Origin of the sequence: Streptococcus sp. CL9.43 (assembly GCF_049737935.1) — a bacterium.
Lineage (GTDB): Bacteria > Bacillota > Bacilli > Lactobacillales > Streptococcaceae > Streptococcus > Streptococcus infantis_I.
Genome location: NZ_JBKOTS010000001.1, coordinates 230,442 through 461,127 on the forward strand (window position 1 = coordinate 230,442; position 230,686 = coordinate 461,127).

A 230,686-nucleotide genomic window follows, 5' to 3' on the forward strand; every position below is an offset into this window, starting at 1 on the left:
TACACCTTCTCAATATTATTACAGAAGGATTTATACCAACCTATTATAATCTAATAAAAAAAGGAATGCAAGCGTTTGCTTATTGATTATGAAATTAGAGATTTCTCTCTTAAAATAATACTTTTAATCAAAATTATGTTTATTAGTTTCCTTAAAACATCCAAAAAAACTGCCATTAGGGGCAGGCTACGAATTGTAAAAAAGCAAACTATTTTGATCCATATGAATCACTATTTAATCAAAGAACTAATCTTTCATAATTCTTTTCACAATCCCATTTCTATCAATTAGAAAACAATCTGGAAAGGTCATCTGCTCCCATTTTTCATAATCAAAACTGGAATCAAAGTGATGTAGTAGTATTCCTATCAAATTCCCGTGTGAACTAAGTAAAATCGTTTTTTCTGAGTATCTCTCTTCCAATTCCATTAAAAAATTTAGTACTCTAGCTAGTGCATCTTGATTTGATTCCCCTCCTGAAAGAGATTCACTGGGATTTTGCCATAAATATTTAATACTGTCTTCAAACTCAGAATCTTTTATAAAGGTTGAAGATAATTTTCGCTCTCGTAACCGATTATCAAGAACTATTTTATCAAATTGAATTGGCGAGCTATTAATCGTTTCAAATGCTCGTTTATAAGGACTAGAAAAATAATGATCAATATTAAAAGAATTCAAAAACTCTAACTGGTCAAGAGATGAAAATCCTTTTTCTGACAAAGTTCTATTAAAATCATCACTTGAAAATTTTGAATGAGCATGTCTAAGTAAAATATAAGAATTATTCATAAGTCATTACCTTTCAATTATTGTCATCAGTCTAAAATTAAAATGATCTCTAAACCATCAATGACTCTTTAAAAAATCTTCAATCTGAGAAACTATTTCATGACTTTGATAATGATAAAGTTCGTGAGGTGCATCCATATAGATGACTTGAACATTAGACTGGTCGCTTGCAAATCTCTCTGCATAATGCTGCCATTCTGATTGGCTAAAGGTCGTGCCTTCACCGTTAGAAACCAGTAATAAGGCTGGAATTTTCGGATTAATGCTAGATGGAACTTTCTTAGCATTTTCCTTTGCCAAACGGGATTCATGAAGCATGGCTTGTGACATCAACTGCTTATATGCTAGTAATTTATATTGTTGTCGTTCAGTTTCAGTCAGAGTTGGATTTTTTATATAAAAGGACTCAGGAAAATAGCGTAATAAGCCAATCTTACTGCTCCAATAAGCCACAGTAAGCAAGGCCTGATTATCCTTTAAATCCTCATAACTTGCTGGTAATGCCCAATCCAGACCAACCAAGGCTTTCACTTCATCAGGATACTTTTCCTGCCAAGCCAGACTTTCAAGACTAGCCATGGAATGAGACAGAATGATAAAAGGTCCTGATATATTTTCTTGTGATAGAGCTTGACGTGTCTCAGACAAAACTTCCATCACATCTCTGGATTGATTACTATCCTCGCTATAACCATAGCCAGCCCGCTCCACGATGACTACCTTATATTTTTTTGATAAGGAATCCGACACATTCTTAAAGTCCAATATTGGAGAAGCAATTCCAGCACCTGATAGAACTACTATTGTCTCTGGACCATCCCCCTCAACGTAAACATTGATTTTGTGCCCATTAACGAGAACAGTTTTACTCATAGGAATTAGAGAGGCTTGTTCCTTTTCTAAGCTGATACGATGAAAGATAAATGTCCCTACTAAAAACAAGATAAGGAAACTAAGAAGGACAAGGGCTGATTTTTTCAGTATTTTCATAGCATTATTGTACACAAATTAGACTCTTTTAGCAACTTAGTATATAGTAGTCTTAAGTATATTCTCTATAAAAGCAACACAAAAAACCCACCTTCACAGGCGGGTTTCATTTAGTATAGTTCAGCTAGATTAAGCTTTACCTTCTGAACCGAATACGTCGATACGTTCTTCAACTGATGCTTGGATAGCTTTTACACCGTCAGCCAAGAATTTACGTGGGTCGAAGAGTTTCTTCTTGTCGTATTCTGCTTCGTTTGCTTCGTAGTCACGAGCAAATTTACGAGTTGCGTTAGCGAATGCGATTTGGCATTCAGTGTTAACGTTAACTTTAGCAACACCAAGTTTGATAGCTGCTTGGATTTGTTCATCAGGAATACCTGATCCACCGTGCAATACGATTGGGAAGCCTGGAAGAGCTTCTGTCAATTTTTGCAAGTGGTCAAGGTCAAGACCTTCCCAGTTTGCTGGGTAAGGACCGTGGATGTTACCAATACCAGCTGCCAAGAAGTCAATACCAGTTGCAACCATTGCTTTAGCGTCTTCGATTGGAGCCAATTCACCTTTACCGATGATTCCGTCTTCTTCACCACCGATAGTACCAACTTCAGCTTCTACTGAGATACCTTTAGCGTGTGCTTTTTCAACTACGTCTTTAGCCAATTTAAGGTTTTCTTCAACTGGAAGGTGTGAACCGTCAAACATGATTGAAGTGTAACCAACTTCGATACACTCAAGTGCATCTTCGTAGTGACCGTGGTCAAGGTGGATAGCTACTGGTACAGTGATACCCATTGATTCTACAAGGTTAGCGATCAAGTTGCGAGCAACTTTGTAACCACCCATGTATTTAGCAGCACCCATTGAAGTTTGGATCAAAACTGGAGCTTTTTTAGCTTCTGCTGCGCGCAAGATAGCTTGAGTCCACTCAAGGTTGTTTGTGTTAAATCCACCAACTGCATAACCGTTGTCACGAGCTGCTTGGACAAATTTTTCTGCTGAAACGATTGCCATTTTATCAGGCCTCCTGTATATTTTTATGGGATATCCCATTTACATTGTTCATTTTATCACTTTTTGACAAAAAAATCTAGTTTTTCCTGTAGTTTGAATTGAATTTCTTCTATCTTAAAATATGTAACTCTCCTCAAAGTCCTAATCTTAAAGGTCTTTGGGTAGGTTCATATAAAAGGCTAAGTGGTCTTCATAGCGTTCAAATCGATAGTCAATTTCTTCGTTTTCCAATAAACTTTTAACTACGAATAGTCCCAAACCAGCTCCCTTACTTTGTCGACTAGAAACCGCAAAGGATTGTTCAAATTTATCTTGCTCCTCAGGAGTACAGGCGTTCTCAATGAAAACCCAGCCATCTTCTGTCCCAATTTTTAAATAACCTCCTTGAACAGAGTGTTTCACAGCATTACTGATAAGATTGGAAAGAATCAGCTTTAGTACCGAAGGATTTAGATAAGTTTGTTGGTCAGTCAGTTGATTCACAACTGAAATTTCCCTCTCTTTGGCTAATAAATCATAATCCTTTAAGAGAAAATCTGTCATTTCAAGAAGGTTGATTTTTTCTTTCTTATCTCGCAATTCTTGCACTGAAGAAAGGGATAAGATTTGCTGGACATGGTGAGTCAAATCATCCACGATACCCAAAGAAACTCCCAGATAATGGTCCCGATCCTTATAGCGTCCAATATTGGCTTTCATATTCTCCAGAAGAATCTTTAGACTAGCTAGAGGTGTTTTCAGTTCATGGGAAGCACCTCGCAAAAACTCAACCTTCATCTTTTCCAGCTGGAGGATGGCCTCGTTCTTTTCATGCAAGTCTGCAATGACCGTCAAGAGATGCTGATAAAGGCTGTTGATTTGTTCTTTAAGATCGCCAATTTCATCCTTAGAATCCACGCGCAACCTCACTTCTGCATCCAAATCCATCATCCGTCGAGTCACTCGTTTGATTTCCAAAATAGGAGCAACAATGGTTCTAGCATAGATAAAGGCGATGAGGAGCGAAATGATGAAAGACGCTAATAAAGTATAAGGCAGAAATTGAAGACTGATGTCTTCTGCTTCTTTCTGCAAATCCATAGAAGCTAAAAACTGTAAGGTCATCGTCTGACCATCCTTAGTTTGAACTTCTCTTTCCTCAATAACCAAGGAGGCCGTTTGTCGTTGTTTATCAACGGGAAGATTATCATTGACTTCCAACTTATCCTGAGTCATCTCTCCCTTAACAGCTCCCTTAATATCACTGCTTTTAGAATAAAGTTCAAGGACTTCCTGAATAGCTTGACTATCTTTGCCTTGGAGAGACTGGGCAATTTCTGTAGCCTTTTGCCCTATGCTCTCCTGACGATGACTGAGATAGGTCGGAGGAAAGAGGAAATAGATGGCCAAATGCAAACAAATGACCAAGGTAGAAAATACCGAGAAGGTATAGATAAAAATTTTTTTAAATAAACCTGAACGTCTCATTTTCTCTCCAATTTATAACCAACATTGCGCACGGTAAGAATACAGTCTAAATCCAATTTTTTCCGTAATTCCTTGATATAGACATCGATCACTCTGTCAAAAGGAACCTCATCTGTCATCTTCCATACAGCATCGATAATCTGCGACCGTGTTAAGGCTCGACCTTCATTTTTAACCAGATAGTCTAAAATTTCTAGTTCTTTTGCATTCACTGCAACTTCTTGACCTGCTACTTTAGCGCTATAACTGTCAAAGTCTACCTGGGTGTCCCTATAGGTAAAAATACGACCAGTATCATAATAACGCTTAAAGATGGCATCCACTCGTACCTTTAATAAAGATAGGGAAAAAGGCTTTTCCAAATATCCATCTGCTAATGCAGCAAAGGCACTCATCTTATATTCTTCGTCCTGAAAGGCTGTCAACATCAAGACCGGAACTTGACTGCTTTTACGGATTTCTGACAAAACCTCTAAACCATTGAGTTTCGGCATTTGAATATCTAAGAGAACCAAGGCAACTTGGTGATTGGAAAATTGTTTTAAAGCCTCAAGGCCATCTGCTGCCTGAATGGTTTCATAGCCACAATCCGTCAAATAATCACTAATTCCCTCACGGATCATGTCTTCATCTTCTACAATTAGAATTTTCATATAAATCCTTTTCTATCAAAAATGCTACCTATATTATATCTCATTTGAATGAGAATAGGTAGCATGTTTTTTATTCACTATCTATCAAAAGTTCTTTTGGTTGTTTAAAGAGGAGATTACTTGAAGCAAGTGCCATAACTAGTACTACTAGAACCAAGCCAAGTACAAAGATGATAGCAAAGTCAGAAGGTTGAATGGAAATATCCAGACTTGAAAGTGTCTTGCTAAAGCCGTCAACTTCTGCACCACCACCAAGATTAGAGGCTTGGGCTGCCTTACTAGCCTGCTTAGCCACATCTGATGTGACATTTGCAAGTACTGTATTTCCAATAGTACGAGCAGTATAGTTGGCTAGGAAATAAGCTGAAATTAGTGCTGGAATTGCAATCATAACTGCTTCTGTGATAAATTGTCCTAGAATACTTGCTTGTTTTAGACCTATTGAAAGGAGAATTCCAACCTCTTTACGACGGGCGTTAATCCATAGTGTCAGTAAGAGAGCAAGCAGGAGGACTGAGAAGCTCAAGCTACCCCAGAAGAGAAGATTAGCCATCTTGTACATGCCTGAAATAGATTGTTCAAGGGCAGGATAGTTAGATGAACTCTTAATCAAGCTATACATCTTCCAGTTGATACCGTTGATCGACCCTAATTCTTGCATAACACTATCTAGGTTCTTATCTCCAGCTACAAAGAAGGTAGCATCTCCATAAATAGCTGTATCTTCTGTATAACCATAGAGTTGGGCAGCTGTGTGAATATCTGTGATAGCTGTATTCTCATAAAGTTCTTGTGAATAGGTCACAGCAGATTTGTTATGTCCATCAAAGAGTCCTTTGATCGTTACTTCTACTGTTTCCTTGGCACCTTTTTCATTATCTGCATCGTAGATATTTGAGTCTAGTTTGACCTTGTCCCCTACCTTCCAGCCATGTTTAGCAGCCAAGTCTTTGTGCATGAGAATTTGGTATTTGTCATCGTTTGTTAAATGTTCTCCTTCGACCAGTTTGTAAGAGCCTGACACAAACTTGTCTTCTTTAGAAGAATCATTAACTCCTGTTATCATCAAGCTACTTCCAAAACGTTGAGCTCGATCTGCAGTTAGATTTTTCTTGGTTTCAGGCGTTTCAATCAGTTCATAGCCTGTCAAATCACCGATAGCATTAATCCGTTTGATGTAGGATTCAATGGCCTTATTCTCGGTAATTTTTTTAATATCTTCACCCTTAATATTCCCCGCACCACGTGGAGTTCCTTGGTTGACCCTGCGGTTGATTTGCATGGAGAAACTATTGGTGATATTTTTAAAGGTTTCTTGAGAAGCCTTGGCTGTTGCTCCCTTGATAGACAAGCCGACCAAACTCAAACTAGCCATCAAGAGAATGATAAGAAAGATCACAATAGACTTGAAAAATTTTCTTGTGACATAGGCAAATGCGTTGTGTAACATAAGATTCCTTTCTAGATTTACTTCAGTTTTTAATATATTTAAATGTTTTAGTTACTATTTTTTCTTGTTTCAGTCAGTTTCTTATCCTTCAATTCAAGTGTAATATCTGACGCCTGTGCTACTTCCTTGCTGTGGGTCACAACGATCACACACTTACCTGTTTTCTCAGCGAGAGATTTGAGCAAATCGATGATATCCCCAGCAGTCTTAGGATCCAAGTTTCCTGTTGGTTCATCCGCTAAAATCACTGGTGCTTCAGATACAAGGCTACGAGCAATGGCAACACGTTGTTGCTGTCCACCTGATAATTGGAGAACATTCCTCTTGATTTGACTTTCATCTAAACCAAGTTCAAGAAGGGTATCCTTGCTAGCTTTTTTATTAACCAAGCGGATATTTTCCAATGGAGAAAGATAATCAATCAAGTTATAGTTTTGGAAAACCAAAGAGATATGGTGCATGCGATGATAAGAATAACCTTGTTCACGAATATCCTTGCCTTCGAATAAGATAGCTCCTTCGACAGGGCTATCAAGTCCTGCTAATAGAGATAAGAGTGTTGACTTCCCAGCTCCTGATTCTCCGATAATACTATAAAACTTACCAGGTTCAAAATCGTAATTGATTTTATATAATACTGCTTCTGCAGTGTTCTTGTAACGATAAGTAAGATCTTGTAATTGTAGTAAAGTCATAATTTCTCCTTTATTAACTGATAGATGATAAAATTTCTTTCGGTGATTTTCTAAATAAAAATAGGAAACAAAGTGCAACTGACAAGCAACTAATGATAAGTAGGAAGATATAAGATTCTCCAAATGATAGAAGACTTGTTGAAAGGTTCGTTGCTTTTGCTAGCGTATCTTGTAGTGCAGCTTGGTCGCCGCTTGCTAGTACAGTCTTCAAGAGATAGGAAGTAATGGCATTTCCAGCCACAAATGCCGGCAGAATAGATGCCAATGAAACTAGGATGACTTCCAGACAGAATTGGCTAAAGATTGCTATTTTCCCTTTACCTAGTGCCAATAAAATACCAACCTCGTAGACTCGCTCTCGTAACCAAAGTGACAAGACCAAGATCAGCGCTCCTACACCAGCAATCATAATGCCATAGAGGAAAATCTGTAGGAAGGTTTGGAAGGTCGAAACTGAATCCTTGATTTGTTCAAAAGCCTTATTTTCCTTTTCAACTTGATAACCTTTCGTTTCCAGAGATAACTTTTCAACTTCTTGAATGATACTATCCATATCTTTTGGATTTTCTAGATAGAAACGAGCAGTAGTTACTTGATCTTCCTTATTTCCAAGAAGAGTTTGGCTACTTTCGTAGTCTGTATAGACCGTGTTTTCACTAAAATCTGACGAAAGACCAGTGAATTTCTCTTGCTTCTTACCTGAGAAAATACCTACGATTTCATAGTCTAGCCTTTGTCCACTATTTTCTTCGACTTGAGCAGGATTTAAGCTAATCTTATCCCCAAGTTTTAGGTTATTCTTCTTAGCCAATTCCTCGTGGACTAATATTTTCTGGTTATCTCCTTTTTGTAGATGTCTTCCTTCCTTAAGGGTAAAGGCGGAACTTGTAAAAGAAACATCCTTGGAAGAATCTTCCAAAGCAATCAAAGTGATAAGATTTTTTTCAGCCTCTGTCAAATCATCCCTTTGGATACTTTGTTCTCCAGTAACCACTTCTTTGTCAGTCAACTTAGCTATTGTCTCAAGCTCTGGGAAAATCTCCTCAAGACCCTTTATTTTTTTAAGGTCATCTAGTTGAGACAGTTGAAAGGTCTGTTCTGCTTCTATTCTTTTAATCGAAAAAGATGTATTCAATGAGCGATAGAGATTATTCTCTACTGTTTTGTTGGACTTCATGAGCGTCAAACAAGCCGATATTCCAGCTAATAAAACAAATAGAATCAAGAATAATATGAGACTTCTCAGTCGTTTTCTGCTGACGTAAGCCCAAGCTCTTTGAGTGGGATTCATATAGCACCTCCATATTTGTAAAACCATTATAATATTCAAATATGAAATGTTTATGAAATACCAAAAAAAAAGCAAAAATATTTTTGCTCTTTTTGATGAAAAATAAAAAGCTAGCCAAAGCTAGCTCACTACTATGCGGAGAGAGGGACTTGAACCCTCACGACCTAAAGCGGTCACAGGATCCTTAGTCCTGCGCGTCTGCCAATTCCGCCATCCCCGCGTCGATTACTTTACTAGTATATCAACTTTGAAAAAAATTGTCAAGACTTTTTTCAGATTTTTTCATCTTGCAATGTATTATTCTGTAATTTCAAGCAAATTTTCATCAACCAATTTCGCACCAAGTGTATTCTTAAAATGTCCAAGTGCAAAGGCATGATTTTCAGGCCAAATGGATGCAACTGCTGGTTTCACAACTTCTATCTGATAACCAAGATTATAAGCATCAATGGCTGTATGCAAGACACAGATATCTGTAAGAACTCCTGTCAAAATGACTGTATCTACTCTACGCTCTCTGAGACGGATATCCAAATCTGTTCCAGAAAAGGCCGAATAGTGACGTTTGTCCATCCAGAAAATACGACTATCATCAGCATGCTCATGATAAAAGTCTGCTAACTTGCCATACAAGTTTCGTCCACTAGTCCCAATAATATTATGAGGCGGGAACAGCTTACTTTCAGGATGAAAAACATCATTTTCTTCATGAGCATCGATGGTAAAAAAGATATAATCTCCACGTTCAAAAGCCTTTTGGGTCACCCCATATATATCATCAGATATTGCTTGAGCTGGAGCTCCCGCAGTCAGTTTCCCATGGTCCGCTACAAAATCTTCTGTATAGTCAATAGAAATTAAAGCCTTAGCCATTAATAGTCCCTCTTTTTCACTTCTTCAAAAATATCTGGAATGAGAACTTTGAGATAAGTTCCTTTCATACCAAGAGAACGACTCTCAATAATCCCTGCAGATTCGAGTTTACGAAGGGCATTAACAATTACAGAACGAGTGATACCGATACGGTCAGCAATGACTGAAGCTGTTAATTGACCTTCATTACCATTTAATTCAGCTAGAATAGCCGATACTGCTCTAAGTTCAGAGTAAGAAAGTGTATTGACCGCCATAGTTACAGCCGTACGACGACGAATATTTTTCTCATCTTCTTCACGTTGGAAGTTCAAGAGTTGAATTCCTACTACTGTACTGGCAATCTCAACCAGAATCAAATCATCTTCTTCAAACTTTTTATCATTGCGCCAAATAATCAATGAACCCAAGCGAATACCAGAGACATGGATTGGAGCAATCGTTGTCAAACCATCTGGGAAATCAGAACGACTCTCAGTTGGGAAAATTGTCAAATCATGCTCAACTGGAAGATTAGCCTCCGTATCGTAGATCATGTTCGCACCTTGCACATAATCTTCCGGGAAAGTCTTTGATTGGAAGAATTGCTCTACTCGGTCATTATTAGTTTTGTAGCGCATAAAGTAGCCCAACAAACGACCCTTGCTATTCACAATACAAGCGTTACAGTCAATAATATCTGCTAATTGACGTGTAATGGCATTATAAGGAAGCTCATCTTGTAATTGCTCATCCGAACGCTTTAAAATTGATGTGATTTTTCTTGTTTTTTCTAATAAATGTGCCATTTTTTACCTCGCATATAATCGCTTTCATTATATCATAAAATTCTGACTTTTTCAACAATTATCTGAAAATTGTTTATTGAATTGCAATTCAAGTGTATTCGAAAATTTTTCCTATTTTTTATAATTTTCTTATTGACAGCTTCCTGATTTTTTGATAGAATAATATTACAAGATAACAAATATATAAATACAAACTTCTCGTATTACTTTTTCATATGACTCTCGGTCTCCTTATATATAAAAGCGATCCACCTCAGTGAACCGCTTTTTTTGTTATTTATCTCCTTTGTTACGAATAACAAAGCCTGTTTTCTTCTCGCTTGAAGTATTGCGTGGTTTTTTAGTATCCTTGCGGTAACGCTTTTCTTTATCAAAGCGATCCTTTGAACGTCCACCTTTACGATAGTCATCACGACGTCCATTGCCACGGCGATCACGGTCTCGACGGTCATCTCCACGACGGCCTCCTCGACCACCCTTGCCTTTGCCACCGTAGCCACCACCAGATGGTTTAAATGGTAAGGGTTTTTCACGTGCAATCTCAACCTCAGGAAGACTATCTGGGTCTTGAACTGTTAAGCTGAGGATATACATGGCCAATTCTTCTGGGCTGAATTCTGAGGCCAATTGACGAGCATCCTTGCCAAACTTCTCAAAGTTGCTACGAATCTCCTCATTCGCAAAATCACGTTCAATTTTCTTAAGAGCTACTTGCTTCTTAGCTTGGAAGGCTTCTTCTGCACTTGCAGGTTTAAGACCTTTCATGCGTTTCTTAGTTAAGTTCTCAATGATTTGTAGATAACCCATTTCATTTGGTGAAACGAAGGTAATAGACTGACCTGACTTACCTGCACGTCCTGTACGACCAATACGGTGAACATAACTCTCAGGGTCTTGTGGGATATCGTAGTTGTAGACATGAGTCACACCTGAAATATCCAAACCACGAGCAGCCACGTCTGTTGCAACGAGGACATCAAGATTGCCATTTTTAAAATCACGAAGGACACGAAGACGTTTGTTTTGATCCAAATCTCCATGAATACCTTCTGCACGGAAACCACGAATTTTAAGCCCACGAGTTAACTCGTCTACACGACGTTTGGTACGACCAAAAACGATTGATAACTCAGGTTGATCAACATCCATAAGACGAGTCATGGTATCGAATTTTTCTTGTTCTTTAACACGGATATAGTACTGGTCTACTAATTCTGTTGTTAATTCTTTAGCAGCAATCTTCACATGCTCAGGTTCTTTCATGAACTGAACACCAATACGTTTGATAGCATCTGGCATAGTCGCTGAAAAGAGCAAGGTTTGACGATTTTCTGGTACACGAGAGATGATTGCTTCGATATCTTCAAGGAATCCCATGTTCAGCATTTCATCTGCTTCATCTAAAATCAAGGTTTCAATATCATGTAATTTCAAAGCCTTGCGTTTAATCAAGTCCAAAAGACGCCCTGGTGTTCCTACTACGATATGAGCACCTGATTTAAGAGCCTTGATTTGTTTTTCAATGCTTGAACCACCATAGACTGAACGAACTTTTACACCCTTGCTTCTACCAAAGCGGAAAAGCTCTTCTTGGCTTTGAACTGCCAGTTCACGAGTTGGCGCAATCACCAAAGCTTGGATAGTTGCTTCTTCTGTTCGAATTTTTTCAAGGGTTGGCAAGCCAAAGGCTGCTGTTTTCCCTGTACCAGTCTGTGCTTGACCGATAACATCTTTTCCTTCAAGAGCCAAAGGAATGGTTTGCTCTTGGATAGGACTTGCTTCTACAAATCCTGCTTTTTCAACTTCTGCTAAAAGGTCGGCAGATAAGTTAAATTCATTAAATTTCACGTTATTCTTCTTTCTAAAGATGGTGCGAAGCCATCCTATAGCGCTTAGTTTATACTTTTCTTGTCATGACGTACTTTCAGTTTTTATGAAAGACCGTGTTGCTTCTTTTCCACTAAAGAAAAGTACTGCTTTCTTTGCAACTTATCTAGTATAACATAAGAGAGGGCCAAAAGATAGTCTAACCACTTGATTAAATCATGTAAACGATTTTTCTATTTTTTGAACTTAATTCTCAAAAGCTTTCGTGAGACTAAATTAGTCCAATATTTTTTCCCGTAGCAGAATTGTGAAAAAATTTTTTTCTTGTGCTAGAATGAAATCAAACAGGAGGATTTAAAAATGTTAACATACGATTTAATTGTCATTGGATTTGGTAAGGCAGGTAAGACGCTTGCTGGGAAACTAGCTTCAGCTGGTAAAAAAGTTGCCCTTATCGAGCGCAACAAGGCTATGTACGGTGGAACTTGTATCAACATCGGTTGTATTCCAACTAAAACCTTGTTAGTTGCCGCAGAAAAGGACTTGTCATTTGACGAGGTTATGGCAACAAAAAATACAATTACGAGCCGCCTCAATGGTAAAAACTATGCTACGATTGCTGGTACTGGAGTTGATATCATTGATGCTGAAGCCCACTTTGTGTCTAATAAAGTCATCGAAATTCAAGTTGGTGATGAAAAACAAGAACTAACTGCTGAAACAATCGTCATCAACACTGGTGCTGTTTCAAACGTTTTGCCTATTCCAGGACTATCTACTAGCAAGAATGTCTTTGATTCAACTGGTATCCAAAACTTGGAACAATTACCAGAAAAACTCGGAATCCTTGGTGGTGGAAATATCGGTCTTGAGTTTGCTGGTCTCTACAATAAACTTGGAAGCAAGGTAACAGTCCTAGATGCTCTAGATACTTTCCTACCTCGCGCAGAACCTTCTATTGCTGCTCTTGCTAAACAATACATGGAAGAAGACGGCATTGAACTGCTTCAAAATATCCATACTACTGAAATCAAAAACGATGGTGATCAAGTTCTTGTCGTGACAGAGAATGAAACCTACCGTTTTGACACCCTTCTCTACGCAACTGGACGTAAACCAAATGTAGAGCCACTTCATCTTGAAAATACGGATATTCAACTAACTGAACGTGGTGCTATCAAGGTGGACAAACATTGTCAAACAAACGTTCCTGGTGTCTTTGCCGTTGGAGATGTCAACGGTGGACTTCAATTTACCTACATTTCACTAGATGACTTCCGTGTTGTCTTCAGCTACCTTGCTGGTGATGGCAGTTACACACTTGAAGACCGTCTCAATGTTCCAAACACCATGTTCATCACACCAGCACTTTCACAAGTTGGTTTGACTGAAAGCCAAGCAGCTGATTTGAAACTTCCATACGCTGTTAAAGAAATCCCTGTTGCTACTATGCCTCGTGGTCATGTAAATGGTGATCTTCGTGGAGCCTTCAAAGCTGTTGTCAACACTGAAACTAAAGAAATTCTAGGTGCAACTATCTTTTCAGAAGGATCACAAGAAATCATCAACATTATTACTGTTGCTATGGACAACAATATCCCATACACTTACTTCACAAAACAAATCTTCACTCACCCAACATTGGCTGAAAACTTGAATGACTTGTTTGCGATTTAATTATAGAAAGCAGTCCGATAGCGGGCTGTTTTTCTTTTTCTAAAATCTCAAATCTGTCTTTTCCAGCATTTATGATATAATAGAAACATGAAATTAAAAACTACTTTGGGCCTTCTTGCTGGGCGTTCTTCTCACTTTATTTTGAGCCGTCTTGGCCGTGGAAGTACGCTGCCTGGAAAACTCGCCCTTCAATTTGATAAAGATATTCTACAAAATTTAGCGAAAAACTACGAGATTGTTGTGGTAACTGGTACCAATGGAAAAACCTTGACGACCGCTCTCACTGTCGGTATCCTAAAGGAAATTTATGGTCAAGTTTTAACTAATCCTAGTGGTGCCAACATGATAACAGGAATCACGACTACTTTCTTGACTGCAAAATCTTCAAAAACTGGAAAAAATATAGCAGTACTTGAAATCGACGAAGCTAGTCTCTCACATATCTGTGACTATATCCAGCCTAGTCTTTTCGTTATCACTAATATCTTCCGCGATCAGATGGACCGATACGGTGAGATCTATACGACCTACAACATGATTTTGGACGCTATTCGAAAAGTTCCTACTGCTACTGTCCTGCTGAACGGTGATAGTCCGCTTTTTTACAAGCCTGCAATTTCAAATCCTGTTCAGTATTTTGGTTTTGATCTAGAAAAAGGTCCAGCGCAACTTGCTCACTACAATACTGAAGGTATTCTCTGCCCTGAATGTCAAAGTATTTTAAAATATGAGCTAAATACATATGCCAACTTGGGAGCTTATATCTGTGAGAATTGTGGATGTAAACGTCCTGACTTGGACTACCGTTTGACAGAATTGGTTGAGTTGACTAACAATCGTTCTCGTTTTGTTATTGACGGTCAGGAATATGGTATTCAAATAGGTGGTCTCTACAACATCTACAATGCTCTGGCTGCAGTTGCTATCGCCCGTTACCTAGGCGCTGATTCTCAACTGATTAAACAAGGATTTGATAAGAGTCGTGCTGTCTTTGGACGACAAGAAACCTTCCATATCGGTGACAAGGAATGCACACTGGTTCTTATTAAAAATCCTGTTGGTGCTACCCAGGCCATCGAAATGATCAAGCTAGCTCCTTACCCATTTAGTCTATCTGTTCTCCTCAATGCTAACTATGCTGATGGGATTGATACCAGCTGGATTTGGGATGCTGACTTTGAGCAAATTACGGATATGGACATTCCTGAAATCAATGCAGGTGGAGTTCGTCATTCTGAAATTGCTCGTCGTCTACGTGTTACTGGCTACCCAGCTGACAAGATCACTGAAACAAGTAGCCTGGAACAAGTTCTTAAAACAATTGAAGCTCAAGACTGCAAGCATGCCTATATCCTTGCGACATATACGGCTATGCTAGAATTCCGAGAATTGCTAGCCAATCGTCAACTTGTTAGAAAGGAGATGAACTAATGGTTTATACTTCACTTTCCTCAAAAGACGGCAATTATCCTTACCAACTAAATATTGCCCACCTCTATGGGAATCTCATGAACACCTACGGAGATAATGGGAATATCCTCATGCTCAAGTACGTCGCTGAAAAGCTAGGGGCACATGTAACAGTTGATATCGTTTCTCTCCACGATGAGTTCGATGAACATCACTACGATATTGCCTTTTTCGGTGGTGGCCAAGACTTTGAACAAAGTATCATTGCTGGTGATCTACCCGATAAAAAAGATAATATTGATAACTTTATCCAAAATGATGGTGTCGTTCTTGCTATCTGTGGTGGCTTCCAGCTATTAGGCCAATACTATATTGAAGCTTCTGGAAGACGCATCGAAGGTCTCGGTGTCATGGGACATTACACACTCAACCAAACCAATAACCGATTCATTGGTGACATTAAAATTCATAACAAAGAATTCGATGAAACCTACTATGGTTTTGAAAACCACCAAGGCCGCACCTTCCTCTCAGATGACCAAAAACCATTAGGGCAGGTTGTTTACGGAAATGGCAACAACGAAGAAAAGGTCGGTGAAGGTGTTCACTATAAAAATGTTTTCGGTTCTTATTTCCACGGACCTATTTTATCCCGTAATGCAAATCTAGCCTACCGTTTGGTCACTACTGCCCTCAAGAAAAAATATGGTCAGGACATTGTTCTACCAACTTATGAGGATATTCTCAGCCAAGAAATCGCTGAAGAATATAGCGATGTTAAAAGCAAGGCAGACTTCAATTAATATTTAAATTCCAACATGCCATTAGCTGTTGGAATTTTTTTAGGTTCTTTTCTCCTTCTTCCTTGCATTTTCTCCTAATTTTTGCAAAAATAGAGGGGTAGAAAGAAGGTAGCATATGTCTAAATTACAACAAATCTTAACTTATCTTGAATCAGAAAAGCTAGACGTCGCTGTCGTATCTGACCCCGTCACAATTAATTACCTCACTGGCTTTTACAGTGATCCACACGAACGTCAAATGTTCCTCTTTGTCCTTGGAAACCAAGAACCGCTTCTCTTCGTTCCAGCACTTGAGGTTGAACGTGCGACTAGCACTGTCTCTTTCCCAGTAGTTGGCTACGTGGACTCTGAAAACCCTTGGAAGAAAATTCAAAATGCTCTTCCACAGCTTGATTTCAAACGTGTAGCAGTTGAGTTTGACAATCTCATCTTGACTAAATACCACGGTTTGAAAACTGTCTTTGAAACTGCTGAGTTTGATAACTTGACTCCATTGATCCAACGTATGCGCTTGATTAAATCAGCTGACGAAGTGCAAAAGATGATGGTTGCAGGTGTTTACGCCGACAAGTCTGTTAAAGTTGGTTTTGACAATATCTCTCTTGATAATACGGAAACTGATATCATTGCGCAAATCGATTTTGCTATGAAACGTGAAGGCTATGAAATGAGCTTCGACACCATGGTTTTGACTGGTGATAATGCTGCGAATCCACATGGTATTCCTGGAGCCAACAAGGTCGAAAACAATGCACTTCTCCTCTTTGACCTCGGTGTGATGGTGAATGGTTATGCATCAGATATGACTCGTACAGTCGCTGTTGGAAAACCTGACCAATTCAAGAAAGATATTTACAACTTGACTCTAGAAGCTCAACAAGCTGCCCTTGACTTTATCAAACCTGGTGTGACTGCTCATGAAGTAGACCGAGCTGCTCGTGAAGTAATCGAAAAAGCTGGCTACGGTGAGTACTTCAACCACCGTCTCGGTCACGGTATCGGTATGGATGTCCACGAATTCCCTTCAATCATGGAAGGAAACGACATGGTTATCGAAGAAGGCATGTGCTTCTCAGTTGAGCCTGGTATCTACATCCCTGGTAAAGTCGGGGTCCGCATCGAGGACTGCGGTGTTGTTACGAAGGATGGCTTCGACCTCTTTACAAGTACCAGCAAAGATCTGCTTTATTTTGACTAAAAAGTAAATTATAAAAAATAAGATGGAAAAGTTATTCTTTTCCATCTTATTTTTTGATTTGATAATAAATTTTATCAGCTATATAACCTTTTCGTTCAACTGCATTTGGAATCGTCTTCCAAAAAGTCATACCCGCCTTTTCCATAACACGACCAGATACTGGATTTAAACTTGCATAGCAAGCATCAACCTCTTTAAATCCAATCTCATCTAGACAGTATGATAAAACTGCCTTCAAAGCTTCTGTCATGAGTCCTCGTCCCCAGTAGTCCATCCCTAAGATATATCCAATCTCACAGCTAGATTTTTCTTCATCCATACTGACCAGACTAATATCTCCAATGACATAGTCTGGATTTTCTTTGAGACAAATGGCCCATTTGTAATAGTTAGGATTGTCATAGGATGCTACCCAATTGCCAATAGAGTTTCGAGTCTGTTCGACATTCAGGTGTGGATTCCAAGTCACATAGGTTAGATTATCTAGACGAGAAGCCCAATTCTCAAACATGGCTTGAGCATCACCTTCCACAAATCTCCTCAGTATCAATCGTTCAGTTTCTATTGGTTGTGTACATAGTGCTTTCATGATGCTAACTCTCTTTCTATTTTATGGATGGGCTCAAACTTGCATTGACCTATCTCAGTCTCCTATTTCAAGTTATAAAGTGAAAAAGGTCCTCCGGACCTTCTTCGCTTTTGTATTTCTAAGATCAGGGTAAAAACACTTTACTCATAAACATTGAGAAAACAACAGTTTCCTCTAATTTCATGACGCAGTAGCTGTCTGGCTTGCGGGGGTGAGACTACGAAATCGATCTCTTCGAGTTACCGACCTGCCTCGTTCTCCTGTTTCTAGACTCGGGGTAAAAACCTCCCCCGGAGGTTTTTACTCCCAAAACGTATCAAACACTGTGATTGGTAGGTGGCGTTTGTGTTGGCCTTTGTACCACCATTTTTCAATGATTTCTTGGGCTTCTGGGCTGATTTGTTTACCTTCCAGATAGTCATCAATCTCTGCGTAGGTTACACCGAGTGCAACTTCATCTGCCAATCCTGGTTTCTCTTCTTCTAGATCGGCAATCGGTACTTTTTCATAGAGAGCAGGATCAGCTCCGAGCTCCTTCAATAGTTGTTTTCCTTGACGTTTATTGAGGCGATAGAGAGGAAGAATATCTGCACCGCCGTCACCGAACTTGGTAAAGAAACCTGTGACATTTTCTGCAGCATGGTCAGTACCAATAACTGCTCCACTATGAGCTCCTGCGAGTGCATATTGGGCAATCATCCTGCTTCTAGCCTTGATATTCCCTTTATTAAAGTCTGACATTGGACTACCAGTAGCCTCTACTGCCGCTGCCATTGCATCTACAGAATCCTTGATATTGACCACCAAACTCACATCTGGCTTGATAAAAGCTAGGGCCTTTTGGGCATCATCCTCATCTGCTTGAATTCCATAAGGCAGGCGAACTGCTATAAATTTATAAGAATCATCACCGGTTTCAGCTCGCATTTCTTCCATAGCTAGTTGAGCAAGGCGACCAGCTAAAGTCGAGTCTTGACCACCAGAAATTCCTAATACAAAACTTTTAAGAAAAGGATGTTTTTTAAGGTATTTTTTCAAAAAGTCAATGGAACGACGGATTTCTTCTCGGGCATCAATGACTGGTTTAACGCCTAGTTGTTGGATAATGGTCTCTTGCAAACTCATTCTTCTTCTCCTTCGCCCAGAGCTTCCTTACGCATCTTATCAATCAAGTCCATCTTATCTTGCCAAATATCATGCGCTAAGTCTACTGGATAATGTTGTGGGTTAAGAACACGTTTGTATTCGTCCCAAAGCTTATCAAATTCCTTACGAGCATAGGCCTGAATTTCAGGAAGACTTGGTAAATCATAGACTAGCTTACCTTCCTTAAAAATGTCTACCAAGAGAGGAACTGCATCAAAATTGCGGACAGTTTTCTTGATGTAAGTATAGGTTGGGTGGAACATCTTGAGTTCAGTCATACTTGACACATCAACGCCGTCATAGGTAATATAATCACCTTCAGATTTTCCTTTTTCACGACTGGTAATGCGCCAAACTTGTTTCTTACCTGGAGTTGAAACTTTTTCAGCATTGCTAGAGAGTTTGATAGTATTGCGCATCTGACCATTTTCATCTTCAATGGCAACAACCTTATAAACTGCTCCTAGAGCTGGTTGGTCATAGGCTGTAATGAGCTTAGTTCCTACACCCCAAACATCAATCTTAGCTTTTTGCATTTTGAGGTTAAGGATGGTATTTTCATCAAGGTCATTGGATGCATAAATCTTAGCATCAGTAAATCCTGCCTCGTCCAGTTGTTGACGAACTTTTTTAGAAATATAGGCGATATCACCAGAGTCAATACGAACTCCCTTAAAGTTAATCTTGTCACCTAATTCACTTGCAACCTGAATGGCAGCAGGAACACCGATACGAAGAGTATCATAAGTATCTACAAGAAAGACACAATCACGGTGAGTTGAGGCATAAGCCTTGAAAGCCTGATAATCATTGCCATAAACTTGAACTAAAGCATGAGCATGAGTTCCTAAAACCGGAATACCAAAGAGCTTACCTGCACGTACATTACTAGTTCCATTGGCACCACCAATAACAGCCGCACGTGTTCCCCAGATAGCTGCATCCATCTCTTGCGCACGACGTGTACCGAACTCCATCAAAGGCTCATCTTCAATGACCGAGCGAATACGAGCAGCCTTGGTCGCAATCAAGGTTTGAAAATTAACAATATTTAAAAGAGCTGTTTCAACCAATTGACACTGCGCCAAAGGTCCTTCCACTTGAACGATCGGTTCATTAGCAAATACTAAGTCCCCTTCTTGAGCAGAACGCACAGTCAATTCCAACTTGAGATTACGCAGATATTCCAAGAAAGCGCCATGATAACCAAGTGATTCCAAATAAGCTATATCACTATCAGAAAAGCGCAGGTTTTCTAGGTAGTTCACAATTCGTTCCAAACCTGCAAAAACAGCATAACCATTTTTAAACGGTTGTTGGCGGAAATAAACTTCAAAAACTGCTTTCTTGTTATGAATTCCTTGGTCGAAGTAAACTTGCATCATGTTAATCTGATACAAATCTGTGTGCAATGTTAAACTGTCATCTGGGTACATATACTGTCCTTCTTCCTTATTTGTAAAAAGAAGAAAATATTTTCTTCTTTTCTCATAAATTAGTACTATTATAACACATTTTACCAAGATGGAGAAAAAGCTAACAAGCTATTCCATACTCTCAAGTTCATCCATATCCCGCTCAAACTTTTTCTGAGCCCATTCTCCATAACTCTTAAGGCCGAGATTACCAATAAAGACCCAAGGAAGATAAAAGAGATAGGTAAAGCACCAAGCAAAAAGGTATTTGAAGTTTAATGGATTGTGCTGATAAATCTCTATATTGAACTGGTAGTTTTGCAACATTATAATAGTTGTGATTAGTAGTGTCATTAATAGACATCCCAAAATCGTAAAATGAAAACGACTATAGTAGGTCGCACCGAGGTTTCTCGCCCGGTTGAAGAAGTAAAAAAGTCCAATAATGTTAATGATGAGAATCATAGTCGGATTAAAAAGACTTGGTGCTAATATTGCAATGATATAAGATAAAAGCAAAAAAACGATAGTGATATGGAAACTTTCTGCTCCTGCTTTATTCATCAGTTGTTCTTCTCTTTCATCCAATAATTGATAATAAAAAAATTTATTTTTCATCTTCTTCCTCCCAAAATAATTGATCCAGCGTTTTCCCTAAGCACCTGCAAATGGATTGGCAAAGTGAAAGCGAAGGATTGTACTTGCCAGCTTCTATCAAGCCGATAGTCTGCCGAGTGACACCCACAGCTTCTGCCAAATCACCTTGTGTCATGTCAAGCTCCACTCGAGCTAACTTTAATTTTAAATTCTTAGCCACTTGTTACCTCCTCCTTTATTTTAAAAGTTGCGCTTCTTTTTTCAACTTTATTATATCATATATTTTACATTATGCAATATATATCTGTCATTTTGTGAGATTTTTTTTACAAAAAAACTCTACCACTTACATGATAGAGAGTTTTCTGTTTACAAATCTTTTTGATAATAGTGCCTTTGTCCAGTGTAGGGATAATCTTTTAAGGTAAAAACTTCCTTGTAGCCTTGCTTTTGATAAAAGCCTGGTGCTTGAAACTGATAGGTATTCACAAAAGCAAAGCGACAGTTTCTCTTTTTAGCTTCACTTTCTGCTTGCTGCAATAGTTGGGAGCCGATTCCTTGCCCTCGCAAGTCCTCCTTCACAAACAAATACTCAATTTCTAACCAATTCCCGAAAGTCTCTGCTACTAATCCAGCCATGATCTCACCATGTTCATCTTCAATATACAGATTAAGTGGCTCACTTTCAGCAACTTCTCTTTTGGAACGATTATAGGAGCGAATCAAGTCTCCTATTATTTGCGATTTATGAGACTCTGTATTTTCCAATCTTACCTGCATCCAAACCTCCTCGAAGATACTTATAGCTTGATTATAGTCTTATTACCAAGAGCTGTCAAACTAGAAAACTCATCAACCTGAGTTGATGAGCTTCTGACTTATTTTCTAAATTTCCATTGGCTATAAATACCAAAAGCAACAATCCAGATAGCTGAACCTTTTGCTCCCATTACAGTTGATTCTTGTAAAAATAGAGTTCCGAATACAAAGATGAAGAAGAGCATAGTCAGAGGATTTAGCAAGCGATATTGAGGCATGAGATAGCCATCTGCCATAAAGTCTTTTGACTTGCGATACTTAAGATGGGCCACCATGATTAAGATGTAGATGGCGATATAAACACCTGATGAAGAAGCCGTAATCAAAGCAAAGGCATCTGATACGCCAGGAAGTACATTGATAAAGGCTGCAAAACCAATCAATACCGCAGAAGCAATGATAGCATTCTGAGGAACGTTGTGGCGTGAAAGTGTATCTGCCTTAATAGCTTTCAAGAAACGATTTGGTGAATCATGGGCAATTTGGTACAAGTGACGACCTGTTGAGTAAAGGGTTGAATTCAAGGCTGACGCAGCGGAAGTCAAAACAACAAAGTTAATCAAGGCTGCTGCCCACTTAAGGCCAACAAGTTCAAATACCGTTACAAATGGTGAATCTGTCGCAGAAAGCTCACGCCAAGGAATAATAGACATGATTGCAAGCAAAGCTCCACCGTAGAAGAAGATAATTCGCAAGGGAATTTCCTTAACTGCCTTGGGCAAGACTTTTCGAGGATCTTTGGTTTCAGATGTAGTAACACCAATAAACTCAATCATCAAGTAAGCAAAGAAAACCATTTGAAAGGCCATGACAAAGTTCATTCCCCCATTTGGGAAAAGGGAGAATTGCTCACTGATATTGACAAGGCTTGCTGATCCATAAGGAGTTTCAAATCCGGTCAAGACCATAAAAATACCCGTCGCAATCATGGCAAGGATGGCCACAATTTTAATCATGGCAAACCAAAATTCCACTTCACCAAATATTTTAACTGCAATCAGATTGACCAATCCTAAAATTGTTAAAAAGACAACCTGAATCAACCAAGATGGCCAAGACGGAAACCAAAACTGAACATAGTGAGCGATTGCTGTAATCTCAGCCATACCAATAAAGACTACTGATAACCAATAAGACCAAACCGAGAAATATCCCCAGCCCTTTCCAAGATAGCGTGTAATAAAATTGATAAAGGTGTGTTGCTCTGGGTCCTGGTACAACATTTCTCCAATAGCACGCATCATGAGATACATAAAGCCACCCGTAATCATATATACCAAGACAATCGAAGGTCCAGTTAAACTGATAGACCGACCAGCTCCCAAAAATAGTCCAGTCCCGATTGTTCCCGCAATGGCCATAACCTGAACGTGGCGGTTTGTTAATCCACGCTCCATTTTACTTTTCTTTTTATGTTTATTTTCTGAATTCATCTAGTCTCCTCAAGTTTTTAAAATGAAGAAAAGGAGCGATGGAAGCGTTTTCCCTATATCTACTCCTTCTTCTCTATCCTATTAAACTGTTTTTTCAACTTTTAAAATCTTAACATCATAGCTTCCAGCAGGTGTTTCGATTGTAGCAATATCACCTGTTTTCTTACCAATCAAGGCTTGACCAATTGGGCTTTCATTTGATACTTTACCTGCAAAAGCATCTGCACCAGCTGAACCAACGATAATGTATACTTCCTCTTCGTCTTCTCCAACTTCTTGGATGGTTACAGTTTTTCCAATGGCAACTTCATCTTGAGCGACTGCATCGCTATTAACGATTTCTGCATAACGGATTTTTGTTTCCAAGCTTGATATTTGTCCTTCAACAAAGGCTTGTTCATCCTTAGCTGCTTCATACTCACTATTTTCTGACAAATCACCGTATGAACGAGCAATCTTGATACGTTCTACAACTTCTGGACGACGTACTAGTTTCAATTCTTCTAATTCTTTTTCGAGTTTTTCCTTTTCTTCCAAGGTCATTGGATATGTTTTTTCTACCATTTTTCTCAACTTTCTTTTGATTGAATTAATAAATATATGCTTTAAAGCAAAATTATGTGGAAAACCACATAATTTTAGTTTGCGCTATTTGATTGAGGTAATTTACTATTGATATGTTCTTGAACGTTACGATCATGTTCTTCTAGTGTTGTTGCATAGTAAACTTTACCATCTTGAACATTGGCTACAAAATAGAGATATTCACTCTTTGTCTGATTGATACTTGATTCGATAGCATCCAAGCTTGGGCTATCAACTGGACCAGGCATTAGACCTACTTTTGTATAGACATTGTATGGTGAATTAATAGATGTATCAATGGCTGCATCATCAGAGAGACTGATGTTTTGACCAAGTTTGCCTTCTGCGTAAAGGATAGCAATATTACTTTGAAGTGGCATACCGAGGTTTAAGCGGTTATAGAAGATTCCTGCAATCAGCTTACGATCTTCTGTTTTTGCACCTTCTTTCTCAACAAGTGATGCAATTGTTAAGAGCTCATTTACGGTCAAGTTCTTTTCTTTGATAGCAGCATAGTGTGAAGAAAGGTTCTTATCCATAGCTGCAAGCATTGAATCAATTAAACTTTCAACAGTTGTACTTTCTTTGATCGTATAAGTCGCAGGGAAAAGATAACCTTCTAAACGGTAACGAACACCACTATCTTTTGCTGGCAAGCTTTCAAGCAAGTTTGGATATTTGGCAACCTCTTGAGCAATAAAGGTCTCATCTTGAACCTTAGCCAAGAATGCTTCCGCTGTCAAAGGTTCCTTAAAATCACCTTGAAGTTGGCCAACAGTTTGAGCAATTTGTTCCAAAGTATAGCCTTCAGGAATAGTCAAGTCTGCAAGAGCAACTTCCTGAGGTTCAGGTGTACCACCCTTTTGCAACTCTTTAATGACATCTTCAACACTCATACTCTTTTGCAAGTTGTAATAACCAGACTTCAGTCCAGTGTAGTTTTTATACTTGGCATAAAGTGTAAAGACCAAACCGTTCTTAATAACACCAGATTTTTCCAAAACTGAGCCAATTTCTTGAGTATTAGCACCATCTGGAATCTGAACTGACATATATTGTTTAGAACTTGGATCTACTGGTTGTAGAGCTGATTCAGCATAGCGAAGGCCAAAGAATCCACCAGCACCAATTAGAATCAATAATACCAAAACTGTTACTAAAAATCCTTTTAAGCGGGATTTCTTCTTTTTCTTGGCTGGTTTCACAGTCTCTCTCCGACTTCTTCTAGGAAGGTCTGCTTCTTCAGTAGCTTCTTGACTTGTCAATTCTTCCTTGTGTGACGCAAGGTTTACTGTTTCTTTTTCTGGAACAGTATCAAATGCACGATAAGAAACTGAAACTCTAGTTGGAATTGAATTATTCTCTTCTTTTTCCGGAATTGATTGAGATGACTCAACTACTTCTTCTCGTACTGCTTCTGGAATTTCTTCTTGTACTTCCTCTGCAGCTTCTTCTGGAACTTCTTCTACAAGAACAGGACGCTCAGGAACAGTTGGGGCATTATCAATCAATTGATCAACAGCTGCAACTGATTTTGCAATCAACTCCTCTTCCGAAATACTTGGTTCCTTTTTTTCTGAAGTTGCTTCAGAAGGTTTTGCTAAAGTTGAAAAAAGGTCATCCGTTTGTTCAACTTCATTTGCCTCTTTTTTTAGTCGTTCTAAATCTCGCAAAATTTGCTCTTTAAAACTCAACTTTTCTTCATTTGAATTTTCGCTCAAAGGTATTTACCTCCTTGTTGATAATCCTTAATATTATATCTTAAAAACTAAAGAAAAGCAACTTTAGAAGCCTTTCTACTCACTAATTCTTGTTTTCCCAGACCATATCATACCATTCTTCTCCCGCAAATTGGGACTTAGACTTTCCTTCGTTGACAAAACCATGCTTCTCATAGTATTCAATAAGGTAATCATGACAGGTCAGATTGATCCCCTCTCGTTCATGCTTAAGAGCCACTTCTTTCAATGCGGTCAGGAGTTTTTTCCCTAGTCCTAGAGATTGAGCTTCTTTAGCTATCGAAAGACAAGTCACAGAAATATAACCACCTTCCTTATGACTGTGGTCTTTTATTTCTTCAGTGAAAGAATAGTCTTGTAAATAACGATGAGGGACTACTGGTCCTTCGATATAACCGAGTATCTCTCCCTCTTTTTCAGCCACTAGAAAGCTCGTTTTTATTTCCTTTAAATGTGCTTCAAAGACATATCGAGGTATGGCTTCTTCAATTGAAAAATTTTCTAGTTCAATCTCTAAAATACGGTCTAAATCACTCAGTCTAGCTTGTCGAATAATCATAGTTCCTCCTGATAAAAGGGATTCTTCCAGCACATGAGAAAATTAACTTCATTTCCGACTCCCAGATCTACTATTCCTTGCTCTATAAATTCATTCATCTCAAAATAAGACAGCAATTCATCTTTACAGACCAGATAAATACCGGGGCTATTTTGTTGAAGAGCAACTTGTTTCATGGTTGCGAGCAACAAGGTTCCAAATCCTTGCCCTTGATAATTCGGATGAACAGATAAAGCATCAATAACAAGATTTTCATTACTAATAGCTTCTCCATCTGCCATCTCTGCTATCCATCTATTTACTGAGGACGTAGCAAAATCTGTCGCTAAAATATAAGCAATCACCTGATCATCCAAACTAGCTAAGAGAAACGTATCCGCAAAATTACGGATACGTTCTTCTATTATTTCTCTATTAAATGTTTCTTGGAAGTTTTGAGTACTCTCCTGTATCAAGCAAACCTGCTCGATATCAGATTGCTGAACTTCCCTTATTTTAATTGGAAATTCCATCTTGTTCCTTACTGAACATTACTTGTCAAATTAGACAAGAGACGTTCGAATGAGTATTCATATGATTGAATGTCACCTGCTCCCATAAAGACATATACAGCATTGTCATGGTCTAAGAGCGGAGACACATTTTCAACAGTGATAACTTGATGTTTTTTATCAATCTTGGCTGCTAAATCTTCAACCTTAACATCACCATGGTCAACTTCACGAGCAGATCCATAGATTTGTGCTAAGTAAACTGCATCAGCCTGATTCAAGGCTTGTGCAAAATCATCCAACAAAGCAATTGTACGAGTAAAAGTATGCGGTTGGAAAATAGCAACTATTTCCTTGCTTGGGTACTTTTGACGCGCAGCATCTAGAGTTGCAATGATTTCAGTTGGGTGATGCGCAAAATCATCGATGATAACAGTATCATTGACAATCTTTTCTGTAAAGCGACGCTTAACGCCTCCAAAAGTATTCAAGTGTTCACGTACCAAATCCAAGTCAAAGCCAGCAGTATAAAGCAAACCAATTACTGCTGTTGCATTCATGATGTTGTGGCGACCAAAAGTTGGAATGTGGAATTGACCCAATTCTTGACCACGGAAGTGAACTGTGAAAGTTGAACCTGTAGTAGAACGAAGCAAATCACTGGCTACAAAGTCATTGTTGTCCGCTTCAAAACCGTAATAATAGATTGGGGCATTTGCCGTAATCTTACGCAACTCAGCATCTTCACCGTAGACAAACAAACCTTTGGTGATTTGTTTAGCATAATCATTGAAGGCGTTAAAGACATCCTCTAAGCTTGTGAAATAGTCAGGATGGTCAAAGTCGATATTCGTAATAATAGAGTACTCTGGGTGATACGGCATGAAATGACGTTCGTACTCGTCTGATTCAAAGACAAAATACTTGGCATTTTCAGAACCACGACCTGTACCATCTCCAATTAGATAGCTTGTATCAGTGATGTGTGACAATACGTGAGAAAGCATACCTGTTGTTGAAGTCTTACCGTGTGCACCAGCAACTCCCATGCTGATAAAGTCACGCATAAAGCTACCAAGAAACTCATGATAACGTTTATAGCTTAGTCCGTTCTTGTCTGCATAAGCAATTTCAACATTGTTGTCTGGACGAAAGGCATTCCCAGCGATGATTTCTAAATCCCCTTGAAGATTCTTCTCATCAAAAGGCAAAATTTTGATACCTGCTTGCTCTAAGCTTCTTTGTGTAAAGTAGTATTTCTCTACATCAGATCCTTGGACCTTATGCCCCATTTGGTGCAACATCAAGGCCAAGGCACTCATCCCTGATCCTTTAATTCCGATAAAATGATAGGTTTTTGCCATCTTTTTCCCCTTTACTCTGTCATATTTGTCAAGTTCAACTCTTGAGCAATTTTACGTTCTTTTTCTGATTGATTTTCTTTTTTGTTATAAATTTGGCTTTTCTTTAAAAAATCATAATTATTTTTCTTTGGTCCAAGTTGATCTTCTTTGGTTGTCTGTTGCATCTGAGGAGCCATTTCAGCCAAAATATAATGGTTCTGAGTTAGTTTGTCACTAAATTTTGCTAGCTCCCCAGGATTTTCCTTTTGGAATGGAGCTGTTGGCTGATTTGCCTGTCTTACTACATTATTTGAAGGTTTATAACGTTTCGTAAAACTAACATCTTGAGTCAAATATTTTGCTGAACGTTTCCGTTTTAGATCGGCTCTTGCTTCTTCACGAGCAAGTTCAGCATAGGATTTTTCCTTCTTTTCAGGTAGCTTATCTGATGCTTGAACCAGTGGCTTTTTTTCGATAGTAATTGGTGACCATTCCAAGTAGTTTTTGTCCTGGTAATCTCCCTTGATATTACTAATGAGATCCGACTCATCATATAAATCCATAAATGGCATCTCTGTCAGCATGATCTCATCATCTGACACTATTGGAAATCGTACTTGTTTCATTTTTATTCCCTTTCAATACTCCATTATAACGTAAAGTCTTGATTTTTCAAGTCTTGGCTTCAGAAATTCCTAATATTTCTTGAATTTCAGTAAGTGTGAGACTTCCACGAGACTCTGTTCCATCCAATACTTCTGAGACCAGATTTTTTTTCTCTTCCTGCAACTCTTGAATCTTCTCCTCGATTGTGCCTCTAGTTACCAGACGATAAACCTCAACAGCTTGGTCTTGTCCCATACGGTGGGCCCGGCCAATAGCCTGCGATTCAACTGCCGGATTCCACCATAAGTCTACCAGAATAACTGTATCCGCACCAGTTAGATTGAGACCAACTCCACCAGCTTTTAGAGAAATCAAAAACACATCGCGCTCACCTTGGTTAAAAGCCTTGGTCATTTCTTGACGCTCCTGTGATGGTGTAGAGCCAGTAATCTTAAAGGAAGTTAAGCCAAGCTGAGGCAACTCCTTTTCGATGCGATCAAGCATTCCCCTAAATTGAGAGAAGATGAGTACACGATGATTTCCCTCAGCAATTTGACTTAGCAGATCTCGTAAACTATCAAGCTTCCCGCTATCTCCCTTATAATCTTCCATAAATAGAGCTGGAGTATCACAAATCTGGCGAAGACGCATGAGTCCTGTTAAAATTTCAACTCGATTTCGTTGAAATTCTGCATCGGTCACTTGTCCCAAACGCTCTTGCATCTGTTGAAGTTGAGCTAGATAGATAGCTTTTTGCTGGTCCTCCAGTTCATTTTTATAAACGACTTCTATCAGATCAGGTAACTCTGTAAGAACATCCTCTTTCTTTCGACGCATGACAAATGGTTTGATAAACTGTGCCACTCTCTCAGCAGGCAATTTCATAAAGTCTTTTTTTGCTGGCAAAAGTCCTGGCAATACAATCTGAAAGATAGACCATAATTCCCCTAGATTATTTTCAATTGGTGTTCCGGAAAGAGCAAAAACTGATGGAACCACAAACTTTCTCAAAATCTTAGCAATTTTGGTTTGGGCATTTTTCATCACCTGGGCTTCATCTAGAAATAGAAAATCAAAAGATAAATTTCGATAGATTTCACTATCCTGACGGAAAGTGGCATAACTGGTCACATAGACCTGATGTTTTTCTGCTAAAATAGTCTCGCGATAAGGTTTCAATCCATGTACGACAGCCACATCCAAATCCGGTGCAAATTTTTTAAATTCATCAGCCCAATTATAGATGAGACCAGATGGGGCAAGAATCAAGACACGGCTATTCTCCTGAAGTTGGCTACTTAAAAAGGCGATGGCTTGTAAGGTTTTTCCAAGTCCCATATCATCAGCTAAAATTCCACCAAATCCATAATGGTCTAACATCTGAAGCCATTGAATCCCCTTTTTCTGATAGTCTCTGAGATCTGCTTTGATATTCAGAGGTTTCATTGGAAAATCCTCTGGATGCGTTAAATGATGCGCCAAATGACGAAATTCATCAGTAAACGTAACTTGATCCTGGTCCTTAAACAGATGAGATAAGGTATAAGCCAAAGACTTGCGAGCCTGAAAAGCAGCACTCTCTATCTCATCAATTCCTAAGTCTTCTAAATCTTGTCGAATACGTTTTGTCTGTTCATCAAAATAATAGACCTGGTTAGAGGAAGAAATATAATAATCTTGCTTGGCAACTAAGGCTTTCATTGCTCGATTGATTTCTTCTTGATCAATATCCTGAAAATCAAATTGAATCTCTAAAAGGCTTCCCTTGGATGATACCTGAACTTGAGGTTTTTGAATCTGATAAAGATCTTGCATGCTCTCTGAAATCTTTAATTCTCCAAGTGCTGCAAAGGCTGGTAATACTTCCTGAAAGAATGTATGGACTGCTTCAGCTTTCAAACTTTGACGCCATGAACGAAAATCCGCTTCAAAACCTGCTGATAGAGCCAACTGAAAAATCTGTTTTTCCAATTGAATATCACTAGCAAAAGGGAGGTTCTCTAGTTCATTACGATTGGTTACTAGGCAAGTTTCATATTGAAATTGCATATCTAATCGAATAGAACCATTCTCTTCTCGTTCCATGTAAAAAGACGGACGGAAGGATTGGATTTGTAGTGAATCAGGAGCTTCTACTTTTCCTAGGCATTTAAACTGTGACAAGGTCGAAGCTAAAAGATCTCGATCACAAGTATCAAACTGTAAGATCTTTCTGCCACCATTATCTAAAGGAACTTTTCTAAGCGCATCTAATAAACTAGCCTGTTTTTTCGTCATCAGGAAAAAATTCCCTTTGTAGAATAATACTTGTCCCCTGTAAAAGAAATTAAGCCCTGTCTGTTCGAAAATCTCCATTTCAAAATAGTTGGATTTTTCTTCAATTCTAAATGAAAACAAACTTGCTTGGCCATCAAAGTCTTGGAAGAGAAGATGATGATAACTCGAAAGTTGGTGGTCAAACTGAAAGGCTTCTAATCCCATCAGTAGACTAGCCCCCTGCTCAAAAAAGGTTTTAGGGAAATAGAGATGTCGTCCTTGATTTGGGAAAAAAATAGAATTGTCTGTTTTCTCCTCAACTAATCCAAGTAAAAAATTCAAAACTTCTTGACTGGCTTTATCAAATTGTTCAAGTCTTAATGAAGTCTCATAATGCTTTCCTATCATGTAAGGTTTGGAAAACTCTATGACTTTTAAGAAAAGAGGGATATCCCTAATCACATAAAATTTGTCTTGTTGAGAAAGACCAATTCTTAAAGTCCAGATAATGCGATTGGTTCCTGCTTCCACCTGCCCTTGAGCAGAAAGCCGATAGATGTTGGATTGACGCGGAACTTGGATAGACTTCAAGAATTCTCCTCCGAAAGTCACCTGTGTCTCAACAGTTTCCTTCTCTTCCTGATTAGCCTCCAGATTGAGTACAATTTCTTGTCCTAGTTGATCATTTTTCAAGTAATATTCTAGAGCTGCTAAATGAACACAGTAACCTCTTTTTTTGAAAAAATCACATGCACAAAAAATCAAGTCATCGTCTAAACTATAACGAATTTCTTCTTCCGCTACACGCGCATAGATGCGATGGTCTTGTTCTTTAATGATTTCAATCTGACCAGTTTCGTAGAGTTCCACTCCCTCCATTCGAAGCTTTCCTGGAATCAATTTAGCCATAATTTCCCCTTTACTTTATCTCTTAATTATACCATATTTTCGCCTATGAAAATAGCCTTCTAGGAAGACTTTTCTCCTAAAAGGCTAGTTTTTAAAGATTTGAAAAAGTGGCAATGATTCGTTGGCAGACTTCTTCCAAAATAGATGTTGGCATGGCTACATTGAGACGAGCGTGGAGGGCTCCTTCTTCACCAAAGTCCAAGCCCCTGTTCAGGATAACTTTGGCTTCGTCTCTTAAAAGCTTTCTTAGCTCTTCATCGCTAATATCATAGGCTGAAAAATCAAGCCAAATGAGATAGGTACCTTGAGGTTTCATGACTTTAATTTTAGTCTCTTTTCCAAACAATTTGACTACATAATCAATGTGTTTCTCAATCAGTTCTTTGAGTTCTGTCAACCAATCTTCACCATATCGATAGGCAGTTTCTGTTGCCAAATATCCCAAACCTGAGATTTCATGTTGATTATTAGCCAGCTGGCGTTTTTGGAAAGCAAGTCTCAACTTATGATTTTCGATAATAGCGTAAGAATTTTTCGTCCCAGCAATGTTGAAGGTCTTAGTTGCACTACTTAAAATCAGTGAAAATTCTTTAAAATCTTCATTTACAGTGTTGAATGACTGGTGCTTGTTTCCAAATAGAGCTAAATCTTGGTGAATCTCATCAGATACTAGCAAAACTCCATGTTTTTGACAAAGTTGTCCAATCTTCTCTAAGACTTCCTTTTCCCAAACGCGTCCACCAGGATTATGAGGATTGCAGAGAACGTAGAGTTTCACATCTTCTTCGACAAAGTCTTTCTCCAATTGATCAAAGTCAATCTCAAAAAGTCCGTCTTTTTCTACTAGAGAGTTGGTGATTAGTCTACGATTGTTGAGCTTAATGCTTCGAGCAAAAGGAGGATAAACCGGTGTGTTAATCAGAACTGCTTCACCTTCTTTGGTAAAGGCTTGAATGGCTGTTGAAATAGCTGGCACTACCCCTTCGATAAAGACTAGAGCATCCTTTTCAAAGCGATAACTATGGTGTTTTTCCTCCCAGTTTTGAACGGCTTCAATCAATCCATCACTAGCATAGGTATAGCCATAGACTAATTGCTCAGCATAGTCATGGACAGTCTGACGAATCTCAGGTAAGACTTCAAAGTCCATATCAGCAATCCAGGCTGGCAATACTTGACGGTCAGTCTCTGCTTCTTTCCATTTGTAGGTATGATGTCCAAAACGATTGGGCAAAGTCGTAAAATCATATTTCCCCATAGTCTTATCCTTCCAAAGCTTGACGCAAATCTTCAATCAAGTCCCTAGCATCCTCAATACCAATAGACAAGCGCAAAAGGTCATCTGTCAAACCATAAGAATGACGAACCTCTGCAGGAATGTCTGCATGGGTTTGAGTGGTTGGGTAGGTAATCAGACTTTCAACACCACCCAGACTTTCAGCAAAAGAGAATACTTTCAAAGTGTTTAAGATATGAGGGATACGCTTCTCATCTGCCACTTTAAAGGAAATCATCCCCCCGCGACCTGTATACAAGACTTCTTTGACTGCAGGTGATTGTTCCAAAAAGGCTACGATTTCTTGAGCATTTGCTGTTGAGCGCTCCATACGAAGTGACAATGTTTTAAGACCACGAATCAATTGATAACTATCAAATGGTGACAAAACAGCCCCTGTCGTGTTGAGATTGTAAAAGAGTTTTTCGTACAAATCAGCATTATCTGTCACAACTACACCAGCTAGAACATCATTATGGCCTGCAAGGTATTTTGTCGCTGAATGAAGGACAATATCTGCTCCATCTTCAATTGGACGTTGGTAAATCGGGCTATAGAAGGTATTATCGACGACAACTTTAGCACCCTTAGCATGAGCTAACTTTGATAATTTTTCAATATCAAATTCCAACATCAAAGGGTTGGTTGGTGTTTCGATATAAAGTACATCCACATCCTTTTCTAGCTCGGCAATTAGCTCTTCTTCTGTGTTGGCATAGGTAAAGTGGAATCGTCCTTCCTGCTCCACTTGATTGAACCAGCGGAAAGAGCCACCGTAAAGGTCACGGACAGCCAAAACCTTGCTTCCTACTGGAAAAACGCTAAAGGCTAACACAATTGCAGACATACCTGAACTAGTCGCCAAAGCATACTTGGCTGATTCAATAGCTGCCAAAACTTCCTCTGCCTTGCTACGAGTTGGGTTTTTGGTGCGGGTATAGTCAAATCCAGTTGATTGACCAAATTCTGGGTGCTGATAAGTCGTTGAAAAGTGAATAGGTGTAACCAAAGCACCTGTTGCCTTATCAGACTTGATACCTGCTTGGGCTAAAATTGTGTTGATATGAAATGATTTGCTCATACTTTACCTCCAAATCTATAGTAACTATTGTACCACTTATTTTGGATCCTTCGTTTTCTTGTTTTCAAGAGCTAGTTATAGTTTCAAACTATATAAAAACGATAACCTCATTAAAGGTTACCGTTTTTAAATTTAGAGTCATTACTTAACGTGTTTAGCAAAATCTTCTTGGGCTTTTTTATTAGATTCTTCTTTTTCTTTCAGCCATTTTTGTCTAGCTTCTTCATACTCAGCTGTTGTGACAATCTTATCTTGCAATTTCACGTATTTGTAGGATTCAACACCCTTATTACCAGCTTGAGAGAAGGCGGCAGAGAATGGAACTGTTTTTCTCAATGTAGGTGTTCCACCTTTAGAAACGTTTGGAATTGCTAGAGAGCTATCCACCAACCAAGCTTGTGCTTCAGCGTATTTATCATAACGTTTGTTCAAATCTTGTTCAGCATTGGCTTCTTCCAACATCTTAGTATAGACATCCAAACCAACAGCTGTTGCTTTAGAATTGGTTGCTCCTGGTTCCAAACCGAGGTTTTGTAGTGAGCCACCACTTGTTAAGCTAAGAGTATCGAGGTAAGTTGATGGGTCTTGGTAGTCTGGTCCCCAACCACCGTTATAAAGGTCATAGTCTTTTTGTGCAGCTGTATTCGCTAGATAACCAATACTATCCATTTCCTCAGTAGTCAGCATTTGAATATCGATAACGACATTATCTGCACCTAGAACAGATTCAATAGACTGTTTGAAAGAACTTGCCTCTAACACCCCCTTCTTAAAGGTTTGGTCAACCGGTAAATCCAGGTGAATTGGGAATTGAACACCTTTGGCTTCCAATTCTTTCTTGGCTTGAGCAAAGACTTCTTTGGCCTTATCGGCATTGTAGTAAGCATCTTGGGCATCAGCGAAGTTCATATTTTGCCATACTTGACCGTAATTGACCATCTTAGAAGCTACGACATCACCAAAATCTTTACCATCAAGTGTTACAAATGATGGTGGAACAAGCAAGTTTCTGATAATCTTAGTTGCTCCATCTTCCCCTTGAGATTGGGCACCATAAGCAGTACGGTCATAGGCAAAGTTGATAGCCTGACGGAATGATTTATTCAAAACTGCTTCTTGTTGGGCTGTCTTTTCAGCATCAGTTGTTTTTGAAGTATGGTTATAAGATTGTCTATCTAGGTTAAAGTTATAATAGTAGGATGTCGCATCTTGCATGCTGTAAATAATATTATCTTTATTCTTTTCCTTAATTCCTTCAAAGCTCGAACTATTTGGATAGAGACGTGCGTAGCTGTAAACTCCTTCCATGAAGTTACGTGCCAAGGCATCTTGGTCGCTTCCATCGTAGTAAGTCAACTTCACTTCATCTACGAATACATTTTTTGCATCCCAGTAATTTGGATTTTTCTTGTATTCCATGACAGATTTAGAAGTGAAAGATTTGAGAATAAATGGACCGTTGTACAAAAGATTTGCTGGATCCACTTTACCGAAATCATCCCCTTTTGAGTTCAAGAAGTCTGCATTTACTGGGAACAGAATAGTCGCAGTTGTTTTTGAGTTCCAGTAAGGTTCTGGGTGAGTCAAGGTATATTGGACAGTTTGGTCATCTATAGCCTTTACACCAACTGTTGAAAAGTCTGTTGTTTTTCCGTTGATATAGTCATCCAAGCCAGCAACAGAGTCTTGAACGAGATAGAGAGCTTCAGATTTTTTATCCGCAGCATACTTCAATCCTGTCACAAAATCTTGTGCTGTAACTGGGGCGTACTCTTCACCATCTGCTGTATACCATTTGGCGTCCTTACGAAGTTTGTAAGTATAAGTCAAACCATCTTGGGATACAGTCCAGTCTTCTGCCAATGAAGGAATGTAGTTCCCGTATTGGTCATTTTCCATCAAACCGTCTACCAAGTTTGTCACAACATCACCTGTTGTTGCACGATTCTCTAAGAGATAGTTTAGACTAGATGGATCGCTACTGTATACATAATTATATGTTTTAGTAGAACTAGCTGAGTTGCTACAAGCCGCCAATAGCAGACCTGCACTTAGGACAACGCCTGCTAGCGTCAGATATTTTGCCTTAGACTTTTTCATAAACAGAACCTCCAAATTTAAATATTTGTATCATTATACAGCTATTGTTTTTTTTAGTCAAGTGATTATGTTCTAAAATTTATATTTTTCTACATTTTTTATATTTTTTTGTATTTTTTCAAGAAAAAAAGAACAATTTAGACTTTTTTACGTAAAAAGTTCAAATTGTTCGTTTTATTTATAAACTATTATGATAATTTTAATCGTGCTCGTAACTGGTCAGCTTTTGCCTTTCCAATAACCTTATCCAAAAGTCGAGTATAGAGACTCATGACTCCGTAGAGCCCGCCACCGATTACACCAATAAAGGCGACATAGATGAAGCTCCAGAAACGTCCAGTTGGTTGGAAGACAAATCCAATAATCCATTGCAAGAATCCAACCAGGATGAACATGACTAAAGTCAAAATAGTGATCAAGATTGTTCTCTTCAAGATAATCTTTCGGCGAACACCTGTAATCTGACAGATCTCGCGATACATTAAAACAATTGGAATGATAAGACCGATGGTCGTTGAAATGAGAGGACCATAACTATGGAAAATAGCTATCGATGGTAATTGTAGAACAATCTTAGCAATTGAGCCATAAACAAAATACAAGACCGCCTTACGGTTACGGAACATAGCCTGAAGCATTGGTGACAAGACCATGTACAAGCCTAGAATTGTTGATTGCAAGACCGCAAAGATAAATAAGCCCATAGCCAAGCCATCTGGCTTACCGTAAAAGACTGTATAGAGTGGTTCACCTACCATGACTACTCCAACCGTTGCAGGTAAGAGGAATAGGAAGAGCATGGTGATACTATCTTGAACGAGACGAGAAGCTGCTGGTAAATCCCCCTTGACATAGTTCTCCGTCAAGAGAGGCAAACCAACACTACCAATCGAAACTCCAACCGAAATCAAAATCATAGTAATTTTATTAGGATTGGCAGAGAAATAAGAAAACATGACAATTAAGTCTTCATTACTATAGTTGGTAAACCACTTCATACTATTGATAAAGGTATTTTGGTCCAAGATTTGGAAAAGTTGGATAGCCGAACCAGTCAAGATAAAAGGAATAGCTTCCTTAATCGTATCAACCAAAAGACTCTTACTATCAATCTTATCTCGTGTTTCAAAGACTTTTTGGAGCAACCCTTCCTTATAAAGGAAATAAAGCAAGACTGCAAAACTAGCTACCATTCCCACAAAAGCAGCAAAAGTTGATTGGGTAACCGCTGATAGATAATCTTTTGAACCGAGCTTCATGATGATAAAGGTTGCTAAGAGCATCCAAATCACACGGATAACCTGCTCAGCAATTTGACTCATGGCATAAGGTTTAAGATTATTCATCCCTTGGAAAAATCCACGGATAACACTCATAGACGGGAAAATCAAGACAGCCCAAGCTAAACTCTGCATAATGGGAATCAAGTCCTTACCGACACCCGAAAGATCCGCTAACCAAGGCGCAAAGAGATATAAGATCAAAGCAAAGGCAAGTCCCAATACCGTCATAAAGCCTAAGAAACTTCGAATCAGGGCAAAACTATGCTCTTCCTCATGCATGGTATTGTATTTAGCAATCTGCTTAGCTACAGCCACCGGGATACCTGCTGTCGAAATCAACAAGAACCAGGCGTAGATATTATAACCCATGGTAAAGAGTCCGTTAGCCGTAGCAGCATAAGTCCCCATCCAAATATACCAAGGGATAATGTAAATAGCTCCAAGTAGACGACTGATAAAGTTACTAGCTGTAAGCCAGGCAGTCCCGCGTAACATCTGGGCCTGCTGATGATTATTTTCGTTAGACATAACTTCCTCATTCATTTTTAATCACTAGGAAATGTTCCTTATCTTCCATTATAAACTTTTCCTTGTTACTTGTAAAATTCAGACTTTCAGTTTACAATAGAAAGTATGATAAAGATTGAAACCGTATTAGATATTTTAAAGAAAGACGATCTCTTCCGTGAGATTATCGACCAAGGACATTACCACTATCATTTTAATGATGTAACTTTTGATAGCATCTGCTACGATAGCCGAAAAGCAAAAGATAATAGCCTCTTTTTTGTAAAAGGAGCTGCTTTTAAGAAGGAATTTCTTCTTTCGGCAATCTCACAAGGACTCGGTTGGTATGTAGCCGAGCAGGACTACGAAGTAGGCATTCCTGTTATTGTCGTTAGCGATATTAAAAAAGCTATGAGTTTGATTGCCATGAAGTTTTATGGCAACCCTCAGGAGAAATTAAAATTACTTGCTTTCACTGGTACTAAAGGAAAAACTACGGCAGCTTACTTCGCTTACAATATCTTAAATCAGCAACATCGTCCAGCTATGTTATCGACCATGAATACGACTTTGGACGGAAAAACTTTCTTCAAGTCTGCTCTGACAACACCTGAAAGCATCGACCTCTTTGATATGATGGCGCAGGCAGTTGATAATGGAAGAAGCCACCTTATTATGGAAGTTTCCAGTCAAGCCTACTTGGTGAAGCGAGTCTACGGCCTCACTTTTGATGTTGGTGTCTTCCTCAATATTAGTCCTGACCATATTGGTCCTATTGAGCATCCAACCTTTGAAGACTACTTCTACCACAAGCGTCTCTTGATGAAAAATAGCCGAGCAGTTGTCATTAATAGCGATATGGACCACTTCTCTGTTCTAAAAGAACAAGTTGAGAACCAAGATCATGACTTCTACGGTAGCCAGTCAAGTAACCAAATCGAGAACTCCAAAGCCTTTAGCTTCTCAGCTACTGGTAAATTAGCTGGCGATTATGATATCCAGTTGATTGGACATTTCAACCAAGAAAATGCTGTCGCTGCTGGACTTGCTTGCCTTCGTTTAGGTGCTAGTCTTGAAGACATTAAAAAAGGGATTGCTACTACTCGTGTCCCTGGCCGTATGGAAGTTCTCACTCAGAAAAATGGAGCAAAAGTTTTCATTGATTACGCCCATAATGGTGATAGCCTGAAGAAATTGATCTCAGTTGTTGAAACACATCAGACTGGAAAGATTGCTTTAGTTCTTGGTTCTACTGGAAACAAGGGCGAAAGCCGTCGCAAGGACTTTGGACTTCTCCTCGATCAACATCCTGAAATTCAAGTATTCCTTACGGCTGACGATCCAAACTATGAAGATCCAATGGCCATTGCTGATGAAATTAGTAGCTACATCCATCGTCCTGTTGAAAAGATTGCTGACCGTGAACAAGCTATCAAGACTGCGATGTCTGTTACAAGTCAAGAACTGGATGCGGTCATTATCGCTGGTAAAGGAGCTGACTGCTACCAAATCGTCAATGGTGTAAAAGAAGAATATCCAGGTGATGCCGCCATCGCTGAACGTTATCTTTAATCAAACAATAGAAAGGCTAGGAAAATTCCTAGCCTTCTTCTATTTTTTTCTAAAGACGAATCGTTCTTTATCAAATTCTACAGCCAACTCATATTTCCCATCTTCGTTTTGAACGATGTAGCCTAATAAGACTAGACTATCAACAAAGATATCACGTCGTTTCTGTATCAGTTGATTTTTTTTAAGAAACTTGAGCAAAAAAGTAGTCATATACTTGAGAGCATACTCAGGATTGACATCCCCTAAAATTTCATACAGTCTCTGCTGCTCTTCCGTCAGTGGATACTGGAACTTGACCCTGTAGAAGTAATTGGACAAGGTCATCTTTTCCCTTGCAAAATCGGTGTGCTCTTCTAGGATAGCTGCATTTGTTTGATTGCGCAATTCTGTCTGAAAATCTTTCTCCAGGATTTCTTGATAAACAGGACTATTATCTCTCACAAAGACTTCCTGGTCTAGTACAAGAGATTCTGTAGATTCTAGAAAGGGAAGATTGAGATAATAGCGTTTGTTTTCTCTCAAAATCAAACCCGCTTTAATGTATTCCTCCAAAAACTTATCAACTGGTATCTCTGGAAACTGAGCCTTGATTTCACGGAGGATAACATCGTCATGCTGGTCTAGAAAATCAATTAAATCCTTAAAGAATGGCTGTCGCGTTAAGCGAGATGGATTAAAAATATGAATCATAAAGATTCCTTTCTTTACAAACTAAAAGAGGAGATACTGCTAATTGACTTGGATTTGTCCCCGGCTGATTCAGTGGTACAGGAAGCCCCAGCTCTCGATAATATTCTCTCCAGAAATCACTGATTTCCTGTGTATCATCTCCAAACTTCATGGGAATGGTCTCAAAAATAGGAAGAATTTCTGCTACAAACTGGGAACAATAGAAACCATCTCCATCTGGGTAAAAGGACGCATTGTAGGGAGCCCCTAAGAGACTCTCTGCTCGCTTTTTGACCTCTGCACCATCAATCTGCTCATAGTGATAAAGGTCATAGACTTTTCCAGCTTCAAAGAATTCCTCAGGAGACTGAGCAAGGACACCACCTTCTACCGTGGCATGATAGACCTGTCCGTCCAAAAAGATGGCCACATGGCTATAGTGACCAGTAGATTCCTGGATGGCCTGTCCTATATTCGAATCATCTTTCACAAAAATCAAATCGCCATTTTCTAACATACTTCTCTCCTAGCAAAAAAGGAGCCGAAACTCCTTTTTAACAATGGGCTTTCCCATCTATGATTATGCATTAAAGCTTTCAGTCAATTGTGGTACCACTTGTTTCTTACGTGAAACAGCACCTGGAAGGAAAGCGTGGTTGTTTTCAAGTTTGAAGTTGAAAGCTGCTTCTACCTTGTCCATATTAGCACCAAGAGCCAAAATTTCTGAGTTTGAGTTGACGATGTCTGTAATCATCAAGACAAAGTCAGAGTAGCCGTTAGCTGCATTTGCGGCTTGGATGGCTGCTTCGATTTCAGCTTGGCATTCCAAGACTTCAGCAATATCAACTGTATTGACCTGAGCCACACGGACATTGTTTCCATTAAGTTCAAATGTCTTAGCATCGATATCAATCAATTCTTCAGCAGATTTGCTTGCCAAGTTTGTACCAGCCTTGAGCATGGCAAGACCGTATTCTTCCAAGTTCACACCAGCCAATTCAGCCAATTCAGGCGCAATCACCTTATCAGATGGGTGGGTTGTTGGAGATTTCAAAAGAAGAGTATCTGAAATCAAACCTGATAGCATCAAACCTGCGATTTCTTTTGGAACAGCTACGCCATGCTCTTTGAACATGCGGTAAACGATAGATGATGCTGATCCAACTGGTTCCAAACGCATGTAAAGTGGGCTTGCAGTTTCAAAGTTAGCCACACGGTGGTGGTCCACCACACCGTAAACTTCTACTTCAGCGATATCTGAAACAGATTGTTGGAATTCATTGTGGTCTGTTAAGATGACTTGTTCTGCACCTTCTGCTTTAGCAGATGTGATCACGCGCGGTGCGTCTACACCAAAATAGTTCAAGACGAAAGCTGTTTCTTCATTTGGAGTTCCAAGAGCCACCGCTTCTGTGTCCAAACCGTATGCTTCTTTTGCAAGATAAGCAAAAGCTACAGATGAACCAATAGCATCTGAGTCTGGATTTTGGTGACCAAATACTAGAATCTTAGACATGATAATACCTCGTTTCTTTATTCTCTTTATTGTAGCATTTTTTTCAATTTTTGACAAAAATAAGAGGAGCCAAAGGACTCCTCATTACATTTCAAAAGTATCTACTAAATTCTTATTTTGACACTCTTTGAGATAATGTTCTTTTTGCATGCGAGTCTTGCGCTTGAAAAGAGCTTCAGCAGACATGGCTTCTTCCTTGCTGTCAAAACCTTCTGCAAAGATGAGTTTTACCGGCAATCGAGCGCGTGTATATTTTGCACCTTTACCGCTATTGTGAACGGCAATCCGTTTCTTCACATCTGTTGTATAGCCTGTATAGTAGGAACCATCACGACACTCTACCACATACATATAAGCCTTATGATCCATAGTAAATCTCTTGAATTTCTGGTGTATAAGTACCATCACTATTATGAACAATGAGTGGTGGTAAAACCTTAAAACCACTAGTGGAGCCGTCTTTAATAGCCTCAATCAAAAGTATATTAGCTTCCTTCTCCCGTTTAGGATAAACAAATTGCAGACGTTTTGGAGCCAGATTATGCTGTTGGAGCGTATCTAAGATATCTAATAATCGATCAGGTCGATGAACCATTGCCAAACGCCCATTTGATTTGAGAATACTCTGGGCACTACGACAGATTTCCTTAAGATTGGTTGTAATTTCATGCCGAGCTAAAAGGTAATGCTCACTTTCGTTCAGATTAGAATTTGGATCCACTTTAAAATAAGGCGGATTGCATAAAATCAAATCAACCTTGCTCCCCTGAATGTGACTAGGCATATTCTTCAAATCATCACAGATGACCTGCATCTGTCCGTCCAGCCCATTTAAACGCACTGAGCGTTCAGCCATATCTGCCAAGCGTTCTTGGATTTCAACAGATAGAATTTTAGCCTTGGTCCGGCTACTGGCAAACAGTCCAACAGCTCCATTGCCCGCACAAAAATCCACAATTAACCCATTTTTAGGGAAACGAGGAAAGCGTGACAAAAGTACACTATCCACCGAATAGCTGAAAACCTCACTATTTTGAATAATCTTGATATCTGTAGAGAAGAGTTGATTAATGCGCTCTCCTGATTTTAATAATTGTTCTTCGTTCATACTTCTATTATAGCAAAATATAATAACATCACAATGATTTGAGAGGATATCAATTACTGTTTTTCTTTAAATGTTCTAAGGCTTCTCTTGTCCAAACAGGCATCATGCGACCAAGCGGTGCAAAGCCATGTTTGATGCGATCATTCGAAAAACGTCTCCGTCTAGGAAGTTGATGTTTTTCTTCTTCCAAGGTACGAATGGAAAGGCTAGCCTTCCCTGTATATTCGTCAAAATCTACTACTTGTACCTGGACTTCATCACCGATTTTTAAAACCTCGTAAATATTTTCGATAAATCCTGTCCGAATCTCCGAAATATGAATCAGGCCTGTCACTCCTGTTTCTAACTCAACAAAAGCTCCATAGGGCTGAATCCCAGTAATACGGCCATTTAGCTTATCACCGATTTTCATTTTAGTCCTCAATTTCAATAGTTTCAATTACGACATCTTCAACTGGCTTGTCCATTGCACCTGTTTCGACACCTGCAATTGCATCCAAAACTTCATAAGAAGCTTCATCCGCAAGTTGACCGAATACAGTATGACGACGGTCTAGGTGAGGAGTTCCACCTTGTTCTGCATAAATCTCAGCGATTGGTTCAGGCCAGCCACCACGCGCAATTTCTTTCTTAGAATATGGCAAGTGTTGATTCTGCACGATAAAGAACTGGCTGCCATTTGTATTTGGCCCAGCATTAGCCATAGAAAGGGCTCCGCGAACATTGTAAAGTTCTTCTGAAAACTCATCCTCAAATGACTCACCATAGATAGATTCACCACCCATACCAGTTCCAGTTGGGTCTCCACCTTGAATCATAAAATCTTTAATAATACGGTGGAAAATCACACCGTCATAGTAACCATCTTTTGACAGAGCAATAAAGTTGGCTACTGTTTTTGGTGCGTGATCAGGGAAAAGTTTGACACGCATATCCCCATGATTTGTCTTAATAGTCGCAATTGGACCTTCTACTGTTTCAATGTCTACTTGTGGAAAATGTAATTCTTTTTCTACCATACCAAATCCTTCTAAGGCATCAAAGATGCCATCTTCTTCTAATGTTTTTGTAATATAATCTGCTTTTTCTTTGATTGTATCATGAGAAACACCCATAGCGACACTAATGCCTGCATAATCAAAGAGCTCTAAATCGTTAAGTCCGTCCCCAAAAACCATCACATTTTCAGGTTTAAGTCCTAATTGCTCTACCACTTTGGCAACGCCAGCTGCCTTAGAACCAGAAATAGGCACCACATCTGACGAATGTTCATGCCAACGTACCATACGTAAAATCGATGCCAAAGTATCAGGCAAGATTAAATCATCTCCCCGCTCCTCAAAGGTCCACATCTGATAAATATCTTCTTTTTGGTAAAAATCAGGGTCCACCTCTAAATCAGGATAAATCGGGTCAATCGCCTGGCTAATCATCTCTGTTCGCCTTGATAGTTTAGCAGCATGACTTCCCACCAAACCATAATCAATACCAACTTCTTTGGTCCAAGTAATATACTCTTCAACCTTATCTTTAGCGATTTTGTTACTATAAATGACATTGCCCTTTTTGTCCTCAATATAAGCACCATTCAAGGTTACAAAGAAATCAGGTTTGAGGGTTTTAATCTCTGGGACTACACCAAAAATGCCTCGACCAGTCGCAATTCCTGTCAAGATTCCTTTATCACGTAATTGTTTAAAGGCTGTTGGAATAGTGCTTGGAATAAAGCCAGTCTTTGAATTTCGTAAAGTATCATCTATATCAAAAAAGATAATCTTAATCTTCTTAGCCTTGTATCTTAACTTGGCATCCATTATAATACCTCCTTCAATTCACTCCTTCCATTATACCATAAAGAAGAGAAATCCCACATCCCCAATAAAATCCTTGTCTCTTATCCGAATTCCTTTACTAGATACAAAACCAAATCATCATTATTTTGGCTAGTTGCATTCATTTCCAAGGGTTGATTTCGATACCAGACACCTGTCCCATCTGGAATGTAGCCCCGTCTGATATACAATCTCTGGGCAGGGCCATAGCCTAAGTGCAAACCTACACCAAGAGTGACCTTACTCGAAACAAACTTGACTCGTTTTTCTGCTTCTTCTAGCAGTTGATTCCCAATCCCTTGATTTCGAAAAGGCTCAAACACATTAAAATCTGATAATTCTGGATAGACTTCTGCAAAAGGACCATGTTTAGCAGAGGGCAAAATGGTAACGTAGCCCGCTACAGCACCATCAATCTCTGCAACTAAGACTTCTCTCTCCCCACTTTCCTGTTCCAGAAAATATCTAGCCAAAATTTCCTCTCTACCAGGCCAACCTTGATTCATAAATCCATGAGATAAGGATTCAATATCAGACTTAATCATATTTCTAATCGTACAATTCATCTTTGACTTACCCACCTTTACTCTTTCTATTGCCATTATAGCACACCAAGGTCAGAAAAAAACTATCTCGTGAAAAAAGACCCGTAAGGGTCTTAACTCGCTCTCTTGTTTTCGAGCTCATGAAAAAGAGGTCCACTGGACCTCTTTTTTAATCTTCGTTTACGAAAGGCATCAAAGCCATTACGCGAGCGCGTTTGATAGCTGTTGTTACTTTACGTTGGTTTTTAGCTGAAGTTCCAGTTACACGACGTGGAAGGATTTTCCCACGTTCTGAAACGAAACGGCTAAGAAGCTCAGTATCTTTGTAATCAACATATTCAATTTTGTTTGCTGCGATGTAATCAACTTTTTTACGGCGTTTGAATCCGCCACGACGTTGTTGAGCCATGTTTTTTCTCCTTTATAGTATTAATTGTCCATTAGAATGGTAAATCATCATCTGAAATATCCAAAGGATTGGTTGATCCAAATGGATTTTCATCACGTGAAAAGTCTGGTACTGAATTTGTAGTTGCTGCATGACTAGCAGTTGGTGCAGAATAAGCTCCACCACTTTGTCCTTCACGAGCACTACGGCTTTCCAACATTTGGAAATTCTCAGCTACAACTTCTGTCACGTAGACACGTTGTCCTTGCTGGTTATCGTAACTACGAGTCTGAATACGACCTGTAATCCCGACAAGAGAGCCTTTTTTAGCCCAGTTAGCAAGATTTTCAGCCTGTTGGCGCCACATAACGACATTGATAAAATCAGCCTCACGTTCGCCATTTTGACTCTTGAATGTACGGTTTACTGCAAGAGTAAAAGTCGCAACTGCTACATTTGATGGGGTATAACGTAACTCAGCGTCACGTGTCATACGCCCTACAAGTACAACATTGTTAATCATAGTCTACCTTCTTACGCGTCAAGTTTGACGATCATGTGACGAAGAATGTCAGCGTTGATTTTTGAAAGACGGTCAAACTCTTTAAGAGCTGCGTCGTCGTTTGCTTCAACGTTAACGATGTGGTAAAGTCCTTCACGGAAATCTTGGATTTCGTATGCAAGACGACGTTTTTCCCAATCTTTTGATTCAACAACAGTTGCACCGTTGTCAGTCAAGATAGAGTCAAAACGTGCTACCAAAGCGTTTTTCGCTTCTTCTTCAATGTTTGGACGAATGATATAAAGAATTTCGTATTTAGCCATTGATATGTTCCTCCTTTTGGTCTAATGACCCCAAGCCTTTGCAAGGGGTAAGTGAGGTTTGCTCACAATAAACTATTATACTAGAAAAAAGTTTTTTTCGCAAGCTTAAAGTAAGTTATATTTTTCTTTTTAGAGTTTTTTTGCAGAAGTTTTTGTAATTTCATCTACGAGAATATTTTCATCCTCGAATTTCTTTTTCAACGATGAAAGATCAATGCTTCCCTCAATTTGTACTTCAATAACAATTTTACCATCCTTACGTGGAATATTAACGGTATGAGAGATATTAAGATTTTCCTCAACGATTAAAGAAACAATCTTACCTAAAACTCCAACTTCATTTTCTGTGATAAAACGAACACGGATTCCCTCTTCCCCATAACCAGCGATTTCAAGAAAGGCACTGAATACATCACGATCTGTAATGACTCCATACAATTGTCCATTGTCAACAACTGGCAAAATACCAATCTTATTTTTAAGCATGAGATAAGTTGCATCTTCTAAACTTGCATAGCCTGAGACAGTTACAACATCTCGAATCATGACGTCTTTTACTTTTGTCTTATTAAGCAAATAATTCATCTCGAAGATTGAAAGACTAGTCGCTTTTGAAGGACTAGCTTCAGCGATTGTCCCTTCTGTTACCAAGCCTACTAATTTATCATTCTCAATAACAGGGAGACGGTGCAAACCTTGTTCGCGCATCAAATCTGCTGCGTGTGCAACAGTTGTATCAGGACTGATATAAACGACCTTGCGTGTCATAAAATCTTTAACTGCCATAGGAAATCTCCTTTATGTTTATAGTTTTATTATACACTTTTTACGGAAAGCTATCAAACGCTTTCATTTCTTTTTCAAGATTCAGAAAAATCTGAAGGACTTTACGAAAAAGAGCTCAACTTAGAGCCCTTAATCTTATACTTATGTAGATTGTATGATTGCTTTGCAATCTTTATCCGCCGACTAAAACAATCTCTCGGACTAGATGTTAATTGCTGCCGCAATTTTTATCCGCCGACTAAAACAATCCACTGGATTGTTTTAGCCACCTAGATATGCTTTTCTGACTTCATCTGATGCTGCGAGTTCTTTTCCTGTTCCTGATAGGACAATCTTTCCTGTCTCAAGAACATATCCTCGGTCAGCGATGGCTAGTGCTTTATTAGCATTTTGCTCAATCAAGAGAACGGTTGTTCCTTGTTTTTGAATATCTTGGATGATATCAAAAATTTCTTGGATAAAGATTGGCGCAAGCCCCATTGATGGTTCATCTAATAAAAGTAGTTTAGGCGTTGACATGAGGGCACGTCCCATGGCAAGCATCTGCTGTTCACCACCAGATAGAGTAGCCGCATCTTGATTTTTACGTTCTTCCAAACGAGGGAAACGAGAGAAGACTTTCTTCAAATTTGCTTGATTCTCTTCACGATTTTTCTTAAGAAAAGCTCCCATCTCCAAGTTTTCCATAACAGTCAAACCAGAGAAAACATGACGTCCTTCTGGAACTTGTGAAAGACCCGATGCCACAATCTTCTGTGCAGGCATTTTTTGGATTTCTTGCCCAAGAAATTCAATTCTACCTGCACTTGGACGTACAAGGCCTGATAATGTTCTAAGAATGGTTGTTTTACCAGCACCGTTGGCACCGATAAGTGAAACAACTTCTCCTTCATTAACTTCAAAGCTCACATCACGTACAGCTTGAATCATACCGTAGTGAACTGAGAGGTTTTCAACTTTTAACATAGACATTAGGCTTCACCTCCAAGATAAGCTTCGATAACACGTTTATTGTTCTTGATTTCATCTGGTGTCCCATGAGCAATCAAACGACCGTACTCAAGTACGTAGATACGTTCAGTGACTTCCATGACCAAGTTCATATCATGTTCAATCAGCATGATGGTAATCTTGAATTCATCCTTGATGCGACGGATCAACTCAGTCAATTCTGCAGTTTCTTGTGGGTTCATACCTGCTGCAGGCTCATCCAAGAAGAGGATTTTAGGTTCTGTAGCAAGGGCACGAACAATTTCCAAACGACGTTGTTGGCCATAGGCTAAGTTTTTAGCTAAGGTTTCAGCATCACCATCTAAATCAAAGATTTTTAGTAATTCTAAGGCTTTGGATTTTAATTCTTTTTCATTCTTATAAAAAGCTGGTAAACGCAAGAAACTTGCAAAAACATGTTGTTTGTGATGGTTACTAAATGCAATAAGAACGTTATCCAAAACTGTCAAGTCTTTAAAGAGGCGGATGTTTTGGAAGGTACGCCCTAAACCAAGAGATGCGATTTTATAAGGTTGCTTACCATTTAATAAGTGGCCATCTAATGTTACTGTTCCTTCACTTGGTTCATAAACTCCTGTCAGCAAGTTGAAAAGAGTTGTTTTCCCAGCTCCGTTCGGTCCAATCAAGCCAACAAGTTCACCTTCGTTCAATTCTAGAGTTACATCTCCAACAGCAGTCAGACCACCAAAATGCTTGGTTAACTGTTTTACTTCAAGTAATGCCATTAGTTTTGTCCCTCCTTCTTACCTTTTTTAAAGAGTCTTGATAGGCTCAATTCCCAGGTTCCAAGAAGACCACCTGGTCTGAAAATCATAACGAGTACCAAGGCCAAAGCATAGATAATCATACGAACGCTAGCTACGTCTTGAAGGAACATATTCAAAATACCAAGAACAATCGCAGCGACAATTGCTCCTGTAATTGATCCCAAACCACCAAATACAACGATAATTAAAACGTTGATAGAATTGATAAAGCTATAATCCTTAGGCACAACAGAACCGATAAATCCTGCTTGAAGGGAACCTGCAATACTTGCAGTCATAGCTCCAAAGACAAATGCAATAATTTTGATTTTTGTTGTATTGACCCCGACAGATTCAGCTGCGATTTCATCTTCACGAACAGACAAGGTTAAACGACCGATTGGACTACGAAGGAAATTCAGCGTTGCAATTGTCGTAATCACGGCAAAAATGTATACCATTTGCCAATTAGTAAAGTTTGGAATACCAAGGATACCAGCAGCTCCGTTTGTTAAATCACCACCATTGACGATTAGGATACGGATAATTTCAGCAACTCCAAGTGTCGCAACTGCAAGGTAGTCCCCCTTCAAACGAAGGGTAGGAATTCCAACGACCAAGGCAACCAAACCAGCAATGATAGCACCAAGCAACATAGCTCCAAAAAATGCACCGTAAGTTGGAGATTTAGAACCAATAATGGCTGCTGCATAGGCACCGATAGCCATGAACCCAGCATGTCCAAGAGAAAATTGACCAGAAAAACCAACGATAAGGTTAAGTCCAACTGCAAGAATAATATTGATACCGATTTGTTCTAGAATCTGAATATGGAAAAGGTTTAAAATACCAAACGAAACTAATAAGCTAATCACACCATATCCAAGCAACAAAAGGAGCAACCAGAGAATATTAACTTTTAAATTTTCTTTCATTGTTTACACCTTCTCTTTCACATTCTTACCAAGGATACCAGCTGGACGAACAATCAAGATCAATAGCAAGATTCCGTACACGATAGCATCACGGAAATCTGACATTCCGAAGGCTGTTGCAAAAGTTTCCAATAGTCCAATTACAAAACCTCCAAGAGCTGCACCAGGAATAATACCGATACCACCTAAAACGGCAGCAACGAATGATTTAATACCCGGAGTCATTCCCATCAATGGTTCAAGAGAGTTGTAGTAAAGGGCAATCAAGACACCTGCTGCACCAGCCAGAGCTGATCCTAAGGCAAAGGTAAAACTGATTGTACGGTTTACGTTGATCCCCATTAACTGAGCTGCATCACTATCAACAGATACTGCACGCATTGCTTTCCCCATCTTGGTTTTTTGCACGATGAGTTGCAAAAGAATCATCAAGACAATCGAAACTGTCAAAATCAATAATTGAATATTTGTTAGACTGATTGGACCCAAGTCATAACGAACTGTTTGGATTGCTTGAGGGAAGGCACGTGTATTGGCACCTACTAGATAGACCATTCCATACTCAAGCAAGAAGGATACCCCGATAGCAGTAATCAATACAGAGATACGAGTTGAATGACGGAGTGGACGGTAAGCTAGAAACTCGATGATTACGCCGAGAATAGCTGAACCAATCATGGACAAAATTAAGGCTAAAAAGAAATTTAAATGGAGGGCATTAATCAAGAAATAACCCATGAAAGCACCCATCATATAGATATCACCATGGGCAAAGTTAATAAGCTTGATAATTCCATAAACCATAGTATAACCCAGGGCTAGCAAGGCATAGACACTACCCAAGATTAAACCATTGACAAGTTGTTGAAGCATATGGTTCACTCTTTCTAAGTTTTATTTTTAGGATTTTATAAAAAAATAATCCCTTTATAAATACCGAAACAGGGAGTGAGTAAAAGCTCATTCCCCATTTACGATATCTATAAAATTATGGTTTTACGACTTCTGCCGCATCTACTTTACCATTATTCATGGTCATCATGAAGGCTGTTTTCACAGTGTTATGATCTGCATCAAAGCTTGTTTGACCTGTAACACCTTCGAAGTTTTGTGTTTTAGCAAGATTGTTCTTGATATCAACTGAAGTTTTTGCACCTTTTGCTGCATTAGCTACAAGGTAAACTGAGTCATAAGCAAGAGCTGCAAATGTTGAAGGATCTTCGTTATATTTTGCACGATAAGCTTCAAGGAAGGCTTTTGCTTTATCTGAAACATCAACAGTAGTTGAGAATCCAGAGATGAAGTAGATATTTGATGCGCGTTCAGCAGTTGCTTGTTGAACAAATTCTGCACCGTTAAATCCGTCACCACCGATGATTGGCTTATCAATTCCCATACCACGAGCTTGGTTTACAATCTTACCAGCTTCTGTATAGTAACCTGGCAATACGATTGCATCAAAGTCTTTATCTTTGATTTTTGTCAAAGCTGCTTGGAAGTCTGTATCACCTGATACAAATGTTTCGTCTGCTACGATTTCACCTTTGAATGAATCACGGAAAGATTTTGCAATACCTTTAGCGTAGTCACTTGAGTTATCTGTATACAAGACCACTTTCTTAGCGTTCAATTTGTTTGAAACGTAGTTTGAGATGATTTTTCCTTGGAAACTATCTTGGAATGTTCCGATGAAGAGGAAATCTTGACCTTTTGTCAAACCATCTTGAGTAGCACTTGGAGAAATCAATGGAACTCCAGCTTGTGTAGCATTTGCTACTGCCGCTGCAGTTGCACCTGAAGTCGCAGGTCCTACAATAGCTGCTACCTTAGATTGAGTCACAAGGTTTGTTGAAACAGAAGCAGCTTCAGCAGTTTCAGATTTGTTATCTTTGTCGACTACTTCGATTTGTTTTCCATCGATACCACCTGCTGCGTTGATTTCATCAACTGCAAGTTGAGCACCCTTTTGCTCAGAAGTACCGTAAGATGCTACAGCACCAGTTTCTTCGAAGTTGAAACCAATTTTTACAACTTTTTCATCAATTGGGTTACCAGTTGTGTTTGAAGCTCCTGACTTCACTTCCCCACAAGCTGCTAAAAGAGCTGTACTTGCAAGAGCTACAAGTGACAATGCAAATTTTTTCTTCATGTTTATCTCCTTTTAATGTTCAATTTAAATTACATGTTAAGAATATACCGAATTATCAGAAAATTGTCAACAAGTTTCTCTCACTTTTTAAATGATAACGTTTTCGCTAGTTTTATAAAGGTTCCCAACGAAAGGAGTTTCCAATTCTTGGATATGACAAACTCTCACTTTCTTGATAAATTTCTCTTTTCCTAAACGATTTACCAGCTCTTCTACTTCCTCTGTTGGGACATAAAGTTGTAGGTAACGATGTTTTTTTGAGTGGTAACAAATATCACCATAATTTGCGAGTTTTTTAGCATCGCGATTATAGTATAAATAGATAATCAGACCAGACCGATTCTCTTTTTGAAACATAATTCAACTTCCTTCTTACAATCTTCCTTCTATTATATCAAAAAAAACAAGCTCAGTCGAGCTTGCTTTAGTAGTTTAATTCAAAGAATTATTAGCCATAATTTCGTCAATAAAACCGTAGTCAAGAGTTTCTTGAGCGCTCATCCAGTAATCACGTTCAGCATCTTTATGGATTTGCTCAACAGATTTGCCAGAATTATCTGCTAGGATTTGCTCCAAAGTCTTACGAGTTTTAAGCAAGTGTTCAGCAGCGATGGCCATATCAGTCTGCTGAGTACCACCACCTGTACCACCCATTGGTTGGTGAATCATGTATTCTGCATTTGGAAGCATGAAACGTTTACCCTTTGCTCCACTTGATGCAATGACAGTCCCCATTGAGGCTGCCATTCCCATAACGATAGTTTGGACATCTGCCTTGATAAAGTTCATAGTATCAACGATTGCCAAACCAGCTGATACAGAACCTCCAGGAGTGTTTACATAAAGGTAAATATCTTTTGTACTATCTTGGGCATCCAAGAAAAGCAATTGGGCGATAACTGAGTTTGCCATATTGTCTTCGACTGGTCCAGTCAACATGATAATGCGGTCCTTAAGAAGACGTGAGTAAATGTCATACGAGCGTTCTCCACGACTTGTTTGTTCAATAACTACAGGAATCATTCATTTCTCCTTTTGATTTCTAATTTCTTTATTAATAGGATTATTATATATTTTTGGTCAAAAAAGGTCAAATTTTTGCTCTATTCTACTAACAGATACAAAAATTCAACCTCCTTTCAAAACTAAGACTAGGCTTTAGTCTCAATATCACTTTAGAATCTTATTTTGTTCCGAACAAGCGGTCTCCAGCATCTCCAAGACCTGGAACGATGTAACCATGTTCGTTCAAGCGTTCATCCAAAGCTGCTGTAAAGATTTCTACATCAGGGTGTGCTGCTTGAAGTGCCTTCACACCCTCTGGAGCTGATACAAGGCAGACAAACTTGATGTTTGAAGCTCCACGTTTTTTGAGGGAGTCAACAGCCAAAATCGCTGATCCACCTGTTGCAAGCATAGGATCAACTACAAAAATTTGACGTTGGTCAATATCTTCAGGTAATTTTACCAAGTATTCTACTGGTTGAAGGGTTTCTTCGTCACGGTACATACCAATGTGACCAACTTTTGCTGCTGGAACCAAACTCAATAGTCCATCAACCATACCAATACCTGCACGCAAGATTGGGACAATTGCCAATTTTTTACCAGCCAACTGTTTTTGAACTGTTTTTGTGATCGGTGTTTCGATTTCTACATCTTCAAGTGGAAGATCACGAAGCACTTCATATCCCATCAACATTGCAATCTCGTCTACTAGTTCACGAAAAGCTTTTGTAGAAGTGTCAGTGCGACGCAAGATTGATAATTTGTGTTGAATCAGTGGATGATTAATAACTTCAAGTTTTCCCATTTTCAGAATTCCTTCTTTCAATTTATTCTTCTTATTATATCAAAAAATGGTTTAAAAAGCTTTCTAAACCATTTATTTTTTTTATAATTTCTAGATTAGGTGAGCCTCTTGGAGAGCTGCCTGCACTGTTTCAAGTGGTAGGTGAGTTAATTCTGTTCCCTTTTCTTGATAAAGGTGTTGGGCATAGTCATCCATACGGTATTGATTGATATAAACTACACGCTCACAACCTACCTGAAGCAGTTGTTTTGTACAGTTGAGGCATGGAAAATGAGTAACGTAAGCTGTAAAGCCTTTAGGAACTCCACGTTCGGCTCCTTGCAGTATAGCATTCACTTCTGCATGAAGAGTGCGGACACAGTGGCCTTCAATCACCAGACAGTCATGATCTATACAATGCTCTGTTCCTGATACAGAACCATTATAGCCTGTTGAAATAACCTTGTTATCCTTGACTAAAACAGCTCCTACCTTGGCACGTTTACAAGTTGAACGATTGGCAATCAATAAGGCTTGAGCAGCAAAATACTCATCCCAAGCCAGTCTTTTTTCTGTCATAGCTTCTCTCCTCTTGATTTATTTTTTGAAAAATGGCAGGCGTAAATCTGCAATTTTTTCAGCAGGAACCTTCATTCCATCCTTAATCCATTTAAGCAAAACTGATACGATGGCAGAACTCCAAAAAGAATGCAGGTAAGAGCTGACTCCTTTTGATTTTCCATAGTATTTTTCTAAAAATTCTTGCATGGCTTGCACAAAGATTTTTTCTAAGTGATAGTCTAGGGCAAGCTGAATAACCTTAGCTTCTTTCTTGGCTTCTCTAAAGAGGTGAACCCATACAAGATAAAGGTCTGTTTTAACATCGTAATGACTCAATTGCTCCATGATGTTATGGACACTACGTTTAAAGACACTTTCCAAAATCTCTTCTTTTGAATCATAGTTTCGATAAAAAGCTGCACGAGAAACGCCAGCACGCTTGACTAACTCAGAAATGCTAATCTTAGCCAACTCCTTTTTCTCCAAGAGTTGCAAAAGAGCTGTTTCAATCGCTTCTCTGGTTAGCAAATTAGATTCTTGATTTGATTTTCTAAGGTTTTCAAGCGATTTTTCAGATATTTTACGTTCAGACATAACAATTTCTTTCTACTTGTGACAACAGAGAGGTACTACTTTTGTTTCAAGGGCTTTCATGATATAATTGTAAAAAAAGACAGAACCTTTGTCAATGTATAAGTGATAAAGATGGAGAATTTCTATGACTTGGAAGATTGTAGCTGACTCTGGTTGTGATTATCGCCAGCTGGAAAACCTTGCTTTTGATACTGAATTTGTCAGTGTTCCCTTAAAGATTCAGGTAGCAGATCAAGTCTTTGTCGATGATGCCAATCTGGATATCGATAAGATGATGGAAACTATGTATGCGACTTCTGAAGCTTCAAAATCAGCCTGCCCTAGTCCTGATGATTACTTACGAGCATTCGAAGGTGCCAAACATATTTTTGTAGTGACTATCACTGGAACTCTCTCTGGTAGCCACAATAGTGCTCAATTAGCTAAGAATATCTATCTCGAAGAACACCCTGATACTCAGATTCATGTCATCGATAGCTTATCAGCTGGTGGGGAAGTTGACCTAATCGTCGAAAAGATCAATGATTTGATCAAACAAGGACTTTCTTTTGAAGAAGTCGTTGAAGTGATTACTACTTACCAAGAAAAAACGAAGTTGTTGTTCGTTCTTGCTAAAGTGGATAACTTGGTTAAAAACGGTCGATTGAGTAAGCTTATTGGTACAGTTGTCGGGCTCCTCAATATTCGTATGGTCGGTGAAGCAAGCGAAACCGGAACCTTAGAACTCCTACAAAAAGCTCGTGGTCCTAAAAAGTCCCTTCAGGCTGCTTATGAAGAGTTAATCAAAGCTGGCTACGCTGGTGGGCGTATCGTCATGGCTCATCGTAGCAATGACAAATTCTGCCAACAGCTTTCAGAGCTCTTACGAGAAAAATACCCACAAGCTGACATTAGAATCATCCCAACTTCTGGACTCTGCAGTTTCTATGCGGAAGAAGGCGGGCTCCTCATGGGATACGAAATCAACTAATAAATCTGACAAGAGATGTCTAATCATCTCTTGTTTTTTTATGGTACAATACTCTTATGAAACATTTTGATACTATTGTCATCGGAGGTGGCCCTGCTGGTATGATGGCTACGATTTCCAGTAGCTTTTACGGGCAGAAAACCCTTCTCATTGAAAAAAATCGGAAACTTGGAAAAAAATTAGCTGGAACTGGCGGTGGTCGCTGTAACGTGACTAACAACGGAACTCTAGACGATCTACTCGCTGGCATCCCTGGAAATGGGCGATTTCTATACAGTGTCTTCTCACAGTTTGATAACCATGATATCATTAATTTTTTCACGGAAAATGGTGTTAAACTCAAGGTTGAAGACCACGGACGTGTCTTCCCAGCTAGCGACAAATCTCGTACCATAATCGAGGCTCTAGAGAAGAAAATTACGGAACTAGGCGGGCAAATTGCTACTCAAACAGAGATTGTTTCTGTTAAAAAGATAGACGACCAGTTTGTCCTTAAGTCCACAGACCAAACCTTTACTTGTGATAAACTCATCATCACAACAGGTGGTAAGTCTTATCCTTCGACTGGTTCGACTGGTTTTGGTCACGAGATTGCCCGCCACTTCAAACACACCATTACCGAACTTGAGGCTGCTGAAAGTCCCTTATTGACAGATTTTCCTCATAAGGCCTTGCAGGGGATTTCCCTAGACGATGTGACCCTAAGCTATGGCAAGCACGTCATCACCCATGATCTGCTCTTTACCCACTTTGGTTTATCTGGTCCCGCTGCTCTGCGTATGTCAAGCTTTGTCAAGGGTGGCGAAATCCTATCTTTAGATGTCTTGCCACAACTTTCTAAAGGCGACTTAGTAAATTTTCTAGAAGAAAACCGGGAAAAATCCTTAAAAAATGCCTTGAAATCTTTGTTGCCAGAACGCTTAGCAGAATTCTTTGTCCAAGGCTACCCTGAAAAAGTTAAACAGCTAACTGAGAAAGAACGCGACCAACTTGTCCAGTCTATCAAAGCTCTTAAAATTCCAGTAACTGGCAAAATGTCCCTTGCTAAATCCTTTGTCACTAAAGGTGGCGTTAGTCTCAAGGAAATCAATCCTAAAACGCTGGAAAGTAAGCTGGTACCTGGCCTCCACTTTGCAGGTGAGGTACTGGATATCAATGCCCACACAGGTGGCTTTAACATCACTTCTGCCCTCTGCACCGGATGGGTGGCAGGAAGTCTACATTATGATTAAACTTTAAAGTAAGAAATCGGCAGAGATTACTCCGCCGATTTTTATTTTGTCTGAGTTCTAACATAGTGGGCAATAACATCTGAAGTGTATTGAGCTGTTCCCTTTCCAAACTTATCAATGTTTTCCTTGAACTCTGGATTATAGACATAGCCTTGGCCGATATAACCGAAGACCTCGATAGAGCAGTCAAATCCATAAGTACGAATAGCTTGTAAGAGCTTGGCTGCTTCCTCTTGATTTTCAGATGCTGTTATCGGTAGACCAGCTTTGAGATTTTGAGCCAAGGCTTGAAAGACTTGATTAAAGGCTGATGTAACCTCATCCTCTCGTCCTTTTTGACGATCAAGGGCTTGATCCATGACTTCTTGGCCATACTTGTCTACCGCCTCTTGGTGGTATTTTTGATTGTCTTGGTAGCTAAATCCAGTGAATTTTTCTTGAATGGTCATTTTTATTTCTCCTTTTTGTTCTTGAATGGTTTTTTGTAAGGTTGAAATCAAGGTGTCTAGATGTTGCCTTTCTCGAGTTAGATAGTCCAACTGTCTTGCCAAATGTGGTAACAAGTCCGTCTTTTCTTCCTTCAACAGCTCTGCTATTTTTTCTAAAGAAAAGCCTAGATACTTGTAATAGAGGATAACCTGAAGTCGTTCTAAATCCTCTTGACTGTAAGTTCGATAGCCATTTTCTGACTTTAACGGAACCAAGAGTCCTATCTTATCATAATGGTAGAGGGTCTTGACGGAGACACCTGAAAGTTGCGCAGCTTCTTTTATATGGTACATGATTTCCTCCTCACATGAATAGTATATCCCCTTACCTTAGGGTAGAGTCAAGTATTTTATCATATTTTTTATGAAAACTTGAAAATCGCTTTCTTGACAGGTTTCAGAAAACATGATAGGATAATCAAGTCTATCAATCAAATAAAAGGCTCTTAAAGAGCAATTGAGAGAGGGCTATTTGACAATTCAAGTGGCCTTTTCTTATTTTAAAAACAGATTGGAGTTTTAACAATGTCTGAAAAATCGCAATGGGGATCAAAACTGGGCTTCATCCTTGCATCTGCTGGTTCTGCTATTGGTCTTGGAGCTGTTTGGAAGTTCCCTTACATGACTGCTGCCAATGGTGGGGGAAGTTTCTTACTGGTCTTTCTTATCTCGACAATTTTAATTGGTTTCCCTCTTCTACTGGCTGAGTTTGCCCTTGGTCGAAGCGCTGGCGTGTCAGCAATCAAAACCTTTGGCAAGCTTGGAAACAATCAAAATTACAACTTTATTGGTTGGATTGGTGCCTTTGCTCTTTTTATCCTTCTCTCATTTTATAGTGTCATTGGGGGTTGGATTCTTGTATACCTTGGTATCGAGATTGGAAGATTATTCCACCTAATCGGAAATGGAGATTATGCCCAGCAATTCTCTTCCATCATTTCTAATCCAGTTATTGCTTTAGGAGCCCAAGCATCCTTTATCTTCTTGAACATTTTCATTGTTTCACACGGCGTTCAAAAAGGGATTGAAAGAGCATCTAAGGTCATGATGCCTCTACTTTTTATCATCTTTGTCATTATTATCGGGCGTTCTCTTAGCTTGCCAAATGCCATGGAAGGCGTCGTTTACTTCCTCAAACCTGACTTTTCAAAACTAACAAGTGCTGGACTTCTCTATGCACTAGGTCAATCTTTCTTTGCCCTATCCCTTGGAGTTACAGCCATGCTGACCTACGCTTCCTACCTAGACAAGAAGACCAAGCTGGTCCAATCAGGAATTTCCATCGTTGCCTTGAACATCTCAGTTTCTATTATGGCGGGACTTGCGATTTTCCCTGCTATGTCAGCCTTTAATATCCAATCTGAAGGTGGACCAAGTCTCCTCTTTATTGTCTTGCCGCAACTCTTTGACAATATGCCTTTTGGTACTATTTTCTACATCCTCTTTCTTTTACTTTTCCTCTTTGCGACGATAACTTCCTCAGTCGTTATGCTTGAAATCAATGTTGGAAATATCACCAATCAAGACAATCGTAAGCGTGCTAAGTGGAGTATGATTTTAGGGGTATTGACTTTTGTCTTTGGTATCCCTTCGGCCCTATCCTATGGTCTTATGGCTGATGTCCATATCTTTGGAAAGACCTTCTTTGATGCTATGGATTTCTTAGTTTCCAATCTTCTCATGCCATTCGGTGCTCTCTGCTTGTCTCTTTTTACAGGCTATATTTTTAAGAAAGCATTAGCCATGGAGGAACTTCATCTTGATGAAACACCTTGGAAACAAGGACTTTTCCAAGTCTGGCTTTTCCTTCTTCGTTTCATCATTCCAATTATCATCATCGTGGTCTTTATCGCCCAATTTATGTAAATACAAAAAAGGACTTGAGAATATCTCTCAAGTCTTTTCTTTTTATGGATGGCTTACAATCAATTCTAAATCTGATCCTTCCAAGGTCCAAGCTTCAACATCACTTGGTAAGATAAAGTGGCTACCTTTTTGGATTGGATAATCTTTTCCGTCTACAGTCAGTTTCCCTTGACCAGCCAAGACACTCAACAAGCTGTAATCAGCCGTCTTCTCAAATTCAACTTTTCCTGTGACTTCCCACTTGTAAACTGCAAAGAAATCATTAGAGACAAGTAAAGTTGAACGTAAATCATCTGCTTTGACAGTCACAGGACGGCTATTTGCAGGCTCACCAATATTCAAAACATCGATTGATTTTTCGAGGTGAAGTTCACGCAAGTTGCCATTATCATCCTTACGGTCAAAGTCATAAACTCGGTAGGTGGTATCACTAGACTGTTGCGTTTCAAGGATTAAGATACCTGCACCGATAGCATGCATGGTCCCACTTGGTACATAGAAGAAATCTCCAGCCTTAACAGGAACCTTTGTCAGCAAGGCATCCCAGTTTTTGTCTTCGATTTGCTGACGGAGTTCTTCTTTTGACTTAGCATTGTGGCCGTAAATAATCTCTGAACCTTCATCTGCAGCGATGATATACCAGCACTCTGTCTTTCCAAGTTCGCCTTCATGCTCTAGTCCATAAGCATCATCTGGGTGAACTTGAACACTGAGCCAGTCATTGGCATCAAGGATTTTGGTCAAGAGTGGAAATACAGGCTCAGGACGGTTGCCAAACAACTCACGGTGTTCCTCATACAAAGTAGCTAGGTCTGTTCCTTCATAGCGGCCATTAGCTACCTTAGACACTCCATTTGGATGAGCTGAGATCGCCCAATACTCACCAATCTTTTCATTTGGGATGTCGTAGCCAAACTCATCACGAAGTTTGGTACCTCCCCAGATTTTTTCTTGCATTACAGAATTTAAAAATAACGGTTCTGACATCTTGATCTCCTGTCTGATTTTTCTCCCTTCATTATAGCAAAAAAAGAGTTCTGATTGAACTCTTTTTCTTATCTTATAAAGTAGGGAGAAGATTTTATAAAAATAGTAACGATATGGATTTCATACTTTTAAAAAATCTACCAGAAACTCTTAGTTCATAAGATTTGGAAGAATAAACAGCGTAAAGAATGCCATGGCAATCATCATAAATACAAACAGGTAGACAGAATATTTGAACAACCATGTAAAACGACCTGGTTTTAAAGGTCTTTCTACGTAGGAATATTTTGGTTTTTTAGGGTCATAATAAACAGCAACCTTACTACCCACTGGGAAATACTCTTCTAAAGGTGATTTGGTTAAAGAGATGAAACTGTTCCTATAAATTTTATATCTTAAAACCTGAGGAATTTCCCCATCTTCAAAATTGTCCATTTTGACATCAGATACGAGTGAACCTAAGGGAGTACTGATTGTATTTGAAATAGCAGATCGAAATTTTGGCCCGACGACCTTATATCGGTTTCCATCAACAGTGTACTCAACCACTGGAAGGCTAATTCCGTTATAAAGAGCATAGGAATATCGGATAATAACTCCTTCCGTTTTTTCGGTGCATCTCTTGGCATTTCTATAATTACTTAAGATAAAATAGTCAAACATAAAATAGGTAAAGACAGCAAAGCCTAAATCCATTAAACCAAATAATAAAAAGAAACTTGTTGGCATATTTTTCTCCTTCAAATATGATGATGACTCTATTTTAACAGAAAAGACATAAAAAGAAAAAGACCGGATTGCTCCGATCTTTTTAAGTCCCACGAGAGGAATTATTTAATTGCGCGTGATTGCAATCCTTCTTCTTCCAAGAAGAGGCGGAATGGTACGAGTTCTTCTGCTTCGTATTTTTCCTTGAAGGCTTTGATTGCTTCTTCTGAGTGTTGTTTTGGATCCAACTCAAGTACTTCTACTGGAAGTGGACGATGTGGAGTGATGTGAGCATCGATCACAACTGTCTTACCTTCTTTGTTCAATTTAACAGCTTCTGCAACAACTGCATCGATATCTTCGATACGGTCAACTGTAAATCCAACAGCTCCTTGAGCTTCAGCAATTTTAGCGTAGTCAGCATTAGGGAAGTCACAACCAAACAAGTGTTTGTTTGTGTCTTCGTATTTGTCCTTGATGAAGGCATATTTACCATTTGAGAAGACAACGTTGATAACTGGAAGGTCGTATTGAACGTTTGTGATAACGTCTGGGTAGCACATGTTGAATGCACCGTCACCCATGATGTTCCATACTTGGCGATCTGGATTGTCTTTCTTAGCAGCGATACCACCAGGAAGGGCAATACCCATTGTCGCAAAGAGTGGAGATGTACGCCACATGTTCTTAGGTGTCATGTGAAGGTGACGAGTAGATGTTTGAGTAGTGTCACCTACGTCGATTGAGTAGATAGCGTCTTGATCAGCATGTTTGTTGATTGCATTGTAAACTTGATACAATTGCAATTCACCCTCAGTTTTACCTTCGAGTTTGTTCATGTAATCACGCCAGTTTTGGTTGTTCTTCACGTTAGCACGCCACCATGGAGTAGACTCAACTGGGTTCACTTTGTCAAGGATAGCTTTAGCTGCTTGACCTGCATCACCAAGAATAGAAGCGTCAAGAGCGTGACGTTTACCAAGTTTGTAAGGGTCGATATCCACTTGGATGAATTTTTCAGTGTTTTTGAATGCTTGGTAAACTTCAGCAAATGGGAAGTTTGAACCAAGGAAAAGAACTGTGTCTGCTTCAAAGACTACTTCGTTGGCTGGTTTCCAACCAACACGGTAAGCAGAACCTGTCAAACCTTCGTAGTTCCATTCGAAAGCTTCGAAGTTTTTACCAGTTGTGATGATTGGTGCTTTGATTTTACGTGACAATTCAGTGATTACTTCACCAGCTTTAACACCACCGTAACCAGCGTAGATAACTGGACGTTCAGCGTTGTTCAAAATTTCAACAGCTTTGTCAATTTCAACTTCGTTCAAAGCAGGAGCGATGAATGAACGCTCGTAAGAACCTGAACCGTAGTATGAGTTTTCGTCGATTTCTTGGAAACCAAAGTTTACTGGAATTTCAACGACAGCTGGACCTTTTTTAGAAACGGCAGCACGGCAAGCTTCGTCAATCACTTTTGGCAATTGCTCTGCGTAAGCTACACGTTTGTTATAAACAGCGATACCGTTGTACATTGGATTTTGGTTAAGCTCTTGGAAGGCATCCATGTTCAATTCGTTAACTGGACGTGATCCAAGGATAGCAAGGAATGGAGTGTTATCCATAGCTGCATCGTAAACACCGTTGATCAAGTGAGTCGCACCAGGTCCACCTGAACCAACTGCAACACCGATAGATCCGCCAAATTTAGCTTGCATAACCGCTGCAAGAGCACCTGTTTCTTCGTGGCGAACTTGCAAGAAACGGATATCTTTGTCTTCAGCCAAAGCGTCCATAAGTGAGCTGAGTGTTCCTGATGGGATACCGTAGATAGTGTCTACGCCCCATGTTTTCAATACGTTGAGCATTGCTGCAGATGCAGTAATTTTCCCTTGAGTCATAATGATAACTCTCCTTCAAAATAATTTCATATATTTACAAAAAACGCTTTTATATGTTATTTGAAAACGATTCAGTAAATTTACAATCCTAATTTATCACATTTGATTTCAGATTCATAAGAATGTGCTCAGAAACTTTCATTCTCTATTACAGTACAGTTTGAAAGCGTTTTGAAAATCTGTTTTAGAATAGCAAAAAAAGCGGTTAAGACCGCCTTTTTATACTCAATGAAAATCAAAGAGCAAACTAGGAAGCTAGCCGCAGGCTGTACTTGAGTACGGCAAGGTGAAGCTGACGTGGTTTGAAGAGATTTTCGAAGAGTATTAATCGACTTTAGTAAAATTAAGCATAAGAGAGCTGATTAGAACAGATACTGAACTAAAGGCCATGGCCAATCCTGCAAGTTCTGGATTGAGAACTAAACCAAGTCCTGAAAAGACTCCTGCTGCAATCGGAATACCAATGAGGTTATAGATAGAAGCCCAGAAAAGATTGAGTAGAATACGATTAAAGGTCTTCTTACTCATATCAAAAGCACGCGCCAATCCTAGTAAATTGTTGGTTGTAAGGACAAGATCTGCTGATTCGATAGCAATATCTGTACCAGAGCCCATGGCAATTCCGACATCGGCTACACTGAGGGCCGGCGCATCATTGATACCATCTCCAACAAAAGCCAATTTGCCATTCTTTTGAAGTTTGTGAATTTCATGTGCCTTTTCCTCTGGCAAGACATTTGCAATCACTTCTTCGATTCCAATTTGCTCTGCAATCGCATGGGCTACTCCAGCATTATCTCCGGTAAGCATGACCGTTCTAAGACCACGTTTTTTCAATTTAGCAATAGCTTCTTGAGCAGTTTCCTTAGGGACATCCTGCAAGGCAATTAAGCCTTTTAACTGACCATCTACGGATAGGAAGACAACTGTTTTTGCTTCTTTCTCAAGCAAATCAAATCGTTCTTGATAATCATGTGGAATAGCAAGATCATCTAAGAGTTTGGCATTCCCCAGCAAGACTTGTTTACCATTAATAATCCCAGTCACACCTTTTCCATGCAAGGCTTGGAAGTTTTCCACTGGGTAAAGACTGATTCCTAGTTCAGATGCACGATTAACAATAGCTTGAGCTAGCGGGTGTTGAGATACATCTTCCAATGAAGCAGCCAAACTTAGCACTTCTCTTTCATCACCAATAACATCTGTCACTACTGGCTTCCCTTCGGTCAAGGTTCCTGTCTTATCAAAAACAACCGTTTGGACTTTTTGGATTTCCTGTAAAACTGTACCATTTTTGAGAAGAATCCCCATCTTGGCACTTCGTCCTGTTCCAACCATGAGTGCTGTCGGTGTCGCGAGTCCTAGTGCACAAGGACAGGCAATTATCAAAACAGCAACTCCGTAGAGAAGTGAAGTCACAAAGCTATCTCCAAGTAAAACAAACCAGACCCAAAAAGTAAGAAGTCCTAAAATGACAACTGCTGGTACAAAAATCCCAGAAATCTTGTCTGTCAAATCTTGAATAGGAGCACGACTCGTTTGCGCTTTTTTCACAAAGTCCACAATCTGAGCCAGCATAGTCTCAGAACCAACTTTTTCAGCTCTAAAGATGATCGTACCACTATTATTGATAGTTGACCCAATAACAGCATCTCCAACTGATTTATCGACTGGAATACTTTCCCCAGTCACCATTGATTCATCAATACTCGTTTCACCTTCTAACACAGTCCCATCAACGGCAATTTTTTCACCTGGTCGAACGCGAATGAGATCCCCAACTTTGACTTGTTCTAGAGGGATTTGAACATAAACATCATCACGCAAAACCTCTGCTGTCTTTGCTTGTAGGTCTAATAATTTTTCGACTGCCTGCGAAGTATTTTTTCGCATTTTTTCCTCAAAAACTGCTCCCAAAAGAATGAAGAAGAGGATAAATGCAGCACTTTCAAAGTAAACGGGCAGACCAGTGAAGAGGGCTACTAAGCTATAGAAATAGGCCACTAGGGTTCCCAGAGCAACCAAGGTATCCATGTTGGAATTGTGCTTTTTAAAACTAGCCCAGGCGCTTCTGATATATGGAACTCCAGCTACCAGCATAATGGGTGTTGTGGCTAAAAAGGTGCCCCAACGCATGACTTGGTGACTAATTCCTCCTGTAGACATCCCAATCATGAGAATCACAAGAGGCACAGTAAAGATACTAGTAATCCAAAAACGCTGTAAAAGACTGAGAGACTTTTTAGTTTTTTCAACAACGGTGTAGGTCCCCTTTTGCATCTTCATGCCACAAGAAAACTCGTGCTCACCCAATTCTTGAGGAGTAAAGCGAATGACTTTTTCCTCATCTTGAGCGATTGGTTCTAGGATCCCTTCTTCTTCGAAGAGAATCTCTTTATAACAGTTTGAAGGTGTCACACGATGAAAGGTAATCTCAGCAGGAATCCCTTTTTGCAGTTGAATGTGGGCTGGATGGTAGCCTTTGTCTGCCGTGATACGAATTTTTTGAACGCCATTTTCAAGGCTTGCTTTTACAATTTCAGTCATATTCTTCTCCTATTCTACAATCATCTTACCGTGCATCATATTCATGCCACAAGAGAAACCATACTCACCTGCTTCTTCAGGAGTGATTTCAACCACATATTGGTCTCCCATAGGCAGATCAGCATGCACACCAAAGTCTGGGAAAACGATTTGGTCCAAGCAAGGTGAAGGATCTTTTCGATCGAAAATAATACGAGCTGGTTGCGATTTTTTGAGGATAATAGTTCCTGGAGTATAGCCCCCCATGACCTCCACTCGAATCTCCTGATAGCCATTCTTTTGTTGGGCTCTCTTAGCATCTTCTTGCGGTTTTTTGAAAAACCAAAAGAGGATAAAAGCAATCATTCCTAAAACAACAATAGATACAAATAGATTTAACATAGCGTCTCCTTTACATACAATTACATTTTACTTCTGTTACAGCACTTGCTTTTTTCTTTGAAATCACTTCTTCCAAGCCTTCCAAGTCAGCTAGGGTAAAGTCACATTCTTCAATCAAATCAGCTAGCAAGAGCTTCATCCTGCGAGAACAAAGCTTGTCTTTGATATCCTGAACCATTAAACCTCTACTGTCATCTAGAGTTAAAAGGGCCGAATAGACAAAGGACTTGCCCTGTTTTTCCCGAGTCAAACATTCCTTCTCCACCAAACGAGCCAAGAGTGTCTGGATCGTGGATTTGGACCAACTGAACCTTTTCTCTAATACTTTTATGAGATCAGTACTAGTCTGTTCTCCCTGCATCCAAATAATCTTCATGACCTGCCATTCTGCATCCGAAATCTGCATCAGCACACCTCCAAAATCTACATTTGTCAATTACAATTATCAGTATACTCTCAAAATCTACATTTGTCAACTAAATTTCCTAAAAATTTTAAAATTTCCCTTTCCAATAGATTTTGTCTATCATTGTGATAAAAAATACATATTATTCAAAGCTCTATTTTAATGCTACAATAACTGTATTATTTTCCTAGATAGGAGGTTCTACTTTTGGATTGGTCCATTGTTGAACAATATCTACCACTCTATCAAAAGGCTTTTTTTCTGACCTTGCATATTGCAGTCTGGGGAATTTTAGGTTCTTTTCTGGTTGGGCTACTTGTTAGCGTTATCCGGCATTACCGCGTTCCTGTTTTCTCCCAACTGGCAACAGCCTATATAGAATTGTCACGAAATACACCCCTTTTGATACAACTTTTCTTTCTCTACTTCGGTCTACCTCGAATAGGGATTGTTCTCTCTTCAGAAGTCTGTGCAACAATCGGGCTCATCTTTTTAGGTGGTTCCTACATGGCAGAATCCTTCCGAAGCGGGCTAGAAGCCGTCAGTCAAACCCAGCATGAAATTGGTTTAGCCATTGGGCTTACTCCATTTCAGGTTTTTCGCTACGTGGTTCTTCCACAAGCGACAGCGGTTGCTCTACCATCCTTTAGCGCCAATGTTATTTTCCTCATCAAGGAAACTTCTGTCTTTTCGGCAGTTGCCCTTGCTGACCTAATGTATGTTGCTAAGGATTTGATTGGACTCTACTATGAAACAGATATCGCACTAGCCATGTTGGTGGTTGCTTACCTTATCATGCTTCTACCTATTTCACTAGTCTTTAGTTGGATAGAAAGGAGGCTCCGTCATGCAGGATTCGGGAATGCAAGTACTCTTTCAGGGGAATAATCTCCTGAGAATTTTACAGGGATTGGGAGTCACAATTGGGATTTCTATCCTGTCTGTCCTCTTATCCATGATTTTCGGAACAGTTATGGGAATTATCATGACCTCTCATTCTAGAGTGATTCGCTTATTGACACGCTTATATCTAGAATTTATCCGGATTATGCCGCAGCTAGTGCTCCTTTTCATCGTTTACTTTGGCTTAGCTCGAAACTTTAATATCAATATCTCTGGGGAGACTTCTGCTATTATCGTTTTCACCCTCTGGGGAACAGCTGAGATGGGTGACTTGGTTCGTGGCGCTATCACTTCCTTGCCTAAACATCAGTTTGAGAGCGGACAAGCGCTTGGCTTAACTAAAGTGCAACTCTACTACCATATCATTATCCCTCAAGTTTTGAGAAGGCTTCTACCGCAAGCCATCAATCTTGTCACTCGTATGATCAAAACGACTTCCTTGGTTGTTTTGATTGGAGTTGTTGAGGTTACCAAGGTTGGACAACAAATCATTGATAGCAATCGCTTAACCATCCCAACCGCTTCCTTTTGGATATATGGAACCATCCTAGTCTTGTATTTCGCAGTTTGCTTCCCTATTTCCAAACTATCTACTCATCTAGAAAAACATTGGAGGAACTAAATGTCTGAAACTATTTTAGAAATCAAGGAACTAAAAAAATCCTTCGGAGATAATCCAATCCTCCAAGGACTTTCCCTAGATATTAAAAAGGGAGAAGTCGTCGTCATCCTAGGACCATCTGGTTGTGGTAAAAGTACGCTACTTCGCTGCCTCAATGGTTTAGAAAGTATTCAAGGAGGAGATATCCTGCTTGATGGTCAGTCCATCGTTGAAAATAAAAAAGATTTTCACCTGGTTCGCCAAAAGATCGGTATGGTCTTTCAAAGTTATGAACTCTTTCCTCACCTAAATGTCCTTCAAAACCTCATCCTAGGACCTATCAAGGCTCAGGGGAGAGACAAAAAAGAAGTCACTGAAGAAGCTCTGCAACTACTGGAACGTGTCGGACTTCTAGATAAAAAACATAGCTTTGCTCGTCAATTATCTGGTGGACAAAAGCAACGGGTAGCCATCGTTCGTGCACTTCTCATGCATCCAGAAATTATCCTCTTTGACGAAGTAACTGCTTCACTGGATCCAGAAATGGTACGTGAGGTTCTAGAACTCATCAATGACTTGGCCCAAGAAGGTCGTACCATGATTCTGGTAACCCACGAAATGCAGTTTGCCCAAGCTATTGCGGACCGCATTATCTTTCTAGACCAAGGAAAAATTGCTGAAGAAGGAACTGCTCAAGAATTCTTCACAAATCCACAAACGAAACGAGCACAAGAATTTTTAAACGTCTTTGACTTTAGCCAGTTTGGCTCATATCTATAATCAACAAAGGAGATTATTATGAAACTACTTAAACCAATTCTAACTGTTTTTGCTCTAGCATTTGCGCTTATCTTCGTCACAGCTTGTAGTTCAGGAGGAAGCTCTGATGCTTCATCTACAAAGGCAACTGCCAAAGCTCGTACTATTGATGAAATTAAGAAAAGTGGTGAACTTCGAATCGCGGTATTTGGAGACAAAAAACCATTTGGTTATGTTGACAACGACGGTTCTTACCAAGGTTATGATATCGAACTAGGTAACCAATTAGCACAAGACCTTGGTGTAAAGGTCAAATACGTTTCTGTCGATGCTGCCAACCGTGCTGAATACTTGATTTCAAACAAAGTTGATATCACCCTAGCTAACTTTACAGTTACTGACGAACGTAAGAAACAAGTTGACTTCGCCCTTCCTTACATGAAAGTTTCTCTCGGTGTTGTGTCACCAAAAGATAAAGTCATCAAGGACGTTAAAGAACTTGAAGGAAAAACCTTGATTGTTACAAAAGGAACAACTGCTGAAACTTACTTTGAGAAAAATCACCCAGAAGTAAAACTCCAAAAATACGATCAATATAGCGATGCCTACCAAGCCCTTCTTGATGGACGTGGAGATGCCTTCTCTACTGACAATACTGAAGTTCTAGCTTGGGCGCTTGAAAATAAAGGATATGAGGTAGGAATTTCTTCTCTAGGTGACCCAGATACTATTGCACCAGCAGTCCAAAAAGGTAATCAAGAACTTCTTGACTACATCAACCAAGAAATCGAAAAATTAGGTAAAGAAAACTTCTTCCACAAGGCTTATGAAAAAACACTTCACCCAACTTACGGTGATGCTGCTAAAGCAGATGACCTAGTTGTTGAAGGTGGAAAAGTTGATTAACATCTAATAAATGTAACAAAAAGAAATCAGGTAACCCTAGGGGTTACCTGATTTCTATATATCTTAAGCATTTTGCCAATTTTCTTGGTCTTCTTTAAAGCGTTTGAGGAGGTCAAGTCCTTCTGGTGTGATGTAACCTTCTTCTTGGGCTAGGTGAATGAGCTCACTGTAGTTTGAAAGAGTCACCAATTTGACACCAGCATCCGCAAAGTTTTTATCTGCTTTTGGTAATTGATAGCTGAAGATAGCCACGACACCAAGCACATCTGCTCCTTCACGTTTAGCAGCTGCTACAGCTTCAAGAACAGACCCACCAGTTGAAATAAGGTCTTCCACAACGACCATCTTTTGTCCTTGAGCTACACGGCCTTCGATTTGGTTTCCAGCGCCATGATCTTTTGGTTTGCTGCGGATATAGGCAAAGGGTAGATTCATCTTGTCAGCGATGATGGCACCGTGTGGGATACCCGCAGTCGCTGTTCCTGCAATCACTTCTACCTCTGGGAATTCTGCCTTGATGGCTTCTACAAAACCATTCTCAATCAAAGTTCGAGTTTCTGGGTAGGCAAGCGTCACACGGTTGTCCGTATAAATTGGTGACTTGATACCTGATGCCCAAGTGAAGGGTTCTTCTGGTTTGAGGTAAACGGCTTGAATTTTCAACAGATGGCTAGCAATGTCTTTAGCAAGTGTCATGGGATTCTCCTTTGTATTTTTACTTTATTCTTATTTCCAGTCTTGTGTCCATTCATCCTTGATAGCATGATAAGCTGCTACTGGATCAGCTACCTGAGTGATTGGGCGTCCGACAACGATATAGTCACTACCAATATGATAAGCATCTGCTGGTGTCATAACTCGTTTTTGGTCCCCTACTGCAGCGCCTGATGGACGAATGCCGGGTGTCAGGCAGATAAAGTCTGGACTGGTAGCTTCTTTGATGAGCTTCACTTCCTGAGCTGAACAAACCACACCATCTAATCCCGCTTCAGCGGTTTTCTTAGCATAATGAATGACCGATTCTTGAAGACTGGTTTGAATATTTTGAAACTCTCTCATTTGTTCCTCAGAGGTTGAAGTTAACTGAGTGACAGCAATCAATTTGGCTTCTTTCCCAAGGCCTTCACGCGCAGCCTTCATCATCTCAACGCCACCTGCTGCATGAACATTTGTCATATCAACGCCCAGATGAGACAAGACCTTCATGGCTGATTTGACTGTATTTGGAATATCATGGAGTTTGAGATCCAGAAAAACACTATGTCCCAAGCCTTTCAGATAAGAAACAATCTCAGGTCCTGTAGCATAATAGAGTTCCATACCTACCTTTAGATAGAGGCTCTCTCCTGCTGGAAAAAGAGCTAAAAATTGCTTGACTGCCTCAAAACTTGGAAAATCAAGAGCAATAACTGGACGAGCTTCGCGCATACTTTTCTCCTTTTACCTTTGTTAGCTAGAGAGCATGAAAAAAGGAACCTGCCTACAGCAAGGTTCCACGAAAAATGGGTAGTCTCCACCCTTTCACCGTCTAACCTTAGCTGCCTCTCTGGACTGCTTTAAAGGTTTTTTACTATTCTATTATTTAAAGCGGTACTTGTCAAGTAAAAACAAGTAACTGAACGAATCACCTGAAACTTAGCGACTCTGTGTTGTTTGAGTCGTCTGTGTTGTTTGATCTTGATTTCCTTGCTCAGCTTGTTTTTTCTTCTCTTCTTCCTGCTTCTTCTTTTCCTCTTCTTTGGCTTTGACTCTTTCGTCGTCCAGAGCCTTATCCACTAGACTATAGCTATAGATACCGACCTCCATGTCAATACCACTAGGAACTGTCAACTGTGGTTTTATCTTACTATAGTAAGGTAACTTCTTCCCTAGTTCTGATAATGGCACCAAAATCTCGTCTGTGTCATACATGGTAATCTTTAGAAGGTCACTTGTTACCTTACTTGGTGCAAGTTCAATCTTCTCAATCTCTTGCTTAATTTCTGGACTAACTTCATTTAGCTGAGAAATTAGGGCTTTAATCTGTTCCTCATCGTTAAATAAAACAGATATGTATTTCTCAGGTAAGTTGTCAGAACTAACGGCAGTTGATTCAATACTTCCACTAGATAATATTGGGTAATAGTTATCTCCTGAAACTGAATAGGCTACAATCTCAAATTCTTTAACTTCAATGGTGAAGTGAACTGGAAATTGATAAACTATCTTAGCTGATTCAATCCAGTGATTTGATTTGATCATTTCCGCATGCTTATCTTTATTTAAAAGTAAGCTGATTGTATAGTCACTGTCACGAATTCCAGAAGCTTCTTTGACTTGGTCTGCACTTGTCTGAACCGTCCCTGTAACTTCAATATGTTTCATTGTAGCTAGAGGGCTTAGAAGATAAATAGACAAGAATAAGATTATAAAACTTGGGACGAGGATCGTAACTGCTCGCCAGATATGTATAGAAGGAATGGCCGGTTTTGGAGGTTTACTCTTGGTTTTTACCTTTTTCTGTTTCTTAACCTTTTCGTCAGCTTTTTCTACTTGATCCTGACTCTTAGAGTCTTCTTGAGGAGTTTCCTCCGAATCTTTCTCTTCATTTGAAGTCTCATCGCTAGTATCCGAATCCTTCTCTTCAGATTTTTCGGATTCTTCGTCCACTTCTTCAGAACTCGTAGAGTTTTCTTCCGTTCTTTTGCTCAAATACTCCTGGTGTTGTTTTTGCCATTCTGACACTTCTTGAGCGCTTTCAGAAGACTCTGATACTTGTTCTTCTTTTTCACGTGCTTCTTCTTCGGCACGCTTCGCCTCTTCTTCAGCTTTTTTTTGAAGATATTCTTGATTTCGTTTTTGCCACTCTGACAATTCCTTGCCTTGAGTGTGCTGATTCTTTTTATCCTTTGACATCAATTTTCCTTATGATAAATCTTTTTTGAGTAGCTCATAAAAATCTGCCACAGATTTTAATTCCTGAGAATTCTTCATCTTGTTTTGATAGATCTCTTTGTTGGTCAAAAGTTGATTTACTTTTTCTTCTAAAGTTGACAAGGTCAAGTCACTCTCTTGCAACTCCTCAGCATAGCCTTTCTTCACAAAATAGGCTGCATTTTCAATCTGATCTCCGCGGCTGGCTTCACGCCCCAGTGGCACAATGACGTGCAATTTAGCCATAGCAAGGAGTTCAAAAATAGTATTGGCACCACCACGAGTGATGACCACATCAGCCATATTCATGAGTGGTTGATAGAGTTCCGTCGCATAGTCAACACGGTAGAGGTTTGAACTTAGTTCATTTAAACTAGCATCACCTGTCAGGTTAATGATATTATAGCGACTAGTCAGCTCTTCCTTGTGGTCTGTTACTAGTTGGTTAAAGACACGTGCCCCAGCAGAACCTCCAACAAATAGAAGAGTTGGTAACTTATCATTGAAAGAAGTTCGGATATCCACCATTTCTTCAGGTTCTTCCATAACTGGACCAGAAACCTTGGTCACAGCTCCTACATGTTCTACCTTAGTGAGACTAGACGCTTGCTCGAAAGTAGAGTACATCTTAGTCGCAAACTTATAGGCAATTTTATTGGCCAATCCCATAGAGAGATCAGACTCGTGGATGAAGACTGGTACTCTGCATACTCGCGCTGCGATAACAGGCGGAACAGATACAAATCCACCCTTAGAAAAGAGGGCTTGTGGACGAACTCGAAGCATGATAAAGAGCGATTGAAGAATTCCAAAAGCAACCTTAAAGACGTCAACCATATTTTGCCATGAGAAATATCGACGTAATTTCCCTGTTGCAATCGAATGGAAGGTGACATCTAAACCTGACTTGAGAATTTCATGATGCTCAATCCCATTTTTATCACCAATATAGTGGACTTCCCAGCCATCTTCGATGAACTTAGGCATTAACAAAAGGTTGAGGGTAACGTGTCCAACCGTTCCCCCACCAGTAAATACTATTTTTTTCATATTATCCCTTTAACTCCGCTACAGTGTCGATGAAAAGATCTCCACGTACTTCAAAGTTAGCATACATATCCCAGCTCGCATTGGCAGGACTGAGGAGAACAACATCTCCCTCTTCCGCAAGTTCAGAAGCCTTACGAGTTGCATCCGCTATGTCCGTTGCATCCACATAAGGCACACCAGCCTTATCCGCTGCACGTTTGACACGTTCTGCAGATTGACCGAGAATGACCATTTTCTTAAGTCCAGTAATATCAGGAACCAATTCGTCAAACTCATTGCCACGGTCCAACCCACCAGCAATCAAGATAACCTTGCTATTATCAAATCCTGACAAGGCTTTTTGAGTTGCTAAGATATTGGTTGACTTGCTATCGTTGTAGAATTTAACGCCATTGATTTGGTCTACAAACTGGAGACGGTGTTTAACTCCACCAAAGGCTGACAAAGTTTCCTTGATGGTTTCATCATCAACGCCACGCAGTTTAGCAACGGCAATGGTTGCAAGAGCATTTTCCACATTGTGACTACCTGGAACACCGATTTCATCAGCTGCCATGACTTTTTCACCACGGAAGTAGAGAAGACCATCTTCAAGATAAGCTCCGTCAACCTTTTCAAGTGTTGAGAATGGTATTACAGTCGCATTTGTCTTTGTCGCAAGTTCTTTAGCTAATTCCTGGTTGAAGTTCAATACTAAGTAATCAGCCGCTGTCATATTGCTTTGGATATTCCACTTGGCTGCCACATAGGCTTCAAAAGAACCGTGATAGTCAATATGTGTTGGCATCAGGTTTGTGATAACAGCAATTTCAGGATGGAATTCCTGAATTCCCATTAATTGGAAAGAAGAAAGTTCCATGACAAGGGTGTCCTTAGCTGTTGCAGTTTGAGCCACCTGACTAGCAGGATAACCAATGTTACCTGATAAAAGCCCATTTTGTCCTGCAGCAGTCAGAACTTCTCCAATCATGGTTGTGGTCGTTGTCTTACCATTTGAACCCGTAATACCGACGATTGGTGCATCAGAAATCAAATAGGCCAACTCAACCTCTGTCAGGACTGGAATACCTTTTTCTAGAGCTTTTTCAATCATAGGATTGCTATAAGGAATACCAGGGTTTTTCACCATGAGGGCAAAATCTTCATCCAACAATTCCAAGGGATGACCACCAGTTACAACCTTAATCCCCTCTTCTAGAAGGCTCTGAGCTGCTGGATTTTCCTCAAAAGGCTTGCCATCATTAACTGTTACAATGGCACCCAACTTATCCAATAGACGAGCTGCAGACTCACCTGATTTGGCTAAACCTAGGACTAATACTTTCTTATTTTCAAATTGATCAATTCGTTTCATATCTAGAACTCCATTTCTACTCTTACTATTTTACCATTTTTATGAAAATAAAAAAGCCACAAAGGGCTTTCTTATTTGTTTTTTGTATAAAAAACTATTCAACCGACTTGAGGGCTTCTAGCATATCAAGCTTTCTCAGATAATGATTTACAAAAAATCCAAGAATTGTCAGTATAACACTAACTGCTAAAACTGGGATTAGATACACTTCCCAACCGACCTTCGGTTGAAAACGGAAGGTACCGGGTGCGATCATCTGAATGAGAAATTGATGGAGATAAAAGCCTGATACCAATCCTACAATCATTCCAATTAGTGACAATATGATGGTTTCCCGATAGATGTAAAGGGTCACTTCTTTGTTATGAAAACCAAGAACCTTGATGGTTGAGAGTTCTCGAATCCGTTCAGCAACATTGATATTTGTCAGATTATAGAGAATCACAATAGCTAGTAGCACCGATACCAGCACCAAAATCGCCATGGTATGATTCAGAGAATTAGCAAAACTTTCAAAGAGTTGAATGGTAGAAGCATTTTGAACTAGGCCATTGACAGCTGCCTGCTCCATAAATTCTCCTGCAACTCTTTCGGTGTTGACTTCACTTTTATCCTTGAGCTGGACCAGATAAGTATTCATCTTGGCTGCTTGCCCATAAATGGCTTCATAGGTCTTTTGATTCATATAGACAAAGTGACCTACATAGTGCTCGGTAATAGCGCCAACTTTAAAGGTTTTTCCATCGATTGTAAAGTTATCACCAACTGAAACACCTGCTAACTGGGCTAATTTTTCTGTCAGGATAACTCCATCTGATAAGTCCAGTTTTTCACCATTTTTTTCTAATTGAACAAAGGGAGCCAGGTCATCTTGATCCGTTACCATCATGGTCACAGTTTGAATTCCAGCCTTGCCGGAATACTTTTCTTCAATTTGCTTGGAAGAAATCAAACGGTAGTCTTCGATCTCATCACTTTTCAATTTTTCTTCTAGCTTGGCCTTATCAGAATCAGAGGCCCGAGTATTAACAGAGAGAACCATCTGGTATTGTTGCAGATCCTTAAACTGCCTGTCTGCCACTCCAACCACAGAGGATTGAATACCAAGTCCTGCAAAGAGGAGAGCAACTGAACCTGTAACCCCAAAAATAGTCATCAACATCCGTTGCTTATAACGGAAAATGTTGCGAGCTGTAACTTTTTGGGTAAAGCTCAAATGTGACCAGATAAATGTTATCCGCTCCAAGAGAATTTTAGAACCCTTGACTGGTGGCTTAGGGAGTAATAATTGCGCCGTTTCTTCATGTAAGTCTCTGCGAGATACAAGGTAGGCAGGTAGGACACTAGCTACTAAGCTCACCCCCAGAGCTAAGCAACTATAGGTCCAGTAAAAATACTGTTGATTCTCACCAACAATCATACGCTCGGTGATGATATGTGAGATTGTGGGTGCTAAAACATAATGGCCAATTAGAATTCCTAGAAGAGTTCCAAGCGTTCCAGCAACTAGACCATAAATCACAAACTTAGCAATGATGTCTTTGCTATGGTAGCCTAGAGCTTTAAAGATTCCTGCATTGGTCCTTTCCTCATCCACAAAACGTGTCATAGTTGTAAAGGTAACCATGGCTGCGACGGCATAGAGAACAACTGGAAAGATATTTCCCACGGCACGAATACTTATGGCTGAGTTACTATACATGAGATAACCTTGACCAGTAGGAGAGCTTTTTCGATTGTAAACATGATAGGTTGGCTCTGTGAGAAGATTGACTTCATTCTGACTGGTCTGCCATTTAGCCTTCTCACTAGCAAAATCTGACTCAGCTTGACTTAGTTTTTCTTTTTCTTGTTTTAGCTGTTCTTTAGCTTGGTCTATCTGACTCGAAACTTGGCTCTTTTGCGGTTCTGGAAGTTGGCTTAACTGTACTTCTTGTCCTTGAAGCTGAGTCTCGGTTTCTTGTAGACGTTTCTTGCCAGCTACCAGGTTGGTCTCTGCCTCGTCCAGTTGCTTCTTTCCTTCATCAAGTGATTTTTGAGCGTCTTTCTTCATTTTCTCAAGTCGAGCTTGACCATTATCAGCAACTAGCTCCTTGAGTGTTGCCTCTTCTTCCTCGAGTTTCTTTTCGTAATCACTAGAGAAAGGATTGACATCTGTTAGGCTAGCAAAACGCAGGCGGGCAATCGTGTAAACAGAGCTCTTAAAGTTATCTTTTGTTACAACTCCATAGGCTGCTAAGTTCCCATTACCACTGGCTGAACTCCCCATATCTGATTTTGAAAAAATATCTGGAGAGTGGGCAAAGCCTGTAATGGTATAACTATCCCGCTTTAATTGAGAATTACTGCCCTTTTTTTGACTAAAATAAATGACTTGACCAATCTGATAGCGATCTTTCCAAAAGTCCGCCAAGGCCAATTCATCTTCTTTTTCAGGCAAACGACCTTCCGTTACTTGAAATTTTGAAATCTTATCAGTATTTGAAAAGATTCGTATGGAATCTTCACTATTTGCCAGAGTCAAATCTGTCATATAACCAAACTCGACATCTGCTCCTGATAGAGTTTGCAATTCTGCCTGGTCTGCCTGATCAAGCCCATAATCTCCTATGATGGTCACATCTGCCGTATTAGTATCTTTCAGATAATCCCAAGCTGTTCGCTCCATATTGGGACTGGCCACTTTGAGACCGACTAGGGCCAAAGAACCTAACATCATCAAAGTTAGAATGGATAGAAATCGCCCTTTTGAACCTGTGAAAGACTGGAGCAGGTCTTTCCAATATATCTTCCTTTTCATATCAGTACTCCAAATCATCAATATCCTGTGGTTGAGGATTGATAACAACGCTCTTGACACTGGCATCATGCATCTGAATCACCCGATCAGCTATAGGAGCAAGGGAAGCATTATGGGTCACGATGATAACGGTGGCCCCTTTTTTACGTGACATATCTTGAAGAATCTTTAGAACCTGCTTACCAGTCTGGTAGTCCAAAGCTCCCGTTGGTTCATCACAAAGGAGAATTTTAGGATTTTTAGCCACAGCTCGAGCAATGGAGACCCGTTGTTGCTCACCACCTGACAACTGGGCTGGAAAATTATTGAGACGATGTCCTAGACCTACGTCCTTTAGAACTTGCTCAGGATCTAAGGCATCTAAGACAATTTCTGATGCCAACTCGACATTTTCTTTAGCAGTCAAGTTAGCAACCAAGTTATAAAACTGAAAGACAAAACCAACGTCATTTCTACGATAGTTGGTTCTCTGATGAGAAGTGAAATTCGAGATATTGATTCCGTCAATCCAAACTTGTCCTTCATCATTGGTATCCATTCCACCTAGAATATTTAAGACCGTTGACTTTCCTGCTCCAGACGAACCAAGGATAATGACCAGTTCTCCCTTTTCAATCTCGAAGTTGACGTCACGATTGGCTACAATTTCTGTTTCTCCAGTATGATATCTCTTATAGCTATTTTTCATTTCAATGTAAGCCATCCTATCTCCTCCTCTTCTATCCCTATTTTCATCTTTATTATAACTCTTTTGCAGTGAGAATTAAAGCAAATATAAGATAGAAAAGAGAGGACACTTTGGTCCTCTCTGCTTCAGTTTTTCTCATTACTTCCACGTGTGTGCTCAACAGAAGTGGAGATGGTATTCACCTAGAATATCTCCGTTTTCAGCCTTAACGACAACACGAACTGGATCCCCTTCACGCACGCTTGGAATCACTGTAGCAATACCATTATCTGATACACTTGCCGTTACAGTTGCTGCTTGGTCTTCTTTAGCTTCTAGATAATAGTCAGTCAAGCCAGGGTTGAAGTTTGGCAAATCTTTTCCATCTACTTGGATTTTAGCTTGAGCTTTCTTAGCTGCAGCTACTTGTTTAGAGAAGATTTGAATTTCTGTAATGGAAGTACCCCATTTGCCATCTGGTCTAACCATACGGATACGAACCGCATAGGTATTGACTTTATCAAAGCTAAAGTGATTCATTTCTCCAGCTCTCACTTGATCTGGAGCTTTAAGATTTGTCACTTGTTTCCAGTTATTGTCATCGTTAAAGACGTGGTCTTCACTAGCTACAAAGCTTGGGTTCTTAGGAACTATTGGAACATCTTTTCCTACATAGTATTCGATGACATAAGACTTAGGTGCACCAACACCGTGGTCTTCGTGGAAGGCAACATTGAGATTGTCAACCGAACGTTTAGACATGATTCCAGAGTCACCAAATAGGATTCCCACTGATGCTTCACTAGTACGTTTCCAGTTTGTCCAGCGGTTTGCCGGTTGATCATTAAATGAGATAAGTTTGTCATTGACATTGGCTACTGAGTCACTTGCATTTGAGTCTGATGCAAAGGCAAGTGGCAACTCTGAACCTGTCCACTGGTCAGAAATGTTTGCACCAGTTTCTGTCTGAGCAGAAACACGCACATGAAGTTTCGTTGGTATCTGAGTCCCTTCCACATGTCCTGTAACGGTAAAACTACCTTCAGTTGCATATTGGCTTGGGTCAATAGCATCCCAAGTCACTTTAGCTGAAGATACTTGGCCGTTTGAGTGGTAAGTACGAACACTTTCTGGTAATTGAGGAGCTTCTGAAACTGGGGTTGTTGTAGTCACTTCTTCGACTGCAATGATACCTTCTACAGAAACTTTAGCATGAGCTTTGTTTTCAATTCCTTCTACTTTACCTAGAACATCAAAGCTGTGGTATTTAGCAAGGTCTTCCTTAGCAACTGCTTGCCAAGTTACCTTGTGAACTTTTGGAAATCCTTTATCGTACTCTACCGTTACTGTATCAGGTAGACTTGGTTCTTGGTTCAAACCTGTCACGACACTTACTGGACGAATGGCCTGGACAACTTTATTTTCAGTATTTGCCTGAATGTTCAAGTCAATCTGACCTTCAGCTCCTTCAAATTGAGCTTTCAAAGTTACTTGACCAGGTTTATGCAATTCAAGCATACCTTTACGAACAGCTACGTCTCCTTCACCTGATGTTGAGAAGGATACCTTGTCAGCTTTTAATACGGCCTGAGTTCCATCTTGATAATGAGCCAAGACTTTGATACCAACTGTTTGGTCTTCTTTCAGTGCGTCTGCATTTTCAACTTCTAGGCTTAAACGTTCAATCTGAGGAGCTTCTTGTAAGAATTGGATAGCATAAGTCTGAAGTGCTCCACCATCATTTGGTTGAACATAAATACTAGCACGCATACCATTTGCTTCGTTAGCTTGAATAACAGTCACTTTCGCATTTTCAGCTAAAGCTTTGACTTCAGGCAAAGTAGCTCCATAAGCAAGTTTATGGTATAGAACCGGTTGGTCAGTTGAGAGCCCTTCTACAGGCTGGTCTGCAACAGTTACAGTCGGTACTACTGGTGAGGCCGCTTGACCTTCTGCGACTACAAAGGTCGCAGCGATTTCATCATCGCCTGAAATTCCTTTGGCTTGGATACGAGAGCCTGGGATAGTTAATTTAGCTTGATCTTCAGCTGCAACTTCCCACCTATCAACGTCATAGTTTCCTAGAGTACCATCTGACAATACATAGGTAACAGATGGATCAACCGTACTCAGATCTGTACTTGGTGCAATTCTCTTAACTACAGGTAATTCTGCTTCGAGCGCCAAGACTTCAACACGCGCTTCTACATCTCTTCCGTCAGCCACACCTTTAACAGTAAAAATACCAGGTTGGTTGACATCAACTGCGGACCATTCTACTGGAAGTTTTGCACGGCTGCCATCACTGTAGATAAATCCTACTTTTGAAGGCATTTTCGCTGCTTGACCGATTACTGTACGAACTTTAGGAACCTCTGTACCCAAAACAGTTTTTTCCTCTTGGTCTTTCTTACCTGTGAAGATAGTTGTTTGACCAGATTTCAAGAAATCAGAGTGAGCAGTCAAGGTGAATTTACCTGCTTGCTCAGTTGATTTGACAATCACAACACCCTTACCATTAAAGGCTTTGCGAATCCATGAACCATCTGCTTGTTCTTTGTAACGTTCACGGCTGGCTTGTTCCCCGTTATCCACACCAACAATCTGACCTGGTCCATGCAACTGGAAGCGAATAAGATTATTGGCTGTAGGAACTACGTTACCTTTACTGTCAACAATTTCGTAATAGATATAAGTGAGGTCTTTTCCGTCAGCTGCGATAGCATTTTCTTCTTTGACCAAACGAACTCCTGCAGGTTCTCCAGCGGTCACAATCTTATCACGAGCAACGATGTTACCAGCTTCGTCACGAGCTACTGCTTCTAATGTACCTGGTTCAAAAGCAACCTTCCATTCAAGGTAGAGCTCATTCGCATTGGCACCTTCTTGGTAAGTACGTCCATCACTTGTTTGTTTTTTAGTAAATGTCTTCTTACCTAGAGTATTACCATTCAAGAATAGTTCTACACTTGCCGCATTAGAATAGGCACGGACTGGAATATTACCAGCTGCATCCGCTACATTCGCTTTTAGAGTAGGATTTTCCCAGTTCCAGTGAGGAAGCAAGTGAACCATTGGTTTCTTCTCAGCAGAAACCCATTGGCTTTGATACAAGAAGTAGTCATGTTTTGGAATACCAGCTGTATCTACGATACCAAAGTACGAGCTTTTAACCGGTGTGTGGTTTTGGTTGTGCCATGGAGTAGGTTCACCGATATAGTCCGTACCTGTCCAGATGAACTGACCTGCATAACCTGCATTGTCACGGTCAAAAGTCCAAGATGCTGTTGCTGTTTTACCCCAACCAACACGGTCATTACCGTAGTCTGATTGCTCGTAATTACGGTAAGCCTGATTGCTGTGGACCAATTCACGTTCTGGACGGAAATAACTTCCACGTGTACGAGTAGCTGAGGAAGTTTCAGATCCGTAAATCAACCAATTTGGATGTTTCGCACGAAGTTTCTTGTAGTTGTCTTCTGAATAGTTAAATCCAACGGCATCAAGTTCATTTGCAATCTTTTCATGATCACCACTACCATCACCAAAACGGAACTTATCTGCTCCCATAGTGACATAGCGCGTCTTATCAACAGCCTTGATAACTTGAACCAAGCGTTTAACGGTTGCTAGAGAACGAGGTCCCCCGTCTGCTTCACCGATTTCATTACCGATAGACCACATGAAGATAGCTGGATTGTTCTTACCTCGTTCAACCATGGTACGAAGGTCAAAATCAGACCATTTTTCACCTTTTTTAGCGTCTGGGTGAGTAGCATCTTTATCAAAGAAGCGACCGTAGTCATACTGTTTCTTACCACCATACCAAGTATCGAAGGCTTCTTCTTGGACCAACAAACCAAGCTCAGCAGCAATCTGCAAAGTCTGCTCACTAGCTGGGTTGTGAGTTGTACGGATAGAGTTCACACCCATATCCTTCATTTGTTTCAGACGACGGTATTCTGCCTTATAGTTTTCTTCAGCTCCAAGAGCCCCGTGGTCATGGTGAAGAGAAACCCCATGGAATTTAATGCGTTCACCATTCAAAGAGAAGCCTTCATTTGGTGTCCAGTTATAGTAACGGTAACCAAACAAGTCCTTCTTAGCATCGACCAATTGACCATCACGATAGACACGTGTCACCAATTCGTAAAGGGCAGGCTGGTCGCTATGCACCGTCCAAAGTTTTGGTTTATCAACTTGTAAAATAGCATTCAATCTAGCTGATTGATGAGCTTTCAAGACTTGACTAGCTGTACGAACTAGATCCGTTACAGCTTGACCATTACGTTCAATGATTTGATACTCAGCAAGAATTTCATGATCTTTATCATCAGTATTGACGATCTTACTTGTTACATGAGTATCTACCTTACCATTTTGTTGTTTTTCAAGGTCTGGAGTTAAGATAGTTGTTCCATTTTTCTCAGTATGGACCTTATCTGTGACTTGAAGGGTAACATCACGGTAAATCCCACTTCCTGAGTACCAACGGCTACTTGGTTGTTTGTTGATGGCATGCACTGCTACGACATTCTCGCGACCGTCTTTATGGAGATAGTCAGTGATGTCATATGAGAATTGGTTGTAACCATTTGGATAGTGACCAACTAGCTGTCCATTTACATAAACCTGAGAATCCATGTAAACCCCATCAAATGTGATACGAACATTCTTATTGAGGTCTTCTTCATCGAGTTTAAAGGTCTTACGATACCAAGCATCACCACCATTAAGTTGCCCACCTTCGTTTTGGGCAGGTGAGTCATGGTCAAAGTCATTGTAGATACTCCAGTCATGAGGAAGGTCTAATTTCTTCCAACTAGAAACATCGGCATCTGGCTTGACCGCATCTTTAGCATTGGCATTGAGCTTGAAATGCCAGTTTTGGTTAAATTCTCTTACTCGATTATCAATCAATATGTTCGCCCATCCTTGCTCTTTATTTTCATGAGTCATCATCTTCATTCATATTTTATACAATTACAATAGATACATCAATAGTTTGTCGAAAAAAGCATACTTCAGACTATGATTACTAAAATTAGTAGAAAATATTGGATATAAAAAACTGTATTGAGGCATTATGTGACAGAATTACTAAATCATATACAAAATAAAAGGTCGCTCCTTTATAGAAACAACCTTCTAATTTATTTTTTTACTGATATGGCATAATACTCCAATGAACCATGCTAGTCTATCATATAAACTACAAATCCATCTGGTAAGATGACCTCTTGTCCATCTTTAAGATGGCAATGACTAGCTAAATCAACAGAGTCTCTTTCTAAAACAAAATTCTCAGAAGACTGATTAAAGATTGCCTGAACTTCTTTTCCTTGGTAGTTCCAGCTCAAGGCAAGAACATCTGGTTCCACTTCTTCCAAGCGATAATTTCCATGCTGAATAATGCTTGCAACGTCCTTACGAACCTTGATTAATTTCTTCATAAAATTCAGCATGTCATTGTCTTCAGAAACACGATTCCAAGGCATGACACGACGGCAATCAGGGTCTGGTCCACCAATTAGGGCCAACTCTGTTCCGTAATAGATACAAGGGGTCCCTTTTTGAAGATAGAGGAAAGTTAGGGCAGCCTTGACATGCTGGATATTTCCTTTGGCAGTTGTAAGGATACGCTCTGTATCATGAGAATCTAAAAGGTTAAACATCACCTCTGAGATTTGTTGCTTGTAGTACATAGACTGGCTGTTGATTTCTGAAATAAATTGCTCCGTCTTTTTACGCTGACGCAAGAAATAATCCTTGATACTTTCAGAGAGCGGGTAATTCATGACAGCATGGAACTCGTCCCCTTGTAGCCAAGGCTGAGAAGTATGCCAGATTTCACCTAAAATATACAAATCAGGCTTTTTAGCGAGAACCGCCTTTCTGAAATCTCTCCAGAACTGATGGTCAATTTCATTGGCAACGTCCAAGCGCCAAGCATCGATATCAAAATTTTCAATCCAGTAGGTCGCAACACTTAAAAGATAGTCCCTAACCTCCGGATTAGCTGTATTCAACTTAGGCATATAGCTAGCAAAGGCAAAGGTATGATAAGGGAGTTCTCTTGGATTCTGAAGTTTATCCTCAGTAACTGGAAATTCTTGGATATGGAACCAATCTTTATATGGTGACTTTTCTCCGTTCTTTAGAACATCCTGCCATTGAGTAGACTGGTAGCCGATATGATTGAAAACAGCATCTAGCATAATCTTGATGCCCCGTTTGTGGGCTTCCTCGACTAAATTACGAAAAACTTCCTTGTCTCCAAAGTGACGGTCAATTTCAAAATAATCCGTCGTATCGTACTTATGATTGGTTGTTGCTTCAAAAATCGGACATAGGTAAAGTCCTGTGATTCCCAAATCTTTAAGATAGTCTAAGTGGTCAATAATCCCTTGTAAATCTCCACCAAAAAAATCATCAATATTAGGTGCAATGGCAGCATCCCACTCTCGAGCTCCATCTGGAGTCAAATTAGGGTTTCCATTGGAAAAGCGTTCTGGGAAAATCTGATACCAAACGGTATTTGAAACCCAGCTAGGAACCTGACATCCGTCGATTTCGTGAATATAAGGAAGCTTAAAGCCATTCCCTTCAGCATCCAAGTTTTCTTGAGTATGTTCTACACACCCCTTATCACCGTAAAAAACACCCTGACCTTCCTCATCAAGGATCTCAAAGAGATACTGAATGCGAGCGAAATCAACCGATACCGTAACTTGCCAATAGTCAAATAGGGCATCTGAGGTTACTTTGGTCATTTCTTTCTTAGCTTCATACTTATCCTCAATGAAAATAAAGGGATCTCCATAGTGTAAGATAACCTTCTGGACATCATTTTTCTTCGTTCTAATTCGGATATGTAGCTGACCTTCTTTGTAAAGATAAGCATACTCTGATTCTGGTCTATGATAAATGGCTGTTAATTCCATCATTTGTCTCCTAAAATTAATAAAACACAAACGTTTTCATAATTGCTAGTTCTAGTATACTATTTTAGCTGTTTATTTGCAATTTTTATACTAGTTTTACGATAGGTATATTGATGGACAAGGGTAAAATTGAGTAGACTCTTTTTGAGCTTTAAAAAGAGAGTTTCCATGAACTGGAAAACTCTCTATCATTACGAATCAGATGATTAGAATAAATGCTATCTGATATCTTTAATCTTCTAAAATGAAAATTTCTTCAACATGTAGTCGTAGCAGTCTTGCAATTTTCATTGCTAGTTCAAGTGTAGGATTGTACTTGTCATTCTCTATAGCAATTATGGTTTGTCGACTAACGCCTAATATTCTTGCCATATCTTCCTGACGTAGTCCTTCAGACTTTCTTAACTGTTTGATATTATTTTTCATACAGCTTTAGTCTTTCTGAAAACAATAAATGCCAATCGCCAAAACTACGATAAGGATAACAATAATCAAAAATATTCCTTGAACAAGTTTATTAGGTTCTTTGAAATCTTCATCACCGTCAATCATTTTCTGTTTTATGGCAGTTTGTGCAAATCCTTGAACAGAAATAGATAAACATAAAATCAGACATGGTAACATTTCAAGTTCAATGCCTTTTGTAATAGATTGATAAATATTAAATACTGTCCATCCACATAAGCCAAATAGAGCAGTTTTATAACCCCATTCCTCAGAACGTAGCTGAATCGCTCTGTCCATTTCATCCATTTTTCTCATGGTCCTGTTCCTCCAATCTGTTAAAACAATGTTAAGAGCCCTTTACATTTTTTATTATACTCCAAATATATAAAATGTCAAGATGTTTTAACATTTTTTATTTTTTTATTTTCTTCATCTATTCTAAGAATATTCCTAACTCCAATTTACAGTCTAATCAATCTGAAAAAGGTCAAGTTCTTTTAATCCTATTTTATCTTGACTTCATAAGCTTCGGCTATAGATATACTTTCAGTTATGTTAGACTCGAAGTTTATCCTCTCTTTTCTGCTTTCTTATCACTATTATACCTTAAAGTGGCTAAATCGTTATAAACTGTCTGTTTTTCATGTGGTATTTTTCTACAAATTAGCAACCGAAAAAAATAAAAAGCCATTCCTCAAGGGAACAACTTTCTCACTTATAATTAAAAGTTTCCCCAGCTAACTTATCTGCTAACTTGGGAAAGAGGGTATAAAATTTATGAGCTAAATTTAGCAAGGCTGGGAGATTGAGTTCCCGTTTATTTTTTCCTATGGTTTTGACAATCTTTCTAGCTACTGCATCTGGCTCGAGTAGGAAGCGGTCAACTGATTTTAGATAACTGCCGTCTGGGTCAGCCTGGTCGAAAAACCCTGTACGGATAGGACCGGGATTAACCGTCGTCACATAGACACCATAGGACATGAGCTCAAGGCGAAGAGCATTTGAAAAACCGATGGCCGCAAACTTGGTCGCTGAATAGAGACTAGACTTGCCAGTCGCTATCAATCCTGCCATGCTGACGATATTGATGATATGACCTTTTCGAATCTCCTTCATACGAGAAGCAACCAAACGAGACAGATTCATCAAAGCAAAAGTATTGACTTCAAACATTTGATGAATGTCTTGATCAGAAATCTTGTCAAAATCTTCAAAAATCCCATATCCAGCGTTGTTAATCAAGACATCAATCTTACCATAACGCTGATAGAGTTCAGCAACCAGTTCTTCTAAGGCTTGATCGTCGGTAATATCAATTTCAATCAATTCTGCCTGAGGATGATTTCCGTATAGCTGAACTAGTTTTTCCTTATTTCTACCAAGCAAAATGAGTTGGTCTTGAGGTAAGAGTTTGACCATTTCTTGGGCTAGACCCCCGCTAGCACCTGTAATGAGAATAGTAGACATACTTTTCCTTTCTCAAACTTCTAGATTTCCACTTCTTCCAAGTCTTTGACCACATGGACGTTTTCAAAAATCGATGCCGCATCTTTCTTAAGCTTGCTAATATCCTTTGAAAGGAAGCGTGCACTGATATGGTTGAGCAAGAGTCGTTTGGCTCCCGCTTCTGTTGCCACCTGCGCAGCCTGCATATTGGTTGAGTGGCCATGATTGCGGGCAATTTTCTCATCACCTTTACCATAAGTGGACTCATGGACAAGGACATCTGCATTGACAGCCAGACGAACACTGGCATTAGTTTTTCGAGTATCACCCAAGATAGTGATAATCTTACCTGGACGTGGCGCTGAGATATAGTCTGCTGCCTTAATCTCGGTGCCGTCTTCTAGGATGACATCCTGACCGTTTTTAATTTTTCCAAAGAGTGGTCCAAAAGGTACGCCGGCAGCCTTTAATTTTTCAGCATCCAGAGTGCCTTCTAGGTCCTTTTGCATGACACGGTAGCCCACACAGAAAATAGTGTGATCCAACTCTTCCGCATACACCGTGAATTTATCTGTTTCAAGAATTTTCCCAAGAGAAGCTTGGTCGAACTCATGAAAATGAATCTTATAGGGCAGGCGTGAACCTGACACTCGTAGACTGGTCAAGACAAAAGATTTGATGCCTTGGGGACCATAGATTTCCAAATCTGTCTGCTCTTCATTTGCTTGAAAGGCACGGCTAGAAAGAAATCCAGGTAAACCAAAGATATGGTCTCCATGCAAGTGGGTGATAAAAATTTTGCTGACCTTGCGTGGTCGAATCGTGGTTTCCAGAATGCGATTTTGCGTTCCTTCTCCACAGTCAAAGAGCCAGACTTCGTTAATCTCGTCCAAGAGTTTCAGGGCGAGACTTGAAACGTTGCGGGCTTTAGAGGGCTGACCAGCCCCCGTTCCTAAAAATTGAATATCCATTTGCTACTTTCTAATTAATCAATATATAACATAGCGGTGCGGTTTTCCGAGCGATAATAAAGCTTGCCAGAAAAAGCTCTAGCTTCTTGTAGTAAATCCTCTTGGCTATATCCCTTAAGTCGCTTTCTTCCATCTGCTAAATTTTCCAGATCTGTCAAGGCTGTGAGATTTTCCAGGCTGACTACTTCCTCTTCACCAATCGCCTTCATGTAAATCTTACCAGACTCCTCAAAAACTAGCTGATGGGGAAAAATTTGCGCTATCTCAAAGAGTAATTCATCCGTAATTGCTTCCTCGTTCTCTGAGAAAATGCGACCAAGACCTTCTTTCTCGTAGCAAAATCCAAAGGATTTACCAGATAGATTGAGGCGAATAAAGGGCTTGCTTTCCAAAGCGAAACTTGGTTCAGCATTATAGAGGTTCAGTTCTTGGCTGACTTCTGCAAAATAATCGGTCGCAGCCTCTGGGCTCTTTTTCTGGTAGAGCTCGGCAAAGTAGGCATTCACTACGCTGGGTGGAGGTGTAATGAGAGCTAGTTGCTCCTCTTCAGACCTACCAGCTAAAAGTTGGTCCAGATAGACCTTGTCTAAACTTGTATAGCCACCATACTTGAGAGCTAATGATTTGATATCAGTCATAAAATTCTTCTAATCTCCATTTATTTTTCTCAGAAATGAAGCCTGTGATGACTTCGCCGTCATCTTGATAATCCCTTTCTTCTAGGATAGCAACACTCTCTAAATCGTGAATCTTATATGATTTAGAAAAAGGTACACGCAAGGTAAAGGGTTCAAAAATGTCCTTGATCTTATCTAACAACAAAGCCTGCAACTGCTCACGACTATCCGCCGACTTGGCAGAAATCAATGCATATGGGGTTTGGGTAGGCGTGAAATCCTCCATCAAATCCGCTTTATTATAAAGGGTCAAACGAGGAATATCCTCCATATCCAAATCTTTCATGATAGAAAGGACTGTTTTTTCATGTTCCTCATGGTAAGGATTGCTGGCATCAATAACATGAACCAGAAGATCTACATGCTTGCTTTCTTCCAAGGTCGACTTGAAACTAGACACCAACTCTGTCGGTAGGTCTTGGATAAATCCAACGGTATCTGTCAAGGTTACCTGTAGATTGCCCCCCAGATGGATGCTCTTAGTCGTCGCATCCAGAGTCGCAAAGAGCTCATCCGCCTCATACTGGGTCTTACTGGTCAAGGTGTTCATGATAGTTGATTTCCCAGCATTGGTGTAGCCAATCAAACCAATCTTGAAGGTGCTTGACTCCAAACGTTTTTCTCGAACTGTCGCTCGATTTTTCTCAACGACTTTGAGCTGACGCTCGATATCTGTAATTTGGTTGCGAACGCCTCGACGGTTAAGTTCCAGCTGGCTTTCACCTGGACCACGAGAACCAATCCCTCCTGCCTGACGGCTAAGCATAATCCCTTGACCAACCAAACGAGGCAAGAGGTATTTAAGCTGAGCTAGATGAACTTGGAGCTTCCCTTCATGGCTTCGAGCTCTCATGGCAAAGATATCTAAAATCAACTGCATCCGGTCAATGACCTTGACACCGAGAACTTCCTCGAGGTTAACATTTTGCCGTGGTGTCAGACGGTTGTTGACGATGACTGTCGTGATTTCTTCTGCGTCCACCATTTGAGCAATTTCTTCCAACTTACCAGAACCAACAAAGGTCTTGGAATCGTATTTTTCTCGTTTTTGTCTGTAACTATCGACTACGACTGCACCAGCCGTCTTAGCCAGACTAGCCAGCTCTTCCATGGAGAGGTCAAAATTATCCATACCCTGGAGTTCAACACCAATCAGCAGGACCCTCTCCTCTTTTTTCTCCGTTTCAATCATTTAAAAACTCCTCAATCTGGTTTAAAATACGGTCTGTCACACCAGATTCTCCTATTTGATAAAAGGTCACCTGCATACGATTACGGAACCAGGTTAGCTGGCGCTTGGCAAATCGGCGAGTCGCTTGCTTGAGACTATCGCTAGCCTCCTCCAAACTCTGCTCTCCTCGAAAATAGGGAAAGAGTTCCTTGTAACCGATCCCTTTAGCAGCCTGCACATCTGGATAATGGTCAAACAACCACTTGGCTTCGTCTAGAAGTCCAGCTTCAAACATCAAATCCACTCGGTGGTTAATCCGTTCATACAATTGACTCCGCTCATCATCCAGACAAATAATCAGAGCTTCATAAGGACTCTCCTGATTTTCCAAATCTTGAGAAAAATGAGCAATTTCCAAGGCACGCATAGCACGGCGACGATTAAATTGGGGAATTTCAAGGCCTGCTTGATCCACCAGATGTGCTAACTCCTCATCTGAAAAAGGTTCTAGACTAGCACGATAAGCTAAAATATCCTCATGGGGTGTCTCCCCACCAAGATGATAGCCTTCTAGCAGACTCTGGATATAAAGTCCAGTCCCACCAGCAATAATTGCAAGCTTACCTCGGCTTTGAATATCCTCAATAGCTGTCTTGGCCTCTGAAACAAAATCAAAAGCCGAGTAAGACTCGGTTACATCTCTCACATCAATCAAGTGATGAGGGACAGTTGCCTGCTCCTCTGGACTAGCCTTGGCCGTTCCAATATCTAGCCCTCGGTAGACTTGTTGGCTATCTCCACTGACTACTTCGCCATTAAATCGCTGAGCAACTTCAATGGCTAGTGCAGTCTTTCCAACAGCTGTTGGACCAACAATCACAATTATTTTTGTTTTCATCGTTTTTCCTTGAAAAATTCCCATTTTTTCGTTACTATTATTATATCACAAAATGGACAGGCAGAAAAATGCTATCTCTTAAGCTATTTCCGTCTGATTTATAAATAAAAGGAGGAAGACTCATGGCTAAAGGATTTGCTAAAGGTCTCGTAACAGGTGTTGCAGGAACTGTGGCTGCTGTTGCAGGTGCAGTATACGCATTCAAAAAGAAAGTGATTGAACCAGAAGAACAAAAAGCAGCTTTCATCGAAGAAAACCGTAAAAAAGCAGCTCGCCGTCGCGTATCACGCTAATAAACAAAAAGAAGTTGGAAATTCCAACTTCTTTTGTTGTTCTTAAATAGCCAAATCAAATTTCAATTGCGGTTTCACTGGATCATAGTCAACCAACTCAAAATCTTCTGCTTTAATATCAAAGAAGTTGGTCTTGTCTGGTACATTCAAGACCAAACGTGGTTGGCAATTTGAAGGTTCACGACGGAGCAATTCCTGAGCTTGTTCAAATTGATTGTCATAGATATGAAGGTTATTGATAAAATAGAAGAATTTTCCAACTTTCCAACCAAAGTGTTTGGCAATCATCATTTGAAGAGCTACATACTGCATGGCATTGATGTGATGAGCAACCAGCATATCGTTAGAACGCTGGGTCAAGGTTGCATCCAGGTAAATTTCCCCATCTACTCGACGGACATCAAACATGGTCTGGAAGGCACACGGAAGAAGGCCATCTGTTTCTTCGAAGGCTTGGTAGTCCCAGAGAGAGATGATATTACGACGGTTCCAAGGATTAGCTTCCAACTGTTTGAGAATCTTGTTAATGATGTCATGCTTCTTAACAACAGCCCCGTAACGCTCACCGATTGTCCCTGTATCTCCTACTTCCCAGTCATTCCAGTAGTGAACATTGTACTTATCATTGAGAACTTCCAGGCTATTTGATTGATCTTGGTAAATCCAGAGCACTTCTTTAATGGCTGATTTGATAGCAATTGGACGCAAGGTTGTAATTGGAAATTCACCCTTAGACAAATCATACTCTGCAAAAGCACCTGTAATGTACTTGGAGTTGGCAACTGTTCCATCCTTATACTTGGGACGAGCTTGTTCTGAAAAGACTCCTTCATTGAGAATTCGCTCAATATTTTCTTTAAAAATCTTATCTGCTTTTGTCATTTACTCTCTCCTCAACGTTTATTCTTAACTAGTATAGCATAAAAAAAGAAAGGAGGAAAATCACTCGCTTCAAGATAGTGATTTTCTCCTTCTTTTGTTTCTTATTGCAAGACAAGAGATGCTGCTCCGATAACTCCAGCGTCATTTCCTAGAGTCGCAAGAGCTAATTTCGTTGTTGTACGAACTTGTGGGAAGGTATTTTCATCATAAACCTTTTGCACACCTTGGAGAAGGAATTCCCCAGCAGCTGAAACTCCACCACCGATAACGATTGTTGATGGATTTAGGATAGAACCGATGTTGGCACATGCAATACCCAAGTAACGTGAGAAGTTACGGTAAACGATCAAAGCGAGGTCGTCCCCTTCTTTTGCCAAATCAAAGACGGTTTTAGCAGTTACTTCTTCTCCGTCATCAATCAAGCGTTTTAAGGCTGCATCACCTTCATACTCATCTGCATAACGACGAGTCAAGTTGACAATACCTGTTGCTGAAGCTACTGTCTCAAGACAGCCTTTTTTACCACAAGTACATGGGATTGGTTGGTCAAAGTCAACAGTGATGTGTCCAAGTTCACCTGCAGCACCTGCAACACCGTGGAGCAATTTGCCTTCTGCCACGATACCGCCACCAACACCTGTACCCAGAGTCATAAAGACAACGTCTGGTTGGTTTTCACCGGCCCCCATCCAACGCTCACCAAGAGCAGCTACGTTAGCGTCATTGTCAATAAAGAATGGAATACCCAAGGCTTTTTCCATCTTTTCTTTGATTGGTTGAAGAGTTTTCCAGTTGAGGTTGTAGGCTCCGATAACAGTTCCATTTTCACGGTCAACTACACCAGGTGAACCCATACCAATCCCTTGGAAATCCGTAGCTGACAATCCAAGCAAGTTCAAACGATGTTGAATTGATTCAATCATATCGTCTACGATATGGCTTCCTTCATCCAAAATGTTAGTTTTAATAGACCATTTTTCTTGGATTTCTCCTTCTTGAGTTAAAATTGCAAACTTGACAGAAGTTCCACCAAGGTCAATCCCAATAATCTTTTGACTCATCTTTTTCTCCTTTATATTTATTAATGGAAATGCTTACAGACATAGTATAACAAAATCGTTAGATTTGTGCAAAGCTTTGCATTACCTTTCCAGATTATTTCTACTCTATGGTTTCCACAAACCAGAAGCATCTACATAATAGCGTCCACCATCCACTCGCTCATTCTTAGCCATTTTACCATCCGATTTCAAATAGTAATTTCCTTGCCATGCATTGCGAGCATAAGATCCATCTGATTTCAAGTAATACCAGGCTTGGTAAGAAGAATCATAGATCCACTCATTCTGAGCCATTTTCCCATTTGACTTGAGGTAATATGAACCTTGCCAAGTATTATGCGCATAAGCTCCATCTGATTTGAGGTAATACCAGGCTTGGTAGTAAGAATCATAAATCCATTCACCCTGAGCCATCTTACCATCTGATTTGAGATAGTAACTTCCCTGCCAAGCATTACGTGCATAAGATCCATCTGATTTAAGGTAATACCAGGCTTGGTAATAGTTATCGTATACCCACTCATTCTCAGCCATTCTTCCATCTGACTTGAGATAGTAAGCACCCTGCCAAGTATTTGTTACTGTTTTCCCATTTTCAGAAAAATAGTACCAAGACCCATTTTGACGAACCCAGCCACTTTCAGCTGCTACACTTGGGGTAGGTGCTACATTGGTGTTAGTTTGAGATGTACTCGACTTTTTCTCTTATAAAACACCCTTAGGCGCATTCTTTGATTCACAGGCAATCCCATCATGATCTTTATCTAAAGTAGCAGAATACCCTTGTTCTCCCTTATGAATATCTGCATAACCATTCTACCAAGCTTCCTTACAGCTTGAAAAATGGATACTTTCATCTGCCACAACTGGATGTAAAAACAAAGCTAGAGCAGGTAAAGAAGCTAGACCAAGTTTTAATAAATGACGTTTGTTCATGATTTCCTCCTAAAATTATAATATTAATCTCGATATTATTTTATCAAACTTATTTCTGCAATTCAAGAAAACTTCTAGTTATTTCTGCAAACTCTTTTGGTTTGGCCCTATTCAGAACATGAGGTCCATCAGGAATAATCTGAAACTGAGAATTTGGAATCAGTTGTTGCAGATCTTTCATAGACTTTAGATTAGGCTTATCCTGACTACCACAGATTAAAAAAGTTGGATATGAACAATTCTTTGCAATCTCTCTTAAATCAAGTGTTTTTAATTCTTCAGATACTCCAACTAAAAGCGATTTGTCTGCTCCCTGCTTCTCAAATATCCTTTTTGGGAGTAGTTTAAATATCAGAGATTGAATATAAAAAGGGATGTTTCCCGCTAGTTTCAATGGACAACCTGATAAAATCAAGGCCTGAAGATTTGGCAGATTGTAACTTGACAATTCTAATGCAAGTGCAGCCCCTAAGGACAAACCGATTAAGACAAAAGGTTCTGTCTCCTCTGACAAGTGCTGATAAATGCGCTCCTTAGCTTCTTGGTAGGTAGCAACTCCGGAAGGGAATAACTCTAGGGCTTCAGAGGGATAATCTGCGAGAAAATCCTGAACTTCTTTCCAACTATCTGCTGACTGTCCCAAACCGTGTAAAAATATTAGTTTCATTTAATGCTCCTTTTTTACTGACAACTCATACAATCCCCTAACTGCATTACAGCCATAGATAGCTTCTGCTTGTGCCAAATCTTCTATGGTCAAGACCTTCTCTTCTACCTGCCCACTTTCAAGTAAATGTTGACGATAAATCCCTGGTAACAGGCCTAGCTGACTAGGAGGTGTATAGAGCTTGCCATCCATTTTTAAGACCAGATTCCCAATAGAGGTTTCAAGCAATTTTCCACCAGCAGTGTGATAAATGATTTCCTGATCTCCCACTGTCAAATGTGGTCGGAATGTCGTCTTAAAGTAGGTAAATGCCTGTTGCAAATCAGCTTCTTGCTGACAAAGCTTGGCCTGACAAAAACTAGAGCTAAGTGGTGTCAATACTTGTCGTTCAATTTCAATCTCTCCAGATTTGCTGAGACTGATTCGCAGTCGATATTCTTGATGGAAGTCACAGGCTTGACACTCCTCCTCTATCTTTTGTTTCAGAACTTCTGGATCAAATGGAAAGGCAAAATAACGACTAGCCTTTTGTAGTCTTTCAAGATGTTGAGTTTCAAAAAGTAATTTCCTCTGGCTAATTTTTCCTGTTGTAATCAGTTGAAAACGAGGCTGTTTACGATAGAGAACTGCCGCTTTTTGATGGACTTCACGGTATTCTGACTCCCAAGTACTATCCCAAGTAATGCCTCCACCGACTCCATAGATGGCTTGTCCTTGATGCAGTTGAATAGTTCGAATAGCCACATTGAAAATCCGTCGCCCATTGGGAAGTAAAAGACCAATCGTCCCACAGTAAACTCCACGCGGTTGTGGTTCCAAGTTCTTAATAATTTCCATGGTCGCTATCTTGGGAGCTCCTGTGATGGATCCACAAGGAAAGAGTGATCGGAAGATTTCTACTAGGTCAACATTCGGTAGTAACTGACTCTTGATAGTCGAAGTCATCTGCCAAACCGTTGAATATTGCTCCACTTGGCATAAACGTTCCACATGCTCACTTCCAACCTCAGACAGGCGATTCATGTCATTGCGCAAGAGGTCTACTATCATCATATTTTCTGAGCAATTTTTGGGATCTTGTTCCAACCAAACCGCCTCTTTCAAGTCTTCAGCATCAGTCAGACCACGTTTAGTCGTCCCCTTCATAGGACGAGTGGTCAACTCACGCCCATTTTGCTCAAAAAAGAGTTCTGGACTCATGGAAATCACTGCCATGTCGTCATGTTCAACATAGGCATTATAACCTGCTTCCTGTTCCACCACCATGCGATTGTAGATAGTAAAAGGATTAGCACTTAAATGCTGCTTGAGTTGGACAGTATAATTGACCTGATAGGTATCCCCTTGCCTTAAATGATGGTGAATTTGGGCAATAGCCTTTTCATAGTCCTCTGCAGAAGTTACTTCCTGCCAGTTTGAAGGCAAATCCACCTTCTCATAAGTCAGAGGGATACTGGATTTTTCTACACTGTCATGAACGGTGAAATAGAGGAGATACTCTCCCAGTAAGGGAACTGAGTGGACTGCTAACTTCTCCTCAAAAGCTGGTGCAGCCTCATAGCTGACATAACCTACCACATAATAGCCCTGCTCTTGGTAGCTTTCTACTTGTGCCAGCAAGTCTGACACTTCTGCTAAATCTCTCGTTTTTAACTCTTTGATAGGTTGAGTGAAGGTGTATCTCTCGCCCAAAGTCCTAAAATCAATCACTGTTTTTCTATGCATATCCTAAGTATACCATAAAAGCCAGACCCCAACAGGAGATCTGGCTTTTTTATGATTGATTTAAATCTCAAGTTTACTCGACATAATCCAACAAATAACCATAACCCTTTTCTTCCATTTGATCCTTAGGAATAAAACGGATGGATAGACTATTGATACAATAGCGTAGACCTCCCTTGTCCTTAGGCCCGTCTGTAAAGACATGTCCTAGGTGAGAATCCCCTGTTCTACTTCTGACTTCTGTTCTGACCATATTATAAGACTTGTCTTCCTTGTAGGTCGCAACATCTGGACTGATAGGCTGGGTAAAGCTAGGCCAACCACAGCCCGATTCAAACTTATCTTTCGAAGAAAAGAGGGGTTCGCCAGTCGCAACATCCACATAAATACCTGCTTCAAATTTATCCCAGTAACGATTTGAAAAGGCACGTTCTGTTTGACCGTTTTGAGTCACAGCATACTCTTCAGGAGAGAGAAGTTTTTTCAATTCATCGTCACTCGGTTTTGGATATTTACTTGCATCAATAACAGGATAGGCTGCTTGATTGACATTGATATGGCAATATCCATTAGGATTTTTCTGGAGATAGTCTTGGTGGTAGTCCTCAGCCACGATAAAATTTCTTAAGGCTTCTTTTTCAACCGCTATAGGTTCGTCGTACTTCTTAGCAACTTGATCAAAAACTTGGTTGATGACTTCTAAATCTTTCTCATCTGTATAATAGACTCCTGTTCTGTACTGAGTCCCCACATCATTTCCCTGCTTATTCTTACTGATTGGATTAATAATCCGGAAATAATGAAGCAAGATTTCTTTTAAAGAGATTTGATTGGCATCATAGGTCACATGAACAGTCTCAGCATGCCCGGTTTGGCCAATCAATTCATACTGGGTTGTTTCTCCTCTACCATTAGCATAGCCCGAAACAGCATCTGTCACACCTGCTACTCGTGAAAAATACTCTTCGACACCCCAGAAACAACCTCCCGCTAGATAAATATCATGTAGGTCAGCATCTTTTCTTGGCTCAGTATTTTTCTTAGCATGTTTCCCCTGACTAACTGCTGCCTTCTCAATTTGAGAGGTATCAGTGTAGCTAGCGCTTCTTTTTTCCCAAAGAAATAAAACTCCTAAAATAAGGAAGATAATGATTCCAATCGACAGGATTATTTTTAATTTATCATTCATAATAAGCCTCTAATTCATAGTCTTTAAATTCTCTAAAATAGTTTCCTTGTCCATAAAGCCTGGTTGAGTCTTCACCAATTTGCCTTCTTTATCAATAAAGGCCTGAGTCGGATAAGAACGAACTCCGTAACTCGCTAAAAGTTGTCCCGAAGGGTCTAACAATACTGGTAAATCTTTATAGTCCAAGCCTTGATACCATTTCTTGAAGTCTTCTTCTGACTGCTCTCCTTTTTGACCAGGAGAAACCACTGTCAAGATGACATAGTCATCACTTGCTTCTTTCGCAAGCTCATCGGTATCAGGTAAACTAGCTAGACAAATAGAGCACCAAGATGCCCAAAATTTGAGATAGACCTTTTTGCCTTTATAATCTGATAGGCGATAGGTTTTCCCATCAACTCCCGTCAGTGAAAAGTCTGTAACTGCTTCTCCTTGTTTTGCAATTTGAGAACTAACTTGTTCATTTTTGTCTCCGTTTTGCTTATCAGCTTGGCTCTCCATCTGATTGTTACAAGCCGATAGACAAACCAGACTAGCGCAGACCAATATAGTTGCTTGCCATTTTTTCATTTTCATCACCTTTCTCGCTCATCATATGAATATAGATATTGTATTATAGCTCTATTATATACCTATCACCCTAAAAATACTTGAAATCTGTTTGGAAAATAAGGCATCTTTTGGAACACAAAAAACTCCCACCTGCTTAGCAGGTGAGAGTCAATTGATTATTTAAAGATAGAAGTTTTAAAGCTATCTGTTTGTTGAAGAAGTTTCTTAAAGAGTTTTTCTTTAAGTGATACGGTGTTGTCAAATTTGACAGAACCATTACTTAGAGTGGTCTTATCTTTATCAACTGCTTCAGCAAATGCACGCTTCAAGTCTTCATAGCTATTGTATGTTTTACCATCGATTTCAATAGATTGAATTCCATTTTTAGCGTTATTCACTACTTCTTCGAAGTAAGCTTTCTTCCAATCTTCGAGATTGTTGAATTTTCCTTCAGAAATCTTGTTAATGATGAAGTCATCACCTAGAGTATCTTTACCAGCTTTTTTAGATTCAGCTTTTAGCATGTTAGAAGCATAGTTTAGGAAGCCTTTTTCGTAGCCATAGTAACCCCAGATTCTAAAAGTATTATGTTTGAATGACATAGCTCCAGGAGCACCTTCACTGGTATTACCACCATAGATACCGGTCATCATTGGAACATTCACATAAGCAGAATCAAAGTCAGATGGATTATAAACTCTATTACCTGGACCACGATTGGTCATAAAGTTGTTGGTAATGAGATCATTTACTGTATGCAAAGGAATAGTCTTTTCATCATCACTTAAAGGTCGAACCTTATCGAATTGATTCTTGGTGTTGTTTCCTCGGTACTGTTTGTCTACTTTCTTGAACCAAGCATTGTTTAAATCTTGATTTGCTTTATTGAGGACAGCTTCTCCTTCAAGATAATCTAGAAGCATGAGAGTGTCATTATAGCCCTTCATGTAACGATCAATTTCGTCACGTGATTTAAGGTCATTTGGGTTGGTGTTATACCATTGATTTCCATCGTTTGGACGTTCATAAGCCATGTTGAGACCTAGGGCTTTGTACTCACCATTTGGATTTGATACTGACGGAGTTTGTAACATTCCTTGAGCAAATGCTTCAAGATCCGTTCCTTCACGGTGTCTTGAGCCACCTAGGTATACCATTCGGTCATTGACGTGAGTTGTTTCATGAGTAAAGGCAGATACCCCAAAATCACTAATCATGTCCGTCACCATAAAGAAGACAGAATCATCCTTATATGGATTCGCATAAACGCGAGCAACAGCTCCCATACGCCAATCAGTCGCATGGTAACGGTCTGTAGGTCCATACAATTCACGGATAGGTGCCACATCTTTACCACTGTTTGTATGGCCATAACGGTCAGTACTAATGCCTTTATAATTCTGGTTGTCCAGTACAGGTGTTGGAACCATATTATTGCTCTTCAAGAGCTGATTACGTACTTTATCTAGAGATAGACGTGACCAGAAATCTAAGTAATTCTGTTGTCCTTTAGCAACCTTATCAATTTCAGCTTTGAAGGCATTACGCTCTGCAGAGGTATTCTTACCATATTTCTCAAATGAACTATAAGCCATTGTATTGTAAGTTGAAATCAAGAACATATGGGCATCTTTTAAGTTCAAGAGTGGTAAAATCATCTTGCCATGCATATCGTTGTTTAAGCCTTCATAGGCTCTGTGTTTCTTATCTGCAAAATCAGGATTTGTTGTTTTTGGTTCCACGATATAGACATTATCTTTGGTTGCTTTGATAAACCAATCATTCAAGTCTGTATCTTTTGTAAAGAGCTCCATGTTATATTTCAGAAAGTCATTTAGGTTGCCAGAAAGAGTATTTTTAGCAACTACTTCACGGAAGGCATCGTGTGTACGAGTTCCTTTGACATAATCTTCTTTTGAACCAATTTCAATCAAACGGTCTAATACACTTACATTCTTACCATAAAAGTCTGGCTTGAACAATATGAGTTGCTTGATATTGAAATCATCAAACTTCACTCCGTAATAACGGTTAAGGTAAGATAGGCCAAGGAGAACCGCTGCCTTGTTATCATCAATTTTCTTGATCAAAGAACGTTTAGCAGCTTCATCTGTGTTTAATTGATGATCCTCATTTTCAACCAACTGTTTCACAAATTTAGTAAGGTTATCCTTAACTTCTTTGAAGGTCTCTTCAAGATAAAGGTTCTTAATAGCATTAACTTTGTTTGAACCAGTTCTACCAAGGTGCGTGTAGATTGGGTCAGATTGTAATTCCACAGGACTCAATTTTTCAACAATAGCATTGATGAGATCACTACGGTCCTTGTCAACCATATTCGGAGTATAAAAAACTTCACCAAGTTCTGCAATACCGTACTCTTTCACTTGTTTCACTTTTGAATCTTTAGGTGAAATGGTAAAGATATCTTTTGTCTTATCTGCATAGTGGATCATAATATGATCAGCATCAGCTAATTCCGTAACAAAGGTATTGCCTTTCATAGCAGTTACAGACAATACTTCTTTAGTCAAGAGAGGACTTCCTGCAGCTAATTTATTACCTTGGTCTACAATCCACTCTTTATTATAGAAAGGTTGAAGTTTTGCAATATTACGGTAAGCTAGCTCACGAGTTGCATCATAACTATCAATTGCTTTGTACTGATCGTCTTTGTTTAGACTGTTATTAAGCTTGTCTTCAATAGGTTTGCTGCTGGTAAATTTATCAGCAGTGATCCCCATTGCTTTAATTTTCTTCTCGGCTTCTTCCAGTGAGATACTTGGAATTTTACGTGAATTGTTAAAGGATTTTTTACCTTCACTCACGTCATCAACACTATAATTACGTTTGGTTCTTGAATATGTGAAGTAGTCGTCAGCATCAATATCTGAATGACCAAACACCATCTCACCTGTTTTGACTTTCATCATAGTGATGTTGTCTTCAATAGTACCTAAGGCCCAGTTAGTACCCAGCAATCCACCAGACTGAACGGCTTCTTTCAGTTCGATAGAACCTTTAGCAACTGAATTTCTTAGGACCCCTTCTGTACCGACCGTGTAGTTATTAGCACCATTTTGAGACGAATAGACTAGTCCTGCAGCTTTTGCTTTATTACCAGTGATCTCAGCATCAACGTATGCTTTCTCAACAACACCCTTCCAGTTTTCACCAAGAATACCAGCTAAATAGCCTCCTCTATTGCCAGCAGCGTGAAGTTTACCGATAAAGGCGACATTACTTACTTTTCCACTACCATCAATTTTATTGATAATACCAGCTACATCATTGTTACCAACAACACTTCCGGTTGCTTTGACATTTTCAATAGTTGCATTGTTTTTGATAACACCTGCGATTGGAGCTACTCGATCAACTCCAGGCATATCAATATTGACATTTTCCAGTAAGAGATCCTTAACAGAACCACCTTCAATGTTTCCAAATAATGGTCTAGTGATATTATGAATAGCAAATTTATTACCATCAGTACTTCCTAATGAACCTTTAAAGGCATTGGTTACATAAGATTTGCCAGCCGGTGGTACATTATTAGCATTCATATTGCTACCAAGCTTAAAGGTACCAGTAGGATTTGCTTGCATAGCTTTTACAAGTTCATAAAAGTCGTAATACACATCACCTTCATGAGCTTTTGGTTTAGGCAAATAGTGTACATACTCTTCAGTGAAACGATTTTCTGCAGTACGTTGAATCAAATCTGGTGCTTTTGCAGTTACCTTGTATAGTTTATCTCCATCTACAGTAACTTCTTCGATTTTATCAACAGCTAGTTTCGTAACCTTGTTATCGTAAGTCGTAACTTTTAAGTAGTATGGCTTAACATTCGATGGTTTCTCGGACAAGAGACTAGTATCAGTCTCATTACCTTGGTCATCCACACTGATTAAGCTTGTTTCCTTAATATTTTTGACTTCAACTTTTTTAAGGTCGATTCTCAATGGTTCTTCCTTAAGAACTTCTTCCTCGTCACCATTACCACGATCATACACCATGGTCGTTGCAAGTGTATAATCCTTGTAATAATCTAAATCAGCTAAAGCTGTCGCAAGATTAGACTCTGAAATAGCAAATGTCTTAATAACTTGATCGCCTTTTTTCAACACTGCTTGAATAGATTTGATAGTCACTCCATCTGGTTTTTTAAGGCTATAAGTTGCATTTGCACTTCGATTCAATTCTTCTGTATCAACTTTAGTTAATGTTAGAGTAGGTTTTTCTAATTCCTTAGTACCTTTTTTGATAATGTGGTCTTGTGCCTGTTCAAGAACTTCTTCTGAAACAGTAGGTGCATCTGCAGTTTTCACACCCTTGATAGTCTTGTAGACTTTAGTAATTTTCTTCTTACCATTCTTACCAACCTGAGCAACTGTTTCAGTTCCCTTGAGTAGACTAGAATCTTGTTCCGTTATCGTTTTAAAAGGAACTTCTTCAACAGAAACTTCTTCGGTTTGGCCTTCAATTGCTTTGGTTCCGCGACTGATTTTTTCAGCTACAGGAGCTTTAACAACTTCCGTACTAGTGGTGATAGCTTCGCCAACTTTCTCCCCATCTACAGTTTTATAGACACGATGTATGAGTTGACTACCAACTTCACCCTTTTGAACAACACTTTCTTCGTCTGTATAGCGATTAGAATCCGATAGGTATTCTGTAGAATATGGAATTGTAACAGTTTCTGTTTCAGTCACAGTTGACTCAGTCACATTGTATTCTGGCAAGCTCGGTTGAATGAGAGGTTCACCTTCGTGTCCTTCTTCTTGAGTGCCCTTAGCTGTTACTTCATCTGTATAGGCTGGGAGTTCCGGTTGGATTAGAGATTCGCCTACATGACCTTCTTCCTGAGTACCCTTGGCTGTTACTTCTCCTGTATAGGCTGGTAATTCCGGTTGGATTGGAGATTCGCCTACATGGCCTTCTTCTTGAGTTCCTTTATCAGTTACTTCTCCTGTATAGGCTGGAAGTTCTTCCTGAACAAGAGATTCGCCTACATGACCTTCTTCTTGAGTGCCCTTGGCTGTTACTTCTCCTGTATAGGCTGGTAATTCCGGTTGGATTGGAGATTCGCCTACATGACCTTCTTCTTGAGTACCCTTAGCTGTACTATTCTCTGGTTGGGCTGGAGACTCTGGTTTGACAGGGGATTCACCAATAGGAGCTTCTTCTTGGGTGCTCTCTGTTGTTTCTTCACTTGTATGAACAGGAGGTTCTGGCTGAACGAGAGATTCGCTTCCTTGAGTTTCTCCCTGTGTTGCTGTAGTTGTAGTCTCTTCGCTGTAGGTTGGAAGCTCTGGTTGAACAAGTGATTCGCCTTCACGAGCTTCTTGTGTCACTTTATCTGTAATCAAGTTATTGCCTTGATTATTTTCAGGCATTGAAACCTTCAAATCAGCTTCTTTGAAGTAACCAATGTAGTCATATCCATCAATTTGAATAACTCCGTTGGCTAAATCTTCTTGACTACAAGCAGAGATTGTTTGGTTATAAGATAAAAGAATTTGATTTTCAAAAGCTTGAATCGTCTGAGGAACAAAGTAGCTACCTCCAAGTGCACCAATAAATAGAACACCTGCTATCTTATTACGTCGCTTCTTAGAGATCACAAGTACAGCAAGTGAAACTGTCGCAAAACCAAAACCAACCAGACCTAACTCCTTACTTCCAGTATTTGGTAAATGTTGCGTATGAACTTCTTTTTTTCTATAGACAAGATAAACAACATCATCTTGTTTTAAATCAGAAGGGAGGTCCTTATGAATAAGGGCCTTTTCAGCTTCTGTCAGCTCTTGCTCTGCTAAATAACGATAGTGTACCTGATTTGGCTCACAAACTTCATTAGCTGCTACTTGATCAAGCAAGAGGTTGTTAGCACCGAAAAGTACGGCTCCGATAACAGCAGAACCGACTCCAACAGAGAACTTTCTAATAGAATATTTTATAACCTTTTCAACTTGTTTCTTTTCCATTTTACAATTTCCTAATAGCATCTTGTGGATATTGAGCACGCGCCCCTCCAATCAGTTTTGGACGACTAGCAAGGGCAGTTACGTGGGCATGGCCAATAGATTTCAAAACTGGACGAATAGGTACTTGCACATGCTTGATATGCATCCCTATAGCCGTATCTCCAATATCGAGTCCTGCATCAGCTTTGATGAATTCAACTTCAACTGGGTCTTTCATATAGCGAAAGGCCGCCAATTGCCCTGATCCTCCAGCGTTCAGTGTCGGAAGAACACTAACAATCTCAAGATTGTATTTGATTGCAACCTCTCGTTCTACTACCAAGGCCCGATTAACATGTTCGCACCCTTGAACTGCTAGGTGGATTCCTTTAGCTGATAAGATTTCTAAGATTCTTTTAACAATTAATTCTCCAATTTCTTGACTAGAGGCTTTCCCGATGTGTCCTCCTATCACCTCACTGGAAGATAAGCCCAAAACAAAGAGAGCCCCCTCATGGAGAGAAGCCTTTGCCAACACATCTTCTAGGATTTCCTCTACCTCTTTTTGTAAATGTCCTTGGTCCATACTTTACCTCGCTTATTTCTTTCTATGATATCGTTTTTTCATTATTTTAGCAAGCTAAGTGACGTAATAGAAAGTATTCATCTATAGCACCTCAATTGAGTTTACAAAAATTATCGTATAGTCTAAACCTAATCAAATTCAAATCTAAAACGAAAAAACAGAGAATTCTATTTCTCTGTCTTTTTTCAAATACTTCAAACTTTTTGGAGTCCTTGGACGGCATCGTGATTGATGATGATTTGACCGTATTCTTGGAGAACTGAACGGCTAATATCACTATCATCTGCAAATTCACGCATGCGAGCCAATAACCAAGCTGGATAAATACTTGGATGATCTTCTACATCAACCAAGACTGTTAGATAGTATTGGTCGTTCATTTTGTAAAGTTCTGAAGTCTCCATTTGGTAATCAACTGTTTTCGCAAAAGAAACCAAACTAGTTAAGTCGTCAAAGCGTAGGATGTAGTAGACATAAGGTTCTCTTTTCCCTTCATCCACCTCAGCAATTTCATCAATCGCTGCTTCCTCTTCTTTTTCAACCTGCTCTAGAGATTGAATAGCTTCAATGTCTTCTTTAGTTTTCTCTGCCATGGTCTTTTCCAATGTTTTCAAGAACTCATCTGGAGACATTTTTGCTAGTTCATCCATGTCAGGAAGGTCTGCCAAATCCTCAAAATCCAAATTTTGGTCAATCTTAGACTTGGTTACAAAGACGTCGACCTTATCAGGCTTCGGTGTCACTCGGAAGCTAAGCATACCTGTATCCAAGAAACTGTCTGGCATCTCTAACTCATCCAGAATGGCATAGAAAAACTCTTCTGTTTTTTCTTGTGGAACGAGAAAGTCTGCGATTTCCATTCCACGATCCATCAAATCTTCTAAAGACATGGTGATTTTTAGTGTGGTATCACTGATTTGTTTCATTTTCATAGTTCGTAACCTCATACTTTCAGTTCTATCTATTATACAAGATTTAAATGATTTTATCAAAAGAATGGCGTTGGAATGTGATATAATACTAGTATCTATTTTAGAATGTAAGAAAGAAAGTTCCATGAAAAATATAAAAGTTAATGCTTTGGCCAGCTTGCTGGTCAATATTTTAAACATCGTTTTTCCCCTGATTACTAATCCCTATCTAACGCGGATTCTTAGTAAATCAAATTATGGCTACTTTAACACAGCTAACACCTGGGCGAGCTTTGTCATTCCACTAGCTGCCTTTGGGATTTACAATTATGGGATTCGAGCAATTAGTAAAGTAAAGGATGACAAAAATAAGATTAATTATGTCTTTTCTAAGTTGTTCTATATTTCGCTCATTACTTCAGTTGTAACAACAGCTATCTATTTCCTCTTTATTTATTTTGATACTAGTATTGTCAATCTAAAAATTCTTTACTATATCCTTGGAATCCAAGCTCTCTTCCAATTTCTGAATATCGAATGGATGAATGAAGCCTATGAGAATTATTCTTTTATCCTTTATAAAACACTCGTGATTCGTATTGGAATGTTAGTCGCTATCTTCGCTTTCGTTAGGACACCTGATGATATTGTTCCTTATGCTACAATCATGAGTGCAACAACCATTATCAACTATCTACTCAGCTTCCTATGGATTAAACGAGAAGTTTCCTTTGTCAAGATCGAAGTTATTGAACTCATCAAAGCATCTAAGCCTCTTCTAACCATGTTGCTTCTAGCAAATGCCAATATGCTCTACACCTTGCTAGACCGTATGTTCATTACCAAAGGACCTGATGAGAATTACATCTCCTACTACACTATTGCTTCAAGTATTGTTATGCTGATTGCTAGTGTCCTGAGTGGAGCTATCAATGTCAGCATTCCTCGACTTGGTTACTACTTAGGAAAAAAAGATTTTCATTCTTATAAGTATCTGGTCAACCAAGGTGCATCTCTCTTTTTCTTCCTCATGATTCCGACTAGCATCGGAATCATGGTTTTAGGAACTTATGCGACAGTTATCTACTCTTCTGAGAAATATATAGAAGCAGGAATTGTAACAAGCGTCTTTGCCTTTCGAACCATTATCTGGGCTATCGAATTAATCCTTGGAAAGCAAATTATCTTTATCAATGACCATGAAAACCGATTAACAGCTTTCTACTTTATCGGTGGCGGTGTCAATGTCATCCTAAACTCTCTGCTCCTTTTCAACAACATCTTTACTCCTGCCTATTACATCGGGACAACGATTATTGCTGAGGCAATTGTGGTTCTACTTGAAATCCGCTTTATTCAGAAGCATAAACTCTTGGATTTGAAAGAAATTTTTGGAACATTAACTCGCTACACAATTGTGTCACTAGGCTTTATTCCAATTTACTATATCTGTAAAATTCTCTTCCAAGTTCATAGCTATGAAGTTACGATGAAGATGATTAGCATGGTTCTTTCTACAATCGTAGCTTGTGGTATCTATTACGCTATCACACTCTTTATTATCAAAGATAAAACACTTCATTATGCGCTTGATCTAGTTCGTGCTAAAATTAAACGAAGTTAACAAAACACCTATAAAGCTTATTAAGCTTTATAGGTGTTTTTATTGTAGAAAAATTTAATTAAAAATCAGTTAGAAACTTATTTCTTTTCTTGATTCGTTTGTGTCTTAGATTTAGTAGATTAATTTTTCCCCTCAGACGCAACAGATGAGCTTTCTGTTTGTTGAGTTCTCTCAACTTCTGTTGTTTCGAAAATGTGCCCCTGACTTTTTGCCACAGTTTGTTCCTGAGTTGTTTCCTCGGTTGTAACAGTCGTCCAAATTCCATCTGCATTGAGCTTGTACCCGTCAGGACTTGTTCCATTTCTTAGGAGAGAACCATTTGTTTGGAAATAGTACCAGTTACCATTCAGTTGTTTCCAACCAGTTTCCATGGCACCACTTGCATTGAGGTAATAGCGTGCCCCATTTATCTCTTGAAGGCCTGTTTGCATGATACCATCCTTATCTAGATAGTACCAAAGTCCATTTTCTTTGAGCCAACCTGTCTTCATCGCTCCACTATTTGTAAAGAATCTGTATGAGTCATCGAACCACTTCCAGCCCGTTTGCATAGCTCCACTTGCATTTAGATAATAGCGAGTTCCTTCAATTTCTTGAAGGCCTGTTTGCATGATACCTTCTTTATCTAGATAGTACCAAAGTCCATTTTCTTTGAGCCAACCTGTTTTCATCGCTCCACTATTTGTAAAGAATCTGTATGAGTCATCGAACCACTTCCAGCCCGTTTGCATAGCTCCACTTGCATTTAGATAATAGCGAGTTCCTTCGATTTCTTGGAGGCCTGTTTGCATGATACCTTCTTTATCTAGATAGTACCAAAGTCCATTTTCTTTGAGCCAACCTGTTTTCATCGCTCCACTGCTTGTGAAGTAGCTATAATGATTATCAAACCATTTCCAACCTGTTTGCATGGCTCCACTTGCATTTAGATAATAACGAGTACCTTCGATCTCTTGAAGGCCTGTTAGCATGATTCCTTCTTTATCCAAGTAATACCAAGTATCTTTATCCTTGATCCAGCCTGTTTTCATTGCACCAGAACTTGCAAAATAGTTCCAATGCCCTTCAATCAAGGTCCAACCTGTTTGCATAACTCCCTTATTATCAAAGTAGTAGGTTACTCCATTGATTTCTTTTTTACCAACTATTTGTTTTCCTTCTTCATCAAAGTAGTACCAGTTTGATTCAATTTTTTTCCAACCAGATCCTGTCTCATCTGTCTCTAAAGCTCCACTACTTGCAAACAACAGCTTTTTACCATTAAATACTTGTAAGCCAGTCAGCATTTTACCATCCTTATCAAAGAGGTATTTTTGACCACCAATTTCAGCTAGTTCATTGTAACGTCTTGCACCGTTTGACTGGATGTAGTACCAAGTATTATCATGATAGAACCAACCACCCGTCTGCATTTTACCATCATTGTTTAGATAGTAGTCATTAAATTTTGGTTCTCCATTCCATTCGTCAGTGATACGGAGCCAACGACCACTCTGCATTTGACCTTTTCCGTTAAAGAAATATGTAGCACCAGCAATATCTTGCCAACCGATAGCCATCTGACCATCTTTTAAACGATACTTCCAGTAACCATCTTCTTGATACCATTTCTCATCAACATTAGGAATATTCGGAAAATCTCCTGAAACATTTGTAAAACCTTTATCACTAATATCAAATACAGTTGCATCCTGAGTTTTACTTGATGCATGAATCACTTGAATATTTTTATTTTTTAGATAGTCTCTCGTTGAAGCGAGGTTAATATCTCCTCCAGTTGTTTGGATAATCATACTAGGAGAAAGGTGATCAATGAAACCAATTGTATTAGAAACCTTGGCATCGTAGTGGTGATTCCATTTCATCATATCTACTTTTCCAATAACAGGCCCTAATTTATCTTCAGCTCCCTCAGCATTATCCAAATCACCACCAAGATAAATTCTTTTTCCTGCTACAGTTACTACTGCAACAATTGAATTGGAATTATCATCAAGAACTCTTTTTAGGTTCCCATCAGAATCATATTCATTTTTATAATTATAAAGCTGAATATCCATGTCCCCAAATTTGAACTTGCTATCTTCATCTTTTATGTCTTGAATAAGTGTAACTCCCTTATTCTGTGCAGCACGAAGAGCATTATCATAATTGAAGAGGTTATCCCACAATCCCCAAGTACTTGTAATTCGTTGATCCGAATATTTTTTCAAATAGAATTTATCGACTTGATAGCGATTAAGAATTTCATCTGCTCCACCTATATGGTCGCTATGAACATGAGTTCCTAATATAAAATCTAATTTCTTGACACCTAATTGATCAAGGTGGCGAATCAACCGATCTTCCAAAACTTGATAATTGTTAATAGAGATTCCCCATCGATTAGGATAACGTGTATCCGTTCCATCCGGAAAATCATAATCCTCTCCCATATCAATCAAAGCATAGTGGCCATTACTTTCTAGTAAAATAGCATCACTTCCAGAGTTAGCTTTTGTATTGATAAAGTGGATACGATTCCCTGAACCTGTTGAAATAGTATCTGCATTCACTGTTTGTGCTTGAATTATTGATGCCGATAAGATCAAGGCACTAAGTAATATTGATTTTTTCATAGTTTTCATAAGGCATTCAACTTTCTCTTTTTTATATACTCTTTCATTAATCAATCCAATAATTGTTTTCATTCCCTGGTGTCTGTTGGTCAACAGGGGGTGGGGTCATATAATCTTCACCAAACTCATAGACAAGAATCTCATGGTATCTTCTTGGTACTTTTAGAATTAGATTTTCATACGGCATATCAATTGTATCATACAACCATTCTTTTTTAATACCAGCTGGATAGTAAGAGTCATAAGTTGAACAAACTAAGTCTGTAGAATTTTCAACACTGTATTTTAATGCAAGTTGTTCAAGTTTTTGATTCCATAATTGAGGAGAAGTAAATCTAAATATTGCTGATGCAATATAACGAGGAAGATTTTTAATTCCTCCATTTTCATATTTAATTCCCTTAAAGTTTAACGACGATAGACGAATTAATTGCTTATAGAGCTTCATTTTCTTACGATCTTGTTCGTCTGTAACAAGACCATCATACGGAAAGACATCTACACAAGTTCCAAGAACAACACTTGAATCTAAAAGATTCGAATCTCTCCGTGTTCGAATATCGTAAACTCGCATATAACTATATGGATATCCCTTGGTTTCTCTAAAAGAAATCAGCTTATAGTATGGGTGGTTATCATTTTTTAGAACTGCATATAACTTTTCAAATTCATCTCTAGCTAAAGAAATGTCTGTATCATCATCCCAAGGAATAAAACCTTTATGACGAACTGCACCTAATAAAGTGCCAAAATCGATAAAATATTTGATATCATGTTTTTCACAAACTTGGTGTAAGTATTCTAGAATTCCAAGCTCAATTTGCTTGATTTCTTCAAGGCTTAAGATTTTTTCAGACATTATTTATCGCTCCTAATCTCTACTTCTTTGTTTAAATAATAATCTATTGGTTTTCAGTAATCTTCCACAATTTGAAGTCATGATGCGAAACTTGTTGCTCAACTGGTGGTAACTGCATATAATTTCCATAATCTGAAATTAAAACTTCATGATAATGTTTTGGAATCATAAATTTCTTACCTTCAAAGCTACCAGCTTCAACTTGTTCTAACCACTCACGTTTCCAAACGGGCTTATTCATATCTTTATAGACAACATAGTCCACCAATTCATAATCTTCTACTTTTCTAGATTTAGCCAATTCATCAATCTGGGAAACATACTTATTTGTGTTAGTGAAATAAAAGATAATAACAGAAATATAGCGGATAATTGAATTTACTACACTTTTAGTATTGGTAATTCCTTTAAAAGTGTAACAACTTAATTGACGCTTTTTAATAATCTTGGTCATCTTGTCCTTAAATGCCTGATCATCTTCATAACCATCTACGGGGAAAATATCAACATAAATCCCCATATCTGAATCAATTCGAACATCTTCTTCAACCAAATAGGTGTGATTGTCTTGAACTTTCATAAATGGATAGACATAATTGACATTATTTTTATAAGACATTAATTCATAGCGCTCGTCTGGATGTGCAATCATATAATCTTGCAGCTTTTCATAATCATCACGAAGCATACAAATATCCATGTCATCGTCCCAAGGAATAAAGCCTTTATGACGAACTGCACCAATTAAACTACCATAGGACAAGAAGTATTTGACACCAATTTTATGACACACTTCATGGATATACTCCATGATTCCTAACTCCATTTGTTGAATTTCAGAAATATCAGTTACTTCTTTGTAACGAATATTTTTTTCTTTTTCACAGATCATTAGACCATATCCCACAACTAACCAAAAAATGATGTTGATGAAGTTGGTTGAATACATAATTTGGCTCTCAAACAACTGACCAAATAAAATTCCAAAGAATAGAGTCATAATCAGTTTTTCAGTATTTTTCTTGGATTTAATCAAGTAAGAAACAAAGCGGAAACCTACATAAACAATGATAAGTATGAAAGAAAAGAGGCCCAAGAATCCGGAACTCACAAAAATGGTAACAAAGATATTGTGGAAATTACCTCCAATAAGTGAGTTTTTAATTTCAAATTTACTAAAATATTTTGTGTAATAATCTGATACGTTTCGAACACCATAACCAAATAGAGGTTTTGCACGTCCCATTTTGATTGCATTTTTCCAAATATATGTACGTCCACTTGGAGTTGTTTCAATCAAGTGAAGCTCCCCATTTTTCTTAGCAACATCCGAATCAGTTTCAGAATAAGATTCACCTTTATTTAAGTCAATTACAGTTGCCTTGGCCGCTGAAATATATACCGATGTTAAATAACTAATACCAATATTGCTACCTATTAATAAGATACTAGCTACTAGAAAAGTTAGCCATTTTTTGGCAAATTTTCCCCTAGCGACAAAAACACAATAGAATACTAGCATTAGAAGAACTGATAAAAGTGCGCCCCTACTCTGCATAGTTGCAAAATAAACTAACTGAATGATATTATTAATTTTAAAATAAACAGAGTATTTGCTTCCCTTATGTATTAAATACATAGCAAAAACTATACTAATGTATGAGAAAATCGCACTGGCGTTAGGGTTAACAAGTCCCCATAATCGGCCATTCATTACTCCGTAATAATAAGAGTTCTCTCCAATCTGAAATAGAATTAAAACTCTTGAAAGTAATAAAGCAAAAGCAAATATAGCCGAAGCAAATGAGACAATCTGTATGGTTCCTGCAATCATACCTAACAACTTCCTTAGCTGATTAGGTTTTACCATGGTAAATAATAAAACATAAGCCAGCATAAAGAAAATTTCAACCATATTTCCGAGCAGGTGTACAGATCTATTAATGAGCGCTGATAAAAAGTGACTGCCCACTAAAAGACCAAATAGGGTAAGAAACTTCTTATCTATCTCTATTCGTTTCCAATTAAAAAATAAAGTTAAACAAATTGACAGAACAACAACTGCTGAAAGTCCCTTATAAATCGGATTGGTTACTTTATAAATTAGCGAACTCATACTTAAAATCGAAATGAAAATAAAAAGATAAGAAATCCACAGTTTTGATTTTTCAAAGCATTCATTCGTTTTTGAAAAATTCATCTTCAACTCCTTTAATAACATTATTTATTCAAGCCTACAATTTGTCTATAAATCCATGGAGAAATTCTTAGTGACAAAATGGCTATTTTCCGAAAACTAGTAAAATAAGGATCTCTCAATATTTGTGAGGTATGACTAAATATCCACTTTCTCAATTGAGTTTTCTCTTTTTTATATTCTGTCGAATCTGTGAAGATTATTTTATCGTAGACTGTAATATAAGACCAAGATTCTCTATTTACTAATTCGGGTTTTAATTGAGGGAAACATTGATAAACTTTAGGAATAATGATTTTATATACTTCTATAGTATCAAAAACATGATTATTCACAGATGTAGTTGCACTTCCCTCTCTATGATCATAATAGTATATTGGTTTATCTATAAAAACACTATTACATTTTGTTTCAAGCAAAACTTCTGTTAAGAATAGAGCATCTTCTGCTAAATGATAATCTGTACTAAATTTAAAATCTTCAATTAATTCCTTTTTAAATAATTTTGCAACAGGGAAAAAAGAAGTTCGAGCAGTCATCAATAGTTCTTTCATGGTTTGCTCAGCAGACCATACTGACTCTTGACCTGAAAAATCAGGCAAATCTGTCACTTGTCCATTTTTTACATGATGCAAACGAGCAACTGAGAAACCAACAGAAATATCTGTTCTTACTGCGCTTATCAAAGTTTCCAAATAATCTGGCGTAATAAAATCATCACTATCAACAAAAGTTATCCATTCTCCGGTTGAGTTTTGAATACCTACATTTCTAGCATTGGAGACTCCAGCATTCTCAAGATGAAAAACCTTGATATTCTCATTTTTAGAAGCCAGCTGATCACACAAGTCACCACTCTGGTCTGTCGAACCATCATTAATAAGAAGCAATTCAAAATTGGTATAAGTCTGCTTTAAAATCGACTCAACACATCGTTCAAGATAATTTTCTACGTTGTATACAGGAACAATGATACTAATTTTTTCTTGCATTGTATTCTCCCTTATATTCTGTATAGCTCTTATCCATATCTGCTATTACGGCATCGTGGTGAGGTACTTGCTTGTCTGCAGGCGGTGGTGTCATATAGTCACCAAAAGCTGTGCTAAGATAAGCGTCATAACCAACCGGAATAGGCATTTCTGTTCCTTCGAAAGGTAGGAAGATGTTGTCTTCAAAGGCCTGAATTGGATACTTTTTCTTCATGTATCCTGGCCCTGAACATAATTCTGTAATGCCATCACTTTCGGCTGGTCCATACTTGGTCATTTCTTTCTCAGCCTTTTTCCAGATACGATAGCGAAGCGATTTAGGAGTCAACCCTAGTAAAATGGTACTACCCCACTTCATGATAGCTCCATGTTTTTCTGGAATGGTTTGTGCACAAAATAGAGAATAAATCAAAGCCCAGCGGACCTGTTTCTTACGCTCTGCTGGATTTTTAGGGTAATAGTCCAAGGGAAGAACATCCAAAGCCAAGCCGTGGGGAAGATCCAAATCTTGTTGATAAGGCTTGATACAAGTCGTCTCCTTATCACGAATGGTGATAAAGAGGTTACGGTCTACATAGTCTTTAGAACTCTTTGATAAGAAGTAACGCTCATCCGCATATTGAGGCCATAATTCTGCTAGTTTTTCATAGTCCTTTCGTGGCATAAAGAAGTCCAAATCATCATCCCAAGGGATGAAACCTTTATTTCGTAAAGCTCCAATTGCTCCTCCGCCACACAAATAACAGAGCAAGCCATGCTCTTTACAAAAGGCGACAAAATATTCAGCCATCTCTAAGCTACGGGCTTGAATTGCCTTTAAATCACTCATCTCATTCTCATCCTCTTCTATAGAATTACATCATTTCATTATACCATAAAAATGGTCAAAAAATCCATCTAACCATGTGAAAAATCAAAGCCTGAGACACCCATTTAGTTAGATGTCTCAAGCTTTGATTTTAATTAATTTTTTTATCTGAATCCCATTTGGGCTAGCTTATTCTGGTAGGCTTTTTGATCCACTCGAAGTGCTAGACCTCCATAGACATCATAGTCATCTACCCAGTCTCCAAGTTCCGGTACTGTTAGTCTTTCAATACCGTTCTGACCTCCTTCGAGGACGGATAAACCGTTGGTTAATAAGAAAGTATAAGGAAGGTTTGTCGATGTCATGGCGAATACTTTACCAAGTGCTTCTGAACCTGTGAAAAGTTTTGTAGGATCTTTAATTTGCTGTAAAACAGCAGTCATGACTTGTTGCTGTCTACGAGTACGGCCATAGTCCCCTTCATCATCATCGCGGAAACGTGCATAGTTGAGAAGAGTAGAACCATTCATTTGTTGTGTTCCGACTTTAATAGTTTGTGTTGGTGACTCGGTTTCTGTCGCATGCAAGTCATCACCGACTGTAGCTTCTGTAACTGGAACACCATTTAGAGTTGAAAATTGAGCATCAATAGTCACACCATCAGGGAAAAGGGTATCAATGGCAGTCGCAAAGGCTTGGAAATCTACAAGAGCATAGTATTTGATATCTAGGTCAAAATTATCTTTAAGGACCTTACGTACCATTTCAGCCCCTTGTTTTCCTTCTTGTTCCCCCAATTCGTAGGCTAAGTTCAACTTGTGGTCAGTTTGTTTTTGTCCGTTAATAACTTGGCTATAACCATCAATATAAACTAGGTTATCTCGCATAAAACTTACAAGCTTAAGTTTTTTATCTTTACCACTTACATTCAGAACCATAATAGAATCTGTCCGTGTTTCTGCACTATTCTGTCCAATACGGCCGTCTGTCCCTAAAATAAGAATATTGACACCATCTCTTGTATCCTGTCCATTGAAAACTTCAACTTGGGCAGCCTTGGCATCTTTCGACCCGCTTGAGCCATTCGGATTGGCTGACTGGAAACCTTTCAAGAACATGAAAATCATTCCTACTGCAGCACAAAGCAACAGCATTCCTAACCAAGCAAGTATGCGTTTAAAGCGAAAGACTCTTTTTTTCTTTGGATTCTTCTGCTTAGGAATTTTAGCTTTTTGTTGCGGTAGACTACAACGTCGACTAGCACGACTTCGATTAGTATAACTCGGAAGACCTGTGTTAGGTTCCGTATAGTCTTGGTTTTCTGCTTCTTCTACGGCAACTGAACGAGCTTCTTGTTGACCATCCAGCTTAGCTTGTAAAAAAGCAAACTCTCTCTTTTCTTTATCATTCAGATAGTGGATGTTTTTTAATAGATAGTCGTAACGTAGTTTCTCATGGTGTGTCAGAGGATTTTCTCTAGTCATTCCTTCTCCTTCCCTTTATCCTGTATGGTATAGATAGGGTAAGCTCCTAGCACTTTAAAGTGGATCCCAATCGTTTCTAATTCTTTTTGAGCAAAATGGACCAATTCTTTATCAGCATAGTCCACATCAATGATAAAAAAGTACTCACCTAGTGCTGTTTTTAAGGGGCGACTCTCAATCTTAGTTAGGTCAATCCCGCGCCAAGCAAAGGTCGAAAGCGCCTTATATAAGGCTCCCGGTAGATTGTCTGGCAAGGTCAATGCTAGACTCATTTTCTTAGCATTTGCATTCAAGGGCATTTGCGGTGCCTTGGAACCTAACACCCAAAAGCGAGTGAAATTGGCTTCCATCTCTTGAATGTCTTGAGCAATTAATTCCAAACCATATTCTCCAGCCGAACTTTTGGGGGCAATGGCCGCAAAAGGCTGATCTGGATGCTCTGAAACATAGCGCGCAGCGTATGCTGTACTGGCAGTGACTTCTAGTTGAGCGTCTGGATAATGTTCATCGATAAATTTCTTCCCCTGCGCCAAGGCCTGCGGATGAGAAAAGATTTTCTCAATTTTAACTTGCCCTGGCACCGCCATCAACTGTTGATGAATTGGCTGCACAATCTCCGCCACAGCTTGAATTCGAGCTTGGTGAAAAAGATAGTCTAAGGTCTCATGAACACTACCTTCAATGGAATTTTCAACTGGCACTACTGAATAGTCTACTAAGCCCTGTTCGAAAGCCTTGATAACGTCTGTAATATTTGAAAAAGGCTCTAGTTCCTCATGAGGAAAAGCCGTTTGCACCACATGGTGCGAAAAAGATCCTTTGGGACCTAGATAGGCAATTTTCATCTCAGTTCCTCTATAATTTCATCTGGGTTTAAACTTGATACATCTACAATCTGACTAGCCACTTCCTCATACCAAGCCTGTCTTTCTTTAAAAATCACAGCCAAATCTTCCTTGCTATTCTTTAAAAATAGTGGGCGTTGATTATCCTCATCGGCTGAAATTCGCTGGTACAGGGTCTCAAAATCTGCTTTAAGGTAGATGTTGTCTGGATTTTGTTTGAGCAAGGCACGATTACGTGGAGAAATGACAATCCCTCCGCCTGTAGAAATAACTTTATCTGTCTTTAGCAAGTCAGCTAGGACTTCTTCTTCTAGTTGGCGGAAGGCAGCCTCTCCTTTTTCTTCAAAGAAACGAGCAATCGGCATCCCCAGTCGGCCTTCCAGCAAGGCATCCATATCTACGAAGTCAGAATCCAGCTGTCTAGCAATAGTAGTTTTTCCTGAACCCATAAAACCTAGTAAAACCTTAGCCATGAATCAAAGTCTCCAAATCATAAAAGAAGCTTGGGTAGCTAGTATTAATAGCTTCGGCTCGATCCAATTCAACTTCTCCATCTGCAACCAAGAGAGCTGCAATGGCTGTCATCATGCCGATTCGATGGTCTCCAAAGGTGTTGACTTTGGCTCCATAGAGGGAAGATTTCCCTTTGATAATCATGCCGTCTGCTGTAGGAGTAATAGTTGCTCCCATGCTATTTAAAGCATCTGCGACAACTTGAATGCGATCCGTTTCTTTGACCTTGAGTTCTTCTGCATCTTTGATAACTGTTTGACCTTGAGCTTGGGTAGCAAGGAGCGCGATAATCGGCAATTCATCAATTAAACGTGGAATCAAGGCTCCACCAATTTCTATCCCTTTTAGGTCTGAAGTTTCAACAGTCAAGGTTGCAGACTTGGCAATTGGATCAATATCAGTAATCTCTAATTTCCCACCCATAGCTCGGATAACATCGATAATACCTGTACGTGTTTCATTAATACCGACATTCTTAAGTACCACTCGAGAATTTGGCACAATCAAACCTGCTACTAACCAAAAGGCTGCACTAGAAATATCTCCTGGTACGACAACCGTTTGTCCACTTAGTTTCTGTGGCCCTTGAACAGTGATTTTCTTACCATTGACACTCAAATCACCTCCGAATTGTTGGAGCATATCTTCTGTGTGGTTACGAGTGCACTCCTTTTCAATGATGACTGACTGACCCTGAGCCTGCAATGCTGCAAAAATCAAAGCTGACTTAACTTGGGCAGAAGCGATTGGCAATTCGTAATGAATAGGTTTTAAGCTTTTTGTTCCTTTTAAGTGCAACGGTGGCAAGTCTCGCTCTGTTTGACCTGAAATTGTAACTCCCATTTTTTTCAAAGGAAGGGTCACACGATCCATAGGGCGCTTGGAAAGACTATCATCTCCAAACATCTCTACTTCAAAGTCTGCACCAGCAAGGACACCTGAAATTAAACGAATAGATGTCCCAGAATTCCCCATATCCAGGGCTTTCTGAGGGGCTTTCAATCCACCCATCCCAACACCTTGAATGGTAACGACACCGTCTTTGTCCTCAATCTCTACGCCGAGGTCACGAAATACCTGCATGGTTGACAAGACATCTTCACCACGCAAGATATCATAAACCTTCGTTTCACCCTCAGCCAAGCTTCCAAAAATGATAGAGCGATGACTGATGGACTTATCCCCAGGTACGCGAATACTACCATTTAAGTGCTTAATGTTTGTTTTTAATTTCATACCGGCCCTCATACTGACAATACTTTTTCTTATTTTATCATAAAAAGTCAGAAATTTCTTGAAAATTCCTGACTTTATGAGGTAAATTCTTATTTTAAAAGTTCTGATATTGGTTCAAAGACAATTTTTTCAATATCAGAAAGGTAGATAGAAAGTTGTTGCTGTTTGGCAAAGAATTCTGACAAGAGAGAGTTTCCTTGAATCTGCTTGCCAAAACTTTCCATTTTTTCTTGGAAAGAAGCATCTGGAATTTGACCAGTTTGTGCCATGATTTGGATTTCATGTTGAAAAGCAATATAATCTGCAAAAATTTTGCTTGCTTCTGCATCCGCTTGGATGGCATCTCTAGCTTCTTTAACTGCCTTGTATTCAGGCAATTCGCGTAGTCCACGACTTAGTGCATTTGCACTATCATAAATATTTGACATAATTGTCCTCCTTATTTAATAACGACTGTGTAGTCAGTATTTTCTGTAATGACTTGCTCAGCTCTTTCCAAGTCCTGAGCATTCTTAAAGGAAATTTGCAGAATCCCGTGAACATCCTCACGGTTTTCCTCATTGATATGGATATTGACCAAAGAAGTTCCACGTAGCAATTCCAAGATGCGTAAAATCACATCTTCCTCATCGGGAACATCTACATAAAGGTCATAAGAACTATCTACACCACCACGTTTATGGATTTCCATAGCCTGACGTTGCTCACGCGCTTGATTGAAAAAATTCCAGATTTGGTTTTCGTCACCCTTACTGATAGCTTGTCCAATCTCGTCCAAACGGCCCTTGAAGTCCTCGATGCGTTCAATAATGGTATCCCGATTGGATAAGAGGATAGAAGTCCACATACCAGGCTCACTTTCGGCAATCCGAGTCATATCTCGAAATCCACCTGCCGCAAAGCGTCGCGCCATTTCATGCTCTTCAGCATAACTTGCAGTTTGTCCCATCAGGCCTGATGCTAAGATATGCGGAAAATGGCTAATCTGAGAAGTCACTCGGTCATGCTCTTCAGCATCGATTTCAATAAAACGAGCATGAAGACCTGACAGCAAGTCTTTCATTTCTTCAAGCGTATCTGGTGTCGTTAGACTCGAAGGTGTGAAGATATAATAGGCATTTTCAAAAAGATTAACATCTGCAGAGGCAGCTCCTGTCTTGTGACTTCCTGCCATGGGATGGGCCCCCACAAAGCGAACGGACTTATCAGCAAAACACTTCTCAGCTGTAGTCACGATAGCTGACTTGGTCGATCCAGCATCAGAAATAATGACACCTTCTTTCAAGTCCAAGTTGGCCAATTCCATAATAAACGCAATAGTTTGCTTGATTGGCAGGGTAAGAATGATGACGTCTGCAAGTGGAGCAAAACTGGCAAAATCATCCGTCGCTCGGTCAATCATTCCTCTCTCCAAGGCAATATCTCTAGACGCTTGACTACGATTGTATCCTAAAATTTCATAATCAGGATGATCCCGCTTGATTCCGAGTGCCATGGAAGCACCAATCAAACCTAGTCCTGCGATATAGATGGTTTTTGCCATAAGAACTCCTTAATAATTCTTTGTATACTCCCGATGTTTCGCAACAGCTTCTTTTAATTCTTCCAGATTATCAGAGGAGAATTTCTCAAGGATTTCTTGAGCCAAAACTGTTGCTACGACTGATTCCATAACGACACCTGCTGCTGGAAGAGCGGTTGGATCACTTCTCTCCACCGTTGCCTTATAAGGCTCATGAGTTTCAATATCGACACTCATCAACGGCTTATAGAGAGTCGGAATTGGCTTCATAACTCCACGAACGATAATCGGTTGGCCGTTGGTCATTCCACCTTCGAAACCTCCAAGGTTATTAGTCCGACGAGTATAGCCATCTTCTGATGACCAGAGGATTTCATCCATGACTTGGCTACCCTTAAGATGGCCTGCTTTAAAACCAAGACCAAACTCCACACCCTTAAAGGCATTGATAGAAATAACAGCTTGAGCTAGCCTTGCATCTAGTTTACGATCCCATTGGACATAAGAACCAAGACCAACCGGAACACCTCCGACAACCGTTTCAACAACTCCACCGATGGTATCTCCGTCACGTTTAATTTGGTCAATATAGTCCTTAATCTCCTGCTCACGTTCTTGGTTGACGATAGAAACTTCTGACTGGGCAGCCAGTTTCTTAATCTCTGCGACTGTTAAATTTTCTGGAACATTGATTTCCTTACCACCGAAGATAACAACATGGTTAGCAATTTCGATATCAAGCTCAGCTAAAAGCCGCTTGGCTACTGCTCCAACTGCAACCCGCATAGTTGTTTCACGGGCAGATGAACGTTCCAAAGAATTTCGCAAGTCATCAAAGCGGTATTTAATCCCGCCAACTAAATCTGCGTGACCTGGTCGAGGATGAGTGATTTTTCGTTTGCTTTTAAGTTTATCCTCAATATCCTCGGCAGACATGATATCCAGCCATTTTTGATGATCCTTGTTAATGACATCCATGGTAATAGGAGCACCTGTCGTCTTACCATGACGAACTCCAGAAGTAAAGACAACCTGATCACTCTCGATTTTCATGCGTCCACCACGACCGTAACCGCCTTGGCGACGTTTGAGATCCTCATTGATATCTTCTGCAGTCAAAGGCAGTCCTGCTGGAATTCCTTCAATAATTGCTGTCAGACGAGGACCATGTGATTCTCCTGCTGTTAAATATCTCATACATTCTCCTTATTTTACTAAGTAATCTTTCATTTCTTCGAGAGAAACTGGGTGAATCATCGCTGAACCAAGTTCTGGTACCAAAACTAATTTCATGGTATTGCCACGCGCTTTTTTGTCATGAGTCAAAGCCTGATAGAGCTTGTCAACATCCCAGTTTTCATAATCAACAGGAAGACCAAATTTCTGACACATCTCTCGGATAGACTGGGTTATTCCCACTGGCATGAGGCCTTTTTCTTCTGCTACCTTAGAGACCTGAACCATTCCCATAGCTACTGCCTCACCGTGCATGACTTTTCCGTAACCAGCAGTTGCTTCGATGGCATGGCCAATTGTGTGACCAAAGTTGAGATATAAACGAATGCCATTATCCAACTCATCCTCAACCACCATCTTGCGCTTCACCTGGCAAGAATGCTCAATCAAACTCTCGGAATATTCCAAAATGCTTTCCATAGAACCATCCATTTTAGATAAAAGGTCCCAAAGCTCAGGATCTTCGATCAGGCCATACTTGATGACTTCACCCATTCCTTCAATCAACTCTCTCTTACCCAAGGTCTCAAGAACAGTTGGGTCAATCAAAACACCATCCGGCTGAGCAAAAGTCCCCACCATATTCTTGGCAAAAGGGGTGTTAACTCCAGTTTTTCCACCGATAGAGGAATCAACCTGGGCAGTCAAACTAGTTGGAATTTGAACGAAATGAATTCCTCGCATGTAGGTTGAAGCCACAAAACCAGCCAAATCACCAACTACACCACCGCCGAGGGCAACGATGCCATCACTACGAGTTAAACCTTGCTTAACTAAAAATTCATAGACTTTTTGAACTATAGTCAAATTTTTTCGTTCTTCGCCCTCTAAAAAGTCAAAAACTGCCACTTGAAAGCCAGCATCCTCCAAACTCAATTTAACCTTTTCTGCATAGAGTGAAGCCACACGGTTATCCGTTATGATAACAATCTTTTGTGGTTGCCAAAGTTCACGCAACCATTTTCCTGCTTGATACAAGCATCCTTTTTCAATCTGAATATCGTAAGGATGATGTGGAAGGTCTATTCTAATTTTCATAGCAGGTCTCCTTTTTCTTTATTGGTACTTTTGTTTTAATAATTCCCAGATTTGATCTGTTGGCATTTCCTTGCCTGTCCATAACTCAAAAGCTTCCGCAGCTTGGTAAAGCAGCATGCCAAGGCCATTGATAGATTGATTTCCCTGGTTTTTTGCCCATTTTAAAAACGGTGTTTCAAAGGGTTGATAAATCACATCTGCCACCAAAAGCTTCTCTGGTAAAACGATGCTGGTCGGGATCGGCTGAGAAGATCCATCCATGCCCACACTAGTCGCATTTACCAAGAGATCAGCTTTAGTGATGCTGTCTTGAAGATCTTGAACATCCTCTAATGCAAATAAATCTACTCTAAATCCAGTCGCATTCTGTATTTTTTCTAAGTAAGGTCTTGTTTTTTCCATGGATGAAGAACGAACAAAGATAGAAATCTGACTCACTCCATCCAAGATTGCCTGTGCCAAAATTGCCTTGGCTGCACCGCCTGCTCCTAACAAAACCAGTCTTTTCCTTGATATTTTAAAAGAAGGCAAGCTCTTAAAGAATCCCTTGCCATCTGTGTTATATCCAATTAATGTTCCTTCTCGATTCACAACTGTATTAACTGCACCAATTAAACAAGCCTCTTCGCTCAACTGGTCCAGATAAGGAATCACTTGTTCCTTGTAAGGCATGGAAAGATTGATTCCATACATCTGGTAGCGACGAATATTAGCAACTGTTTCTGCTAGTTCAGTAGCATCTACTTCCCAAGCAAGATAAACACCACTGGTATTGGTTGCTTCAAAAGCGCTATTGTGAATAAAGGGAGAAATGGAGTGTTTGATAGGATTTGCGACTACAGCTGCTAAACGTGTGTAGCCATCAATCTTCATTTAGAAGCTCCCTAATTTTTTTCATGCTAGATAGTGAAATTTGTCCTGGTGCACTAGCTTCATCTAGACTTGCAAAAGACCAACTAGAACCAGTCACATCTGAAGTAATACGAGAGACCTTGCCCACTTTTCCCATAGAAATCGTTACATATTCTTGTTCAGGATTCAGTGTTTTAAAGCCACGTGTAAAGTTCATCAGATCCAACACATCCTGTTCTGTATTAGCCATAACAGCTATTTTCACAACTTTAGGATTTAAACTTGTTAACTCAGACAAGATTTCCATTAGATTTTCAGGTGTCTCTTGGAAGTTATGGTAGCTTAAGACGAGATTTGGAAAGTCCAACATCTGATCAAAAACATCCTTGTAGCTAAAATACTCAAAATCAATATAATCTGGTTGATAAAGCTGTGCCACTTCCTTGATAATTTGAACATACTCTTCTGAAGAGAGCTCAATTTGACCACCCTCGGCACGAGTACGTAAAGTGAAAACAAGCTCACGACCTGCAAATTTTTCAAAAATAGCTGGCGCTACCTGCAAGATAGCTTCCTTGGGTAAGAAGTCTGCTCTCCACTCAATGATATCTGCATCATGATACCGCATAACATCAATAGCCTGAGCCTCTTCTATACTTCTTGGCATGACAGAAACAATTAATTTCATTTACTAACCTTCATGGTAATCACTTTGAGGTAATTACTACTTTCATCTTTTTCATTGTAGACAAAGTCTGCTGGAAGTCCATATTTATGAAGAACCTGATACTTTCTACCTGCAAATCCTTTGTCGATTTGTTCTGTAAATTTTTGACGGGAAACATTAGCCGCATTGGTACTAGCAATAATGATTCCACCTGGGTTTAAAATCTCTAGGCTTTGGGAAATCAACTTGTGATAATCCTTAGCTACAGAGAAGGTTTGTTTTTTATTTCGGGCAAAGCTAGGCGGATCCAGAACAATCACGTCATAACTTAAACCTTTTCTTTTAGCATATTTAAAGTATTCAAAGACATCCATGACAAGCAGTCGATGATTGTCTAGACTCAAACCATTGGCATGAAAATGAGCTTCTGATAGTTCTTTTGAACGTTTGGCTAGGTCTACAGAAGTTGTTTCACTAGCTCCCCCCATAGCTGCAGCAACTGAGAAAGCTGCTGTATAGGAAAACATATTGAGTAAGGATTTCCCCATTGCTAAACCATCAACTAAGCTCCCACGAACTTCATGCTGATCCAAGAAAATCCCTGTCATAAGACCATCATTCATAAAGACTTGGTACAAGACTCCATTCTCGAGAACAGTGAAATATTCAGCTGCTTCTTGACCATAGATATGGGCAGACTCATAATCTTGACCTTTAAAGCGAATCTTTTCATAGACACCTAGGACTTCTGGAAATACCTGAGAGAAGGCTGCTATGATCTCTTGGCGAAGACTATAAACATAGGAGTTGTACCAAGAGAAAACAACATAATCTCCATAGAGATCCAGCGTCATTCCACCAAATCCATCGCCTTCTTGATTAAACAAACGAAAGGCTGTTGTCAACTCCTCTTGATAGTAGGAAGAACGTTTTTGTTTGGCTTTTTCAAACAAGCTTTCAAAGAAGGTTTGATTAAAAGAAACTTTCTGGTTGGTTACAAACCAACCAATTCCCTTATTTTGACGAGATAAATAAGCCTTTCCTAAAAATTCTTTGCTTTGGCTGAAAAGTTCAACTTCCTGATCAGTTTCAGATAAGTCTGGAAAATCAACTTCTTCCAAAAGAACCTGACCTTTGCGGAGCTTTTTTTCGACACGCCGACTGACGAATACTTTATTCATAGATACAATTATATCAAATTTGTTGAAAATTCACAAAATAGAAAGTGATTTCTCCATTGATGTCATAGGAACAATCCAAGCTTTTCGTTTCTGCTTGATTGATTTCTAATGAGAATGGTCATTTGTGTTGAGAAATTTCATTCTATTACCGTAAAAATAGACATTCACATCCTGAGGTCTATTTTTATAGCGCAAACGTTTGCGCATTTGCTTGCTTTGTGGTAAAATGATTCTCAAATTGTTAAGTATGAGGACTATCTATGAAAAATCAAACCCTAATGCAGTATTTTGAGTGGTACCTTCCCCACGATGGACGACACTGGACGCGACTTACCGATGATGCTGAGCACCTTGCAAATCTAGGAATTAGCCACGTCTGGACGCCACCTGCCTTTAAAGCTACCAACGAAAAAGATGTCGGTTATGGTGTCTATGACCTTTTTGACCTCGGTGAATTTGACCAAAAAGGAACTGTGCGTACCAAGTACGGTTTCAAAGAAGACTATCTTCAAGCCATTCAAACACTTAAATCACATGGGATTCAACCTATGGCTGACGTCGTCTTAAACCACAAGGCAGCTGCAGACCGTTTAGAATCCTTCCAGGTTATTGAAGTTGACCCAGAAGATCGCACTATTGAACTTGGAGAACCTTTTACCATCAATGGTTGGACAAACTTTACTTTTGATGGAAGACAAAACACCTACAATGATTTCCACTGGCACTGGTACCATTTCACTGGAACTGACTATGATGCCAAAAGACGGAAGTCTGGTATCTACCTTATCCAGGGAGATAATAAGGGGTGGGCCCACGAAGAATTAGTCGATAATGAAAATGGTAACTATGACTACCTCATGTATGCGGACTTAGATTTTAAGCATCCAGAAGTCATACAAAATATCTACGATTGGGCTGATTGGTTCATGGAAACGACTGGCGTAGCTGGTTTTCGTTTAGATGCAGTCAAGCATATCGACTCCTTCTTTATGCGTAATTTCATTCGTGACATCAAAGAGAAATATGGACAAGACTTCTATGTCTTTGGAGAATTCTGGAATCCAGACAAGGACGCCAACCTTGACTATCTCGAAAAGATTGAAGAGCGCTTTGACCTTGTAGATGTCCGACTTCATATGAACCTCTTTGAGGCAAGCCAAGCTGGTGCAGACTACGATTTGCGTACCATTTTTGATGATAGTTTAGTTCAAGTCAAACCAGATAAGGCTGTAACCTTTGTCGAAAACCATGATACTCAACGAGGACAAGCTTTAGAATCTACTGTAGAAGAATGGTTTAAACCAGCAGCCTATGCTCTTATTCTTTTGCGCGAGCAGGGTCTCCCTTGTGTCTTTTACGGAGACTACTATGGTATCTCTGGTCAATATGCTCAGCAAGATTTTAAAGAAGTTCTTGACTGTCTCTTAGCTATCCGAAAAGATTTGGCTTATGGAGAACAGACGGACTACTTTGATGACCCTAATTGTATCGGTTGGGTTCGTTCTGGAGCTGACAACCAATCGCCTCTTGCCATTCTTATCTCAAACGCTCAAGAGAATTACAAAACCATGTTTGTAGGTCCAGAATGGGCTGATCATACTTTTGTTGATTTGCTTGGCAACCATTCAGACCAAGTGACTATTAATGCTGAAGGATATGGTGATTTCCCAGTTGCTGAACGTTCTCTAAGTGTTTGGGGACTTACTTATTAAGAACACAAAAAAACTTGCCATAGGCAAGTTTTTTTATTGCTAAATATTAGTCTTTCCAAAGATCCATGGCATTTTTAAAATCAGATGAAACCTGAACATTTTGAGGGTTGGTTGCTTCTCTCTCCTGACGTTTCGCTTCTACCTGGGCTACACTCCTAATCCCTTCATGACGCCAGTTTCGTAGGATAGCTTGGATATATTTCCAATTTGGTTTTCCATTTAGAACAGCTTCTCGTAAGGCTTCTTTTATCAAATCCGCACTAGTTCCGTCTTCTTTCAAACTCTTTTCCAAGTCTTCAATTTCAAATGGGCTCAATAGACGACCTAGCTCCTGTTGGAAAGTATCTACCACGATCTTTAAATCATTTGGAGCAGATTGGACCTGGTTTGGAGCTTGTTTTTCAAAAAGTTGGTCTAGGCGCTCCAAGGCAAGAGTTGCATCGAAGATTACTTCTATTTCGCCATTAAGTTCAATGGTTCGGTATTGGAGCAACCCTTTCTCAGTCAATCGTGAAATAGCCTGATTGACTTCAGTGACATTTTTGCCGATTTTTTCAGCAATCTGACTTGGAGACAATTCACCTAAAGCCGTTGTATTCTGTAGGTAAAAGAACTGCCAAACCAAGAAATCATCGCTTGACGAGAACAGTTGATTGTAATGTAAGAGCAGGTTACTCGGTAACACTAAGTTTCCTGATTTGAAAGCATCTAAATATGTCATAATTCCTCTTATAAATATCCAAAATGAGACACATCATCTTCCACACTTTTCCACTCAAACGGCGTTTCTTGGTAAACTGCATAATTTACCCAGTTACTAAAGAAGAGAGCTGCAGATGAACTCCAACGCATACATGGGAGTTCATGAATGTCATCATTTTTGAAATAATTTTCTGGTATATGTGGATCTAAACCAGCATCTAGATCTCTAAAATATTCCTTTGCAAGCGTATCGCGATCATACTCTAAATGCCCAAAGCTATAGACTTCTCTCAAATCTCGACTCGCAAGGATAGAGATTCCCACCTCTTTTCCTGATGCTAAAATCTCTAGATTTGTTTTGTTCAGGATATCTTCTTTGTGAACTTCTGTATGGCGAGAATGAGGGGATACATATAAATCATCAAAACCTCTCAATAGGAGATGACCTTCTTTCAAAACATCTTGAGGATAAATCCCAGAAAGTTTCTGGTCCATCTGGTATTTATCTACGCCATAGCGATAGTATAGACCTGCCTGTGCCCCCCAACAAATATGCAAGGTCGAAAAGACATGAGTCTTAGACCAATCGATAACTTGGGTAAACTCTTGCCAATAGTCAACCTCCTCAAATGGAAGGTGCTCAACTGGAGCCCCTGTGATAATCAAACCATCGAAATAATCATCTTTGACTTCCGAGAAGGTCTTATAAAAAGTCTCCATATGCTCTGAGCGAGTTGTTTTTGATTGGTGACTTTCCATATATAAAAAGTCAATATCTAATTGCAGAGGAGTATTGGCCAAATGTCTTAAGAGTTGAGTCTCTGTTACAATTTTTTGCGGCATTAGATTTAAAATAAGAATTTTCAAGGGTCGGATATCCTGATGAGCCGCCCGTTGATCATCCATGACGAAAATATTTTCTGTTTGTAAAATCTCAACTGCTGGTAATTTTTTATCAATTCGAATCGGCATGGAAATCTCCTAACTGTATCATACTGGACTCAAGTAACCTGACTGTCATCAAATGGAAAAATCAAGCTGATGACACTTCTTCCCTTTATTATACTGTAAGAAGATATAGTTTTCAATTATAGTTTTTCTCTAACTAGATATAGCCTATTTTTATATCCGATGAAGAGAAAACAGCCCTAGGGACTGTTTTTCATTAATAATGCATCAAAACTTTATAATCGTAATCTCCGATTGCCTCACGACCTTTTAGCTCATCAAGCTCAATCAAAAAGGCGCAACCAGCTACGACACCACCTAATTTCTCAATCATTTCGATTGTCGCTTTAACAGTACCACCTGTTGCCAAGAGGTCATCTACAATAAGAACACGTTGACCTGGTTTGATAGCATCTGCGTGCATGGTCAAAGTATCAACACCATATTCTTTTTCGTAGTCAGCTGAAATCACTTCACGTGGCAATTTCCCTGGTTTACGAACAGGTGCAAAACCAATTCCCAACTCAAAAGCAACTGGACATCCAACAATAAATCCACGTGCTTCTGGTCCTACAATCATATCAATCTTTTTGTCAGTAGCATATTGAACAATTTCACGAACAGCATAACTGTAGGCATTTCCATCTGCCATCAATGGGCTGATATCACGGAAAGTAATTCCTTCTTGTGGATAATTTTCAATACTTGCAATGTAATCTTTTAAGTTCATAGCGTTTCTTTCTTTTAAAGTTTTTACTCCCTATTATACCATAATTCCTAGAAAAGCAAAATATAAAGAAGCCTTGGAATATCCTTCCAAAGCCCCTCAGTCCTTCATAAAATTCGGAGGTTCACTCGCTCAATGAAATCTTTACTTCTTTTTGCTTTTAGAGCTTTGATTTCGCTCGCGATTTTGTTGGATGCGCCACTCTCGCTCAAAGTAAGACATGGTTTCAAATACTCTCTTTGGTAAGCCAACATCCAGCAAATAGATTGGGATTTTCAAAACGTTAGAATGTTTTGAACTTGTAAATCTACTTCGAAGACGATACCAGAAAAAGTTGGATTTTAAAAGTTCCTTGTCATAAAACTGAACCTCAATCATATAAAAATCCCTTGCATTTCTACTGCCCTTAATTCTCGTGAGAGCAAACTTTTCTACCTGTTCCCAGGAATAAAACTGCCAGTCTTTCTTTGGAAATGGTTTATAGAAAAATCCTTGAGCCGTACATTTCAAATACTCTTTATCAGAAAAAAGCCGTCGCAAATGTTGATACAAAATGAAGCCAACGATGAGGATCAAGAAACCGATAAAGAGAATTAAAGCCACCAATCCCGCAGGTGCTTCTTCGGGATAGCTCAGCAAAAACGAAAGGATCCAAAGTAGAAGAGCCAATTCTAGTAGATAAAGAATAAGGCTCAAGACGATTTTCTTACTACTCCATTTAATAATTGTTTCTTCCATTATACTAACTCACTTAAATATTCATAGCGTTCATATTTTTCCAGCAAGTCTTCATTTTTCTCGTCTAACTCTTTTTGAAGGGTAGCTAGTTTCCCAAAGTCAGAACCATTTGCTAGCATTTCTTCCTCTATAGAAGAGATGCGGTTTTCTAAGGCTTCGATATCACCTTCAATACTTGCCCACTCCTGCTTTTCTTGGTAAGTCATCCGTTTCTTTTCTTCACGTACTTTGACGACTTTTTCCTTCTCAACTTTTTGATTTTGTGTTACTGCTTCTGCTTCAAAGGCCTTTTCATCTAGATAATCTGTATAATGGCCAAAGAAAGGACGGATGGTCCCGTCTTCAAAAGCAAGAATCTTAGTTGCTACCTTATCAAGGAAATAGCGGTCGTGACTAACTGTCAAGACTGGTCCTGCAAAACCTTGTAAGAAATTTTCTAGAACTGTTAAGGTCGCAATGTCTAGGTCATTTGTCGGTTCATCCAAGAGAAGCACATTGGGTTTTTCAAGGAGTAATTTGAGGAGATACAGACGTTTCTTCTCTCCACCTGACAGCTTTTCAATCAAGGTACCGTGCGTTGAACGAGGGAAAAGAAATTGTTCTAGTAATTCTGCAATAGATGTCGTAGTACCACCGCTAGTCTTAACCTCTTCTGCCACTTCCTGCAGGTAATTGATAACCCGCTTACTTTCATCTAAACCTTCGATTTGTTGAGAGAAATAAGCGATACGAACTGTTTCACCGATGATAACTTGTCCTTCAGTCGCTTCAAGTCTTCCTGCAATAAGATTAAGAAGAGTTGATTTCCCAACACCATTGTCCCCGACGATTCCGATACGGTCTTTGGCTTGTACCAAAAGATTAAAATGTTTCAGAATCGGTTTATCGTCATAGGCAAAGGAAACATCCTTAAACTCGATAACTTTTTTACCGATACGGCTAGTTTCAAAATTCATGCTCAAGTCTGTCTCAAGGCTAGTATCTGAAACTTCCTTTTTCAAGTCATGGAATCGATTGATCCGAGCCTGTTGCTTGGTTGCACGAGCTTGGGGTTGTCGTCTCATCCAAGCTAATTCTTGTTTGTAAAGCTGTTCCTTTTTGTGAAGAAGAGCTGCGTCACGCTCATCCTGTTCAGCCTTGAGACGGACATAATCTTGGTAATTCCCCTGATACTCTGTCAAACCAGCTCTATCTAATTCGAAAATTCGCGTAGAAAGAGCATCCAGGAAATAGCGATCGTGGGTGATGAAGAGAACGGTCTTCTTGGAATTCTTCAAGAAAAGTGTCAGCCACTCGATGGTCGCAATGTCCAGATGGTTGGTTGGCTCATCAAGAAGCAAGAGATTATGATTTCCTAAAAGCACTTGCGCTAATTGAACCCGTCTACGAAGACCACCCGACAAAGCTCCAACAGGAGTTGATAATTCTTGAATACCTAGTTTACTGAGTACCGTTTTGACCTGACTTTCGATTTCCCATGCTTGGAGAGAATCCATCTCCGCCATGACCCGTTCTAGACGCGCCTGCTTGTCCTCACTGTAGTTGAGCATAAGCAGTTCATACTCCCGAATCAACTGGATTTCCTTGAGGTCACTGGATAAAACAGTATCCAATACAGTCTTGCTATCATCAAATTCGGGATTTTGAGTCAGGTAACCAATCTTGTAATCACTCTTTGCTGAAAAAGGGCTAATATCGCCATCAAAACCTGAAACACCTGAAAGCACATCTAGAAGGGTCGTTTTCCCAGTTCCGTTGACACCGATAAGACCGATTCTATCCAAGTCATGGATAATAAAGGAAATATCCTTAAAAACAGTCTTATCACCAACTGATTTACTTAGTTTTTCAACGATAAAATCACTCATTTTCTCTCCCTTAAGTATGCATGAATGGCTTCCACTTCATTATCTAGATTACCATCCACAATAGCGTACTCAATTTCCTCTAAAACATCTCCTAATTCTGGACCTGGATGATAGCCATATTCCTTGATGAGAATGCCACCATTAATTTGCATCTCTTTCTTATCATGAATAGTCAAGCTCTCGTAGGTTTCTGTGATTGCTTGTGGATTGACTTCCTTCCCTTGAGCTCTGCGAAGATTTTCAGCTTGTAGAAGCAAGTCCAAATCAAAACGGTAACAATCACGGTTACCTAGTTCCCCTTCTTCTCGGAGAGCCAAAATAGACAGCAAATTCTGTACTTGCTTAGCAAATTGGCGTGAAGTCTTCCAATGTTTCAAAAATTGTTGAGCATCTTCCACTTCTAAAACCCATAAAAGTGCTGCCCAAGCTTGCTCAGAAGATTCAAAAGTAAAATCTTTTTCTAAATCAAACAAAGACTGGAGTTTCTCCTGACTGCCTACCATATCTGGAAGATAGTCATAAGCTTGACTCTCAATCATAGAAGATAAACCTACTCGCCAATAGGGAGCCAGTAAAAGCTTATCAAACTCAACAAAGATGCGCTCCACAGAAATTTTATCTAAGAGTGGCGTTAAGGCCTTCATCGCTTCAAACGTTTCTTGCTCGAGTTCAAAACCAAGACTAGCTTGGAAACGAAAGCCACGCATGATGCGTAGCGCGTCTTCATTGAAACGTTCACTAGCTACACCGACAGCTCGCAGGACTTGATTTTCTAAATCTCTGAGACCATCAAATAAATCAACGATTTTCCCTGTCTCATCCAAGGCAAAGGCATTGACTGTGAAATCTCGGCGTTTGAGATCTTCTTCGAGTGAACGAACAAAAGAAACAGAACTTGGTCTCCGATAGTCTACATAGACATCCTCTGTTCGAAAAGTGGTGACTTCGTACTCTTCATCTCCATCTAAAACCAAAACGGTCCCATGCTCAATGCCGATATCAGCTGTGCGTGGAAAAATCTGCTTGGTCTCTTCTGGATAAGATGAAGTCGCGATATCCACATCATGGATGGGGCGGTTAAGAATGGCATCCCTAACAGAGCCACCCACAAAATAAGCCTCAAATCCTGCTTCTTTAATTTTTTCTAATACTGGTAAAGCCTTCTGAAATTCAGAAGGCATTTTTGTTAATTTCATAGTAAGTGTTCTAATCCATAGACAAGCTCATGACGCTTGACAACTTCTTTGATTCCCAAATTCACCCCTGTCATGAAGGAGCTACGATCATAGGAGTCATGACGCAGAGTCAATCCCTCTCCTTGATTTCCAAAAATGACCTCTTGATGAGCTACCAAACCAGGTAAACGGACCGAATGAATTCGCATACCATCAAAGTTAGCTCCTCGTGCTCCCGCAATGAGTTCTTCCTCATCGCTAGCACCTTGTTGAATAGACTCACGAACTTCAGCCATCAACTCAGCTGTTTTGATAGCTGTCCCGCTTGGAGCATCTTTTTTCTTATCATGGTGAAGTTCAATAATCTCCACATTTGGGAAGTATTTAGCTGCCTGTGCTGCAAATTGCATCAGTAAGACAGCACCCAAGGCAAAGTTAGGAGCAATCAATCCACCCAAGCCTTTGAAACGAGACAATTCTTTTAATTCTTCGATTTCTTGACTGGTGAAACCTGTCGTTCCTACTACTGGAGCAAAGCCATGTTCAAGAGCAAAGAGTGTATTCTCATAGGCGACAGCTGGTGTAGTAAAGTCCACCCAAACATGGGCATCAAAGCCTGCTAAGTCATTTTTATCATTGAATACTGGAATTCCTTGCCATTCAGATGCAGACTCAAAAGGATCCAAAACAGCTACTAGTTCAAGTTCAGGATCAGACAAAACCATCTGACAAGCAGATTGGCCCATTCTTCCCTTAAAACCAGCAATAATCACTCGAATACTCATCTTTACTCCTATCTAAGATACAAAGCCTGCAAGAACACAAAGTGAAAATAGGAGTTCTGATCAAGGAGTTTCTTTTCCTTGGAAGAACTATCTTTTTCACATAGGGTTCCAGGCGTGTTCAATTCTAAGATACAAAGGACGTTAGCTGCCCATGAAAAATAGGGAATGGCGCTGACTTTCCACGAAAGGCAAGACAGGCATCTTTTTTCAAGAGGCAGATAGTCCGTGTTCAATTTTAAGATACAAAGCCTGTAAGAACAATCTAGACGATTGGTGTATAACCTAAAGCAATACTTCCTTCTCCAAGGTGAGTCCCGATGACACTACCGAAGGTTGCAATTGAAATGTCTGTAGCTACTCCGCCGTCTAACAAAAGCTGAAGCAAATCAGCTGCTTTTTGAGGAGCATTCCCGTGAATGACAGTAATCTGGTAATTGCCATTAGCTGTTGCTTCTTTAACAATTTCAACCAAACGTTTTGTTGCTTTCTTCTCTGTACGAACCTTCTCATAAACTTCGATAACACCTTGGTCATTGAAATATAGAATTGGTTTAATGCTAAGAAGATTCCCTAAAATAGCTGCGCCATTTGATAAACGACCACCTTTAACCAGATGATCAAGGTCATCTACCATGATAAAGGCTGAAGTATTTTCAATCTGTTCGGTTAACTTATCTAGTATAGACTGGAAATCATCACCCTGCTCAGACCATTGAAACACACTTTCCACCATGAATCCTAGTGGTGCACTTGTAATTCGAGTATCAGGAAAAGCGATGGTTAGACTTTCGAACTCATCCGTCATATACTGGATGTTCTGGTGAAACCCTGAAATTCCAGAAGATAGAAAGAGACCCAAAACATGAGTATAGCCCTTTTCTTTTAATGACGATAAAATTTCATCCAACTTTGCAATACTTGGTTGACTTGTTTTAGGTAGTTCAGATGAACGAGCCATTTTTTCATAAAATTCTTGAGCGGTTAGATTTACACCTTCAACATACTCCTGTCCGTCGATATTCACAGGAATGTCAAGCACAAATAAATCTTCTTTCCGCAAGGTTTCCGCTTGTAGAAAAGCAGATGAGTCTGTTATGACCGCTAATTTCATTTTTTTAAAACTCCAAATTAATTCCTGGTAAGTCTAGTGCAATTTCCGTTACTTCATAAGTCAAACGGTTTAGCATATCCAAAGAAGGACGAGCAAGCGTCTCAACTTCTTCTTGACTAAAGTCACTTGGTTGATCTACGATACGACCTTCAACGTGGTTGACTTGAGAAATAGTACCACTGATAACAAATTTATCAAAGACAATCATAAAGCTCAAAACAACTACGAGAGAAGTCACCTGATTTTCTTGGTCATGTTGAAGTAGTTGGAAGTTCACATCAACCTTTGTTTCAGGAATTCCGTTCTCATTTTCCCATTCAAAGTTACGAGCATCAAAGTGATACTGACTAACAAATTCTTGTTCACGTTTTAAATTCATCATATTCTCCATGGTTACAATTTACTTTGACATTGTAACATATTTTCTTATTTTCTGCTAACTTTCCTAAATTCCGATTTCTGCTTTCACAACTTCAGCAATGGTATCCACATAGTAATCTACTTCTTCAGTTGTTGGTGCTTCAGCCATGACTCGCAAGAGTGGCTCAGTTCCACTTGGGCGAACGAGAATACGTCCGTTGCCTGCCATTTCTGCTTCCATCTTATCGATAATAGCCTTGATAGCTGGTACTTCCATGGCCTTGTCTTTCATGGTGTTTTCCACACGGATATTAACCAATTTTTGTGGGTAAATTGTTACTTCTGAAGCCAACTGAGATAAGCTCTTACCTGTTTCTTGCATGATCTTAGTCAATTGAACTGCTGACAACTGACCATCACCAGTTGTATTGTAGTCCATCAAGATAACGTGACCTGACTGTTCTCCACCGAGATTGTAGCCTGATTTTCTCATTTCTTCAACGACATAGCGGTCTCCAACAGCAGTGACAGCTTTATTAATGCCTTCACGATCCAAGGCTTTATGGAAACCAAGGTTGGACATAACTGTTGTTACAATTGTATTTTGTGCCAATTGACCTTTTTCAGAAAGGTATTTACCGATGATATACATAATCTTATCACCGTCGACAATCTCACCATTTTCATCTACTGCAATCAAACGATCGCTGTCCCCATCAAAGGCTAAACCAATGGCAGATTTACTTTCTTTTACAAGTTCTTGCAAGGCTTCTGGATGAGTCGAACCAACATTAAAGTTAATGTTCAAACCATCTGGAGTTTCTCCAATGACAGTAATTTGAGCACCCAAATCTGCAAAAATTTGACGAGCACTTGTAAAAGCTGCTCCATTTGCAGTATCCAAGGCTACCTTCATCCCTTCAAGAGCTGTTCCAGTTGAAACCAGGTAGGCTTCATACTTGCGTAATCCTTCTGGGTAATCAACAACAGTACCTAATCCTTCAGCACTTGGACGTGGGAGAGTATCTTCACTGGCGTCAAGCAAGGCTTCGATTTCTGCTTCTTTTTCATCGTCTAGCTTAAAGCCATCGCCACCAAAGAATTTAATCCCGTTATCAAGGGCTGGGTTGTGGCTAGCTGAAATCATGACACCTGCGCTCGCTCCTTCAGTTTTCACCAAATATGCTACTGCAGGCGTAGCAAGTACACCAAGTTTATAAACGTGAATTCCCACAGAAAGAAGACCAGCAATCAAGGCTGCTTCTAGCATTTGACCTGAGATACGTGTATCGCGTCCAACAAAAACCTTAGGCGCTTCTGTCGCATGTTGACTGAGGACATATCCTCCAAAGCGACCCAATTTAAAGGCCAATTCTGGCGTTAATTCTACGTTTGCTTCTCCACGGACTCCGTCCGTTCCAAAATATTTACCCATTTTATCATTCCTTTTCTAGTTTAATGTTTATTTTAAGATTCTGACTTCGTCTCTGCTGCTGTCGTTGAAGAGTTTTCGGTAGATGAAGTATTACTTGTTGTGGTTGTGCTACTTGTTGTTCTGACAGCTTTGGTCGTTACTTTCATAGTAGTTTCAAAAGGTGTAATCACTGTTGGTAAGACAGCCCCATTTTTATCAACAGCTTGCAAAGGAACTGATCCAGAATAGTTTCCTGTAATCTGTTCACTCGTTGGTAAAACTGCAACAATCCGATCAATCTTAGATAGTGTATCCGCATCACTAGTTACTGAAACTTTTTCATCAGAAACAGTCACACGTTCGATTATAATCTTCTCATCAATTTGACTAGAATCAATTTGAGGTACAACAGGTACATTATCTCGAGTAACTTTCTTACCAATCTTGACTGTAATTTTTTGTGGTGTTGCTACAGCTGTCAAACCACTTGGAAGATTTTCAATGGTCAAGGGAACTTCAATCGTTCCTTCTGTAGCCTGGGTCAAATCAGCAGTCACTTTAAATTTACGAGTGCTCTCTTGCATCTCACTAGCCAAGGTGACTCGATTCGAACCCGTCAAAAATACCGTTACTTCTGAGCTGAAACCACTGATAAAATATTGCTCACTATCATACTGAATATCAATCGGTACATTGACTACTGTATTGGTATAGGTTTCAGTTTTAGTTTGTCTTGCGTTGGTATTGTTTTGATAATTGATTGATGTCGCATAGATAAACAGGACACATGCAAAGAGGAGTGAGGAGATGATATAAAGACTATTTCTTTTCATTATTCCAGCCTCCTAATAGACGTTCTTTTAAGCTTGGTTCTTGTGCATCCTTAGGTATCAGAATACGACGTAGTTCTTCCTCGAATTCTTCCAAACTTAGATCATGTTTGAAGACACCATTGTAGGTGATGGATATACCTCCAGTTTCTTCAGATACAACAAAAGTAAGGGCATCTGAAACTTCTGATAAACCAATGGCTGCACGGTGACGAGTTCCGAACTCTTTGGAAATACCTGTGTTTTCAGTCAGTGGTAAATAGGCAGAAGTTACTGCAATCCGATCTCCACTGATAATGACTGCACCGTCATGGAGAGGCGTATTAGGGATAAAAATGTTAATTAATAACTCAGCAGAAATCTTAGCATCCAAAGGAATTCCTGTAACAATGTACTCCTGCAAGGTTCTCACACGTTGAACAGCTACCAAAGCTCCAATCTTTCGCGGGCTCATATACTCAACCGATTTTACAAAAGCCTGTACCATCTGCTCTTCTGAACTCATAGGAGTATTTGAAAAGAAGTCCGTAGCTCGACCTAATCGTTCCAAACCTGTCCGAATTTCTGGAGAAAAGATAACAACCGCTGCGATAACTCCATAGGTAATCAATTGGTTAATCAACCAGGAAATAGTCGTCAAGCCCAAAAAATTAGCCGCAATCTGAGCTAAGATAAAAACTAAAACGCCTCGAACCAGAATCATAATCTTGGTTCCTGCAATTGATTTTGTAAATTGATATAAGATATAAGCGACGATTAGAATATCAATCACATTTATCGCAATACTCCAAGGACTGGAAAACAAACTAGACCAGTATTGAAGATTAGATAATTGCTGAAAATTCATCCTGTGTCCCCTCTCCAAAAAAGCTTCTCTTCATTATACCATTTTTAATGGAAATTTTCTCCCCCTTACCTCATTTTAAATTGGCAGAAAATATGATAGAATAAAATGATAAAAATGAAATAAGGAGAAACCATGTCTGAATTATATGATATTACCATCATAGGGGGTGGCCCAGTTGGTCTTTTCGCAGCCTTTTATGCAAATTTACGTCAAGCTAAAGTACAAATCATTGACTCTCTTCCCCAATTAGGTGGTCAACCTGCCATTCTTTATCCTGAAAAACAAATTCTTGATGTCCCAGGTTTCCCAAATCTCACTGGTGAAGAACTAACTAATCGCCTCTTAGAACAACTAAAAGGTTTTGATACACCAGCACATCTCAATGAAACTGTTCTTGATATTGAAAAAGAGAATGATATTTTTAAGATTACAACCACTAAAGGAACTCATACTAGCAAAGCTGTCATTATCGCTATGGGTGGAGGTGCCTTTAAACCGCGTCCACTTGAATTGGATGGTGTTGATAGTTATGAAAATATCCATTACCACGTTTCTAACATTCAACAATATGCTGGCAAGAAAGTAACCATCCTGGGTGGAGGAGACTCTGCTGTGGACTGGGCCTTAGCTTTTGAAAAGATTGCTCCAACTACACTTGTTCACCGTAGAGACAACTTCCGTGCGCTTGAACATAGTGTCCAAGCCCTTCAAGAATCATCTGTTAGTATCAAAACACCATTTGTGCCAAGTCAACTTCTTGGAGATGGAAAAACTCTTGACAAGCTTGAAATCACAAAAGTCAAATTCGATGAGACCGAAACTATTGAACTCGACCACCTCTTTGTCAACTATGGCTTCAAATCATCAGTTGGTAATCTTAAAAACTGGGGACTTGACCTTAACCGTCACAAGATTATCGTCAATAGCAAGCAGGAGTCAAGCCAAGCTGGAATTTACGCTATCGGTGACTGCTGCTACTACGATGGTAAGATTGACTTGATTGCAACAGGTCTTGGTGAAGCACCAACTGCTGTCAACAATGCCATTAATTACATTGACCCAGAGCAAAAAGTACAACCAAAACACTCTACAAGTTTATAAGAAAAAAACCACGAATCCTAGGATTCGTGGTTTTATAGTTCCTCGGCGATTTTATTAATCTTTCTCAGTCGATGATTAACACCACTTTTTGTGAGTGGATTTGTCAAACTGTCTGCCAATTGTTGGATAGAGTAGTCCGGATGTTGAATGCGCAAATGCGCTACTTCCTGCAAATCTGCTGGAAGATTATCCAAGCCAATTCTATCTTTGATTTTACTGATATTGTTGATAGTTTTCATACTCGCAGAAACCGTACGAGCGATATTTGCTGTCTCTGCATTATTAGCACGATTGAGATCATTGCGAGTTTCTCGGAGAATCTTGACGCCTTCAAAAGTATCTCTCGCCTCCATGGCTCCCACTAAAATCAGGAAATCCATAATATCTTCCGCTCGCTGAAGATAGGTCACTGCCCCCTTTTTTCGTTCGATCACTTTAGCATCTAGCAAGAACTGCTGCAAGAGCGAAGCAATCCCTTGGGCGTGGTCCAGATAAACAGAACTTATTTCTAACTGATACTTGCCTGACTCAGGATCCCGAATACTCCCATTTGCTAAAAATGCACCACAGAGATAGGCACGACCTGCTTCCTCATCTCCTAAAATATCTGGATCAATACCTGTTTCCAAACCAAAGAAAGAATCGGCCAAACGCAAATCTGCTAAAAGTTCCTGGACTCGCTCATCCGTAAATACAGTATAGACGCGATTTTTCCGTAGATTACTTCTCTGGTGGTGACGAATCTCAGACTTGATGCCATAAAAGTGCAAGAAAGATTCATAGAGATGACGGGCCAACTTAGCATTTTCTGTAATGACGGACAAGGTCAAACCAGAGCTCGATAAACCAATACTACCGGACATCTTGATAATAGCTGACAATTCATAACGACTCAGGTGATGCTGACTTAAAATTTCTTCTTTTACTGCTACTGTAAAACTCATTTTCTCACCTGTATGATCCGCATGAGCTCATCTACGATTAAATCACCATCGTGAAAGGCTCCCCCATTTTCCAAGCGTAGAAAGTTGGATGAAATGACACGTGGGACTTGCTTACGCAAACCTTCAAAATCATGCTCAACCTGCACCAAATACTCATCAAAACGGTTGGTATCCATATAGTCCCTCGGAACCTTTTCGATATTAACAAGGACAGTATCGATAAATGGACGGCCCAAATGACGATGCAAGACTACTACGTGATCACTATCTGAGAAATGCTCCGTTTCTCCACGTTGAGTCATAATATTGCAGACATAGGCAACCTCTGCCTTAGTTTCAAGAAGTGCCTGACCGATTTCTTCGATGACGATATTAGGCAAAATCGAAGTAAAGAGGGAACCCGGTCCCAAAACAATCATATCACTCTCAAGAATGGTATTGACAACTCGGCGACTTGCCTGTGGCTTTTCATCATCCAGAGTATTGGTAACATAGACATGGTCAATCATTCCTGGATGGTCTGCGATGTGACTTTCCCCAGCTACTTCTGATCCATCTTTAAAGACAGCATGGAGTGTCAAAGGATGGTCACTTGATGGGAAAATCTTCCCTGTAGTATGGAAGAATTTACTCAGCAATTGCATGGCATTATAGGTCGAACCCTGCATTTCAGATAATCCAGCTATGATAATGTTTCCTAATGGATGACCAGCAAAAGCACCTGCCTCATCAGAAAAGCGATACTGAAATACTTTCTCATAAAACTTAGGCATATCAGACATGGCTACGAGGACATTGCGAAGATCCCCAGGAGGTATCAATTGTTGGATATTTTTTCTAAGTTCTCCTGAAGAGCCTCCATCATCTGCTACTGTTACAATAGCAGCAATCTCAACATCTTTTTCCCGTAAACTTTTCAGAATAACAGGAATACCAGTTCCCCCACCAATCACCGTAATTTTTGGTTTTCTCATGAACGGTTTACCGTTTCCTTTCTTCGATCTTTATCACGATGACTTTCGTTTACAGGCCACTTTTTAGCTAAATCATTGGCTAATCGTTTCGCAAAAGCAACACTTCGGTGTTGACCACCAGTACAACCAATCGCAATAGTTAAGACTGATTTGCCTTCTTTTTTATAGCCTGGTAGGATTGGTTCAATCAAGGCTAACAAATGACGGTAGAAATCTTCAGATTCCTCATGGTTCATGACATAGTCATAAACTGCCTGATCTTCACCTGTCTGATTGCGAAGTTCTGACAGATAGTAAGGGTTTGGTAAAAAGCGAACATCAAATACCAAATCGGCATCAATTGGAATGCCGTATTTAAACCCAAATGACATGACCTCGATACGGAAAGACTGCGTTTGTTCCTGGTCCGAAAATTGCTCTGCAATAGTCTTGCGAAGTTCACGAGGAGTTAACTCTGTTGTGTCAACCACATTTTGGCTCATATTTTTTAATGGAGCTAAGAGTTCACGTTCCAGCTTGATACCGTCCAAGATACGACCATCTGCTGCAAGAGGGTGACTTCTTCTAGTTTCCTTATAACGTGCCACCAATTCCTTATCAGCAGCATCCAAAAAGAGAATTTTGAAGTCCAAATCATCTTGATTTTCCAATTCATCCAAGACAGCCTGAATCTCTGAGAAGAAAGAGCGGCTTCGCATATCCACCACTAGGGCTAACTTGTGGTCGTCATCCTTGGTCTCTACCAACTGCAAAAACTTTGGCAATAGAGCTGGTGGCATATTATCAATAGTAAAATATCCTAAATCTTCAAAGGATTGAATGGCTACAGTTTTCCCTGCACCACTCATCCCTGTTACAATCACCAGGTGAAGTTGTTTCATTGTCATCATAGTCTCCTTATATCAAAAGAAGTTTGGAAGAACCAAACTTCAACTCGCTTATCCAATCTCAGCGATGACTTCAATTTCGACTTTTACATCGCGAGGAAGACGAGCTACTTCCACAGCTGAACGAGCTGGAAATTCCTTATTAAAGGCTGTTTGGTATACCTCATTGAAAGGTACAAAGTCGTTCATATCACTCAAGAAACAAGTTGTTTTAACAACATGGTCAAAATCTGTACCTGCTTCTGCTAAAATAGCTCCAATGTTTTTCAAAACTTGTTCAGTCTGTTCTTGAATCGTTTCTCCTACGATTTCTCCAGTTTCAGGAGATAAAGGAACTTGACCGCTAGCAAACAAAAGGTTCCCAACGATCTTTCCTTGAACGTAAGGCCCAATTGCCTTTGGAGCTTTATCTGTATGAATTGTTTTTGCCATATGTATTCCTCACAATTTTTCTAAAATAGCATCCCAAGCTTGATCCATTCCTGCTTTTGTTACGGATGAAAAGAGGACAAAATCATCACTTGGATCAAAGTTTAATTTCTTTTTAATGGCTGATTCGTGCTTGTTCCATTTACCTCGCGGAATCTTGTCTGCCTTGGTCGCCACAATGATGACAGGAATCTCATAATATTTAAGAAATTCGTACATCTGTACATCATCTGCTGACGGATCATGACGAAGGTCAACGAGACTAACCACTGCTCGAAGATTTTCTCGAGTGGTTAAGTACTCCTCAATCATGCGTCCCCATTTTTCGCGTTCCTTTTTGGACACACGGGCATAACCGTAACCAGGCACATCTACAAAACGCATCTTATCATCAATATTAAAGAAATTGAGGAGTTGTGTTTTTCCTGGTTTTCCAGAGGTACGAGCTAGATTTTTACGATTGAGCATGGTATTGATAAAGCTCGATTTACCAACATTTGAGCGTCCTGCAAGAGCAATTTCAGGAAGTTCATCCTGCGGATAGTGGGACTTGTTGGCAGCACTCAGTAAAATCTCAGCATTGTGTGTATTGATTTCCATAGTCACCTCTAGGCTGTCTCTAGGATTGGCTTAGCTGTTCCATCAACTGCTTCTTTTGTGATACGAACTGTTTTCACATTTTCTTGACTTGGAACTTCAAACATAACATCTAGCATGGTTTCTTCGATGATTGAGCGAAGACCACGCGCACCAGTCTTACGTTCAATAGCTTTGTTAGCAATCTCTTGGAGAGCCTCATCGTCAAATTCAAGCTCAACATCGTCATATGAAAGCAAGGTCTGGTATTGTTTAACCAAGGCATTTCTTGGCTCTTTCAAAATGCGAACCAAGTCATCTACTGTCAACTGCTCCAAGGCTGCAAAGACAGGCAAGCGTCCAATCAATTCAGGAATAATACCGAATTTCTGAATATCTTCTGCAATGATTTCTTGCATGTATGAGCTGTTTTCGTCAATAGCCTTGCTATTTTGTCCGAAACCGATAACTTTTTCACCAAGACGCTGTTTGACAATTTCTTCAATTCCATCAAAGGCACCACCCACGATAAAGAGGATATTCTTGGTATCTACTTGAATCATTTCTTGTTGTGGATGTTTGCGTCCACCTTGTGGAGGAACACTTGCTACTGTACCTTCGATAATCTTGAGGAGGGCTTGTTGCACACCTTCACCAGAAACATCACGTGTAATAGAAACATTCTCGCTCTTCTTAGCAATCTTGTCGATTTCGTCTACGTAGATAATTCCACGTTCTGCACGTTCAATGTTAAAATCAGCTGCCTGCAAGAGTTTGAGGAGGATATTTTCAACGTCTTCACCCACATAACCAGCCTCAGTAAGAGCTGTTGCATCTGCAATAGCAAAAGGTACATTCAAACTTCTAGCAAGAGTCTGAGCAAGGAAAGTCTTCCCTGATCCAGTTGGGCCAATCATTAGAATGTTTGACTTTTGCAAATCAACATCTTCAGTCTCTTCACGAGTGTCATGGAAATTGATGCGTTTGTAGTGGTTATATACAGCCACTGCCAAAGCACGTTTAGCACGATCTTGACCGATCACATAGTGGTTCAAAATATTTAGGAGTTCGATTGGTTTTGGTACCTCAGACAAGTCCGCCAAAACTTCCTCAGCCAACTCCTCACGAATAATTTCCTGAGCCAACTCCACACATTCATTACAGATAAAGGCATTGTTCCCAGCAATTATTTTTTTAACTTCTTCTTGGCTTTTGCCACAAAATGAGCAATAAACCATCATATCATTTTTCCTATTTGTAGGCATGATTCCCTTCCGTTCTAATTATTCATTCTCTCTAAAATAAGGTCATATAAAAAGCATGAATGCTATTCACCAAGTTTGTAAAGGCATTAAGCCAAAGTAGAGTAGCAAGTCCAAAGCGCTTTTTACGAAAAGCGTGTGTTCCAGCTACAAAACAGACAGCACACAAAAGAGCTGTAAAAAATCCAAAAATACTGCGCTCCATTAGACTTCCTTTCTCTTTCTATATTCGATGGTAAAATCATAAATATTTTTCTCATCTTTGCTATAAGATTTGCTTGCAACAATCTCAAAAACAGTCAAGTCAAAATCTTCTGGGAAATAGGTATCCCCTTCAACTTGAGCATGAATTTGTGTCACAATAATCTCATCGAGATAAGGTTCAAAAAGCTGAAAAATCTGTTTGCCACCAAGGATATAGAGATTTTTATCCTGGTTTTGATACCAGTCTAAAACCTGCTCAACATTTTGGAAAACCAGAGCCCCCTCGATTGACTCTTCGGGATTGCGCGTCAAAATCAAGGTTTCACGTCCTGGAAGCAATCGTCGACCCATCCCATCAAAGGTTACACGACCCATTAAAATGGCATGATTCAAGGTTGTTTCTTTAAAATGTTTTAACTCTGCTGGCAAATGCCAAGGCAAGCGATCCTCTTTCCCGATTACACCCTTTTCATCTTGTGCCCAAATGGCTACGATTTTCTTTGTCATGCTTTCATCCTTTTCATTGATAGTTCTATTTTATCAAAAATCTTCAAAAAAGACTGTTTTGGAATGCCCTCCTGAATAGAAAAAATCCGTAGAAAACTTCTACGGATTTTTAGAAAAATTCAGTATCTTACAAACCAGGTGCTTGTCCTAATTCTGCCGCAAGCATCCAGACTGTTTTTTCAAGGTCAGCCTTAGCACCAACGAAGATATCATTAGTAACATCATCACCTTCCTCATCAGTTACATCCAATGCTTTTTGGAAGAGTGTGATGAGGTAACGATAAATAGATAGAACACGCTCTAAACTTTCTTCAACGTTACGGAATTCTCCAACTCCTTCTTCGATTTCACTGTGTTGAAGGAATTCTGTCAAAGTAGAGTATGGTTTGCCACCAAGTGTAATCAAACGTTCGCTGATTTCATCAAGGTAAGCATCTAGACTATCCATGTATTCATCCATCTTAGGATGCCATACCATGAATCCACGTCCACGCATGTACCAGTGTACTTGATGAAGGGCAATATGAGCCACATACAAGTCTGCTACTGCTTGGTTAAGCACTTCCTTTGTTTTTACTAGCGCTTCTGGCGCTGATTTAGATAATGTTGTTACGTCTTTTAAAGCATCTTTTTTCAATTCAACCATGTTTATTACCTCTTTTCATTTTTTATAGCCACTTTATCAGTGGTTATAGTACAAGTATACTACTCCCAGCATTCGATAGCAAGGAAAGTGTACTATCTTAGAAAAGTCTTAATAGACTGATAATTTAAGAATAGGAAACTGTAATTTTTAGTTCTTTTCTGTGTCTTTACCAGAAAATTGACTTTGATAAAGATCATAATAGAAACCTTTCGCAGCCAAAAGACTTTCATGATTTCCTTGTTCGATAATCTGCCCATCTTTCAGCACCAAAATTTTGTCAGCTTCCTGAATTGTCGAAAGTCGATGTGCAATGACAAAGCTTGTTCTTCCCTTCATCAAACGCTTCATAGCTTTTTGAATCAAGAGTTCTAAACGGGTGTCAACTGATGATGTCGCTTCATCAAGGATTAGAATTTTTGGATCTGCCAAGAGGGCACGCGCAATGGTTAAAAGCTGTTTCTGACCAAGAGAAATATTACTTGATTCTTGGTTCATTTCCATGTTATAACCGCCAGGAAGAGTGCGGATAAAGTGGTCTACATTGGCAGCCTTAGCCGCTTCAACGATTTCCTCGTCTGTTGCTTCAAGATTCCCAAAGCGAAGATTTTCCTTGATGCTACCTTCATAGAGCCAAGCATCCTGTAAGACCATACCAAACTGGCGACGATAGTCCTGACGAGATAAGTCTCGAATATCTTGACCGTCCACTAAAATAGCTCCAGCAGTTACATCATAAAAACGCATGAGAAGGTTAATCAAGGTTGTTTTTCCTGCTCCAGTAGGACCAACAATGGCTACCATTTCTCCTGGTTCAACATCCAGATTGAAATTGCGAATCAATGGTTTGTTTTCCACATATTGGAAATCGACATTTTTGAAACTAACTTGACCTGTCAATGGTGCTAGTTCTTTCACTTCAGTAGTTTGAACTTCTTCCTGTTCATCTAAAACTTCGAAGACACGATCAAGCGAAGACTTAGCACTTTGCATTTGCCCAGCTAACTGAGTGATATTTTGGATTGGCTGGCTGACTTGCCATACATATTGAACGAAAGCCTGCATATTACCAATCGTCAAGCGTCCTGCAATAACCTGCAATCCTCCTAGGACAGCGACTATCAGATAAGTTAAGTCAGATACAATGTGTAAGGCAGGCATCATCAAACCTGAAATAAAACTTGCCTTGAATCCGACTTGTTGCAATTCATCCGTAATCTTTTCAAATCTCTCTTGAGAGTTTTCTTCGCGTCCGAAAAGTTTTAAGACATTGAAACCTGTCAAGTTTTCCTGTACAAATCCATTCATACGTCCCAATATAGCTGCCTGCTGTTTAAAGTATGGCTGCGAACGATTTAGAATCGTTTTAGCTCCAAAATAAGTCACTGGAATCGACAAGATAACAATGATAGCCAGCTGAAGATTGAGATAGAGGACCATTCCCATAACAAAAAGAATGGTAAAGACTGCATTAATAATCTGTAAGAAGGATTGTTGGAGTGCATTAGATACGGTCTCTACATCACTAGTAAAACGTCCCAGCAAATCTCCAAATTGGTGCTTGTCAAAGTAGGACACAGGGATGCGGTTGATTTTTTCGCTCATTTCATTTCGCAAATCCTGTATCATAGACTGGACAGCATTGGTCATGAAATAGTTTGAGTAGTAAGAACCCAACTCATAAAAAAGACCACGCAAGAGATAGATCACCAGAATCACTGCGATATAGCCAGTATTAATACCTGCTCCTGCAACACCATTTGCCATGGCAAGGAGGTTGCTGGTTAACTCAGTGATAGCAAGCCCCAATATGAATGGCTCAATAACACTCATTATGACGCTGACTATTTTCAAGAAGACTGCAAAGAAAACAGAGAAACGGTAGGCTTTTAAATAGTTCCATAGACGAGCTAGACTAGATTGTTGTTTCATCCTTTACCTCCTATTCTTCTGTCAGAGATGCATTTTTCAACTGCGACTCAGCAATTTCTCGATAGATGTCATTGGTTTCCATCAATTCTTCATGACGTCCACGACCAACGATTTCGCCCTTATCAAGGACGATAATCTGGTCCGCATCCATAATGGTTCCAACACGTTGCGCAACAATCAATACCGTAGCATCTTGAGTCACTTCCTTGAGACGACGGCGCAAGATAGCATCTGTACGGTAGTCCAAGGCTGAGAAGGAATCATCAAAGATATAGATATCTGGACCCTTGATGACTGCGCGGGCAATCGACAATCGTTGTTTTTGACCACCTGATAGATTGCTTCCCCCTTCAGCCAGATGAGTTGCAAAACCTTCTTCTCGACTTTCGATAAAGTCTTTGGCTTGGGCTACATCAGCTGCTTGGTGCAAGTCCTCATGACTGGCGTCCTCTTTTCCGTAACGGAGATTATCTGCGATAGTCCCTGTAAAGAGCAAGGCTTTTTGTGGAATAAACCCAATCTTCTGGCGGAGTGATTTGAGACGGTAATCCCGGACATCAACACCATCGACCTTAATTTTCCCCAGTGTAACATCGTAGAAACGTGGAATTAACTGAACTAGAGTAGACTTACCTGACCCAGTCGAACCGATAAAAGCAATGGTTTCTCCCGGTTTAGCAGTAAAGGAAATATTATGCAAAACAGGGCTTTCCGTTTCGCCAGGATAAGCAAAGGTCACATTATCAAATTCTAAGTAACCATGTGTTTCTGTTTCTTGAATTCCTTCCTCATTTGGATCAATAGAAATAGGCATATCTATGATTTCCTTCAAACGCTCACTAGACACAGCCGTACGTGGATACATGGTAAAGAGGTTTGACAAGAAAAGGAAAGACAAGAGAGCGTGGAAACTATACTCGATGAAGGCTACCAAATCCCCAATCTGCAAACTTCCTTGCTTGAGAGGATCTAGAGCAAACCAAACGATAGCTACAATCATGGCAATAATGATTTGCACAAAAAGCGGCTCTGTCAAACCAGTCAATTTGAACAAACGATTTGAATTATCCGCATAGATCGCATTTTTCTCTTCGAAACGGTTTTCTTGGAAGTCTTCACGAGCAAAAGCACGAATCACTCGCAAGCCCATCAAATTTTCACGGACATATTGATTTATCTTGTCCAGTGTTTTCTGTTGTTTTTCAGATAAGGGGCGCGTTTTCACTGCCACATAAAGGACTACTACAGCTAGGAAAGGAACGGAAAAAGCGACAATCCAGGCTAGTGAGGGGCTGGTTAAGAAAATCATGAGAATACTCGACAGCATCATCATGGGAGTGATAACACCCAACTTAAGCGTCTGCTCTGCAAACTGCATAAGGACAAAGGCATCACTGGTAATACGAGTCACCAATGAAGAAACACCAATTTGTTCATATTCGTGATGAGAATACTCTTGTAATTTAGCATAAACATCATTTCGCATGTCCTTAACCATATTGGTGGTCAGTTTACTAGCAGCATAGGATAGAACAACCCGCCCAAATGTCCCCAAGACGATAATAACCAACATTACGATAGCCCAAAAATAGAGCTTTTCTTCATTACCTTGATTAATCCCCTGGTCAATCATACGAGCAAGAACAGTCGGTAGCCCAAGATTGACAATCACAAAGAAAATAGCTCCGAAGAAGTCTAACACTAACCACTTGGGATAACGTTTGAGATAAGACCAAATATACAGCATGATTCTCCTTTCTTTTTCTTCTAATACTCTTCAAAAATCAAATTCAAACCACGTCAGCTTCATCTTGCCGTACTCAAGTACAGCCTGCGGCTCGCTTCCTAGTTTGCTCTTTGATTTTCATTGAGTATAAAATGCAGAAAAGAGCGTGCTTACGCACGCCTTTTTACTAAAAAGAAGACAGGCAGTCTTAACCTCGTGGGAGGGAACTGTCTGTCTCAGATATTTGAAGCTTATTTTACAAAGTCAAGCAATGCCAAGAAGCTTTCTGGATCAAGTGATGCACCACCAACAAGAGCTCCGTCAACGTCTGGACAAGCCATGTATTCTGCAACGTTTTCAGGTTTAACTGAACCACCGTATTGAACACGTAATTTATCAGCTACTTCTTGACCAAAGTCAGCTGCTACAACGTCACGAACAACTTTACACATTTTTTGTGCATCGTCTTGTGAAGCTGATTTACCAGTACCGATAGCCCAGATTGGCTCATAAGCGATAACTGATGAAGCTACTTGTTCTGCAGTCAATCCAGCAAGAGCAGCTGAAACTTGAGCACCTACGAATTCAGCAGCTTTTCCTGCTTCGTAAGTTTCAAGTGACTCACCACAACAGATGATTGGAAGCATACCGTTAGCAAAGATTGCTTTTGCTTTTTTGTTGATGTCTTCATCTGTTTCGTGGAAGTAGTCACGACGCTCTGAGTGACCGATCACAACATAGTCAGTACCGATTTCTTTCAAAACTTGTGGGCTAGTTTCACCTGTGAAAGCACCTGCATTTTCAAAGTAGCAGTTTTGAGCAGCAACTTTAAGGTTTGAACCTTTAGCAGCAGCAAGAACAGTTGTCAAGTCAAGAGCAGGTACAGCAATCCCAGCTTCAACAAGGTCTGATGAAGGAAGTTTTGATGCTACAGCTTCAACGAATGCTTTTGCTTCTTCTGGGTTTTTGTTCATTTTCCAGTTACCAGCGATAAATGGTTTACGTGACATTTCACATACCTCTTTTTTCATTTTATTTTCTACTTATTTTATCATAAATAGAGGGAGCTTGCAAATCTTACTCTGTAACTAGAAGTCTTCTTTTCAAATACTTTCCAGTCGTCATTTCTATTTAGAGTCTAGCTTTTTCCTGGTCAATTTAACCACTGCTTCCGTCCGCGCAGTGTGTGGAAACATATCAACCGACTGGATATAATGCAGGTCATAGACTTCAACCAAGCGGACTAAATCACGCGCCAGGGTAGATACATTGCAGGAAATGTAGACCATCTTTTCAGGAGCGTATTTAACGATGGTATCCAAGAGCTTGTCATCTAAACCGGTACGAGGCGGGTCCACAATCAAGGCATCGGCACGATAGCCTTCCTTGTACCAACGAGGGATGATTTCTTCTGCAGTTCCAGCCTCATAGTGAGTATTGGTATAACCCATGCGCTTGGCATTTTCTTTGGCATCCTCAATAGCTTCTGGAATAATATCCATCCCCCTCAGACTTTTAACTTTTTTGGCAAAGGCAAAACCAATGGTTCCAACACCACAATAGGCATCAATCAGATGGTCATTCTCATTTACGTCCAAGGCCTTAACGGCTTCACTATAGAGAATTTCAGTCTGTTCAGGATTGAGTTGGTAAAAAGCTCGTGGTGAGAGAGAAAACTCATAGGTTAATACACCCTCACGAATACTATCCTGTCCCCAAATAATCTCTGTCTTGTCCCCATAAATCTCACTAGTTTTAGCGGTATTGGTATTGACTGCGACAGTCACTACTTCAGGATAATCCTTGACTAAATCTTTCACAAATTGAGTCAGATTTAATTGACGATTGGTCACAATGATGATCTGAACTTGCCCAGTTTTCCGTGCTCGACGAACCATGATGGTTCGAACCCCAAGGATTTTCCGTTCATCTGTAATCGGAATTTGATGGTAGGTCAAGAGCTCTGCCATTCGATTGGCAATAGCTTGCGTTTCCTTGTCTTGGACTAGGCAGTCTTTTAACTCGACCAAATAATGGGAATTCTGAGCATATAAACCAGCCTTGACCTGCCCCTTAAACTTTCGAGTTTGGAATTGTAGTTTAGCTCGATAATATTTGGGTTCCTGCATACCAATAGTTGGTCTGATTTCATAGTTTTCGTAATCAGCGGGTGCAAATTTCTTCAGAGCTTGATGGAGAAGGTCCGTCTTAAATTCCAGCTGCTTGTCATAATGCAGATGCATGATTTGACAGCCACCACACTCATTATAAATGGTGCAGTCTGGTACCACTCGAAACTTAGATTTTTTATTGACCTCAAGGAGTTTAGCCTCAACGTAGTTACGCTTAACGGAAGTCACCTGACAATAGATATCTTCTCCCTTGAGAGCTCCAGGAACAAAAACAAGGGTTTTCTGGAAAAATCCGATACCTTCCCCGTTTATCCCCATACGCTTAATTTTTAATGGAATTTTTTGTTTGACTTTAAGACTCATAAGTCTATTATACCACGTAGTTTCTCAATGTTTAAGAATATGTTACAATAAAACCATGAATACAAAGATATCTCATTTTTCCCCATTGGATTTTCCTGAGCAATTACGAACTTATATAGAGGGAGCAACTCTTTCTGACAGCTCTTCTCATTCAGGCGCAAGGGTTCTCTATCTTGATTCAGGTTACTATTTGAAAATAGATCAAAAGGGAAGATTAGAGCGAGAAGCTAGCATTGCAAGTTTGTTTGAACAAGAAGGAATAGGAACTCCAGTCATCCACTATCTATCTATAAATAAAGACTACCTTCTGACGAAAGAGGCTATTGGCCATGATGCTCTCGCTTTTTTAGATCAGCCAGATAAAATTTGCCGAACCATGGCCGAGGCTCTTAAAAAACTTCACAGCTTTTATCCGCAAAATTTCCCATCAGAAAATCATTTACAGGCCTATAAAGACAGAGCCTTGAAAAACTATGAAAAAGGTGAGTTCTATGCCAAGGCTCTCCTACCCCAATTCCGGATTAGCAGTCGCGAAGAGGCCTTCCAGCTCATTCGAGAAGATGGGCACCTTTTAAAGACAGATGCCTTTATTCACGGGGACGCCTGTCTACCGAACTTTATTCTAAAAGATGCTGACCACTTCTCTTGCTTTATTGACCTTGGCTTAGCTGATTTCAGTGACCGACATATCGATCTCTTTTGGGCAGTTTGGTCCCTCAACTATAACCTACATGACCCTAAATACGCTGAACTATTTCTTGACTATTATGGGAGAGAACAGGTCGATGTGCATAAACTTCGACTCGTTGCTGCCTTTGAAGCGTTTGGATAAAAGGAAAACCATGAAAATCACAAAACTAGAAAAGAAAAAACGTCTCTATCTGCTAGAACTTGATAGCGACCAAACCTGCTATATTACAGAGGATACCATTGTTCGCTTTATGTTGACCAAGGATAAGGAAATTAGTCCTCAAGAGTTTGCAGAAATTCAGACCTTTGCACAATTTTCCTACGGAAAAAACTTGGCGCTCTACCACTTATCCTTCAAGGCTCGTACTGAAAAGGAAGTCAGAGACTATTTAGTTAAACATGAGATTGATGAGAAAATCATACCACAAGTCATCCAAGCCCTCAAGGATGATAACTGGATCAATGACCGTCAGTATGCCTATGCGATCATCAATTCCAATCAGCTATCTGGTGACAAGGGAAGCTACATGCTCATACAAAAGATTTCTCAAAAAGGAGTTGCTAAGGCTGTTATCCAAGACGTCTTACAAGAATTTGATCTGACAGAAGTCGCAGAGCGTACAGCCGAAAAACTACTGAAAAAATATCAGGGTAAATTGCCTGCTCGCGCTCTACAGGATAAGATAATCCAAAATCTTACCAACAAAGGGTTTTCCTACTCGGAATCTAAAACAGCCTTTGACCAACTGGATAGCCAGATCGAAGAGGAAACCGTTCAGGAACTAATCTTTAAAGAGTTGGATAAGCAATATCGGAAATATTCGCGTAAGTATGACGGATACGAACTCAAGCAGCGTTTAACCCAAGTTTTAGCACGAAAAGGCTACGATTTTTCGGATATAGCCAGCGCTCTCAGAGAATATCTTTAATTTTTTCATGAAAAACTAAGAACTTTAAACAAAAATGTGATACAATAGTAAACGATAAACTTATAAATTGTAGAAAGTTGGTTAGTTATGAAACTTCCAAAAGAAGGCGACTTTATTACAATTCAAAGTTATAAGCATGATGGGAGTCTTCACCGTACTTGGCGAGACACCATGGTACTAAAAACAACAGAGAACGCTATTATCGGCGTCAACGACCACACACTTGTTACCGAAAGTGACGGTCGTCGTTGGGTGACTCGAGAGCCGGCTATTGTTTACTTTCACAAAAAATATTGGTTTAATATCATTGCCATGATCCGTGATAATGGGATTTCCTACTACTGCAACATGGCTAGCCCATACTATCTAGACGAAGAAGCTTTAAAATACATCGACTATGATTTAGATGTTAAAGTTTTTACAGATGGCGAAAAACGCCTCTTGGACGTCGAAGAGTATGAACGTCACAAGCGCAAGATGAATTATCCTGATGATTTAGACTATATTTTGAAAGAGCATGTCAAGATTCTTGTTGATTGGATCAACAACGAACGAGGCCCCTTCTCAGAAGCCTATGTCAACATTTGGTACAAACGCTACGTAGAACTAAAGAATCGGTAAAGTTGTCAAACTAGGGTGTCTGCCCTAGTTTTTTTAAAATCAAAAAACCTGCCTTAAGGCAGGTTTTCGTTTAAATGTCTAACTTCGTAACGGTAAACTTGATATGGGAATAATCTTTCTCGATATCCTTATCAACCATAAAGGCTGTCGCATCTTTCTTGACCTGCACCAAATCGATATTCTGGGCTTGGGCAGCATAGACACAGCCACAGTAACATTGACGATAGATATCGTACTCTTCACACATTTCTACAGAGCGTTTATAACCTTGATTTTTCTTAAAATCACTCGGAAGATAATGAGTGGTGTAGATTTTCTGCACATCGATCCCGATACTATTGATGGTTTGTGAATTTTTGTGAGGACTGATCGTCAGGGCCGAACCAAAGTAGTCAAATCCTAAGTCCATAGCTACTTGAGCTGTCTTATCCAAACGATAGTCAAAACAAACCTTGCAACGATCGCCACCTTCAGGTTCTTCTTCCAAACCTCGAACCAGTTTACGGTATTCATTGGGTTCATAAGGTGCTTCTAGATATTGGACGTTATTGCCAGTTCGCTCATTAAAATCACTGACAAACTTTTGGGTCACATAAGCACGCTTATGATATTCTGCCTTGGGATGGATATTGGAATTAGCAAAATAAATGGTCACATCGGCATACTTAGTCAAGTACTCTAAAGTGTAGGTACTGCAGGGAGCACAACAGACGTGCATGAGAATAGTTGGTCTTTCTTCATTTTTTTCCCAAACTTGGACCATCTTTTGCATGACACGGTCATAGTTGATCTTTTGATTGGGATTCATCTTACTTAGAATTTCTTCTACATCAATCATGCTCTTCTCCTTTTCTTCTTGCTATTGTACCACAGGATCTTTCTTTGGGCAAATAGGGTTTCGTGCTTTATTCAGTTTTTAAGTCCCGATTTAATAGCTTGCCCATCCTTTTTAGACCAATTCTTAAGATAGGATAGGTTAATAGTAAGATAAGGCCTAGAACTAAAAAGACAGCTTCAAGACCCCAATAATCAATCAACCAACCTGTCAATGGGAAAATGACAATCATAGATAAACTAAAGAGCATAGAATTGATACTAAGCATAGTTGCTCTTACACTGGACGGTAAATAGCCTTGTAAGTCATTAAAATAGATTGGTTGATAAACTGCATAGAGTGTATCGGTTAAAAGATATACGAGAAGAAAAGCAAAGGGAGTTCCAAAAAACACCAATAGTAAGGCCAAGCCCGTTAGTGCAACAAGAGTCGGAAAAACTCGATTGCTATTCCATTTTTTTCCGATTTGACTAGCTACATAAACTGCTATAAGATTTAAGCCACTACCAATCAGCATGACCAGTGAAACCTGCCATTCTGCTAAGTCACTTATTTTCTGCTGATAGTAAAAGTAAAACATGCACATGAGTGTCCCGACTAGCTGATAAGTCATCATCCAGTAAAAGAGTACTGGTTTTTCCTGCCATTCTTTTCGAACTTGCAGGACAATCGTTTTAAAGGTTAAGACTTCATTTCTTCCTCTCTTAGCAATTGGTTCTTTCATAAAATAAATCAAGATTATAGAAAGAAAAGATAATCCAATAGCAATTAGATAGGTCCAAGCCAATGCTCCGTGAATAAAGAAGCCTGCGACAACTGTACCTAGGGTTCGAGTTACTTCTGCCACACCAGACAAAAAGCTAGAAATCTGAAGATATCTGTCCTTTTGACCCGCTTCTACCGCAGAATCATATAAGAAAGCGGTGCTGGTTCCCGAGTCAAAATTATAAGACCAAGCACTAACCATCATGGCAATCGCATAGATCCAAAAATTCCCCTGACCAAACAAAATCAAGATAGAGGACACAATACTGGCCAAGCGAGCCAAATAGAGATTGGTCTTGTAGCTAAATCGATCGGCCAACATACCAGATGGGATTTCACACAAGAGACTGGTCCCGTGAAAGATACTTTCTAATAGACCAATTTGAAGTAAGGAAAGACCATTTTGAATGAAAAATAAAATCCAAAAACTGGTAATCCCAAAATAAGATGTAAATTCCAGACCTGCTAGGAGTGGAATATTGCGTTTGTAAGTTCTTTTAAACATTGTTTTCTCTCTTTCAATATGTAATATGATTATTTCTAAAAGACTTACTTAGATTTGCCTACATTTTCTCCACCTCTTTCATTTAAAGTAATACTCAATGAAAATCAAAGAGCAAACTAGGAAGCTAGCCGCAGGCTGTACTTGAGTACGGCAAGGTGAAGCTGACGTAGTTTGAATTTGATTTTCGAAGAGTATAAAAACGCCAGACGGCGTTTTTATGGCTATTATGGTTTGATACGGTGCAACATACGTGGGAATGGAATAGCTTCACGGATGTGTTTAGTTCCAGCTGCGAAGGTTACCATACGCTCGATACCGATACCAAATCCACCGTGTGGTACTGTACCATATTTACGAAGGTCAAGGTAGAATTCGTACTCTGTACGATCCATTCCAAGTGAATCCATCTTAGCGACAAGGGCATCGTAGTCTTCCTCACGCATGGAACCACCGATGATTTCTCCGTAACCTTCTGGTGCAAGCAAGTCTGCACAAAGCACGCGATCTGGGTTCCCAGGAACTGGTTTCATGTAGAAAGCTTTGATGTCTGATGGATAGTTGATCACAAAGGTTGGTACACCAAAGTGGTTTGAAATCCAAGTTTCGTGTGGTGAACCAAAGTCATCTCCATGCTCAAGATGTTCGTAGTCAGCATCTGCTTCATTTTCATGCTCTTGCAAGAGATCAATCGCTTCGTCGTAAGTAATGCGTTTAAATGGCTCAGCAATGTAGCGTTTCAAGAGCTCTGTATCACGTTCTAATGTTTCCAAGGCTTGAGGAGCACGGTCAAGAACACCTTGAAGCAACGCTTTAACATAAGCTTCTTGCAAGTCAAGTGACTCGTCGTGTGTCAAGTATGAGTACTCCGCATCCATCATCCAGAACTCAGTCAAATGACGGCGAGTTTTTGATTTCTCCGCACGGAATACTGGTCCAAAGTCAAAGACGCGACCTAGAGCCATAGCACCTGCTTCAAGATAGAGCTGTCCTGATTGGCTCAAGTATGCTGGTGTTCCGAAGTAGTCTGTTTCGAACAGTTCTGTAGAATCTTCTGCAGCATTTCCTGAAAGGATTGGGCTATCAAATTTCATGAAACCATTCTTATCAAAGAACTCATAAGTTGCATAGATAATAGCGTTACGGATTTGCATCACTGCTACTTGTTTGCGTGAACGAAGCCACAAGTGGCGGTTGTCCATCAAGAAGTCTGTACCGTGTTCTTTTGGAGTAATTGGGTAATCTTGAGATTCACCGATGACTTCGATGTCTGTAATATCCAACTCATAACCAAATTTTGAGCGTTCGTCTTCTTTGACAATCCCTGTCACGAAAACAGAAGTTTCTTGGCTTAGGCGTTTGATCGTATCAAATTTTTCAAGACCTACTTCTTCACCAAATTTCTCGATAAAGTTTGGTTTGAAAGCCACGCCTTGGAAGAAGGCAGTTCCGTCACGCAATTGCAAGAAGGCAATTTTTCCTTTTCCTGACTTGTTAGCAACCCAAGCACCAATAGTGACTTCTTGACCAACGTAATCTTTTACTTCGATAATTGTTACACGTTTTGTCATGTTTTATCTTCCTTTTTTCGTTTAACTTGTCCAAAGACATTATTACTCATTATTGTACCACAAATAATGCCTGATAGCTAGCTAGTTTGACAGAAATTCATAAGTTTTTAGCTACAAAAACCTCCGCCAAAAGGACGGAGGTTTAGCTTCTTATTTTTCCATAAATTTGTGCAGACGACGAATAGCTTCTTTGAGTGTATCTAGGTCTGTCGCATAGCTGAGACGGACATTCTCTGGTGCTCCAAATCCAGCACCTGTTATCAAGGCTAGGCCAACTTCCTCAAGAATAGCCGTTGTAAATGCTGTTACGTCTGTATAGCCTTTCATCTCCATAGCTTTTTTAACATTTGGGAAGAGGTAGAAAGCTCCTTGCGGTTTGACTACTTCAAAGCCAGGGACTTGGCACAAGAGAGGATAAATGGTATTGAGACGTTCCTCGAAAGCCTGACGCATGGTTTCTACGGAGTCTTGCGGACCAGTTAAGGCCTCGATTGTTGCGTATTGAGATACCGCAGTCAGGTTAGAAGTTGTTTGACCAGTCAATTTGCTCATAGCAGCAATAATTTCTGGATCACCTACTGCATAACCAACACGCCATCCTGTCATAGCATAGGCCTTAGACACTCCATTGATGACAATAGTTTGTTTGCGAATAGCTTCTGAAAGACTAGAGATTGGTACGAACTCATTCCCGTTATAGACCAAACGACCATAAATATCATCAGCCAGGATGAGAATACCATGTTCAACAGCCCAATTTCCGATGGCTAACAATTCCTCACGAGAGTAGATCATCCCAGTCGGATTAGATGGTGAGTTTAGTACCAAGACTTTGGTCTTACCTGTTCGAGCTGCTTCTAATTGCTCCACAGTTACTTTAAAGTGATTGTCTTCCTTGGCTTGGACAAAGACTGGAAGGCCTTCTGCCATCTTAACCTGATCCCCATAGCTGACCCAGTAAGGAGTAGGAATGATTACCTCATCTCCAGGGTTGATAACAGCCATAAAGAAAGTATAAAGGGAAAACTTGGCACCAGTCGCAAAAGTCACTTCGTTAGCCGCCACAGAATAACCATAATATCGTTCAAAATAGGTATTGACGGCTGCTTTTAACTCAGGCAAACCTGATGCTACCGTATAGAAAGACGCGCGACCATCTCGAATGGCTGCAACCGCAGCATCCTGAATATTTTCAGGAGTATGAAAATCGGGCTGACCTAAAGTCAAGAAAAGAACGTCTTTTCCTTCAGCCTTTAACTTCTTTGCTCTTGCATCACTAGCCAGAGTAACGCTTTCTTCCATCTCTAAGACACGTTTGGATAATTTCATTGTTTCTCCTTTTCGACCAAGGCGCCAGATTCAAAATCTACTAGATAATAGTTTCCTCCAGACTTGATTTCCCAGACAGGCTTTTCAGCGTACCGTCCGAAGGTAATCTTGTCGATCTCAGTTGCTCCTTTTTCTCTGACAACTGCTTCTGCTTTTTCTTGAGAAGTACCATTTTCTAGTTGATATACGTAAATATTGTTGCTACTTTTCTCTATTAAGACAGCAACTGATTTCTGGTTCTTATCTTGGCCAAGAACACTATAATAGCTTTCTAAACCATTGAAGATATCAATCTGGCTAACCGTTTCTAGATTTGCATACTGCTTAGCGAGTCTTTCACCTTCTACCTTAGCAGTTTGATAAGGCTTCATGCTGAGCCATACCAAGTAGAGAAAGGAAGAAGTGATGACTAGAGTTAACAAAGTTATACCAATAATGTACTGAAATAATAGGGAATTTTTTTCTTTTTTCTGTCTCTTTTTCACTCGTCTATTTTACCATCTATCCTAGTGAATTACAAGTGAAGTTAGGGGAGGAATCTGGATTTTCAATACGTTTTTAGGATATCATTACATAACTTCAAGCCGTGTTTTTATAGACTTTTCTACAGTCTTCATTTTTAATTAAAAACTTAGATTCTATTGATTTTATTTTCTGAGCATATCCCTTGCAAATGATTTTATCGTGTTGTAACATATATTATAACAACAGAGTGATTCTGATTAAAAGATTGAAATTTAAAGGAGACTCCCTATGTCTAAAAAAGTATTATTTATCGTTGGTTCACTTCGTGAAGGTTCATTCAACCACCAAATGGCACTAGAAGCTGAAAAGGCACTTGCTGGCAAAGCCGAGGTAAGTTACCTTGACTACTCAGCCATTCCTCTCTTTAGCCAAGACCTTGAAGTTCCTACACTTCCAGCTGTTTCAGCGGCTCGAGAAGCTGTTCAAGCTGCAGATGCAATCTGGATCTTCTCTCCAGTCTACAATTTCTCAATTCCAGGGACTGTGAAAAACTTACTTGACTGGCTTTCACGCGCCATTGACTTGTCTGACACTCGTGGAGCATCTGCTCTTCAAGATAAGATTGTTACAGTATCATCTGTAGCAAATGCAGGACACGATCAACTCTTTGCGATTTACAAAGACCTCTTGCCATTTATCCGTACACAGGTTGTTGGTGATTTTACCGCAGCCCGTGTTAATGATTCTGCCTGGGCAGATGGTCAATTAATCCTTGAAGATAGTATCGCTGCTTCTCTAGAAAAACAAGCTGAAGATTTACTTCAAGCTATTCAATAATAAAAAAGATAGTAGAAAATCTCATTTCTACTATCTTTTTGTCTATTCAACAAATTCTCCAATCATACTATGTTTTAATGGCAAACTACACATTACTAAAAGGAAAATGAAGGAGGATTGAATCCAAAAGAGGGCCAAATCAAAAATCCCATGCACAGCAACTACTGTTAAGAACGAAAGATAAAGACCAACAATTGGACGCTTGCTCGACTCCTGACTCATATCAATTAATTTTCGAATTGGGTCTGAAGAAGCAATCCCTAATAATACCGTTCCTACCACACCGTAACTCAATATCGTATCAATGTATATACTATGAGCATGTTCGTGATAAGGAGCAAAAATACGAGGATAAGAGTGCATATAGGTTAGGGGCCCCTCACCCCAGAAGGGGTTTTGTTTGAATAAGGTCATACCTGCATTCCAGATTGACACTCGTTCTTCCATAGACGAATCGAGCGTTCCCATTCGAACTCCCAAATCACTCGAGAAGAGGAAGGCTAGACCAACACCAAATACTCCGATACTGAGCCAGAAGGCACGCCAGTTCTTAATGGTAGTGAAAAGATAAATAATCGCACCAAAGATAATGGCTGGAAAAGCTGTTCTATTTTGGGTGAAATTCAAACCAAATAAATTCGCAAAGATTGCAATGAGAGAGAAAATTCTCAACCATCTCAATCGTGTCGTACTAATTAGGTAAAATCCAATCATAATACAGAAGCAACAGATAATCCCATAATAATTAGGATTAAAGAAGGCTACTTCTGCACGGTTCTGATGCCAGACCTGCATCTTAGGTGATAAGAAAGTATAATCAAATTTCTTTACAATCTGAAAATGCTCTAAAGCTGCAAAAACTGATGCTAGCACACTAAGCGACATAACCGATTGCAATATTAATCTGAAAAACTTAGGGGTTAAATGGGCTTGGTAATAGTAAAAGAAAATTGCAAAGAGGAACATTCCTAAGGTGGAAACCATCCCCATCACATTTTGAGCTAAAAGAGAGATAACACCACTATAGCCGATAAATAAAAGTAAGATAGAATGGTGGGATAATCGTTTTAATATCCCCTTCATCTCTCCTGTAAATATTAGACCTATTAAGTAGGCGATAAAAATAATAACGAAAATATAAAAAGGCAAGAAAATACTTAGAATAACAGCTAGTAAGACTAGCTCTTGCTTGGATAAGCCTTTCAATTTTTCAATGATACCTATTGATTTCACAACAGATCCTTTCTTTCTGCGCTATATAGCCCAGATATAAGCTATTAAAACATTTTACCATTTTTCAAATGATTTGAAAACCACTTTGTCCTTCTCATCCTAACTAAAACTTGGTAAAAATTTATAGGGAACCCGGATTCCTCCACTAAAAGCAGTCAATCTTTTGTAAAATTGTGGTACAATAAAATTAATTTCCCAGGAAAGGCTCTACTATGAAATCCTACCAAGAAGTTTACAAAATCTTAGCTCATGAAACAGATTATTTAAGCGGAGAGAAAATCGCTGAAATATTAAACCTCTCTCGCACCTCTGTTTGGAAGGCTATCCAACGCCTCCAGCAGGAAGGTTTAGAAATTGACAGCATCAAAAACCGTGGCTACAAACTTCTTCACGGTGACCTAATCTTACCTCAAGAAATAGAAGCTAACAGCCCAATCTCAGTTCAATTTAAACCTATCACCAAATCAACCCAGAGTGATGCTAAGGAGGCCATGGAAGCTGGTGCCAAAGGAGATACACTCTACCTATCAACAGGCCAAACTATGGGACGTGGTCGATTTCAACGCCCCTACTATTCTCCAGAACAAGGTGGAATTTACATGTCTCTCCACCTCAAGCCAAATCTCTCTTATCTAGATTTGCCAGCCTATACACTCCTGACTGCAGCTGCAATTTATAAGGCTGTTAAAAACCTTTGTCTGATTGATTTAGATATCAAATGGGTAAATGATTTATACCTAAATCAGAAAAAAATAGCCGGTATTCTAACTGAAGCCATCACTTCTGTCGAAACCGGCCTTGTCACAGATGTTATTATTGGTGTTGGTATCAACTTTTCTATCGCTGATTTTCCAAAAAACCTACAAGGGAAAGCTGGAAGTCTCTTTTCTCAAAATAGCCCAATCACTCGCAACGAGCTGATTGCAGAAATCTGGAAATGTTTCTACGAAACTGAGGCCGATGAGCTGCTTTACCTTTATAAAAAACAATCAATTGTTTTAGGCAAAGAAATTTCCTTTAAGAAAGATCAAGAAATCATCTCAGGAAAAGCTTGTGATATCTCTGACCAGGGTCAACTGCAGATAGAATTAGCTACTGGTGAAAAAATTTGGCTCAATAGTGGTGAAGTCTCCCTAACTAAATGGTAAACATTCCTCAATAACATAAAGAAAATCGACCTCTCTTTCGAGAAGGTCGATTTTTTGTTCATTTATTTTTTCAAACGCTCAACATCACGCGCAATCACAAGTTCTTCATCCGTTGGGATGACAAGGACACGAATTTTTGCAGCTTCTGTAGAGATGTCTCCAGTTACTCCAAAGACATTTTTCTCCGGGTCTACATCACAACCAAACCAAGAGATACCTGAAATAACTTTCTCACGCACAAGAGTTGCATTTTCACCAACACCAGCAGTAAAGATAATAGCATCTGCTCCGTTTAGGACAGCCAAGTATTGTCCAATGTGTTTTTGGATACGGTCAACATACATTTCAAATGCCAAAGCAGCATCATGATTCCCTGCTTCCATTGCAGCAATCACATCACGCATATCACTAGACTTCCCTGAAACACCCAGCAATCCTGACTCACGATTAAGAATACGACTGATGTCCTCAGGCTTGTTAAAGTCCTCTGTATATTGCATTAAATAAGGAATGATGGCTGGGTCAATATCCCCTGTACGAGTTCCCATCATAACACCACCAAGTGGAGTGAATCCCATTGATGTATCGATTGATTGACCACCTTTAACAGCTGTGATAGAAGCACCGTTACCAATATGGCAAGTGATCAATTTCAACTTTTCTAGTGGACGTCCCAAAAGTTTTGCTGCTTCTTGAGCAACGTACTGGTGACTTGTACCGTGTGCTCCGTATTTACGAACCTTGTTTTCTGTATAGTACTTAGTTGGTAATGGATAACGGTAGGCTTTCTCTGGCATTGTTGTGTGGAATGATGTATCAAAGACTGCTACACTTGTAATATCTGGCAACAATTCTTTGAAGGCACGAATCCCAGCTGCGTTTGCAGGGTTGTGCAATGGAGCAAGAAGGCCTAGTTCTTCAATTTTTTCTAAGACAGCACCTTCAACAACTGTAGACTCTTTGAAGTATTCTCCACCTGCAACAACACGGTGTCCGACACCAGTAATTTCATCATAAGTTTTAATAATATTAAAACGAATCAAGTCATCAAGTAAAATCTTAACAGCCAAGGTATGGTTTTCAATATCAAGAACTTGTTCTTCAGAACGACCATCAAACTTAACTGTTGAAACAGAATCCTTCAATCCGATTCGCTCAATTAAACCTTTTGCAAGCACCTTTTCTTCTGGCATTTGATATAGTTGCCATTTCAAGCTAGAGCTTCCAGCGTTAATTGCAATGGTTTTTGTCATAAATTTATTCCCCTTTTTAAGCGTTTTCAACTATTATACCAAAATTTGCACTAGATTTCATGCCCTTGACACCAATTTTGAAAATTTTCCTTAAATTCCATCAAAATTTCAGGGTCACGAAGACTGGTAAGTGGATAAACAAATGGTTCAACTCCTTCTCCTGTCTTCTTTTGTAGGACAAAAATGCTCTTAGACTGAGCTCCTTGAGCGAAGAGATCCTCTGGTAAGGCCACAATAGCCACTAGTTGGGCCTGTTCATTCAGCCATGATTTCAAAAGGTCACTCTGAGGACTTGTCAGGAGATCTGTTGGAGCTAGAAAAATCGCATAGCCTCCTGTCCTGAGATACTTGAGTGATTGTTCCATTAACAAATGATGAGCATAAGTATGTTCATTCTTAGCCGCTACTTGATAACGTGAGGCTGTCTGATTATCTGGATAGTAACCGACAGGCAGGTCGCTCACAATGATGTCACTTTCTTTTAATACTTGTGGACGTACTGCATCTCCTTGGACAAAGCCCATTTGAAGATCCATTACTTCTGCCATGCTTGCCGCCAAGTCAATCAAGAGGTCATCAAGTTCTATTCCCAGGTAATCTATCTTTTTGTTCATAGACGTTAAGAAACTAGCTCCAAGAATTCCCATCCCAGATCCCAATTCCAATAAGCTCACATTTTCAGCAGGGAAAAGTTGTTCAATGATAAAAATCATCAAGTGACCAACCGCATCCGGTGTGAACTGGTGATTTGCTTGAAGAGGCTCTGTTTGCGCTGCCTTCATTAACAAAAATTGATAGGTCCGTAACCACTCCTCTTTTCGAAGTGCCAAACGTTTTAAGGCCTGGTTATTTTTTTTGACTTGCTCCAGAGCGGTTTGACCATCGAGATAGATCCCATTTTGTTCAATCAAGGCATCATAAAAGCTTGTCGCCAAATCGTTTTGAATGATTTGGACATTTTCTAGTAAATAGGTATATGCTTGTTCAATTTTTTCAAAATCCATAATCTTATCTTACCAAATTCAGAGCCGATTTTCCAGATTTTCATAATACTGAAAACAAATAAAAACCTCTGAGATGACTCTCAAAGGTTTATTCTACTATTTACTATTTTCAACAGCTGCTGTTACAAAAGCAGTGTAAAGTTCTTCAGGACGATTTGGACGACTTGAAAGTTCTGGATGGTACTGACAAGCCACAAAGAATTTGTTTTCTGGGATTTCCACAATTTCGACCAAGCGATTGTCTGGTGAAACACCCGAGAAGACAAATCCTGCACCTTCAAACTGTTCACGGAAGGCATTGTTAAACTCATAACGGTGGCGGTGGCGACGTTGGACCACTTCTTTGTTATGATAAGCTGCTGCTGCCTTAGAACCACGTTTCAACTTAGAAGGATAAAGTCCCAAACGAAGGGTTCCCCCCATGTCCTCAACATCAATCTGATCACGCATGATATCGATGATCGGATATTTTGTATCAGGATCAAGCTCTGCTGAATTAGCCCCTTCAAGTCCCAAAACATGACGGGCAAACTCGATACAAGTCAATTGCATTCCCAAGCAGACTCCCAACATTGGTACATCATTTTCTCGAGCATAGCGAATCGCTTGAATCTTACCTTCTGTCCCACGTTGACCAAAACCACCTGGAACGATAATTCCATCAGCGTCATCTAATAGTTCCGCTACATTATCAGCTGTCACATCGTTAGCATTGACCCAATCAATCTTGACTTCTGTATCATTGGCATAACCAGAGTGTTTCAAGGCCTCTACGACAGAAATGTAGGCATCTTGCAACTCGACATACTTACCAACAAGAGCAATTTTGACTTGTTTTTTTAGATTCATAACCTTATCAACCATAGCTGACCACTCTGTCATATCTGCTGCCGGTGCATCAATCTTCAAATGGTCACAGACGATTTGATCCATGCCTTGAGCTTGCAGATTAAGCGGAATTTGGTAAAGATGATCTACGTCTAAGGACTCGATAACTGCTTCTGGTGCCACATCACAGAACTGGGCTAGTTTGTTTTTAATCCCTTGTCCTGCTGGTTTTTCTGTACGAATGACTAACATATTTGGCTGGATTCCCAAACCTCGCAATTCTTTGACAGAGTGTTGAGTCGGCTTGGTCTTCATTTCTCCAGCCGCCTTGAGGTAAGGAAGCAAGGTTGTATGGATATACATGACATTTTCTGCACCCACATCAGACTTCATCTGACGAAGCGCCTCTAAGAATGGAAGGGACTCAATATCGCCAACTGTTCCACCAACCTCTGTAATAATAACATCAGAGTCCGTCGTTAGAGCGGCACGCTTGATTTTTTCTTTCAAGGCATCTGTAATATGAGGAATGACTTGGACAGTTGCTCCCAAATACTCTCCACGACGTTCCTTGCGAAGAACTTCACTGTAGATTTTACCAGTTGTCACGTTGGAATATTTGTTGAGATTGATATCGATGAAACGTTCGTAGTGACCCAAGTCCAAATCTGTCTCAGCCCCATCATCTGTCACAAAGACTTCCCCGTGCTGATAAGGACTCATGGTTCCCGGATCGATATTGATATAAGGGTCAAACTTTTGAATGGTTACCTTCAAACCACGATTTTTCAAGAGCCGTCCTAGGCTCGCCGCAACGATCCCTTTTCCAATAGACGACACCACACCACCAGTTACAAAAATATATTTCGTAGACATAGATTCCTCTTTCTAAAATGCTCAAAACCCTGTTTCCTAGAAGGGGAGATCGGAAACAAGATCTTCATCAAATACTACAATCCAAGATAAAAGTTCCCGGAAAAACAAAAATAGCTCCCTAATAACTAGGGAGCTCCGACCTCTAAAAGAGGTGCCCGAACAATATCTTACCTCAATTTGGTACATTTGTCAAATGTCATTCTTTACTAGATTTATAGTTCTACTGCAGAAAAGAAAACAACAAGGAGATTTCCTTGTTGTTTGGTATTATTATTCTTCTTCCTCAGAATCCTCGTCATCTTCTTCAACAAGATCAACATCTTCCCCAAGATCATCTGGTGCGATTTCGTTGATTTCGGCGTCGTAGGCTTCTACTTCGTTCTTCTCATCGTCTGGATTTTCATCATCATAAGAAAGAGCTGGATCTTCTTCGTAGGCGTCCTCATCCTCTGGATCATCTGCACCGTAATCAATGGCATCAGCATCTCCATCCATAAAGGCATTAACACGTTTTTTCTTAGCCTTAGGTGCTACTTCTTCATCGTCACTTTCTTCAAGAGCAATGATTTCTTCGTCAATTTCATCTACTCCATACCATGAACGAAGGCCCCACTTGTTATCTCCAAGAGAGATGAAGCTACCATCAAAGTTCAACTCTGTATAGAACAAAGGTAGTGCTTCGCGAATATCGCTATTAGAGGTACCAAGATAGTTTTGGATTTCATTGACCAAATCGCTAAAATGCATCTCGTGGTCGCGACCACGTTGTTCCAAGATGGCACGAGCCACCTCAATCATAGATAGTTCACTTTTTTCTTGCCCAGCAAATACTTCTAATTCCAAAGCGTTTCTCCTCTTTTTTTACTACTAATGCCAGAGTATATAAACTCTGGTCTCATTTTATCATGTACTCTTTATTGTACGATAATTTTCTTTATTAGTCAAAGGTTTAGAAGAAATTAATGTGAAATATTTCAGCGAATAAAAAGACCTGGGAGATACACTCACAGGTCCCTTACTTTATTTATAGCTTAAAGCTCGTTTAAAGGTTTTCCAGATACCTAAATCATCTGTTTGAAGGACTAGGCTGGCATACATACGTCCGATAAAGGCTGTTGCAGTCACAGCAAATACAACTGTTATCGCAAGAGAAATCCAAGCCTCGATACTATTTGCATAACCATTAATAGCTCTGAAAGGCATAAAGAAGGTTGAGATGAATGGGATATAAGATCCAATTTTCAAAACCAAATTATCCCCAGAAGCCCCTAAGGCGGTTACCCCTATAAAACCTACCATAATTAAGAGCATCAAAGGAGACAAGGCCTTACCAGAGTCTTCAGGTCGAGAAACCATAGAACCTAAGAAGGCAGCCAAGACAACGTACATGAAAAGACTAACCAAGACAAACAACAAGGTGTTCAGAGAAAAAGCTTCTCCCAAATGACTTAGAATACCTGAATTAGCCAAGAAAGGCATATCCTTAAAGAATAAGATAGCTCCAAGTCCGCCTACAACATAAATACCAATATGAGTCAAAATGACAAGAAGTAAGGCAATCATACGTGCGTAAAAGTAGTGACTAGCACGAATACTTGAGAAGACCACTTCCATAATTTTTGTCCCTTTTTCACTGGCTACCTCTTGAGCAGTGACACTGGCATAAGTAATCAAGATCATATAGAGGAAGAAGCCTAGTCCTGCTGCCGCAAAGGTTTGGACCATCTTTTTACTTTCCTTAGATTCATCAATCTGCTCTGAGAATTGAATCGTTTGTGCCAAGTGCTGTTCCTGTTCCTGAGATAAATGTGCCTCCGAACGATTGAGTTGGTATTGAAGCTCATTCAACTTAGTTGTCACAGCTAACTTAATGCCACTCTCTAGTGAAGTTTCACCGTGATAGACTGCCTTGAGAATACTACCTTCTTGATCAATGGTCAAATAACCTTTTATTTTTTCATCCTTGATGGCTTCTTGGGCGCTTGCTTCATCCTTATAGTCAACATTAATGCCATTGGTCGATTTAAGACTCTCTGTTACAGCAGGCACCGAACTAACTACAGCCACCTTATTATTCTGAGCCAGAGAGGAACTTTGAAGATAGCCAATTCCTCCAGATAAGCCGATAAAGAGAAAGGGCGAGATTACCATAAAGAAGAAACTCCAGGATTTGACATGACGTAGATAAGTTTCTTTGATTACAACCAACATATTTCTCATACTTCCACCCCTGATTCTAGTTTAAAGATTTCATCAATTGTCGGAGCTTGCTGGTCAAAGGTCGCGATATAGTGTCCTTGAGTCAAGATAGCAAAGAGCTCCTGTCCAGCATTTTCGTCATCTAGGATGAGCTTCCAAATTCCCTGCTTGGTCAAGCTAGCATGAATGACATGTGGGAGTTTTTCCAAGTCTTCCTGGCTCCTTTCACTTGCAACAAAGAGTCGCGTTTTGCCGTATTGATTACGAACATCTTGGACTGGTCCATGCAAGACGACACGCCCATCACGAATCATAAGGATATCATCACATAGCTCTTCGACATTGGTCATGACGTGGTCTGAAAAGATAATGGTTGCACCACGTTCTTTTTCTTTGAGGATAACCTGCTTGAGCAATTCGGTATTGACTGGATCCAGACCACTAAAAGGTTCATCTAGAATGATCAGATCTGGTTCATGCATTAAAGTAATAATCAGTTGAATCTTCTGTTGATTCCCTTTTGAGAGACTCTTAATCTTGTCTGTCAATTTCCCCTTAACTTCCAGTTTCTCCATCCATTGAGGGAGTTTTTCTTTGACTTCTTTTGCATCCATTCCTTTTAACATCGCTAGGTAACGAACCTGCTCTAGAACTGTCAACTTAGGCATGAGACTACGTTCTTCGGGTAGATAGCCAATCTGAGCATAGGTTTCCTGACGAATTTCCTGGCCATCAAACTGAATTTCTCCCTGATAATCTAAAAATTTCAAAATACTGTGGAAAATGGTTGTTTTCCCAGCTCCATTTTTTCCAACTAGACCTAAAATTCTTCCAGGCTGAGCTTGAAAATCAACGCCAAACAAGACTTGTTTGGGACCAAAACTTTTTTCAAGATTGCGGACTTCTAACATAATCCACCTCCTACTAATCTTACCCTCATTATACTCCTTTTTTTAGTTATTACAAGGATTTATGTACATTTTTATTAGTAGAATTTACTAGGTATTTTTTATATCAAAACGAATAAAATACAACTTCATTTTTCTTTCCAATATTCGGCATTTACAAAGACAAAAAAATCCATCCCTCAGGATGGATTTTAGACTGTTAACGCACTTCTGCATTCACTTTTTCTTCAAGCGATGCTTGGATTTTTTCCATGTAGCGTGCGACTTCTTCGTCAGTCAAGCTATCTTCTGGATTTTGGAAGGTCAAGCTGTAGGCCATGGACTTCATACCAAGTCCTAGTTTTTCACCTGAGAAGACATCGAAAAGTTTGATATCTGTCAAACGTTTCACGCCAGCAGCTTTGATGGCGTCTACCACATCTTGGTGAGTCACTTCTGCTTTGAGGAGAAGGGCGATATCACGGCTGACTGCTGGGAATTTAGTAATTTCCACAAAGGCTTCTGCTGGTTGAAGGGCTGCCTCAATAGCCGAAAGGTTAAGCTCGGCTACATAAGTTTCAGGGATATCATAAGCCTTAGCAGTGACTGGATGCACTTGCCCAAGGAAACCAAGAACTTGGTCGCCGAGTGAGATCAAGGCTGTACGTCCTGGGTGAAGACTCTTAATCTCTTGCGTTGCTGTATAGGTCGCTACAAGACCCAAACGAGTAAAGAGTGCTTCAAGGATTCCCTTAGCATAGAAGAAGTCAACAGGAACAGCTGCTGTTTGGAAGTCTTTTTCAGCGACTAAACCAGTCAAAGCAAAGGCGAAACTGTTGATTTCATTTGGCAAGTCTTCTTTTGGGTTACCTGTTTGTTCAAAGACTTTTCCAATCTCATAAAGAGCCAAGTTTTTATTCTTACGCGCTACGTTGTAGGCAACTGTATCTAAAATACCTGAAACCATATTTTGACGGAGGACCGAACGATCCACAGTCATTGGCCACATGAGCTCTGTCAAATGAGTTGGTTGAATGGTAAACTCAACCGCTTTTTCAGGAGTTGTCAGTGCATAGGTGATGATTTCAGTTAAGCCTGCCCCTTCTGCAATGGTACGAACTTGACGGCGCAATTTTTGTGTCGCTGTTAATTCACCTGCTGTACCATCGTCTTTTGGAAGACTGGTTGGCAAACGGTCATATCCATAGATACGAGCGATTTCTTCAAAGAGGTCTGCTTCGATAGTGATATCCCAACGGCGACGTGGAACGCTAACTGTGAAGGATTCTGCATTTCCAGAAAGGCCAAATCCTAGACGACGGAAAACATCCTCTACATCCGCGTAGGAAAGCTCAGTACCAAGGACACGGTTAACGTCTGCAAGAGTTGAAGAAACTTCCACATCAGATGTATCCAAGTGGCCTGCTGAAACGATACCCTTCCGCACGGTCGCACCAGCCAATTCCGCAATCATACTTGCTGCCGCATCAAGGGCTTCATTAACGGTTGCCACGTTGATTCCCTTTTCAAAGCGAGAAGATGATTCTGAGCGAAGATTGAGGCGACCACTTGTCTTACGGATAGATTTGCCATTGAAGACAGCAGCTTCAAGGACGACACGAGTAGACTTTTCAGAGATTTCTGTAGCTTGTCCGCCCATGACACCTGCAAGGGCAACAGGTTTATCAGCAACAGTAATGACTAAGTCAGTTGTTTCCAACTCACGCTCTTCCCCATCCAAGGTCACTAATTTCTCACCAGCACGTGCTTCACGCACACGGATGTCGTTTCCTTCAAAGGTATCTAAGTCAAAGGCATGCATAGGCTGACCAAAGTAAAGCAGGATATAGTTGGTCACGTCGACGACATTGTTAATAGGACGAATACCTTCGTTCATGAGGAGGTTTTGCAACCATTGTGGACTTGGTGCGATAGTCACATTGTCCAAGATACGAGCTGCATAGTAAGGAGCCTTGTCCGTATCAATGCTGACAGAAAGAGCATCCGCTGCAACTTGGTCTGTTTCTGTTAAAGTAAATTCTTTAAAATTGACTGACTTGTCATAGATAGCTGCTACTTCGTGCGCCACGCCACGCATAGAGAGGGCATCTGCACGGTTTGGAGTGATGGAAAGTTCGATGATTTCATCATCCAAGTCTAGATAGGAGAAAACTTCCTCACCTGGAACTGCATCATCTGGCAAGATTTGGATTCCATCTGCAAATTCTTTCGGTACAACAGAGTCAGAAATACCCAACTCACCAAGTGAACAGATCATCCCTAGTGACTCTAAGCCACGGATTTTCCCTTTTTTGATTTTGTAGTTGTCCGCAATGCGAGCACCTGGAAGAGCCACCATGACCTTGATGCCTGCACGCACATTTGGTGCTCCACAGACGATTTGACGGGCTTCTTCTTCACCCACATTGACTTGGCAGACATGCAAGTGTGTTTCGGGCACATCTTCACAAGACAAGACCTCACCAACGACAATTTTTGAGAGACCAGCAGCAGGTGATTCCACACCTTCTACCTCGATCCCTGTAGTTGACATTTTTTCAGCCAACTCTTGTGATGGTACATCAATGTCCACCAATTCTTTTAACCATTTATAAGATACAAGCATAATTTAATTCTCCAGAATGACAGTTGTCACTCTAGTTTTTTTCCTTTCCTATCATTTCATTAGAAGAATTATCTTCTTACCTTAATTTCTTTTTCAGTAACCAATCCGTATCTACCTTTTGCCCAACCATAAAACGATGTTGGCTAAATTTTTCAAAACCATATCGATTATAAAATGCTTGAGCTTTTGTATTATGCTCCCAAACACCTAGCCAAGCCCAGGAAAAACCATTTTTTTCTGCAAGTTCCAAAGCGAATTCAAATAGTTGCTTACCAAGTCCAAATCCTTGATATGTTTGTAGCACATAGAGACGTTGAATTTCAAAAGCGTTCTCTAATTCTCTCTCGGTTTGAGCATTTCCCCAGTTGACTTTGAGAAAACCAGCTATCTCCTCTTCATGCATAATGAAATAGGTTTCAGAGTCAGGATCTTCCAACTCAGTTGACAAAACTCTCAGATTATAAGCCTCTTCAAAGTATTCCTGTAACTGCTCTTCCGTATTATCATGAGCAAATGTTTCACGAAAGGTTTGTTTGGCAATTTTTGCCAACACCTCAACATCTGCTATTTCCACTTTTCTAATCATTATTTAAACTGTTCTGAGAAGCGGATATCTCCTTGGTAGAATCCACGGATATCGTTGATTCCGTAACGAAGCATAGCTACACGCTCTTGACCAAGACCAAAGGCAAAACCAGAGTAAACAGTTGCATCGATGCCACTCATCTCAAGGACACGTGGGTGAACCATACCGGCACCCATAATCTCGATCCAACCAGTTTTCTTACATACGTTACAGCCGTCTCCTCCACACTTAAAGCATGAAACATCCACCTCAACAGATGGCTCTGTGAACGGGAAGTAAGATGGACGCAAACGGATTTGACGCTCTTCACCAAACATTTTTTGCACAATCAACTGGAGGGTTCCTTGAAGGTCAGCCATAGAGATGTTTTTCCCAACAACCAAACCTTCGATTTGGTGGAACTGGTGACTGTGGGTTGCATCATCCGTATCACGGCGGAATACACGTCCTGGTGAGATCATCTTCAAAGGACCTTTTGAAAAATCATGGGCATCCATAGCACGCGCCTGAACTGGAGACGTGTGAGTACGAAGCAAGATTTCTTCTGTGATATAGAAAGTGTCCTGCATATCACGAGCTGGGTGATCCTTTGGAAGGTTCATACGTTCAAAGTTGTAGTAGTCTTGTTCTACTTCAAAACCATCCACTACTTGGTAACCCATCCCGATGAAGATATCTTCTATTTCTTCACTAGTTTGTGTGAGGACGTGACGGTGACCAGTCGCAACTGGACGACCTGGAAGTGTAACATCAATGCTCTCACTTGCTAGTTGAGCTTCCACTTTCTTTTCTTCCAAGAGCTTAGCTGATTCTTCAAATGCAGCTGTCAAAACATCACGAGCTTCATTGACGTGTTTCCCGATAACAGGACGCATTTCTGCAGAAACATCTTTCATCCCTTTCAGGATTTCAGTAAGGGAACCTTTTTTACCAAGGACAGAGACGCGCAATTCTTGCAGCTCTTTTTCATTTTCAGCAGAAATCTGCTTCAAGCTAGCTAGCGTTTCTTCACGAAGCGCTTTTAATTGTTCTTCAATAGTTGACATAATTCCTCCATCAGTCACTCGTAAGATAAAAAGAAAACCACATGTCAAAAACTCCACTCGGAGCGTTGACACGCGGTACCATCCGTTTTTATCTGACAAGCCAGACCTTTATTTCTGAATCCATAGGCAAGTGAATTCACCCAGCTTTCATATAGAGAACTTTCAGTCACGGCTCTCCTCCCTGATATACTTCCCCTGAGATACTAGTCTTGCAGATTCCTATTTAATTATTATTCATTTTATCAAATTTCAAGCATTCTTGCAAGGTGTTTTGCGACTAATCAACATAGTCTCCACCTTCAAAGCCATAATACTCTTCCAGACTGAGGCCACTTGCAGCGATTTCTTTGGCTTCTTTGCCAACATAGCGAAGGTGCCATTCTTCAGCCATATAACCCGTTTCTTTTTCCTTACCTTTAAGGTAACGAACGACAAAGCCATAGTCTGCGGCGTGGTCTAAAAGCCATTGAGCAGCCTTTTCTTCTGTCACTAAATCTCCATTTGTTCCTATTAGGTCAAAGGCAAGGCCAGTTTGGTGTTCACTGTAACCAGGTCTTGCAGAATAACGGTCAGCCTCAGCCTTGCCATCTTTATCTACATAGTTTTGATAAAGCTGAGTTTGAGTTTCATAACTTCTAAAACCACTATAGTTGTCGCTAATCGGGAATCCTGCTTGTTGCATAGCTGCAATGAGTTTCAACAGTTCTGCTTTAGCGGTAGGATTTTCCCCTGGATTATAGTCTTTTGACATAGGATAATGCTTATTAGCGACAACAATCTCATCGTACTTGCCTTGAATGCTGTAGTGATCTCCTTTGTCTACTACTTCTGCTTTCTTTTGACTAGCTGCCTGAGACTTACTTCCCGCAGTTCCTTCTTGGACAGTTTTTTCTTCCGTTGAAGTCTGAGTTTCTGAAGTTGCTGGCTTTTCTTGTGAGCAAGCCGCTAATGTCAAGGCTAATAATCCTGATAATACAAGATATCTTTTCTTCATCTTTAATCCTTTCATTTTACTATCTGGTTTAAAGTTTCTGATAATGTCGCAATCAAGTTTTCCAGTCTCCGATCTTTAACGTGATATTCCTCAGCAACCATTTCTTCCCATGGGACCCACCAAACTGGACCACGACCATTAAGACCATGTCCCTTCATATCACCCTCTCGTCTCGGAAAAATATGCCAGTGGACATGGGCATCTCCATTTCCCAACAACTCTACATTCATCTTTTCAGCAAAAAAGGCCTTAGAGACAGCTTCCTGAACTAAGCTCATTTCCTCTAAAAAGCGGAATTTGACAGTTGGATGCAGATGATGTAATTCTGTCACATGTTCTTTTGCCAGGAATAAAGTATAGCCTTCAAAATACTGGTGGTCTCCGATGACAACATAGCCTGTTTCCAGTTCTTTTACAAAGTAGGGATTTTCCCCTGCCTTAATCAATTCAATTCGTTGGCAAATCAAGCACATCTTAGTCTACCAATCCACTCTTGAGATAAGCATCCACCATACGCTCAGTAGCAACTACAGAATCGATATGAGTACGCTCATAAGAGTGACTAGATTCAATACCAGCTCCGAGAAGGGCGTGTTTGACTTCTGCTCCAGCTGACATAGCTGCAGAAGCATCTGAACCATAAAATGGATAGATGTCGAGTTTAAATGGAATGTCTTGGTCTTTTGCTAGGGCAACCAGATGTTGACGGAATTCATAGTGATAAGGGCCTGAAGCATCTTTGACACAGATAGACACTGTGTACTCATCCGTCTGCTGGTCATCTCCCATTGCTCCCATATCTACTGCTAGATATTCAACAACTTGACTTGGGATACTTGAGTTAGCACCATGCCCCACTTCTTCAAAGACTGAGAAGGCAAAATGCGTAGTGACAGGAAGTTCAATCCCTTCTTCCTTATAGACTTTAAGGAGATTTAGAAGGATAGCTGCACTGACCTTATCATCCAAATGACGCGATTTGATAAAGCCTGTCTCAGTTACGACAGTTCGTGGGTCAAAGCTGATAAAGTCACCAACCTCAATACCAAGTGCGCGTGTTTCTTTTTCATTGGTCACTTTTTCATCCAAACGTACTTCCATATTGTCCTGCGTGCGTTCAGCAGTGCCAGCGTCCTTGTATACATGACAAGAAGTCTGGTGGATCAAAATGGTACCTGAAATAGTCTTACCTGTACTAGCCACATGAACTGTACAGTTTTCGCCTTCAATCATGTTCCAAGGATAACCACCGATACGATCCATTTTGAGACGACCGTCTACTTTAACAGTACGAACGATAGCTCCCAAAGTATCCACATGGGCAGTCACATAGCGCTGTTGCTCGTCATTTTTTCCTTTGACAGTAACGTTGACACCACCTTTGGCAGTACGGATTGGTTGATAACCTAGTTTTTCAAGAGTCTCAACCAAATAATTCGTAATTTCACGCGTAAAACCTGTTGGCGATGCGATAGCAGTTAGTTCTTTGATATATTCTACAGTTTGATTCATTTCTTCACCTCTTGCTACCATTATATCATTTTTTACATCTTAGTATGTGTGAAAATAGAAAACTAGGATAATTTGAATACAAAAGTATTTTATGGTATAATAAGAGCAGTTCTTAGGAAGAAAGGAAAAAATATGAATAAATTTTTCAAAATGACGCTTTTCTTAACTCTACCGCTGGCATTCTTGTTGGGATGTTCAAAACAGTCATCAACAACTTCTAACTCTTCAAAAGTAGAGTCAACTGAGGTAAAAACCACTGAGGCTGAAACAAGTGAAAAGAAATCAGAGCTAAAAACTGTAACTTTTGTAAACGATTCTCAGCCTGGTGTCCAGTCAACATTGACCTATACAGTTGACGGTGATAACGTTGTGAAACAAACTGCTCACAATGTCGCTGACCCCGAAGTCCTAAACAATACTGCAGATGATTTAAAAAATCTTGTCGAAGAAACCTACAAAGGATATAAGGGCCTCAAGGGGGTAACTTTATCTGTCGAGATTAAAGATGGTAAAGTCGTACAAGATCTTGAGATTGACCTTTCAGTTGCAAGCATTGACGAACTTAGAAAAGCTTTACCAGAAGAATACTCAGGTGTTGGGAAAAACGTTAGCTTTAAAGCCTCTAAGAAAATGTTAACAGACCTTGGTTATAAGGAAAAAACGAACTAAGAGTAATAGAAAAAAACTTGGCCAACGCCAAGTTTTTTTATTCCATCTCAAAAGCTTCACTCTTTTGCTTATTTGGAAGAACAAGGGAAAGTAAAATACCAATAATCGCTGGTACTAACCATGGTAAGGAAGCCTTAGCAAATGGTAGAGCATTCACAATGTTTGCAAGGAAGGTCACTTCAAATGAACTTCCTAAGACACTAGCTACGGCAATAGCTGTAACAAGACCCATCGTCAATTGCATGCCTGGTTTTGAAAGTGGTACAAACTTGTTCACAATCACAATCATAACAATCACAATGGTAATTGGATACAAGATAACTAGGACAGGGATAGAATATTTGATGATTGCATCAAGACCAAGGTTGGCAATTGCAAAACCAATCAAGGTAAAGACAGTCGCATAAACCTTATAGCTGAGTTGTGGGAAACGTCCGTTAAAGAACTCCGCAGTTGAAACAATCAAACCTACAGTCGTTGTGAAGCAAGTTACTGTTACCATGGCTGCTAGGAATAATTGAGCTGTTGAACCAAAGATTTCTTGGGTCGCTTGTGACAAGATATAAACCCCTGGAGTTCCACCCTTCATCGCTTCTTCTGTCATTGGGAAGTGATTTCCAAGGAAACCTAGGCCAATGTATAGGGCACTAAAGCCAAGTGCTACGACAATTCCGACTACCCAAATGGTTGAGATGTACTCTTTTTTACTCGAAAATCCAAGTTGTTTCAAGGTTTCAACCGCGATTACACTAAAGGCAACAGATGCGAGAGCATCTAGAGTATTATATCCTTCAAGGAATCCTGCTCCAAATGCTGAAGCTTGATAAGCTGCTGTAGCTACTTGTGGAGCATTCCCACCATATTTAAAGGCTCCAAGAATTACCAAGATGATAATTAAGAGGGCAAAAACTGGTGTCAAAACCCGACCGATACGATCCAAAATCTTTGAAGGATTAAGCGCGATTAAGTATGCTGCTACAAAGTAGATAAGGGTAAAGACAATCAAGCCTAGACCTTTGTCAGCATCTGCCAAGAGGGGACTAATCCCTACTGCATAAGAAGTTGTTGCAGTACGTGGAATGGCAAAAAATGGACCAATCGACAAGTACAAAACTGCTAGATAAATCGTTGCAAACCAAGGGGAAATCTTTGTAGAAATCTCATAGATATATCCCTTAGGATTTAAGGTCCCGATGATCAAGGTCAAGACCGCAAGTCCGACACCCGAAAGTACAAATCCTGCAATGGCAGGGAGAAAGCGTTCCCCAGATTGAGCACCTAGGGTAGGGGGGAAAATCAAATTACCCGCACCAAAAAATATTCCAAACAGGAGTAATCCTGTTAAAGCACCTTTTTTAGCCATAAACTCTCCTTATAAAAAATAAAATACTTTCTTAGTATAACATGATTAAAGGCTTGAAAAGGCTATCTCGGAAAAATTTTAAAATGTTTTCAATTTTCTGATTTTTAGAGAAAATAAATTCTCTTTAAAACCTTTCTTATTTTCGGTCTTAAAGGGAGTTTTTTTCTTATTCTAAGGCATCCATGCCACCTTGGACATTGATAACCTCATATCCTTGTTCTGCTAAAAATTGACAAGCGCGTGCTGAACGCATTCCTGATTTACAAATCACGTAGTAAAGATTATCCTTATCTAGTTGTTTATAAGTATCAGCTAATTGGCTGAGAGGTAAATTACGAGCGCCTTCTAAATGAAGAGCCTCAAATTCCTCTACTTCTCTCACATCTAATACAGAAAGCGACTCTTTCTGGTATAGTTGGTAAAAATCATTAAAAGTAATTTCTTTCATTTTTCTTCTCCGAGAATTTTTTGAATTCTTTCTTTCAAGTTAGGCAAAACATCTGCTTCAAACCAAGGATTCTTTTTCATCCAGATTTGGTTCCGAGGTGACGGGTGAACCAAAGGGTAATAATCTGGCAAATAATCCTTAAAGCGATGCACACGGTCTGTTACCTTGCCACTAACTTTCTCATGCAGATAGTAAGCCTGAGCATACTGACCAATCAAAAGCGTCAATTGAATATCTGGTAATTCTTTTAAAAGTTTAGGGTGCCACTTTTCTGCAAAACCAGGTCTAGGCGGTAAGTCACCGGATTTTCCATGCCCTGGAAAATAGAAATCCATTGGCATAACTGCAAAATAACCTGACTTGTAAAAAGTATCTTCGTCCACACCCATCCACTCTCGCAAGCGGTCGCCACTTTTATCCTTCCAGTAAAGCCCCGCTTCCTGAGTTTTAAGACCAGGTGCTTGCCCAATGATATTGATACGGGCTGTTTTTGGTGCTGCAAAGAGAGGTTCGATTCCTTGCTCAGTATAGTGTTGATTTTGTGGGTCAGCCATGATGGCTTGCTTGATTCTTTCGATTTGAGACATCTACTCTCCCTCCAAAAAGAAGTCTAAGCATAAAATCTCAGACTTCTATAGCATTATTTGATCAATTCATAGATAGCTTCAGCATAGATAGCTGCTGCACGGAAGAGATCGTCCAAGGCGATAAATTCGTTGGCTTGGTGCATAGTGTCGATAGAGTCTGGGAACATAGCACCATAGGCTACACCACGTTCTAAGAGACGACCAAAAGTTCCACCACCGATAACTTGTTCATGCCCTTGAAGACCTGTTTGTTTTTCATACACGCTCAACAAGGTTTGTACAAGTGGATCTTCCATTGCTACATAGTGAGGTGTGTGTCCATGTTCAGAAAGGCTAACTGAAGCAACTGGCAAGCTTTCAAGAACTGACTTGATTTGCTCTGGACTTGTTCCTTTTGGATAACGGAAGTTAAGGGCAATGGTATTGTCAGCACTTGTTTCGTCAAAGCGGAAGACACCAGCATTCATAGAAAGGGCACCCATCTTTTCATCCACATGAGCCACTTTCAAGTTTTTGCCTTCGTGGTCATTCAAGAGAATCTTACCAGCAATGTCAAGGAAGTCTTTTGCAGGTCCTTCAAAAGCAAACTGGCTGAGGAAGAGGGCTAGATAAGTTGCACCGTTGAAACCTGAAGCAGGCATAGCACCATGAGCAGATTTACCAATTACAGTCACCTTGTATTGACCGTTTTCTTCTTGAATGTCTCCTCTAAGTTTGTGCTCTGCAACAAATGCGTCTAGTTTCGCTTGCAAGTCAGCCAAGTCCCCTGAAACGACTGCAGTTGCTGATTCTGGCACCATGTTTTCACGCAAACCACCTATGAAGCTGTGAAGACGAGCTGCACCCTTGTTTTCACCAGCAAAGTGGAGGTATTCTGTGATATTTCCTTTTTCACCATTAATAATAGGGAATTCAGCATCTGGAGAGAAACCAAAGTCTGGTTTTGCTAGTCCTACATGGTCAAAATAGTAGTCCATGTCAGCCCAGCCTGATTCTTCATCAGTTCCGACAATAAAGCGAACTTTTTTAGAAGTTGGAAGGCCAAGCTCTTTAATGATTTTCAAACCATAGTAACATGCTGTAGTTGGACCCTTGTCATCTGACGCTCCACGCGCATAAAGACGGCCATCCTTGATAGTTGGCGTGTAAGGATCAGTATCCCAACCGCTACCAGCTGGCACCACGTCCATGTGGGCAAAGATTCCAAGAACTTCTTCTCCTTGACCAAACTCAAAATGTCCTGCATAGTTGTCGACATTTTTTGTTGGATAGCCGTCACGGTCTGCAATTTCAAGGAATTTTTCCAAGGCTTTTACTGGACCAGGTCCAAATGGGTGCTCCGCATCTGCCTTACTGTCATCACGTTCTGAGTTGATTTCCAAAAGGCTAAACAAGTCAGCCAAGAGGGCTTCTTTACGTTTTTCTACTTCTGCTGTAAAATCAATAACTGTCATTTTTACTTCCTATCTTTTTTCGATAATTTCATCTACTGGCAAGCGGTAGCTTGGTTCCAACTTCTCGTCTGTGTATCCTACTGTGATCAAAAGTTCTGGACGGAAGCGTTCTTCAATTTCCAAGACCTCGTTGACTTTTGATTTATCAAAACCAAGGATAATGTTTGAACCGATTCCCTGGTCAGTCAATGCAAGGACTAAGTTCATCGCAACCAACCCTGCATTAAGGGCTAGGTAGTCACTGATTTGTTGTTCATTGTAACGCGCAAACTCTGCTGGAAGATTTTTCATAAAGTACTGAAGTTGTTCTTCCGAGAAGTTCTTTGCTCCACCAACACGGGCAATCTTGCGAGCTCGTTTAGCTAGGTCAGTATCTGTAAACAAGGCAATGGTTACAGGGGCAGATGCTACTTGCTCAAAGTTTGAACCGTAAGCCAATTTTGCTAGTTCAGCATTTCTCTCACGAACTACAACAAACTTCCAAGGCTGACTATTGTGAGCACTCGGTGCCAAGGTTGCGATTTCAATAGCTGTTCGAACATCCTTGGGATCAACTGGTTTATCAATAAAATGCTTAGTCGCATGACGTTTTTTATTTAACTCAAGAAATTTCATAATTGATTTCCTTTTCTATTTCTATTGCTTCCATTTTACCACATTCTGAAAGAGCTTGCAGAGATTTTTCATTAGTGGCCTAAATTATCTTTTTCTTTTCTGATTTAAATTTTAGATTACAAACTCAAACTGAAAATTACAATATTTTTCTATCACTTCCATAAAAAATATATATTGGCTATTTGATTGATTGTCTGGTAAGCTAGATACCATTAAGTAAAGGAGACACACATGAAAAAATTATTCTTATTATTAGCCATTAGTCCCTTGTTAGTGGCCTGTGGACAATCTAAACAGGATAGTACTTCAACTTCCACTGCTATCCCTAAAACCATTGTCGTAGCCACTGCCGGAGACATCCCACCTTTTGACTTTGAACAAGATGGTAATTTGACTGGATATGATGTTGAAGTTTTAAAAGCGGTTGATGAAAAACTGGGTCAATACAAGATTGAATTTCAAAAAACTGCTTGGGAGAGTATCTTCCCTGGAGTTGATGCTGGTCGTTACCAAGCTGCTGCTAACAACTTGAGCTACACCAAAGAGAGAGCCGACAAATACCTATACTCGCTACCTATCGCAAAAAATCCTTTGGTTCTCGTGAGCAGAAAAGAAAAGGCTCTTACCTCTCTTCAAGACATCGCTGGTAAAACTACTCAGGATGACACTGGAACTTCTACTGCCAAGGTTGTTACAGACTGGAATCAAAGTCACTCCGATAATCCTGCTACCATCCAATATTCTGGCGAAGATGTGGCTAAGCGTTTGACTGACCTCGCCAACGGTGAATTTGATTTCCTAATCTTTGATAAAATCTCTGTTCAAAAGATTATCCAAGACCGAGGTTTAGACTTGAACGTAGTCGACTTGGAAAGCAATGATAATCCAAATAACTACATTATCTTCTCAAGCGACGAAAAAGAATTTAAAGAACAATTTGACAAGGTCCTCAAAGAACTCTACCAAGACGGAACCCTTGAAAAACTCAGCAAAACTTATCTCGGTGGTTCTTACCTACCAGATGCATCAGAATTAAAATAAAAGGATTGGCTAGGCCAATCTTTTTTTCTAGCAAAAAATATGTCAAAAATAGTTGACATTTTATTTTCAAAAGAATATACTATAATCAAATATATGTGACACAATCTAAAAAGGAGGAAGCATGAATCGTGTGAAAGAATTCCGCAAGGAACTGGGCATGTCCCAGCTTGAGCTCGCCAAGGATATCGGTGTCTCGAGACAAACCATCAATATGATTGAAAACGACAAGTACAATCCAACCCTGGAACTCTGTCTCAATCTCGCCCGCAGCCTCCAAACAGACCTCAACAGTCTTTTTTGGGAAGATGATTTTTAACAAAAGGAGAAAAAATGAAAAAAGAAACCTTCACTGAAAAACTGATCAAACGCACATACGGCATTTCTGAGCCCCTTGACGAATACAAACGGCGCGAGGCCGATCGTATCGGTAACCAAGTCTTTATCATCCTCTTTTATCTGATGATTTTCGGAAATCTTATTCCACTCGTTCTAGCCTATAAATTTCCTCAACTAGTGGCTCTGGTCTAGCCTCCTCTGATTTTAGTGATTGCCCTCATCGCTGCTAGCTATCTCACCTACCAAATGCAAAAAACAGGGATTACAACTATTGAACCAGATATGCTGAGTGAGAAAGAAAGTAAGCAACTACACTACCCAGGTCTTAAAGCAGGTTTGTTCTTTGGTCTATGGATGTTTTTTATAACTCCTCTTCTCAGTATACTCATAGGTGAAAGTCCGGACTATTTTAATTCTCTTCTCACTATAAGAAATGGTGTATCAAGCATTCTCGGTTCTATCTTCTTCGGAGCAAGCATACAGTTCCTCATCTCTCGTCGCATTACAAGAGCTAAAAAAGTGCAGGATAAGGATTAGGAGAAAGCTTATGAAATCACTAGTAACGTTACTTACCTATCATCTTTTGTTCAGTTCTCTACTCGCCTTCATCATCATTTCAGGGAACTTGCCCATCTACGAAACAGTCCTTGTTCTTGTCTTTGTTCCAGCACTCAACAAAGGACTGACTTATCTAAAGATAGATTCCCAAAAAACGCGTATACTCAACTTAGCACTATGCTTTATGATTATATCCTTGCCACAACTGACGGTTATTTCAAGCGATTGGAAATATTATTTACTATTCACTATCGCTACCCTTTCTTCTATCACTTATCTTTATTATCTCTATCAATTCGTAAAAGCAACAAAGTAACATCGTTCATTTAGGAGAAATTATCCATGCAAAAAGAAGACTTAACAACTCGCTTACTTCGAAATTTCTTTCATATACAAGGGCCTTTTGACGAATGCCGTCAAGAGGTTATCTACAAGGCTTGCGCCCGTTCCATGGTCCAAATCTTTTACTCTTCCTTCTTTCTCTTCCTGTTCTATATTTTGTTCGGACGCTTTATAGAAATTGTTCGATCGCTTATGCCCTACCTCTATTTTGGACTCATTCTGTTCATGAGTATAAAAGCTCAAAGAGCCGTACAAGAGCTTCATCTTGAAAAGGATGACAAATCAGAAATCATCTACAAAACCTACAGCAAACGCCAAATAAAAGTTCGTAGTTGGTTGGTATTTATAAGTATTGAGATTGGCTTATTTGCTCTGTTGCTCTTTCATAAACTCTTCGTTCAACAGATGTCCCTTTCAACTTTCTTGGAAAAAATCATCCAAACAGAGATAATGATCCCCTTACTGGTCTTTGGTCTTAGTATTGGAGCAATCTTTGGGACTATGGTCTACTGCTTTTTATCACTACATAAGGAAAAGTAAGAAACTACTTGGATTATTGTTTAAAAGCAGATGGACAAAAGCTCACTTTATTGCAAAAATTCAGTAAATATTTTCATGATAAAACGCATAATATCAATCTTTTTGAATTCCTGACGTTATGCGTTTTATGATTTTAAAGACAGTTTGCCTCATTCCTTTTACAAAACGAAAAAGCCATTCTTTACAGATGGTTTTCTAGCAACCGAATCGGTACGCACTTTTTTAAGTTGGATACGGACAAAGTCTTATTTTAACTTGCTGTATTGTTTCGAATAGTTCCAAAACTTATTTTTTGTATGTTATAAAAGAATATTTTAAAAATGAAGGTTTTTTCTATGGAAAATGATGTGTTTTTTGATTATTTTTTAAAATCACTTAGGTTTCATTTGGGTGATAGGTGTAAGGATATTGGATTTATAAAGTTTTTTAAAGATGAAAATAATTGTTTTATTACTATAGAGGATTATGTTTTGGAATCATTTGTAATATTGTCAAATATTTTGAGTGAGAAGAGGATTGTATTTTCTTGTGGAATTATTTATAGTAAGGGGGTAGTTACTGGAGTAGAAGTATATATGAATGTATTAGAGTTAGAAAGATTAAATAATTTGTACAAGATATAGTTTTGAAGAATACAAAAAAAGATAAGGGAAGCTGTCTAAATGAGATATGTAGGTTGATAGTATCAATGTTTCCTGGTTTTAGAGCTGTGTTGTTTCGAATAGTTCCAAAATACATCTCGAACTAAATATAAAACAAACCCCTAACACTTCTCCGTGCTAGGGGTTATTTTATTTTCTTAAATAACGCATATATTCGACTAATACGTAGATGAGGATTGTTAAACAAATGATAATCTCTAACCAAACGAGGAGGTTAAGGACTGGAAACTGAAGGATACCTTGAGCCATTTTCAAGGAAGTTGCTGTGATGATGGTTGGAAAGGTTAGGGCTGAGAAGGCTGGTTGGAAACCTTGTTTTAAAATCCTTGGCAAGCGGCTAAGGACAAAGAAAAAGAAGCTCTGTGATGCAAGAATCATAACTAGTAAAATCCAACTAGGAAGACTGTATCCTCCTACTCTCACTAATGCTGCCAAAAGGAGAGAAAATGGAGCACAATAGATTCCTTCTTGCCCCAGCAAAGCGAGCGGTAATGGATTTTTCCTCAAATCTTGATAAATTAGAGGGTAAAGGATAAGGGTTAAGATAAAACCAAAAATCCAAGCTCCATAGGCAATCCCAACAATGCCCACCACGGGGTAGGTCAAGCTCGCTACTGCTATTCCTACATAAAGAACCGTCCAAGTTGGTGTTGCACTGGCCCTTTGTTTAACCAAGACATAGTTCTTTGTAAAGTATAAGATGAGGTAAACATCTAGAAGAAAAGCAAACCACCAGAGAATCTGTGCAACAATACTCATGTTCGGGGGTAAGATTCGTAATAAATACGTTGATAAAATCATCCCTGCCATGGGAAAGGTTGCCATTCCTGACAAAACAGGGGCTTTCTTTAATTCTTGCTTACTTTCATGCCAGTTATTGAGGTGGCTTACCAAAAAATAAAACCACAAAATCAAGCCAGACAAACTAAAGATGTGTGATAAAAGCGGAAAAATATCCAAGATGAGATTTCCTGCTCCAGCCAATCCCAATAAGCAACCTGAAAAGGCTAAGGGGAGTTTTTTCATACCAACCTCCGAAAATGACGTTACTATCAGTATAGCATAAATAAAGCTCAGCTAGACAAGGCTTCATCAATTTTTTTGGCTATAAAACGATTGTCCCCTTTTAAAATACTCACTAACAATAATGATTAAAATAAATTCATCAAAAAAGTACCTATCAAGTGATAGGTACTCTTTTGACATTTCATTCTATAGCTTGGTTAGCCTTTAAAGGTTACGATAGTCGCTCCAGAACCACCTGCATTTTGTGGCGCATAGCCAAAGCTCTTGACTTGCTTGTTTCTTTGGAGATATTTGGTTACTCCTTCACGGATGACTCCTGTACCGATACCATGGATGATGTCCACTTGGGCCATGTTGTTGAGCAGGGCTTGGTCGATAAAGGCATCCAAGGCTTCCATAGCCTCCTCATAGCGTTTGCCACGAAGATCAAGTCTAGCCTGCGGTGCTTTACCAGCAGCACGCTTGACCACGTTAACTTGTTTTTTCTTGACTGGCGCTTCTTGTTGAGCTTGTACTAAGTCAAACTCTTTTTCTTCAAGCGTCATCTTAATCAAGCCAACTTGAGCTTCCCAGCGACCATCCTTGAGTTGATTAGTCAAGGTACCTCGTTGACCATAGCTTAAAACGATGATATCATCCCCAACTTTTGGAGCTCGTTTTTTCTTAGCCTTTTGGAGGACCTTGTTTTTAGAAAGATCTACTTTTTCAGGTGCTAACTTCTTGAGTTTGGCCTTGGCTTCGATAATTTCATGTGGTTTTAGTTGAGATTTACTGTGAAGATTTTTAAGAATATCATCACTCTCAACTAGAGCCAATTCAACAATCTCCGCAGCTTGCTCACGCGCCTTATTGAGTTCTGTTTCCTTCTCACGATTGAGCTCATTGTAGAGTTTTTTAAGCGCACGGTTCATCTTGAGGTTTTCTTGCTCGACCTGGCGAATATTCTCAAGACGTTTACGGCTTTCAAGCGTCTGCTCTTCCAATTGCTCAATAATACGATTGACATCATTGTCTTGATTAATCTGCTTGCTAGCATCGCCTACAATGACATCTGACAACCCTAGACGTTTAGCAATCTCAAAGGCATTGCTTCGACCAGGTACTCCCTGCATAAAGCGATAGGTCGGGCGCAAGCTAGCTGTATCAAACTCCATGCTGGCATTTTGAACATAAGCCGTTTCAATCCCATAGGCCTTGAGTTCAGGATAGTGAGTGGTTGCCATAGTCTTGACCTGACGCAAACGCAAGTCTTCTAGGATAGACATGGCAAGGGCTGCACCTTCTTGGGGATCTGTTCCTGCTCCAAGCTCATCTAGCAACAAAAGCGAGTTTTGATTGACCTTACCAAGAATATCAACAATATTAGTCATGTGACTAGAGAAGGTTGAAAGACTTTGTTCGATGGATTGTTCGTCTCCAATATCCGCAAAGACTTCCTCAAAAATCCCCACACGACTTCCCTTATCCGCCAAAATCGGCAAACCTGACTGAGCCATCAATTGCGTCAAACCTAAGGTTTTAAGCATAATGGTCTTACCACCCGTATTGGGACCAGTGATAACGATGGCTGTTAGATCCTTACCAAAGTGTACATCATTAGCAACAGCATTTTGCACCAAGGGATGACGAACATGAAGGAGTTGAATCTCCTGTCCTTCAGAGACTTGTGGCACTACTGCTCCTGTCTCTTGGATAAAGCGAACCTTAGCCCGAATCAAGTCCAAATGCCCAATAATCCATGCATCATTAGCAATTTCAGCCGCATGAGGTCGCACTCGCTCAGAGAGTTCTTGCAGGATACGCATCATTTCATAGCGCTCGTCTGCACGAAGACTGGCGATTTCCTCACTCAGCTTGACTACTTCACGCGGTTCGATATAGACAGTGTTCCCGCTGGCAGAAATATCATGAACCACACCGGCAATCTTATTACGATAGGTGTTTTTGACAGGAAGAACCTGGCGACCATTTCTACTAGCGATGATGCCTTCAGTCAACATCTGAGCCTTTTGTTTGAGAAGGTCTTGCAAGACGTCACGAACTTGGCTCTCGCTATCATGGATTTTACGACGGATTCGTGCTAGTTCCTCACTAGCAAAATTCTCAATAAATCCAGCTTCATTGATGGCCTGGAGATTGCCCTGTAGATGTGGGAAATCATGAAGTTTCTCAAACCAATTTGCCAAGTGGTCCAAGCGTACATTTTCAAGATTATCATAGAAATTTTTCAGTTCACGGCTGGCAAATATGACACGTTTGAGAAGGAGAAATTCCTCTATGTTGAGATCAGCACCCATCTCCAAACGTTTACAGGTAGCCGCAATATCTTTTGTTGCCGAAATGCTAAAATGAGGATGCTCAACAAAGAGTTCTTGCATCTCCTTCATCTCTGCAAAGGCCTGTCTAATTTTATCAACTTTATCTGTTGGGACTAGCTCTTTTAACTGTTCTAGTCCTTGTTCCGTCAAAAAATGAGGTTCAAATAAAGCCTTAATCTTGTTAAATTCTAACGTTTCTAGTATTTTTGTATTCATCTTATTTCCTTAGTATAAAAGTTATGGCTTTTCTTATTTTCAACTCTTTAAATCAATCTCTTACTTTTCGAAATTGTAAACAAAAGGCTAGGAATAGTTCCCGCCCTTTTTAACCGATTATTTTAGTAACCCAAAGATGTTTAATAAAATTAGTTGTGAATGGAATGCTTTGGATGATATGTCTAGCTACAAAGCTATTTTCAAGTGAATTTTGAACAATTTGTAATGGCACAGTCGCGAGAATCGTTAGCATCATCTGGAGGACAAACAAGGTCACACCGATTGATAGCACACCCGCACCGATACGGTAGTATTTCCCATCAAGTATCTCACTTGGTACTAGGTTTAGAAAAAGACCAAACAAACGGCCAATGCAGTAAAAAATCGTAAAGGCTAAGAGGAAGCCGACACCTGCATAAAAAACTTTATCTAGTTGGAAAAGTTGATTGGGTGGGAAAAAGAAAGTTCCCTGTCCTTCCTGCGGATTAGCATAAGGGATTAATAAATTGAACTTCTGTCCTAAAGCTAGGTAATATTTGCTTGCAAAATAAGCTGAGACAATCGTTGCTACAAGATAATATGCTTGTAAAATAATTCCTCTGCGGTAGCCAATATAAAAGCTCCAAGCAAGGATTAATAAGAGTAGAATGGAAATCATAGGGAATCCTCAATCTTACTCTGCTCTTGTTTAGCCGCAACCACTTTATAACGGAGCGATTCTAACTCTTGCTCCTTATCATCAAATTCAATCTCACGGCTGAGCTGTGTTGACAAGCAGTTAACCGCTAAGAGAATAGCTACTGTCTCATCATCAGCTCCAGGCATTTGTTCTTTGATTGCTTCATACTTTTCCGTCGCAACTTTAGCAATCTCCTCCATGAAAAGATTGTCATGTTCAGTTGTCAGCGTTAATGTTTTTTTCCCAAATGTAAACTTGAATCGATTTAAATTTGCCATAAAATTCACCTCACGATATTATACCAAATTTCACTAAGTTTGTCAGTTTTTACCAATTCTAGCGCTTTTATGGTACAATAGAGACTATGGCAAGTATCACATTAACTCCGAGTGAAAAGGAAATTCAGACTTTTGTTCAAAAGCATGAACATGCACTCACTCCTAGTAAAAATCCTTATATTCGCTACTTTTTAAAACTTCCTCAAGCCAGTGTTTCCGTCTATACATCTGGGAAAGTCCTCTTGCAAGGGGAAGCTGCTGAAAGCTATGCTAGCTTTTTTGGTTATCAGGTAGCACAAGTAGTTAGCGGGCAAAATTTCCCCTTAATTGGAACAGATGAAGTCGGAAATGGTTCCTACTTCGGTGGTCTGGCTGTAGTGGCGTCATTTGTAACTCCTGATCAGCATGACTTGTTACGAAAACTTGGGGTTGGAGATTCTAAAACACTAACTGACCAAAAGATTCGTCAGATTGCTCCCATTCTTAAGGAGAAGATTCAGCATCAAGCACTCCTTCTTTCGCCAAGTAAATATAACGAAGTCATTGGTGAACGCTACAACGCTGTTTCTGTTAAGGTAGCTCTTCACAATCAAGCAATCTTTCTCCTCCTTCAAAAGGGAGTTGAGCCTGAAAAAATTGTTATTGACTCCTTTACAAGCTCACAGAACTATGAAAAGTATCTAAAAAATGAAGCCAATCATTTTCCTAATCCAGTCACGCTAGAGGAAAAAGCTGAGGGCAAGTACTTGGCTGTTGCAGTTAGCTCCATTATTGCGCGTGATCTCTTCCTAGAAAATCTTGAAAATCTAGGCCGAGAACTTGGTTTTCAACTTCCAAGTGGGGCTGGAACGGCTTCCGACAAGATAGCTAGCCAAGTTCTTCAAGCTTACGGTATGCAGGGACTCAATTTCTGCGCCAAACTACACTTTAAAAATACTGAAAAAGCAAAAAAAATGCTAGAAAGGTAAATTATGAAATACATTATAAATTTTTTAAAAGAATGGGGAATTATCTTCCTACTTATCGCACTAGTAGGGCTTAGTCGTATCTTTCTTTGGAGTAATGTGCGTGTAGAAGGACACTCTATGGACCCTACTCTAGCTGATGGAGAAATCCTCTTTGTTGTCAAACACCTCCCTATCAATCGCTTCGATATCGTAGTTGCCCATGAGGACGACGGAAACAAGGATATCGTTAAGCGTGTTGTCGGTACACCGGGTGATACCGTACGTTTTGAAAACGACAAACTTTATATCAATGGTCAAGAAACTGATGAACCATATTTGGCAGAATACCTCAAACGATTTAAAGAGGATAAACTCCAATCTACCTATACTGGAGAAGGTTGGGATGGAAAAAAAGGCGAGTATTTCAGAAGCATTGCTGAAAAAGCTCAAGCTTTCACGTTAGATGTAAATTACAACACTAGCTTCACCTTCACTGTTCCAGAGGGGCAATACCTCCTACTTGGTGATGACCGTCTGGTATCTAGTGATAGCCGACATGTTGGTACTTTTAAAGCAAAAGATATCATTGGAGAGGCAAAATTCCGTTTTTGGCCACTCAAACGTATTGGAACAGTCTAATATCACTAAGAGGCCGAGAATACTAATCTCAGCCTCTTCTCATTCTATTCTGAATGATAAATTTCATTCAGGAATGTAAAGGAATTATATGGAAGTCTATTTTACAGGTACGATTGAACGTATTATTTTTGAAAATGTCAGCAACTTTTACCGTATTCTCCTTTTAGATATAGAGGATACCAATGCTGAGGACTTTGATGATTTCGAGATCATTGTTACAGGGACCATGGCTGATGTTATCGAGGGAGAAGAATACACTTTCTGGGGGCAGATTGTCCAACACTCCAAATACGGAGAACAACTGCAGATTTCCCGTTACGAAAGAGCAAAACCAACTAGTAAGGGTTTAGTCAAGTATTTCTCAAGTAGCCATTTCAAAGGGATTGGTCTCAAAACTGCCCAAAAGATTGTGGAACTCTATGGGGAAAATACTATCGATGAAATTCTGGAACATCCTGAAAAACTTGAGACTATCTCAGGGCTGTCTTCTAAAAGTCGTGAGGCCTTTGTATCTTCACTCCGTCTCAACTACGGGACTGAAATGATCTTGGCCAAGCTTGCCAACTATGGCATTCCTAATAAATTAGCTATTCAAATTCAGGATACCTACAAAGAGGAAACTATTGATATCGTTGAAAATTATCCCTACCAGTTGGTAGAAGATATCAAGGGCTTAGGCTTTACCATCGCTGACCAATTAGCACAAGAATTGGGCATTGAAAGCCAAGCACCTGAACGTTTCCGAGCAGGACTCATTCATAGCCTTTTAAACGCTTGTATGGAAAGTGGGGATACTTATGTTGAAGCTAGAGACTTATTAGAAAAGACTCTAAATCTACTGGAATCCTCACGTCCTGTAGAACTGGAACCAAGTCAACTTGCTCAAGAATTGTCCAATCTCATTGAAGAAGAAAAAGTCCAACAGGTTGACACTAAAATCTTTGATAACAGTCTCTTTTTTGCAGAAGAAGGGATTCACAATCACCTCATTCGTATCCTTGAAAAAGAAGAAACCGATAAACAAGAAACAGAAATCATCCAGGAGCAGATCGCAATTGTTGAGGAAGAATTAGGCATCCAATACGATGCCATTCAAAAACAGGCAATCTGCGATGCTATCCAAAACAAGGTCTTTATCCTGACCGGCGGACCTGGTACTGGAAAAACCACTGTTATCAATGGGATTATTGCCGTCTATGCTCTATTAGAAGGACTGGACCTTCGAAATAAAAGTAATCTACCGATTCTCCTTGCTGCTCCAACTGGTCGTGCGGCTCGTCGCATGAATGAGCTAACAGACTTGCCAAGTGCAACCATTCACCGCCACTTGGGTATGACTGGAGATGACGACACTAGCCATTTAGAAGATTATCTAGATGCTGATTTTATCATCGTAGATGAGTTCTCAATGGTAGATACTTGGCTAGCCAATCAACTCTTCTCAAATATTTCCTCTACTAGTAAAATTCTCATCGTAGGAGATAGTGATCAGTTGCCTTCGGTTAGCCCAGGTCAAGCTCTAGCTGATTTGCTCCAGATTCCAAGTATTCCGCAAACACGCTTGGAACGAATCTACCGCCAGAGCGAAGAATCAACCATTGTCACACTTGCGAGTCAGATTCGTCAGGGAATTTTACCTGCAGATTTCACTCAGAAAAAAGCAGACCGTTCCTACTTTGAAATCGCTAGTAACCAGATCCCAGCGACCATTGAAAAAATCCTAGACGCTGCCATCAGAAGTGGCATCCCTGCACGAGACATCCAAGTTCTAGCTCCTATGTATCGTGGAGCAGCAGGAATCGATGCCATCAATCAACTCATGCAAGAACTGCTCAATCCTCTTCAAAAGGGACAGATTAGTTTTGAAGCAAGTCAGTTTCAGTATCGTAGTGGAGATAAGGTCATTCATTTGGTTAACGATGCAGAAGTCAACGTTTTTAACGGAGATCTAGGCTACATCACGGACCTCATTCCTGCTAAATACACTGAATCTAAACAAGATGAAATGATGATTGATTTTGATGGGAACGAAGTCGTCTATCCACGCAACGAATGGTACAAGATTCGTCTTGCCTACGCCATGAGTATCCATAAATCTCAAGGAAGTGAATTCCCAGTTGTGTTTCTTCCCATCACCAGTGCTAGCAAGCGCATGCTAGAGCGTAATCTCATCTACACTGCTATTACTCGGGCTAAAAGCAAACTCATCCTACTCGGTGAACTTCAAGCCTTTGATTATGCAACTAAACATATCGGAACAGCTCGAAAAACCTATCTGATTGAACGTTTCAGCGACTTAACTGAAATCTCTGAGGAACTAAACGAGCCTATTCTCGAACCCACAAATCAGATTAACCCTCATCAACCTTACATTCTGACTGAAGAAAACTGGACTAGTATCCCAGCCATGATTGGGATTAGCCAAGATGACCTTGATGAGTTTTTCGGAAAATAAAGCACAAAAAAACCACCGATCCGGTGGTTTTTTATCTTTTCAGATTATTTTACTGTTGCAGTGCTTGTGATCAATTCAACAGCTTTCTTGATTGTGATATCGTGTTTCAACATGTCTGCTGAAAGCAAGCTTTGTACTTGGGCAACTTCCATGTTGTAATCTGCAGCCAATTGCTCGATTTCTTTTTGGATTTCTTCTTCAGTAGCGTCAAATCCTTCAGCTTTCGCAACTGCCTCGATAACAAGGTTAGTCTTAGTGCGTGACTCAGCTTCTGCTTCGTATTGTTTGTGAAGGTCTTCTTGAGTAGTTCCAGTGATTTGGAAGTACATGTCAGGGTTGATACCTTGACGTTGCAAGTTTCCAAGGAACTCATTTACTGAGCGGTGAACTTCTTCGTGGATCATTTCTTCTGGAAGTTCTACGATTTCAGCGTTTTCAACTGCTTTATCGATTGCTGCACCTTCAACGGCATCATTGTAAGCTTCTTCTTTAGCAGCAGCTAATTCTTTGCGGTATTTTTCTTTCAATTCGTCAAGAGTTTCAACTTCTTCGTCGATATCTTTTGCAAGTTCATCGTCAAGAGCTGGAACTTCTTTAGCTTTAACTTCGTGGATAGTTGTTACGAATTTAGCTTCTTTACCTGCAAGGTCTTCTGCTTGGTAGTCTTCTGGGAATGTTACGATAACATCAACAGTTTCACCAGCTGAATGTCCAACTAATTGGTCTTCGAAACCAGGGATGAATTGACCTGAACCAAGTCCAAGTGAGAAGTTTTCACCTTTTCCACCGTCAAATTCAACACCGTCGATAGAACCAACGAAATCGATAACAATAGTGTCGCCGTTTTCAGCAGCACCTTCTTTGATCACCAATTCAGCCAAGTTGTTGCGTTCACGTTCGATACGCTCTTCAACATCAGCGTCAGTTACTTCTTTATCTACATCAACTGATACTTCAAGGTTTTTGTATTCACCCAATTTTACTTCAGGTTTTGTAACAACTTCAGCAGTGATAACCCAATCTTGACCTTTTTCCATAGAAGTTACGTCAATTTTTGGTTGAGCAACTACTTCAAGTCCAGCTTCTTTAACAGCTGCTTCATAAGCGTCTGGCAAAAGAGCGTTCATTGCATCTTGGTAAAGTGCTTCTTCACCAAATTTTTGGTCGAAGATAGGACGTGGAAGGTGACCTTTACGGAAACCTGGAACGTTAAGAGTTTTCTTTACTGAGTTAAATACACGGTCCAATTCTGGTTTGATTTGGTCTTGAGAGATTGTGAAAGTCAAGACACCACGGTTTGTTTCTTTGTTTTCAAATGATACAGACATTCTGTCATTTCTCCTTAAAATTTTTAATACAGTCCATTATACCATATAGTAGCGAATTTTTTCAAGTAATGGATGCGCTTTTCGTCCATGCTTCAGTTATATCCTATATCCTCTAAAATTCATCAGGACCCACCAAATGATGTTGAAAAGCATAAACAGCTGCCTGGGTACGATCACTGACCTGAAGTTTGGCAAGAATATTGGAAACATGGGTTTTCACCGTCTTGAGGGAGATGAAGAGCTCATCTGCAATGCGCTGATTTTCATAGCCCTTGGCAATCAGTTGAAGGACATCGCGTTCTCGCGCAGTTAATTCTTCGTGCAGTTCGACGTGATTACGGTTATATTCTACCTTCTTGCTGACCTCTTGTTCAATTGCAAATTCACCGGCTGCTACCTTACGAACTGCGTGTAGCAACTCATCTGCGCTCGAAGTTTTGAGCATATAGCCTTTAGCCCCAGCATTTAAGACTGGCATGATTTTTTCATTGTCTAGATAAGAAGTCACAATCAAAATTTTAGCCTCCGGCCATTCTTTGAGAATAGCTAGAGTTGCGTCAATTCCGTTGACTTCAGGCATAACAATATCCATGACGATCACATCTGGACGAAGCTCCAAGGCCATGGAAATCCCTTCGGCTCCATTAGTTGCTTCTCCAACAACCTCTACATCATCTTGTAGTTCAAAATAACTTTTTAAACCAAGACGCACCATTTGGTGGTCATCTACTAATAATAGTTTCATTTTATTTCCTTTTGTTAATCAATCAAGCAAGGGGATCCGAATATCCACTGCCAAACCCTGCTTCGGTGCTGTTAGTAGTTGTACGGTCCCTGCCATATCTTCCACTCGTTCTTTGATATTCCGTAGTCCATAGCTTAGTTCATCAACATCATCTAACTGAAAACCGAGACCATTGTCTACTACCTTCAACTGCAATTCAGTTTCCGTTTGATAAAGATAAACATCTAGACAAGAAGCTTGGGCATGACGGAGAGTATTACTAATCAATTCTTGGACGATACGAAAGACATGCTCCTCAATCTTTTTAGGCAATTCGTCTACCTCATATTTAAAACTGACTTTGAGTTCACTTTTTTCTTCCAATTCTTTGAGAAGCAACTGTATCCCCTCAACCAGACTCTTTTGTTCCAGTTCAATAGGACGCAAATGCAAGAGTAGAATACGCAAATCTCTTTGGGCTGTCTCCAAAATAGCTGTTACACTCTGGAGTTGTGTCTGCATCTTCTCTTTGTCTAATCTGGAAGCTTGTTGACTGAGTCCTGATAAAATCATATGGGCAGCAAAAATTTCTTGGCTAACCGTATCATGCAAGTCACGCGCGATTCGCTTGCGCTCCTTTTCAATAATCACTTCTTCCTTGACCAAGGCTTGATTGTCCGCTTTTTGAATGGCTTCTGTCAATAAACCAAGCTTGCCTGACAGGTTTTTAAAACTTGCGTCTAAGTCGTCATCCCCTAGACTTTTAATATCTTTACCAGCCAGCAGATTCTTAAGATTTGCTTGGATTCTTCTTCTTGAAATTTCGTCAACCATTGTCCAAAATAGGACCAATAAAAAAGCAAGGGCAAGACTAAACATCAAAGCTAGAAATAGGACTTTTTCTGTCTTTTCTAAATCTTGGAAGAGAGAAGTCCACTCCAAATCTAAGACCTTAAAAATACTTCGAAACAGAAAAGCGACAAAGAGAAAAGAGGTGACACCAATTAAAATATAGGGTTGCTTTTTCATCCTCTCACCACCTCAACATCTCCAACCATCGTTGTCAAAAGAATCTTAACACTCTTGGGACTCTTGAGATAATCTCTGGTTTCTTGATGAAATTGCTCATTACGCAAAGCACGTTTAGGCTGGTCAAAAAAGGTTAAATCTCCGTACAGAGAATTGACGCTTAGGCTGACTTCTACATCCACTGGTACGATAATTCTAGTCGTACCAACCAGTTTTCTCAAGATAATGACATTATCATGATTGCTCAAAATCACGTGCTCTAGATGAATGGTATCCTTCCCCATAAGGCGAAAGAGATTGATATCATCAAAACGACAGGTCTGGTAACTTGAAAAATGGTGGAGATTTCCAAACCAACGATTTTTCTCCCTCTTTACTGTCACAACTTCTTCAAAAACCAGATTGGTATCTTCTCTTTCCTGGTTCATCATAGGGTAAAGCAGGAACAGGCTGTAAATCAAGGCTACAAAGATGGCTAAAATGACAAAGGGATTGAGCATGATGATAAAGAAAAATAGGATGCTCACCGCCACTAAAATAAAGTTATTTCCCTGTTTTCCAGTATAATATCGAATTAGCAGTAAAAACAAGAGCAAAATCAGTAGAAAACGGGAAAAATGCTCTGATACCATCATAATCAGAGCTCCTGTCAATAAACAAGCTTCAATAAATAGAAAAATTTGAAATTTTCGCATGTATCCGTCCTCTCTATTTAATTGTATCACAAATCCCAAAAGTCACATCCGTCTGAGGAATGATAAAGAGGTCGGGACTAAAATCCCGACCTCTTTCTTTACATTTGGTCTTTTGCTTCTTTTAATTTCCCATATAGGAGATAGTCGACCTCTTGCAAATCCTCAATTTTTTTACAATTAAGGGCACACATAATCAAGCGTAGGTCTTCCTTCCAACCTTCAACAATGGAAATAACGACATCAACAGAGTAATTTTCAACCAGCTCTAACATAGTGCGTGATAGACCAACTGCCTTGGCTCCAAACACCAAGCATTTGATGATATCTAGTGGATTGCGAACTCCTCCACTAACTAAAAGTTCCATCTTGTCTTTCCAGTCTTGGGCATTCAGAAGAGCTTGCATGGTCGATTGCCCCCAGTCATTGAGGTAGTCACGCTGTCCACTGCGACGGTTTTCGATATAGGCAAAGCTCGTTCCCCCACGACCAGACAAATCAACTGTTCTTATCCCTATCTCGTATGCCTTAGCAATGGTTTTCACATCCATACCAAAGCCGACTTCTTTTAAAACAAGAGGTACAGAAATCTGATTAGCATAATCTTTCAGATTATGCTTCCATAATCTAAATTGACGTTCACCCTCTGGCATGAGCAATTCCTGCATGACATTAACATGAACTTGTAAGAGAAGGGGATTCATCTCTTTGACTGTTTGTAATCCTAGTTCTACAGGTTTGTCTAAGCCAATATTGGTTCCAAGAAGGAGGTCAGGGTAACTAGTTTTGACTGAAAAAGAGTCATCTGAAGGATCCTTGAGAGCAGCACTGTAGGAACCCGTTACAAATAAAATCCCACAAGCTTCAGCCACCTGAGCCAATTTTTGATTGATTTCTCTCCCCTTATCGCTTCCACCCGTCATGGCATTTATATAAAATGGGAAATCCCATTTTCGTCCTGCAAATTCTGTCGAAAGATCAATTTCATCTAAGTCATATAAGGGTAGCGAAGAATGAATCAGTTCAACTTCATCAAAACTATTATAAGTACTGTTTTGTTCAAGGGCATAGCGGATGTGTTCATCCTTCCGATTTATCGTCATGTCCTATCCTTTCTTGATACAAGAGCTCAATCCCAAGATCAGCCCAGCGTTTTTTCAGTAATGTGGTTGAATCTTGGTCAAAGCTAAGTGCAATCCCACAGTCTCCTCCACCAGCACCACTACTCTTAGCAACAGCTTTCAAGTCTCGGCTGGCATTTTTTAATTGCATTAGCAAAGGTGTGTAAATATCTGAACTCAAGCCTTCTAAAAGTTGGCTGGCTTGTTCCAGCAAGTCAATAATGGTTTCTTCTTGACCTACCTCCAAAGCCTTTACCAAGTTGGCTACTGTTTCTTTTGAAGTCTGTAAAAAGCTAGAGTTCATATTATCCTTGATTTGCTTGACCATGTGACTTGATACAGCCACTTCCTTGGTCCAACCAACCAGAAAGTCAAATGTCAAGACCGGTTCAACACTCCTAATAGAAAAGCCCCAGTCACGTGCTAATACAGCTTGCAGTTCTTCCTTTTCTAGCCATTGTGCCACTTTCTCGCGGTCAAATGACTGATAGAGGACGAGGTTTTCTGATACGATACAGGCAATGTCCCCCATGGAGCCATTGTCCCCACGTTTAAGAAGTACAGCACTCGCCAATTTAAACAAGAGTTCTCTGTCAGCTAATCTTTCATAGAAGGCAAGCATGGTCTTTATGACCAAAACAACCACACTGCCACTAGAACCCAAGCCGAATTTCTTCCCCTCACGCTCCATTTTCCCACGAATGTCTAAAGAAAAAGGCTGCGGTTCAACTCCTTGGGCAGTTAGATACTCCTCCACCAAGGCAACTGTTTCTTGAATCAAGGCATAAGAAGAATCCGGTCGCAAGTCTACACTATAGGAAAACATATCTGAGTAGAGTCGATAATTATTAGACGCTTTAATCTCAGCCGTCATATAGATGGGAATAGCCTTGATTAGCGCCAACTGTCCTGGTTCTAAAATGGCATACTCCCCAGCCCAATAGAGCTTCCCACAAGTTTTAACAATCGTCATCTTGGCTCAAATCCTTTGTTTTTGAAACGATTAAGCGATAGCGTTGACCTAAAAGTTCTGATAAGTGTTCCAAGTCTTTTTCTAAACAAAGAACCTTTACATTAGGCCCTGCATCCATGGTAAAGTAGCAAGATTCTCCTTTTTCTCTAAGCTGACGAACAAAATCCATTGCCTCGTAACTAGCATCTGTCAGATAAGAGAAGGATGGAGTTGCAGTTTTTGTCGTAGCATGCATAGCCAAGGCGTTCTTCTCTGTCAATTCTCCAACTTTCTTAAAGTCATTTTCCTTGAGGTAGACTAACATATCCTTGTAATCTTGTTCAGATTGACGAATCCACTCATCAAAAGTCGTAGAAGTTTCGACACAAAGCTTCATCCCATCTCGACTGGAAATTGGTTTTTTCTGGTCTTCCAAGACCAACATAATCATAGCTAGTTTCAAGTCAGTCTCAACTGGATAGATCTCTCCACTATCCTTGTCCCAGGCTGCCAAGGGGCCATAAAAACTACGAGATGAAGAACCCGACGCAAACTTAGCTTCCAAGGCCAATTCTCTGCGATTCAGCCCAAGTTGGAAATAGGCATTACAAGCTTTGACCAAGGCAGATAAACCACTGGAACTTGAAGAAAGGCCTGCTGCTGTTGGCATATTGTTCTTGGTATAGATACGAACAAACCCTGCTCCTTCAGGACGGTAGCGGTCAATGATTTTACTCATCTTTTTATGTTCAGCTTCATTTTGCAACTGACCATTGATGTAAAAAGCATCCGCCTTTGCATCTGCTGGTAAAGGAGAAAGGGTCGTCTCCGTATACATATTTTCTAAGGTTAGAGAGATACTGCTAGTCGCAGGAACCATCTCTTTTTCTGCTTTCTTTCCCCAATATTTAATAATAGCAATATTGGCATAGGAACGTACTGTTACAGGCTTTCGATCCATGTCTGAACAGCTCCTTTCTCTTCTAATCTTTCAGCTAAATCTTGAGCTTGGTGATAGTCGGCTACTAAGGCGATGATGCAGCCTCCTAGACCACCACCACTCATCTTGGCACCTAAAGCGCCATGTTCGAGAGCAGTTTCAACCAAGGCATCTGCCTCAGAGCTACTAACTCCAATTTCCTTTAGATTTCCATGTGCTTTGGTAAGAATCTCTCCCAGCTTCACGACATCTTTTGTTTTTATTGCTTCTTCTGCTTGCTGGGTCAACTCTCCAAGTGCATACAAGAAAGGTAAAGCTTCCTTACCCTTGCTCTCTACAACTTGAATAGCTTCACGAGTGTGTCCATAGACTCCTGTATCTGCAATGACCAGATAAGCCGACAAGTCCATGGCTAGTTCTTCAAAACCAACATTCTTGATAAAACGAATAGGCTGGTCACTAAGGCAGGTCTTAGCATCCAATCCACTAGGATTCATATGGGCAATCATCTCAGCGCGATTGACCAGAATTTCTAACACATATCGCGGTAGTTCTGCTTGGTAATAATCAAATACAGCGCGAATAGCCGCAATGCTAATGGCTGCCGAAGAACCCATTCCACGTTTTTCTGGAATAGCAGAGTCAATTTGGCAACGGATGTATGCATCTTTGATATTCAGATACTCTAGGGAAGCATAAACTGCCATGGACAAGGTGTCCTCTTCAAAAAGACGCCATGGTGTCGCTGCTGGAACCACCCGACAAGTCACTTTAACCTCTAAAAGAGGCAAAGAGATGGCTGGATAGCCGTAAACCACTGCATGCTCTCCTATTAAAATAATTTTACTATGTGCCTGACCGACACCAACTTCTTTTGTCATTTAATCCTACTATCAGACGAAAAGCGTCTGTTTCTAGATAAAATTTTAGAACTTTATTCCTTTCTATTTTATTATATTTTCACAAAAAAAGCGATTGTTTCCTTCACAATCGCTTGTTTTCATTACTGAACCCACTCACCATTATAGTTGACGTAGTAGCCACCTACAGTAGTATTCACAGCCAAGGCACCTGAACTATAAGCATAGTACCATTTCCCATTAACTTGGAACCAGCCTGTCACCATAGCTCCTGACGAACGAAGATAATACCAAGTATTATCGACATAAATCCAGCCAGTTTTCATATCACCATTTTGAGCATCTAAATAATACCAAGTTGAACCATCTAGATACCAACCGGTCGCCATAGCACCTGATGAACGGAGATAGTACCACTTGTTACCAAGATACTGCCAACCAGTTTGCATTGCAGCGGTTGTTGGATCGAGATAGTACCAAGTCGAATTGTCGTTAATCCAACCAGCACGTCTTTCTCCACCAAGGTAGTCTTTTCCTGAAGAACCTGTTTTTGCTAGGTAATACCAGTTAGACTGATCATAAAGCCAACCTGTTTTTAATGAGTGATCTTGATCAAAGTAGTAGTTTGCTAATTTAAGAACTTCTGGGCCTTCAAAGCCTTCACCATGCTTTTTGCCAACAGTTAACGAATACTTAGCCTCTAATTGTTGCCAGCCAACAAACTCTTGTAGTACGCCATCTTTATCAAAATAGTACCACTTGTGTTGAAGACCGATTTCATTAACTGGTTGGTTATCTAACAAATCATCACGATAACCTGTTCCAGGAATTTCTATATATTGCCAGCCAACTACCATTTCTCCTTTATCACCAAAATAGTAAGTTTTACCGTCTATTTTATGCCAATAGATTGCTTTATGGTCATCTTTTATATAATATTTTCTATTGTCCTTATCGACAAACTGTCCACCTGTAGTGTCCGCAAATACTGTATTTGTTGCTAACAAAACAAAAAAGAATACTGCCAAACCGACTTGCATCATTTTTTTCAAAAATTTCATTCTTGTTTCCTCCAAAATGATTGTAGCAAAGATTAAATCATATGTCAACATTTCAACAACTCAAAAAAAGCAGTTACAAAACTGCAACTGCTTTTCTATTCTTGCATGGTGTAACCAACACCACGCACGGTTTTAATGTAGCTCTTTTGACCTTTCACGTCAAGTTTGCTACGTAGATAACGGATATAAACATCCACGATATTGGTTTCGGTCGCACTTTCATACTTCCAAACACTTTCCAGCAACTGCTCTCGAGTTAAAACTTTCTTGCTTCCCATAAGGGTAGCCAAAAGGTCATATTCACGACGTGTGAGGGCAATCATTTCCTCACCACGATAGACAGTATGATGTTCTACGTCCATACGCAGATTGCGATAGGATGTCGGAACCTTCATTTGACTACAGTGTTGGTCGATAAAATCCCGACCTCGGAAAATTGCTGCAATACGAGCCACCAAATCATCAATAATGACTGGCTTGTAGATATATGAAACAGCGAAACGCTGGATTGTTTCAAGTTGGTCTTGCAATTCTTCTCGATGGTCCAAGACTATAATAACCGAAGCTGGCTTAGTCCGACTCAACTGTTCTGCAAAACCCTGGGCTGTCATATCCCCTAGATGAGCATTCAGTAAAATCAAGTCATAGTCAGTCTGAAGAGCCATGGAGAGGGCTTTTTGACCCTCTTCTACCTGATCAACTCGGTATTGCTCTTTTTGGAGTTCCAGACTTAAAAAATGAGCTAGATTTCTTTCTTTCTCAAGTAATAAAATCCGTTTCCCCATGGCTGACCTACTTATTTTTCGTCATACCAAGAGTAGTGGAATGTTCCTTCTTTGTCTTTACGTTGATATGTGTGGGCACCAAAGTAATCACGTTGTGCTTGGATCAAGTTTGCTGGAAGGTCAGCTGAACGGTAGCTATCAAAGTAAGTGATGGCAGCTGAGAAGGTTGGTACTGGTACACCTGCTTGAACAGCAAGAGCTACGATATCACGAACTGATTGTTGATACTTAGCTGTTACATCCAAGAAGTACTCATCCAAAAGAAGGTTAGCAAGGTCTGCATCACGGTTGTAAGCATCTGTAATCTTTTGCAAGAAACGAGAACGGATGATACATCCATCGCGCCAGATAGATGCGATATCTGCAAATGGCAAGTTCCAGTTATTTTCTTTAGAAGCTACACGCAATTGCGCAAAACCTTGTGCGTAAGAGATGATTTTTGAGAAGTAAAGGGCTTGACGGATCTTTTCAATCAACTCAGCCTTGTCTCCTTCAAATTTGAAAGCGGCTGGTTTTGGAAGTACCTTGCTAGCGTGTACACGTTCTTCTTTATAAGTTGAAATGTAGCGCGCAAATACTGACTCAGTAATCAGTGACAATGGCACACCAAGGTCAAGAGCTGATTGGCTAGTCCATTTACCGGTTCCCTTGTTTCCTGCAGCATCCAAGATGTAGTCTACGATTGGACCATCTTGACCTTCGTCGTCTTTGCGTCCAAGAATATCCGCAGTGATTTCGATCAAGTAGCTGTCTAATTCGCCTTTGTTCCACTCAGTAAAGATTTCAGCCATGTCTTCTGCAGAAAGTCCAAGCAAGTGTTGCATCAAGTCATAGCTTTCTGCAATCAATTGCATATCACCGTACTCGATACCATTGTGGACCATTTTCACATAGTGACCAGCTCCATCAGGACCGATGTAAGTCACACATGGTTTACCATCTTCTGGTGCTTTTGCAGAGATTTCTTCAAGAACATCTGCTACCAATTCATAAGCTTCTTTTTGTCCACCAGGCATGATAGAAGGACCTTCAAGGGCACCTTTTTCACCACCAGAAACACCTGTACCAATGAAGTTGATACCTGAGTTTGCCAACTCTTCGTTACGACGGATAGTATCTTTGTAGAACGTATTTCCTCCATCAATCAAGATATCGCCTTTGTCCAAGTGTGGAAGAAGGGCTTGGATGGTTGCGTCTGTACCAGGTCCTGCTTGAACCATAAGCATGATACGACGTGGCTTTTCGATAGAGTTTACGAAGCTTTCGATATCATAGCTTGGCACAAAGTTCTTTTCAGGATGGCAAGCAACAACATCTTCTGTTTTTTCTTTACTACGGTTATAAATGGCAACTGTATAGCCACGAGATTCAATATTAAGGGCAAGGTTACGACCCATTACGGCCATACCAACAACACCAAAGTTTGCTTTTGTCATGTGACACTCCTCTTATTTAATATGTTTTATTTTATCACGTTTATCTGTGAAAAGAAAGAATTTTATAACAATTTGACTAGTAGTCTAAATCATCCGCATGGCCAGAACCATTCCCAACAAAGTATCCTGTCTTACAGTTTAGAGTGAAGAGATAAGTTCCATCTGGTTTATAAAGGTTGTAATAACCATTGCCATTAACGATATTTACAGGTTCCAAGATATATTGGTTTCCAGTGATATATCCACGTGCACGGGATGTCTCAAGTATTCGTTCAAGGACACCATCTGCAAAAGTCCAAGCAGGATTACTACTATCACTTACAGCGGCTTGATTATACGGTACTCGACTGACACTTCTTTGCAAATTAACGCCTTCGCTCGACAAGCCACCATTCGTAGATGACGCAGTCTCATTTGTTGAAGTAGATGGACTGCTTTCTGTCGTTGGGCTTGACGCTTCTTGGCTAGCGGCTGACGTTGAAGCTGCACTTGTTGTTGTACTTGCTAATTGACTCTTACCAAGACTGATTGCTTTGTCTAGAAGTTTATCAATTTCTGTATTACCAGTCTTGATATCTGTAAATTTAGCATCCGCTTTAATTTTTGCATTTGTATCCAAAACACCATCTGTAATAGCTGGAGTTTCAAATTGAGAATTTACTTCTTGAATTGCTTTTATCTGTGTTTCTAAGCTATCATATTTTGATTTGGCTAGAGTATGTTCTCTCGCTCCTTCAAGTTTATCTAGAAGTTCCTTCAATTGATTCAGTTGACTAAACTGGCTATTTTTAAGAGCTGTTTTGTTTTCATCAGTATAAAACGTGTCGTAGAGCGCATTAAATTGTTCATAGACCGACTGATTGCTTACCAAGCCTGAATCTGCAGCCTTAGTTTGAAGTTCTTGAGAAGAGCGCGCAATCTGACGATAAACGTAATAGCCACCTCCAAAAATCAAGAGGAATAGCAAAATAATGGCTGACAAAATCGCCCATTTCTTTTTATTTTTTGGTTCATCATCAACTTCAGTAGAACGAGAAAAAGGTTGTAGCTGATCTTCATTTTCCTCATAAACCACTCCCACTTCGGAGTTTTCTACCTCAGTCATTTCAACAGCTTCCAATTCATCCTTAAAAGGTTGCTCGAGAATTCTCGTTTCCTCTTCTTCAGCTTCTTGAACAACGATTTCAGTTGTCTCTGCAGCTACTGCAAGAGCAATTGCTTCCTCTTCTGAACTTAATGCACTTTCTTGTTCAGTTGTTTCTCTCACTTCCTGAATCATATCGTCCAAGCTTTGAGTGGATTCCTCTTTTTTCGTTTGTAAATTTTCAAATTTGTCTGCTTCGATTTCTTCACGGTGTTGCTTGATATATTTGTCTAAGATGGTATCATCTGGAGTCACACCTGCTTCAACCTCTTCGTTCTTACGAATAGCCTGACCAACCGTTAAATCTTTAGCCTCTTCAAATTCAAATTTAGATTCTTGCTCACCTTTATGATGACGATCGCGTCTTTTCTTACTCATCTGCATTCCTTTCTTTTTTAACATCTTGCCTTTTCACACGTTGACCAAAATATTGATATAAATCAACTTTCAAGGTACCGTTATAGAGTTTCCGTTTTTTATCTGCCTGACTACCATATTTACTTTCAAAAGCTTCATCACTGGTCAGGATAAATTTACTCCAGGTTTTAAGTGGTGCAAATACCTCTCCCATCTCAGCATAGAGCTTTGTTACTCCTGCGTCATCTGATAAGCGTTCCCCATATGGTGGATTCGAAATAATAACCCCATTAATCTTATCTGTTCGCAAATCCTGCACGCGCATCTGCTTAAAGTGTATATCCTTAGAAACCCCTGCAGCCTGAGCATTTGCCTTAGCAATTTCCACCATGCGGCCATCGATATCACAGCCCATGATGTCTAGCTCAATCTCACGATTAATCTTCTTGCTAGCTTCCGTACGAATTTGCTGAATTAACCGGTCGTTAACCCAGTTCCAATCCTCGAAAGCAAAGGAACGGCGTAAGCCTGGCGCCATATTACGAGCAATCATAGCTGCCTCAATACAGAAGGTCCCTGAACCACAGGTTGGATCGATCAAAGGTTTATCTGGATACCAGTTTGATAATTGCAGAATTGCTGCTGCCATGTTCTCTTTAATAGGAGCACCACCTTTTTCAGTACGATAACCTCGTTTGAAAAGACTAGAGCCACTTGTGTCAATCATGATAGTCGCAACATCTTTAAGAATTGAAACCTCTATTTTAAACTCTGGACCATTTTCCATCAGCGGAACACCTTCTGGTCGAGCATAATGTTTCTGCAACTTCTTCACAACTGCTTTTTTAGAAATAGCTTGAACACTAGGTTCATTATGAAGTTTTGATTTGACACACTTAGCCTTTGAAATTGGAAAACGCGCTCCAAGTGGTAAATAGTTTTCCCAATCTAAGGCAAAAACTCCTTGAAAAAGTTCTTCAAATGTTTTTGCAGGAAAAGTCCCAACAACAATCTTAATCCTATCTGCAGCTCGTAGCCACAAATTGGTTTCAATAATTGTCTTTACATCTCCTTCAAAGCGAACGCGACCATTCTCAACTTGACAGTCATAGCCAAGTGCACGCACTTCCCGACCTACAACAGCCTCTAAGCCTGCTGCAGCAGTCGCGATTAAATTAAATGTTTGTTTCATGTCAGTCTTTAAAGACCTTTCTCTTGTTCACCTTTAAAAAATGAGGTTGAGAAAATTTCTCAGCCCCAACCTATATGCAATTTTCTATAAGCCATGTTTTGTTCCAGAAGTGACTAGGACCACTTCTTTCGATAATCATCTGTCTACCACTAACAGCTAGAAGCTGCTAGCAGTCAGAGTACTACGTTCGTTTCCGCGCACTCCATGCCCCGACCAAAATTTGGGTTGCTAGCTTGAGGGGTTTACCGCGTTCCACTCTCTCTGTTTCCAGAGAGACTTCGTCACTGTGGCACTTTCAGAGCTACTAAAACATATCCGAAAACTTAGTCTATTCACTCGCCGTAACGATTTCTCGTCCCTAGGCTTATGGTTTCGCCTAGCACAAACACTACAGGCATCACAGCCTGTGCTAGCATGGACTTTCCTCATGAAAAGATAAACTCTCCACGCGATTATCCAAAAATTGCACAACTGTATGATTCTTAGAAATCAGAATTTTCTACGATTTGTTTTCCAAATACTTCTTTTTCAAGACGATTCAAGCGTTTCAAGATATCAAAGTTAGTCATAGAAGTCGTACTTCCAAGCTCAGCAGGCTCAGACGTTACAGATACAGGTTCCACTTGAGGTTTGTTCGCCAATTGTTCTTTCAATTCTGCGACTTCCAAGCGCAATGATTTAACCAACGCTGCATAAGTTTCATAATCCTTGATAACGTCATCTAAGAATTCATCTACCTCTGCTTTACTGTATCCACGTACTTCTCTTCCGAAATCCTGCTCAAAAATATCCTTTGCTGTAAAAATAATACTTGCCATGTCTCTCTCCATTCTCAGTTACTAGTATTATTATATAAAAAAAGGCAAACAAAAAGCAAGGTCAAAGCCTCAATTTTCGGAAAAATTTTCGGCTATTTCGTTTAAATCCTCAAATGTTAATCTTTTTGTAATATAGTTGTCTTTCTTTTTCATCAGTTCGTAAAAAAATCTCAGTTTTGTTTCGTTTTCTTGATCATAAAAAAGATAGGCTCCATCTGTATTTTCAAGTAAAAAAATCTGGTAATCTCTCAATTGGCTTTTATGCTCATAAGCCGGATAGGCATACTTGATAAAATCGACCTGTTTAAAATCACTCAATTTGATCTGATTTGCTTCATTCCAATTCGATCCATGTGTTTCAAAATCAAAAATAGTCGCTAGTTGAAATCCATAGTCATCTTTCATTTCCTTGGCGACTTCTAAAACCCAATGTTCAAAACCAAGAGAACCTGTAAACACTAGCCATTGCAACCCTTCCTCAGCCAATCTTTCCAAATCTCTTCGAATGGCTTTTTTGATAATTTTTAAGCGAATGTCCTTTTCGTTAAACACTCCCAAATCAAAAGCTGAGTATCCCAAAACCAAGGCTGTATGCATTTTTTCACCCTTTCTGAAAACCTTTGTGGTATAATAGAGTGATGTTATTGTACCAATAAGGAGGACTATGGTCAACTATCCACATAAACTTTCATCTAAACCAAGCAAAACTTCTCTACCTCAAACTAAAAATTTCGCAAATCGAGGTATGAGCTTTGAAAAGATGATTAATGCTACCAATGACTACTATCTATCACATGGAATAGCAGTCATTCACAAAAAGCCAACCCCTGTTCAGATTGTTCGGGTCGACTACCCTCAACGGAGTCGCGCTAAAATTGTTGAAGCCTATTTTAGACAAGCTTCAACTACTGACTACTCGGGTGTTTATGAAGGATTTTACATCGATTTCGAAGCAAAGGAAACCAGACAAAAAAATGCTTTCCCGATGAAGAACTTCCATTCTCATCAGATACAGCATATGGAACAGGTTCTTGAACAAAAGGGAATTTGCTTCGTCCTAATCCATTTTTCTTCTTATCAGGAAACATATTTATTACCGGCGATTGACCTTATCCGTTTTTTTCAACAGGATATGGGGAAAAAATCAATGCCGCTTGATTATATTCGAGAGCATGGTTATGTGATTGAACAACAAGCCTTCCCTCAAATACCTTATCTCGATATCGTCAAACAACATTTACTAGGTGGTAAAACAATATGAACAAACAACTTATCTGGCGCATTGCTAAATATCTAGGAATTGGATTTTTAGCAGCCTTTATTGCTGCAATATTGATTGGTGGAAGTGTCTTCTTCTACTATGTATCTAAAGCACCAGAACTTTCTGAAAGCAAACTTGTCGCAACAACTTCAAGTAAAATTTACGACAGTAAAAACGAATTGATTGCTGACTTAGGAGCCGAGCGTCGTGTCAATGCTCAAAGCAATGAAATTCCTATTGAACTAGTCAATGCAATTGTCTCTATCGAAGATCACCGTTTTTTTAACCATAGAGGAATCGATAGCATTCGAATAGCTGGAGCTTTCCTGCGAAACTTAACTAGTAGAGGTGGCCTCCAAGGTGGTTCAACCTTGACGCAACAGTTGATAAAATTAACTTACTTTTCAACTTCTTCGTCAGACCAAACAATCTCACGTAAAGCCCAAGAAGCTTGGCTAGCTATTCAGTTAGAAAGAACTGCAACTAAACAAGAAATTTTGACATATTACATCAATAAGGTATACATGTCAAATGGTAACTATGGGATGCAAACTGCAGCTCAAAGTTACTATGGTAAAGATTTAAAAGACCTATCAATTCCACAACTTGCTCTTCTAGCCGGAATGCCACAGGCACCTAACCAATACGATCCTTATTCTCACCCAGAAGAAGCCACTGAACGTCGTAATCTAGTCCTATCAGAGATGCAAAAACAAGGTTATCTAACTGCAGAGCAATACGAAACTGCTATAAATACACCAATCACTGATGGTTTACAAAGTCTTAAAGGAAGCAACTCCTATCCTCCATACTTAGACAATTACCTCAAAGAAGTGATTGAACAAGTTGAAACAGAGACAGGCTACAACCTTTTAACTACTGGAATGGATGTCTACACCAACGTAGACCAAGATGTTCAAAAACGACTCTGGGATGTTTACAATACTAACGAATATGTCGAGTACCCAGACGATGATTTTCAAGCTGCTTCTACTATCGTAGACGTTACAAATGGTAAAGTTATTGCTCAGCTTGGTTCACGTCACCAAGCTAGTAACGTATCTTTCGGTATTAACCAAGCTGTTGAAACTAACCGTGACTGGGGTTCTACCATGAAACCAATCACAGACTATGCTCCTGCATTAGAGTATGACATTTATGACTCTACTGCCTACATGCTCAAGGATGTACCATATAACTTCCCAGGTACTAGCACTCCAGTCTACAACTGGGATAGGGGTTATTATGGTAATATTACCCTTCAAACTGCTATCCAACAATCGCGTAATGTCCCAGCCGTTGAAACTCTCGATAGAGTTGGACTCGATAAAGCAAAAGGTTTCCTAAATGGATTAGGCATTGATTATCCAACTATGGTATACGCAAATGCAATTTCAAGTAATACGACCGAATCAGGTAAACAGTACGGTGCAAGTAGTGAAAAAATGGCTGCAGCTTATGCCGCATTTGCGAATGGTGGTACTTATTATAAGCCAATGTACATCAACAAAGTAGTATTCAGTGACGGAAGTTCTAAGGAATTCTCCGACCCTGGTACTCGTGCTATGAAAGAAACAACAGCTTATATGATGACCGAGATGATGAAAACAGTACTATATTATGGAAACGGTACTGGTGCTTACATTTCTTGGTTACCTCAAGCGGGTAAAACTGGTACATCAAACTATACTGATGCTGAAATTGAGAATCATATCAAAACCGATCAGTATGTCGCTCCTGATGAAATGTTTGTTGGCTATACACGTAAATACTCAATGGCAGTATGGACTGGTTACTCCAATCGATTGACACCAATTGTTGGTGACGGATTTAGAGTTGCTGGTAGCATCTATCGTTCAATGATGGAATATCTCGCTGAAAATGATCACCCTGGTGATTGGACAATGCCTGAAGGTCTTCATCGAAGTGGTGGATATGTCTTTAAAAATGGCGCTCGCAATAACTGGACGAATCCAACAACCCAACAACCTATAGTGACTGAGGCCCCAATCGTTTCTACAGAAGACACAACTCATGAAACGACTCATGAAACAACAAACAATGCAAATAATGCAAACAACGCAATTAATGCAAATACTAACGAGCCAAATATAAATAGAAATCCTCGATAAACCGAATTCTTTTAGAATATAAAAAAATGGAGTTAGATAACTAACTCCATTTTTTTATTTTACATGGTTAGCAAGATCTTCTTGCGCTTTTTTATTAGATTCTTCTTTTTCTTTCTTCCATTTATCTTGAGCTTTTTGATATTCTTCAGCAGTTACTGGTTTATCTTGAAGTTCAAGGTACTTGTACAAGAGGGCTTCACTTGTTCCCTTGTTACCTGAGTAAGCAAATGGAAGAGTGTATGGCACCATCTTAGACAACATTGGACGTCCAGTTTGGGAAGTTGTTGGAATAATCAATGCACTATCTGTCAACCAAGCTTGAGCTGCAGCATATTTGTCATAACGTTTTGAAATGTCAGTGTTTTCATTTCCAGCTTCAACAACCATCTTTTCGTAGTCTTCCAAACCAACTTGTTTGGCAGCGGCGTTGTTTGTACCAGAATCAAATCCTAGATAAGTCTTAGTATTTTCACCGACTGATGGTTTGATGATATCAAGGTAAGTAGATGGGTCGATATAGTCTGGTGACCAACCAACGTTATCTGAGAGATCCCAATCTTCTCCAGCAGCTGTTTCAGCAAAGTAGGTAACATTGAGAACTTCATCTTTTTGAAGTTGTTGGATATCAACAACTACGTTGTCAGCTCCTAATGTTGCTTCAAGTGATTGTTTTAACGATTGAACACGTTGTACTTTTGTAGTACTTGTTTGGTCAACTGGCATATCCAAGTGAATTGGGAATTGAACACCCTCTGCTTGGAGAGCTGTCTTAGCTTTAGCAAATTCTGCTTTCGCTTTTTCAGGATTGTAAAGACCATCTTGAGCGTCATCTAGATTGACATCTTTCCACTCATCACCATAGCTTACTAATTTTTCTTTAACTAAGTCACCAAAGTTTTTACCATCAACTTGAACAAATGTTGGTGGTACAAACAAGTTACGAAGAAGTTTTGTTGCTCCACTTTCTCCATTTACTTGAGAAGCATAAGCAGTTCTATCAAAACCAAAGGCAAGAGCTTGACGGAAATCTTTGTTAAGGAGAGCTTTTTTAGTTGATGTCTTTTGCTCATCTGTAGTCTTAGAAGTGTACTTGTAAGACTGACGGTCAATATTTGTCCCAACTAAGTAAGTTGAAGAATCTTGAGGTGTATAAACGATGTTGTCTTTAAACTCTTTTTCGAGTTCAGGATAACTTGCACTTGTTGGGAAGAGACGAGCCATTGAAAAGCTTCCATCTTTGAAGTTTTCTGCAAGTTTGTTATTGTCTTGACCATCCCAGAATGATAGTTTTACTTTATCAATATGAACATTGTCCTTATCCCAGTAGTTTGGATTCTTTTCGAATTCTACTGAAGATTTAGCTACCAATGATTTCAACAAGTAAGGACCGTTATAAAGGATACTGCTTGGATCTGTTGCTTTGGCAAAGTCACTTCCTTTTGAAGTAAGAAATTCTTCATTGACCGGTGCAAGAACACCCATAGTTGTCTTAGAGTTCCAGAAGCTTTCTGGTTTATTCAAAGTGTATTGAACAGTTTGATCATCAATTGCCTTGATTCCAACTTCTGAGAAGTCTTTTACTTCACCTTTAACATAAGCATCAAGACCTTTAATGGATTCTTGAACAAGATAAAGGGCTTCTGACTTATTATCAGCTGCATATTTAAGACCTGTTACAAAGTCTTGAGCTTTCACAGGTGCATACTCTTCACCTTCAGAAGTGTACCACTTAGCATCTTTACGAATTGTATAAGTGTAAGTCAAACCATCTTGAGATACTGACCAGTCTTCTGCCATAGATGGCACGAAGTTCCCGTAACGGTCATTCTCCATCAAACCGTCAACAACATTACTTGTGATATTAGCAACCGCAGCCTTACCTGTTGTCAGATAGTTGAGGCTGTCTGGATCTGTTTCATAAACGTAAGAAAAAGTTTTCTCACCTTTTGCACTAGAGCCTGAACCTGAACAAGCTGCCAAAACACCTGACGCTAACAGAGTCACTCCTGCTAGGGCCATTACTTTTGAAAATTTCATAATAAACTCCTTTATGACTTTTTATACATTATAGTCCCTTTTCAGCCATGTGTCAATACAATTTTCAGAATTTTTCAAATTGATTCGAAAATATTTTCTTCCTCTATTTCTAATATGAAAATCTTTTTAGGAAAATTTCAATCATTGACATTTATCAACTATATCTTTATGATATAATGAAAGAAGAAAGTTGAAAGGAAATACCATGTCAAAAGAAGTTATTGTTGAAAGTTTTGAACTAGATCATACGATTGTAAAAGCTCCTTATGTCCGCTTGATTGGAGAAGAGACTGGACCGAAAGGAGATATCATTTCTAACTTTGATATCCGCTTGGTTCAACCAAATGAGGACTCTATCCCTACTGCTGGACTTCATACTATTGAGCACCTCTTGGCTAAGCTAATCCGTACTCGCATCGACGGTATGATCGATTGTTCACCATTTGGTTGTCGTACAGGGTTCCATATGATTATGTGGGGACGTCATTCTAGCGCTGAAATCGCAGCTGTCATCAAGGATTCATTGAAGGAAATCGCTGAAACAACAACTTGGGAAGATGTCCCAGGAACAACTATTGAATCTTGCGGAAACTACAAGGATCACAGCCTCTTTTCTGCTAAGGAATGGGCAAAATTGATTCTCCAACAAGGAATCTCAGACGATGCCTTTGAACGTCATGTCATCTAATAATAAAAAAAGAAACCAGCTTTTGAACTGGTTCCTTTTTTTATTTTCTAAATCTTGATTTAGGCTTTTTCACGAATGACCAAAACACCATCTTCCATGTCAGCTTCTAGGTGTTTAGCATCAAGGTTATCCAAGTGGAAGTCTGTGACTTTGTCACGGATTTGTTGTTCAACCACACGTCGGAGTGGACGAACACCCATGACTTCATCGTAGCCTTCTTCAGTCATGTATTCTTTAGCAGCTTCGCTCACTACCAAGTCAATGTCTTTCTTAGAAAGCGTCTTGTTAACTTCAACCAACATAAGGTCTACAATCTTAGAAAGATCTTCTTTGCTCAAGTGTGAGAATTCGATGACAGCATTGAAACGGTTCAAGAATTCTGGACGGAAGTAAGGTTTCAAACGATCCATAAGTTCTGGTTTATCAGCATCTTCTGTCAAGTTAGCTTCGTAACCAAAGCCTGCGTTTGAAGTTGCGATAATCACCGTATTCTTGAAGTTGACAGTGTTACCTTGACCATCTGTCAAACGACCATCGTCCAAAACTTGGAGAAGAAGAGTGATGACTTGAGGGTCAGCCTTTTCAATCTCATCCAAAAGTACGATTGAGTATGGATTGCGGCGAACACGTTCTGTCAAGGTATTGTTGTTGTCATCGTATCCAACATAACCTGCAGTTGTACCAATCAATTTAGATACGGCTGTACGGTCGCTATATTCTGACATATCTAAACGGATGATAGCATCTTTCGTTCCGAACATATCAAGAGCCAATTGTTTAGCCAACTCAGTTTTACCAACACCAGTAGGTCCTACAAAGAGGAAGCTACCGATTGGACGGTTACCTTCATCAAAACCAGCACGGTTACGACGGATAGCTTTTGCTACTGCTTCAACAGCCTTGTCTTGACCAATAACTTTCGTTTGCAAACGGTGACCCATATCTTTCAATCGTTCGATATCGGTTGCACCCATTTGTGATACTGGAATTCCAGTCATCCGTTCGACAGACTCAGCTACATCATTTACAGTAGCTGTAACCTTGTGATCTTCTGTATGATTAGCAATTTGCTTTTCAAGCTCTTCGATACGGACTTTTGCATTTAGAGCTGCTTCGTAATCTTCTTTAGCCGCAGCTTCTTCTTGTTTAGTTTTTTCCGCTTGAATTTCGTGCTCAACTGCATGTACATCTGTAACTGGGTGTTGTGCTGCCAAGTGAGCAGCTGTCACATCCACAAGGTCAATAGCCTTATCCGGCAAGCTACGTTGTGGAATATATTGAACAGAGTAATCAACGGCAGCTTTCAAGACTTCATCTGGCAAAATAACATTGTGGTGTTGTTGATAAAGATCTCGAATGCCTTGAAGAATCTTGAAGGTATCTTCAGCAGATGGAGCATTAACCTTCACTTCGTTGAAACGACGAGCAAGGGCTGCGTTTTTCAAGATGGTATTACGGTATTCATCTTGAGTAGTTGCACCAATCACTGTCAATTCACCACGTGAAAGAGCTGGTTTCAAGATATCTGCAAGACCTTTAGACCCTTGACCATCACCTGTGCTACCAGCACCAAGGATTTGGTGAATTTCGTCGAAGAAAAGGATAATATTTCCAGCTTCTTTGACTTCGTTTACCAAGTTTTGAATGTTTTCTTCAAAGCTACCACGGTATTGAGTACCAGCTTCAAGTCCAGAAATATCAATAGAAATAATCTCTTTGTTCTTGATTGCTGCAGGAACGTCACCGTTCACGATAGCTTGGGCCAATCCTTCTACTACTGCAGTTTTACCAACACCAGCATCACCGACAAGAACTGGATTATTCTTTGTGCGACGAGAAAGAATTTCAGAAGTTTCTTGGATTTCTTTATTACGTCCAATAACCGGATCTAACTTACCTTCACGTGCTTCTGCTGTTAAGTTACGTCCAAGTTTTGCAAGAATCCCATCTTGTTTCATACCTTTACCTTGAACGTACTGAGCTTGTTCACTTCCTTCGCTTGGAAGTTGACCGGTTTGACGGTAAATAGCGAATTCTTCAGGTGTTACTTCACGGCCGTTAATCAAGTAACGACGATTTTCTGAACTGTATCCACGCATACCGCCCATCAATTGGTTAAATAAATTATCCATGTTGTTAAAGTTATTAAAGTTGTTATTCATATTTCATACCTCGTTTATTTTCAAATTTACTCAGCCAAAATAATTTGACTTTCTCTGACCTTTGTTTCAAAAAATTTAGACTAGCTATTTGCTACTCTACGTATAATTTCAGGTTTTTCTTTATCCAATACAGGTGTTTCGATTGGACTTCTAAAAATACTAATGTTAACCATAGGTTGTACCTCTTTTCTAGGTTTTACCCATACTTTGATCTTAAGATACTATATACAATCACCTTAAAATCAAGGTTTTCTAAGGACTTTCCTTATCCTTATGTTCTTAGTATATCACTTTGGTCAGTTTTAGTCAAGAGATTTGACCAAATTTGACTAATTTTTTTTAAAAAATTTTTATAATAAAAAAACCAGTCAGAGTGACTGGTTTTTGATTTACTATTTATAAATCTTAGCTCAATGCATCATCCATTGAAAGAACTTCGTGGAAGACACGTTGTGTTAATTCAGTTTTTTGTTCCGGAGTGAGGTATTTAGTGTTTACACAGTATCCAGAGATACGAACGATTACGTCTTCACCTGACATGATTTTTTCGTAAACATCGTTCAAGTCCATAACGTTCAAGTTAACGTGTTGTCCACCGTTTTCGAAGTAACCATCAAGGATTGTTACCAAGTTATCAACTTGTTCGTCACGAGTTTTACCAAGAGCACGTGGTGAAACTTGAGTTGTCAATGAGATACCATCAGCTGCATAACCAAAGTCAAGGCTAGCAAGTGAGTTCAAGTTTTGCAACCATCCACCTTTAGCTTTGTTAGATGGGTTCGCACCTGGTGAGAAGAATTCAAGTTTAGACAAGTTCACAGAACCATCTTCGTTGAGGTATACACCTTTGTGGACTGGTGAGTTACCAGTTTGTTTAGAGTAAGCAACGTTAGATGTGATTGTCAAAAGTGATACTGTAGCTTCTGCATCTTTGTAAAGTTTGTGGCTACGTAGACGAGTTGTGTAAGCTTCGATCAACCATTCTGCCAATTCGTTTGAACGTGGGTCATCTTCACCCCAACGTGGGTATTCACCGATTGTTTCGTAATCGTAGATGTAGCCATTTTCGTCACGGATTGGTTTAACTGTAGCGTACTTGATAGCTGACAATGTATCAACAGTGTTAGCAAATCCACAGATACCGAATCCCATGTTAGCACGTTGTTTAGTTGGCAAGAAGGCCATTTGAACAGCTTCATAGTTGTACTTATCAGTCATGTAGTGGATGATGTTCAAAGCATCTACGTAAGTGTCAGTCAACCAGTCAAGAGATTTTTCAAAGTTTGCTTTAACTGATTCGAATTCAAGAACTTCGTCACGGATTGGTTCAATGTCAAATACTTTATAGTCTTTATGAACATCGTCGTAACCACCGTTCAAACCAGTAAGAAGAGCTTTAAGAACGTTAACGCGAGCACCGAAGTACTGGATGTTGTGACGTTGTTCTTCGTTTTCTGGGTCAAGTGGAGACACACAACATGAGATACAGCTCATTTCACCGTATCCATCTTTAGCCATTGTTGTAACACCTTCGTATTGGATTGAAGAGTGTTTGTGGCTCATGTGCATACAGTAGCGACGGAAGTTGTATGGCAATTTGTCAGTCCAAAGAACTGTCAAGTTTGGTTCTGGAGAGTTACCGATGTTATCAAGAGTGTTCAAGAAACGGTAGTCCATCTTAGTAACACGGTGACGACCGTCGTTACCCATACCAGCCATAGAAGTTGTGATGAAGGTTGGGTCACCTGAGTACAATTGGTCATAAGCTTTTGTACGAGCAAATTTAACTGTACGAAGTTTCATAACGAAATCATCAATAAATTCTTGGATTTCTGATTCAGTAAATGTACCACGAGCAAGGTCACGTTCTGCATAGATATCCAATACGATTGGCACACGTCCTAGAGATGTAGCTGCACCGTTGATAACACGGCAGACAGCCATGAAGGCAATGTTTACCCATTGGATAGCTTCTTTAACGTTCATCGCTGGTTTGCGAACGTCAACTCCGTAAAGATCACCCAAGCGTACAACTTGTTGCAATGCTTGATATTGAAGGTTGATTTCTTCACGAAGACGGATTGTTTCTTCATCGATTTCTTCGATTGAGTTCCAATCGTTCACTTTTTCTTGCATCAAGTAGTCTGCACCGTAAAGAGCAAGACGTGCATAAACACCGATGATACGTCCACGTGAGTATGCATCTGGAAGACCAGTTACAGTGTGAGCGTGACGAGCACGACGGATGTTTGAAGTGTAAGCACGGAAGATACCGTCGTTAACTGTTGTTACATATTTAGTAAAGATTTCGTGAACAGCTGGGTCTGGCTCGTATCCATTTTCTTTCAAAGTAGTTTCAGCCATACGGATACCACCTTTTGGCATGAAGTTCAATTTAAAGAGTTCGTCATTTTGGATACCAAAGATAACCTCGTTTTCTTTGTCGATGAATCCTGCAGGGATGTCAGCGATAGACGTTGGACGAGTGTCCATTGGGAAACGAGTTTCTTCGTAGTGTGCTTTAGTTTCTTCTACGATTTTTTTGATGTGAAGTGAACGCTCTGTTGGTCCTGCAAGGAAGCTTTCATCTCCATCATAAGGTGTGTAGTTAGCTTGTACAAAGCGTGATACACTTGCTTTTTCTTTCCAGTCAACACCTTTAAAGCCTTCCCAGGCTTTGTCAAAAATGTCCTGTGCTTCAACAACTGTCTTAACAACCATGTTAATGTCCTCTTTTATCTTTCTAGTAACAGTAATCTGTTACATTCATATATTCAGTATAACACACAGTAAACGATTTCAACAAGTGAAATCACACTTTTTAGACACTTTCTTTTATAATACAGTTGTTATTTTAGTGCAAACTGTAGTATATTTTTGAAAAATAATTAGCTATTTCCTATTTTTTCAGAAAAAAGGTATAATAAGGCTAGAAAAACTACTAAAGAAAGGCCATTTCATGCTGATATTTCCACTGATGAATGATTTATCCCGTAAAATTATCCATATTGACATGGATGCCTTTTTTGCTGCTGTAGAAATTCGTGACAATCCTAAACTTAAAGGCAAACCCGTTATTATTGGTAGCGACCCTAGGAAAACAGGTGGTCGGGGTGTTGTTTCAACCTGTAGTTATGAAGCCAGAGCATTCGGCATTCACTCAGCTATGAGTTCAAAAGAGGCTTATGAACGCTGTCCTCAAGCTATTTTTATTTCTGGGAACTACGAAAAATATACTACTGTTGGCCAACAGATTCGAACTATTTTTAAACGATATACGGATAAAATTGAACCCATGAGTATCGACGAAGCTTATCTAGATGTAACTGAAAACAAGCTTGGTATCAAATCTGCTGTTAAAATTGCTCGTTTAATTCAGCAGGATATCTGGAATGAATTACAATTAACAGCTTCTGCTGGTGTATCATACAATAAATTTTTAGCTAAAATGGCAAGTGACTATCAAAAGCCTCGTGGTTTGACAGTCATTCTTCCTGATGAAGCTGAAGATTTTCTCAAACAAATGGATATCGCTAAATTCCACGGTGTGGGCAAGAAAACAGTTGAAAAACTCCATCAAATGGGTGTATATACAGGTACTGACCTTTTAGAGATTTCTGAAATCACTCTCATTGATCGTTTCGGAAGACTTGGCTTTGATCTATATCGTAAGGCTCGAGGTATAGATAACTCTCCTGTCAAATCAAATCGTATCCGTAAGTCTATTGGTAAAGAAAAAACTTACAGTAAGATTCTAAGTCTAGATGAAGATATTAAAAAAGAGCTAACTCTCCTTTCGGAAAAAGTTTCTCTTAGTCTTCAAAAATATGAAAAAAGTGGTAAGATCGTCATTTTGAAAATCCGCTATGCTGACTTTTCTACTTTAACAAAACGAAAAACACTGAATCAACAAACACAAGACTCTGAAAAAATTGCTCAAAGTATTATCCAACTCTACGAAACACTGAGTGATAAAGACAAGGGAGTCCGTTTATTAGGAGTCACTGTGACTGGATTTTAAAAACCTTGAAGGAATCTTCCTTCAAGGTTTTTTTCTTATACAAATAGTCGAATGAAGCTATAAAGTAGTAATACACTACCAAGGACAATACGGTATTTACCAAACACTGTAAAGTCGTGTTTTTTGACATAGCTGGTCAAGAAACGAATGGCAACCATGCTGACTGCAAAAGCCACTACCATGGCTACCAAGAGCAAGAAGAATTGACCAAAACTCAAGACTTCTCCAGCCTTGATGAATTTAAAAATCTTCAAAGCGCTGGCTCCAAACATAACTGGAATTCCTAAATAGAAGGTAAATTCTGTCACCACTGAACGACTAGTCCCATTCAACAAACCACCAATGATTGTAGCACCAGAACGACTAGTTCCTGGTAAAAGGGACAAAACTTGGAAAAATCCAATATAGAGGGCTGTTTTATAAGGTAATTTATCTAACTCAGTAACTGTTGGCTCAATCGCTTGCGCTTTGTTACGTTTTTCAAGATAGATAAAGGCAACTCCATAAACAATCAACATAATGGCTACTGAAACCTTGTTATGGAAATAGGTATCAAACCAATCATCAAACTTAAAGACTAAGAGAAGAGGAAGAGTCGCCACAAAAACTTTGGACCATAACTGCCAAGTTCTACGAACTTGAACTTTATCCTTACCTGGTTTGAAAGGATTAAGTTTATTAAAGTAGATAACCACAACTGCAAAGATGGCACCAAGTTGAATGACTACGTTAAACAAAGACTTGAAAGCTTCAGTTTGGTCTTTATATTTGACGAATTCTTCCGCTAAAATCAAGTGACCAGTACTTGAAATCGGCAACCATTCCGTAATTCCTTCAACAATACCAAAAAAGATTGATTTTAAAATTTCAAAAAAATACATAGATTACTCCTTTTTCTATCCTCCATTATATCATACTTTTAAAGGCTGTGTTGAGTTTTCTTTAGAAAGCACCAACACTTCCACCACCGCCACCGCCTGAGAAACCACCACCAGAGCTACCGCTTCCGGATGATACAGAAAAGGTACTTGCTGTATTTGCGACACTGGCGTAATGGCTCATTTGCGCTGTTGAATGGTAAAATATGCTATGCCAACCATAGGCTACATAGAGATTGATATCTGGATTTTCAACTTTGATCTGGTGAACCTTCATCAAATGACTAACCTTGTCAGCATATCCAAACAAAGTTGCATACACTAATAGACGATTCCAAACAACAATACTTTCCAATTCAGCCTGATCCAGTCGTGCAATCTCACGTAACATATTTTCAAAACTCGTCCAAAGATAATAGACCTCTGCTCCTACTTCATTTAGAACACCATCACGATTATCTAGTCGAAGCTTCCAATAATAGAAAACAGCCAAAACTAAACCTAGAAAACCAAGTACTGACAAAGGGAGGTAAAAATAAGCATGAACATCTAAACTGTACAAAAACAAACCAAATCCGATAAATAGAGGTAGGATAGTAGAAAGTCCCATACCCACTTGCAAGGCCTTTTCCACACCAGTTAAAGAACGATAGTAATCTGGGAGTCCCAAGAAAGCGACTCGGTCCTTGACCCCTTCTTGCATCTCTTTCAATGCTCTTTCAAAAGAATATTTGAGCTTACGACCTTTTGTTTGAATCCGTTTTTCATCAGCAGCTTTGGCTCCACGATAAAGACTGTCAGATACCTTGTAATCTGCGAACAAATCGGAAAGAGTGGTTTCTTTTTTGCCTGAAAAGGCCAGATTTAGGCAGTCTTTTTCAAAGCTTGATAAACCATCTTCTTTTACCAGCCTCAAACCAACTGCGTCTCCCTCTGAAATAATAGAGACATTCCCACGGTCAATCACATCTAACAAGGTAGCTTGAATAAGTTGGTCAAAGGTGAATTTACCTGCTCCTTTGGTTAGAGGACTCACTTCCTCCAAGGAGGTCGAGTAGACAGTCTCTGATAAAACCATAGGCTCTAATTCCATCGGCGGTTCATAGAGACGATGATTTTTAGCATATTCGACTGAAGGAGTGGTTTTTCTTCTATAGATATAATAGAAGCAGATACTCAATAACAAGGAGATGGAAAGTATTGAAGGAAATACCCAAGTAACGAGTTGTTTACTCTGATCTTTTTCTCTAACAATCGACTCTTCTATATTGTTAAACTCTTCTAAACGATTTCCTTTTAAGCCCTGATCTGTAGCGCTAGCAAAATCAGTTCGAGGCCAGTAGGCATGCAACTCAACTCCGCGCTTAGACGGAAGATTGTCTAAACGAATAGTATAGTCATGACCACTCTGTTCAATCCTTCCCTCTCTATAGAGTTGCCCTGTGTGAAAAAAGAGTTTTTCGGCCCCATTATCTCCCATCACATGAAACTCAAATTTTTCAATAGATTCTGAACTATCTGTTAAGGGTTGCCAATTTAATTCAGCGATATCATCATATAAAAAAAGAAGATTTTTCAATTGCCAGGTAAGTTCCACTTCGACCCTGTCCCCTTCCTGACCTGGATTATAGACTTTAACAGTATAACCATTCGTTTCTTCTGTCACTTCGCTGGTAAGATTTTCGATTTTATGACCATTTTTAGATGCCTCAACCTTTGGCTGAGGATCAATATAAAATCCGCTAGGCATCTTGCCAGCACGTCCAAGTCCCACGATTTGGCCCTTAAAGTCCTCCTCAAACTGATAAACTATCTTCTGTCTAAATTCTGCTGTATTGTCTGCATGAATATACAGTTCTCCCTTATAGGATGGAATGCTGAAATCCACGGCAAAAACCAATTTTGGAACAATTATCAGACAAGTAAATATAAGTACTATTAACCATCTTTTTTTCATAATATAGCCTCTTTTGACTTTTTTCTCATTATATCATTTTTTTACAAGTAAGGGTTTACTAAGATTGAAAAAGTTCCGCTTTTTCGATACAATAGAGGGAGCCATTTTTAGACTAGAAATAGGAGAAAACATGAAAAAATTATGCTTATCTATCCTTGCTAGCTTAGCCCTTACTCTAGGACTAGTTAGCCAGGTCCAAGCCGATGAATATTTACGCATCGGAATGGAGGCAGCTTACGCACCATTTAACTGGACTCAAGATGACGACAGTAACGGCGCTGTCAAGATTGATGGAACAAACCAATATGCTAACGGTTACGATGTTCAAATTGCAAAAAAAATCGCTAAAGATCTGAGTAAAGAACCACTCATTGTAAAAACAAAATGGGAAGGACTTGTTCCAGCTCTGACCTCTGGCAAGATCGATATGATTATTGCAGGTATGAGTCCAACCGCTGAACGTAAGCAAGAAATTGCCTTCTCAAGCAGTTACTATACCAGTGAACCAGTACTTTTAGTCAAAAAGGATTCAGCTTATGCAAACGCTAAAACACTAGATGACTTTAAAGATGCAAAAATCACTTCTCAACAAGGGGTTTACCTTTACGACTTGATTTCTCAAATTCCAGGCGCTAAAAAAGAAACTGCCATGGGTGATTTCGCACAAATGCGTCAAGCTCTTGAAGCTGGTGTCATTGACGCTTATGTTTCTGAACGACCAGAAGCCCTAACTGCTGAGTCAGCAAATGCAAAGTTCAAAATGATTCAGCCTGAACCTGGTTTTAAAACTGGGGAAGAAGATACCTCTATCGCTATCGGTCTTCGTAAGGATGACGAACGTATCAGCCAAATCAATGCTAGCATCGAAACCATCTCTAAAGATGAACAGGTTGCCCTAATGGATCGTATGATTAAAGAGCAACCTGTAGAAGCTACAACTACCGAAGAAAACAGCAGCAATTTCTTTAGCCAAGTTGCTAAAATTCTAACTGAAAACTGGCAACAACTCTTGCGTGGTGCTGGAATCACACTTTTAATTTCAATTATCGGTACCATCGTAGGTCTCGTTATTGGTCTTGCTATCGGTGTTTTCCGTACTGCGCCTCAATCTGAAAATCAATTTATCTACGTCATTCAAAATATAGTTGGTTGGATTCTCAATATCTATATTGAAATTTTCCGTGGAACTCCTATGATTGTACAATCTATGGTTATCTACTATGGAACTGCCCAGGCTTTCGGAATCAACCTAGACCGTACTCTCGCTGCTATCTTTATCGTTTCTATCAATACCGGTGCCTACATGACCGAAATCGTTCGTGGTGGTATCCTAGCTGTTGACAAGGGACAATTTGAAGCAGCTACTGCTCTTGGTATGACTCATAATCAAACCATGCGTAAGATTGTTTTACCTCAGGTAGTTCGAAATATCCTACCTGCTACTGGTAATGAGTTCGTCATCAACATCAAGGATACTTCTGTATTGAATGTTATCTCTGTTGTAGAACTTTACTTCTCAGGAAATACAGTAGCAACACAGACTTACCAGTACTTCCAAACCTTTACTATTATCGCAGTTATCTACTTTGTCCTCACCTTTACAGTAACACGTATCCTACGCTATATCGAAAAACGGATGGATATGGATACCTACACTACAGGTGCTAACCAAATGCAAACGGAGGATTTGAAATAATGAATCAACCCATTCTTGAAATCAAACACCTCAAAAAATCCTATGGACAAAACGAGGTCCTAAAAGATATTTCGCTTACTATCCATAAAGGAGAAGTTATTTCTATCATTGGAAGTTCCGGTAGTGGTAAATCAACCTTCCTACGTTCAATCAACTTACTTGAAACACCAACTGAAGGTAAAATCCTTTATCACGGTGAAAATGTCCTCGAAAAAGGATATAACCTCACTCACTATCGAGAAAAACTAGGAATGGTCTTCCAGTCCTTCAACCTTTTTGAAAATCTAAACGTGCTTGAAAATACAATCGTTGCCCAAACAACTGTACTCAAACGTGATCGCTCAGAAGCAGAGAAAGTAGCTAAAGAGAACCTTGAAAAAGTTGGCATGGGAGAACGTTACTGGCAAGCCAAACCTAAACAACTTTCTGGTGGGCAAAAGCAGCGTGTTGCTATTGCTCGTGCACTTTCCATGAATCCTGATGCTATTCTCTTTGATGAGCCTACATCAGCTCTTGACCCTGAAATGGTCGGTGAGGTTCTCAAAATCATGCAAGATTTAGCTCAAGAAGGCTTGACCATGATCGTCGTAACCCACGAAATGGAATTTGCTCGCGATGTATCACACCGTGTCATCTTTATGGATAAGGGTGTCATTGCAGAAGAAGGCAAACCAGAAGATCTATTTACTAATCCCAAAGAAGAACGTACAAGAGAATTTTTACAACGCTATCTTCGATAAGAAAAAAGACTGCCATTGCAGTCTTTTTTTATATTCCAAAAAATTAAAAGGCAGATTCTTTTCGAACCTGCCTATATCCAAAGACTAATCTTCAAATTTTTCATGATTTTTATTGTAGAAATCAATTAAGCCGAGGGCTGTTTCAAAGGAAATGTTTTTAACTTTTGCACGTCCTTGAGCCAAAGCAATGATAGACATCTCACGCGCATTCGTTTCCTTAGAAATACGATACCCTGTGATCTTCTTATCACGAACCCAGCTAACAACTGCTTCTACTTTTTCAAAGTTAGACTTAGCCATGTTATTCTCCTATTTTTTTCTTTACGCAATTTTATTCTATATGTTTTTATAGTATTTGTCAATTGAAACACATATATTAATAAAGTTATTGCGTTAAGATTATAATTATTTAGCTTTCAAAGCTGATAATATATGGGTTCGAATATCTTCAACTCCATTAGGATTTGCTGGCAAGAATATTGTATTATTTCCTTGTTTATCTGCAAAATTATTCAATGTATCCAAATACTGATTGGTTAATAGGATTGACATAATTTGTTCTTCAGTTAATTCGACATTGGCTCCTTTTAACTCTTTAATAGAATCAGCAAGTCCATCAACAATTGCTTTCCGCTGCTCTGCGATCCCCACACCATGGAGGCGATCTTTTTCTGCCTCAGCTTCTGCCGCTGTAACGATCTTAATTTTATCTGCTTCAGCCAATTCTTGAGCTGCCACTCTCTTACGTTGGGCAGCATTAATTTCGTTCATTGATTGTTTGACTTCTGCATCCGGCTCAACTTTGGTAATGAGCGTCTTAACGATAATATACCCATACGTTGACATTTCTTCCGCTACTTGTTTTTGAACTTCTAATGCAATTTCATCTTTTTTCTCAAACAATTCATCCAAAGTTAACTTAGGAACAGATGAGCGCAATGCATCTTCAATATAAGATTTGATTTGAGCTTCAGGTCTCATCAATTTATAGTAAGCGTCTGTAACGTTTAACTCATTTACACGATACTGAGTTGCGACATTCATAGTCACAAAAACGTTATCTTGGGTTTTGGTTTCAACCACGATCTCACTTTGTAAAAGGCGTAGCTGCACACGAGCTGCAATTTTGTCAATGCCAAATGGTGCCCGTAGATGAATACCACTATTACTTAACTTTTGATACTTACCAAATCGTTCGATAATTGCAACAGACTGTTGACGAACGACATAAACAGAGCTCACTAACACAGCTCCTACAATAAGCATTAGAATCACTAGAACAAGTAAAACTTGTAAAACCATGGGAATCTCCCCCTTTCTTCACTTACATTATAGCACTCGTATATAGGTTAGGCAAATGATATGATAAAAATTTTATAGGATATTAAACAAGCATATTATATAGAGTTTCATTCCCATTCAAGTTAATATAAGACGGATCAAATTTCTCCATTCGGTGAATCAAACCCGCATAATCATGCTTGTTAGCAAGGGCAATCCCGATTAAGACTGGCCCTGTTCCCTTGCTAGCACGTTTAATATACTCAAAACGTGTGATGTCGTCATTCGGTCCTAAAATATCATTTACAAACTCGCGAAGTGCACCTGGACGTTGTGGGAAGTTTACCACAAAGTAATGCTTGATGCCATCATAAATCAAGGCACGCTCTTCCATCTCTGGCATACGGTTGATATCGTTATTTCCTCCAGAGATGATACAACAAATAGTCTTACCCTTTATATAATCTGACAGTACTTCCAAGGCTGCCACACTAGCAGCACCTGCAGGCTCAGCTACAATCCCCTGTTTAGAGTAAAGATCTATCAATGTCTCAGAGATTAAACCTTCATCCACTCCGATGAGCGTTTCAACATTTTTACGGGTTGCTTCATAGGTCAATTGCCCAACCTTCTGCACAGCAATCCCGTCTGCAAACTTATCAATTTCTTTAAGTTTAACCGGACCTCCAGCCTCAAAGGCTGCCTTCATGGAACGAGCTCCGTTGGCTTCTACACCTAGAACTTCAATATCCGGATTCATTTCCTTTATATAAGTAGAAACTCCTGCAATGAGTCCTCCACCTCCTACAGGCACCAAGACAGTATCAAAATCAATGGATTCTTTTCGCGCTTCTTCTAAAATTTCATAAGCTACTGTTCCTTGACCAGCTTGAACATAGGGATCATCAAAAGGATCAATAAACGTACGATTTTCAGCAACTGTATAGTCTTGAGCTGCCTTGGCCGAGGCATCAAAGGTATCTCCTACCAATTTGATAGTTACAAAATCTCCACCAAAGAAACGAACCTGACCAATTTTCTGTTGAGGCGTTGTAATTGGCATAAAGATTGTTGCAGGAATCTTCATCTCGTTACAAGTGTAGGCAACACCTTGAGCGTGATTTCCCGCTGATGCGCACACTACTCCACGTTCACGTTCTTCCTTAGTCAATTGTGAGATGGCATAATAAGCTCCACGAATTTTAAAAGAGCGGACTCGTTGAGCATTTTCTTTTTTGAGATAAATTTTAGCTCCGTATTTTTCTGATAAATAATGATCGTAGTCAAGTGGTGTATTGGCTACGACACCACTCAGAACCTTGTGGGCCTTCACCACATCTTTTGCACTAAGCATAATCTTCTCCTTGATTCTTTTTCAAGATAAAAAGCGGGTTAGGTACCCCCCAACTCGCCTTCTATTTTTATTCTCAAAAATTAGTTGTAGATTTTGAATGCATCATCGTCGTTTTTACCAACAAATGGCATTGCTTTACGCAATTCGGCACCAACCTTTTCAATTTCAAGGTTAGCTGCTTGTTCACGGTAAGCAGTCAATTTTGGACGTCCAGCTTTGTAGTCGTTCACAAAGTCGTTGGCAAATGTACCATTTTGGATATCAGCAAGAACTGCTTTCATGTTTTCTTTCACTTGTTCAGTGATGACACGTGGGCCTGAAACGTAGTCACCGTATTCAGCTGTGTTTGAAATTGATTGACGCATTTTCTTGAATCCACCCTCGTAGATCAAATCAACGATGAGTTTCATTTCGTGAAGTACTTCAAAGTAAGCCAATTCTGGAGCATATCCAGCCTCAGTCAAGACTTCAAAACCAGCTTCGATAAGGGCAGTCAAACCACCACAAAGAACTGCTTGTTCACCAAACAAATCTTCTTCAGTTTCTTCTTTGTAAGTTGTTTCCAAAAGACCAACGCGTGCTGCACCAACCCCTTTACACCAGTCCATAGCGATGTTTTTAGCATTTCCTGTTGCATCTTGGTAGACAGCGTAAAGCGCTGGAACACCAAATCCTTCTTCGTAAGTACGACGTACCAAGTGTCCTGGCCCTTTAGGAGCACACATGAAGACATCTACATCTGCAGGAACTTTGATGAATTCGAAGTGGATGTTAAAACCATGCGCAAATCCAACTGCATTCCCAGCTTCCAAGTTTGGAGCAATTTCTGCTTCGTACAATTCTTGTTGGATTTCGTCTGGTGCCAAAATCATGATAACATCAGCCAATTTAGTTGCTTCTGCTACTGTATAAGTATCAAAACCATCTTCTTTTGCCTTATCAAAAGATTTACCTGGACGAACACCGATGATTACATCGTGACCTGAATCACGCAAGTTTTGAGCATGAGCATGACCTTGTGAACCATAACCGATAACAGCGATTTTTTTACCATCAAGTGCTGCTACTTTTACATCTTTTTCGTATTCCATTTGAACTGCCATAGTTTTTCTCTCTTTTCTATTATTTATTGCCTTTTAGGCTGGTTTAACAAATTTAAGTTATTTTTTACTCAATGAAAATCAAAGAGCAAATTAGGAAGCTAGGCGCAGGCTGTACTTGAGTACGGCAAGGCAAAGCTGACGTGATTTGAAGAGATTTTCGAAGAGTATTAATCGCGGGTAAATCCAGTTGCACCCGTACGAGCGATATTCTTGATACCGTACGGTCGAATAACCCGAATCAAAGCTTCACTCTTTTCCGCATTTCCAGTCATCTGAACAGTAATGGAGCTCGGAGCCACATCAACAACAGTTGCACGGAAAGGCTGGATAATAGCTAAAATTTCTGCCCGCTTCTCCGCAGGCGCTGAGACCTTGATCAGAATCACTTCACGCTCGAGATGCGGTTTATCTGTGATATCACGGACACGAATAACGTCGACCTGACGGTTGAGTTGTTTGATGATTTGCTCCACTTCATCGTGAGATGCAACATCAATGATAATGGTAATCCGTGACACATTAGGATTTTCTGTCGCCCCTACCGAGATACTCTCAATATTGACTTGGCGTCTAGACAAAACACCGGTAAAACGATTGAGAACTCCTGACCGGTTTTGAAGTTTGGCTGTTAACATTCTACGCATTAAACTTCACCCCCAACATCTCATGATTACTCTTACCAGCTGGTACCATCGGTAAAACATGCTCTTTACGAGAAATATCTACCTCGATAAACATTGGTACATCTTCCAAGATGACTTCCAAATCCTTTTCTAAGGTTTCAGGATTATCAAATTTATAATTCTTAATTCCATAGGCTTGAGCCATCAATTGGAAATCTGGGAGGCTATCAAAGACTGACTCTGATGTTCGACCATCGTAGAAGGCTTCTTGCCATTGACGAACCATCCCAAGTGAATGGTTATTAAGCATGATGACCTTGATTGGAATCTTGTAGATATTCAAGATTGCCAATTCCTGATTGGTCATTTGGAAACCACCATCACCGA

At 39.7% G+C, this 230,686-nt stretch carries 212 protein-coding genes, 1 tRNA gene, 1 other RNA gene and 3 pseudogenes (1 of these 217 running past the window's edge); 37 read left to right on the top strand and 180 right to left on the bottom strand.

The window, feature by feature from the left end; genetic code table 11:
• Positions 1 to 246: 246 nt before the first annotated feature.
• The 12 genes from ACLNCS_RS01110 to ACLNCS_RS01165 form a co-directional block, all read right to left on the bottom strand.
• Entirely contained in the window at positions 247 to 792 is a 546-nt protein-coding gene (locus ACLNCS_RS01110) for a histidine phosphatase family protein (protein ID WP_036753482.1), read from the bottom strand.
• A gap of 57 nt (positions 793 to 849) precedes the next feature.
• Positions 850 to 1,782 carry an alpha/beta fold hydrolase gene (locus ACLNCS_RS01115; RefSeq protein ID WP_424846795.1) on the bottom strand — a complete coding sequence of 311 codons (933 nt, stop codon included), beginning with the start codon at positions 1,780 to 1,782 and terminating at the stop codon, positions 850 to 852.
• Between the two features lie 129 nt (positions 1,783 to 1,911).
• The gene (locus tag ACLNCS_RS01120; protein WP_033688381.1) at positions 1,912 to 2,793 is read right to left on the bottom strand and encodes a class II fructose-bisphosphate aldolase; all 882 of its coding nucleotides are present in this window, start codon (positions 2,791 to 2,793) and stop codon (positions 1,912 to 1,914) included.
• A gap of 147 nt (positions 2,794 to 2,940) precedes the next feature.
• Complete coding sequence (gene vncS, locus ACLNCS_RS01125; RefSeq protein WP_424846798.1) at positions 2,941 to 4,260, bottom strand: sensor histidine kinase VncS; 1,320 nt, start codon at positions 4,258 to 4,260, stop codon at positions 2,941 to 2,943.
• Positions 4,257 to 4,913 carry a response regulator transcription factor VncR gene (gene vncR, locus ACLNCS_RS01130; RefSeq protein ID WP_006148163.1) on the bottom strand — a complete coding sequence of 219 codons (657 nt, stop codon included), beginning with the start codon at positions 4,911 to 4,913 and terminating at the stop codon, positions 4,257 to 4,259. The genes vncS and vncR overlap by 4 nt, the downstream gene beginning before the upstream one ends.
• Before the next feature lie 70 nt (positions 4,914 to 4,983).
• Positions 4,984 to 6,363: an ABC transporter permease subunit Vex3 gene (gene vex3, locus ACLNCS_RS01135; RefSeq protein WP_424846800.1), complete on the bottom strand. Its 1,380-nt coding sequence runs from the start codon at positions 6,361 to 6,363 to the stop codon at positions 4,984 to 4,986.
• A gap of 47 nt (positions 6,364 to 6,410) precedes the next feature.
• Complete coding sequence (gene vex2, locus ACLNCS_RS01140; protein WP_004252438.1) at positions 6,411 to 7,058, bottom strand: ABC transporter ATP-binding subunit Vex2; 648 nt, start codon at positions 7,056 to 7,058, stop codon at positions 6,411 to 6,413.
• Positions 7,059 to 7,071: 13 nt separating this feature from the next.
• Complete coding sequence (locus ACLNCS_RS01145; RefSeq protein WP_424846803.1) at positions 7,072 to 8,349, bottom strand: ABC transporter permease; 1,278 nt, start codon at positions 8,347 to 8,349, stop codon at positions 7,072 to 7,074.
• Between the two features lie 134 nt (positions 8,350 to 8,483).
• Positions 8,484 to 8,569: transfer RNA gene (locus tag ACLNCS_RS01150), tRNA-Leu, on the bottom strand.
• Between the two features lie 77 nt (positions 8,570 to 8,646).
• Positions 8,647 to 9,222 carry a cysteine hydrolase family protein gene (locus ACLNCS_RS01155; RefSeq protein ID WP_424846805.1) on the bottom strand — a complete coding sequence of 192 codons (576 nt, stop codon included), beginning with the start codon at positions 9,220 to 9,222 and terminating at the stop codon, positions 8,647 to 8,649.
• Positions 9,222 to 10,010, bottom strand: a complete 789-nt coding sequence (gene codY / locus ACLNCS_RS01160; protein ID WP_424846807.1) for a GTP-sensing pleiotropic transcriptional regulator CodY — start codon at positions 10,008 to 10,010, stop codon at positions 9,222 to 9,224. Before codY ends, ACLNCS_RS01155 begins: the two co-directional genes overlap by 1 nt.
• A gap of 273 nt (positions 10,011 to 10,283) precedes the next feature.
• Positions 10,284 to 11,858, bottom strand: coding sequence for a DEAD/DEAH box helicase (locus tag ACLNCS_RS01165; RefSeq protein WP_424846809.1), 1,575 nt, complete (start codon positions 11,856 to 11,858; stop codon positions 10,284 to 10,286).
• Positions 11,859 to 12,197: 339 nt separating this feature from the next.
• Between ACLNCS_RS01165 and ACLNCS_RS01170 the strand changes: the two genes are divergently transcribed.
• The 4 genes from ACLNCS_RS01170 to ACLNCS_RS01185 all read left to right on the top strand — a co-directional run bounded on the left by ACLNCS_RS01170 (position 12,198) and on the right by ACLNCS_RS01185 (position 16,925).
• Positions 12,198 to 13,514, top strand: coding sequence for an FAD-containing oxidoreductase (locus tag ACLNCS_RS01170; protein ID WP_424846811.1), 1,317 nt, complete (start codon positions 12,198 to 12,200; stop codon positions 13,512 to 13,514).
• Positions 13,515 to 13,601: 87 nt separating this feature from the next.
• Complete coding sequence (gene murT / locus ACLNCS_RS01175; protein ID WP_074324624.1) at positions 13,602 to 14,945, top strand: lipid II isoglutaminyl synthase subunit MurT; 1,344 nt, start codon at positions 13,602 to 13,604, stop codon at positions 14,943 to 14,945.
• Entirely contained in the window at positions 14,945 to 15,727 is a 783-nt protein-coding gene (gene gatD, locus ACLNCS_RS01180) for a lipid II isoglutaminyl synthase subunit GatD (RefSeq protein ID WP_424846814.1), read from the top strand. The genes murT and gatD overlap by 1 nt, the downstream gene beginning before the upstream one ends.
• Before the next feature lie 115 nt (positions 15,728 to 15,842).
• Positions 15,843 to 16,925: a M24 family metallopeptidase gene (locus ACLNCS_RS01185; RefSeq protein WP_061862860.1), complete on the top strand. Its 1,083-nt coding sequence runs from the start codon at positions 15,843 to 15,845 to the stop codon at positions 16,923 to 16,925.
• 46 nt (positions 16,926 to 16,971) lie between these two features.
• On the opposite strand, the gene ACLNCS_RS01190 is transcribed toward ACLNCS_RS01185, so the two are convergent.
• The 18 genes from ACLNCS_RS01190 to ACLNCS_RS01275 form a co-directional block, all read right to left on the bottom strand.
• On the bottom strand, positions 16,972 to 17,514 hold the full coding sequence (locus ACLNCS_RS01190; RefSeq protein ID WP_424846816.1) for a GNAT family N-acetyltransferase: 543 nt from the start codon (positions 17,512 to 17,514) through the stop codon (positions 16,972 to 16,974).
• Between the two features lie 300 nt (positions 17,515 to 17,814).
• Positions 17,815 to 18,639 (bottom strand): ammonia-dependent NAD(+) synthetase, encoded by an 825-nt coding sequence (gene nadE / locus ACLNCS_RS01195; RefSeq protein WP_049495662.1) that lies wholly within the window; start codon positions 18,637 to 18,639, stop codon positions 17,815 to 17,817.
• Positions 18,636 to 20,096: a nicotinate phosphoribosyltransferase gene (locus ACLNCS_RS01200; RefSeq protein ID WP_049495666.1), complete on the bottom strand. Its 1,461-nt coding sequence runs from the start codon at positions 20,094 to 20,096 to the stop codon at positions 18,636 to 18,638. The genes nadE and ACLNCS_RS01200 overlap by 4 nt, the downstream gene beginning before the upstream one ends.
• A gap of 108 nt (positions 20,097 to 20,204) precedes the next feature.
• On the bottom strand, positions 20,205 to 20,693 hold the full coding sequence (locus ACLNCS_RS01205; RefSeq protein ID WP_049495669.1) for a DUF6773 family protein: 489 nt from the start codon (positions 20,691 to 20,693) through the stop codon (positions 20,205 to 20,207).
• Positions 20,683 to 20,892 carry a helix-turn-helix transcriptional regulator gene (locus ACLNCS_RS01210; RefSeq protein ID WP_001107501.1) on the bottom strand — a complete coding sequence of 70 codons (210 nt, stop codon included), beginning with the start codon at positions 20,890 to 20,892 and terminating at the stop codon, positions 20,683 to 20,685. Before ACLNCS_RS01210 ends, ACLNCS_RS01205 begins: the two co-directional genes overlap by 11 nt.
• A gap of 149 nt (positions 20,893 to 21,041) precedes the next feature.
• Complete coding sequence (locus tag ACLNCS_RS01215) at positions 21,042 to 21,452, bottom strand: GNAT family N-acetyltransferase (protein ID WP_053092435.1); 411 nt, start codon at positions 21,450 to 21,452, stop codon at positions 21,042 to 21,044.
• A 98-nt stretch (positions 21,453 to 21,550) separates the two neighbouring features.
• The gene (locus ACLNCS_RS01220; RefSeq protein WP_414256081.1) at positions 21,551 to 22,924 is read right to left on the bottom strand and encodes an amino acid permease; all 1,374 of its coding nucleotides are present in this window, start codon (positions 22,922 to 22,924) and stop codon (positions 21,551 to 21,553) included.
• Positions 22,925 to 23,005: 81 nt separating this feature from the next.
• Positions 23,006 to 23,488, bottom strand: a complete 483-nt coding sequence (gene greA, locus ACLNCS_RS01225) for a transcription elongation factor GreA (protein WP_004252406.1) — start codon at positions 23,486 to 23,488, stop codon at positions 23,006 to 23,008.
• A gap of 74 nt (positions 23,489 to 23,562) precedes the next feature.
• Positions 23,563 to 25,230, bottom strand: a complete 1,668-nt coding sequence (gene mltG, locus ACLNCS_RS01230) for an endolytic transglycosylase MltG (protein ID WP_424846821.1) — start codon at positions 25,228 to 25,230, stop codon at positions 23,563 to 23,565.
• A gap of 82 nt (positions 25,231 to 25,312) precedes the next feature.
• Positions 25,313 to 25,807 (bottom strand): N-acetyltransferase family protein, encoded by a 495-nt coding sequence (locus ACLNCS_RS01235; RefSeq protein ID WP_424846823.1) that lies wholly within the window; start codon positions 25,805 to 25,807, stop codon positions 25,313 to 25,315.
• Complete coding sequence (locus ACLNCS_RS01240; RefSeq protein ID WP_424846825.1) at positions 25,804 to 26,319, bottom strand: GNAT family N-acetyltransferase; 516 nt, start codon at positions 26,317 to 26,319, stop codon at positions 25,804 to 25,806. Before ACLNCS_RS01240 ends, ACLNCS_RS01235 begins: the two co-directional genes overlap by 4 nt.
• Before the next feature lie 8 nt (positions 26,320 to 26,327).
• Positions 26,328 to 27,662, bottom strand: a complete 1,335-nt coding sequence (gene murC, locus ACLNCS_RS01245; protein ID WP_424846827.1) for a UDP-N-acetylmuramate--L-alanine ligase — start codon at positions 27,660 to 27,662, stop codon at positions 26,328 to 26,330.
• A gap of 11 nt (positions 27,663 to 27,673) precedes the next feature.
• Positions 27,674 to 28,267 (bottom strand): cystathionine gamma-synthase, encoded by a 594-nt coding sequence (locus ACLNCS_RS01250; RefSeq protein WP_424846829.1) that lies wholly within the window; start codon positions 28,265 to 28,267, stop codon positions 27,674 to 27,676.
• A 46-nt stretch (positions 28,268 to 28,313) separates the two neighbouring features.
• Complete coding sequence (locus ACLNCS_RS01255; protein ID WP_424846831.1) at positions 28,314 to 31,412, bottom strand: DEAD/DEAH box helicase; 3,099 nt, start codon at positions 31,410 to 31,412, stop codon at positions 28,314 to 28,316.
• A 91-nt stretch (positions 31,413 to 31,503) separates the two neighbouring features.
• Positions 31,504 to 32,670 (bottom strand): MalY/PatB family protein, encoded by a 1,167-nt coding sequence (locus ACLNCS_RS01260; protein WP_424846833.1) that lies wholly within the window; start codon positions 32,668 to 32,670, stop codon positions 31,504 to 31,506.
• Positions 32,671 to 32,674: 4 nt separating this feature from the next.
• On the bottom strand, positions 32,675 to 33,769 hold the full coding sequence (locus ACLNCS_RS01265; protein WP_004252395.1) for a cystathionine gamma-synthase: 1,095 nt from the start codon (positions 33,767 to 33,769) through the stop codon (positions 32,675 to 32,677).
• A gap of 141 nt (positions 33,770 to 33,910) precedes the next feature.
• Positions 33,911 to 35,869, bottom strand: coding sequence for a peptide ABC transporter substrate-binding protein (locus ACLNCS_RS01270; protein WP_424846836.1), 1,959 nt, complete (start codon positions 35,867 to 35,869; stop codon positions 33,911 to 33,913).
• Positions 35,870 to 36,057: 188 nt separating this feature from the next.
• Positions 36,058 to 37,680 (bottom strand): putative polysaccharide biosynthesis protein, encoded by a 1,623-nt coding sequence (locus ACLNCS_RS01275; protein ID WP_424846838.1) that lies wholly within the window; start codon positions 37,678 to 37,680, stop codon positions 36,058 to 36,060.
• A 105-nt stretch (positions 37,681 to 37,785) separates the two neighbouring features.
• Between ACLNCS_RS01275 and ACLNCS_RS01280 the strand changes: the two genes are divergently transcribed.
• Positions 37,786 to 39,231 carry a UDP-N-acetylmuramoyl-L-alanyl-D-glutamate--L-lysine ligase gene (locus ACLNCS_RS01280; RefSeq protein WP_424846840.1) on the top strand — a complete coding sequence of 482 codons (1,446 nt, stop codon included), beginning with the start codon at positions 37,786 to 37,788 and terminating at the stop codon, positions 39,229 to 39,231.
• 39 nt (positions 39,232 to 39,270) lie between these two features.
• On the opposite strand, the gene ACLNCS_RS01285 is transcribed toward ACLNCS_RS01280, so the two are convergent.
• From ACLNCS_RS01285 to ACLNCS_RS01390, 22 genes are all read right to left on the bottom strand, one after another.
• The gene (locus tag ACLNCS_RS01285) at positions 39,271 to 39,921 is read right to left on the bottom strand and encodes a DUF1803 domain-containing protein (RefSeq protein ID WP_254733524.1); all 651 of its coding nucleotides are present in this window, start codon (positions 39,919 to 39,921) and stop codon (positions 39,271 to 39,273) included.
• A complete protein-coding gene (locus ACLNCS_RS01290) occupies positions 39,905 to 40,417 on the bottom strand; it encodes a YiiX/YebB-like N1pC/P60 family cysteine hydrolase (RefSeq protein WP_254733525.1) in 513 nt (170 codons plus the stop codon). Before ACLNCS_RS01290 ends, ACLNCS_RS01285 begins: the two co-directional genes overlap by 17 nt.
• Positions 40,418 to 40,480: 63 nt before the next feature.
• Entirely contained in the window at positions 40,481 to 41,416 is a 936-nt protein-coding gene (locus tag ACLNCS_RS01295; protein ID WP_424846843.1) for a manganese-dependent inorganic pyrophosphatase, read from the bottom strand.
• 84 nt (positions 41,417 to 41,500) lie between these two features.
• Positions 41,501 to 41,785 carry a GIY-YIG nuclease family protein gene (locus ACLNCS_RS01300; RefSeq protein ID WP_195184158.1) on the bottom strand — a complete coding sequence of 95 codons (285 nt, stop codon included), beginning with the start codon at positions 41,783 to 41,785 and terminating at the stop codon, positions 41,501 to 41,503.
• The gene (locus ACLNCS_RS01305) at positions 41,775 to 42,524 is read right to left on the bottom strand and encodes a tRNA1(Val) (adenine(37)-N6)-methyltransferase (RefSeq protein WP_303404935.1); all 750 of its coding nucleotides are present in this window, start codon (positions 42,522 to 42,524) and stop codon (positions 41,775 to 41,777) included. The genes ACLNCS_RS01300 and ACLNCS_RS01305 overlap by 11 nt, the downstream gene beginning before the upstream one ends.
• 49 nt (positions 42,525 to 42,573) lie before the next feature.
• Positions 42,574 to 42,936 carry a S1 RNA-binding domain-containing protein gene (locus ACLNCS_RS01310; protein ID WP_004252382.1) on the bottom strand — a complete coding sequence of 121 codons (363 nt, stop codon included), beginning with the start codon at positions 42,934 to 42,936 and terminating at the stop codon, positions 42,574 to 42,576.
• Between the two features lies 1 nt (position 42,937).
• On the bottom strand, positions 42,938 to 44,338 hold the full coding sequence (locus ACLNCS_RS01315) for a bifunctional Cof-type HAD-IIB family hydrolase/peptidylprolyl isomerase (RefSeq protein ID WP_424846846.1): 1,401 nt from the start codon (positions 44,336 to 44,338) through the stop codon (positions 42,938 to 42,940).
• An 80-nt stretch (positions 44,339 to 44,418) separates the two neighbouring features.
• On the bottom strand, positions 44,419 to 44,922 hold the full coding sequence (locus ACLNCS_RS01320; protein ID WP_004244450.1) for a GNAT family N-acetyltransferase: 504 nt from the start codon (positions 44,920 to 44,922) through the stop codon (positions 44,419 to 44,421).
• A gap of 148 nt (positions 44,923 to 45,070) precedes the next feature.
• Entirely contained in the window at positions 45,071 to 45,310 is a 240-nt protein-coding gene (gene rpsR / locus ACLNCS_RS01325) for a 30S ribosomal protein S18 (RefSeq protein ID WP_000068664.1), read from the bottom strand.
• A gap of 31 nt (positions 45,311 to 45,341) precedes the next feature.
• Positions 45,342 to 45,812 (bottom strand): single-stranded DNA-binding protein, encoded by a 471-nt coding sequence (locus tag ACLNCS_RS01330; protein ID WP_424846848.1) that lies wholly within the window; start codon positions 45,810 to 45,812, stop codon positions 45,342 to 45,344.
• 11 nt (positions 45,813 to 45,823) lie between these two features.
• On the bottom strand, positions 45,824 to 46,114 hold the full coding sequence (gene rpsF / locus ACLNCS_RS01335; protein ID WP_002896497.1) for a 30S ribosomal protein S6: 291 nt from the start codon (positions 46,112 to 46,114) through the stop codon (positions 45,824 to 45,826).
• 129 nt (positions 46,115 to 46,243) lie between these two features.
• Positions 46,244 to 46,900, bottom strand: coding sequence for a CBS domain-containing protein (locus tag ACLNCS_RS01340; RefSeq protein WP_006148127.1), 657 nt, complete (start codon positions 46,898 to 46,900; stop codon positions 46,244 to 46,246).
• Between the two features lie 261 nt (positions 46,901 to 47,161).
• Positions 47,162 to 47,872 (bottom strand): ABC transporter ATP-binding protein, encoded by a 711-nt coding sequence (locus tag ACLNCS_RS01345; RefSeq protein WP_225750551.1) that lies wholly within the window; start codon positions 47,870 to 47,872, stop codon positions 47,162 to 47,164.
• Positions 47,872 to 48,636, bottom strand: a complete 765-nt coding sequence (locus ACLNCS_RS01350; RefSeq protein WP_424846853.1) for an ABC transporter ATP-binding protein — start codon at positions 48,634 to 48,636, stop codon at positions 47,872 to 47,874. Before ACLNCS_RS01350 ends, ACLNCS_RS01345 begins: the two co-directional genes overlap by 1 nt.
• Positions 48,636 to 49,592 carry a branched-chain amino acid ABC transporter permease gene (locus ACLNCS_RS01355; protein WP_004252374.1) on the bottom strand — a complete coding sequence of 319 codons (957 nt, stop codon included), beginning with the start codon at positions 49,590 to 49,592 and terminating at the stop codon, positions 48,636 to 48,638. Before ACLNCS_RS01355 ends, ACLNCS_RS01350 begins: the two co-directional genes overlap by 1 nt.
• A gap of 3 nt (positions 49,593 to 49,595) precedes the next feature.
• Positions 49,596 to 50,465: a branched-chain amino acid ABC transporter permease gene (locus tag ACLNCS_RS01360; protein ID WP_004252371.1), complete on the bottom strand. Its 870-nt coding sequence runs from the start codon at positions 50,463 to 50,465 to the stop codon at positions 49,596 to 49,598.
• Between the two features lie 115 nt (positions 50,466 to 50,580).
• Entirely contained in the window at positions 50,581 to 51,741 is a 1,161-nt protein-coding gene (locus ACLNCS_RS01365; RefSeq protein WP_004252370.1) for an ABC transporter substrate-binding protein, read from the bottom strand.
• A gap of 87 nt (positions 51,742 to 51,828) precedes the next feature.
• On the bottom strand, positions 51,829 to 52,098 hold the full coding sequence (locus ACLNCS_RS01370; RefSeq protein ID WP_004252368.1) for a YlbG family protein: 270 nt from the start codon (positions 52,096 to 52,098) through the stop codon (positions 51,829 to 51,831).
• 75 nt (positions 52,099 to 52,173) lie between these two features.
• The gene (gene clpP / locus ACLNCS_RS01375) at positions 52,174 to 52,764 is read right to left on the bottom strand and encodes an ATP-dependent Clp protease proteolytic subunit ClpP (protein WP_004252366.1); all 591 of its coding nucleotides are present in this window, start codon (positions 52,762 to 52,764) and stop codon (positions 52,174 to 52,176) included.
• A gap of 160 nt (positions 52,765 to 52,924) precedes the next feature.
• Positions 52,925 to 53,554: a uracil phosphoribosyltransferase gene (gene upp, locus ACLNCS_RS01380; protein WP_004252365.1), complete on the bottom strand. Its 630-nt coding sequence runs from the start codon at positions 53,552 to 53,554 to the stop codon at positions 52,925 to 52,927.
• A gap of 90 nt (positions 53,555 to 53,644) precedes the next feature.
• The gene (locus ACLNCS_RS01385; protein ID WP_004252363.1) at positions 53,645 to 54,112 is read right to left on the bottom strand and encodes a deoxycytidylate deaminase; all 468 of its coding nucleotides are present in this window, start codon (positions 54,110 to 54,112) and stop codon (positions 53,645 to 53,647) included.
• 18 nt (positions 54,113 to 54,130) lie between these two features.
• Positions 54,131 to 54,688, bottom strand: coding sequence for a TetR/AcrR family transcriptional regulator (locus tag ACLNCS_RS01390; protein WP_004252362.1), 558 nt, complete (start codon positions 54,686 to 54,688; stop codon positions 54,131 to 54,133).
• Positions 54,689 to 54,812: 124 nt separating this feature from the next.
• On the opposite strand from ACLNCS_RS01390, the gene ACLNCS_RS01395 reads away from it, so the two are divergent.
• Positions 54,813 to 55,658: a DegV family protein gene (locus ACLNCS_RS01395; protein WP_424846858.1), complete on the top strand. Its 846-nt coding sequence runs from the start codon at positions 54,813 to 54,815 to the stop codon at positions 55,656 to 55,658.
• A 56-nt stretch (positions 55,659 to 55,714) separates the two neighbouring features.
• Positions 55,715 to 56,890 (top strand): NAD(P)/FAD-dependent oxidoreductase, encoded by a 1,176-nt coding sequence (locus ACLNCS_RS01400; RefSeq protein WP_424846860.1) that lies wholly within the window; start codon positions 55,715 to 55,717, stop codon positions 56,888 to 56,890.
• A gap of 41 nt (positions 56,891 to 56,931) precedes the next feature.
• Here the strand turns inward: ACLNCS_RS01400 and ACLNCS_RS01405 are convergent, their stop codons facing one another.
• The gene (locus ACLNCS_RS01405; protein WP_414309839.1) at positions 56,932 to 57,672 is read right to left on the bottom strand and encodes a MerR family transcriptional regulator; all 741 of its coding nucleotides are present in this window, start codon (positions 57,670 to 57,672) and stop codon (positions 56,932 to 56,934) included.
• 231 nt (positions 57,673 to 57,903) lie between these two features.
• Here ACLNCS_RS01405 and ACLNCS_RS01410 point away from each other — a divergent pair, with 231 nt between their 5' ends.
• Positions 57,904 to 59,244 (top strand): sodium-dependent transporter, encoded by a 1,341-nt coding sequence (locus tag ACLNCS_RS01410; RefSeq protein ID WP_424846863.1) that lies wholly within the window; start codon positions 57,904 to 57,906, stop codon positions 59,242 to 59,244.
• 42 nt (positions 59,245 to 59,286) lie between these two features.
• Here the strand turns inward: ACLNCS_RS01410 and manA are convergent, their stop codons facing one another.
• The 6 genes from manA to ACLNCS_RS01440 form a co-directional block, all read right to left on the bottom strand.
• The gene (gene manA, locus ACLNCS_RS01415; RefSeq protein WP_424846865.1) at positions 59,287 to 60,231 is read right to left on the bottom strand and encodes a mannose-6-phosphate isomerase, class I; all 945 of its coding nucleotides are present in this window, start codon (positions 60,229 to 60,231) and stop codon (positions 59,287 to 59,289) included.
• Positions 60,232 to 60,381: 150 nt separating this feature from the next.
• The gene (locus ACLNCS_RS01420; protein WP_424846867.1) at positions 60,382 to 60,960 is read right to left on the bottom strand and encodes a DUF3592 domain-containing protein; all 579 of its coding nucleotides are present in this window, start codon (positions 60,958 to 60,960) and stop codon (positions 60,382 to 60,384) included.
• 101 nt (positions 60,961 to 61,061) lie between these two features.
• Complete coding sequence (gene spxB / locus ACLNCS_RS01425; RefSeq protein ID WP_045614086.1) at positions 61,062 to 62,837, bottom strand: pyruvate oxidase; 1,776 nt, start codon at positions 62,835 to 62,837, stop codon at positions 61,062 to 61,064.
• Positions 62,838 to 63,161: 324 nt separating this feature from the next.
• Positions 63,162 to 65,384, bottom strand: a complete 2,223-nt coding sequence (locus ACLNCS_RS01430; RefSeq protein ID WP_424846869.1) for a heavy metal translocating P-type ATPase — start codon at positions 65,382 to 65,384, stop codon at positions 63,162 to 63,164.
• Positions 65,385 to 65,393: 9 nt separating this feature from the next.
• Positions 65,394 to 65,765 (bottom strand): cupredoxin domain-containing protein, encoded by a 372-nt coding sequence (locus tag ACLNCS_RS01435; RefSeq protein ID WP_004252344.1) that lies wholly within the window; start codon positions 65,763 to 65,765, stop codon positions 65,394 to 65,396.
• Positions 65,766 to 65,775: 10 nt separating this feature from the next.
• The gene (locus ACLNCS_RS01440; protein WP_074324671.1) at positions 65,776 to 66,171 is read right to left on the bottom strand and encodes a CopY/TcrY family copper transport repressor; all 396 of its coding nucleotides are present in this window, start codon (positions 66,169 to 66,171) and stop codon (positions 65,776 to 65,778) included.
• A gap of 207 nt (positions 66,172 to 66,378) precedes the next feature.
• Here ACLNCS_RS01440 and ACLNCS_RS01445 point away from each other — a divergent pair, with 207 nt between their 5' ends.
• From ACLNCS_RS01445 to ACLNCS_RS01460, 4 genes are read left to right on the top strand one after another with little or no spacing between them, the layout of a single operon-like run.
• Complete coding sequence (locus ACLNCS_RS01445) at positions 66,379 to 67,059, top strand: amino acid ABC transporter permease (protein ID WP_074324646.1); 681 nt, start codon at positions 66,379 to 66,381, stop codon at positions 67,057 to 67,059.
• Positions 67,019 to 67,696, top strand: a complete 678-nt coding sequence (locus ACLNCS_RS01450; RefSeq protein WP_074324647.1) for an amino acid ABC transporter permease — start codon at positions 67,019 to 67,021, stop codon at positions 67,694 to 67,696. Before ACLNCS_RS01445 ends, ACLNCS_RS01450 begins: the two co-directional genes overlap by 41 nt.
• Complete coding sequence (locus tag ACLNCS_RS01455) at positions 67,697 to 68,455, top strand: amino acid ABC transporter ATP-binding protein (RefSeq protein ID WP_424846873.1); 759 nt, start codon at positions 67,697 to 67,699, stop codon at positions 68,453 to 68,455.
• Positions 68,456 to 68,473: 18 nt separating this feature from the next.
• Entirely contained in the window at positions 68,474 to 69,340 is an 867-nt protein-coding gene (locus ACLNCS_RS01460) for a cysteine ABC transporter substrate-binding protein (RefSeq protein WP_074324648.1), read from the top strand.
• 63 nt (positions 69,341 to 69,403) lie between these two features.
• Here ACLNCS_RS01460 and pyrE read toward each other — a convergent pair whose 3' ends face one another.
• From pyrE to miaA, 16 genes and pseudogenes are all read right to left on the bottom strand, one after another.
• Positions 69,404 to 70,036, bottom strand: coding sequence for an orotate phosphoribosyltransferase (gene pyrE / locus ACLNCS_RS01465; protein ID WP_036755409.1), 633 nt, complete (start codon positions 70,034 to 70,036; stop codon positions 69,404 to 69,406).
• Positions 70,037 to 70,066: 30 nt separating this feature from the next.
• Positions 70,067 to 70,768: an orotidine-5'-phosphate decarboxylase gene (pyrF, locus tag ACLNCS_RS01470; RefSeq protein WP_424846876.1), complete on the bottom strand. Its 702-nt coding sequence runs from the start codon at positions 70,766 to 70,768 to the stop codon at positions 70,067 to 70,069.
• A gap of 207 nt (positions 70,769 to 70,975) precedes the next feature.
• Positions 70,976 to 72,235, bottom strand: coding sequence for a cell division protein FtsQ/DivIB (locus ACLNCS_RS01475; protein WP_424846878.1), 1,260 nt, complete (start codon positions 72,233 to 72,235; stop codon positions 70,976 to 70,978).
• Positions 72,236 to 72,244: 9 nt separating this feature from the next.
• Positions 72,245 to 73,303, bottom strand: a complete 1,059-nt coding sequence (locus ACLNCS_RS01480; RefSeq protein WP_036755417.1) for a UDP-N-acetylglucosamine--N-acetylmuramyl-(pentapeptide) pyrophosphoryl-undecaprenol N-acetylglucosamine transferase — start codon at positions 73,301 to 73,303, stop codon at positions 72,245 to 72,247.
• Between the two features lies 1 nt (position 73,304).
• Positions 73,305 to 74,657, bottom strand: coding sequence for a UDP-N-acetylmuramoyl-L-alanine--D-glutamate ligase (gene murD, locus ACLNCS_RS01485; RefSeq protein ID WP_414309847.1), 1,353 nt, complete (start codon positions 74,655 to 74,657; stop codon positions 73,305 to 73,307).
• Between the two features lie 94 nt (positions 74,658 to 74,751).
• On the bottom strand, positions 74,752 to 77,457 hold the full coding sequence (locus ACLNCS_RS01490) for an FtsX-like permease family protein (protein ID WP_424846880.1): 2,706 nt from the start codon (positions 77,455 to 77,457) through the stop codon (positions 74,752 to 74,754).
• Between the two features lies 1 nt (position 77,458).
• Positions 77,459 to 78,160, bottom strand: a complete 702-nt coding sequence (locus ACLNCS_RS01495; protein WP_424846882.1) for an ABC transporter ATP-binding protein — start codon at positions 78,158 to 78,160, stop codon at positions 77,459 to 77,461.
• A gap of 147 nt (positions 78,161 to 78,307) precedes the next feature.
• Positions 78,308 to 83,026, bottom strand: a pseudogene (locus tag ACLNCS_RS01500) (Ig-like domain-containing protein); the annotation flags it as partial.
• 293 nt (positions 83,027 to 83,319) lie between these two features.
• Positions 83,320 to 85,068, bottom strand: a complete 1,749-nt coding sequence (locus tag ACLNCS_RS01505) for a glycoside hydrolase family 13 protein (RefSeq protein WP_424847163.1) — start codon at positions 85,066 to 85,068, stop codon at positions 83,320 to 83,322.
• 231 nt (positions 85,069 to 85,299) lie between these two features.
• Positions 85,300 to 85,494, bottom strand: coding sequence for a helix-turn-helix transcriptional regulator (locus tag ACLNCS_RS01510; protein ID WP_006150191.1), 195 nt, complete (start codon positions 85,492 to 85,494; stop codon positions 85,300 to 85,302).
• 6 nt (positions 85,495 to 85,500) lie between these two features.
• Complete coding sequence (locus ACLNCS_RS01515; RefSeq protein ID WP_006152229.1) at positions 85,501 to 85,830, bottom strand: hypothetical protein; 330 nt, start codon at positions 85,828 to 85,830, stop codon at positions 85,501 to 85,503.
• Positions 85,831 to 86,226: 396 nt separating this feature from the next.
• The gene (locus tag ACLNCS_RS01520; protein WP_424846885.1) at positions 86,227 to 86,982 is read right to left on the bottom strand and encodes an SDR family NAD(P)-dependent oxidoreductase; all 756 of its coding nucleotides are present in this window, start codon (positions 86,980 to 86,982) and stop codon (positions 86,227 to 86,229) included.
• Positions 86,983 to 87,002: 20 nt separating this feature from the next.
• On the bottom strand, positions 87,003 to 87,932 hold the full coding sequence (gene rnz / locus ACLNCS_RS01525; RefSeq protein ID WP_424846887.1) for a ribonuclease Z: 930 nt from the start codon (positions 87,930 to 87,932) through the stop codon (positions 87,003 to 87,005).
• 14 nt (positions 87,933 to 87,946) lie between these two features.
• Positions 87,947 to 88,570 carry a cystathionine beta-lyase gene (locus ACLNCS_RS01530; RefSeq protein ID WP_414311796.1) on the bottom strand — a complete coding sequence of 208 codons (624 nt, stop codon included), beginning with the start codon at positions 88,568 to 88,570 and terminating at the stop codon, positions 87,947 to 87,949.
• Positions 88,563 to 89,801 (bottom strand): GTPase HflX, encoded by a 1,239-nt coding sequence (gene hflX, locus ACLNCS_RS01535; RefSeq protein WP_424846889.1) that lies wholly within the window; start codon positions 89,799 to 89,801, stop codon positions 88,563 to 88,565. Before hflX ends, ACLNCS_RS01530 begins: the two co-directional genes overlap by 8 nt.
• The gene (miaA, locus tag ACLNCS_RS01540; RefSeq protein WP_424846891.1) at positions 89,794 to 90,678 is read right to left on the bottom strand and encodes a tRNA (adenosine(37)-N6)-dimethylallyltransferase MiaA; all 885 of its coding nucleotides are present in this window, start codon (positions 90,676 to 90,678) and stop codon (positions 89,794 to 89,796) included. Before miaA ends, hflX begins: the two co-directional genes overlap by 8 nt.
• Positions 90,679 to 90,800: 122 nt before the next feature.
• Here miaA and ACLNCS_RS01545 point away from each other — a divergent pair, with 122 nt between their 5' ends.
• Positions 90,801 to 90,971 (top strand): DUF3042 family protein, encoded by a 171-nt coding sequence (locus ACLNCS_RS01545; RefSeq protein ID WP_001051780.1) that lies wholly within the window; start codon positions 90,801 to 90,803, stop codon positions 90,969 to 90,971.
• Positions 90,972 to 91,013: 42 nt separating this feature from the next.
• On the opposite strand, the gene ACLNCS_RS01550 is transcribed toward ACLNCS_RS01545, so the two are convergent.
• The 10 genes and pseudogenes from ACLNCS_RS01550 to mecA all read right to left on the bottom strand — a co-directional run bounded on the left by ACLNCS_RS01550 (position 91,014) and on the right by mecA (position 105,470).
• A complete protein-coding gene (locus tag ACLNCS_RS01550) occupies positions 91,014 to 91,853 on the bottom strand; it encodes a thymidylate synthase (protein ID WP_225750584.1) in 840 nt (279 codons plus the stop codon).
• Positions 91,854 to 91,954: 101 nt separating this feature from the next.
• Positions 91,955 to 92,914: an ROK family glucokinase gene (locus ACLNCS_RS01555; RefSeq protein WP_225750585.1), complete on the bottom strand. Its 960-nt coding sequence runs from the start codon at positions 92,912 to 92,914 to the stop codon at positions 91,955 to 91,957.
• A 105-nt stretch (positions 92,915 to 93,019) separates the two neighbouring features.
• Positions 93,020 to 93,850, bottom strand: a pseudogene (locus tag ACLNCS_RS01560) (excalibur calcium-binding domain-containing protein).
• 49 nt (positions 93,851 to 93,899) lie between these two features.
• Entirely contained in the window at positions 93,900 to 94,517 is a 618-nt protein-coding gene (locus tag ACLNCS_RS01565) for an alpha/beta fold hydrolase (protein ID WP_424846894.1), read from the bottom strand.
• On the bottom strand, positions 94,518 to 96,242 hold the full coding sequence (gene pabB, locus ACLNCS_RS01570; protein ID WP_016466627.1) for an aminodeoxychorismate synthase component I: 1,725 nt from the start codon (positions 96,240 to 96,242) through the stop codon (positions 94,518 to 94,520). It abuts the gene before it with no gap.
• A 73-nt stretch (positions 96,243 to 96,315) separates the two neighbouring features.
• Entirely contained in the window at positions 96,316 to 97,431 is a 1,116-nt protein-coding gene (gene msrB, locus ACLNCS_RS01575) for a peptide-methionine (R)-S-oxide reductase MsrB (protein ID WP_263393881.1), read from the bottom strand.
• Between the two features lie 9 nt (positions 97,432 to 97,440).
• Positions 97,441 to 98,001: a redoxin family protein gene (locus tag ACLNCS_RS01580; protein WP_263393882.1), complete on the bottom strand. Its 561-nt coding sequence runs from the start codon at positions 97,999 to 98,001 to the stop codon at positions 97,441 to 97,443.
• 158 nt (positions 98,002 to 98,159) lie between these two features.
• Positions 98,160 to 103,973 (bottom strand): ZmpA/ZmpB/ZmpC family metallo-endopeptidase, encoded by a 5,814-nt coding sequence (locus ACLNCS_RS01585; protein WP_424846897.1) that lies wholly within the window; start codon positions 103,971 to 103,973, stop codon positions 98,160 to 98,162.
• 1 nt (position 103,974) lies between these two features.
• Positions 103,975 to 104,538: a TIGR01440 family protein gene (locus ACLNCS_RS01590; RefSeq protein ID WP_225750590.1), complete on the bottom strand. Its 564-nt coding sequence runs from the start codon at positions 104,536 to 104,538 to the stop codon at positions 103,975 to 103,977.
• A 194-nt stretch (positions 104,539 to 104,732) separates the two neighbouring features.
• The gene (mecA, locus tag ACLNCS_RS01595; protein WP_004252273.1) at positions 104,733 to 105,470 is read right to left on the bottom strand and encodes an adaptor protein MecA; all 738 of its coding nucleotides are present in this window, start codon (positions 105,468 to 105,470) and stop codon (positions 104,733 to 104,735) included.
• Positions 105,471 to 105,594: 124 nt separating this feature from the next.
• Here mecA and ACLNCS_RS01600 point away from each other — a divergent pair, with 124 nt between their 5' ends.
• Positions 105,595 to 107,073, top strand: a complete 1,479-nt coding sequence (locus ACLNCS_RS01600; protein WP_424846900.1) for an oligosaccharide flippase family protein — start codon at positions 105,595 to 105,597, stop codon at positions 107,071 to 107,073.
• 119 nt (positions 107,074 to 107,192) lie between these two features.
• On the opposite strand, the gene ACLNCS_RS01605 is transcribed toward ACLNCS_RS01600, so the two are convergent.
• From ACLNCS_RS01605 to ACLNCS_RS01680, 16 genes are all read right to left on the bottom strand, one after another.
• Positions 107,193 to 109,700 carry an MBL fold metallo-hydrolase gene (locus tag ACLNCS_RS01605; RefSeq protein ID WP_424846902.1) on the bottom strand — a complete coding sequence of 836 codons (2,508 nt, stop codon included), beginning with the start codon at positions 109,698 to 109,700 and terminating at the stop codon, positions 107,193 to 107,195.
• A gap of 37 nt (positions 109,701 to 109,737) precedes the next feature.
• Positions 109,738 to 110,550: a LicD family protein gene (locus ACLNCS_RS01610; protein WP_049494750.1), complete on the bottom strand. Its 813-nt coding sequence runs from the start codon at positions 110,548 to 110,550 to the stop codon at positions 109,738 to 109,740.
• Positions 110,551 to 110,593: 43 nt separating this feature from the next.
• Entirely contained in the window at positions 110,594 to 112,750 is a 2,157-nt protein-coding gene (locus tag ACLNCS_RS01615; RefSeq protein WP_424846904.1) for a LicD family protein, read from the bottom strand.
• 20 nt (positions 112,751 to 112,770) lie between these two features.
• The gene (locus ACLNCS_RS01620; RefSeq protein WP_004252251.1) at positions 112,771 to 113,739 is read right to left on the bottom strand and encodes a glycosyltransferase family 2 protein; all 969 of its coding nucleotides are present in this window, start codon (positions 113,737 to 113,739) and stop codon (positions 112,771 to 112,773) included.
• Complete coding sequence (locus ACLNCS_RS01625; protein WP_424846906.1) at positions 113,723 to 114,568, bottom strand: LicD family protein; 846 nt, start codon at positions 114,566 to 114,568, stop codon at positions 113,723 to 113,725. The genes ACLNCS_RS01620 and ACLNCS_RS01625 overlap by 17 nt, the downstream gene beginning before the upstream one ends.
• 143 nt (positions 114,569 to 114,711) lie before the next feature.
• Positions 114,712 to 116,031 carry an LCP family protein gene (locus ACLNCS_RS01630; protein WP_424846908.1) on the bottom strand — a complete coding sequence of 440 codons (1,320 nt, stop codon included), beginning with the start codon at positions 116,029 to 116,031 and terminating at the stop codon, positions 114,712 to 114,714.
• The gene (pheA, locus tag ACLNCS_RS01635; RefSeq protein ID WP_424846910.1) at positions 116,028 to 116,876 is read right to left on the bottom strand and encodes a prephenate dehydratase; all 849 of its coding nucleotides are present in this window, start codon (positions 116,874 to 116,876) and stop codon (positions 116,028 to 116,030) included. Before pheA ends, ACLNCS_RS01630 begins: the two co-directional genes overlap by 4 nt.
• Positions 116,873 to 117,349 carry a shikimate kinase gene (locus ACLNCS_RS01640; RefSeq protein WP_281137796.1) on the bottom strand — a complete coding sequence of 159 codons (477 nt, stop codon included), beginning with the start codon at positions 117,347 to 117,349 and terminating at the stop codon, positions 116,873 to 116,875. Before ACLNCS_RS01640 ends, pheA begins: the two co-directional genes overlap by 4 nt.
• A complete protein-coding gene (aroA, locus tag ACLNCS_RS01645) occupies positions 117,342 to 118,625 on the bottom strand; it encodes a 3-phosphoshikimate 1-carboxyvinyltransferase (RefSeq protein WP_424846913.1) in 1,284 nt (427 codons plus the stop codon). The genes ACLNCS_RS01640 and aroA overlap by 8 nt, the downstream gene beginning before the upstream one ends.
• A gap of 89 nt (positions 118,626 to 118,714) precedes the next feature.
• Positions 118,715 to 119,053, bottom strand: coding sequence for a YlbF/YmcA family competence regulator (locus ACLNCS_RS01650; protein ID WP_036757185.1), 339 nt, complete (start codon positions 119,051 to 119,053; stop codon positions 118,715 to 118,717).
• 11 nt (positions 119,054 to 119,064) lie between these two features.
• The gene (locus tag ACLNCS_RS01655) at positions 119,065 to 120,168 is read right to left on the bottom strand and encodes a prephenate dehydrogenase (protein WP_424846915.1); all 1,104 of its coding nucleotides are present in this window, start codon (positions 120,166 to 120,168) and stop codon (positions 119,065 to 119,067) included.
• Between the two features lie 9 nt (positions 120,169 to 120,177).
• Positions 120,178 to 121,344 (bottom strand): chorismate synthase, encoded by a 1,167-nt coding sequence (aroC, locus tag ACLNCS_RS01660; protein ID WP_424846917.1) that lies wholly within the window; start codon positions 121,342 to 121,344, stop codon positions 120,178 to 120,180.
• A gap of 9 nt (positions 121,345 to 121,353) precedes the next feature.
• Positions 121,354 to 122,421, bottom strand: coding sequence for a 3-dehydroquinate synthase (aroB, locus tag ACLNCS_RS01665; protein ID WP_424846919.1), 1,068 nt, complete (start codon positions 122,419 to 122,421; stop codon positions 121,354 to 121,356).
• Positions 122,422 to 122,439: 18 nt separating this feature from the next.
• Entirely contained in the window at positions 122,440 to 123,294 is an 855-nt protein-coding gene (locus ACLNCS_RS01670) for a shikimate dehydrogenase (protein WP_424846921.1), read from the bottom strand.
• A complete protein-coding gene (gene aroD / locus ACLNCS_RS01675; protein ID WP_016466646.1) occupies positions 123,284 to 123,961 on the bottom strand; it encodes a type I 3-dehydroquinate dehydratase in 678 nt (225 codons plus the stop codon). The genes ACLNCS_RS01670 and aroD overlap by 11 nt, the downstream gene beginning before the upstream one ends.
• Positions 123,958 to 125,121: a class I SAM-dependent rRNA methyltransferase gene (locus ACLNCS_RS01680; RefSeq protein WP_424846924.1), complete on the bottom strand. Its 1,164-nt coding sequence runs from the start codon at positions 125,119 to 125,121 to the stop codon at positions 123,958 to 123,960. The genes aroD and ACLNCS_RS01680 overlap by 4 nt, the downstream gene beginning before the upstream one ends.
• A gap of 260 nt (positions 125,122 to 125,381) precedes the next feature.
• Between ACLNCS_RS01680 and ACLNCS_RS01685 the strand changes: the two genes are divergently transcribed.
• A complete protein-coding gene (locus ACLNCS_RS01685; RefSeq protein ID WP_424846926.1) occupies positions 125,382 to 126,833 on the top strand; it encodes an alpha-amylase in 1,452 nt (483 codons plus the stop codon).
• A gap of 46 nt (positions 126,834 to 126,879) precedes the next feature.
• Here ACLNCS_RS01685 and ACLNCS_RS01690 read toward each other — a convergent pair whose 3' ends face one another.
• The 12 genes from ACLNCS_RS01690 to cdaA form a co-directional block, all read right to left on the bottom strand.
• A complete protein-coding gene (locus tag ACLNCS_RS01690; RefSeq protein ID WP_424846928.1) occupies positions 126,880 to 127,554 on the bottom strand; it encodes a DnaD domain-containing protein in 675 nt (224 codons plus the stop codon).
• A gap of 8 nt (positions 127,555 to 127,562) precedes the next feature.
• Complete coding sequence (gene metA, locus ACLNCS_RS01695) at positions 127,563 to 128,507, bottom strand: homoserine O-acetyltransferase MetA (protein WP_414291217.1); 945 nt, start codon at positions 128,505 to 128,507, stop codon at positions 127,563 to 127,565.
• A 193-nt stretch (positions 128,508 to 128,700) separates the two neighbouring features.
• Positions 128,701 to 129,213, bottom strand: a complete 513-nt coding sequence (locus ACLNCS_RS01700) for an adenine phosphoribosyltransferase (RefSeq protein ID WP_006154681.1) — start codon at positions 129,211 to 129,213, stop codon at positions 128,701 to 128,703.
• Between the two features lie 141 nt (positions 129,214 to 129,354).
• Positions 129,355 to 129,948, bottom strand: a complete 594-nt coding sequence (locus ACLNCS_RS01705; RefSeq protein WP_070677127.1) for a hypothetical protein — start codon at positions 129,946 to 129,948, stop codon at positions 129,355 to 129,357.
• Positions 129,948 to 131,816, bottom strand: coding sequence for an ABC-F family ATP-binding cassette domain-containing protein (locus ACLNCS_RS01710; protein WP_424846931.1), 1,869 nt, complete (start codon positions 131,814 to 131,816; stop codon positions 129,948 to 129,950). The genes ACLNCS_RS01705 and ACLNCS_RS01710 overlap by 1 nt, the downstream gene beginning before the upstream one ends.
• On the bottom strand, positions 131,813 to 133,012 hold the full coding sequence (locus ACLNCS_RS01715; protein ID WP_006148045.1) for a CCA tRNA nucleotidyltransferase: 1,200 nt from the start codon (positions 133,010 to 133,012) through the stop codon (positions 131,813 to 131,815). Before ACLNCS_RS01715 ends, ACLNCS_RS01710 begins: the two co-directional genes overlap by 4 nt.
• Complete coding sequence (gene dapB, locus ACLNCS_RS01720) at positions 133,009 to 133,776, bottom strand: 4-hydroxy-tetrahydrodipicolinate reductase (RefSeq protein ID WP_006148044.1); 768 nt, start codon at positions 133,774 to 133,776, stop codon at positions 133,009 to 133,011. Before dapB ends, ACLNCS_RS01715 begins: the two co-directional genes overlap by 4 nt.
• Positions 133,777 to 134,038: 262 nt before the next feature.
• Positions 134,039 to 134,887 (bottom strand): DegV family protein, encoded by an 849-nt coding sequence (locus ACLNCS_RS01725; protein WP_070677125.1) that lies wholly within the window; start codon positions 134,885 to 134,887, stop codon positions 134,039 to 134,041.
• Between the two features lie 4 nt (positions 134,888 to 134,891).
• Positions 134,892 to 135,266, bottom strand: coding sequence for a DUF1149 family protein (locus ACLNCS_RS01730; RefSeq protein ID WP_004252208.1), 375 nt, complete (start codon positions 135,264 to 135,266; stop codon positions 134,892 to 134,894).
• 66 nt (positions 135,267 to 135,332) lie between these two features.
• A complete protein-coding gene (glmM, locus tag ACLNCS_RS01735) occupies positions 135,333 to 136,682 on the bottom strand; it encodes a phosphoglucosamine mutase (protein ID WP_070677124.1) in 1,350 nt (449 codons plus the stop codon).
• Positions 136,683 to 136,714: 32 nt separating this feature from the next.
• The gene (locus ACLNCS_RS01740) at positions 136,715 to 137,494 is read right to left on the bottom strand and encodes a CdaR family protein (RefSeq protein ID WP_070677123.1); all 780 of its coding nucleotides are present in this window, start codon (positions 137,492 to 137,494) and stop codon (positions 136,715 to 136,717) included.
• Positions 137,481 to 138,338: a diadenylate cyclase CdaA gene (cdaA, locus tag ACLNCS_RS01745; protein WP_424846936.1), complete on the bottom strand. Its 858-nt coding sequence runs from the start codon at positions 138,336 to 138,338 to the stop codon at positions 137,481 to 137,483. Before cdaA ends, ACLNCS_RS01740 begins: the two co-directional genes overlap by 14 nt.
• Positions 138,339 to 138,470: 132 nt before the next feature.
• On the opposite strand from cdaA, the gene ACLNCS_RS01750 reads away from it, so the two are divergent.
• On the top strand, positions 138,471 to 139,439 hold the full coding sequence (locus ACLNCS_RS01750) for an NAD(P)/FAD-dependent oxidoreductase (protein ID WP_254733573.1): 969 nt from the start codon (positions 138,471 to 138,473) through the stop codon (positions 139,437 to 139,439).
• 32 nt (positions 139,440 to 139,471) lie between these two features.
• Here the strand turns inward: ACLNCS_RS01750 and whiA are convergent, their stop codons facing one another.
• The 13 genes from whiA to rlmD form a co-directional block, all read right to left on the bottom strand.
• Positions 139,472 to 140,383, bottom strand: coding sequence for a DNA-binding protein WhiA (gene whiA / locus ACLNCS_RS01755; protein ID WP_424846938.1), 912 nt, complete (start codon positions 140,381 to 140,383; stop codon positions 139,472 to 139,474).
• Positions 140,380 to 141,357 carry a YvcK family protein gene (locus tag ACLNCS_RS01760; protein WP_424846940.1) on the bottom strand — a complete coding sequence of 326 codons (978 nt, stop codon included), beginning with the start codon at positions 141,355 to 141,357 and terminating at the stop codon, positions 140,380 to 140,382. Before ACLNCS_RS01760 ends, whiA begins: the two co-directional genes overlap by 4 nt.
• A complete protein-coding gene (gene rapZ, locus ACLNCS_RS01765; RefSeq protein WP_049504730.1) occupies positions 141,354 to 142,244 on the bottom strand; it encodes an RNase adapter RapZ in 891 nt (296 codons plus the stop codon). The genes ACLNCS_RS01760 and rapZ overlap by 4 nt, the downstream gene beginning before the upstream one ends.
• 51 nt (positions 142,245 to 142,295) lie before the next feature.
• The gene (locus ACLNCS_RS01770) at positions 142,296 to 142,676 is read right to left on the bottom strand and encodes a RidA family protein (RefSeq protein WP_001140424.1); all 381 of its coding nucleotides are present in this window, start codon (positions 142,674 to 142,676) and stop codon (positions 142,296 to 142,298) included.
• 9 nt (positions 142,677 to 142,685) lie between these two features.
• Entirely contained in the window at positions 142,686 to 143,273 is a 588-nt protein-coding gene (gene yihA / locus ACLNCS_RS01775) for a ribosome biogenesis GTP-binding protein YihA/YsxC (RefSeq protein ID WP_049504729.1), read from the bottom strand.
• An 8-nt stretch (positions 143,274 to 143,281) separates the two neighbouring features.
• Positions 143,282 to 144,514, bottom strand: coding sequence for an ATP-dependent Clp protease ATP-binding subunit ClpX (clpX, locus tag ACLNCS_RS01780; RefSeq protein ID WP_223333495.1), 1,233 nt, complete (start codon positions 144,512 to 144,514; stop codon positions 143,282 to 143,284).
• Between the two features lie 31 nt (positions 144,515 to 144,545).
• Entirely contained in the window at positions 144,546 to 144,716 is a 171-nt protein-coding gene (locus ACLNCS_RS01785; RefSeq protein ID WP_000442253.1) for a hypothetical protein, read from the bottom strand.
• On the bottom strand, positions 144,716 to 145,222 hold the full coding sequence (locus ACLNCS_RS01790) for a dihydrofolate reductase (RefSeq protein ID WP_414278093.1): 507 nt from the start codon (positions 145,220 to 145,222) through the stop codon (positions 144,716 to 144,718). The genes ACLNCS_RS01785 and ACLNCS_RS01790 overlap by 1 nt, the downstream gene beginning before the upstream one ends.
• 127 nt (positions 145,223 to 145,349) lie before the next feature.
• Entirely contained in the window at positions 145,350 to 145,868 is a 519-nt protein-coding gene (locus tag ACLNCS_RS01795) for a Dps family protein (RefSeq protein WP_424846944.1), read from the bottom strand.
• Between the two features lie 147 nt (positions 145,869 to 146,015).
• A complete protein-coding gene (locus ACLNCS_RS01800) occupies positions 146,016 to 147,797 on the bottom strand; it encodes an ABC transporter ATP-binding protein (RefSeq protein WP_424846946.1) in 1,782 nt (593 codons plus the stop codon).
• 10 nt (positions 147,798 to 147,807) lie between these two features.
• Positions 147,808 to 149,544 (bottom strand): ABC transporter ATP-binding protein, encoded by a 1,737-nt coding sequence (locus ACLNCS_RS01805; RefSeq protein ID WP_414266421.1) that lies wholly within the window; start codon positions 149,542 to 149,544, stop codon positions 147,808 to 147,810.
• A gap of 230 nt (positions 149,545 to 149,774) precedes the next feature.
• Positions 149,775 to 150,533 (bottom strand): triose-phosphate isomerase, encoded by a 759-nt coding sequence (gene tpiA / locus ACLNCS_RS01810; protein WP_424846949.1) that lies wholly within the window; start codon positions 150,531 to 150,533, stop codon positions 149,775 to 149,777.
• Between the two features lie 117 nt (positions 150,534 to 150,650).
• Positions 150,651 to 152,018 carry a 23S rRNA (uracil(1939)-C(5))-methyltransferase RlmD gene (gene rlmD / locus ACLNCS_RS01815; protein ID WP_424846951.1) on the bottom strand — a complete coding sequence of 456 codons (1,368 nt, stop codon included), beginning with the start codon at positions 152,016 to 152,018 and terminating at the stop codon, positions 150,651 to 150,653.
• Positions 152,019 to 152,073: 55 nt separating this feature from the next.
• Between rlmD and ACLNCS_RS01820 the strand changes: the two genes are divergently transcribed.
• From ACLNCS_RS01820 to ntdP, 3 genes are all read left to right on the top strand, one after another.
• Entirely contained in the window at positions 152,074 to 152,850 is a 777-nt protein-coding gene (locus ACLNCS_RS01820; RefSeq protein WP_424846953.1) for a phosphotransferase, read from the top strand.
• A gap of 10 nt (positions 152,851 to 152,860) precedes the next feature.
• Positions 152,861 to 153,637 (top strand): recombination regulator RecX, encoded by a 777-nt coding sequence (gene recX / locus ACLNCS_RS01825; RefSeq protein WP_424846955.1) that lies wholly within the window; start codon positions 152,861 to 152,863, stop codon positions 153,635 to 153,637.
• 87 nt (positions 153,638 to 153,724) lie between these two features.
• The gene (gene ntdP, locus ACLNCS_RS01830) at positions 153,725 to 154,258 is read left to right on the top strand and encodes a nucleoside tri-diphosphate phosphatase (RefSeq protein WP_004252157.1); all 534 of its coding nucleotides are present in this window, start codon (positions 153,725 to 153,727) and stop codon (positions 154,256 to 154,258) included.
• A 70-nt stretch (positions 154,259 to 154,328) separates the two neighbouring features.
• On the opposite strand, the gene ACLNCS_RS01835 is transcribed toward ntdP, so the two are convergent.
• From ACLNCS_RS01835 to ACLNCS_RS01855, 5 genes are all read right to left on the bottom strand, one after another.
• A complete protein-coding gene (locus ACLNCS_RS01835) occupies positions 154,329 to 155,096 on the bottom strand; it encodes an epoxyqueuosine reductase QueH (protein WP_004252154.1) in 768 nt (255 codons plus the stop codon).
• Positions 155,097 to 155,163: 67 nt separating this feature from the next.
• Positions 155,164 to 156,363 carry an MFS transporter gene (locus ACLNCS_RS01840; protein ID WP_424846958.1) on the bottom strand — a complete coding sequence of 400 codons (1,200 nt, stop codon included), beginning with the start codon at positions 156,361 to 156,363 and terminating at the stop codon, positions 155,164 to 155,166.
• A gap of 224 nt (positions 156,364 to 156,587) precedes the next feature.
• Positions 156,588 to 157,931, bottom strand: coding sequence for an asparagine--tRNA ligase (gene asnS, locus ACLNCS_RS01845; protein WP_424846960.1), 1,344 nt, complete (start codon positions 157,929 to 157,931; stop codon positions 156,588 to 156,590).
• Positions 157,932 to 158,081: 150 nt separating this feature from the next.
• Entirely contained in the window at positions 158,082 to 159,260 is a 1,179-nt protein-coding gene (locus ACLNCS_RS01850) for a pyridoxal phosphate-dependent aminotransferase (protein ID WP_424846962.1), read from the bottom strand.
• A complete protein-coding gene (locus tag ACLNCS_RS01855; protein ID WP_424846964.1) occupies positions 159,257 to 159,745 on the bottom strand; it encodes a cell wall elongation regulator TseB-like domain-containing protein in 489 nt (162 codons plus the stop codon). Before ACLNCS_RS01855 ends, ACLNCS_RS01850 begins: the two co-directional genes overlap by 4 nt.
• Before the next feature lie 268 nt (positions 159,746 to 160,013).
• Here ACLNCS_RS01855 and ACLNCS_RS01860 point away from each other — a divergent pair, with 268 nt between their 5' ends.
• Entirely contained in the window at positions 160,014 to 160,562 is a 549-nt protein-coding gene (locus ACLNCS_RS01860; RefSeq protein WP_049494170.1) for an NADPH-dependent FMN reductase, read from the top strand.
• Positions 160,563 to 160,604: 42 nt separating this feature from the next.
• Here ACLNCS_RS01860 and ACLNCS_RS01865 read toward each other — a convergent pair whose 3' ends face one another.
• A complete protein-coding gene (locus ACLNCS_RS01865; RefSeq protein ID WP_049494171.1) occupies positions 160,605 to 161,795 on the bottom strand; it encodes an O-antigen ligase family protein in 1,191 nt (396 codons plus the stop codon).
• A 212-nt stretch (positions 161,796 to 162,007) separates the two neighbouring features.
• Between ACLNCS_RS01865 and birA the strand changes: the two genes are divergently transcribed.
• Entirely contained in the window at positions 162,008 to 162,943 is a 936-nt protein-coding gene (birA, locus tag ACLNCS_RS01870) for a bifunctional biotin--[acetyl-CoA-carboxylase] ligase/biotin operon repressor BirA (protein WP_049494172.1), read from the top strand.
• Positions 162,944 to 163,005: 62 nt separating this feature from the next.
• On the opposite strand, the gene ACLNCS_RS01875 is transcribed toward birA, so the two are convergent.
• The 12 genes from ACLNCS_RS01875 to ACLNCS_RS01930 form a co-directional block, all read right to left on the bottom strand.
• The gene (locus ACLNCS_RS01875) at positions 163,006 to 164,196 is read right to left on the bottom strand and encodes an acetate kinase (RefSeq protein WP_424846967.1); all 1,191 of its coding nucleotides are present in this window, start codon (positions 164,194 to 164,196) and stop codon (positions 163,006 to 163,008) included.
• 50 nt (positions 164,197 to 164,246) lie between these two features.
• Positions 164,247 to 165,200, bottom strand: a complete 954-nt coding sequence (locus ACLNCS_RS01880; RefSeq protein ID WP_414272605.1) for a class I SAM-dependent methyltransferase — start codon at positions 165,198 to 165,200, stop codon at positions 164,247 to 164,249.
• 96 nt (positions 165,201 to 165,296) lie between these two features.
• Positions 165,297 to 166,904 (bottom strand): CTP synthase, encoded by a 1,608-nt coding sequence (locus ACLNCS_RS01885; RefSeq protein WP_004252126.1) that lies wholly within the window; start codon positions 166,902 to 166,904, stop codon positions 165,297 to 165,299.
• A 270-nt stretch (positions 166,905 to 167,174) separates the two neighbouring features.
• A complete protein-coding gene (gene rpoE / locus ACLNCS_RS01890) occupies positions 167,175 to 167,747 on the bottom strand; it encodes a DNA-directed RNA polymerase subunit delta (RefSeq protein WP_424846970.1) in 573 nt (190 codons plus the stop codon).
• Between the two features lie 177 nt (positions 167,748 to 167,924).
• Positions 167,925 to 169,124: an ABC transporter permease gene (locus ACLNCS_RS01895; protein ID WP_424846972.1), complete on the bottom strand. Its 1,200-nt coding sequence runs from the start codon at positions 169,122 to 169,124 to the stop codon at positions 167,925 to 167,927.
• Positions 169,121 to 170,014: an ABC transporter ATP-binding protein gene (locus ACLNCS_RS01900; RefSeq protein ID WP_424846974.1), complete on the bottom strand. Its 894-nt coding sequence runs from the start codon at positions 170,012 to 170,014 to the stop codon at positions 169,121 to 169,123. The genes ACLNCS_RS01895 and ACLNCS_RS01900 overlap by 4 nt, the downstream gene beginning before the upstream one ends.
• A gap of 196 nt (positions 170,015 to 170,210) precedes the next feature.
• Complete coding sequence (gene pheT, locus ACLNCS_RS01905; RefSeq protein ID WP_070677102.1) at positions 170,211 to 172,616, bottom strand: phenylalanine--tRNA ligase subunit beta; 2,406 nt, start codon at positions 172,614 to 172,616, stop codon at positions 170,211 to 170,213.
• 76 nt (positions 172,617 to 172,692) lie between these two features.
• On the bottom strand, positions 172,693 to 173,202 hold the full coding sequence (locus ACLNCS_RS01910) for a GNAT family N-acetyltransferase (protein WP_070677101.1): 510 nt from the start codon (positions 173,200 to 173,202) through the stop codon (positions 172,693 to 172,695).
• A complete protein-coding gene (gene pheS, locus ACLNCS_RS01915) occupies positions 173,202 to 174,248 on the bottom strand; it encodes a phenylalanine--tRNA ligase subunit alpha (protein ID WP_070677100.1) in 1,047 nt (348 codons plus the stop codon). The genes ACLNCS_RS01910 and pheS overlap by 1 nt, the downstream gene beginning before the upstream one ends.
• 277 nt (positions 174,249 to 174,525) lie before the next feature.
• Positions 174,526 to 175,242, bottom strand: coding sequence for an LD-carboxypeptidase LdcB/DacB (ldcB, locus tag ACLNCS_RS01920; protein ID WP_004252109.1), 717 nt, complete (start codon positions 175,240 to 175,242; stop codon positions 174,526 to 174,528).
• Positions 175,243 to 175,253: 11 nt separating this feature from the next.
• Positions 175,254 to 175,715, bottom strand: a complete 462-nt coding sequence (locus ACLNCS_RS01925; protein WP_004252106.1) for an HIT family protein — start codon at positions 175,713 to 175,715, stop codon at positions 175,254 to 175,256.
• Between the two features lies 1 nt (position 175,716).
• Positions 175,717 to 176,754 carry a M42 family metallopeptidase gene (locus ACLNCS_RS01930; protein ID WP_004252105.1) on the bottom strand — a complete coding sequence of 346 codons (1,038 nt, stop codon included), beginning with the start codon at positions 176,752 to 176,754 and terminating at the stop codon, positions 175,717 to 175,719.
• A 132-nt stretch (positions 176,755 to 176,886) separates the two neighbouring features.
• Between ACLNCS_RS01930 and ACLNCS_RS01935 the strand changes: the two genes are divergently transcribed.
• A complete protein-coding gene (locus tag ACLNCS_RS01935) occupies positions 176,887 to 177,423 on the top strand; it encodes a DUF1307 domain-containing protein (protein WP_004252101.1) in 537 nt (178 codons plus the stop codon).
• 37 nt (positions 177,424 to 177,460) lie between these two features.
• Here ACLNCS_RS01935 and brnQ read toward each other — a convergent pair whose 3' ends face one another.
• From brnQ to ACLNCS_RS01960, 5 genes are all read right to left on the bottom strand, one after another.
• Complete coding sequence (gene brnQ / locus ACLNCS_RS01940; RefSeq protein WP_004252098.1) at positions 177,461 to 178,786, bottom strand: branched-chain amino acid transport system II carrier protein; 1,326 nt, start codon at positions 178,784 to 178,786, stop codon at positions 177,461 to 177,463.
• 166 nt (positions 178,787 to 178,952) lie between these two features.
• The gene (locus tag ACLNCS_RS01945; RefSeq protein ID WP_004252096.1) at positions 178,953 to 179,234 is read right to left on the bottom strand and encodes a rhodanese-like domain-containing protein; all 282 of its coding nucleotides are present in this window, start codon (positions 179,232 to 179,234) and stop codon (positions 178,953 to 178,955) included.
• Positions 179,231 to 179,821 (bottom strand): uracil-DNA glycosylase family protein, encoded by a 591-nt coding sequence (locus ACLNCS_RS01950; protein ID WP_004252092.1) that lies wholly within the window; start codon positions 179,819 to 179,821, stop codon positions 179,231 to 179,233. The genes ACLNCS_RS01945 and ACLNCS_RS01950 overlap by 4 nt, the downstream gene beginning before the upstream one ends.
• Positions 179,822 to 179,874: 53 nt before the next feature.
• Positions 179,875 to 181,275, bottom strand: coding sequence for a dipeptidase PepV (gene pepV / locus ACLNCS_RS01955; protein ID WP_424846980.1), 1,401 nt, complete (start codon positions 181,273 to 181,275; stop codon positions 179,875 to 179,877).
• A 9-nt stretch (positions 181,276 to 181,284) separates the two neighbouring features.
• The gene (locus ACLNCS_RS01960; RefSeq protein ID WP_049548371.1) at positions 181,285 to 181,890 is read right to left on the bottom strand and encodes a nitroreductase family protein; all 606 of its coding nucleotides are present in this window, start codon (positions 181,888 to 181,890) and stop codon (positions 181,285 to 181,287) included.
• A gap of 231 nt (positions 181,891 to 182,121) precedes the next feature.
• Between ACLNCS_RS01960 and ACLNCS_RS01965 the strand changes: the two genes are divergently transcribed.
• From ACLNCS_RS01965 to ACLNCS_RS01990, 6 genes and pseudogenes are all read left to right on the top strand, one after another.
• Positions 182,122 to 182,931 carry an amino acid ABC transporter substrate-binding protein gene (locus ACLNCS_RS01965; protein WP_424846982.1) on the top strand — a complete coding sequence of 270 codons (810 nt, stop codon included), beginning with the start codon at positions 182,122 to 182,124 and terminating at the stop codon, positions 182,929 to 182,931.
• Positions 182,932 to 183,052: 121 nt separating this feature from the next.
• Positions 183,053 to 183,247, top strand: a complete 195-nt coding sequence (locus tag ACLNCS_RS01970; protein ID WP_001082478.1) for a helix-turn-helix transcriptional regulator — start codon at positions 183,053 to 183,055, stop codon at positions 183,245 to 183,247.
• Between the two features lie 14 nt (positions 183,248 to 183,261).
• A pseudogene (locus tag ACLNCS_RS01975) lies at positions 183,262 to 183,804 on the top strand (DUF3278 domain-containing protein).
• Between the two features lie 10 nt (positions 183,805 to 183,814).
• A complete protein-coding gene (locus tag ACLNCS_RS01980) occupies positions 183,815 to 184,141 on the top strand; it encodes a hypothetical protein (RefSeq protein ID WP_424846984.1) in 327 nt (108 codons plus the stop codon).
• 26 nt (positions 184,142 to 184,167) lie between these two features.
• Positions 184,168 to 184,707 (top strand): DUF3278 domain-containing protein, encoded by a 540-nt coding sequence (locus tag ACLNCS_RS01985; protein ID WP_424846986.1) that lies wholly within the window; start codon positions 184,168 to 184,170, stop codon positions 184,705 to 184,707.
• Positions 184,708 to 185,042: 335 nt separating this feature from the next.
• A complete protein-coding gene (locus ACLNCS_RS01990; RefSeq protein WP_424846988.1) occupies positions 185,043 to 185,330 on the top strand; it encodes a hypothetical protein in 288 nt (95 codons plus the stop codon).
• Between the two features lie 168 nt (positions 185,331 to 185,498).
• On the opposite strand, the gene ACLNCS_RS01995 is transcribed toward ACLNCS_RS01990, so the two are convergent.
• The 4 genes from ACLNCS_RS01995 to zapA form a co-directional block, all read right to left on the bottom strand.
• Positions 185,499 to 186,395, bottom strand: coding sequence for a TDT family transporter (locus tag ACLNCS_RS01995; protein WP_424846990.1), 897 nt, complete (start codon positions 186,393 to 186,395; stop codon positions 185,499 to 185,501).
• 197 nt (positions 186,396 to 186,592) lie between these two features.
• Positions 186,593 to 188,929: an endonuclease MutS2 gene (locus ACLNCS_RS02000; RefSeq protein ID WP_424846992.1), complete on the bottom strand. Its 2,337-nt coding sequence runs from the start codon at positions 188,927 to 188,929 to the stop codon at positions 186,593 to 186,595.
• 109 nt (positions 188,930 to 189,038) lie between these two features.
• Complete coding sequence (locus ACLNCS_RS02005; protein WP_006147991.1) at positions 189,039 to 189,587, bottom strand: CvpA family protein; 549 nt, start codon at positions 189,585 to 189,587, stop codon at positions 189,039 to 189,041.
• Positions 189,584 to 189,886: a cell division protein ZapA gene (zapA, locus tag ACLNCS_RS02010; RefSeq protein ID WP_004252047.1), complete on the bottom strand. Its 303-nt coding sequence runs from the start codon at positions 189,884 to 189,886 to the stop codon at positions 189,584 to 189,586. Before zapA ends, ACLNCS_RS02005 begins: the two co-directional genes overlap by 4 nt.
• A gap of 86 nt (positions 189,887 to 189,972) precedes the next feature.
• On the opposite strand from zapA, the gene rnhC reads away from it, so the two are divergent.
• From rnhC to recD2, 3 genes are all read left to right on the top strand, one after another.
• Positions 189,973 to 190,854 (top strand): ribonuclease HIII, encoded by an 882-nt coding sequence (gene rnhC, locus ACLNCS_RS02015; RefSeq protein ID WP_424846995.1) that lies wholly within the window; start codon positions 189,973 to 189,975, stop codon positions 190,852 to 190,854.
• Between the two features lie 3 nt (positions 190,855 to 190,857).
• Entirely contained in the window at positions 190,858 to 191,472 is a 615-nt protein-coding gene (gene lepB / locus ACLNCS_RS02020; protein ID WP_074324394.1) for a signal peptidase I, read from the top strand.
• An 88-nt stretch (positions 191,473 to 191,560) separates the two neighbouring features.
• Complete coding sequence (gene recD2, locus ACLNCS_RS02025; RefSeq protein WP_424846997.1) at positions 191,561 to 193,927, top strand: SF1B family DNA helicase RecD2; 2,367 nt, start codon at positions 191,561 to 191,563, stop codon at positions 193,925 to 193,927.
• A 44-nt stretch (positions 193,928 to 193,971) separates the two neighbouring features.
• On the opposite strand, the gene tig is transcribed toward recD2, so the two are convergent.
• From tig to ACLNCS_RS02105, 16 genes are all read right to left on the bottom strand, one after another.
• Positions 193,972 to 195,255: a trigger factor gene (gene tig, locus ACLNCS_RS02030; RefSeq protein ID WP_424846999.1), complete on the bottom strand. Its 1,284-nt coding sequence runs from the start codon at positions 195,253 to 195,255 to the stop codon at positions 193,972 to 193,974.
• Positions 195,256 to 195,367: 112 nt separating this feature from the next.
• The gene (locus ACLNCS_RS02035; protein WP_424847001.1) at positions 195,368 to 196,000 is read right to left on the bottom strand and encodes a response regulator; all 633 of its coding nucleotides are present in this window, start codon (positions 195,998 to 196,000) and stop codon (positions 195,368 to 195,370) included.
• An 18-nt stretch (positions 196,001 to 196,018) separates the two neighbouring features.
• Positions 196,019 to 197,008, bottom strand: a complete 990-nt coding sequence (locus ACLNCS_RS02040; RefSeq protein WP_281137749.1) for a sensor histidine kinase — start codon at positions 197,006 to 197,008, stop codon at positions 196,019 to 196,021.
• Positions 197,005 to 197,703 (bottom strand): cell wall-active antibiotics response protein LiaF, encoded by a 699-nt coding sequence (gene liaF / locus ACLNCS_RS02045; RefSeq protein WP_281137748.1) that lies wholly within the window; start codon positions 197,701 to 197,703, stop codon positions 197,005 to 197,007. The genes ACLNCS_RS02040 and liaF overlap by 4 nt, the downstream gene beginning before the upstream one ends.
• A gap of 98 nt (positions 197,704 to 197,801) precedes the next feature.
• Positions 197,802 to 198,803, bottom strand: coding sequence for a type 2 isopentenyl-diphosphate Delta-isomerase (fni, locus tag ACLNCS_RS02050; protein WP_424847004.1), 1,002 nt, complete (start codon positions 198,801 to 198,803; stop codon positions 197,802 to 197,804).
• Positions 198,781 to 199,794 carry a phosphomevalonate kinase gene (locus ACLNCS_RS02055; RefSeq protein WP_070677087.1) on the bottom strand — a complete coding sequence of 338 codons (1,014 nt, stop codon included), beginning with the start codon at positions 199,792 to 199,794 and terminating at the stop codon, positions 198,781 to 198,783. The genes fni and ACLNCS_RS02055 overlap by 23 nt, the downstream gene beginning before the upstream one ends.
• Positions 199,781 to 200,734 carry a diphosphomevalonate decarboxylase gene (mvaD, locus tag ACLNCS_RS02060; protein ID WP_070677086.1) on the bottom strand — a complete coding sequence of 318 codons (954 nt, stop codon included), beginning with the start codon at positions 200,732 to 200,734 and terminating at the stop codon, positions 199,781 to 199,783. The genes ACLNCS_RS02055 and mvaD overlap by 14 nt, the downstream gene beginning before the upstream one ends.
• Positions 200,716 to 201,594, bottom strand: a complete 879-nt coding sequence (mvk, locus tag ACLNCS_RS02065) for a mevalonate kinase (protein ID WP_070677085.1) — start codon at positions 201,592 to 201,594, stop codon at positions 200,716 to 200,718. Before mvk ends, mvaD begins: the two co-directional genes overlap by 19 nt.
• Before the next feature lie 122 nt (positions 201,595 to 201,716).
• Entirely contained in the window at positions 201,717 to 202,634 is a 918-nt protein-coding gene (locus tag ACLNCS_RS02070; protein ID WP_424847007.1) for an N-acetylmuramoyl-L-alanine amidase family protein, read from the bottom strand.
• Positions 202,635 to 202,729: 95 nt separating this feature from the next.
• Entirely contained in the window at positions 202,730 to 203,419 is a 690-nt protein-coding gene (locus ACLNCS_RS02075) for a response regulator transcription factor (protein ID WP_006147978.1), read from the bottom strand.
• An 11-nt stretch (positions 203,420 to 203,430) separates the two neighbouring features.
• Positions 203,431 to 204,855 (bottom strand): NADP-dependent phosphogluconate dehydrogenase, encoded by a 1,425-nt coding sequence (gene gndA / locus ACLNCS_RS02080; RefSeq protein WP_045614364.1) that lies wholly within the window; start codon positions 204,853 to 204,855, stop codon positions 203,431 to 203,433.
• A 76-nt stretch (positions 204,856 to 204,931) separates the two neighbouring features.
• Positions 204,932 to 206,377, bottom strand: coding sequence for a cell division site-positioning protein MapZ (gene mapZ, locus ACLNCS_RS02085; RefSeq protein WP_178895372.1), 1,446 nt, complete (start codon positions 206,375 to 206,377; stop codon positions 204,932 to 204,934).
• A complete protein-coding gene (locus ACLNCS_RS02090; RefSeq protein WP_424847010.1) occupies positions 206,370 to 207,548 on the bottom strand; it encodes a THUMP domain-containing class I SAM-dependent RNA methyltransferase in 1,179 nt (392 codons plus the stop codon). The genes mapZ and ACLNCS_RS02090 overlap by 8 nt, the downstream gene beginning before the upstream one ends.
• 82 nt (positions 207,549 to 207,630) lie before the next feature.
• Positions 207,631 to 208,012: RNase P RNA component class B (gene rnpB / locus ACLNCS_RS02095), an RNA gene on the bottom strand.
• Positions 208,013 to 208,030: 18 nt separating this feature from the next.
• Positions 208,031 to 208,366, bottom strand: a complete 336-nt coding sequence (gpsB, locus tag ACLNCS_RS02100; RefSeq protein ID WP_006152068.1) for a cell division regulator GpsB — start codon at positions 208,364 to 208,366, stop codon at positions 208,031 to 208,033.
• A 69-nt stretch (positions 208,367 to 208,435) separates the two neighbouring features.
• Entirely contained in the window at positions 208,436 to 208,963 is a 528-nt protein-coding gene (locus tag ACLNCS_RS02105; RefSeq protein ID WP_006152179.1) for a DUF1273 domain-containing protein, read from the bottom strand.
• A gap of 67 nt (positions 208,964 to 209,030) precedes the next feature.
• Here ACLNCS_RS02105 and recU point away from each other — a divergent pair, with 67 nt between their 5' ends.
• Entirely contained in the window at positions 209,031 to 209,627 is a 597-nt protein-coding gene (recU, locus tag ACLNCS_RS02110) for a Holliday junction resolvase RecU (protein ID WP_223333591.1), read from the top strand.
• A complete protein-coding gene (gene pbp1a, locus ACLNCS_RS02115) occupies positions 209,624 to 211,759 on the top strand; it encodes a penicillin-binding protein PBP1A (RefSeq protein ID WP_424847013.1) in 2,136 nt (711 codons plus the stop codon). Before recU ends, pbp1a begins: the two co-directional genes overlap by 4 nt.
• Before the next feature lie 54 nt (positions 211,760 to 211,813).
• Here pbp1a and ACLNCS_RS02120 read toward each other — a convergent pair whose 3' ends face one another.
• Complete coding sequence (locus ACLNCS_RS02120; protein ID WP_424847015.1) at positions 211,814 to 213,796, bottom strand: peptide ABC transporter substrate-binding protein; 1,983 nt, start codon at positions 213,794 to 213,796, stop codon at positions 211,814 to 211,816.
• A 205-nt stretch (positions 213,797 to 214,001) separates the two neighbouring features.
• Between ACLNCS_RS02120 and ACLNCS_RS02125 the strand changes: the two genes are divergently transcribed.
• Entirely contained in the window at positions 214,002 to 214,484 is a 483-nt protein-coding gene (locus ACLNCS_RS02125; RefSeq protein WP_004251981.1) for an S-ribosylhomocysteine lyase, read from the top strand.
• A 59-nt stretch (positions 214,485 to 214,543) separates the two neighbouring features.
• On the opposite strand, the gene ACLNCS_RS02130 is transcribed toward ACLNCS_RS02125, so the two are convergent.
• Positions 214,544 to 216,646: an AAA family ATPase gene (locus ACLNCS_RS02130; protein ID WP_424847017.1), complete on the bottom strand. Its 2,103-nt coding sequence runs from the start codon at positions 216,644 to 216,646 to the stop codon at positions 214,544 to 214,546.
• Positions 216,647 to 217,051: 405 nt separating this feature from the next.
• Positions 217,052 to 219,367, bottom strand: a complete 2,316-nt coding sequence (pflB, locus tag ACLNCS_RS02135; RefSeq protein WP_004251975.1) for a formate C-acetyltransferase — start codon at positions 219,365 to 219,367, stop codon at positions 217,052 to 217,054.
• 238 nt (positions 219,368 to 219,605) lie between these two features.
• Between pflB and dinB the strand changes: the two genes are divergently transcribed.
• Positions 219,606 to 220,667, top strand: coding sequence for a DNA polymerase IV (dinB, locus tag ACLNCS_RS02140; RefSeq protein ID WP_424847020.1), 1,062 nt, complete (start codon positions 219,606 to 219,608; stop codon positions 220,665 to 220,667).
• 35 nt (positions 220,668 to 220,702) lie between these two features.
• Here dinB and ACLNCS_RS02145 read toward each other — a convergent pair whose 3' ends face one another.
• Positions 220,703 to 221,548: an undecaprenyl-diphosphate phosphatase gene (locus ACLNCS_RS02145; protein WP_074324377.1), complete on the bottom strand. Its 846-nt coding sequence runs from the start codon at positions 221,546 to 221,548 to the stop codon at positions 220,703 to 220,705.
• Positions 221,549 to 221,609: 61 nt separating this feature from the next.
• Positions 221,610 to 223,502: a DUF2207 domain-containing protein gene (locus ACLNCS_RS02150; RefSeq protein ID WP_074324376.1), complete on the bottom strand. Its 1,893-nt coding sequence runs from the start codon at positions 223,500 to 223,502 to the stop codon at positions 221,610 to 221,612.
• 130 nt (positions 223,503 to 223,632) lie between these two features.
• On the opposite strand from ACLNCS_RS02150, the gene ACLNCS_RS02155 reads away from it, so the two are divergent.
• Together ACLNCS_RS02155 and ACLNCS_RS02160 are read left to right on the top strand one after the other, a co-directional pair.
• Positions 223,633 to 225,198 carry an ABC transporter substrate-binding protein/permease gene (locus ACLNCS_RS02155; RefSeq protein WP_414311865.1) on the top strand — a complete coding sequence of 522 codons (1,566 nt, stop codon included), beginning with the start codon at positions 223,633 to 223,635 and terminating at the stop codon, positions 225,196 to 225,198.
• Complete coding sequence (locus ACLNCS_RS02160) at positions 225,198 to 225,938, top strand: amino acid ABC transporter ATP-binding protein (protein WP_004251965.1); 741 nt, start codon at positions 225,198 to 225,200, stop codon at positions 225,936 to 225,938. Before ACLNCS_RS02155 ends, ACLNCS_RS02160 begins: the two co-directional genes overlap by 1 nt.
• A gap of 84 nt (positions 225,939 to 226,022) precedes the next feature.
• Here ACLNCS_RS02160 and ACLNCS_RS02165 read toward each other — a convergent pair whose 3' ends face one another.
• From ACLNCS_RS02165 to ACLNCS_RS02190, 6 genes are all read right to left on the bottom strand, one after another.
• Positions 226,023 to 226,238, bottom strand: coding sequence for a hypothetical protein (locus tag ACLNCS_RS02165; protein WP_004251963.1), 216 nt, complete (start codon positions 226,236 to 226,238; stop codon positions 226,023 to 226,025).
• 105 nt (positions 226,239 to 226,343) lie between these two features.
• Positions 226,344 to 227,240 carry an SPFH domain-containing protein gene (locus ACLNCS_RS02170; RefSeq protein ID WP_178895385.1) on the bottom strand — a complete coding sequence of 299 codons (897 nt, stop codon included), beginning with the start codon at positions 227,238 to 227,240 and terminating at the stop codon, positions 226,344 to 226,346.
• Positions 227,241 to 227,322: 82 nt separating this feature from the next.
• Entirely contained in the window at positions 227,323 to 228,573 is a 1,251-nt protein-coding gene (gene ilvA, locus ACLNCS_RS02175) for a threonine ammonia-lyase IlvA (protein WP_070677073.1), read from the bottom strand.
• A gap of 80 nt (positions 228,574 to 228,653) precedes the next feature.
• Positions 228,654 to 229,676, bottom strand: a complete 1,023-nt coding sequence (gene ilvC / locus ACLNCS_RS02180; protein ID WP_006147961.1) for a ketol-acid reductoisomerase — start codon at positions 229,674 to 229,676, stop codon at positions 228,654 to 228,656.
• 167 nt (positions 229,677 to 229,843) lie between these two features.
• On the bottom strand, positions 229,844 to 230,320 hold the full coding sequence (gene ilvN / locus ACLNCS_RS02185) for an acetolactate synthase small subunit (RefSeq protein ID WP_004251957.1): 477 nt from the start codon (positions 230,318 to 230,320) through the stop codon (positions 229,844 to 229,846).
• Positions 230,313 to 230,686 carry the final stretch of an acetolactate synthase large subunit gene (locus ACLNCS_RS02190; protein ID WP_424847025.1) on the bottom strand. Its footprint extends 1,327 nt past the window's final position, so the window shows 374 of its 1,701 coding nt (coding positions 1,328–1,701); its start codon lies off the right edge, out of view; its stop codon occupies positions 230,313 to 230,315. Before ACLNCS_RS02190 ends, ilvN begins: the two co-directional genes overlap by 8 nt.

Coding starts and splice junctions, on each gene's coding strand:
- ACLNCS_RS01385 (WP_004252363.1), bottom strand. CDS start 54,112: ATGACAGAAAAAAGACTGGCTTGGGATGAGTATTTTGCTGCTCAAGCC.
- ACLNCS_RS01410 (WP_424846863.1), top strand. CDS start 57,904: ATGTCTGAAAAATCGCAATGGGGATCAAAACTGGGCTTCATCCTTGCA.
- manA (WP_424846865.1), bottom strand. CDS start 60,231: ATGTCAGAACCGTTATTTTTAAATTCTGTAATGCAAGAAAAAATCTGG.
- recU (WP_223333591.1), top strand. CDS start 209,031: ATGGTCAACTATCCACATAAACTTTCATCTAAACCAAGCAAAACTTCT.
- ACLNCS_RS01455 (WP_424846873.1), top strand. CDS start 67,697: ATGTCTGAAACTATTTTAGAAATCAAGGAACTAAAAAAATCCTTCGGA.
- ACLNCS_RS01800 (WP_424846946.1), bottom strand. CDS start 147,797: ATGAAACAACAATCTAGTCTAGCTCGTCTATGGAACTATTTAAAAGCC.
- ACLNCS_RS01670 (WP_424846921.1), bottom strand. CDS start 123,294: ATGAAGATTGATGGCTACACACGTTTAGCAGCTGTAGTCGCAAATCCT.
- ACLNCS_RS01760 (WP_424846940.1), bottom strand. CDS start 141,357: ATGAGAAAACCAAAAATTACGGTGATTGGTGGGGGAACTGGTATTCCT.
- ACLNCS_RS01235 (WP_424846823.1), bottom strand. CDS start 25,807: ATGATTATTCGACAAGCTAGACTGAGTGATTTAGACCGTATTTTAGAG.
- ACLNCS_RS01495 (WP_424846882.1), bottom strand. CDS start 78,160: ATGGCTTACATTGAAATGAAAAATAGCTATAAGAGATATCATACTGGA.
- ACLNCS_RS01625 (WP_424846906.1), bottom strand. CDS start 114,568: ATGAGTGATTTAAAGGCAATTCAAGCCCGTAGCTTAGAGATGGCTGAA.
- ACLNCS_RS01930 (WP_004252105.1), bottom strand. CDS start 176,754: ATGAATCAAACTGTAGAATATATCAAAGAACTAACTGCTATCGCATCG.
- ACLNCS_RS02070 (WP_424847007.1), bottom strand. CDS start 202,634: ATGAAATTTTTGAAAAAAATGATGCAAGTCGGTTTGGCAGTATTCTTT.
- ACLNCS_RS02170 (WP_178895385.1), bottom strand. CDS start 227,240: ATGGTTTTACAAGTTTTACTTGTTCTAGTGATTCTAATGCTTATTGTA.
- ACLNCS_RS02005 (WP_006147991.1), bottom strand. CDS start 189,587: ATGATTTCCATTCTACTCTTATTAATCCTTGCTTGGAGCTTTTATATT.
- yihA (WP_049504729.1), bottom strand. CDS start 143,273: ATGGAAATCAATACACACAATGCTGAGATTTTACTGAGTGCTGCCAAC.
- ACLNCS_RS01680 (WP_424846924.1), bottom strand. CDS start 125,121: ATGAATAAAGTATTCGTCAGTCGGCGTGTCGAAAAAAAGCTCCGCAAA.
- ACLNCS_RS01685 (WP_424846926.1), top strand. CDS start 125,382: ATGAAAAATCAAACCCTAATGCAGTATTTTGAGTGGTACCTTCCCCAC.
- aroA (WP_424846913.1), bottom strand. CDS start 118,625: ATGAAATTAAAAACAAACATTAAGCACTTAAATGGTAGTATTCGCGTA.
- ACLNCS_RS01950 (WP_004252092.1), bottom strand. CDS start 179,821: ATGTCTCAAATCGAAAGAATCAAGCAAGCCATCATGGCTGACCCACAA.
- murC (WP_424846827.1), bottom strand. CDS start 27,662: ATGGCAAAAACCTATCATTTTATCGGAATTAAAGGATCAGGGATGAGT.
- rpsF (WP_002896497.1), bottom strand. CDS start 46,114: ATGGCTAAATACGAAATTCTTTATATCATTCGTCCAAACATTGAAGAA.
- ACLNCS_RS01925 (WP_004252106.1), bottom strand. CDS start 175,715: ATGTGCTTGATTTGCCAACGAATTGAATTGATTAAGGCAGGGGAAAAT.
- ACLNCS_RS01600 (WP_424846900.1), top strand. CDS start 105,595: ATGAAAAATATAAAAGTTAATGCTTTGGCCAGCTTGCTGGTCAATATT.
- ACLNCS_RS01880 (WP_414272605.1), bottom strand. CDS start 165,200: ATGGATTTTGAAAAAATTGAACAAGCATATACCTATTTACTAGAAAAT.
- ACLNCS_RS01185 (WP_061862860.1), top strand. CDS start 15,843: ATGTCTAAATTACAACAAATCTTAACTTATCTTGAATCAGAAAAGCTA.
- greA (WP_004252406.1), bottom strand. CDS start 23,488: ATGGTAGAAAAAACATATCCAATGACCTTGGAAGAAAAGGAAAAACTC.
- ACLNCS_RS01220 (WP_414256081.1), bottom strand. CDS start 22,924: ATGAATTCAGAAAATAAACATAAAAAGAAAAGTAAAATGGAGCGTGGA.
- ACLNCS_RS01935 (WP_004252101.1), top strand. CDS start 176,887: ATGAATAAATTTTTCAAAATGACGCTTTTCTTAACTCTACCGCTGGCA.
- ACLNCS_RS01550 (WP_225750584.1), bottom strand. CDS start 91,853: ATGACAAAAGCAGATAAGATTTTTAAAGAAAATATTGAGCGAATTCTC.
- ACLNCS_RS01980 (WP_424846984.1), top strand. CDS start 183,815: ATGAAATCACTAGTAACGTTACTTACCTATCATCTTTTGTTCAGTTCT.
- ACLNCS_RS01170 (WP_424846811.1), top strand. CDS start 12,198: ATGTTAACATACGATTTAATTGTCATTGGATTTGGTAAGGCAGGTAAG.
- ACLNCS_RS01610 (WP_049494750.1), bottom strand. CDS start 110,550: ATGTCTGAAAAAATCTTAAGCCTTGAAGAAATCAAGCAAATTGAGCTT.
- pheA (WP_424846910.1), bottom strand. CDS start 116,876: ATGAAAATTGCCTATCTAGGTCCCAAAGGATCTTTTTCGCACCATGTG.
- ACLNCS_RS01585 (WP_424846897.1), bottom strand. CDS start 103,973: ATGGAAAAGAAACAAGTTGAAAAGGTTATAAAATATTCTATTAGAAAG.
- ACLNCS_RS01615 (WP_424846904.1), bottom strand. CDS start 112,750: ATGAATTTTTCAAAAACGAATGAATGCTTTGAAAAATCAAAACTGTGG.
- ACLNCS_RS01875 (WP_424846967.1), bottom strand. CDS start 164,196: ATGACAAAAACCATTGCAATTAACGCTGGAAGCTCTAGCTTGAAATGG.
- ACLNCS_RS01970 (WP_001082478.1), top strand. CDS start 183,053: ATGAATCGTGTGAAAGAATTCCGCAAGGAACTGGGCATGTCCCAGCTT.
- hflX (WP_424846889.1), bottom strand. CDS start 89,801: ATGATTGAAACGGAGAAAAAAGAGGAGAGGGTCCTGCTGATTGGTGTT.
- ACLNCS_RS02105 (WP_006152179.1), bottom strand. CDS start 208,963: ATGCATACAGCCTTGGTTTTGGGATACTCAGCTTTTGATTTGGGAGTG.
- codY (WP_424846807.1), bottom strand. CDS start 10,010: ATGGCACATTTATTAGAAAAAACAAGAAAAATCACATCAATTTTAAAG.
- pyrF (WP_424846876.1), bottom strand. CDS start 70,768: ATGCGCGAAGCTCGTCCAGTTATTGCTCTTGATTTTCCAAGTTTTGAG.
- ACLNCS_RS01715 (WP_006148045.1), bottom strand. CDS start 133,012: ATGAAATTAACAAAAATGCCTTCTGAATTTCAGAAGGCTTTACCAGTA.
- pabB (WP_016466627.1), bottom strand. CDS start 96,242: ATGCATAGAAAAACAGTGATTGATTTTAGGACTTTGGGCGAGAGATAC.
- glmM (WP_070677124.1), bottom strand. CDS start 136,682: ATGGGTAAATATTTTGGAACGGACGGAGTCCGTGGAGAAGCAAACGTA.
- mvaD (WP_070677086.1), bottom strand. CDS start 200,734: ATGGATCGAAAGCCTGTAACAGTACGTTCCTATGCCAATATTGCTATT.
- ACLNCS_RS01655 (WP_424846915.1), bottom strand. CDS start 120,168: ATGGCAAAAACCATCTATATCGCAGGACTAGGTTTGATTGGTGCTTCC.
- tpiA (WP_424846949.1), bottom strand. CDS start 150,533: ATGTCACGTAAACCATTTATCGCTGGTAACTGGAAAATGAACAAAAAC.
- ACLNCS_RS01270 (WP_424846836.1), bottom strand. CDS start 35,869: ATGAAAAAGTCTAAGGCAAAATATCTGACGCTAGCAGGCGTTGTCCTA.
- ACLNCS_RS01640 (WP_281137796.1), bottom strand. CDS start 117,349: ATGGCTAAGGTTTTACTAGGTTTTATGGGTTCAGGAAAAACTACTATT.
- ACLNCS_RS01155 (WP_424846805.1), bottom strand. CDS start 9,222: ATGGCTAAGGCTTTAATTTCTATTGACTATACAGAAGATTTTGTAGCG.
- ACLNCS_RS01985 (WP_424846986.1), top strand. CDS start 184,168: ATGCAAAAAGAAGACTTAACAACTCGCTTACTTCGAAATTTCTTTCAT.
- mapZ (WP_178895372.1), bottom strand. CDS start 206,377: ATGAGTAAGAAAAGACGCGATCGTCATCATAAAGGTGAGCAAGAATCT.
- ACLNCS_RS01475 (WP_424846878.1), bottom strand. CDS start 72,235: ATGTCAAAGGATAAAAAGAATCAGCACACTCAAGGCAAGGAATTGTCA.
- ACLNCS_RS01405 (WP_414309839.1), bottom strand. CDS start 57,672: ATGTACCATATAAAAGAAGCTGCGCAACTTTCAGGTGTCTCCGTCAAG.
- miaA (WP_424846891.1), bottom strand. CDS start 90,678: ATGAAAACAAAAATAATTGTGATTGTTGGTCCAACAGCTGTTGGAAAG.
- clpX (WP_223333495.1), bottom strand. CDS start 144,514: ATGCCTACAAATAGGAAAAATGATATGATGGTTTATTGCTCATTTTGT.
- murT (WP_074324624.1), top strand. CDS start 13,602: ATGAAATTAAAAACTACTTTGGGCCTTCTTGCTGGGCGTTCTTCTCAC.
- ACLNCS_RS02160 (WP_004251965.1), top strand. CDS start 225,198: ATGAATCAACCCATTCTTGAAATCAAACACCTCAAAAAATCCTATGGA.
- ilvN (WP_004251957.1), bottom strand. CDS start 230,320: ATGCGTAGAATGTTAACAGCCAAACTTCAAAACCGGTCAGGAGTTCTC.
- ACLNCS_RS01390 (WP_004252362.1), bottom strand. CDS start 54,688: ATGTCTGAACGTAAAATATCTGAAAAATCGCTTGAAAACCTTAGAAAA.
- mvk (WP_070677085.1), bottom strand. CDS start 201,594: ATGACAAAAGAAGTTGGTGTCGGTCAGGCACATAGTAAAATTATTTTA.
- murD (WP_414309847.1), bottom strand. CDS start 74,657: ATGAAACGAATTGATCAATTTGAAAATAAGAAAGTATTAGTCCTAGGT.
- ACLNCS_RS01295 (WP_424846843.1), bottom strand. CDS start 41,416: ATGTCTAAGATTCTAGTATTTGGTCACCAAAATCCAGACTCAGATGCT.
- ACLNCS_RS01650 (WP_036757185.1), bottom strand. CDS start 119,053: ATGTCAAATATTTATGATAGTGCAAATGCACTAAGTCGTGGACTACGC.
- clpP (WP_004252366.1), bottom strand. CDS start 52,764: ATGATTCCTGTAGTTATTGAACAAACAAGTCGTGGAGAACGCTCGTAT.
- msrB (WP_263393881.1), bottom strand. CDS start 97,431: ATGAATGATAAATTAAAAATAATCCTGTCGATTGGAATCATTATCTTC.
- vex2 (WP_004252438.1), bottom strand. CDS start 7,058: ATGACTTTACTACAATTACAAGATCTTACTTATCGTTACAAGAACACT.
- gatD (WP_424846814.1), top strand. CDS start 14,945: ATGGTTTATACTTCACTTTCCTCAAAAGACGGCAATTATCCTTACCAA.
- ACLNCS_RS01795 (WP_424846944.1), bottom strand. CDS start 145,868: ATGGTTGAATTGAAAAAAGATGCTTTAAAAGACGTAACAACATTATCT.
- ACLNCS_RS02040 (WP_281137749.1), bottom strand. CDS start 197,008: ATGAAAAAGCAACCCTATATTTTAATTGGTGTCACCTCTTTTCTCTTT.
- ACLNCS_RS01995 (WP_424846990.1), bottom strand. CDS start 186,395: ATGAAAAAACTCCCCTTAGCCTTTTCAGGTTGCTTATTGGGATTGGCT.
- ACLNCS_RS01420 (WP_424846867.1), bottom strand. CDS start 60,960: ATGCCAACAAGTTTCTTTTTATTATTTGGTTTAATGGATTTAGGCTTT.
- nadE (WP_049495662.1), bottom strand. CDS start 18,639: ATGAGTTTGCAAGAGACCATTATCCAACAACTAGGCGTTAAACCAGTC.
- ntdP (WP_004252157.1), top strand. CDS start 153,725: ATGAAACTTCCAAAAGAAGGCGACTTTATTACAATTCAAAGTTATAAG.
- ACLNCS_RS01265 (WP_004252395.1), bottom strand. CDS start 33,769: ATGAGCAAATCATTTCATATCAACACAATTTTAGCCCAAGCAGGTATC.
- spxB (WP_045614086.1), bottom strand. CDS start 62,837: ATGACTCAAGGGAAAATTACTGCATCTGCAGCAATGCTCAACGTATTG.
- ACLNCS_RS01840 (WP_424846958.1), bottom strand. CDS start 156,363: ATGTTTAAAAGAACTTACAAACGCAATATTCCACTCCTAGCAGGTCTG.
- ACLNCS_RS02090 (WP_424847010.1), bottom strand. CDS start 207,548: ATGAAACAAACATTTAATTTAATCGCGACTGCTGCAGCAGGCTTAGAG.
- ACLNCS_RS01215 (WP_053092435.1), bottom strand. CDS start 21,452: ATGCAGGTAAGATTGGAAAATACAGAGTCTCATAAATCGCAAATAATA.
- whiA (WP_424846938.1), bottom strand. CDS start 140,383: ATGAGTTTTACAGTAGCAGTAAAAGAAGAAATTTTAAGTCAGCATCAC.
- pyrE (WP_036755409.1), bottom strand. CDS start 70,036: ATGACACTTGCTAAAGACATTGCTAGCCATCTGTTGAAAATTCAAGCC.
- ACLNCS_RS01480 (WP_036755417.1), bottom strand. CDS start 73,303: ATGAAAAAAATAGTATTTACTGGTGGGGGAACGGTTGGACACGTTACC.
- vncR (WP_006148163.1), bottom strand. CDS start 4,913: ATGAAAATTCTAATTGTAGAAGATGAAGACATGATCCGTGAGGGAATT.
- ACLNCS_RS01750 (WP_254733573.1), top strand. CDS start 138,471: ATGTCTGAATTATATGATATTACCATCATAGGGGGTGGCCCAGTTGGT.
- ACLNCS_RS01340 (WP_006148127.1), bottom strand. CDS start 46,900: ATGGCAGTTAAAGATTTTATGACACGCAAGGTCGTTTATATCAGTCCT.
- pepV (WP_424846980.1), bottom strand. CDS start 181,275: ATGACAGTTATTGATTTTACAGCAGAAGTAGAAAAACGTAAAGAAGCC.
- recD2 (WP_424846997.1), top strand. CDS start 191,561: ATGGAAGTCTATTTTACAGGTACGATTGAACGTATTATTTTTGAAAAT.
- ACLNCS_RS02155 (WP_414311865.1), top strand. CDS start 223,633: ATGAAAAAATTATGCTTATCTATCCTTGCTAGCTTAGCCCTTACTCTA.
- vncS (WP_424846798.1), bottom strand. CDS start 4,260: ATGAGACGTTCAGGTTTATTTAAAAAAATTTTTATCTATACCTTCTCG.
- dapB (WP_006148044.1), bottom strand. CDS start 133,776: ATGAGTATTCGAGTGATTATTGCTGGTTTTAAGGGAAGAATGGGCCAA.
- pbp1a (WP_424847013.1), top strand. CDS start 209,624: ATGAACAAACAACTTATCTGGCGCATTGCTAAATATCTAGGAATTGGA.
- ACLNCS_RS01860 (WP_049494170.1), top strand. CDS start 160,014: ATGTCTAAAAAAGTATTATTTATCGTTGGTTCACTTCGTGAAGGTTCA.
- ACLNCS_RS01300 (WP_195184158.1), bottom strand. CDS start 41,785: ATGGATCATAAGGCTTATATGTATGTGGTAGAGTGTCGTGATGGTTCC.
- ACLNCS_RS01945 (WP_004252096.1), bottom strand. CDS start 179,234: ATGAAAGAAATTACTTTTAATGATTTTTACCAACTATACCAGAAAGAG.
- ACLNCS_RS02165 (WP_004251963.1), bottom strand. CDS start 226,238: ATGGCTAAGTCTAACTTTGAAAAAGTAGAAGCAGTTGTTAGCTGGGTT.
- ACLNCS_RS01315 (WP_424846846.1), bottom strand. CDS start 44,338: ATGGATGCCAAGTTAAGATACAAGGCTAAGAAGATTAAGATTATCTTT.
- mecA (WP_004252273.1), bottom strand. CDS start 105,470: ATGAAAATGAAACAAATCAGTGATACCACACTAAAAATCACCATGTCT.
- ACLNCS_RS01555 (WP_225750585.1), bottom strand. CDS start 92,914: ATGAGTCAAAAGATTATTGGGATTGACCTTGGTGGAACTTCTGTCAAG.
- ACLNCS_RS01820 (WP_424846953.1), top strand. CDS start 152,074: ATGAATACAAAGATATCTCATTTTTCCCCATTGGATTTTCCTGAGCAA.
- ACLNCS_RS01205 (WP_049495669.1), bottom strand. CDS start 20,693: ATGAAAAATAAATTTTTTTATTATCAATTATTGGATGAAAGAGAAGAA.
- liaF (WP_281137748.1), bottom strand. CDS start 197,703: ATGCGAAAATTTCAAATTTTTCTATTTATTGAAGCTTGTTTATTGACA.
- ACLNCS_RS01520 (WP_424846885.1), bottom strand. CDS start 86,982: ATGTCTACTATTCTCATTACAGGTGCTAGCGGGGGTCTAGCCCAAGAA.
- pflB (WP_004251975.1), bottom strand. CDS start 219,367: ATGGTTGTTAAGACAGTTGTTGAAGCACAGGACATTTTTGACAAAGCC.
- ACLNCS_RS02035 (WP_424847001.1), bottom strand. CDS start 196,000: ATGAAACTATTATTAGTAGATGACCACCAAATGGTGCGTCTTGGTTTA.
- ACLNCS_RS01355 (WP_004252374.1), bottom strand. CDS start 49,592: ATGAAAGAAAATTTAAAAGTTAATATTCTCTGGTTGCTCCTTTTGTTG.
- aroB (WP_424846919.1), bottom strand. CDS start 122,421: ATGAAAATTAGAATAGACCTTCCACATCATCCTTACGATATTCAGATT.
- ACLNCS_RS01515 (WP_006152229.1), bottom strand. CDS start 85,830: ATGAGAAAAATGGATGAAATGGACAGAGCGATTCAGCTACGTTCTGAG.
- ACLNCS_RS01400 (WP_424846860.1), top strand. CDS start 55,715: ATGAAACATTTTGATACTATTGTCATCGGAGGTGGCCCTGCTGGTATG.
- ACLNCS_RS01395 (WP_424846858.1), top strand. CDS start 54,813: ATGACTTGGAAGATTGTAGCTGACTCTGGTTGTGATTATCGCCAGCTG.
- aroD (WP_016466646.1), bottom strand. CDS start 123,961: ATGAAATTAATTGTTTCTGTCATGCCAAGAAGTATAGAAGAGGCTCAG.
- ACLNCS_RS02120 (WP_424847015.1), bottom strand. CDS start 213,796: ATGAAATTTTCAAAAGTAATGGCCCTAGCAGGAGTGACTCTGTTAGCG.
- ACLNCS_RS01260 (WP_424846833.1), bottom strand. CDS start 32,670: ATGGGGAAATATGATTTTACGACTTTGCCCAATCGTTTTGGACATCAT.
- ACLNCS_RS01730 (WP_004252208.1), bottom strand. CDS start 135,266: ATGAATTTAAAACGTGAACAAGAATTTGTTAGTCAGTATCACTTTGAT.
- pheS (WP_070677100.1), bottom strand. CDS start 174,248: ATGTCAACTATTGAAGAACAATTAAAAGCGCTTCGTGAAGAAACGCTA.
- ACLNCS_RS01120 (WP_033688381.1), bottom strand. CDS start 2,793: ATGGCAATCGTTTCAGCAGAAAAATTTGTCCAAGCAGCTCGTGACAAC.
- ACLNCS_RS01275 (WP_424846838.1), bottom strand. CDS start 37,680: ATGTCTAACGAAAATAATCATCAGCAGGCCCAGATGTTACGCGGGACT.
- lepB (WP_074324394.1), top strand. CDS start 190,858: ATGAAATACATTATAAATTTTTTAAAAGAATGGGGAATTATCTTCCTA.
- ACLNCS_RS01960 (WP_049548371.1), bottom strand. CDS start 181,890: ATGAAATTTCTTGAGTTAAATAAAAAACGTCATGCGACTAAGCATTTT.
- ACLNCS_RS01190 (WP_424846816.1), bottom strand. CDS start 17,514: ATGAAAGCACTATGTACACAACCAATAGAAACTGAACGATTGATACTG.
- upp (WP_004252365.1), bottom strand. CDS start 53,554: ATGGGAAAACTTGAAGTTATTAATCATCCACTGATTCAACACAAATTA.
- ACLNCS_RS01440 (WP_074324671.1), bottom strand. CDS start 66,171: ATGCAGATTTCGGATGCAGAATGGCAGGTCATGAAGATTATTTGGATG.
- ldcB (WP_004252109.1), bottom strand. CDS start 175,242: ATGAAGAAAAGATATCTTGTATTATCAGGATTATTAGCCTTGACATTA.
- asnS (WP_424846960.1), bottom strand. CDS start 157,931: ATGACAAAACGTGTAACAATTATCGAAGTAAAAGATTACGTTGGTCAA.
- ACLNCS_RS01510 (WP_006150191.1), bottom strand. CDS start 85,494: ATGAAAAATAATATCAAACAGTTAAGAAAGTCTGAAGGACTACGTCAG.
- ACLNCS_RS01545 (WP_001051780.1), top strand. CDS start 90,801: ATGGCTAAAGGATTTGCTAAAGGTCTCGTAACAGGTGTTGCAGGAACT.
- ACLNCS_RS02075 (WP_006147978.1), bottom strand. CDS start 203,419: ATGGGGAAACGGATTTTATTACTTGAGAAAGAAAGAAATCTAGCTCAT.
- ACLNCS_RS01740 (WP_070677123.1), bottom strand. CDS start 137,494: ATGAAAAGAAATAGTCTTTATATCATCTCCTCACTCCTCTTTGCATGT.
- ACLNCS_RS01590 (WP_225750590.1), bottom strand. CDS start 104,538: ATGGACCAAGGACATTTACAAAAAGAGGTAGAGGAAATCCTAGAAGAT.
- ACLNCS_RS01900 (WP_424846974.1), bottom strand. CDS start 170,014: ATGTTAGAAGTCCGCAATCTTGAAAAAAGTTTTGGTCCCAAACAAGTC.
- ACLNCS_RS01490 (WP_424846880.1), bottom strand. CDS start 77,457: ATGAAAAGGAAGATATATTGGAAAGACCTGCTCCAGTCTTTCACAGGT.
- ACLNCS_RS01330 (WP_424846848.1), bottom strand. CDS start 45,812: ATGATTAACAATGTTGTACTTGTAGGGCGTATGACACGTGACGCTGAG.
- ACLNCS_RS01280 (WP_424846840.1), top strand. CDS start 37,786: ATGATAAAGATTGAAACCGTATTAGATATTTTAAAGAAAGACGATCTC.
- ACLNCS_RS01350 (WP_424846853.1), bottom strand. CDS start 48,636: ATGGCATTACTTGAAGTAAAACAGTTAACCAAGCATTTTGGTGGTCTG.
- gpsB (WP_006152068.1), bottom strand. CDS start 208,366: ATGGCAAGTATTATTTTTACAGCAAAGGATATTTTTGAGCAGGATTTC.
- ACLNCS_RS01990 (WP_424846988.1), top strand. CDS start 185,043: ATGGAAAATGATGTGTTTTTTGATTATTTTTTAAAATCACTTAGGTTT.
- ACLNCS_RS01605 (WP_424846902.1), bottom strand. CDS start 109,700: ATGAAAACTATGAAAAAATCAATATTACTTAGTGCCTTGATCTTATCG.
- ACLNCS_RS01345 (WP_225750551.1), bottom strand. CDS start 47,872: ATGTCTATGTTAAAAGTTGAAAACCTCTCAGTTCACTACGGTATGATT.
- birA (WP_049494172.1), top strand. CDS start 162,008: ATGAAATCCTACCAAGAAGTTTACAAAATCTTAGCTCATGAAACAGAT.
- rnhC (WP_424846995.1), top strand. CDS start 189,973: ATGGCAAGTATCACATTAACTCCGAGTGAAAAGGAAATTCAGACTTTT.
- cdaA (WP_424846936.1), bottom strand. CDS start 138,338: ATGAATTTTCAGCAATTATCTAATCTTCAATACTGGTCTAGTTTGTTT.
- zapA (WP_004252047.1), bottom strand. CDS start 189,886: ATGGCAAATTTAAATCGATTCAAGTTTACATTTGGGAAAAAAACATTA.
- ACLNCS_RS01450 (WP_074324647.1), top strand. CDS start 67,019: ATGCAGGATTCGGGAATGCAAGTACTCTTTCAGGGGAATAATCTCCTG.
- ACLNCS_RS01200 (WP_049495666.1), bottom strand. CDS start 20,096: ATGTACCCAGATGACAGTTTAACATTGCACACAGATTTGTATCAGATT.
- ACLNCS_RS01370 (WP_004252368.1), bottom strand. CDS start 52,098: ATGTTTCAAAAAGAGAATCGGTCTGGTCTGATTATCTATTTATACTAT.
- ACLNCS_RS01505 (WP_424847163.1), bottom strand. CDS start 85,068: ATGGAATTAACAGCCATTTATCATAGACCAGAATCAGAGTATGCTTAT.
- ACLNCS_RS01460 (WP_074324648.1), top strand. CDS start 68,474: ATGAAACTACTTAAACCAATTCTAACTGTTTTTGCTCTAGCATTTGCG.
- ACLNCS_RS01770 (WP_001140424.1), bottom strand. CDS start 142,676: ATGGCAAAAACAATTCATACAGATAAAGCTCCAAAGGCAATTGGGCCT.
- ACLNCS_RS02000 (WP_424846992.1), bottom strand. CDS start 188,929: ATGAATACAAAAATACTAGAAACGTTAGAATTTAACAAGATTAAGGCT.
- ACLNCS_RS01285 (WP_254733524.1), bottom strand. CDS start 39,921: ATGATTCATATTTTTAATCCATCTCGCTTAACGCGACAGCCATTCTTT.
- rnz (WP_424846887.1), bottom strand. CDS start 87,932: ATGGATATTCAATTTTTAGGAACGGGGGCTGGTCAGCCCTCTAAAGCC.
- recX (WP_424846955.1), top strand. CDS start 152,861: ATGAAAATCACAAAACTAGAAAAGAAAAAACGTCTCTATCTGCTAGAA.
- ACLNCS_RS01360 (WP_004252371.1), bottom strand. CDS start 50,465: ATGCTTCAACAACTTGTCAATGGTTTAATCTTGGGTAGTGTCTATGCC.
- ACLNCS_RS01690 (WP_424846928.1), bottom strand. CDS start 127,554: ATGACATATTTAGATGCTTTCAAATCAGGAAACTTAGTGTTACCGAGT.
- rpsR (WP_000068664.1), bottom strand. CDS start 45,310: ATGGCTCAACAACGTCGTGGCGGATTCAAACGCCGTAAAAAAGTTGAT.
- ACLNCS_RS01710 (WP_424846931.1), bottom strand. CDS start 131,816: ATGAGTGATTTTATCGTTGAAAAACTAAGTAAATCAGTTGGTGATAAG.
- ACLNCS_RS01430 (WP_424846869.1), bottom strand. CDS start 65,384: ATGACTGAAATTGTAAAAGCAAGCCTTGAAAATGGCGTTCAAAAAATT.
- ACLNCS_RS02150 (WP_074324376.1), bottom strand. CDS start 223,502: ATGAAAAAAAGATGGTTAATAGTACTTATATTTACTTGTCTGATAATT.
- ACLNCS_RS01805 (WP_414266421.1), bottom strand. CDS start 149,544: ATGCTGTATATTTGGTCTTATCTCAAACGTTATCCCAAGTGGTTAGTG.
- ACLNCS_RS01700 (WP_006154681.1), bottom strand. CDS start 129,213: ATGAACTTAAAAGATTACATTGCAAGTATTGAAAATTATCCACAAGAA.
- ACLNCS_RS01110 (WP_036753482.1), bottom strand. CDS start 792: ATGAATAATTCTTATATTTTACTTAGACATGCTCATTCAAAATTTTCA.
- metA (WP_414291217.1), bottom strand. CDS start 128,507: ATGCCGATTCGAATTGATAAAAAATTACCAGCAGTTGAGATTTTACAA.
- ACLNCS_RS01305 (WP_303404935.1), bottom strand. CDS start 42,524: ATGAACGAAGAACAATTATTAAAATCAGGAGAGCGCATTAATCAACTC.
- ACLNCS_RS01910 (WP_070677101.1), bottom strand. CDS start 173,202: ATGATTAGAAAAGTGGAAATAGCAGATGTTGAGGTGTTGGCAAAAATT.
- ACLNCS_RS01320 (WP_004244450.1), bottom strand. CDS start 44,922: ATGAATTGTACGATTAGAAATATGATTAAGTCTGATATTGAATCCTTA.
- ACLNCS_RS01255 (WP_424846831.1), bottom strand. CDS start 31,412: ATGGCTAAATTGATTCCAGGAAAGCTTCGAATGGAGGGAGTGGAACTC.
- rlmD (WP_424846951.1), bottom strand. CDS start 152,018: ATGAGTCTTAAAGTCAAACAAAAAATTCCATTAAAAATTAAGCGTATG.
- ACLNCS_RS01630 (WP_424846908.1), bottom strand. CDS start 116,031: ATGACTAGAGAAAATCCTCTGACACACCATGAGAAACTACGTTACGAC.
- ACLNCS_RS01115 (WP_424846795.1), bottom strand. CDS start 1,782: ATGAAAATACTGAAAAAATCAGCCCTTGTCCTTCTTAGTTTCCTTATC.
- dinB (WP_424847020.1), top strand. CDS start 219,606: ATGCTGATATTTCCACTGATGAATGATTTATCCCGTAAAATTATCCAT.
- ACLNCS_RS02125 (WP_004251981.1), top strand. CDS start 214,002: ATGTCAAAAGAAGTTATTGTTGAAAGTTTTGAACTAGATCATACGATT.
- vex3 (WP_424846800.1), bottom strand. CDS start 6,363: ATGTTACACAACGCATTTGCCTATGTCACAAGAAAATTTTTCAAGTCT.
- pheT (WP_070677102.1), bottom strand. CDS start 172,616: ATGCTTGTATCTTATAAATGGTTAAAAGAATTGGTGGACATTGATGTA.
- ACLNCS_RS02055 (WP_070677087.1), bottom strand. CDS start 199,794: ATGACGATTGTTAAAACTTGTGGGAAGCTCTATTGGGCTGGGGAGTAT.
- brnQ (WP_004252098.1), bottom strand. CDS start 178,786: ATGGCTAAAAAAGGTGCTTTAACAGGATTACTCCTGTTTGGAATATTT.
- ACLNCS_RS01530 (WP_414311796.1), bottom strand. CDS start 88,570: ATGACTGATATCAAATCATTAGCTCTCAAGTATGGTGGCTATACAAGT.
- ACLNCS_RS01965 (WP_424846982.1), top strand. CDS start 182,122: ATGAAAAAATTATTCTTATTATTAGCCATTAGTCCCTTGTTAGTGGCC.
- ACLNCS_RS01885 (WP_004252126.1), bottom strand. CDS start 166,904: ATGTCTACGAAATATATTTTTGTAACTGGTGGTGTGGTGTCGTCTATT.
- aroC (WP_424846917.1), bottom strand. CDS start 121,344: ATGAGATATTTAACAGCAGGAGAATCACATGGTCCTCGTCTGACAGCA.
- ACLNCS_RS01565 (WP_424846894.1), bottom strand. CDS start 94,517: ATGAAACTAATATTTTTACACGGTTTGGGACAGTCAGCAGATAGTTGG.
- ACLNCS_RS01580 (WP_263393882.1), bottom strand. CDS start 98,001: ATGAAAAAATGGCAAGCAACTATATTGGTCTGCGCTAGTCTGGTTTGT.
- ACLNCS_RS01290 (WP_254733525.1), bottom strand. CDS start 40,417: ATGTTAGAAAATGGCGATTTGATTTTTGTGAAAGATGATTCGAATATA.
- rapZ (WP_049504730.1), bottom strand. CDS start 142,244: ATGACAATGAAACAACTTCACCTGGTGATTGTAACAGGGATGAGTGGT.
- ACLNCS_RS01725 (WP_070677125.1), bottom strand. CDS start 134,887: ATGAAATTAGCGGTCATAACAGACTCATCTGCTTTTCTACAAGCGGAA.
- ACLNCS_RS01835 (WP_004252154.1), bottom strand. CDS start 155,096: ATGATTGATGTAGAAGAAATTCTAAGTAAGATGAATCCCAATCAAAAG.
- ACLNCS_RS01250 (WP_424846829.1), bottom strand. CDS start 28,267: ATGAAACAAGTACGATTTCCAATAGTGTCAGATGATGAGATCATGCTG.
- ACLNCS_RS01785 (WP_000442253.1), bottom strand. CDS start 144,716: ATGGAGCGCAGTATTTTTGGATTTTTTACAGCTCTTTTGTGTGCTGTC.
- tig (WP_424846999.1), bottom strand. CDS start 195,255: ATGTCTGTATCATTTGAAAACAAAGAAACAAACCGTGGTGTCTTGACT.
- ACLNCS_RS01145 (WP_424846803.1), bottom strand. CDS start 8,349: ATGAATCCCACTCAAAGAGCTTGGGCTTACGTCAGCAGAAAACGACTG.
- ACLNCS_RS01310 (WP_004252382.1), bottom strand. CDS start 42,936: ATGAAAATCGGTGATAAGCTAAATGGCCGTATTACTGGGATTCAGCCC.
- ilvC (WP_006147961.1), bottom strand. CDS start 229,676: ATGGCAGTTCAAATGGAATACGAAAAAGATGTAAAAGTAGCAGCACTT.
- ACLNCS_RS01705 (WP_070677127.1), bottom strand. CDS start 129,948: ATGGAAGAAACAATTATTAAATGGAGTAGTAAGAAAATCGTCTTGAGC.
- ACLNCS_RS01435 (WP_004252344.1), bottom strand. CDS start 65,765: ATGTTAAATCTATTTGTATCTATTGTTGTTTTAGGAATGATTGCTTTT.
- fni (WP_424847004.1), bottom strand. CDS start 198,803: ATGACGATAAATCGGAAGGATGAACACATCCGCTATGCCCTTGAACAA.
- ACLNCS_RS02130 (WP_424847017.1), bottom strand. CDS start 216,646: ATGAATAACAACTTTAATAACTTTAACAACATGGATAATTTATTTAAC.
- ACLNCS_RS01790 (WP_414278093.1), bottom strand. CDS start 145,222: ATGACAAAGAAAATCGTAGCCATTTGGGCACAAGATGAAAAGGGTGTA.
- ACLNCS_RS01620 (WP_004252251.1), bottom strand. CDS start 113,739: ATGCAAGAAAAAATTAGTATCATTGTTCCTGTATACAACGTAGAAAAT.
- ACLNCS_RS01240 (WP_424846825.1), bottom strand. CDS start 26,319: ATGGAATTTCCAATTAAAATAAGGGAAGTTCAGCAATCTGATATCGAG.
- gndA (WP_045614364.1), bottom strand. CDS start 204,855: ATGACAAAAGCAAACTTTGGTGTTGTTGGTATGGCCGTAATGGGTCGT.
- ACLNCS_RS01365 (WP_004252370.1), bottom strand. CDS start 51,741: ATGAAGAAAAAATTTGCATTGTCACTTGTAGCTCTTGCAAGTACAGCT.
- ACLNCS_RS02145 (WP_074324377.1), bottom strand. CDS start 221,548: ATGTATTTTTTTGAAATTTTAAAATCAATCTTTTTTGGTATTGTTGAA.
- ACLNCS_RS01850 (WP_424846962.1), bottom strand. CDS start 159,260: ATGAAATTATCCAAACGTGTCTTAGAGATGGAAGAAAGCGTTACTCTG.
- ACLNCS_RS01895 (WP_424846972.1), bottom strand. CDS start 169,124: ATGAGAAATATGTTGGTTGTAATCAAAGAAACTTATCTACGTCATGTC.
- ilvA (WP_070677073.1), bottom strand. CDS start 228,573: ATGCTTAGTGCAAAAGATGTGGTGAAGGCCCACAAGGTTCTGAGTGGT.